Below are 226,877 nucleotides of genomic sequence, written 5' to 3'. Positions count from 1 at the left end.
CGGTTTCCTGGCCAATGGACTGGATGCCGCCTGGATTGACGATGGCACGCGGCGTGCATGGTCCACGCAGTGGCTGGCAGCGTTTGACAAGCAACTGGCGCAGACAAACCTGTTCTCTGCCGTCCCCCCCTGAAGGAGTCCTTGCATGTTTCCCTCCCGGTTCTTCCCTGTACCGTCCTTCTTGCCACGGCGCCTGGCGTGGCCCCTGGTGGCTGCGCTGCTCGGCGCAGGCGCCAGCATGGCTGCGCACGCGCAGGCCGCCTGGCCCGCCGCCAAGCCCATCACGCTCATCGTTCCCTTCAGTGCCGGGGGCAATGTGGATGTGACGGGGCGGCTCATCGCGCAAAGGCTCGGAGAACGCCTGAAACAGAGCGTGGTGGTGGACAACGTGGCAGGCGCTGGCGGCGTCATCGGCATGGAAAAGGCCGCCAGGGCGGCGCCAGATGGCTACACGCTGGTCCTGGGTGCTGACAGCCCGGCGGCCATTGCACGACTGGTGAACCCTGCGGCCGTGCGCTACGACACCCTCAAGGACCTGGCTCCGGTGGGTTTGGTGACCACCGCCCCCATGCTGATCGTGGCGCGCCCCGGGCTGCCGGCGAACAACCTGGCCGATGTGTTGCGTCTGGCGCGTGAAAAGCCCGGACAGCTGAGCTACGCCACCTCGGGCGTGGGCACGGTGCTGCACCTGGCCATGGAGCGCGTCAAGGAACAGAGCAAGACCTTCATGGTGCATGTGCCGTACCGGGGTGGCGCACAGATCGTGACCGATGTGATCGGCAACCAGGTGGACCTCGCCGTGCTCATCAGCGTGACGGCGGCGCCGCACATCCACAGCAAGAAGCTCAAGGCCATCGCCCTGACGGACGACCAGCGCCTGCCCTCTCTGCCCGACGTGCCGACGGTGGCCGAGACCGCGGGCTTCAAAGGGTTTGACATGGTCTCGTGGACGGGCCTGTTTGCCCCCGCGCAGACGCCCCCCGCCGTGGTGGAACGCCTGAACCGCGAGCTGGGCGAAGTGCTGCGCATGGACGATGTGCGCGCGAAGCTGGCCGATGGTGGCGCCGTGGCGGGCAAGGGAAGCGCCGCCGAGTTTGCGCGGTTTGTGCAGACCGAAAGCGCCCGGTATGCCGCGATCGTGAAGGCGGCGAACATCAAGGAATGACCCGCCGGCGGGGTGGTGCCTGTTGTGTTGTGCAGCGCGGCATCCACCCTCCGTTCTTGATGCAGGTCAATGGGCTGCGGGGTGTAGGGTCCGTGGGGGACTTGCGCCAGACAAAAAAGGTGGGGGCTGTGCCATGCTGATGGCATGAACGCTGCCGCATCTGCCTCGCACCATTCCGCTGTGGTTCGTCTGGGCCTGCTCGCCCAGCCTACGCGATTCCTGTTCTTTACCGGCAAGGGCGGGGTGGGCAAGACCTCGTTGTCCACAGCGGCGGCCATTGCCCTGGCAGATGCGGGCCGCCAGGTGCTGCTGGTCAGCACCGATGCGGCCTCCAACCTGGATGAAATGCTGGGCGTGCCGCTGTCCAACCAGCCAGTGGCCGTGCCCGGGGTGCCGGGGCTGCACATGCTCAACATCGACCCCGATACCGCCGCCGAGGCCTACCGCCAGCGCGTGCTGGCGCAGCTGGAGGCCACCGCCAGCAGCCATGAACGCGCCGCGGTGCGCGAGCAACTCTCGGGCGCCTGCACCACCGAGATCGCTGCGTTCGACGAATTTGCCGCGCTGCTGGCCAGCGAGGGCAGTGACACCGGCCATGTGTTCGACCACGTGGTGTTCGACACGGCCCCCACCGGCCACACGCTGCGCCTGCTGAGCCTGCCCAAGGCCTGGACCGGGTTTCTGGCGGGCAACGACCGGGGGGCGTCGTGCCTGGGCCCGCACTCAGGCCTGAAGATGCAGGAGGCCCGTTTCAACGCCGCGCTGGCCGCACTGAGCGACCCGGCCCTGACCACCGTGGTGCTGGTCACCCGCCCCGACCCCCGACCCATGCAAGAGGCCGCGCGCACCGCGCTGGAGCTGCGCGCCCTGGGCCTGGCCAACCAGCGCCTGGCCATCAACGGCGTGTTCCACGCCAGCCAGCCGGGGCAGGACGCGGTGGCCGATGCCATCGAGGCCCTGGGCCGCCAGGCCCTGGACCAGATGCCCGATGCGCTGGCCCAGCTGCCGCGCGACGAGGTGCCGCTGCGTGCCTTCGATACCGTGGGTTTGCCTGCGCTGCGGGCGTTGCTGGGCGGTGGCGATGTGCTGCCGAGCGCGCCCGCCGCCGTTGCGGATGTGCCGTTGCAGGCTGAACCCCTCTCGTCCCTGACCGACGCGCTGGCCGCCAAGGGCCACGGTCTCATCATGGTGATGGGCAAGGGCGGCGTGGGCAAGACCACCATTGCCGCCGCGCTGGCGGTGGGTTTGGTGCAGCGCGGACACAGCGTGCACCTCACCACCACCGACCCGGCGGCCCACGTGCAAAGCCAGCTGGGCGGCAGCGTGCCGGGCCTGAAGGTGGGGCGCATCGACCCGCAGGCCGAAACCAAAGCCTACATCGACAAGATCATGGCCACGCGCGGCAAGGCGTTGGATGACGCAGGCCGCGCGCTGCTGCGGGAAGACCTGCAGTCGCCCTGCACCGAAGAGGTCGCCGTGTTCCACGCCTTCAGCCGGGTGGTGAACGAGGCGCGCAGCGCCTTTGTGGTGCTGGACACCGCGCCCACCGGCCACAGCCTGCTGCTGATGGACGCCACCGGCGCCTACCACCGGCAGATGACGCAGCAGTACGAAGGCAGTGCCAACTCCAAACACATCATCACGCCCCTGATGCGCCTGCAGGACGCCGACATGACCCATGTGGTCATCGTCACGCTGCCCGAGGTGACACCCGTGAGCCAGGCCGCTGCGCTGCAGGACGACTTGCGCCGTGCCCACATCGAGCCCTGGGCCTGGGTCATCAACAAAAGTGTGGCGGCCACCGGCACCGGCGACCCGTTGCTGCAGGCCCGCCTGGTGGGCGAGCAGCAACAGGCCGAGCGCATTGCCAACGGACTGGCGCAACGCACCTATGTGCTGCCTTGGCTGGCCACGCCGCCGGTGGGGGTGGAGGCTCTGGGGCGGCTGGTCGAAGCGCCCCAGCAATGATCAGTTGTACGCTATAAAAATTATAGCTATTGGCGCTTTGGAGATAAGCGCCAGAGGTCAAAAAAGACCAGAAATCAACGCGCCAGCTCTTCCCGCACAGCGGCCACCTGCCGGCGCGACACCGCCAGCAGTTCCGTGGAGCCCTGCAGCCGCACGGCCCAGCCTTCGCCCTCCTCGGGGTCGTAGTGCTTTTCCAGCGCGCGCACGGCGCGGCGGGCCACCAGCGCGTTGCGGTGGATGCGCAGGAAGCGCGGCGCGAACTTGGTCTCCAGCTCGCTCAGGGCGCCGTCCATGATGTAGCTGCGCGTGGCGGTGCGCACGGTCACGTACTTCTGCTCGGCCTTGAAGTACAGCACCTCGGCCAGGGGCAGGCGTTCGGTGCGGCCCCGGTCCTGGATGAGCAGGGTTTCGCCTTCGGGCACGCCGGTGGTGGGCGCGGACGCAGCGGGGCGCGTGCCACGCTGTACCTTGGCCAGTGCCTGCTGCAGGCGTTCGCGGCGCACGGGCTTGGTCAGGTAGTCGGTGGCATCCAGTTCGAACGCGCTCACGGCATGGTCCGCGTGGGCCGTCACGAACACCACGGCCGGGGGCTGGGGCAGGGTCTGCAGGGTGTGGGCCAGTGCCAGCCCATCCTGGCCGGGCATGTGGATGTCAAGCAGCACCAGGTCGAAGGCGCGTCCGCCCGTGGGCCCCAGCAGCGCCATGGTTTCGCCGGCGTTGGCGGCCTCGGCCACGGTCATGCGCTGGGCAGGCTGGGCCTGGGCGCAGTCGGACAGGAGGGTGCGCAAGCGGCTGCGGGCCAGGGCTTCGTCGTCAACGATCAGGATGTTCATGGTCGGTAGCGGGGCTGCTGTGGTTGAGGTCGTCTTCGCCGTCCACCATGCGGCGCTGGGATGTTTGCGCGCGGCCGCCATGGGGGCCCCTTCGGGCTTGCGCCGCGCCGCGCGCGCCCCGGGCGCGCGCCTTGGGGTCGGTGGCGGGCAGGGTGATGCGCACCTGGTACAGGCCGTCCTGCACGCCGGCGGTGAATTCGCCCTGCACATCATGCAGCAGCGCCAGCCGCGCGCGGACGTTGGCCAGGGCAATGCCGTGGCCCCGGGGCGCCGTGTCGTCGCCGTTGCCGTTCCTGCCTTCCTTGGGGGGCAGGGTGTTGGTGATGCGCACGACCACGCGGCTGCCGCGCAGCTCGGTCAGCACGCGCAGCCGCCCGCCGCGCGCGCTGGGCTCCACGCCGTGCTTGACGGCGTTCTCCACCAGCGGCTGCAGCAGCAGCGGCGGCAGGCGGGCGCTGTCGGTGCGGGGGTCCAGGTTCCACTGCACCTGCAGGCGGTTGCCAAAGCGCACCTCTTCGATGGCCAGGTAGCGGCGCGCCAGGGTGATCTCTTCGGCCAGCGTGACCGATTCCCCCTGTTCCACCAGCGCGTGGCGAAACAGGTCGCTCAGGTCTTCGAGCAGCGATTCGGCCTTGGCCGGTTCCGCGCGCACCAGCGCGATGGCGCTGTTGAGGGTGTTGAACAGGAAGTGCGGCCGGATGCGCGACTGCAGCTCGGTCAGCCGCGCCGTGGTGGCGGCGGGCGTGCGGCCCCGTGCGCGCAGCACCAGCGCCGCCACCAGCATGGCCGCCAGCAGCGCCCCTGTCGCGGCGCTGGCCAGCCAGGGCGGTGACGCAGGTTGCGCCACCAGCGCCAGCATGCCGCAGGCGTAGGCGCCCGCCAGCGCGCCCAGCAGCACGCCGGCCGCATACTGCTGCGCGGTGGAGAGGCGCTGCAGAACAGTCTTGAGGCTGCAGGCCGTGATGAGCCACAGCAGCGTGGCCGGCAATGCGCCGCCCGTCAGCAGCGCCATCGTGGCCAGCCATTCCACGGGGTTGCCCGCTCCGAACATGGCGCCCACGCCCACCACCAGCTCCACGAACAGCACGGCCCGCAGCACCACGCCCACCTGGCAGGCATCGAACACCAGCACCCGGCGCGCGGGCGCCAGGCCACCCCGCGCGGAGCCTCGCGGCAGGGCCGAATCGGGCGGCGGGGGCTGGGTCGATAAAATTTGCGTGTTTTGCATTGCGGCGCCCGGGTTGTCCGGGTGTCTGAACCTCCGGATTATTGCCCTCCTATGTCCAAAGCCCAAGCCACCAGCGCTGACTCTGCGCCGTCCCACAACCAGCTCGATACCAAGGCCCAGGCCTGGTCGGCGCTGTTTTCCGAGCCCATGAGCGACCTGGTCAAGCGCTACACCTCCAGCGTGTTCTTCGACAAGCGCCTGTGGCAGGCCGACATCGCGGGCAGCCTGGCGCATGCCGAGATGCTGGCGGCCCAGGGCGTGATCAGCCAGGAGGACCATGCCTCCATCCAGCGCGGCATGGCGCAGATCACCTCCGAGATCGAGTCCGGCGGCTTCGAATGGAAGCTGGACCTGGAGGACGTGCATCTGAACATCGAGGCGCGCCTGACGCAGCTGGTGGGCGATGCGGGCAAGCGCCTGCACACCGGCCGCAGCCGCAACGACCAGGTGGCCACCGACGTGCGCCTGTGGCTGCGCGGCGAGATCGACCTGATCGGCGACCTGCTCAAGGAATTGCAGGTGTCGCTGGTGGACGTGGCCGAGCAGAACGTCGAGGTGATCCTGCCCGGCTTCACCCACCTGCAGGTGGCCCAGCCCGTGAGCTTCGGCCACCACATGCTGGCCTATGTGGAGATGTTCAAGCGCGATGCCGAACGCATGGCCGATGTGCGCCGCCGCACCAACGTGCTGCCGCTGGGGGCCGCTGCGCTGGCCGGCACCACCTACCCGCTGGACCGCGAGCGCGTGGCCAGGACCCTGGGCATGGAGGGTGTGTGCCAGAACAGCCTGGACGCCGTGAGCGACCGTGACTTCGCCATCGAATTCACAGCCGCCGCCAGCCTGTGCATGGTGCACGTGAGCCGCCTGAGTGAAGAACTCATCATCTGGATGAGCCAGAACTTCGGCTTCATCAAGATCGCCGACCGCTTCACCACCGGCTCGTCGATCATGCCGCAGAAGAAGAACCCCGACGTGCCCGAGCTGGCGCGCGGCAAGACCGGCCGCGTGGTCGGCCACCTGATGGGCCTAATCACCCTGATGAAGGGCCAGCCGCTGGCCTACAACAAGGACAACCAGGAGGACAAGGAGCCGCTGTTCGACACCGTGGACACGCTCAAGGACACGCTGCGCATCTTCGCCGAGATGGTCGGCGGCCAGCTGAACCCCGCCACGGGCCAGAAGGAGGGCGGCATCACCGTCAACGCGCCCGCGATGGAGCAGGCCGCGCTCAAGGGCTACGCCACCGCCACCGACCTGGCCGACTACCTGGTCAAGAAGGGCCTGCCCTTCCGCGACGCGCACGAGACCGTGGCCCACGCCGTGAAGGCGGCCACCACGCACGCCTGCGACCTGTCGGAGCTGCCCCTGGCCGTGCTGCAGGGCTTTCACCCGCAGATCGACAAGGACGTGTACGAGTGCCTGAGCCTGCGCGGCTCGCTCAATGCGCGCAACACCTTGGGCGGCACCGCGCCCGCGCAGGTGCGCAGCCAGCTGGAGCGCCACCGCGCGCGCCTGGGAAAATGAGACAACCCCCGGGGCGCTGCGCGCCTTTGCCCGTCTCTCGAATCGCCGCGCAGTTCGGGAAGGGGCACGCCGCCAGCGCACGCCAGCGCAGCGCCGCAGCCACGGCGGGGCGGCCCCTGGTGCGCCGGGGCCGCTGGCCTGAACCGTGCTAGGTGTGCGGATGCGCACCCCAGCGACCACATTCGAACAAACCGGAGTTCTGCCATGACGACCACTTCCCGCCGCAGCCTGCTGTCCCGCCTTTTGCGCACCACCGCCCTGACGGGCGCCGCGCTGACCGTGGGGCTGGCCTTTGCCCAGGCACCCAAGCCCATCCGCCTGCTGGTGGGTTTCCCGCCCGGCGGCGGCACCGATGCGATCGCGCGCACGCTCGCCGAGAAGCTCAAGGACGAGCTGGGCCAGCCCGTGGTGGTGGAAAACCGCCCCGGTGCGGGCGGCCAGATCGCCGCGCAGGCGCTCAAGGCCTCGGCGCCGGACGGCACCACGCTGTTCCTCACGCACGACCACACCATCTCCATCCTGCCGCAGGTGGTGAAGAACCCGGGCTTTGATCCGGTGCGCGACTTCGTGCCCGTGGGCGGCTTCGCCACCTTCGTGAACGCGTTCGCCGTCTCGGGCGGCACGCCGGCGAAGTCGTTTCCCGAGTACGTGGCCTGGGTGAAGGCCAGTGGCCACGGCAAGGGCGCGGTCGGCATTCCGGCACCCGCCTCCACGCCCGAGTTCCTGGTCAAGCTGCTGGGCCAGAAGTACCAGCTGGACCTGGTCTCGGCCCCCTACCGGGGCAGTGCGCCCATGATGGCCGACATGCTGGGCAACCAGATCAGCGCGGGCGTGGCCTCGGTGCAGGACTTCATGGAGAACCACAAGGCCGGCAAGGTGCGCGTGGTGGGCGTGCTGGGTACCAGGCGCCAGGCGGCCATGCCCGACGTGCCCACCTTCGACGAGATGGGCCTCAAGGGCTTCGAGGACCTGCCGTACTACGGCATCTACGCACCCACCGGCACGCCGCAGAAGTTCATCACCGACTTCTCGGCCGCGCTGGCCAAGGTCGTGGCCATGCCCGACGTGCGTGACCACCTCACCGCCATGGGGCTCACCGTGGGCCACATGTCGCCCCAGCAGCTGGCCGCCCGCCAGGCTTCCTACACCGACGCCTGGACCCGCATCATCAAGACGAGCGGGTTCGTGGCCCAGTAGTGGGGGTTCCGAAGGGCCGTGGCGCCAGCGCGGCTGGGCAATGAAATAGCCGCCAGCGCTTGTCAATCAAGCGCTGGCGGCTATTGTTTTTGTAGCAATGGAATGGAGCGCCCGGCGGTGCCCCCTGCGGCTTGTCCGGCTACAGCATGGCCTCGCGCTGCTGCTCGGCGCGCGACGCGCCGATGGCGGTTTCCACCTTCTTGACCTCTTCGGGCGGCGGCAGCACGGCGGGCATGCCCAGCGCCTCAATGGCCAGTTCGCGGCACCAGCCCTTGGTGTGGTAGAGGTGGTGGTCCTCGTCCTTTTCCACGGCCTTGTGGGCCGCTTTCAGCGTCTGGCCCACGTCCCCCGTGGCCACCTCGGCCACCTTGCCCAGCAGTTCCCAGTTGGCGTGGTCCTTGGTCTCGGCGTGCACCACGCATTCGCAGGCCACCAGCTGGGCGGCGGCGGGGTCGCCCGCCTGTTTCGCCAGCAGCATGGCCTTGACCAGGGATTCGCCGATGTGCTTGACCACCGCCCGGCTGGGTGACTGCGCGGCCGGGTCCAGGCCCAGGGCGTCGCACAGGCTGCGCACCACCTCCTGGTGGGTCAGGGTTTCTTCCAGATAGGTCTGCCATTCCTTCTTGAGATCCGGGTTCACGGCGCAGGTGAGCGCGGTGCGGTACACCTGCTCGCCGCCGAGTTCGGTCTCCATCATCTGGAGCACGAGATCATCAAGCTGGTGGCTGTCATAGTGGGCTTTGGGCATGGTTTCTCCTTCGGTGGTTGGGTTGGCAATGGGGTGTGCGCAGGGGGTGTTCGTTCATGCGAGGGTGCGGACCCTGGGTTCGCGCTCCCATTGACGGGTCTGTGCGGCCGCCAGGAAGCCCTGCACGTCGGCCGGGTCCACCACGCCCGCATCGGGCTCGATGCCCCCGGCCTGCAGGATGGCCTGGGTGCCCTTGCAGGCCGCGATGGCCTTGAGGTGCCCGAACGCGTCGCGGAACCAGTCCACGGCGGCGGCCTCCTGGGCCAGCTGCGCGCCCATCTCGGGCGACAGCACCGAGGCCACGGCGTCGAACACCACCGAGGGCGTGCCTTGCAGCTGCCCGTCGGCGGGCAGCTGCGTGCCGTCCCTGAGCCGGGCACCGCCCACCTTGGGCGCCACGATCTTGACGGTGGCGCCGGCCTTCTCCGCCGCCTTGCGCAGGTTGGCCACCGTGTTGCCGTTGGAGCCGTCGGCCACCAGGATGCCGATGCAGCGGCCCTGCAGCGTGGGCTTCATGCGGTCGATGATGCGCAGCGCGGGAGAGGGCGGCAGGTCCTGCACCGGATCGGCCACCGACGGTGCGGGGGGCAGGGCCTGCAGGCCCAGCCCGTCGGCCACGCGCCGGGCCAGCTCGGGGTCCACGTGCTGCAGGTGGCCCACCACGGCCTCGCGCACATGCGGCGTGCCCACCTTGGACAATTCGAACACCAGCGCGGACGCCATGTGCGCCTGCTCCAGAGGGCTCTGGCTGCGAAAGAACATGCGCGCCTGGCTGTAGTGGTCGGCGAAGCTCTCGGCGCGGATGCGCCCCTTGGCGCCGTCGTCCCCTTGCGCGAAATGCCGCATTCCCAGCGCCTGCGAGGCGCGCGGCGTATCGGACTGCAGGCTGCTGGGCTCATAGTTCACGCGGCCCTTGGGCACCTGCATCTGCATGTGGCCGTCGCGCTGCATGTTGTGAAAGGGGCACTTGGGCGCATTGATGGGAATCTGCGCGAAGTTGGGCCCGCCCAGGCGCGACAGCTGCGTGTCCAGGTACGAGAACAGGCGGCCCTGCAGCAGCGGGTCGTTGCTGAAGTCGATGCCTGGCGGCACATTGGCGGGGCAATAGGCCACCTGCTCGGTCTCCGCGAAGAAGTTGTCGGGCCAGCGGTTGAGCACCATGCGGCCCACGGGCTGCAGCGGCACCAGTTCCTCGGGAACGAGCTTGGTGGGGTCCAGGTGGTCGAACGGAAAGCGCTCCGCATCCTCTTCGGTGAAGAGCTGCACGGACAGCTCCCATTCCGGGAAATCGCCCGCCTCGATGGCCTCGAACAGGTCGCGCCGGTGGAAGTCGTTGTCCGCCGCCTGCAGCTTCACGGCCTCGTCCCACACCGTGGACTGGATGCCCAGCTTGGGGCGCCAGTGGAATTTCACGAAGGTGCTGTCGCCCGCGGCGTTGATCAGGCGGAAGCTGTGCACGCCGAAGCCTTCCATCATGCGCAGGCTGCGCGGGATGGTGCGGTCGCTCATCGCCCACATGATCATGTGCAGCGACTCGGGCATCAGCGAGATGAAATCCCAGAAGGTGTCGTGCGCGCTGGCCGCCTGGGGAAACGCACGGTCGGGCTCCATCTTGACGGCGTGCACGAGGTCGGGAAACTTCATCGCGTCCTGGATGAAGAACACGGGGATGTTGTTGCCCACCAGGTCCCAGTTGCCCTCGGGGGTATAGAACTTGACGGCGAAGCCGCGCACATCGCGCGGCGTGTCCACCGAACCGGCGCCGCCCGCCACGGTGGAAAAGCGCGTGAACACGGGTGTCTGAACGCCCACCTCCGTGAGCACACGGGCGGTGGTGTACTGCTTGAGCGAATGGGTGAGCTCGAAGAAACCGTGGGCCGCCGAGCCGCGCGCGTGCACGATGCGCTCGGGAATGCGCTCGTGGTCGAAGTGGGTGATCTTCTCGCGCAGGATGAAATCCTCGAGCAGCGTGGGGCCGCGCGGCGACGAACGCAGGGAGTTCTGGTTGTCCGCCACGGGAATGCCCAGCTGCGTGGTGAGCACGGGGTGCTTGCCGCCAGCTTGCTGCTGCAACTCGCCCGCGTTGCCGCGGTAGGTGTCGGCCTGGGTGGAGGAGGGAGCAGCGGGCAGCGTCTTCTTTGCCGCGCCGCGGGTGGTGGGGGTTCGTGCCATGGGCGCTCCTGAACGGTGGGAAGGAAGGGAAACAAACCCCCATCTTTGAGGGCCACACGCCGCCGCGGGGTAGGACGCCACCGTATCGGGCCGTCGTCGGCGGGCGGTGATCCGGCCGGCTGGCCGGATACGTAAGCGCTTGCAACGCCGCGCCGGGTGCAGTGCCGTTTTGTTACGCTTGCCGGTTCCTTCGGAGGGGACAGCGTGAACGCAAAGAAATGGATGCTGGCCACCAGCCTGTCGCTGGCGGCCTGGGGGGCGCAGGCCCTGCAGATCACCAGCTTTTCGCCGCAGGGCGAAGTGGCCCGGGTGCGGCAGGTGGTGGCCAAGTTCGATGCCGCTGCCGTCAACTTTGGCGACCCCAAGGCGCCCGCGCCGCTGGCCCTGAGCTGCAGCGATGCCGGGGCCACCAAGGGCACGGGCCGCTGGACGGGAGAGCGCGAGTGGGTGTTCGACTTCGAGCGCGACCTGCCGCCGGGGGTGCGCTGCACCGCCACCGTCAGGGCAGGGTTCAAATCGGCCGCTGGCGCTGAATTGACGGGCGCGAAAAGCTATCAATTCAATAGCGGAGGGCCATTCGTGCAGACCATCCGCCCGAACCCCTACCAGGAGATCGACGAAGAGCAGTTCTTCGTGCTGCAGCTCAATGGCCCCGCCACCACCGCCAGCGTGCAGGGCAATGTGTGGTGCACGGCCGAAGGCGTGGGCGAGCGCATCCCGGTCCGGTTGATCGAGGGCGCGCAGCGGGCCGAGATCCTGAAGGCGCTGGGCCTGGAGAAAAGCGCCGCGCAGGAGCCCCTGCAGTACGCCGCGCTGGCCTGCAACCGGCGGTTCACGTCCGGTTCGCGCATGCAGGTCGTGTTCGGCAAGGGCGTCGCCACGCCCAGCGGGGTGGTCAACGCGGTGGAAAAACGCTTTGACTTCAAGGTGCGCGAGCCCTTCTCGGCCGAATTCAGCTGTGAGCGGGAGAACGCGCAGGCGGCCTGCCTGCCCATCCGTCCGCTGCAGCTGTCCTTCAATGCCCCCGTGCCGCGCAAGCTTGCCGCGGCCATCCGCCTCAAATCGGCCAAGGAGACGCTCCAGCCCCGGATGGAAGGCGCGGGCGACGGCCAGGCGGGCGATGCGCTGGTGAACAGCGTGCAGTTCGCCGCGCCCCTGGCCGAGAACACGGCGTTCACGCTGGAGCTGCCCAAGGACCTCAAGGACGCCTCGGGCCGTCCGCTGCGCAATGCCGACAGCTTTCCGCTGAAGGTGGCCACGGGCGGCATGCCGCCGCTGGCCAAGTTCGCGGCGGCGCCGTTCGGCATCGTGGAGCGTTTTGCCGAGGGGCCGCGCTCCGACAAGCCCCCCGCCCTGCTGCCGGTGACGCTGCGCAATGTCGAGGCGGCGCTGCGCGTGCAGGGGCTGCAGCCGGGCGCCGAGGCGCCGGCAGGCAAGGTGAGCACGCTCAAGCCCCGCACCGATGCGGACATCATCGCGTGGTTCCGCAAGGTGCAGCGCTATGACAACTACGTGGTGAACCGCAAGCAGGCGCGGCAGGACGTGAGCGGCCCGCTGCCCAAGGCGCTGGACGAGGACAAGGAGTACGTGCAGTCGCGCATGCTGTCGCTGCTGGCGGGCAAGGGCGGGGTGAAGACGCTGGACCTGCCCAGGCCTTCCGGCAACGACCCGCGCCCGTTCGAGGTGGTGGGCATTCCCCTCACGCCTGGGTTCCACGTGGTGGAGATCGCCTCGCAGAAGCTGGGCGCCTCGCTGCTCGACGAACGCCATGGCGATGCCCGCACGATGTATGTGCGCACCTCGGCCCTGGTCACCAACCTGGGCGTGCATTTCAAGCTGGGCCGCGAGAACGCACTGGCCTGGGTGACCACGCTCGACAAGGGCCAGCCGGTGCAGGGCGCCACGGTGCGTGTGTCCGACTGCAAGGGCAACGAGCTGGCGCAGGCCATCACCAACGACCAGGGGGTCGCGAACATCGAGGGCCTGTCGTCCGAACCGCCGCGCTGCGGCGATGCCTACCACGGCGGCGATGGCGGCCAGGCCTATTTCGTGAGTGCGCGCCACAAGGGCGACGACGGCGTGGAGGACATGGCCTTCACCTGGAGCGACTGGCAGCGCGGCATCGAGCCCTGGCGCTTCAACGTGCCCACGAACAGCGCCCCGCGCCCCAGCGAGCGGGCCCACACCATCTTCGACCGCACCCTGTTCCGGGCGGGCGAAACCGTGTCGATGAAGCACGTGCTGCGCTCTGAAACCCGCCAGGGGTTCGCGCTGCCCGCGCAGCGGCCCGAGACCCTGGTCATCACCCATGTGGGCAGCGGCCAGCAATTCACCCAGAGCCTCGCATGGCGCGCGACCGCCACCGGGGGGCTGAGCGCGCAGAGCAGCTTCGCCGTGCCGCCCGCCGCCAAGCTCGGCGTGTACCAGGTGGAGCTGCGCAGCGATTCCGACAATGAGCGCAGCTTCAGCTCGGGCGAGTTCCGCGTGGAGGAATTCCGCCTGCCGGTGCTCGAAGGGCGCATTGCGCCGGCCGACAAGAAGGCGCTGGTGCGCGTGCGCTCGGTGCCCACCGACGTGCAGGTCAATTACGTGGCGGGCGGCGGCGCGGCCCATCTGCCGGTGCGGGTGTCCGCCCTGGTGCGCGGCAAGAGCCTGCAGTACGCCGACTACGAGGCCTTCAGCTTCAACCCTCCGCGCAAGCGCGCGCAGGCCTCCAGCGCGGGTGGCGACGACGAGGAGCCCGCCGCCAGCCAGGACGCGCGCGTGATCGCCGACAAGCTGCCGCTCACGCTGAACAAGGACGGCGCGGGCAAGCTGACCATCGACAACGTGCCCCAGGCGCGCGAACCACAGGAATTGCTGATGGAGGCCACGTATGCCGACCCCAACGGCGAGGTGCAGACCCTGCGCGGCACGCACACGCTGTGGCCCGCCGGCGTGGTGGCGGGCGTGAAGACCGAGGGCTGGGTCTCGGCCCGCCAGAAGATCCGCTACCAGGCCCTGGCGCTGCAGCACGACGGCAAGCCCGCCGCCGACACCTCGCTGCAGGTGCAGGCCATCGCGCGCATCACGACCACCACGCGCAAGCGCATGGTGGGCGGCTTCTACAGCTATGACAACCAGACCGAAACGAAAGACCTGGGCACGCTGTGCAGCGGCAAGAGCGACGCGCGCGGCCTGCTGCTGTGCGAGTCCAGGCTGGACGAGCCCGGGGAGGTGGAACTGGTGGTCACGGCCACCGACCGCGACGGCAACACCAGCGTGGCCGCCTCGTCGGTGTGGGTCACGCGCCAGGGCGAGCTGTGGTTTGGCGGCGAGGACCACGACCGCATCGACCTGCTGCCCGAGAAGAAAAGCTACCAGCCGGGCGAGACCGCCAAGTTCCAGGTGCGCATGCCGTTCCGCTTTGCCACGGCACTGGTGGCGGTGGAGCGCGAGGGCGTCATCGACACCCAGGTGGTGCAGCTCAACGGCCAGGACCCGACGGTGAGCCTGAAGGTGCAGCCGGATTGGGGCCCGAACGTGTACGTGAGCGTGCTGGCCCTGCGCGGGCGCCTGCGCGAAGTGCCGTGGTACAGCTTCTTCACCTGGGGCTTCAAGGCGCCGCGCGAGTGGTGGACCTCGTTCTGGTACGAGGGCAAGGAGTACCAGGCGCCCACGGCGCTGGTGGACCTGTCCAAGCCCGCCTTCCGGCTGGGCCTGGCCGAGATCCGCGTGGGCACGCAGGCCCACCAGATCAGCGTGAAGGTGGCGGCCGACAAGGAAAGCTATGCCGTGCGCGGCAAGGCGCAGGTCACCATCACCGCCACGTTGCCGGGCGGCAAGCCCGCCGCCAATGCCGAGGTGGCCGTGGCCGCCGTGGACCAGGCGCTGCTGGAGCTGATGCCCAACACCAGCTGGAACCTGCTCGAAGCCATGCTCCAGCGCCGCAGCTGGGGCGTGGAGACCTCCACCGCGCAGATGGAGATCATCGGCCGGCGCCACTATGGCAAGAAGGCCGTGCCTGCCGGCGGCGGAGGGGGCAGGGCGCAGACGCGCGAGCTGCTCGACACGCTGCTGCTGTGGGAGCCGGCCCTGCAGCTGGACGCCAACGGCCAGGCCAAGGTGACGGTGCCGCTCAATGACGCGCTGACCACGTTCAAGATCGTGGCGGTGGCCGATGCGTCCACCGGCCTGTTCGGCACCGGCAGCACCAGCATCCGCGCCACGCAGGACTTGCAGATCATCAGCGGCCTGCCGCCCCTGGTGCGCGAGGACGACCAGTTCCGCGCGCAGATCACGCTGCGCAACACCACCAAGGCGGCGATGAAGGTCGAGGTGGCGCCACGCGCCACGCTGCTGGAGCTCAAGCCCCAGACCGTCGACATCCCCGCTGGCGAGTCGCGCGAGGTGGCCTGGAACGTCACCGCGCCGGCCCAGCTGGCGCAGACGCGCTCCGAGTCCATCCTGTGGGAGATCGAGGCCAAGGACACCGTCAGCGGCGCGCGCGATGCCCTCAAGGCACGCCAGCGCATCATCCCCGCCGTGCCGCTCACGGTGCAGCAGGCCACGCTCGTGCAGGTGGACGGCAGCTTCAGCCTGGACGTGAACCCGCCCGCCGATGCGCTGCCGGGCCGGGGCGGCCTCAAGATGTCGCTGCAGCCCAAGCTGGCCGAGGGCCTGCCCGGCGTGCGCGACTGGTGGGCCCGCTACCCGTTCGCCTGCCTGGAGCAAAAGACCAGCAAGGCCGTGGGCCTGCGTGACGGCGCGCTGTGGCAGACCGTGGTGGCGCAGTTGCCCACCTACCTGGACAGCGACGGCCTGGCCAACTACTTCCCGCCGCGCGACGGCGACGCCAACCGGGGCAGCGACACGCTCACGGCCTACGTGCTGGCGGCCACGCACGAGGCGGCCAGCCTCAACCCCGCGTTTGCCCTGCCCGACGAGGCCCGCGCGCCCATGGAGCGCGGCTTGATCGCGTTCGTGGAAGGCCGCATCCAGCGCAGCTTCTGGAGCCCGCGCAAGGACCTGGACATGCGCAAGGTGGCCGCGCTGGAGGCTCTCTCGCGCTACGGCAAGGCCCAGGGCCGGATGGTCGGCAGCATCACCATCGCGCCCAACCAGTGGCCCACGCACACGGTGATCGACTGGGTGAACGTGCTCAAACGCGTGGCCGACGTGCCCGAGCGCGACAAGCGCCTGGCCGAAGCCCTGCAGATCCTGCGCAGCCGCCTGTCGTTCCAGGGCACCAAGCTGATCTTCAGCACCGAGCAGGACGACTACTGGTGGTGGCTGATGCAGAACGGCGACGTGAACACCGCGCGCCTGATGCTCGCGGTGATGGACGACCCGGCCTGGAAGGACGACATGGGCCGCCTGGCCAACGGCTTCATCAGCCGCCAGCAGGCCGGCGCCTGGCACACCACCACGGCCAACCTGTGGGGCGGGCTGGCGCTGGAGAAGTTCAGCGCCAGGTTCGAGGCCACGCCGGTGTCGGGCACCACCAAGGCCGCCATGGGCACCCACAACGCGGCGGTGGACTGGAGCAAGGTCGAGCGCGTGAAGACCACCGACCTGACGGGCGCTGCGCACCAGGCCACCTGGTTCGGCGCGCCTGCGTCGCCGGGCAACCTGAAGAACAACGGCATGTTCCTGCCCTGGGGCAAAGCGGGTGGCAAGGAGCCACTGGCCGTCACGCACCAGGGCCCCGGCAAGCCCTGGCTCACGCTGCAGTCGGTGGCCGCCATCCAGCTGAAGGCGCCTTTTGCCGCCGGGTACTCCATCACCAAGACGGTGACGCCCGTGGAGCAGGCCAACAAGGCGCTGCCGCCCGGCCAGTACACGCGCGGCGACGTGCTGCGCGTGACCCTGGAGGTGAACGCCAGCGCCGACATGACCTGGGTGGCCATCACCGACCCGGTCCCGGGCGGCGCCACCATCCTGGGCAGCGGCCTGGGCCGCGACTCGGCCATCGCCACGCAGGGCGAGAAGGCGAAGAGCGGCGCGGGCTGGCCCGCGTTCGAGGAGCGCAGCTTCGAGGCCTTCCGCAGCTACTACGAGTACCTGCCCAAGGGCACGGTCAAGATGGAGTACACCGTGCGCCTGAACAACGTGGGCGATTTCGCGCTGCCCCCGAGCCGCGTGGAGGCCATGTACGCGCCCGAGATGTTCGGCGAGCTGCCCAACGCGCGGGTCAAGGTGGAGGCGGCCAGGTAGCCGCGGCGCCGTGCCACGCCCCGTCATGAGCCGTCCCCGGAGCCGCGCGCCATGAGCCTCAGTGTCTTCGTGGAACTGCGGTTCTGGCTGCTGGTGGCGTTTTCCCTGGTGCTGCCCGCGGGCATCTATGGGCTGCTGCTGGCCACGCGCTCGATCTCGCGCATGGCGGTGCTGGGTTTTGGCGTGGCGCTGGTGCTGATCGCGGGCGTGGACGTGTACCTGCTGCAATCGCTCGCGGCCCTGGCCAAAGGCACGCCGTCGCTGGCGGACGACGCGGTGTTCATCTCCGAGCTGTCGATTGCCCTGTATATCCTGCCGGTGGTGTTCGGCGGCATCGGGGTCAACCTGATCTCGCACGTGCTGCTGCGCCACCTGACCGAGGCCGAAACGCGGTTCGACCGGGAGCATCGGGATGACTGACCGTGGCCGGCCCGTGGTGCCCGGGCGGGCGCGCAGGCCGTACAAGGGGTGGGCCGTGGCGGCCCTGTCCGCCTTCCTGGCGGCGCCCGCGGCGGCCATCGCGACTTTCGAGGAGGTGCGCGCGGACTTCAGACCGTCCGACACCGTGCTCCTCTCGCGCGAGGGCGAGGTGCTGCAGCGCCTGCGCACCGACACCACCGTGCGCCGTGGCCAGTGGGTGGCGCTGGCCGACATTTCACCCGCGCTGCGCACGGCCCTGGTGCTCAGCGAGGACAAGCGTTTCTTCGAGCACAGCGGGGTGGACTGGCAAGCCGCCTCGGCCGCCGCCTGGGGCAACCTGTGGAACCAGCGCACGCGCGGGGCCAGCACCATCACCATGCAGCTGGCGGGCCTGCTCGATGGGGACTGGCGCCAGGGGCCGGGCGGGCGCTCGGTGGCGCAAAAGCTCGGCCAGACGGTGGCCGCGCAGGTGCTGGACCGGCGCTGGCGCAAGGACCAGATCCTGGAGGCCTACCTCAACCTCGTACCCTTTCGCAGCGAACTGGTGGGCATCGACGCCCTGAGCCGCACGCTGTTCGGCAAGGCCGCCCATGGCCTGGACGAGCGCGAGGCGGCCGTGGCGGCCGCGCTGGTGCGCGCGCCCAACGCGCGCCCCGGCCTGGTGGCGCAGCGGGCCTGCGGGGTGCTGCGCGACATGCGGGCGCAGCAGCCACCGGCGCGGCCGCCATCCCTGGCCTCCGGCCGTCCGGCACAGCACCTGCCCCCCGTGGACTGCGATGCCCTGGACCTGTTCGCCACGGCGGCGCTGCAGCGCCGCGCGTTCGATGCGAGCGAGGGCGTGGCCCCCCACTTCGCGCGGCACTTGCTGCGCCAGCGCTTCAAGGAAGGGGGCGTGGTGCCCGAGCGCGTGCAGAGCACGCTGCGCGCGCCGCTGCAGCGCTTTGCCGTGCAGACCCTGCAGCAGCACCTGCGGGAGCTGCGCGGGCGCAACGTGGAGGACGGCGCGGTGCTGGTGCTGGACAACGCCACGGGCGCGGTGCTGGCCTGGGTGGGCTCGTCGGGGCCGCTGAGCCAGGCCGGCGAGGTGGACGGCGTGCTGGCGCCGCGCCAGCCGGGCTCCACGCTCAAGCCGTTCCTGTATGCGCAGGCCATCGCCGAGCGGCGTCTCACGGCGGCCTCGCTGGTGGACGATTCGCCCGCGCACATCGCCACCGCGGGCGGCCTGTACATCCCGCAGAATTACGACCGCCAGTTCAAGGGCTGGGTGTCGGTGCGCACCGCGCTGGCGGCGTCGCTGAACGTGCCGGCGGTGCGCACGCTGGTCATGGTCACGCCGGACGCGTTCCATCGCCAGCTCTCCGCGGCGGGCATGCCGCTGCGCGAAAACGGGGACTACTTTGGCTACAGCCTCGCGCTGGGCAGCCCCGAGGTGCCGCTGCTGCACCTGTCCAACGCGTTTCGCACCCTCGCCAACGGCGGGCGCCTGAGCCCGGTGGCATGGGCGCAGGCGCCCCCTGGCAAGGCCCCGGCCTTCGTCCCCGCGCTCGATCCGCGCGCGGCCTTCATCGTGGGCGACATCCTGTCCGACGGCAATGCGCGGGCGCGCACCTTCGGCACCGACAGCGTGCTGGCCACGCGCTTCTGGACCGCCGTGAAGACCGGCACCAGCAAGGACATGCGCGACAACTGGGCCGTGGGCTGGTCCGCGCGCTACACCGTGGGGGTATGGGTGGGCAATGCCAGCGGCGCGGCCATGCACGACGTGAGCGGCACCAGCGGCGCCGCGCCCATCTGGGCCGCGGTCATGGGCTTCCTGCACGCGCGCGAACCCAGCCGCGCCCCCAAGGCGCCCCCAGGCCTTGCCCGGGCCGCCGTGCAATTCGGGCCCGCCGCGCCACAGCCCGGTGGCGCGGGCGACGCCCGCCAGCCCCTGGAGGCGGCGCGGCAGGAGTGGTTCCTGGAGGGCACCCAGCAGTCCCTGTTTGCTATTGATTCAGGAGCTAACGGGCAAGACGAACCCAGCGCCAGCGCCAAAAGAACCCCCCATCCCCCGGGGCGGGAGGCCGGGGCGGCCGCGCCGGGCCTTGGCGCGCGCATCACGGCGCCGGCCCCCGGCACCATCATCGCGCTGGACCCGGATATCCCTCCCGCGCGCCAGCGCCTGCAGTTCACCGCCACGGGAAGCGGGTGGCTGTGGCGCATGGACGGCAGGCCGCTCGGGCGCGGCGCGCGCGTGGCCTGGATGCCCTGGCCGGGGCGGCACGTGGTGCAGCTCACCGATGCCCAGGGCCAGGTGCTGGACGAGGTCCGCATCGAGGTGCGCGGCGCGGGTGCCGTGGCGCCCGCACCCAGGGCCACTGCGCATTGACGCCACGAAATCCGAGGGATACGGTGTGACTTGCCGCCCGGCACGCCACAGGTAGACGCCTAGAATGGTTACAAGATATTTCTATGCCCTTTCTGCGCCAGTTCTTTTCCCACCGCCTGATCTGGCTGGCCCTGTTGGTCTCGCTGGGCATTGGCGCACTCTTCGCACGCACGATCTGGACCATTCGCGCTGACGAGTGGAACTACGCCGCCCAGACCAACGCCAATCTCGCGCGCACGCTGGAGCAGGGGCTGAGCTGGGCGCTCGACACGTTCGACAAATCGCTGGAAGGCGTGGCGCGCGAGGTGGGCAGGCCCGAGGTGTGGGCCCTGCCGCCCGACCTGCGCGCCCGGGTGGTGTTCGACAACTCCCTGCGCGCGCGTGGCGCGGGCGATGTGCTGGTGCTCGACACCCTGGGCAACGTGGTGCTCGATTCGGGCCCGCTGCCGCCGCGCCGGGTCAACTTCGCGGACCGCGACTATTTCACGGCGTTCCAGTCGGGCGGGCACCAGGGCCTGTTCGTGGGCAAGCCCGTGCCCTCGCGCGTGACCGGGCTCAACATCCTGCCGGTCTCGCGCGCCTACTACCGCCCGGACGGCAGCTTCGCCGGGGTGGTGGTGGGCGCCATCAGCCTGAGCTATTTCAATGAGCTGTTCGGTTCGCTCGACATGGGCCCCCACAGCGGCGTGAACCTGTTTCGCAGCGACGGCGTCGTGATCACCCGGTTTCCCTATGGCGACGCCGACGTGGGCCGCAGCCTGGCGGGCACCCCCAACCTGATCCGCTTCCAGAAGGAGGGCACGGGCACCTTCATCGGCACGTCCACCATCGACGGCATGGAGCGCCTGTATTCGTTCCGTCCCGTGGGGCGCTATCCGCTGATCCTCAACGTGGCGCAGTCCACCGACACCGTCCTGGCCAAGTGGTACCGCAGCGCCTGGGTGCTGGGCGGGTTCGCGCTGCTGCTGATGGTCAGCTGCGTGGGGCTGGCCACGCTGTTCGTGCGCGAGCTCACGCTGCGCCAGCAGGTCTCCGCGCGGCTGCGCGAGGCCGAACGCAACACGCGCACCATTCTCGACAACATGCCCTCGATGATCGGCTACTGGGATGCCGGGCTGCGCAACCGGTTCGCCAACCAGGTCTATTTCGAGTGGTTCGGCGTGCGGCCCGAGCGCATGCCCGGCATGCACCTGAGCGACCTGCTCGGGCCGGAGCTGTTCGCGCAGAACAAGCCGTTCCTGGACAGGGCGCTGCTGGGCGAGCCGCAACTGTTCGAGCGCACCTTCGCGGATGTGCATGGCGTTGCGCGCCACACCATGGCCTCCTACCTGCCCGACACCGAGGGCGGCAAGGTGCGTGGCATCTTCGTGCAGGTGACGGACATCTCGGAACGCAAGCGCATGGAGGACGAACTGTTTGACGAGAAGGAGCGCGTGCGCCTCACGCTGCAGTCCATCGGAGACGCGGTGGTCTGCGCGGACGCCCATGGAGCGGTCACGTACCTGAACCCGGTGGCCGAGCGCCTGACCGGCTGGCAGGCCTTCGACGCGGCGGGCCACAACGTGGACGAGGTAGTGAACCTGCGCAGCCCCGACAACGACGCGGTGCTGGCCAGCCCCTTGCGCCAGGCCATGGAGCAGGGCCTGGCGGTGGAAGCGGTGCGCGGCGTGGTCCTGCACCGCACCAGCGGGCAGCGCTTTCAGGTGGAGGAAACCTCCAGCCCCATCACCGACCGCCATGGGGCCGTGACGGGCGCCGTGGCCGTGCTGCGCGATGTGACCGAATCGGTGGTCATGGCCGAGCGCATGGCGCACCTCGCCCAGTACGACGCGCTGACCGACCTGCCCAACCGCGTGCTGCTGCAGGACCGCGCCCAGCTGGCCATCTCGCAGGCGCGCCGCGACGGCAAGTGCCTGGCCGTGATGTACCTGGACCTGGACGGCTTCAAGGACGTGAATGACACCCTCGGCCACGATGTGGGCGACCTGCTGCTGGTGCAGTTCGCCCAGCGCCTGAAGGCCGCCGTGCGCGCCTCGGACACCGTGTGCCGCCAGGGCGGCGACGAATTCGTGGTGCTGCTGCCGGGGCTGGACGGCGCTGAGCCCGCGTGCAGCGTGGCATGCAAGATCCTCGCGTCCTGCGACCTGCCTTTCGAGCTGGCGGGGCGGGTGCTGCAGATCGGGCTGAGCGGCGGCATCGCGCTGTACCCCCAGCATGGCGACACCTTCGACGCGCTTTCGCGCCATGCCGACAGCGCCATGTACGCCGCCAAGCGCGGCGGGCGCATGCGCTTCATGCTCTACCGGGGCCCGGACGAGGCGCCCGAGGTCGTGCTGGCCGACAACGCGGGAGGCCGCGTGCGCTGAGCATGCGGCGGTGCGACGCGGTGCGGGGAGGGGTGCCGCATGCCAGAACCCACAGGTGGGATCATGTTTTGCTATGAAAATAATAGCTTCTTGCGCTTGTGGAATAAGCGCCAGGCGGTGTTTTTGGTGAGAGTCCTGGAGCTTGCGCGGGCCCGCCCCGGCCTGCCTTGGAAATTTGTTGCAGCCCCGCGCAAATAATTTTGATGGCCCGCCAGCGCGCAAGTGCCTACCATCCGCGCAGTTCTTACCGTCCCCTGTGCAACCCCTTCTGGAGTGTCCGCGTGCCTGACTTGTCCAAAATCACCTGCATCGAAGACCTGCGTGTCATCGCCCAGCGGCGCGTGCCGCGCATGTTCTATGACTACGCCGATTCAGGCTCGTACACCGAGGGCACCTACCGCGCCAACGAAAGCGACTTCCAGCGCATCAAGCTGCGCCAGCGCGTGGCCGTGAACATGGAAGGCCGCAGCACGCGCACCACCATGGTGGGGCAGGACGTGGCCATGCCCGTGGCCATCGCGCCCACGGGCCTCACGGGCATGCAGCATGCCGACGGCGAGATCCTGGGCGCGAAGGCGGCCAAGGCGTTCGGCATCCCGTTCACGCTCTCGACCATGAGCATCTGCTCCCTCGAAGACATCGCCGAGCACACGGGGCGCCACCCGTTCTGGTTCCAGGTGTACGTGATGCGCGACCGCGACTTCATCGAGCGCCTGATCGACCGCGCCAAGGCCGCCAACTGCTCGGCGCTGCAGCTCACGCTGGACCTGCAGATCCTGGGCCAGCGCCACAAGGACATCAAGAACGGACTGTCGGCGCCGCCCAAGCCCACGCTCGCCAACCTCATCAACCTGGCGACCAAGCCGCGCTGGTGCCTGGGCATGCTGGGCACCCCGCGCCGCTCGTTCGGCAACATCGTGGGCCATGCCAAGGGCGTGGGCGATCTGTCCTCGCTCTCGTCCTGGACGGCCGAGCAGTTCGACCCGCAGCTCAACTGGGGCGATGTCGAGTGGATCAAGAAGCGCTGGGGCGGCAAGCTGATCCTCAAGGGCATCATGGACGCGGAGGACGCCCGCCTGGCGGTCGACAGCGGCGCCGATGCGCTCATCGTCAGCAACCACGGCGGCCGCCAGCTCGACGGCGCGCCATCGTCCATCGCCGCGCTGCCCGGCATCGCGGCCGCTGCCGGCAAGGACATCGAGGTGTGGATGGACGGCGGCATCCGCAGCGGGCAGGACGTGCTCAAGGCGCGCGCGCTGGGCGCCCAGGGCACGCTGATCGGGCGCAGTTTCCTCTACGGCCTGGGTGCCTTCGGCGAGGCGGGGGTGACCCGCGCGCTGCAGATCATCCAGAAGGAGCTGGACATCACCATGGCCTTCTGCGGCCACACCAACATCAACACGGTGGACCAGTCCATCCTGCTGCCGGGCACCTACCCCGCCTAACCGTGGCCCGTGCAACCGCGGCCGGCCGGTGCGCAGGACCTACAGCGTCTTCTGCAGCGCCGCGATCTCCCGCTGCAGGGTCTGCACCACGAAGTCCTCGCGCGGCTGCATGCGCGCCGTCATGGCGCTCACGCTGATGGCGCCGACCACCATGCCGCCCCGGTCCCGGATGGGCACGCCAATGCTGGTCACGCCCGCCACGGCGTAGTTGGTGATGCTGGCGTAGCCCCGCGCACGGGCGGTTTCCATCAGGTCCAGCAGGATCTGCCGCGTGAGGCCCCCGTAGGTGGCCAGGTGCGGCTCGATGCGGCCGAGCACCTCGGGCAGTTCGTCCTGCGGCATGAAGCTCAGCAGCGCCAGCCCCCCGCCGCCAATGCCCAGGGGCCGGCGCTTGCCCACTTCCACGGTCAGCACCTGGATCGGAAAGCTGCCGGACTGGCGGTCCAGGCAGAACGAATCCGCCCCGCTGCGCACCACCAGGAAGGCGGTGTCCCCCGTCTCGGCGCTGATGCGTGCGAGGAAGGGCGCGCACTGGTTGCGCAAATTGAAGTGGGTGGACGCCACCAGCCCGAGTTCGTAGGCGAAGTGGCCCAGCCGGTAGCGGCGCCGGGCGTCCTGCATCACCAGCCCCCCTTCGACCAGTTGCTTGAGCAGCCGGTGCACCGTGGGCTGCGCCAGGCCGCTGGCCGCCACCAGCGTGGACAGGCGGGCGCCGGACTTGTGCTCGGAGGAAATCAGCCGCAGCAGCCCGATGGCCCGGTCCAGGCTTTGAACGGTGGTCATGTCATCAAATTCACTGTAAATCCATATTGTGGACTTATTTGCTTTGGCGTCCGGCCGTGCAAAGGAATAATTCGATGGGAAATTTATTTCACTGACGACGATTCAACAATAAAAGTCCGTATTGCGGAATATTTGCATGTACCCCATCGATTTCTTCTACCGCGCTGCCCGGATGTATCCGCAGCGGGAAGCCCTGGCCGGCGGCGGCCAGGTGCTGACCTATGCCGCGCTGGCCGCGCGCGTGGACGCCGCCGCCTGCGCGCTGCAGCAGCTGGACGCCGAACCCGGCTCGCGCGTCGGCATCTGCGCCGGCAACACCGTGGACCACGTCGTGGCGCTGCTGGCCGTGCTGGCGGCGGGCAAGGTGTGGGTGCCGCTGAACTGGCGCAACCCGGCGGCGGAGCTCAACCGCATCATCGCGTTCACCGAACCCACCATCGTGGTGGCCGAGCCCGCGCACCTGGGCACGCTCGACCTGGCCGGCGTGAAGGCCGTGCTGGCGCTGGGCGAGGGCGGTGAAGCCCGCGCCACGCTGCAGGCCGCCGAGGCTGCGCACGCGGGCCAGCGGCCCCGGCCGCACGGCCGCTCGCGCGACGAGGCCCAGGCCATCAAGTTCACGGGCGGCTCCACCGGCGTGCCCAAGGGCGTGATGCAGCCCTACCGCGCGTGGGTGGCCACGCTGGTCAACCAGATCCAGGCGTTCGGTTTCGGCGCGGACGACCGCTACCTCATCTCGGCGCCCGTCACGCACGGCACCTCCACCTACCTGCTGCCCATCCTGGCGCAGGGCGGCTGCCACGTGCTGCCCGCCAGCAACAAGCCGGCCGAGCTGCTGCGCAGCTTCCGCGAGGATGGCATCACCACCACCTTCATGCCGCCCACGCTGCTGTACATGCTGGTGGCCGAGGCGCATGGCGAGCGCCTTCGGCTGCCCCGCCTCAGGCACCTGATCTACGGCGGCGCGCCCATGCCGCCCGAGAAGATCCGCGTGGTGCGCGAATGCTTCGGCCCCGTGCTGGAGACCACCTACGGCCAGACCGAGGCGCCGCAGGTGGTCAGCGTGATGCGCGCCGAAGACTTCGCCGACGAGGCCAACTGGCGCTCCGTGGGCCGCCAGGGCCTGGTGACCGACATGGCCATCATGAGCCCGGAAGGCGCCCTGCTGCCCACGGGCGAGGCGGGCGAGATCGTGGTGCGCGGCGACCTCATCATGAACGGCTACTGGAAGATGCCGGAGAAGACCGCCGAGACCATCGTGGACGGCTGGCTGCACACGGGCGACCGGGGCTACGTGGACGAGCGCGGCTACCTGTTCCTCAAGGACCGGCTGCGCGAGGTGGTCATCACCGGCGGCTTCAACGTCTACCCCATCGATGTGGAGAGCGTGCTCGACCAGCACCCGGCCGTGCACGAGTCCGCCGTGTTCGGCATCGAGGACGACAAGTGGGGCGAGGCCGTGCACGCGGCCGTGCAGCTCAAGCCCGGCGCGCAGGTGAGCGCGCAGGAGCTCATCGCCTTCGCCAAGGAGCACCTGGGCTCCGTGAAGACCCCCAAGGCCGTGCACTTCTACGCCGACCTGCCGCGCAGCGTGGCGGGCAAGGTGCACAAGGTCACGCTCAAGGCCGACATCACGCGCCTGGTGCGCCAGGAGCAGCCCGCATGAACAAGCCCGTGGAACGCCCCTACACCGAGCTGTGCACGCACTCGCCAACGTCGATCCACTACCGGGGCGACAACCTGGCCGAGGACGTGCTGGGCCAGCGCGGCTTCACCGACGTGCTGTTCTCGCAGATCCTCAACCGCCGGCCTGACGCCGACGACCTGCGCGTGCTGGACGCCGCGCTCATCGCCATCATGGAGCACGGCCTCACGCCGAGCGCCATCGCCACGCGCATGGTCTACATGAGCTCGCCCGAGAACATCCAGAGCGGCGTGGCAGCGGGCCTGCTGGCCGTGGGCAGCCAGTTCGTGGGCACGGTGGAGAATTCGGCCATCCTGCTGCGCCAGATCATCGATGCGCCCGAAGGCGTGGAGGCTGCGGCGCGCGCCACGGTGCAGCGCCACCGCGCCGAGCGCAAGCCCATCCCCGGCTTCGGCCAGCACATGCACAAGCCGGACGACCCACGCGCGGCCAGGCTGCTGGCCATCGGCCGCGAGCATCCGCGCTTCGAGGGGCGCTACCTGCAGGCCATCGAGGTCCTCTCGCGCGAGGTGGATGCCGCCTTCGGCAAGCACATCACCATCAACGCCACGGGCGCGGTGGGCACGCTGCTGGGCGAGCTGGGCGTGCCCCCGGCGATGATGCGCGGCTTTGCCGTCATCTCGCGCGCGGCGGGGCTGGTGGCGCACATCGCGGAAGAGCAGCGCATTCCGTCCGCCCGTTTCGTGTGGGACCTGGTGGACCACGAGGTGCCCTACCGTGGCACGGGCGAGGGCCACAACAAGGACCGGAGCGGCGAATGACCGGCACCACCCCTTCGCGCGACATCCTGGTCTGCGATTCGGTCACCCGCATGGGGCAGGACGTGCGGGGCCGCGTGGCCGTCGCCGCCTCGCATGGCGGCGTGTTCGCGGTGCACCTGGCGCTGCAGGAGGGCGTGGCCGGCCTGGTGGTGTGTGATGCGGGCGTGGGGCTGGAGCGCGCGGGCATCGCGGGCCTGGACCATGCCAACAGCCTGGGCGTGCCGTGCGCCGCCCTCCACCACCGCTCGGCGCGCATCGGCGACGGGGCCGACTGCGCGCGGCGCGGCCTGGTCTCGTACGCCAACGCGCGTGCCGTGCAGCTGGGCGTGCGCGTGGGCATGCCCGCCCTGCAGGCCGCGCAGTGCATGGCCGCTGCGGACCTGCAGGCCGTGGACCCGGGACCCTCGCCCGGCGAGGCGCGCAAGGTGCTGCCGGGACTGCATGGGCACCGCACCGTCGTGCTCATCGACTCGGCCTCGCTGGTGGCCGAGGAGGACCGCGACTGCGTGGTGATCACCGCCTCGCACGGCGGCTTGCTGGGTGGCCGGTTCGAGACCGCCATCAAGCTGCCCGTGTTCGCCGCGCTCTACAACGATGCGGGCATCGGCTGCGACGGCGCGGGCGTCTCGCGCCTGCCGGCGCTCGATGCGCGGGGCATCCCGGCTGCCACGGTGGCTGCCAGCAGCGCGCGCATTGGCGACGCCCGCTCCGCATGGGAGACCGGCGTGATCAGCCGCGTGAACCAGGCGGCCTACGCCCAGGGGGCGCGCGAGGGGCAGGGCGCACGCGACTGGGCCGAACTCATGGCGGCCGTGCACTGAGGCTGAAGGCCCGGCACAACCCACAAAGAAAGAGACATTCATGGCGACCACAGCACATGCAAGCAGCCCGGCAACGTCGGCCGCGTACTTCCCGCCGCTCGATGCGCTGCCCGGCCGGGGCCGTGTGGCGGGCAAGGTGGCGCTGGTGTTCGGTGGCGGTTCGGCTGGCCCCGGCTGGGGCAACGGCAAGGCCGCCGCCATGGTCTACGCCCGCGAAGGCGCGCGCGTGGCGGTGGTGGACATCCGCCGCGAGGCGGCCGAGGAAACCCGTGCCCAGCTGTACGCCGAGGGCTTCGACGCCGAGGCCTATGCCGCCGACGTCACGGACTCCGCCGCCGTGGCCGAGGTGGCGCGGCGCGTGCATGCGCGCTTTGGCGCCATCGACATCCTGCACAACAACGTGGGCATCACGCGCATGGGCAGCGTGGTCGACATGGACGAAGCCACCTGGCAGCAGGTGATCGACACCAACCTGACCGGCGTGTTCCTCACCTGCAAGCACGTGGTGCCGGTGATGCTGGCGCAGGGGCGCGGCGCCATCGTCAACATCTCGTCGCTGGCCTCGCAGCAGATCAACAGCTACCCGTACATGCCGTACTACGCGGCCAAGGCCGGGCTCAACCACTTCACGCGGGCGCTGGCCGTGCAGTACGCGGCCCAGGGCATCCGCGCCAACGCGGTGCTGCCGGGCGTGATCGACACACCGCTCATCCACCAGCAGATCGCCGGCCAGTTCGCCAGCACCGAGGAGATGCTGCGCACGCGCAACGCCGCCAGCCCCATGGGCCGCATGGGCCAGGCCTGGGACGTGGCCTACACGGCGCTGTTCCTGGCGAGCGACGAGGCGCGCTACGTGACGGGCGTGTGCATTCCGGTGGATGGCGGCAAGGGCTGCACGGGCAAGTAGGCCCTTCACGTTCCAGCGTTTCAAAGTTCCATTGATTCTTTCATTCCCACATTCGCAGGAGACAACACCCATGAACAAGCACCGAATGAACCGCCGCACGGCCGCTGGCGTCGCACTGGCACTGCTGGGGGCCGCGGCGGCGCTGCCCGCCGCCGCGCAGGGCGCCTTCCCTGACAAACCCGTCAAGCTGGTGGTGCCGTTTCCGCCGGGCGGCACGTCGGACATCAGTGGCCGCGTGCTGGCCGACGCCTTGTCCAAGGAACTGGGCCAGCCGGTGATCGTGGAGAACAAGGCGGGCGCGGGCGGCTCGGTGGGCGCGCGCTTCGTGGCCGAATCCAAGGCCGACGGCTACACGCTGCTGCTGGGCACCACCAGCACCAACGGCACGAATTCGGCGGTGTACAAGAACCTGAGCTTCGATGCGCTCAAGAGCTTCACGCCCATCACCCGCATCCTGTCGGTGCCGGGGGTGCTGGCCATCAACAAGAGCTTCCCCGCCAAGAACTATGCGGAGTTCGCCAAGCTCGTGGGCCAGTCGCCCGGCAAGTATTCGTATGCCTCCTCGGGCAACGGCGGCGCCACCCACATGGCGATGGAGTACTACAAGTCGCTCAGCGGCCTGCGCGTGGTGCATGTTCCCTACCGGGGCACGGGCCCGGCGCTCAATGATGTGATCGGCGGCCAGGTCGAGATGATCTACGACACGCTCGCATCGTCCATGCCGCATATCAAGGCCGGCAACCTGGTGCCCATGGCCCTGGCCACGCCCCGGCGCCTGAAGGAATTGCCCGAGGTGCCCACCTTCGCGGAGCTGGGCCTCAAGAGCGCCAACGAAGGCTTCTGGAACGGCGTGCTGGCGCCCGCCGGCCTGCCCGCCGATGTGCTGGAGAAGCTGCACGGCGCCATCGTGCGTGCGCTGCGCACGCCGATGGTGCAGGAGAAGTTCGCCGCCGCCGGTGCCATCACGGTCGAGGACACGCCCGCGGCCTTCGCCAAGATCATTGCCGACGACATCGTGAAGTGGAAGAAGGTGGCCGAGACCAGCCACATCACGGCGGACTGACCGTCTGGCCGTCTGACTGACCGGGCCGCTGACGTGGGGGCGCACCGCGCCCTCGCGCCCCTGCATGGCCGCATTGCCCATTGGCGTCGGGCGGCGCGCCATGGGGCCGCTATAACCCCTGCATGACTCTTTCCTGGATCGCCTGGGCGTGGATACCGCTGACGCTGTGGGCCGCATTGGCACAGACCGCGCGCAACGCGGCGCAGCGCTCGCTCACCGCCGGGCTGGGCACGCTGGCGGCCACGCTGGTGCGCTTTCTGTACGGCCTGCCGCTGGCCACGGCCTGGGTGGCGGGGCTGACCTGGGCAGGGGCGGGCGGCATTCCTCAGTTCAACGGGATGTATGCCGCGTGGCTTGCCATGGGCGCGCTCACGCAGGTGGGGGCCACGGCCTTACTGCTGCTGGCGATGAAGGAGCGCAACTTCGTGCTCGCCGTGGCGTATTCCAAGACCGAGGTGCTGCAGGTGGCCCTGTTCTCGGCCGTGCTGCTGCACGAACTGCCGGGCCCGCTGGCGCTGGGCGCCATGGCGGCGGCCACGGTGGGCGTGGTGCTGCTGTCGCTGCCGCCGGGCGGCTGGCGCGCGCTGCGCGCGGGGCCAGGGGCCGTGGACGGCCAGGGCAGCGGCCGGCTCGTGGTCTACGGGCTGTCATCGGGCGCCTGCTTCGCGCTGGCCAGCGTGGGATTTCGCGGTGCGTCGCTGGCGCTGGCAGAGGCCAATGCGGGCGTGGCGCCCTGGGTGGCCGGTGCCTGGGGCGTGTTCTGGGCGCAGCTGCTGCAGTCGGTGGTGCTGGGCGGCTGGCTGCTGGCACGCCAGCCCGGCGTGGCGGGCGCCATCGCGCGGGCCTGGCGCATGTCGGTGGTGGCGGGATCGATGGGCGCGGTCGCGTCCATCGCGTGGTTCACGGCCTACGCCATGCGGCCCGCGTCCGACGTGCGCACGCTGGGCCTGGTGGAGGTGCTTTTCAGCTACTTCGTCTCGCGCCGCGTGTTCCGCGAGAGCCTGACGCGCACCGAGGGCGTGGGGCTGGCGCTGGTGGTGGCGGGGCTCGTGGGGGTCTGCGCGCAGTGGTAGCGGTCGCAGCAGCAGCAGCGACCGAGTCGGCTTGAACGCGGCCGCCGCGCGCTGCACTCTTCGGGCCGGGCGATGAATCCAAAGCGCCTGCTGTGGCGTATTCACCCACAGAAGATCCCATTGCACCGTGAACAGAGACCAATCCCAGAGAATGGGCGCATGAGCACCCTCCACACAGACCGTGAACTGATGGACCTCCTCGACCGCATCGCCGCGCAGGACGACACCGCGCTGAAAAGCCTGTACGAGAGCACCTCGTCGCGGCTTTTTGGCCTGGCGCTGCGCGTGGTGCGCAACCGTGATGCGGCCGAGGACGTGCTGCAGGAGTCGTTCCTGACCATCTGGCGGTCGGCCGCCAGCTACCGTGCATCGCTCAGCCCGCCCATGGCGTGGCTGGGGCTCATCGTGCGCAGTCGCGCGCTCGATGCGCTGCGCAAGCGCACCAGCGACCGCGCGGACCTCATGAACGAACTGGACGATGCCCTGGCGGAAACGCTGCCGGGCGAGGGCGCCAACCCCATGGACGCCACCGAGGCGAGCGAGCAGGCCTTCGCGTTGCACCAATGCCTGGGCAAGCTGGAGACGCGGCAGCGCGAGGTGGTGAGCCTGGCCTACCTGCGCGACCTGAGCCACGGCGAGCTGGCCGAGCAGCTCAAGCTGCCGCTGGGCACCGTCAAGACCTGGATCCGGCGCGGGCTGGAACAGCTGCGCGCCTGCATGGCACGCTATGCCTGAGCCAGGAACCTCCCCATGAACCTTTCCCGACACCCCGAACTGCTGGACCGCCTGGCGGCCGGCTATGCGCTGGGCACGCTGCGGGGCGGCGCGCGCCGCCGCTTCGAAACCCTGGCCCGCGAGCAGGCCCCCGTGCGGGCTGCCGCGCTGGTGTGGCAAGGCCGCTGGTCCGGCCTGACCGAACTGCAGGAAATGGCCGAGCCATCCTCGCATGTCTGGACCCGCATCCACAACCTGGTCGAGGCGGACAAGGCCGCGCGGGCCCTGCAGGCCGCCCATCGGCCCGCAGACCGGGTGCCGGGAGGCGGCTGGTGGCACAGCCTCTTGGTGTGGCGCGGCGCGGCCGCCGCGGGCGCGCTGGCCACCGTGGCGGCGGTGGCGATCGGCGTGCAGGTGCACGGCGCGCTCAAGGCCACGTCGGGCCGGCAGATTGCCACGCTGCAGCAGCAACTGCAGGCCGCGCCGCAGATCCAGTACGTGGCCGTGCTGTCCGACGACAAGGAGGCCGCGTCGATGCTGGTCACCTTCGACCCCAGGAACAACCAGCTGGTGCTGCAGCGCGTGGGCGGCTTCCAGGAAGGGGCCGACAAGTCGCTGCAGCTGTGGGCGCTGCCGCCCTCGGGCGGGCCGCGTTCGCTGGGGGTGCTGGGTCAGGACAGGCTGCTCACCCTGGTGGCGGGCGAGGCCGATGTGAAGCAGGTGCCAGCCCTGGCGATCAGCCTGGAGCCCAAGGGTGGCGTGCCCAGCGCGACCGGACCTACCGGGCCGGTGCTGTTCAAGGGCGCGCTGATCGAGCGCATGCTGTAAGGGGCGCCGGGGTGGAGGGCTGGCGCAGGCACCCGTCAAAAAAATTTATCTGTCGTTTTTGAATCCACCGGGTGCCGGGGTTCGTAAGTTGGGAGCAACATCCACTTACAACCGCGACACCGCCCTTTGGGAGAGATCACGATGGAATACAGGCTTCACTGCACGCTGCTCGCGGCACTGGCGATGGGCGCCGCCGGGCTGGCCCAGGCCGGGACGGGCAAGCTGCTGCTCACCGGCGGCGTCAGCAGCATCGGCGGGTCGGCCGGCGGCGGGCTCACGCCCTGGGCCGTGATCGGCACGAACGCCACGGCGGGCGAGACCGGCTTCAGCGGCTACGCCACGCGGGCGGCCACGCAGGACTACGGCCTTACGGGCTATGGCGTGGCGCTGGGCCTGCACGACCGGGTGGAGCTGTCGCTGGCCCGGCAGGATCTTGATGCCTCGCCTGCGCTGGCGCTCAACGGCATCGCGCCCTTTGGCGTGGCGCCCGGCCAGCACATCCGGATGGATGTGGTGGGCATCAAGGTGAAGGTGGCGGGCGATGCCGTGCTGGATGCCGACAGCCTCATGCCGCAGATCGCCGTGGGCCTGGAGCACAAGCGCACGCACGCGGGCTCCATCCGGTCGGTGCTCGACTTCCTCGGTACAAGAACCAGCGGCACCGATGTGTATGTGAGCGCCACCAAGCTGCTGCTGGCGCAGAGCCTGCTCGTCAACGGCACCCTGCGCTACACCAATGCCAACCAGAACGGCCTGCTGGGCTTTGGCTCGGCCGCGCCGGGCAGGAACAGCCGCAGCCTGCAGCCCGAGTTCTCGATGGTCTACCTGCTGAGCAAGAACCTGGCGGTCGGCGCCGAGTACCGCTTCAAGCCCAACAACCTGCAGGCGCTGGGGGCGGCGGCCGGCCTGGGCGCCGCGCTGCGCGAGGACGACTGGAAGGACATCTTCATCGCCTGGGCACCCACCAAGAACGTGTCGCTCACGCTGGCGTATGTGGACCTGGGGCGCATCGTGCCGGGCATCACCAACAACCGCCGCCAGACGGGCTACTACCTGTCGGCCCAGGTCGCTTTCTGAGCCCGCTTCGGAGACCCCCATGATGATCAAACGCAACACCTTCTCTGCCCTGGCCCTGGCCGCCGCCTGCCTGTGGGCTCCAGCTGCCCTGTCGCAGCCTGCCCCGGCCACCTCCCCGGCGGCGCCCGCGGGCCTGTACCAGGCGCTGGGCGAAAAGCCCGGCATCACCCGCCTCATGGACGACTTCGTGGACCGTGTCGTGAGAGACCCGCGCATCGGCGGCCACTTCAAGGAGGCGAAGCCCCAGGCCCTCAAGGAAAGCCTGACCGACCAGGTCTGCCAGCTCAGCGGGGGGCCTTGCAAATATGAAGGCGCTGACATGAAATCGGCCCATGCCGACATGGACATCCACAAGGGCCACTTCCATGCCCTCGTGGAGGTGCTGCAAAGCGCCATGGATGCCCAGGGCATACCCTTCGCCCAGCAAAACCGGTTGCTGGCCCTGCTCGCACCCATGCACCGGGACGTGATCACCATCCACTGACGCCATGATGAAAAATACTATTATTTTGATAGCTATCAGCGCTTTATGGGTAAGCGCTAGCGCCGGAAATGTTCAAATCCAGGTGCTGGACCGCGAGGGCCGGCCCGTGCCCGATGCGGTGGTGGTGGTGTACCCCGGCGCCACGGCCGGCACGCCCCCGAGCCTGCTGCAGGCCAGTCCCACCATCGAACAGGAGAAGATGCGCTTCGTGCCCGCCTTGACCGTGGTGGCCCCCGGCACCACCGTGCGCTTCACCAACCAGGACCGGTGGGACCACCATGTGCGCGGCAACCCCGCCACGGTCGCGGCCGCCGCGGCGCCGGGCGGCACCAACCCCGGCTTCGAGCTGCGCCTGGCGGGCAAGACCGATGGCAAGCCCTCCAACTTCGCCGACGTGAAGCTCGACACGCCCGGCGTGGTGCTGCTGGGCTGCCATCTGCACGGCTCCATGCGCGGCCATGTGTTCGTGACCGATTCGGCCTGGGCCCTCAAGACCGACAGCGACGGCATTGCCCGCTTCCCCGCCGTGCCCGAAGGTGCCGCCCAGGTCCGCGTATGGCATGCGGAGCAGCTGGTGGACCTGCCACGCAAGGCCCTGAACGTGGCGCCCGGCCCGGTGCTCGACACCGTGCAGCTCAGCGTGGTGCCGCGCGTGCGCCGCGCCCCGCCCGCCGCGCCCCCGGGAGGCCCCATGGGTTCGTACAGCCAGGCGCCCGCGGGCGGCGCCCACCTGCACCCTGGCAGCTGACCCGCCACCACGGCGGGTGGTCCACCGGATGGCGGGCCAGCGGGCAGGCCGGCGCCCCGTGGGCCGTGCCGGCCCTTCGCTTCCTCAGCCCGGCAGCTTCAGGCCGCCCGGTCCCGAGGGAATGGTGTTGGCGCTGCTCTTGTTGCCCGCGGCCGGCGCGCCCACGTTGTCCACCTTCACGCTCCCGGCGGGGGCATTGAGGTACAGGTAGAGCGCCTGTGCATCCACATCGCTGAGCTGGCCCAGCGACTCGAACGGCATGACCTGGATGGGCGTGCCGTCCGGCCGCTTGCCGGTGCGCAGCATGGCGACGAAGCTCGCCGCCGTGGGGTAGCGCGCCAGGGCGCTGTCGGCGCCGGGGCGGATGTCGGCGGCAGCGGGCCAGTCGGGTGGCCCGCCCGGAATCTTGCCGCCCTCCAGCGTGGCGCCGTGGCAGCCGATGCACATGTTGGCCACGTACTGGCCGTTGGCCAGTGTCACGCCGGCTGGCACGGGGCGTGACGGAGCGAGCTGGTGGTCGATGCGCGCCGCCGCGTCGGGGATGGCGCCCAGGCCGTACAGCACCCAGGCGGGGCGGGGCAGCTCCACCACCGCCTGCGTGCCCTCCTGGGGCTTGAGCTGGCGCACATACGACACCAGGGCATTCAGGTCGTCGTTGGTGAAGCGGTTGTAGTCCTCGCTGGGCATCACCAGCACGGGGCGGCCGTTGGGCTTCACGCCATGGCGGATCACGCTGTTCCAGTCCTCGGGCTGGTAGCGCGCCACCACGCCGGCGGGCGTGATGTTGGGCCCGATGATGCGCGTGCCCTTGCCGTCGTTGACGAATTCGCGGCCCGTGCCCTGCGCGCCGTGGCAGTCGGTGCAGCCGCGCGATGCATACAGGTAGCGCCCGCGCTCGATGGTCTGCGCATCGGTGGTGTAGGCCACGGGCCGGGGCTTGATGTCGATGTAGCGGTTGCGCTTTTGCTCGGCCAGATACAGGCCGCTGGCCGCCGTGGCGGCAACGATGGCGCTCAGCAGCAGCGCGCCGCCGGCGGTCCATTTGATCCAGCGTTTCATGGGGGGTCCCTCTTCTTCGAATGAATGATTGGCGTGTCCAGGCGCCGGATTCTGAATTCGAAGAAGCGGTTTGTGCCACCCGCCGCCGCAAGGCGTGGCGGGGCCGGTGACATTTGTCACAAACGGCCCGCCGGTGTGGGGGGCCGCGAAGGTTCAGCGCTCGATGGTCTTGTTCCAGCGCGTGTTCCAGGCCGGGCGGTTGGCGTTCACGCTGTCCCAGTCCAGCGTCACGGCGTTCTTCATCCACTGGCTGATCTGCGCCACTTGCGCCGCGCCTTCGCCCACGGCCGGGGCCTTGGGGTTGGTGGGGATCTGCGCGCCGAACTGCAGCACGTTGGCCTGCGCCAGCGGGCTCAGCAGGAACTCGGCCAGCTTCTGCGCCAGCTCGGGCTCGCTGTTCCTGGCGATCACGCACTGGCCGGTCATCAGCACCACCGAGCCCTCCTTGGGCTGTGCGTATTCCACGGGAATGCCCTTGGACTTGAGCGCGGCCACGGCCGTGGGCGTGAGCGGGAACAGCGCGGCCTCGCCGGTCTGCACCATCTCGGAGATCTTGGCCGAGCTCGGGATGTATTCGAGCACATTGGGGCCGATGGTCTTGGCCCAGTTGTTGAAGCCCGGTTCCACGTTCTTGTCGTTGCCGCCCTGGATGCGGTTGAACATCAGGAAGCCGTGCAGCCCGAACGACGACGACGGCATGGACTGGAACACCACCTTGCCCTTGTACTTGGGGTCTGCAAAGTCCATCCACGAGGTGGGCGCGGCCCAGCCCTTTTCGGTGAACATCTTGGTGTTGTAGGCGATGCCGGTCATGCCCAGGCTCACGCCGCTGGCCAGGTCGTCCTTGAAGCGCGCCGCGGGGTAGATGTCGTTCAGGTGCGGGTTGGGGCGCTGCTTCTCGCACAGGCCCATGCCCATGGCGCGCACCATGATGCCGTCATCGAGGAACATCACGTGCATCTGCGGCCGGTCCTTGTTGGCCTGGGCCTTGGCCAATATGTCCGAGGACGTGCCTGGCACCACCACGACCTTCACGCCGTGCAGCTTCTCGAACGCCGGGAACACGTACTGGGTGTACGCCTTCTCCATGGTGCCGCCGTTCATGCCGATGTACAGCGTCTTGGGGGTCTGTGCCACGGCTGCGCCGCTGGCGGCCAGGGCCGTGGCAGCGGCCGCAGCCAGCAGGCCGCGGCGCAGGGAAACGTTCGGGCGGAAAGCGAAGTTCATGGTGATTGCCTTTCGGGTGGGAGGGGGTGGGGAGAGGTCGGCGGGCTCAGTGGGCCTGCGCTGTGGTTGTTGTGGGCGTGGCGCCCGCGGCGGACGCTGGCGGCGTGTCAAAGCGAGCCAGGGAAAACGCGTCGATCGGCGTGCTGGTGTGCCCGTCGCGCGCCAGTTCGGCCAGCACTTCGCCCACGGCGGGGCCGATCTGAAAGCCCGCGCCCGCAAAGCCGAAGCCGTGGATCAGGCCGGGCGTGGTGCGGCTCTTGCACAGCACGGGCTGGCGGTCGGGCAGGTAGCCCTCGGTGCCGCTCCAGGTGCGGATGAAGTGCGCGTGTTTCAGCGCGGGCAGCAGCTCGACCGCCTGCACGGTGAGCGACGCGATGGCGCTGCGCTCCGAGCGCGCGCGGTCGCCGTCGAGCCAGAAGCCCGACCCGCCGCCCAGCACCAGGTTGCCGCGCGCCACCTGCCGGCAGTAGATGCCGCCGCCTTCCACGCCCAGGCTCCATTGCATGAAATAGGGCAGGGGCTCGGTGACCATCATCGCGGGGTGGCCGGAGCGCAGCGGCACCGGTTCGCCAAACTGCTCCGCCATCGCACCGGCCCAGGCACCCGCGCAGTTGAGCACCACCGGGGCACTGACCTCCAGTGCCGTGCCCGAGTGCAGCGTGAACAACTGCCGGCCGTCGTGTTCGATGCGTGTGAGCGGCGAGCGCTCGAAGATCTGCGCGCCGGCGCGTTGGGCTGCCAGCGCGAACGCGGGCGACACCAGGCGCGGGTTGGCCTGCCCATCGTCCACGCACAGCGAGCCGCCCACCGCCTTGCCGCCCAGCCAGGGGCACTGCGCCCGCAGGCGCTCGCCGCTGATCAGCTCTATGCCCAGGTCGAAGTCCCGGCTCTGGTGGGCGTAGTGCTCCAGCGCGGCCATGTCCGCCTCGCTGCGCGCGATCTTGAAGTGCCCGGTGCGGGCGTACTCGCCATCGGTGCCGATGAGCGCGGGCAGGCGTGCCCAGATCTCGTGGGCGCGCTGCGCCAGCGGCAACTGGCTCAGGGGTCGCCCCTGGCGGCGCACACCGCCGTAGTTCACGCCGCTCGAACGCGAGCCGCAGAGATCGCGCTCGAGCAGCACGACATCGACGCCCTGGCGGCGCAGGGCCAGCGCGGCCGATGCACCCACGATGCCGCCGCCCACGATGGCGACGTCGGTCTTGACGGTCCGAGGCGTGCTGCTGCTCATGCGCTGGCTCCCGCGTCGGTGGCCTGCCGTGCCTGCAGGTGGATCGGTATCGGCTTGATCGGCGCCTGTCCGCGCAGCCGGCCCACCCGCTCCACGGGCTGGCCGGTGGCCTGCGCCAGGATCTCGGCCGCGGCCACGCCGCAGCTGCGGCCCTGGCAGCGGCCCATGCCCACGCGGGTGAGCGCCTTCAGTCGGTTCATCTCGTCGGCACCGGTCTCGCGCACGCAGGCGCGCAGCTCGCCCGCCGTGATGTTCTCGCAGCGGCACACCACCAGCGCATCGGGCGCTTGCGCGGCCCAGTCGGTGGGGAAGGGAAAGGCGCGTTCCAGCCCCTGGCGAAACCGCATCAGGTGGTGGAGCTGCCCCTGCAGCGCCCGCATGCGCGCCGCATCCACGGCCGCCCCGTGGTCCTGCAGCAGTGCCAGCGCGGCCAGCTCGCCGGCCCACTCGGCCGCGTCGGCACCCAGGATGCCCGCACCGTCGCCCGCCAGGTACACGCCCTGCACGCTGCTGCGGCCTGCGGCATCGCGCTCGGGCAGGTGGGCGCGGTGCATTGGTGCCCAGGCAAAGCGGCAGCCCAGCAGGTCGGCCAGTTGTGTTTCGGAGCGCAGCGCGTAGCCAAAACCCACGGCGTCGCAGCTGAGCGTGTGTTCGCGCCCGGCACCATCGGCCCAGACCACGCCCGCCACGCGGCCGTCGCCCAGCACGCGCACGGGGCGGATGCCGCTGTGGATGGGCACGCCGTGCGCGCGCAGCCAGCCCACGTAGTAGACGCCCTTGGCGAACACCGCAGGCTGCGTGAGCATGGCGGGCACGGCGGCCAGCTGGTCGGCAAAGCGCGCGGTGTCGAGCACCGCAGCGACCACGGCGCCCGCCTTGGCGTACTGGTAGGCCACCAGGTACAGCAGCGGGCCCGTGCCCATCAGCACCACCCGGCTGCCGATGGCGCAGCCCTGGAACTTGAGCGCCACCTGCGCGCCGCCCAGCGTGTAGACGCCCGGCAGCGTCCAGCCCGGCACGGGCAGCACGCGGTCGGTGGCGCCGCTGGCCACGATGAGCTGGCCGTAGGGCACGGTGCGCGTGGTCTGCGTGGGGCCGTGCAGCACATCCAGCAGGCCGCCCTGTGCGTTCCACACCAGGCTGTCGGGCTGGTAGTCGATCTGTGTGTGCAGGCCGTCCAGCGTGCCGTGCAATGCGGTGGCACGCGCGGCCTCGGTGCCGTACAGCGTGGCGGGGGTGCGCTTGAAGTGGGCAGGCGGGCGGCGGTAGATCTGCCCGCCGCCGCGCGCGGCTTCGTCGATCAGCACAGGGCGCACGCCGTGCGCCGCCAGCGTCTGCGCGGCGCGGATGCCGGCGGGGCCTGCACCCACGATCACGGGTTGCAAAGCAGGCTTCGTCGTCATGGCTGGCCCCCGCTGGCAAAGGTGGCCGCGTCGGCGGGTTCGGTGCGCAGCGCCATGCCGGGGGTGACGAAGGTGCTGCAGGCGCGCAGGCGCTCGCCGCTGTCGGTCAGCACCCAGCAGTCCTGGCAGGCACCCATCAAACAGAAGCCTGCGCGCGGCTCGTGGCTGAACTCGTTGCGGCGCAGTTGCGCATGCTGCGTGAGGATGGCCGTCAGCACCGTATCGCCCTGAAGAGCGGTGGCGGATTGGCCGTTGATGGTGAAGTGCACGGGCGCACGGCTCTTCTCGGCCACGCGGTGCAGCAAGGCAGGGCTGGAACTCATGTTTTCGGTGCTCATCTACTTCCGGCCCACGAGGACGCGGTCCAGTCCATACACACGGTCCAGCAGCACCATGGCGCAAGCCGTCACGGCCACCATCAGCGCCGACACGGCCGCCATCAGCGGGTCGATGGATTCGGTGGCGTACATGTACATGCGCACCGGCAGCGTCACCGTGCTGGGCGAGGTGACGAAGATCGACATGGTCACTTCGTCAAAGCTGTTGATGAAGGCCAGCATCCACCCGCCCGTCACGCCCGGCAGAATCATGGGCAGCGTGATGCGCGTGAACACCGTCGCCTGGCTGGCGCCCAGCGACAGGGCTGCGTGCTCCGCGCTGCGGTCGAACCCCACCAGCGCCGCCACCACCAGGCGCAGCGTGTACGGCGTCACGATGAGCGCGTGCGCCACCACCAGCCAGCCAAAGCTGCCCGTGCCGCCGATCAGCGCGAACAGGCGCAGCAGGGCCACGCCCAGCACCAGGTGCGGAATGATCAATGGCGACAAAAACAGGCCGTTGAGAAAGCCGCGCCCGGGAAAGTCGTAGCGCGTGATCGCAATGCCCGCGGGCACTGCCAGCACTGTCGCCAGCGTGGCCGACGCCAGGGCCAGCCACAGGCTGTTCCAGAACGACTGCATGAAGTCCGGGTGGTCGAACACCGCCTTGAACCAGCGCAGCGAGAACTCGGTGGTGGGCAGCGTGAGCGTGTTGTGCGGCGTGAAGGCGACGATGCAAACCACCAGCAGCGGGGCCAGCATGAAGGTGATGACGAGCGCGTTGAACGCGAGGGCGATGGGGCCGTTTTTTTGCATGGATCAGGACTCCCGCCGGGCCGCCCCAAGGGAGGCCTGCGCCCCCTTGGGGGGCAGCGAATACACGAAGTGATGGAGCGTGGGGGTGGTCATACTTACCCGAGAGATTTTTTGTACCGGCCTTCAACCAGGCGGTTGTAGCTCAGCATCACCATCAGATTGGCCACCAGCAAGGTCAGCGCAATCGCGGCGCCCAGCGGCCAGTTCAGCTCGTGCAGGTACTCGTCGTACACCACCGTGGCCACCATCTTCAGCCGCCGCCCGCCCAGCAGGCCGGGAATGGCGAACGAGCTGGCGGCCAGGCCGAACACGATCAGGCTGCCCGACAGAATGCCCGGCAGCACCTGCGGCAGCACGATGCGCCGCAGCGTGGTGAAGGGCGAGGCCTGCAGCGACAGCGCGGCGTTCTCCACGCCCGGGTCCAGCTTCTGCAGCGATGTCCACACGGGGATCACCATGAAGGGCAGCATCACGTGCACCAGCGCCACCACCACGGCGATCTCGGTGTAGAGCATCTTCACCGGGCCGATACCGATCAGGCCGAAGGCCGCATTCACCAGCCCCTCGGGGCCGAGCAGCATGCTCCAGCCAAAGGCCCGCACCACCACCGACACCAGCAAGGGCGCCAGCACCACCAGCAGCAGGATGGAGCGCCACGGGTTGCGCATGCGGCTGAGCACATAGGCTTCGGGCGCTCCGATGGCCACGCAGATCAGCGTGACCAGCCCGGCGATCCAGAACGTGCGCCAAAAGATCGCGTGGTAGTAGGAGTCGGCAAACACATGGCGGTAGTGCTCCAGCGTGAACTCGCCCGCCTTCACCCCCGTGGCCGGGTCGAACGCGTTGAACGACAGTACCGCCGTGAGCGCCAGCGGCACCAGCAGCAGCACGGTGAACAGCAACAGCGCCGGCCCGGACAGCCACCAGGGCATGGCCTTCTTGCCCAGCAGCGGGTGGGGCGCCGCGGACAGGGTCGATGGGGCGGCTGTCATGGCGTGGCCTCGGCCTCGGCGCCAGCCACCGCGGTTTCATCGGCGGGCAGCAGGCGCATGCAGTGGTCGGGCCAGTCCAGGCCGGTGCGGTCGCCTTCGTCCAGCGCGTTGCGGCCGTCGTTGGGCGCCAGCACCATCAGGTCGCCCAGGGGGGTGCCCACGCGGTACAGCCACTGGCTGCCCAGAAAGAAGCGTTCGCGCACCTCGCCGCCGATGCGGCCCTGCACCGCAGGCACCAGCTGCAGTTTTTCGGGCCGCACGCTCAGCAGCACGGCCGCGCCGGGGCGAAACTGCGCGCCGTCCACCCGCACCTCGATGGGCCCCGCGCCCACGTGGGTGTGCGTGCCGGTCGCCGACGTCACCTTGCCGGGCACCAGGTTGGCCTTGCCCACGAAGGTGGAGATGAAGCGGGTGCGCGGGTGTTCGTACACGCGGTGCGGGTGGTCGATCTGCGTGGCGCGGCCGGCCTCCATCACCACCACGCGGTCGCTGATGGACATGGCCTCGCTCTGGTCGTGCGTGACCATCACCGTGGTGGTGCCCACCTTGCGCTGGATCTGGCGCAGCTCGAACTGCATCTCCTCGCGCAGCTTGGCGTCCAGGTTGGACAGGGGCTCGTCCAGCAGCAGCACGGGGGGCTCGATGACCAGTGCGCGCGCCAGGGCCACGCGCTGGCGCTGGCCGCCCGACAGTTCGCGCGGGTAGCGCGTGGCGTGCGCCTCCAGGTGCACGAGGCCCAGGGCCTGGGCCACGCGGTCCTTGCGCTCGGCCTTGGGCACCTTGCGCATCTCCAGGCCAAAGCTCACGTTGTCGGCCACCGTCATGTGCGGAAAAAGCGCATAGCTCTGGAACACGATGCCCAGCCCGCGCGTGTTGGCCTTGGCGTGGGTGATGTCGCGCCCGTCCAGCTGGATGCGGCCGCTGCTGACCGCCTCGAAGCCCGCCACCATCTGCAAGGTAGTGGTCTTGCCGCAGCCCGAGGGGCCGAGCAGGGAGACGAATTCGCCTTTTTCCACCGTGAGGTTCATGGACTGCACCGCGCAGGTGCTGCCGTAGAACTTGGTCACATCGCTGAGCTTCAGGAAGGACATGGGGGCCTTTCTTCGGATTCCGGTTTCCTGCCATGCGCGTGCTCCGAGCGGCGCGCGCATGGATGTCTTTGTGCCGGGCTGCCTCTGCTGAACAAGGTGGCTTGCCACTGCTGCACCGCTGTGGTGCATGGGGCCGTTCAGGATGGAGAGCCTTGGCGTTTTCAGTTCACTCTATTGCAACAACCGAACCAGATTGCACCGGGTATTCCATTAATCAGAATTTTTCTTTAAATTATTCCGATAGTTGGAATGTGATGGGTAGAATGAAGCCCATCTATTCCGCAGGAGCGATGTATGGAAGCAGCAACCGCAGGCACGGGCGGCGTACCCCGGGTCTTTGCACTCATCCGCGCCCTGGTGGCCGTGCAGGCCGAGGGCGGCCGGGTCACCCAATTGGCGCGTGCCATCGGTCTCACGCAGGGCACCACGCACCGTTTGCTGCAATCGCTGGTGGCAGAAGGCATGGTCGAGCAGGACGAGCGCAGCAAGCTCTACCGGCTGAGCATGGACTTCTTCGCCCTGGCGGCGCGCGCCGGCAACCCGGGCGACCTGCGCAGCCTGTGCCGCCCGGCGCTGCTGCGGCTGTGCGGCAGCCTGGGTGACAGCATCTTTTTGCTGGCGCGCAGCGGCTTCGACGCCATCTGCCTGGACCGCAGCGAGGGGCCTTTCCCGATCCGTTCGTTCACCGGCGACATCGGTGGCCGCGTGGCGCTGGGGGTGGGGCAGGGCGCGCTGGCCATCCTGGCCTTCCTGCCCGAGGCCGAGCGCGAAGAGGTCATCCGCTTCAACCTGTCGCGCGTGCGCGAGTACGGCGTGTACGACGAGGTGTATTTGCGCACCGAGATCGAGCGCGTGCGCCAGCAGGGCTACGCAGGCCGCAACACCGGCCTGCTCGAAGGCATGGCCGGTGTGGCCGTGCCCATCTGTGACCGCGAAGGCCGCGCCGTGGCGGCGCTGAGCGTGGGCACCATCGCCGACCGCCTGAACGCCGACCGCATGCCCACCGTGGTGGAGCTGCTCAAGCGCGAGGCGGCTGCCATCGGGCCCCGGATCAACCCCTTTGACGCCACCCTGCGCCGGCCTGCACAAAGCCTGGCGGGTTCGCCGCCAGCGCAGCGGGTGGTGCCCGGCGCGGACCGGGCGAGCGCATCCGACCCCCTGGGCTGAGGTGCTGGCCTGGCGGCGCGCGGCCCGCGCTCGGCAAGTCCCGGCCGCCATCCGCGTGGCCCGCAGAAAAATGCGCTGGACAGCGTGGTGGCAGTCCGCCCCGCTATAGTCCGCGCTCCCCCTGGCGGTTTGCGTGCCGGCGATGCACGCCGTGTTGACCGACCCGCCTCTTCAAGACAAGAAAAAAACGAACACCATGGGCCTGCAGCAGACCACCCCCGAATACCTCGACCAATGCCGCGCCGCGCAGCGGGCTGAGCAGGAGCAATCCCTGGCGGCCACCAACGACTGGGCGCATGTGGACAAGCCTCAAGTGCATGCCGACTTCGCTGCGTTCTACCAGGAGCTGGGACCGCTGATCGATGCGCACGCCCCTGAATCCGAGGCCATCCAGGCCCTGATGGAAAAGCACTTTTCCATCGTCGCGCGTTTTTACGTGCCATCGCGCGACGCTTATGTGGGCACCGTGCTGTTCTATGCCGACAATGCCGACATGAAGGCGTTTCACAATGCCTACCACCCGCGCATGGTGGAGTTCCTGGGCGACGCCGCGTTCGTCTACGCGCTGCAGAACCTGCAATAGCGCTCCCTGGAGGCCCATGCAACCCCATGCCACGCCGGCGCAGCCACCCGCGAGCGGCGCACTGGAACCCTTTGCTCCCGTGTGCGGCGCCCTGGCCGAAGCGCTGCGGGACGATGCGTTCTATCAGGCCGTCACCATCGACCACGCGGCCGACCCCGCCCTGCGGCACCGTGTGCTGGCCCACTACTTCGCGCTGGCCCTGGACGAGGCCCGCGCCGTGGGCGAGGTGCATGTGTCGGGCGCCGACGGCGCCGCCCTCTGGCTGACCCAGGAGGCCACGGCCAGCGCGCAGGCCCTGCACGGCGAGCGCCGCACCCAGGGGCTTTCCCGGCTGCTCGGGCCCGCAGGTTTCGCCAACTATGTGCGCATCGCCGCCGCCATGGAGGAGCAGGTGCCCGGCGACCTGCGGGGTGCGTGGTACCTGTCCATCCTGGGCGTGCGCCCTGCTGCGCAGGGCCAGGGGCTGGCGCAGGGACTGCTGCGGCTGACGCTGGCCCGCGCAGACCTGGCGCGCGCCCTCTGCTTTCTGGAAACCTTCAACCCGCTCAGCCTGCCGTTCTACCGGCGCCTGGGGTTCACGCGCACGGTGGAGTGCGTGGAACCGGTTTCTGGCCGCACTTACTGGCTGATGGTGCGCGAGGCCGCGCGGCGCCCCTGAAGGCGCGCAAGCCCAGGCACGCACGCACGCCACCGCCCGCGCGGCGGGTTTCTGAAAGGTGGGGTTTCATCCCAGTAGCAAAGCCACCACCAATCACTTAGTATGGTCCGCAGAGGGGTAGAGGCCAGCCAGGCCGCCGATCTGTCCTGACGTTTGCTGGGTGTGCTGGTGGGTGGAAATGAATCGATGAAGCGTGATGTTCGCCTGGCAGTGCTGCTGCTGACCGTTGTGTACCTCTCGGTGTCTGCCGCCACCGCCTGGCAGATGTGGTCGGCGCGGGAGCGCTCGCTGGCCGAAATCGACACCCAGAACCTCAACCTGGCGCAGACCCTCAACACCTACACCGAAGGCGTCATCACGCAAAGCGCCATGCTGCTGCTGGGCATCGTGGAGCGGCTGGAGGAAGAGGGCACCGGCCCCCAGCACATGCAGCGCCTGCAGCGGCTGATCGACCAGCAGGAACATTTGCTGACCCAGCTCAATGGCATCGTCATCTATGGCGCCACCGGCGACTGGCTCATGTCTTCGGCCGGGCGCTTGCCGGCCCAGGCCAACAGCACGGACAGGGCCTTCTTTGCCCACCACCGCGACAGCGCGTCGCGCGAGCCCTTCATCGGGCCGGCCATCCGGAGCCGCTCCACCGGCGACTGGGTCATCACGATCAGCCAGCGCTTCGAGGACAAGGACAGGCGCTTTGGCGGCGTGGTGGTGGTGAGCCTGGGCATCAAGAGCTTTCTGGAGCTGTTCGGCAAGATCGACGTGGGCGACCAAGGCGCCATCGGGCTGTCGACCACGGGCGGGCAGATGCTCGTTCGCTATCCCTACCGCGAGCAGGACCTGGGCCGCGACTTCTCCAAATCGGCCAATTTCCAGCGCGTCTACTCCGGCGCCGTGTCCGGCACGGCCTCGTTCAAGTCCGGCATCGACGGAACGCAGCGGCTGTACGCCTTTCGCAAGAGCGACCGGTATCCCGTGGTCACCACCGTGGCGGTGGGCAAGGAAGAAGCCCTGTCCGGCTGGCGGCATCAGGCGCTGCTCACTGCGGCCGTCGTCGGTGCCTTGCTCCTGGGCATCGCGGTCATCGGCTGGCGGCTGCTGCTCGACATCCGCCGCCGGACCCGCGCCGAGGCCTCCCTCGTGGCTGCGCGCGAGGATCTGATGCGGGTGAACCAGAAGCTGGAGGCGCTGGCCGCGCAAGACCAGCTCACGGGCCTGGCCAATCGCCGCTGCTTCGACGAAACCCTGAACATGGAGTGCCGCCGCGCGAGCCGGCAGGGGACGCCGCTGTCCCTGCTGCTCATCGATATCGACTACTTCAAGGGTTTCAACGACACCTACGGCCATGTGGCGGGCGATGCCTGCCTGCAGGCGGTGTCGAAATGCCTGGTGCAGTACGCCAAACGCCCCGGTGACCTCGTGGCGCGCTACGGCGGGGAAGAACTGGCGATCATTCTTCCCGGCACGGATCTTCAGGGGGCGCGCATTGTGGCGGAGGTCGTGCGGGAGCGGATCGAGGCGCTGGCCATCGCGCACAGCGGCAGCTCGTGGGGCTGCGTCACGGTGAGCGTGGGAGCCGCCACGATGGCAGGGCCTTACGCGCAGGGGTGCGAGCGGCAACTGATCGAGGCGGCGGATGGCGGGCTGTACCGGGCCAAGGCGTCAGGGCGCAATCGGGTGGGAGCGCCGTGAAGAGGGGGTTCTTTCCGGATCACAAGGTCCTGGCGTAGAACGGAATCAGCTGGCCCATCGCGGCTTCCACATACTGGGGCACCCAGTAGGTCTCGATGTGCGTGGCGCCTTCGATCTTGAACAGTTCCTTGTCCTTCGCGCCCGTGGCCTTGGCGAACGCATCTTCGGTCATGTACAAGCTGTCAGCCTTGCTGCCCGCGATCATCAGCAGCGGTTGCTGGATCAGTTCGATCTCCTCGGTGGCATCCCAGCGCATCAGGTCCATCAAGCTGCTCGTGGTGTATTTGAACGTGGAGCCCGGATGCGCATGGGTGCGCCAGTAGTATTCGTAGCCCTGCCGGTACATCTCGAATGGCAACGCCGCAATCTGCGCATCCGTCATGTCGGCATCGCCCGAATAGAGAACCTTGCCTCCCGCCTTCTCCTGGGCGCGCGCATCCGACGCGTCCTTCAAGCGCTTCTGGATCGTATCCAGCTGGGAGTCGGAAAACCCGTTGCGGCGGACCCGTCCGGAGTTGAACATGCTGAGCGTTGCCAGCGTCTTGAAGCGCTTGTCTGACTTCGCTGCCGACAGCGCATAGCCGCCGCCACCACAAATGCCGAGCAGTCCCAGGCGCGCCGCATCGACACCTGGATAGCGGGTGATGAAGTCGGCCGCACCGTGAATGTCCTCCGTGCGAAATTGCGGCTTGTCCGTGCTGCGTGGCTGGCCGCCGCTGCCTCCTTGATACGCCGCGTCCATCGCGATCGTGATGTAGCCCTGCTCCGCCAGGTGCTGGGCATACAGGCCGGCGACCTGCTCCTTCACGCCGCCGTTCGGGTGCGCCACGACTATCGCGGGGTATTTCTTCTTGGGATCGTGGTTCGCCGGGGTGTAGACGTTGGCGACGATGTCCAGGCCGTTGAGCTTGTACTTCACCGGGCGGATGTGGACCTTGCCCGGCTCGTTCTTCGTGATCGCGCCGGCATAGACCAGCGTGAAGGGATTCTTGCTGCCGCCACCAGCGGCGACAGCGGAGGTGGGTGTGGCCATGGCGGGAACACCGATGGCGGCGGCTGAGATGGCAAGGGCCGAGGTCCCAAGGAACTCGCGGCGCTTTTCATTGACGGCTTCGTGTTTCATTCAAGCTCCAATCATTTTTGTGGTCTGCCTGCGCGGCATGGCGCGGCCGGGTACATCAGTCCAGCTTCTTGTGGGCCAGAAACTGCGACACCAACTGCGCGATCTGCAGGTTGTTCAAGTCGGACATCAGGAAGTGCGTGTTGCCGCGCACTCCAATCTCCGGAAGGTGCACCAGCCGGGCGTCGCCGCCGTGCCTGTTGACGGCGTCGACCCACAGCCGGGCCATGGCCAGCCGCACGCGCCAGTTGTCCTGGCCGCGCTCCGGGGTGGGCTCGACCGGGAAGTTGTCGCCGTAGTAGATGGTGATCGGGAGCCGGGTGAGCTTCAGGAAGTCCGGCATCGGCACCGCCTCGGGCGACAGCGTCCCGGCCGCACTGGGCATGGCCTGGGGCAACTCGCCCCGCGGAAAGATGAAGCCGCTGCCCGGCTCGAAAGCGACGATCGCCTTGACGTTCGGGTTCTTGATTGCCGCCAGCCAACCCGGGCCGCCGGCTTGCGAATGCGTGAACAGGATCGCCGGGCCGATTTTGGTGAACAGCGCCGACAGGGCGTCTGCTACCACGCCGGCGTCGTAGGGGCCGGTGTTGGGGGTGACCGAGCGGAAGAACTGCTCGAGCGTCTCCGGCTTGCGGTCGAACTGGACATTGCCGAAGTAGTTCGGCCACTTGCCCATCCGGAACTGGTCGAAGAACAGCTGGTCGTTGGGTGCCGGCTCGATCGTTGCCGCGACCGTGCTGCTGCCGGCCCGGCCACGGCGCGGCTGGTCCACCACGTAGACCGGAAAGCCACGGCGCAGGAACAAGGTCTGAAAGCCCTCGCGCCCGTCCGCCGTGGTTTCCCAGCTGCGCGCGGACTGGAAGGCGCCATGCAGCATCACGATGGGCAATGCCTTCGGGTTCTGCGGCACCTGGTAGAAGGCATAGAGGTGGTCGCCGTGGAAACTCTGGCCCGAAGCGCCCGGCTTGTTGTTGTCGTAGTTTCCGGGGGTTTTCTGCACGGTCCCGCCGACGGCGAAGCTCCCTTGGGCCTGGATCACCAGCGGACCAGGGGCGTTGCCGGTGCCCTGGGGAGAAGGGGTTGCGCAGCCGGTGATGAGTGCCGCCAGGGCAAGGGCGGCGGCCCACAGGATTCGGTGGGTGTCCATGTTCAACCTTTCGATGCGGCGGCAACCGCCTGCGTGAGCGCGTCTTGGGCGCGATGGGCGGCATCTGGATCGCCCTGTTCTGCCAGCACCTGCACCAGTTGCCGCAGCTGCGTGGCACTCAGGCCCACGTGCAGGCTGGCCCGCAGGTGCGAGCGCAACTGGGCCTCCACGCCCGGCATGGCGGCGAGCGCGCCGACCGTGGCCAGTTCGCGGCTTTGCCAGTCGAGGTTGTCGCGCTCGAAGATGTCGCCGAACAAGTGGGCCTGCAGGAACTGGTTGATGACGGGCGCGAAGTCGAACAGCGGGCCCTGCACCGGCCCGCCGGAGATCGCGGTCTGGTTCGCCTTGCCGGCCGCCACCAGTTCATCGCCGGTGGCGATGCGGCGGCCGGGTTCGCGGCCCGGTGCGTCCTGGATGCCGCGCTGCCTGCGTTCCTGCACGACCTTCATCAGTTCGCCAAGCGCGTTGAGGCTCTTGGGGAACCCCGCATAGGCGTAAAGCTGCACCAGAACTTCCTTGGCCTCGCTGACCGTCATGCCCGCATCCAGCCCCTGGTTCAAGGCCGTGTTGAGCCGGGGCATGTTGCTGGCCGCCGCAAAGGACGCCATCAGGGGGATGGCCTGCTGCCTGGCCGACAGGACTTCGCTGGCGGGCTGTGCATGCGCCGCTGCCCGCGGGGGCACGATGTGCTGGCCGGCGTGTCCAGCCGGCATCGCGGCGGGAGCCGCCGCGGCCAGGCCCGCGCTGGCCAGGGCGGCCTCGTAGTCCTGATCGCTGACCTTGTCTTTCCAGGCCACCGAGATGCCGTCTTCCTTTTCGGCGATGGCGACATGGGCCATGGGGCCGCCGGGGCCCGCGCCGTGCCAGTGGCGCACGTTGGCGGGGATGCCGACCACGTCGCCGGGGCGGATCCACTGGGCCGGTTGCCCCGCCTGCTGCACCAGGCCCAGGCCGGCCGTGACCACGAGCGTCTGTCCCAGGGGATGGGTGTGCCAGGCCGTGCGCGCCCGGGCCTCGAAACGCACCGTTGCGCCGCCGGCCTTTCCCGGCGGCAGCGCCTGAAACGGCGTGCTGATCTCGACGGTGCCCGTGAAGGTCTCCGGCGCCCCGGTCGCGGCGGGCGACGGCGCGGCCGTGCGGACGGCAACGGCGGGCGCGGCGCTTTCCGGTCCGGGCCGCTGCGCGCTCGCCACGGTGGCTGCGCCGCACAGGGCGAGGCAAAGCAGTGTCTTCATGCGCATGGCTCAGAGGTCGAGCTTGCGCCCGGCCATCCACTGGACGATGGCGGGATCGCGGTGGGAGAAGAAACTGCTGGTGCGGGTGTCGAGCGTGGCAATGCGCGCCATGTCCGCGGCATCGAGCTCGAAGTCGAGGATGGCGATGTTCTCCGCCATGCGTTCCCTGCGCACCGACTTGGCCAGGGTGGCGATGCCGCGCTGGGCCAGCCAGCGCAGCACGACCTGGCCCACGGATTTGCCGTGGCGCCTGCCGATGTCGGTGAGCACCTCGTTCTCGAACAGGTTGTTGCGCCCTTCCGCAAACGGTGCCCAGGCCTGGGCCTGCACGCCGATTTCCCGCATGAAGGCGGCGCTCTCGATCTGCTGCAGGAACGGGTTCACCTCCACCTGGTTGACGGCCGGTGCGATCTGGTTGAACGCCTGGATGTCCATCAGTCGGTCGGGGTGGAAATTGCTGACGCCGATGGCACGCAGCTTGCCCGCGCGGCAGGCTTCCTCCATTGCGCGCCAGGCGCCATGCACGTCGCCGAATGGCTGGTGGATGAGGTAGAGGTCCAGATAGTCCACCTGCAGGCGGCGCAGCGATGTGTCGATGGCCCGCTGTGTGCGCTCGTAGCCGGCGTCCTGAACCCAGAGCTTGGTCGTCACGAAAAGCTGGGCCCGCGCCACGCCGCTGGCCTTCAGGCCCTTGCCGACCGCTTCCTCGTTCAGGTAGGACGCCGCGGTGTCGATCAAGCGGTAGCCGGCCTGGATGGCGTCGATCACGCAGCGTTCGCATTCCTGCGCATCGGGAATCTGGAAGACACCGAAGCCCAGGACGGGCATCTGGACGCCATTGTTCAAGGTGAGGTGTTGCAAGGTGGGTTTCCGCGGGGGACTATGGGGCGAAGTCTAGGAACTGGACTCACATCCGGATAGTGGTAAATAGGTTGCTGGATTCGCATCCAAATGGAGACAATGCCGGCAGGAGGAAGCAGCCATGGCCATCAACGAACTCCGCTCCGTATCCACCTTCATCAAGGCCGCGGAGCTGGGCAGCCTGCGCAAGGCGGCACACGCGCTCGACATCAGCCCGCAGGCGGCGAGCAAGGCGCTGGCGCAACTGGAGGAACACCTGGACGCGAGGCTGTTCCATCGCACGACGCGGGTGATGTCGCTGACCGATGCAGGGCAGCGCCTGCTGGAGGACGTGCAGCCCGCGTTGTTGGGCGTGCAGCGCGCCCTGCAAAACGCGCGGACGGCCAGGGACGAATTCGCCGGGCCCTTGCGCATAGCCGGCCCTCGCACGGCTTTTCAGCCCATCCTCTGGCGCCTGGTGGAGGAGTTCTGTGAACGGCACCCCGGCATCCAGCCCGACGTGCTCCTGGACGACCGGGTGGGCAACTGGGTCGAGGACCGGGTGGACGTTGGCTTTCGCCTGGGCGCCTCGCCGCATGAAGGGGTCATCGCCCGCAAGCTGTTCCCGTTGCAGATGGTCATTTGCGGAGCACCGGCGTATTTGCAGCGCTTTGGCGTGCCGGACTCGCTGGCGGCCCTGGCCGCCCACCGCTGCAGCGCTTTCCGCCACCCCGGCACGGGCAAGGTCGCCCCCTGGCATGTGAAGCTGGGGGAGCAGACCGTGGACCAGCCGGTCGTGCCCGCCATCTGCAGCAATGACGAAGTCTTCGAGCTGCAGGCCGTGCTGGCGGGCAAGGTCCTGGGGCAGCTGGCGGGCGTGACCGCGGCGCCCTATATCCGTTCGGGGCAACTGGTCCCCGTCCTGCGCGACCACATGCCCGATTTCGCCAGCTACTTTGTGTACTTCGGCAGCAGGACGTCGCAGCCTGTGCGCGCCCGGGCGTTCATCGACCTGGCCGTGGAACGCCTCACCAACAACCCGCAGTACGTATTGAACGACAAGGAACTGGCGGGGGCGGATCGCCGGGCCGGCCGCACCGCGCGCAAGCCGCCGGGAACCGCCAGCAGCCGGGCAGTGCGGCCCGCGTGAAGCCGCTGCCTGGTTTCCGCTAGGGGTTTTGTGCAGGACCGATCGAGCCGCCCGCGCCGGGCCTTGGCGGACTTCCGCTGGTGGACGGGAGCTGAATGACGGCCTGCCGGTGCGCGGCCCGGGCGCCGGGTACCCGGTGCTGCCACTTCACTTTTCATAGCTGCCAGCGCTTTAGCCAAAAGGGCTGGAGGCATTTTTATTCAAAAATTCCATGGACCCGGTGGTGCAGGGGCGTCGCGCCGGTCCTCAGCCTTGGGCTTGCCGCTGGCCTGCGCATTCCCCCACCACCCAGTCCCTGAACGCCTTCACCAGCGGCGTCTGCGCGCGCGCCTCCGGGTACACGAGGTAGTACGCATCGGTGCTGGTCAGTACCGTGCCCGACAGCTCCACCAGGCTGCCCGCCGCCAGTTCCTGCTCGATCAGGAAACGCGGCAGCAGCGCCGCGCCCAGGTGCGAGACGGCGGCCTGGGCGATCATGGCGAAGTGTTCGGACTGGGGGCCGCGCAGGGCCAGGGCCGTGGGGGCGCCCACCAGCTCGAACCACTCGGCCCACTGGGTGGGGCGCGTGCTTTGCTGCAGCAGCACCACGCGGGTCAGATCCTGTGGCGTGCGGATGTGGTGGCGGTCGCGGTAGGCGGGGCTGCACACGGGCACCGTCTCTTCGTGCATCAGGTATTCGCACACGGCACCCGCCCAGTGCGGCGCACCGAAGTGGATGGCCGCGTCGAACGGTGTTCCCGCGAAATCAAAGGGCTCGGTGCGGGCCGAAAAATTGACCATGGCCTCGGGGTGCTGGGCCATGAAGCCGCCCAGGCGTGGTATGAGCCAGCGGGTGCCCAGCGTGGGCAGCACGGCCAGGTTGAGCAGGCCGTCGGTGCTCGCGAACGCCATGGCCTTCTGCGTGCTGGCCGACAGCTGCTGCAGCACGGCCAGCACGTCGGCGGCGTAGACGCGGCCCGCGTCGGTGAGCACCACGCGCTGGCGCACGCGGTGGAAGAGGGCGGTGCCCAATTGCTCCTCCAGCTGGCGGATCTGGCGCGACACGGCGCTTTGCGTGAGGTGCAGCTCCTCGGCCGCGCGCGACACGCTCTGGTGGCGGGCAGCCGTTTCAAAGGCCAGCAGGTCGGCGGTGGAAGGCAGGAAGGAGCGGCGCAGCATGGTCATGCGTGGGGGGAATGATCGGTGGTGGCCCAGGCAAGGCCTTTCAAGTCCGTGGCACTGATGCGGTGTGCGGTGCGGGTCCCTGCTATTTTCAGGTACTTCATTCCAATTTGTGATCAAGTAGTTCCATTTTTTTGCTATCCAGCGCGGCAGGATTGGCGGATATTGGCGCCTTCATTGCGTGTTTTCTCCTGCGCTGCCCCTTTTTCCTGCCCTTCTGATCCTTGCGAGCCGCCATGTCCGCCACCCCTGCCGCCACCCCCCTCGTGACCGAAGTCGATCAATTGCTGCAACGCCTGGGCGTGCCCCGCGCGGGCTACACCGGGGGCACGCTGGCCGCCCGCTCGCCCATCACGGGCGAGGTGCTGGCCCGGGTGCCGCAGCACGGCCCCGCCGAGGCGACCGCCGCCATCGGCCGTGCGCATGCGGCCTTCCAGGCGTGGCGCAACGTGCCTGCGCCGCGCCGGGGCGAGCTGGTGCGCCTGCTGGGCGAAGAGCTGCGCGCCGCCAAGGCGGACCTGGGACTGCTCGTCACCATCGAGGCGGGCAAGATTCCGTCCGAAGGCCTGGGCGAGGTGCAGGAGATGATCGACATCTGCGACTTCGCGGTGGGCCTGTCGCGCCAGCTGTATGGCCTGACGATTGCCACCGAGCGCCCCGGCCACCGCATGATGGAAACCTGGCACCCGCTGGGCGTGTGCGGCGTGATCTCGGCCTTCAACTTCCCGGTGGCCGTGTGGTCGTGGAACGCGGCGCTGGCGCTGGTGTGTGGTGATTCGGTGGTGTGGAAACCGTCCGAAAAGACCCCGCTCACGGCCCTGGCCACGCACGCCATCGCGCAGCGTGCCATCGCGCGGTTTGGTGCCGACGCGCCCGAAGGCCTGCTGGAGCTGATCGTGGGCCAGCGCGACATTGGCGAGGTGCTGGTGGATGATGCCCGCGTGCCCGTGCTGTCGGCCACGGGCTCCACCGCCATGGGCCGCGCGGTGGGCCCGCGCCTGGCGGCACGTTTTGCGCGCGGCATCCTGGAGCTGGGCGGCAACAATGCCGCCATCGTGGCCCCCACGGCCGACCTGGACCTGGCGCTGCGCGGCATCGCGTTCGCCGCCATGGGCACGGCGGGCCAGCGCTGCACCACGCTGCGCCGCCTGTTCGTGCACGACAACATTTACGACCAGCTGGTCCCCCAGCTGGCCAAGGTGTACGCCAACGTGCAGGTGGGCGACCCGCGCACCGCCGGCACGCTGGTGGGCCCGCTGATCGACCGCATGGCCTTTGAAGGCATGCAAAAGGCGCTGGAACAAAGCCGTGCGCTGGGTGCCGCGGTGCACGGCGGCGGCCGCGTGGAAGGTTTGGGCGGTGCGGACGCGTACTACGTGCGCCCTGCCCTGGTGGAGCTGCAAAGGCACGACGGCCCCGCGCTGCACGAAACCTTCGCGCCCATCCTGTACGTGGTGCGCTACAGCACGCTGGACGAGGCCATCGCGATGAACAACGCCGTGGGCGCGGGCCTGTCGTCGTCGATCTTCACGCTCAATGTGCGCGAGGCCGAGCTGTTCATGTCGGCAGCCGGCTCGGACTGCGGCATTGCCAACGTGAACATCGGCCCGAGCGGCGCGGAAATCGGCGGCGCGTTTGGCGGCGAGAAGGAAACCGGCGGCGGGCGCGAGGCGGGCTCCGACAGCTGGAAAGCCTACATGCGCAGGGCGACGAACACCATCAACTATTCCACGGCACTGCCGCTGGCGCAGGGCGTGACCTTCGACGTGTGAGCAGCGCAGTGGCAAGCGCTTTCATGCAGGCTGAAACGCCACCCATCGTCGTCATCGGTGGCGGCGTCATCGGCAGCGCCATCGCGTACTTCCTCACGCTGCAGCAGCCGGGCTGCGCGGTGGTGGTGGTCGAGCGGGACCCGACCTATGCGCGCGCATCGTCCGCGCTGTCGGCCAGCTCCATCCGCCAGCAGTTCTCCACCGACATCAATGTCCAGATCTCGGCCTATGGCATCGGCTTTCTGCGCAATGTGAACACACTGCTGGCCTGCAGCGGCGACGCGCCGGATGTGGGCCTGCACGAGGGCGGCTACCTGTACCTGGCCACCCAGGCGGGCGAGGCCACGCTGCGCGAGAACCATGCGCTGCAAAAGCGGCACGGCGCCGATGTGGCGCTGCTCGGCCCGCAGCAGCTGGCCGGGCGCTTTCCGTGGCTGGCGCTGCAGGACGTGGCGCTGGGGTCGCTCGGGCTGTCGGGCGAGGGATGGTTCGACGGCTACCTGCTGCTGAGCGCGCTGCGCAAGAAGGCGCAGAGCCAGGGCGTGCGCTACGTGGCCGATGAAGCCGTGGGCCTGGACGTGGTGGCTAGCGATGGCGTGCGGCATGTGCGTGCCGTCCGCCTGAAAAGCGGTGGCGAGCTGCCGTGCCGCTTTGCGGTGAACGCGGGTGGCCCCTGGGCCGCGGCCATCGCGGGCTGGGCGGGCATCGGCCTGCCCGTGGTGGGCAAGCGCCGCACGGTGTTCCACCTGGCCAGCCCCGCGGCGCTGCCCGGCTGCCCGCTGCTCATCGACACCAGCGGCATCTGGCTGCGGCCCGAGGGCCAAGGCTTCATCTGCGGTTTTGCGCCTGCGGCCGACAACGACGCCGACTTTGCCCCGCTGGAGCCCGAGTACGACGCCTTCGACAACCATGTCTGGCCTGCCTTGGCGGAGCGCATTCCGGGATTCGAGGCGCTGCGCATGCAGGGCGCCTGGGCGGGCTACTACGAGATGAACACCTTCGACCACAACGCCATCGTGGGCCTGCACCCCGCGTGCGACAACCTGGTGTTCGCCAACGGCTTCTCGGGCCATGGCCTGCAGCAGTGCCCTGCCGTGGGGCGCGGCCTGGCCGAGCTGATGCTGACGGGCCGCTACCGGAGCCTGGACCTGGCGCCGCTGTCCATCGAACGCATCGCGCGCAACCAGCCGCTGCTGGAGAAGAACGTCATCTGAACCCAGGAGCCCCGCACCGGGGCCCCGCCCATCCGGGCCTCCCTTTTTTTCGACGCTTTCCCACCTGCCAACCACAACACAACCGGAGACAACGACCATGGCAATTTCCCGCAAGACATTCACCGCGCTCGCTGCAGGGCTCGCACTGGCCTGCACGGCCTTCGTGCCCGCGCAGGCGCAAACCGCCATGCCCACGCTGGAGAAGATCAAGGCATCGGGCAAGGCGGTGCTGGGCGTGCGCGAGACCTCGCCGCCCATGGCCTACGCACTGGGGGCCAACGAGAAATATGTGGGCTACCACGTGGAGCTGTGCGAGCGCGTGCTCAAGGAAATCGTGCCCGACGCGAAGCTCGAGTACATGGCCGTGACGGCGCAGAACACGATGCCGCTGGTGCAGAACGGCACGCTGGACATCGGCTGCGGCCCCACCACCAACAACCTGGCGCGCCAGCAGCAGGTGGCTTTTGCCGTGACCACCTATGTGAGCGAGGTGCGCATGGCGGTGCGCAAGGATTCGGACCTGAAGTCCATCAGCCAGCTGGGCAACCGCACGATTGCGGCCTCCACCGGCACCACGGCCGTGCAGCTGCTGCGCAAGCAGGAGCGCACGCTGGGCGCACCCGTCAAGACGGTGCTGGGCAAGGACCACCACGAGAGCTTCATGCTGCTCGAATCCGGCCGCGCTGATGCGTTCGTGCTGGACGACAACCTGCTGGCGGGCCTGATCTCCAACTCCAAGGACCCGTCGGCCTACCGCATCGTGGGCGAGCCGCTGGGCGCCGAGCCGATCGCGCTGCTGTTCCGCAAGGACGACCCCACCTTCAAGGCCGCGGTGGACGGCGTGCTCACCCGGCTGATGCAGAGCGGCGAGATGGAAAAGATCTACACCAAGTGGTTCGTGAACCCCATTCCGCCCAAGAACATGAGCCTGAATTTGCCGCTGGGCACCACGCTGCGCCAGCTGTTCTCCGCACCCAACGACAAGCCCCTGGAGTCCTACCAGCAATGAACGCCGCCATCCCCGCCACAGCCTTTCGCGCGGCCGACCGCATCAGCGCCATCGGCGTGTCGGACATCGTGCGGATCACCCAGGCCGCCAACGAACTCAAGCGCCAGGGGCAGCCCGTGATCGTGCTGGGCCTGGGCGAGCCGGACTTCGACACGCCCGTGCACATCCAGGAGGCCGCGCAGCGCGCCATGGCGCGGGGCGACACGCACTACACGGTGCTGGACGGCACGCCGGAACTCAAGGCCGCGATCCAGCTCAAGTTCCGCCGCGACAACGGCCTCGCGTTCGCCACCCACGAGATCACTGTGGGCGCCGGTGCCAAGCAGGTCATCTACAACGCGCTGATGGCCAGCCTGAACCCGGGCGACGAGGTGATCCTGCCCGCGCCGTACTGGACCTCGTACGCCGACATGGTGCTGATCGCGGGCGGTGTGCCCGTGGTGGTGCCGTGCAGCGAAGACAACGGCTTTCGCATTACGGAGCAAGAGCTGGATGCCGCCATCACGCCGCGCACGCGCTGGGTGTTCATCAACTCGCCGTCCAACCCCAGCGGCACGGCCTACAGCGCCGAGCAACTGCGGCCCCTTCTGGAGGTGGTGCTGCGCCACCCGCGGGTGTGGGTGCTGGCGGACGACATCTACGAACACATCCTGTACGACGGCCATGCGTTCGCCACGCCGGTGGTCGTGCTGCCCGCGCTGCGCGAGCGCACGCTCACGGTGAACGGCGTGTCCAAGTCGTACGCCATGACGGGCTGGCGCATCGGCTACGGCGCGGGCCCGCGTGCGCTGATCGCGGCCATGGCGGTGGTGCAGAGCCAGGCGACGTCGTGCGCGTCGTCCATCAGCCAGGCGGCGGCGGTGGCGGCGCTCACCGGTCCGCAGGACGTGGTGGCCGAGCGCTGCCGCGAGTTCCAGGCGCGGCGCGACCTCGTGGTGGCTTCGCTCAATGCATCGCCGGGCCTGCGCTGCCGCGTGCCCGAGGGTGCGTTCTACACCTTTGCCAGCTGCGAAGGCGTGCTGGGCCGCACCACGCCGGGCGGCGCGCTGCTGCGCACGGATGCCGATTTTTGCGACTACCTGTTGCGCGAGTTCCACGTGGCCGTGGTGCCGGGCAGCGTGCTGGGGCTGGCGCCGTATTTCCGTATCTCGTACGCTGCCAGCATGGCCGACCTGCAGGAGGCCTGCACACGTATCCGCCGTGCGTGCGAGGCACTGCGCTGACCCACCTGTTTTCCTCGTTTGATATTTTCCCGTTCCGGACCTTTTGACATGACCACGCCTTCCACCTCCAGCCCCGCCCCAAGCCGCACCGGCGGCCAGATCCTGGTGCAGCAGCTCATCACCCATGGCGTCAAGCAGCTGTTCTGCGTGCCGGGCGAGAGCTACCTGGCTGTGCTCGATGCCCTGCACGATGCAGACATCGGCGTGACGGTGTGCCGCCAGGAAGGCGGCGCGGCCATGATGGCCGAGGCGCAGGGCAAGCTCACGGGGCAGCCAGGCATCTGCTTCGTGACGCGCGGGCCGGGCGCCACCAATGCGTCGGCCGGGGTGCACATCGCGCACCAGGACTCGACCCCGATGATCCTGTTCGTGGGGCAAGTGGCGCGCGGCGCCATGGGGCGCGAGGCGTTCCAGGAGCTCGACTACAGCGCGGTCTTCGGCACCATGGCCAAGTGGGTGGTGCAGATCGACGACCCGGCGCGCGTGCCCGAACTTATCTCGCGCGCCTTCCACGTTGCCACCTCGGGCCGCCCCGGCCCGGTGGTGGTGGCGCTGCCCGAAGACATGCTGACGGAGGCCGCCACCGTGGCCGACGCGCAGCCCTACCAGGTCACCGAGACCCACCCCGGCGCCGCGCAGATGGCAGAGCTGGCCCAGCGCCTGCAGGCCGCCCAGAGCCCCGTGGCCATCCTGGGCGGCAGCCGCTGGTCCGAGCAGGCGGTGCGCGAGTTCACGGCGTTTGCCGAGGCGTGGTCCATTCCGGTGTACTGCTCGTTCCGCCGGCAGATGCTGTTTGCCGCCACCCACGCCTGCTACGGCGGCGACCTGGGCCTCGGCGTGAACCCCAAGCTGCTGGCGCGCATCCGCGCGTCCGACCTGGTGCTGGTGGTGGGCGGGCGCCTGTCCGAAGTGCCGTCGCAGGGCTACGAGCTGTTCGGCATCCCCACGCCCGCACAGCCCCTGGTGCATGTGCATGCCGATGCCGATGAACTGGGCAAGCTCTACCGCCCCACGCAGGCCATCCACGCCACGCCGCAGGCCTTCGCCGCGGCATTGGATGCCGTGCGCCCTGCGGCGCCGGTGCCGTGGAAGGCTCACACCGAAGCCGCCCATGCCGACTATCTGGCGTGGAGCGACACCGCGCCCATCCGCATCCCCGGTGATCTGCAGATGGGCCAGGTGATGCAGCACCTCAAGGACGTGCTGCCCGCCGACACCATCTTCTGCAACGGCGCGGGCAACTTCGCCACGTGGGTGCACCGCTTCTGGCCCTTCACCACCTATGCCAGCCAGCTCGCGCCCACCAGCGGGTCGATGGGCTACGGGCTGCCGGCCGGCGTGGGCGGCAAGCGCCTGTGGCCGCAGCGCGAGGTGGTGATCTTCGCGGGTGACGGCGACTTCCTGATGCACGGCCAGGAGTTCGCGACCGCCGTGCAGTACGGCCTGCCGATCATCGTGGTGCTGCTGGACAACGCCATGTACGGCACCATCCGCATGCACCAGGAGCGCGAGTACCCGGGCCGCGTGAGCGCCACGCAGCTCAAGAACCCCGACTTCAAGGCCTACGCCCAGGCGTTCGGCGGCCACGGCGAGCGCGTCGAGCGCACCGAAGACTTCGCCCCCGCCCTGGCCCGCGCGCGGGCCAGCGGCCTGCCCAGCGTGCTGCACTGCCTGATGGACCCCGAGGCGATCACGCCCACGGGAACGCTGCAGGGCCTGCGCAACGCGGCGCTCGCCAAGAAGCAATAGACACAATCAATACCGCAGCCCAAACCCTGTGGTCGGCCGGGCGGCTGACAGCAGGGTGCCTGCGCTTTTGCGCACAATGGAGGCCGTGACCTCCGCACCGCCCGACGAGCCCTCCGCACCGCGCCTGCGTCGCATCGCGCACCTCGACATGGATGCCTTCTTCGCATCCGTCGAGCTGCTGCGCTACCCCCAGCTCAAGGGCCTGGCCGTGGTCATCGGCGGCGGGCGGCGCAAGGTGGACGAGCTGCTGCACCAGAGCCCCGATGGCCAGGGCCTGCGCGAGCCGCATTTCATCCCGGTGGCCGACTTTCCCCTGCTCAAGGACTATGTGGGCCGGGGCGTCATCACCACCGCCACCTACGCGGCGCGGCAGTTCGGCGTGGGCTCGGCCATGGGCATGATGAAGGCGGCCAGGCTGTGCCCCCATGCCATCGTGCTGCCCGTGGATTTCGACGAAGTGCGCCGCTTTTCGCGCCTGTTCAAGAGCACCATCACCGACATCGCTCCGGTGATGCAGGACCGGGGCGTGGACGAGGTCTACATCGACTTCACCGACGTGCCCGGGGGCCAGCGCGAAGGAGGCAGGGTGCTGGCACGGCTCATCCAGAAGAGGATCTTCGACGTGACGGGGCTGACCTGCTCCATCGGCGTGGCTCCCAACCGGCTGCTGGCCAAGATGGCCAGCGAGTTCAACAAGCCCAATGGCATCTCCATTGTCTATGAGTCGGATCTGCAGGCGAAGATCTGGCCGCTCAACGTGCGCAAGATCAACGGCATCGGCCCCAAGGCGGGTGAGAAGCTGGCGCGCCTGGGCATCGAGACCATCGGCCAGCTGGCGGCGCAGGATGAACAGTGGCTGATGGGGCACTTCGGCAAATCGACGGGGGCGTGGATGCACCGGGTGTCCTGGGGGCGGGACGACAGCCCCGTGGTGACCGAAAGCGAACCCGTGAGCATGAGCCGCGAGACCACCTTCGACCGCGACCTGCACGCCGTGCGCGACAAGGCGGAGCTGGGCGCGATCTTCACCGACCTGTGCCTGCGCCTGGCCGAAGACCTGCAGCGCAAGGGCTATGTGGCGCGCACCATCGGCATCAAGCTGCGCTACGACGACTTCAAGATCGCCACGCGCGACCACACCGCGGGCATCTACACGGCGGACGGCGCCACCATCCGCCAGCTGGCCGGGCAGTGCCTCAAGCGCGTGCCGCTGGACAAGCGCCTGCGCCTGCTGGGGGTGCGGGCCAGCACGCTGGCGCGGCGCGGGGAAGAGCCGGTGCTGGAGCCACGCACACCGGTGCCGGCCGGCGGCCGGGGGCGGCGGCCCGACGCGCAGGCCACCATGGAAACCGGTCAGCTTTTCTAGGCCCGAGGCTGCGCCCAAGGCCGCCCGTTTCTCGCGGCACCGCCGCAATTCTTTTGGTGCCAGACGGTGTGATCGGCAGGTAGACTTGATCGGTATCAAGCGGTAGCGGACCGCGCCGCCTGCCGACGATGCGGGCCCATCAGGAGCTTTCCATGCGCATCAACCTGCCGGTGACCCAGCAGAATTTCGACTACCCCGGCGATGAGCTGCTGGTGTCCAGCACCAACACCAAGGGCGAGATCACGCACTGCAACCCCGCCTTCGTGCGCGTGAGCGGGTACAGCCACGACGAGCTTGTCGGCCAGCCCCACAACATCATCCGCCACCCCGACATGCCCGCCGAGGCCTACAAGGACTTGTGGCGCACCGTCGGCCGGGGGGAGCCCTGGACGGGGCTGGTGAAAAACCGCCGCAAGAATGGCGACCACTACTGGGTGCGGGCCAATGTCACGCCCATCATGGAGGGGGGCAAGCCCCGCGCCTACATGTCGGTGCGCACCAAGCCCAGCGCGGCGGAGTCCGATGCCGCCGAGGCCCTGTATGCGCAAATGCGCCGCGATGCGGCCTCGGGCGCGCGCAGTTTCTACCTGGACGCCGGCAACCTGCGCTACCGCGGTGTGCGTGGCTGGCGGCAGCGCATGGCGCAAATGGCGTTGCTGCCCCGCATGGCGCTGGTGCTTGGGGTGTTGCTGCTGCTGGCGCTGGTGCCCGACATGCTGGGGCTGCAGGGCCCCGTGGCCTGGGTGACGCGCCTGGTGCTGCTGCTGGTGGGGAGCGGGTGGGCGCTGTGGCGCTACCAGGCCACCGTGCTGCGGGGCGTGCACGATGCGACCCGGTTCGCCTCCGACATCTCGGCATGCAATCTGGCCACCTCGGTCCACGTGGACTATCCACCGCCATTGGGCGCGCTCATGCAGCGGCTGCGGCAGACGCAGGTCAACCTGCGCGCGGTGGTGGGCGATGTGCGCACCGAAGTGCGCAGCTTCACCCAGTCGGCCGCCGAGATTTCGCGCGGCAGCCTGGACCTGTCGGCACGCACCGAATCGCAGGCGAGCAGCCTGGAGGAAACCGCCGCGTCGATGGAGCAGCTGGCCAGCACCGTGCAGCAGACGGCCGACACCGCCGCCAAGGTGTCGCACGAGAGCGCGCAAAGCAGCGACATCGCCACGCGCGGCGGCCAGGCCGTGCAGGAGGTGGGCGCTGCCATGCAGGAGATGAAGCAGTCGTCCACGCGCATCAGCGAGATCGTGGGCGTGATCGAGGGCATCGCCTTCCAGACCAACCTGCTGGCGCTCAATGCCGCCGTGGAGGCGGCCCGCGCGGGCGAGCAGGGCCGGGGCTTTGCCGTGGTGGCGGGGGAGGTCCGGGCCCTGGCGCAGCGCAGCGCCAGCTCGGCCAAGGAGATCAGCGGCCTGATCGGCGCGACGGTGAACCAGATCGCCAACGGCGCGCAGCAGATGGACCATGCCGGCACCACCATCCAGGGCGTGGTCAACGCCGTGGGGCGGGTGAGCACGCTGGTGCAGCAGATCAGCAGCGCGACCAAGGAGCAGTCCCAGGGCATCGCCCAGGTCAACGAGGCTGTCACGCAGCTCGACACCGTGACGCAGCAGAATGCGGCGCTGGTGGAGCAGTCGGCGGCATCGGCCCAGGGCCTCAAGGAAAGCGCCCTGTCGCTGGGCCGGTCCGTGGATGTGTTTCGCCTGGGCTAGCGGCCCTGCGCCGTGGCGGGGCGCGCGGTATTTCTTGACGAATTCTTACTGCTAACTTACAGTGAATTTCCCGTTTTCCGGGAGGTTCCCATGACCCTGAACGAGCTGCAACGCATCAAGCAGTGGCATGTCGCGCACAAGGCCGAGCACCCGCTGGAGTACCACCTCTGGGACCTGGTGTTGACGATCTGGATGCTGGGGTGGGTGGGCTGGTTTCCCATCTGCGCCTTTGGCGAGCCCTGGACCGCGCCGGTGTGCCTGGTCGCCATCTTTCTGCCCAGCCTGTATGTGACCTGGCGCACCCGCGCGCATGCGCGCCACACCCTGCGGTGCGACTGGATTGACGCGCGCGGTTAGCGGATCTTTGGAGGGCCTTACTGGCGGGCGGTGCGCACGTTGCGCGGCAGGCCCTGCGGGTGGCTGGTGCGCAGCGGGTTGATGTCCAGGCCGCCCCGGCGCGTGTAGCGCGCATACACGGTGAGCTTGATGGGTTTGCAGCGGGTCCACACGTCCATGAAGATGCGCTCCACGCACTGCTCGTGGAATTCGTTGTGGTTGCGAAAGCTCACCAGGTACTGCAGCAGGCCTTCCTGGTTGATCTGCGGGCCGCTGTAGCTGATCTGCACGCTGCCCCAGTCGGGCTGGCCCGTCACCAGGCAGTTGCTCTTGAGCAGGTTGCTGGTGAGCACTTCGGACACGGGGGCCTCGCCAAACACGGCCGTCAGCAGCTCGGGCGCGGGCTGGTACTGCGTGCATTCCACGTCCAGCCGATCGAGGCTCAGGCCGTCGAGTTCGTGCACGGGCTCCTGGTCGAACAGTTCGGGGCTGAGGAGCCGCACGCCCACGGTGGCCGGGTGCTCCGCGCCGCGCCATACGGCCTCGCTGATGTCGGCACGGATGCGGGCCTGCACCTCGGCCGCATCCGTGAATCGGGTGTTGTTGAAACTGTTGAGGTAGAGCTTGAACGACTTGCTCTCCACGATGTTGGGGGTCTCGCACGGCATGGTGATGTGCGCCAGCGCCACCTGCGGCTTGCCGCGCTGGTTGAGCCACGACAGCTCGAACGCCGTCCACAGGTCGGCGCCGAAGAACGGCGCGGCGCCGGTGACACCGATCTCGGCCCGCTTGCCCGCGCGGGGGATGGGGAACAGCAGAGAGGCGTCGTACTGGTCGATGTAGGCCGATGCCTTGCCGAGTTGGGATTGTTCCGGGGTGTTCATGGATACTATTAAATTGATAGCTGGTAGCGCAATGTGGATAAGCGCCAAGGCCTGTTTTTATTTGAATTCCCGCTCGCGCAGCCACTTGGTGGCGATCCATTTTTCGCCGGCGATCACCGGGGCGCCGCCATGCAGGGTGCGCGTGGACGGGTGCGGGCGCTCGTAGCTGAAGAACACGGCATTGCCGCGCTGCGGCGCCACTTCCACATGCACATCGGGGAAGGTGGTGCCGCCGCCTTTCTCGGGCGTGTTCAGGTACATCACGAGCGTGCCCACACGCTGGCCGCCGCGCTTGACGATGGTGGGCGTGCCCGGCTCGGCGGGGTCGAAGTAGTCGTAGTGCGGCTTGTATTCGGCACCGGGGCGGTAGTGCAGCACCTGCAGGCCCTCGCCGTTCTCGATGGGCCAGTTCAGCAGGCGGGCGATGCGCTCCTCGATGCGCTGCAGCAGCGGGCTTTCGCCGCGCTGGAAGAACATGCCGTCGCTCGTGCGGTCGTCGTTGACTTCCTCGCCCCCCGTCTTGGTGGCCACGGTGAGCGAGCGCGCCATGCGCGGCGCGGCGGCGGCGATCAGAGCGTCGCATTCTTCGGGCGACAGCAGGTTGCCGAACACCACGATGCGCGGCTGGGCGATCGCCAGCAGCACGTTCACGCTGCGGTCGCCGGCCTCAAGCTGCGCGGGGGATTCGTCCAGCCGCGGCTCGGGCACCGCCACGGCGGGTGGCTGGCCCTGCTGCACGGCCAGTTCGTTGAGGTGGTCCTGCAGCGTGATCTCCAGCGCATCGGCGGCCACGTTCTCATCCCAGCCCGCATCGCGCATGGACTGCAGCACCACGGGCGCGGCATAGCCTGCCTGGGCCTGCTCGATGATCCAGCGGCGCAGCTCGGGCGTGATGGCCTGCCGCGCGGCACCGCGGTCCTGGTGGGTTGCCGTGGTGCTGTCCGGGTGCTGTTCAGAACGCGATGTCATGGCGGTCCTTCAACGTAAGCAGGTTTCTTTCGGGGTTACGGGGCGGGTGCTGCCTTGCGCCGGAATACCAGGCGCTCGGGCCCGGATGATGCCGGGGCAAAGGCATAGCCGTCCAGATCAAACCCTTCCAGCTGGCGGGGTGTGGCAAGGCGGTGCGTGACGGCATAGCGGGCCATGAGGCCGCGCGCGCGCTTGGCGTGGAAGCTGATGATCTTGTAGCCGCCGCCTTTCCAGTCCTCGAACACGCATTCGACCACGCGTGCCTTGAGCGCCTTGCGGTCCACGGCCTTGAAGTACTCCTGCGACGCCAGGTTGACCACGACGGGCGTGGTGTCGGCGCGCAGCCGGGTGTTGAGGTGCTCGGCGATCTGGCTGCCCCAGAACTGGTACAGGTTGCTGCCCGCGGCCGTGGCCAGGCGCGTGCCCATCTCCAGCCGGTAGGGCTGCATGCGGTCGAGCGGGCGCAGCACGCCGTACAGGCCGCTCAGGATCGCCACGTGGCGCTGGGCCCAGTCCAGGTCGTCGGCGGTGAGCGCGCGCGCCTGCAGGCCTTCGTACACGTCGCCGTCGAAGGCCAGCAGCGCCTGGCGCGAGTTGGCGGCGGTGAAGCGGGGGCGCCAGGCCTGGTAGCGCGCCACGTTGAGCGCGGCCAGCTTGTCGCTCAGGTCCATGAGCGAGGCGATGTCCTGGGGGGACTGGGTGCGCAGCACCTCGATCAGGGCCGTGGACTGTGGCACGAACTGGGGCGTGGAATGGGGCAGCCCCTCGGGCAGGGGGGTGTCGTAGTCAAGGGATTTGGCTGGGGACAGCAGGAACAGCATGTGGGAGTCCGGGTGGTCCGTGGGGCTCGGAAGGGGAGAAGGCTGGGCGGAGCGAGGCCGGAATGCCGGCAGCGGCCAAAATGGTACCTGCTGCAGGGCCGCCGCAGCGCCAAGGCGTTGTTCAGGGCCCCCAAAGCAAGAAGGCGGCCCTGGGCCGCCTTCTTGTTTTCAGGGCCGCAGCCGGTGGATCAGGCCGCCGGCGGCTGCTCGAAAGGCAGGGTCATCGCCGACAGGTCGCGGCGGGTTTCCACCAGCACCAGCGGGCCTTCGTCCAGCACGACCGCGGGCGGCCGTTCGCGTGGAACGCGGATGGGTTGCGGTTCGGCGGCGATCGCCGCCTGCACGGCGGCGATCTTGCCCGCGTCCGAGTTCACCCATTGCAGCCCCGACGAGGCGGCAACCTGCTGGAGCTCGTCGACCGGCAGCGTGAAGGACTGGACACGGGGCATGCCGTTGGCGGCAGCCGCCGCAGCAGCAACCGCCACCGGGGCTGGCGCGGGCGCGGCAACGGGTGCGACCGGGGGCGCCACGGGTGCCGCGGCAGCAGGGGCCGTGGCGGCCACCGGAGCAGCCACGGGCGCTGGCGCTGCAGCCGCCACCGGGGCGGCAGCCGGAGCCTCGGCCACGGCGGCCTCCACCGGTGCGGCGGGGGCGCTGAAGTAGCTGCGGCGTGGAGCCTCATCCTGCTCCGGCGCCGGTTCGGCCTGGGGTGCGGTGACGGCGGTGGGATCGAAGTCCAGCATCGCCGGTGCCGCTGCCGTGGTCTCGGCGCTGTCGCGAGGACCTCGCTCGCCGCGTTCGCGGCGGTCACGGCCGTAGCGGTCGCGCGAGCGGCGCTCACGGCGCTGCTGCTCTTCGCTGGCCGGGGCGCCATTGCCCGCGGCCACGTCGTTGCCGGACAGGTCCAGGTCGGGCAGCGATGCCAGAGGGGCGGTGTCGACGAAGTCGCCCGCGGCCGGCGCGGTGCTCTCCTGCGCTTCGACAGCACGGGGCGTGCGTTCGCCGCGCTCTGCACGGTCTCCACGTTCGCGGCGGCCGGAGCCTTCGCCACGGTCACGGCGCGGACCGCGCTCGCCGCGCGGCTGCTGGCCCGCTTCCGCGCTGTTGCCGTTCGGACCTTCCACCTGCGCCTGCGCGGCAGCGGTGTTGTCGCCGTTCAGGCCGGCGGCCTGGTTGCGGGGCTCGGCGTCGCGGCGGCCACGGCCACCGTCACGGCCGTTGCGGCCTTCGCGTCCCTCACGGGCTTCGCCTTCGGGGCGGCGGTCGGTGTCGCGGGGTGGGCGGCCCTCGGCGTCGCGCGGAGCGCGGCCTTCGGCCGAGCGCTCGCCACGGCGGCCGCGGCCTTCGCTGGCGCCTTCGCGGTTGCCGCCATCACGGCCGCCTTCGCGTTGGCCTTCCCGGTTGCCATCGCGTTGGCCTTCCCGGTTGCCATCGCGGCCACCACGGCGGCCACGGCCTTCGCCGTTGCGGCCATCGCGGCGGGGCTCGCCGCGGCCCGTGGTTTCAGGTGTGGCGGCGGGGGCAGGGGCTGCTGCCACCGGTGCGGGGGCTGCCGGTGCATCGCCAAAGCCGAACAGGCTCTTGAGCCAGGAAAAGAAGCCTTGCTCCTGCGGCGCGGCGGCGGCAGCGGGCGCTGGCGCAGCCACGGGGGCCTGGGCGGGTGCCGCGGGCGCGGCAGCGGGGCGCTGGCCGGCGCGGGGTGGGCGGGCCGCGCCTTCGGGGCGGGGCTCGGCCACGGGGGCGGGAGCATCGGGCAGCACGCCCTTGATGACGGGGGTCTGCTTGTTGGTGGGCTCCTGCGAGCGGCGCGTCACGGCCGTGGGGTCTTCCACTTCCTCGGCGAGCTTGTAGCTGGCTTCGATGTGGTCCAGGCGCGGATCGTCGTGCTTGAGGCGTTCCAGGCGGTAGTTGGGGGTTTCCAGCGTCTTGTTGGGCACCATCAGCACGGCCACGCGCTGCTTGAGTTCGATCTTGGCGATCTCGGTGCGCTTTTCGTTGAGCAGGAACGAGGCCACTTCCACCGGCACCTGGCAGTGCACGGCGGCCGTGTTGTCCTTCATGGACTCTTCCTGGATGATGCGCAGGATTTGCAGGGCCGAGCTTTCCGTGTCGCGGATGTGGCCCGAGCCGCCGCAGCGGGGGCAGGGGATGGACGAGCCTTCGCTCAAGGCGGGCTTCAGGCGCTGGCGGCTCATCTCCATGAGGCCGAACTTGCTGATGGTGCCGAACTGCACGCGGGCGCGGTCCTGGCGCAGCGCGTCGCGCAGGCGGTTTTCCACTTCGCGGCGGTTCTTGCTCTCCTCCATGTCGATGAAGTCGATCACGATCAGGCCGCCCAGGTCGCGCAGGCGCATCTGGCGCGCCACTTCGTCGGCGGCTTCCAGGTTGGTGCGGGTGGCGGTTTCCTCGATGTCGCCGCCCTTGATGGCGCGGGCCGAGTTCACGTCCACGCTGACCAGCGCTTCGGTGTGGTCGATCACGATGGCGCCGCCCGAGGGCAGTTGCACGGTGCGGGCGTAGGCCGATTCGATCTGGTGCTCGATCTGGAAGCGGCTGAACAGGGCGGCGTCGTCGCGGTAGCGCTTCACGCGGGCGGCATGCTCGGGCATGACGTGCGCCATGAACTGCTGCGCCTGTTCGTAGATGTCGTCGGTATCGATGAGGATGTCACCGATGTCGTTGTTGAAGTAGTCGCGGATCGCGCGGATGACGAGGCTCGATTCCTGATAGATCAGGAAGGCGCCCTTGCCGCCCTTGGCGGCGCCGTCGATGGCGTTCCACAGCTTGAGCAGGTAGTTCAGGTCCCACTGCAGCTCGGGCGCGGTGCGGCCGATGCCGGCGGTGCGCGCGATGATGGACATGCCGTTGGGGTATTCCAGCTGGTCCATCGCCTCCTTGAGCTCGGCGCGGTCCTCGCCCTCGATGCGGCGCGAAACGCCACCGCCACGGGGGTTGTTGGGCATCAGCACCACGTAGCGGCCGGCCAGCGAGACGAAGGTGGTCAGGGCCGCGCCCTTGTTGCCGCGCTCTTCCTTTTCGACCTGGACCAGCAGCTCCTGGCCCTCGCGGATCACTTCATTGATGCGTGCCTGGCTGGGCGAGACACCGGGGGTGAAGTAGCTGCGCGAGATTTCCTTGAACGGCAGGAAGCCGTGGCGGTCTTCGCCGTAGTCGACGAAGCAGGCTTCCAGCGAGGGCTCGACGCGCGTGACGACGGCCTTGTAGATGTTGCCCTTGCGCTGTTCGCGCCCCTCGATTTCGATTTCGTAGTCGAGGAGCTTCTGTCCGTCGACGATGGCCAGGCGCCGTTCTTCAGGCTGCGTGGCGTTGATGAGCATCCGCTTCATGATGCGATTCCTTCAGTGTTTCGCGGACAGCAGCGGAGCAGCCAACCGTGACCCACGGAGAGGGCTGCGCGGGCTGCCGCCCACAGTTTCCAAACCAATACAACAAGCTCTACAGGAGCTGTGAATGCCTGGACTGACGCATCGAAACGAAGGGAATTGCCGGGAATGCCAAGGGTCTGCCGAGCGCTAGCGCGGCAGGAAAAGGCAGGGGCGCGTGGATGGGGGCGAGTGAGAGTGGCGCAGTTTTGCTACTAAAATAGTAGCGTGTTGCGCTTGCAGGACGGGCGCTGGGGCGGAATGTGCGTGTGCGGCCGGGGGCAACAGCCACCGCCACAAGGTCACCATCCATGCCATCAACAACCACATGCTCGCTTCGATCCGCTGGCAGGCTGCTCCCGGGTAGGGTGCGTCTGCCAGCTTGGGGATTCCGTATCAGTGTTTCAATCTGTCAGCCCGCCGAACGAAGCGCAGGCCACCGCAGGCATCTGGCCTGCAATCTGCGTGCACGACGCCCGCTGGCATCGACCTTCCTGCACGAGGGAAAGGGTTGCGTGGACTAAACTCCAGACAAATCAACCACTTACACAGCAACGCGCAGGTGAAACACATTATAGGGGCCAAACCGCCATCCGACCGCACCACGGCGGCAAGCCCTCCGGCGGCACGCCTGATCGAGGTCGATTCCGATTCCGCGGGCCAGCGGCTCGATAACTTTTTGATACGCCACTTGAAAGGTGTGCCAAAAACGCACGTCTACCGCATCATCCGCAGCGGCGAGGTGCGCATCAACAAAGGCCGCGTGAGTGCCGACACCCGCGTGGAAGCAGGGGACGTGGTGCGCCTGCCTCCTGTTCGAATTTCAGACAAGGTGGCCGAGAAGGCCGAGCGTCCGGCGCCCGCGCGCGAATTTCCCATCCTGCTCGAAGACGAGCATCTGATCGCCATCGACAAACCTGCCGGTGTGGCGGTGCACGGCGGCAGCGGCGTGAGCTTCGGCGTGATCGAGCAGTTGCGCCAGGCGCGCCCGGCCGCGAAATTCCTGGAGCTGGTGCACCGGCTGGACCGCGAGACCTCGGGCATCCTGCTGGTGGCCAAGAAGCGCTCGGCGCTCACGCACCTGCAGGACCAGTTCCGCGAGCGCGAGACCGGCAAGACCTACCTGGCACTCGTCACGGGTGCCTGGCCCGCCAACAAGAAAGTCATCGACCTGCCGCTGCACAAGTACCTGCAGGCCGACGGGGAGCGCCGTGTGCGCGTGACCACGGCCGACGACCCGGACGGCATGCGCTCCGTCACGCTCGTCAAGGTGCGCAGCTCGGTGCCCCCGCGCCCCGCGCAGGGGCTGCCCGCCATGTCGCTGCTGGAGGTGACCATCAAGACCGGCCGCACCCACCAGATCCGCGTGCACCTGGCCAGCCAGGGGCATGCCATCGTGGGGGACGACAAGTACGGGGATTTCGATCTCAACAAGCGGCTGCAGAAGCTGGGCATGAAGCGCATGTTCCTGCATGCCTGGCGGTTACAGTTCAACCATCCCGCCTCGGGCGAGCGCGTGGCGCTCCATGCCGAGCTGCCGTCCGAACTGGCCGGCTTTGTGCCTTCTCCTGCCTGAAATGGCGCGAACAACCCCCCATGCCCTCCACCACCTCCCGCCCGCGCCGTTTCGATCTCATCGCCTTTGACTGGGACGGCACCCTGTTTGATTCCACCGCCATCATCGTGCGCTGCATCCAGGCGGCGGTTCGCGATGTCGGTGGCACGGTGCCCACCGACAAGGAGGCCGCCTACGTGATCGGCATGGGGCTCATGCAGGCCCTGGCCCATGCCGCCCCCGACGTGCCGCCCGAGAAGTACACCGACCTGGGCAACCGCTACCGGTTCCACTACATCCAGCACCAGGAGGACCTGAGCCTGTTCGACGGCGTGCTGCCGCTGCTGGCCGACCTGCGCGATCGCGGGCACCTGCTGGCGGTGGCCACGGGCAAGAGCCGCCGCGGCCTGGACGATGCGCTGCATTCGGTGGACCTGCGCGGCGTGTTCGATGGCTCGCGCACGGCCGACCAGACCGCGGGCAAGCCGCATCCGCTGATGCTGCAGGAGCTGATGGCCGAGTTCGACGTGCCGCCCGAGCGGCTGCTGATGGTGGGCGACACCACGCACGACCTGCAGATGGCGGTGAATGCCGGCTGCGCCAGCGTGGGGGTGAGCTACGGCGCGCATGAGCCCGAGGTGTTCCATGCGCTCAACCCGCTGCACGTGGCCCATTCGGTGCGCGATCTGCACGACTGGCTGCTGCAATACGCCTGACGGGCGGGCACGATGCGCAAGCGAGCATTCCCATGACGGACCTTCCTGACCGGGCCATTGCGTTGTGCAACAGCGCCGACCTGGCCGACAGCGGCCTGGCTGTTGCGTTTGACGTGGTCTATGCGGGGCAGACCTGCCGGGCCTTTGCCATCCGCTACCGCGGCACGCCCCATGCCTATCTCAACCGCTGCACGCACGTGGCGATGGAAATGGACTACCAGCCCGACCGGTTTTTTGACGATACCGGCCAGTGGCTGCTGTGCGCCACCCATGGTGCGGCCTACCTGCCCAGCACGGGGCAGTGTGCGGGGGGGCCCTGCCGGGGCGGCCTGGTGAAAATTGCCTTGTCGGAAAGCGATGGCGTGGTGCACTGGCATACTGCATACAACCTGCAACCCGTAGAGTTCTAGAAAAACTAGATGAATTACCCTTATGTGCTGTCGTCCGGTGCCTTGCCCGTGCCCTGGACAGGCCGCCCCGGCAAGGCAGGCGCAGCGCCAGGACGCATGACATGACCGACCCCCAACCGCCCGGTTCCCCGGGTTTTGACCCCAAAAGCAACCCAGCGCCCGACCTGTGGGCGCAATCAGCTACGAATTCAGGAGCATCTGTGAGCGACTCATCGCGTGAACCCGGCTGGGAACGCGCCACGCTGGAAAAGCTGGCCTTCTCTGCCCTGCAAGAGCAACGCAGCGCCCGCCGCTGGAAGATATTCTTCCGGCTGGCATGGCTGCTGCTGATCGCCGCCGTTGCCTTCGCCGCCCTGCGCCAGGCGTCGCCCAGCGCCAGCAAGAGCGCGCCGCACACGGCGGTGGTCGACATCAAGGGCGAGATCGCCGCGGGCGCCGAGGCCAGCGCCGAGTTCGTCGTGGCCGCGATGCGCAGCGCGCTGGAGGACGAAGGCTCGCAGGCGCTGGTGCTGCTCATCAATTCGCCCGGCGGCAGCCCGGTGCAGGCCGGCATCATCAACGACGAGATCGTGCGCCTGAAGGCCAAGCACAACAAGCCGATCTATGCCGTGGTGGAGGAAACCTGCGCCTCGGCCGCGTACTACATCGCCGCCGCGGCGGACGACATCTATGTGGACAAGGCCAGCATCGTGGGCAGCATCGGCGTGCTGATGGATGGCTTCGGCTTCACCGGCACCATGGAAAAGCTGGGCGTGGAGCGCCGCCTGCTGACCGCTGGCGAGAACAAGGGCTTTCTCGACCCGTTCAGCCCGCAGACCGAAAAGCAGCGCGCCTACGCGCAGACCATGCTCGACCAGATCCACCAGCAGTTCATCGCGGTGGTGAAGGCCGGGCGCGGCGACCGCCTCAAGACCACGCCCGACACGTTCAGCGGCCTGTTCTGGACCGGCCAGCAGGCCGTGGAAATGGGCCTGGCAGACAAGCTGGGCAACCTGGATTACGTGGCGCGCGAGGTGGTGAAGGCCGAGGACATCATCGACTACACCCGCCGCGACAACGTGGCCGAGCGCCTGGTCAAGCGTTTTGGCGCCGCCATCGGCGTGGGCGCGGTCAAGTCGCTGTCAGTGGCGGGGCCGCAGCTGCGCTGACGCCACCTGATCTGGCCTGCGGGCCACTCGCAGCCAATGCCCTGGGTGGAGATTCCATCCGGGGCATTTTTGCGTATGGGCGTGTGCGAATGGCGCCGCTGACCGGGCGGTGCAAGCCTCAGGGGCGGCAGGAGGGTGGAGGGGCCGGGGTGTGATGCCTGCTTCAGCTGTCCAGCCCGCCGGCCCTGCGCTGGCGCGAGCCGTCTTCAAGAATGGTGTCGTCCGCCACGAGCTTGCCCGCTTCGTCCCACTGCTTGCGCGCCGTGAGGCGTGTGCGGCCGCGGGCATCGGGGGCGGAATACTGCTCTTCCATCGCCAGCCGGCCGTTGTCGTGGAACGCCTGCTGCGTTCCCACGGGCCACTGGTCCTTGGTGAGCTGGTCGCGCCGCAGGAGGCTGCCGTCGTCGCGGTGCATCTCGCGCAGCAGGCGGGCCTGCTCGCCGCTGCCGCTCCAGGTGCTGCGTTCGCGCACGGACCCGTTGAGGTACCAGCGCTCCACCTGCACCTCGCGCCCGCCGTCAAAACCGCGCTGCTCGATGAGCTGGCCCGATGCGCCGTAGCGCCGGGTGCTCCACAGAGGGCCCCGGGTGTCGCGCAGCGCGCGCTCGTCGGGGGCGAAAACGCGTTCCTCGCGCAGCACGCTCCTGCCGCCTTCGGTGTGGAAGCTGCGGTGAACGCGCCGGCCTTCCACCACGAGCTGCTGGGCGGAGACGAGGCCGTCGCCGTTCCATTCGGTGGCGCTCAGCAGGCGGCCCTGGTCGTACCGAAGCTGTGCGGTTGGGGTCCCGTTTTCCGCGTGCAGCAGGGTGTCGGTGGCGCCATCGAAGCCGCAGAGCTTGCGGTCTTCGGGCAGCACGCTGGCACGGGGGCAGAGCAGGCGCGTGGGCTGGCCCCTGCCGTTGGTCTCCACATGAAAGAGCTCCTGCCCCTCGCCATGGAACGACACCCGCTCCACGCGGCCGGTGGCATCGAAGCGGCGCACCGCGCCCTGGGTGCGGCCGTTGTCGGCGGTTTCCTCGCGCCGCACCTGGCCGTCGGGCCAGAACTCGGCCACCCGGCCGTGGCTGTTGCCGCGTTCGTTCACCGTGCGCTCGCGCTGCAGGCGGCCTTCGCGGTCGAACATGCGCTCCTGGCCGATGTACTTGCCATTGCGCAGCTCCTGCTCTCGCTGGACATGGCCCGTGTCCTCTTCGCTGCAGCGCACGAGCCCGGACTGTCCGGCCGTTTCGGCACCGTTGGAGATGTTGATGGCCTTGCCGTTCAATTCACAACGAATAATGGCCTCTGCGCTTGTCATATAAGCGCTACAAGCTATTAAAGATATAGCAATCGAATGCGGCTGCATGTCAGCGGCCCAATGCGAACACCACGGGGGTGCGGTTGTCGGGGGGCTCGGGCTGCTGGCGCCATTGCCGCACCAGCTGGCTGCGGATGCGTGCGTCCGGCAGCGTCAGCCCGCTGGCCAGCGCCAGCCGGGTGTGGGGCTGCAGCGCCTGGACCAGCGCCTGCCACAGGGCCGCATTGCGGTACGGGGTTTCGATGAAGAGCTGGGTCTGCCCTGTCTTGAGGGCCAGGCCTTCGAGTTCCTTGATGCGCTGGGTGCGCTCCTGGCTGTCCTGTGGCAGATAACCGACGAATGCGAAGTTCTGCCCGTTCAGGCCGCTGGCCGCCAGTGCGAGGAGCAGCGACACCGGGCCCACCAGGGGGGCCACGGGGATCTGCAGATCGTGCGCGGCGCGCACCACGGACGAGCCCGGGTCGGCCACGGCGGGCATGCCCGCCTCGCTGACCAGTCCCATGTCATGCCCCGCCAGCGCGGCGGCCAGCAGGGGGCGGGCATCGAAGGGGGCCGACCCCTTGTCGCCATGGTCTCCCTTCTTGTGCACCTCGCGCGGCAGTTCGGTGATCTGCTGCTGCTGCAGGGAAGCGGCCAGGGGGTGGAGGGCATCGACGCGCTTGAGGTAGGCGCGGGTGCTCTTGGCGTTCTCGCACACCCAGTGGGTGAGCCGCGCCGCGGTCTGCAAGGTGCTGGCGGGCAGCGCATCCTGCAGCGGAACCTGGCTGTCGCAGCCAAAATCGAGCGGCGCGGGCACCAGGTACAGCGTTCCGGTTCTTGCGTTCATCGCTGGGCTCCATGGGGCTGCGTGGTACCTGCCATCCAGGCAACTGGCGCAGCCCAGGCCGAGGCGTGCCCTTCTGCGCAAGGAGTGGGTGGCTGCGCGACGCGGCTCGGGGGATGTTTCATCACGGCAGTACCAGCCCTGCCGCCCGCAGCATGCGGCAGGTGCGGATCAGCGGCAGCCCAATGAGCGCGGTGGGGTCGTCGCTCACGATGGCATCGAGCAGCGCGATGCCCAGGCCTTCGCTCTTGGCGCTGCCCGCGCAGTCGTAGGGCTGCTCGGCGCGCAGGTAGCGCTCTATCTCTGCGTCGGACAGGTCGCGGAATTTCACCTCCACCGCAGCCAGGTCCACCTGCTCGAAGCCCGTGGCGGCGCACACCACGGCCACGGCGGTCTGGAACACCACGGTCTGGCCCCGCATCTGGCGCAACTGCTGCACCGCGCGCTCGTGGTGGCCCGGCTTGCCCAGGGGTTCGCCCGCAAGGTCGGCGACCTGGTCGGAGCCGATCACCACGGCATCGGGGTGCTGGCGGGCCACCGCCTGGGCCTTGGCCACCGCCAGGCGCAAGGCCAGCGCGCGCGGGACCTCGCCCGGGCGGGGCGTCTCGTCCACATCGGGGGCGGCAACGTCGAAACGCAGGTTCAACCGCTGGAGCAATTCGCGTCGGTACCGCGAGGTGGAGCCCAATACCAGAGGGCGTTGCAGGGGAGGGGATTGATGCATGCGCCGATTCTCTTACACTGCCGCCATGACCAAGGAATTCTCCGCACAGCGCCTGGACGTGAAAGCCTTTGCACAGGCGGGCGGTCGGCTGTCGGGCCACGATTCGCTCTTGAAGTACGAACGCCTGGCCCAGGAGGCCAAGGGCCTGCACCCGGACCTGATGGTGGACTGGGAGGCGGTCGGCGAAGTGCGCACGGCGCTGGGTGGCATGGGCCAGGTGTGGCTGCATCTCAAGGTGCGGGCCAGTTTCCCCATGGAGTGCCAGCGCTGCATGACCCCGGTGGATGTCCCCTTGGAGGTGGACCGCGAGTTCCGCTTCGTGGCCGACGAAGCCACGGCCGAGGCGCTGGACGACGAGAGCGAGGAAGACCTGCTGGCCATGAGCCGCGAATTTGATCTGCGCGAGCTGATCGAAGACGAATTGCTGATGGCGCTGCCCGTGGTGCCCAAGCACGACGAATGCCCGACCTCGGTGCCCCTGGCTTCCTCGGATGAGGATTTCGAAGAGGCCAACGCCGAGAAGCCCAATCCATTTGCCGCGCTGGCGGGCCTGCGAAAACCCGGCAAAGGGTCATAAAGAGGCCGCGAGCCATTTAGGCTATAATCGAGGGCTTCGCGCGAATCCCCTCGTGTCTTTAATGGGCTGATCGCGTTTTTACCAACCTATTCAAGACCAGGAGCCATCATGGCCGTTCAGCAAAACAAAAAGTCCCCTTCCAAGCGCGGCATGCACCGCTCGCACAATGCCCTGAATGTGCCGGGCATTGCCGTGGAACCCACGACCGGTGAAACGCACCTGCGCCACCACATCAGCCCCAACGGCTTCTACCGCGGCCGCCAGGTGCTGAAGAACAAGTCTGAAGCCTGACTTTCGCCCCATCCAAAGGCCCGTTGCTACTGAAATCGTAGCGCGGGCCTTTGTTTTGACCGTTGCATTTCATCTTCCGGCCTGTCTGGCCGGTCGGACAAGTCGCCCATGATCACACTGGCTGTTGACTGCATGGGGGGCGACCATGGCCCCCGCGTCACGCTCGCGGCGTGCCGCCAGTTCCTAGATAACCACCCTGATGCCCGCCTGCTGCTCGTTGGCTTGGCGGACAGCCTGCAGTCGTTCTCGCACGACCGCGCCACCATCGTGCCCGCTTCCGAAGTGGTGGCCATGGATGACCCCGTGGAGGTGGCCCTGCGCAGGAAGAAGGACTCTTCGATGCGCGTGGCGATCCAGCAGGTCAAGGATGGCGCCGCCTCGGCGGCTGTCTCCGCAGGCAATACCGGCGCCCTGATGGCCATTGCCCGCTATCTGCTCAAGACGCTCGACGGCATCGACCGCCCGGCCATCGCCACGCAGATGCCCAATGCCGCCGGCGGCGCCACCACGGTACTGGACCTGGGCGCCAACGTGGATTGCTCTGCGGAGCACCTGCTTCAGTTCGCCGTCATGGGCTCCGCGCTGGTGTCCGCCCTCAGGGATGGCGGCGAGCCGACGGTGGGTCTCCTCAATATCGGTGAGGAAGTCATCAAGGGCAGCGAAGTGATTAAAAAAGCAGGTGAACTCCTGCGATCTGCTGCCAATTCTGGCGATCTGAATTTCTATGGAAATGTCGAAGGCAATGACATCTTCAAGGGAACGGTGGATATCGTCGTGTGTGACGGCTTTGTCGGCAACGTGGCCCTCAAGGCCAGCGAAGGCGTCGCGTCGATGATCATCGGTGCACTCAAGACCGAGTTCTCGCGCAACATCTTCACCAAAATTGCTGCCATCACTGCCTATCCGGTCTTAAAAGCGCTGATGAAGCGCATGGACTACCGTCGGTACAACGGTGCGGCCCTTCTGGGGCTGCGTGGACTGGTCTTCAAGAGCCATGGGTCGGCTGACACAATGGCCTTCGAGCAGGCGTTGAACCGGGCGTATGATGCAGCCCGCAACAACTTGCTCGACCGTGTCCGGACCCGGATTGCGCATGCAGCGCCTCTTCTGGTGCCTGCAGATGCACAGCCCCAGCCTGGCGTTGCGGCGACGATCACACATTGATGAGACGCTACTCCCGCATTACCGGCACCGGCAGCTACCTGCCCCCGCGCCGGCTGACCAACGCTGATCTGGTGGCCGAACTGGCCCAGCGCGGCATAGAAACCTCGGACGAATGGATCGTGGAGCGCACGGGCATCCGCGCCCGCCATTTCGCGGCGCCTGATGTCGCCAGCAGCGATCTGGGGCTGGAAGCCGCGCGCAACGCCCTGGAGGCCGCGGGGCTGCAGCCCACGGACATCGATCTGATCATCGTGGCCACGTCCACGCCGGACATGGTGTTTCCTTCGGCTGCCTGCATATTGCAGAACAAGCTGGGCGCCAATGGTTGCCCGGCGTTTGATGTGCAGGCGGTGTGCAGCGGTTTTGTCTATGCCCTGTCCGTGGCGGATGCCATGATCCAGACCGGCGCCGCCAACCGCGCGCTGGTCATTGGCGCTGAGGTTTTCAGCCGTATCCTGGACTTCAACGACCGTACCACCTGCGTGCTGTTTGGCGATGGGGCGGGTGCTGTGGTGCTGGAAGCGTCTGAGACGCCCGGCATCCTGTCCAGCGACCTGCACGCCGACGGCAGGCATGTGGGAATCCTGTGCGTGCCCGGCAACGTGGCCGGTGGCCAGGTGTTGGGGGACCCGGTCCTCAAGATGGACGGGCAGGCTGTTTTCAAGCTCGCTGTCGGGGTGCTCGAAAAGGCCGCGCATGCGGTGCTCGCGAAGGCGGGCATGACGGAGGCCGACATCGACTGGCTGATCCCGCACCAGGCCAACATCCGCATCATGCAGGGCACCGCCCGCAAGCTCAAGCTGTCCATGGACAAGGTGGTGGTCACGGTGGACCAGCATGGCAATACATCGGCCGCTTCCATTCCCCTCGCGCTGGACCACGCGGTGCGCTCCGGCCAGGTCAAAAAGGGCGAGACCCTGCTGCTCGAAGGTGTGGGCGGTGGCTTTACCTGGGGCGCGGTGCTCCTGAAGTTATAGCTTTCAGCGCTTATTGAATAAGCGCTGGGACTCGATTTCAATCATATTTCTGGATTTTTCATGAAATCTTTTGCATTTGTCTTTCCGGGGCAAGGCTCGCAATCGGTGGGCATGCTCGACGGATGGGGCGATCACCCGGTGGTCGTCCAGACCCTGCAGGAGGCATCGGATGCCCTGGGCGAGAACGTCGGCCTGTTGATCAAGGACGGCCCCAAGGAGGCGCTTGCGCTGACCGCCAATACGCAGCCTGTGATGCTGGTGGCGGGGGTCGCTGCATGGCGCGTGTGGCGCGCGGAGGGCGGCGCGGCTCCCGTGGCTGTGGCTGGCCATTCGCTGGGCGAATATTCGGCGCTGGTGGCGGCGGGGGTGCTGACGCTGGCCCAGGCCGCGCCACTGGTGCGTCTGCGGGCGGCCGCCATGCAGGAGGCCGTGCCCGTCGGCACCGGAGCGATGGCGGCGATTCTGGGCATGGAAGCCTCCAAGGTCATCGCGGGCTGCGCCGAGGCGCTGGCTTCGCTGGGTGCGGGCACGTCCGAGGTGGTCGAGGCGGTCAATTTCAACGACCCCATCCAGACCGTCATTGCAGGGACCAAGGCGGGTGTCGACAAGGCCTGCGAAGTTCTCAAGGCGGCGGGTGCCAAGCGTGCATTGCTGTTGCCTGTCTCCGCACCCTTTCATTCCAGCCTGATGAAGCCCGCCGCCGAGAAGCTGCGGCTGGCGCTGGCGGATGTGGCGTTTGCCGTTCCCCAGATCCCTGTGCTGAACAACGTGGATGTCGCGGTTCGCCAGGACGCGGATGCGATCCGGGATGCGCTGTACCGGCAAGCCTTTGGCCCCGTGCGCTGGGTGGAATGCGTGCAGGCCCTCAAGGCGCGCGGCGTGACCCATATTGTTGAAAGTGGCCCTGGCAAGGTGCTGGCCGGCCTGACCAAGCGCATCGACCCCGAGTTGGTGGGTGGTGCAATGTTTGATCCGGCCACGCTGGCCGAAACCCGGGAGTTGCTGGCATGACGGAAACCTCATCGGCCGCGCAGGTGGCGTTGGTGACAGGCGCATCGCGCGGCATTGGCGCGGCCATTGCGCTGGAACTGGCCGTTCGTGGCTATCAAGTGGTGGGCACGGCCACGACCGACGAGGGGGCTGAGCGCATCAGCCAGGCCCTGTCGGCCTATCCGGGCTGCCGTGGCGCCAACCTGAACGTGAACGATGCGGCCGCCGTTGATGCGCTGCTGGATGCCATCGTCAAGCAGCAGGGCGGATTGCATGTGCTGGTGAATAATGCGGGCATCACACGCGATACGCTGGCCATGCGCATGAAGGACGACGACTGGGACGCGGTGCTCGACACCAATCTCAAGGCCGTCTTTCGCGTGAGCCGTGCGGCCATCCGTCCGATGATGAAGCAGCGTTTTGGGCGCATCATCAGCATCACCAGCGTGGTGGGCGCCTCGGGCAATCCAGGCCAGGCCAACTACGCGGCTGCCAAGGCGGGCGTGGCCGGCATGGCGCGCGCACTGGCCCGCGAACTGGGCAGCCGCGGCATCACGGTCAACTGTGTGGCGCCGGGTTTTATCGAGACCGACATGACCTCCGTGTTGCCCGAAGACCAGCAAAAAGCGCTCAATGCGCAGATTCCCCTGGGCCACATGGGCAAGCCCGCAGACATCGCCCATGCGGTGGCCTACCTGGCTTCGCGCGAGGCTGGCTATGTCACCGGGCAGGAGTTGCATGTCAATGGCGGCATGTATATGTAATTGATGGAAGATAACGCCGGTTCATCCGGACGGCGGGCTGCTGAGGGGCTTCTCCTGAAGCAGCTAGAATCGCGGATTCATTCACAACCCCCAGAGGGAAACCATGAGCGATATCGAAGCACGCGTCAAAAAAATCATTGCCGAACAACTCGGCGTGGAAGAGTCCCAAGTCACCAATGAAAAGGCCTTCGTGGCAGACCTCGGTGCCGACTCGCTTGACACGGTGGAGCTGGTGATGGCGCTGGAAGACGAATTCGGCATCGAGATTCCGGATGAAGACGCCGAGAAGATCACCACGGTGCAAAACGCCATCGACTACGCCAATACCCACCAGAAGGCCTGAGCGGCGCTCTGCGCCTGACTCAAGCGATCAGCAGAAGGTTTTTTACGCATGAGCCGTCGTCGCGTTGTCGTGACCGGCCTGGGATGCGTCAGCCCCGTGGGCAACACGGTGGCCGAATCCTGGGCCAACCTCCTTGCCGGAAAATCCGGCATTGATCTCATCACCAAGTTCGACGCGTCGAACTTCGCCTGCAAGATCGCGGGGGAGGTCAAAGGTCTTGACCTGGAGTCGTACATCAGCGCCAAGGATGCGCGCGCGATGGACAGCTTCATTCATTTCGGCATCGCGGCAGCTGCGCAGGCGGTGCAGGATGCCGGCCTGCCCACGGGTGAGGCGCTCAGCGAAGAGTTCGCCACGCGCATTGCCTGTGTGATCGGATCGGGGATTGGTGGCCTGCCACTGATCGAGAACACCCACGCGGAACTGGTCAGCCGCGGCCCCCGTCGCATCACGCCGTTCTTCGTGCCGGCGTCCATCATCAACATGGTGGCGGGCCACGTGTCCATGCGCTTTGGCTTCAAGGGCCCCAACCTGGCGGTGGTCACTGCCTGCACCACGGGCCTGCACTGCATCGGCGAGGCCGGCCGGATGATCGAGTACGGCGATGCCGACGTGGTGGTCGCCGGTGGCACGGAATCCACGGTGTCGCCGCTGGGCATCGGGGGGTTCGCGGCCATGCGTGCCCTGTCCACCCGCAACGACGACCCCAAGACAGCATCCCGCCCCTGGGATAAGGACCGCGATGGTTTTGTGCTGGGCGAGGGCGCCGGCGTGATGGTGCTGGAAGAATATGAGCATGCCAAAGCCCGGGGTGCCAAGATTTACGCAGAATTGAGCGGCTTTGGCATGAGTGCCGATGCCGGGCACATGACGGCCCCCAACATGGATGGCCCGCGCCGCGCCATGCTCAACGCCTTGCGCAATGCGGGCATGAATGCCGACCAGGTCGACTACCTGAACGCCCACGGTACTTCCACGCCCCTGGGTGACATCAACGAAACAAATGCCATCAAGGCGGCCTTGGGCGACCATGCCTACAAGACCGTGGTGAGTTCTACCAAATCCATGACCGGCCACTTGCTGGGCGGCGCGGGTGGTATTGAGAGCATCTTCACGGTGTTGGCGCTGCATGAGCAAAAGGTGCCGCCGACCATCAATTTGCTGAATCAGGATCCGGAGTGCGATCTGGATTACTGCGCCAACACGGCGCGTGACATGAAGATCGACGTGGCCGTCAAGAACAACTTCGGTTTTGGCGGCACCAACGGAACCCTGGTCTTCAAACGCGTCTGATCCTCTGGCACCACATCCTGCCGCGCTGGATGACAAGGCCTTTCTGCCTTGTTGTTGCCTTGAGCCCGAGGGCGGGCCCGCCGCGAAGCTGTGCCCCGGCTTGGGCCGTGGGCTTTTGGTGACCGGTGGCGCGCCATGGACGTGATCTCCTCGCGGCGGCCGCCGGCGGTGCTGTACCCCCTGCGGCGCAGCCGTGCCCTGGGCTGTGTGCTGGCTGGCGTGCTGCTGGCAGGCGCGGGCGGGCTCGGGGCGTGGTTCTTTCGAGGCTCGGGTGCGGGCTCCCTCTGGCCTGTTCTGGCCGGCGGCGGGCTCTGGCTCGTGGCCGCCGCCAGCGCACTGCACTTCTGGGTTCACCAGTTTTCTGGTGCCATTCGCTGGGACGGACAGTCCTGGGCTCTGGAGAGTGGGCAGCCCGGCGACGCATTGGCGGCACTTTCCGCTTCCCCGGAAGTCCTTCTCGACGTGCAATCGCATCTGTGGCTGCGTGCGCGGCCCGCGGGGCGCGGCCGCATCTGGCTGTGGCTGGAGCGTTCCACCCAGCCTGAACGTTGGATGGATCTGCGCCGTGCGGTATATTCGCGCCCCAGACCGGGCGCTGGCAACGCTGACGAAACCGCCCCGGCAGCAGCCGTGGGGCGTGAATCCTGAGTATCCATGACTGTAATTCCGCCTTCCCCTTCCGAAGACAGCGATCTCCAACTGGTGGAGCGCACGGTGGCGGGCGATCAGCGCGCCTATGAGCTACTGGTCATCAAGTACCAGCGCCGCATCGAGCGCCTCATTGGGCGCATGGTGCGCGATACCGACCTCGTGCAGGACATCGCACAGGAGACGTTCATCCGTGCCTACCGCGCGCTGCATCAGTTCCGCGGCGATGCGCAGTTCTACACCTGGCTCTACCGGATTGCCGTCAATACCGCCAAGAAGGCGCTGATGGACATGAAACGCAATCCCGTCATTTCGGAGAATGCGCTGCGAGGGAATGAGGATGAAGATGAAACTTCCCGCCTCGGACACGAACTAACCAGCGAAGAAACCCCCGAAACCGTGCTCGCGGCCCGAGAAATCGCGCAAGCCGTCAATGCGGCCATGGAGGCATTACCCGAAGATCTGCGCCAGGCGGTGACCTTGCGCGAGATCGAGGGACTGAGTTACGAAGAGATCGCAACGGCCATGGATTGCCCCATTGGCACGGTGCGGTCCCGGATTTTCCGGGCGCGTGAGGCCATTTCGGCAAAAGTGCGCCCCTTGCTTGAAAACCAGTCGGGCAAACGGTGGTGAGGTAATGAAATGAACAAGGCTGTACGTAGCGATGGATTGGCAGAGGGCGCCGTGGTGAATGAGATGCACAGGCGCGAACAGTTGTCTGCACTGGCCGATGGCCAGTTGCAGGGGGATGAGTTGGCCGATGCCCTGGCCTACGCGGAGCAAGCCGAGGGGCATGCGGCGTGGCAGCTCTACCACCTGGTGGGTGACGTATTGCGTTCGTCCGATCTGGCGCGGCCCTCCAGCCCGGATTTCATGGCACGGCTGCGCGATGAGCTCGCCAAGGAAGGGCCTGCCCTGGGCGTTCAGCCCCCGGTGCAGGTGGCGGTGGTGGCTCCCGTGATGGAGAGTGCCGCCAATGCGTCCGTCTTCCGCTGGAAGATGGTCGCTGGTTTTGCGTCGCTGGCGGCGGTGGCCGCGATTGGATGGACCTCCTTGGCCAGCCTGCAAGGCACTGGTGCGGCGGGTCCGTCGGGCGGTGCCCAGCTCGCTCTTGCGCCGGAATCCGCGCCCAGCACCGCTGGCACGCCCGTGGTGGCCGTGGCGGATGCCGAAGGTGGGGCACAGGTGATGATTCGCGATCCCCGCCTGGACGAGTTGCTGGCGGCGCACAAGCAGTTTGGCAGCACTTCCGCCCTGCAGATGCCCGCGGGCTTCCTGCGCAATGCGACATTTGAGACCCCCGGCCGCTGAGTCAAGGATGGCTCTTTGTGCTGAGACCGTGCGATGACCAATACAGGGGTTGCGGGCATTAGCGTGATTGCGCCATGTCGGTGGTTCAGGTCCGGGTGGGTGGCGGTGCTTCTGTGCGTGGCGGGGCTTTCCGCCGCGATGGGGGAGGCGCAACCGGAAAAGTCGCCTCGTCCGTTGGGAGACGCGGCCCCGGTGCCCGCGGCGCGCACCATCGTGCAATGGATTGAGCGCATGCACAGCGCGCCCTGCATCCGGCCCTATGCGGGAACCTTCGTGGTGCTTGCAGCCTCGGGCGCGATGGCCAGTTCGCGCATCTGGCACGCCTGTGAAGGGCAGCATCAGATGGAGCGCGTGGAGGCGCTGAGCGGCACGCCGCGGACTATTTTCCGGCGCGATGACGAGGTGCGCACTTTCTGGCCCCAGTCCCGGGTGGTCCGCTCGGACCGCCGCGAAGCCTCGGGGCAGTTTCCGCGCGTTCCTGTGGTCAACGGCACGTCGATCTCCCAGTTCTATGTCTCGCGTTCGGTGGGGCAGGAGCGGGTGGCGGGTTTTGTCGCGGACGTGGTGTGGTTCAAGCCGGTGGACTCCCTGCGTTTCGGCTACAGGCTGTGGAGCGAGCGGGACACCGGCCTTGTCGTGAAGCTGCAGACACTGGCTGCGGATGGCCGCGTTCTGGAGCAGGCCGCGTTTTCAGAGCTGGATCTGAATGCGCCCGTGCGAGTGGAGCAGCTCTCGCGCCTGATGGATGCCACGGAGGGCTACAAGGTCGTGGCACCGGCCGTGGTCAAGACCACCGCGTCGGCCGAGGGGTGGGCCTTGCGCCAGCCGGTCGCGGGATTTGTTCCGGTGAGTTGCCATCGGCGCGCGGTGTCTGCCGCGGACGATGCCCAGGGCGTTCTGCAATGCCTGTACTCCGATGGCCTCGCGTCGGTCTCGCTGTTCGTGGAGCCGTTTGATCCCCAGCGGCACCCGGCGCAGCCCCAGGTGTCGAGCATGGGCGCCACCCAATTGCTGGCGATGCGGGTCTTGCCCGATGTGTGGCTCACCGCGGTCGGAGAGGTGCCGCTGCAGACCCTTCGCCTGTTTGCCGGGCAACTGGAGCGCACCCGCTGATTGCGCGGCTGCCACTCCGTGGGGTGGCGGGCCGCTGCGGGTTGCGGCCTGCCCTTCAGAGGGGCATGCAGACAGCACTGTCAGCGCGGGAACCAAATGGCCGCACACTCTTCACAGTTACATACAGTTTGATGACTGCGTTCGTCACAATTCACGAAAGGTCGATGATGCCGAAGTTCGATGGAAATGCGCTGCGCTCCGTAGCATTTGCGTGCATGTTCGCCGGGGTTGCCGGTGGAGCGTTTTTGCCCCAGGCCGCCTTCGCGCAGCCCGCCGCGGCTGTGCGTGGCCTGCCAGACTTTACCGACCTGGTGGACCAGGTGGGCCCGTCCGTGGTCAACATACGGACCGTGGAAAAGGCGTCGAGCCGCGCGAGCGCGAATGGCATGGACGAGGAAATGCTGGAGTTCTTCCGCCGTTTCGGAGTGCCGATTCCCAACGTGCCGAGGCAGCAGCGCCCGCAGCGGCCCCAGGACGACGAGCAGCCCCGTGGCGTGGGCTCGGGCTTCATCCTGACCACGGACGGGTTTGTCATGACGAACGCGCATGTCGTGGAGGGGGCCGATGAAGTGATCGTCACGCTGACCGACAAGCGTGAGTTCAAGGCCAAGATCATCGGCGCGGACAAGCGCACGGACGTGGCCGTGGTCAAGATCGAGGCCACCGGGCTGCCCGCAGTGAAGGTGGGTGATCTGGGGCGCCTGCGTGTCGGAGAGTGGGTCATGGCGATTGGCTCGCCTTTCGGGCTGGAGAACACGGTGACCGCGGGCATCGTCAGTGCCAAGCAGCGCGATACCGGCGACTACCTGCCCTTCATCCAGACCGACGTGGCCATCAACCCTGGGAACTCGGGGGGGCCCCTGATCAACATGCGCGGCGAGGTGGTGGGGATCAACAGCCAGATCTATTCGCGCTCGGGTGGATTCATGGGTATTTCGTTTGCCATCCCGATGGATGAAGCCATCCGGGTGAGCGAACAATTGCGCGCGTCCGGGCGGGTCACGCGGGGTCGCATCGGCGTGCAGATCGGACAGGTCACCAAGGACGTGGCGGAATCGATTGGCCTGGGCAAGGCGCAGGGGGCCCTGGTGACCGGCGTGGAGGCTGGATCGCCGGCAGACAAGGCCGGGGTGGAAGCGGGGGACATCATCACCCGTTTCGATGGCAAGACCATCGAGAAGGTGGCTGATTTGCCCCGGCTGGTGGGCAACACCAAGCCCGGCACCAAGAGCACCATGACCGTATTCCGCCGGGGCGCTTCGCGGGATCTGGGCATCACCATTGCCGAGATCGAGCCTGACAAGCCCGCGGCCGCCAAAGCGGCAGAACGGGAAGAGAAGCCCAAGGCATCGGCCGCTGCGCAGCAAATCGGGCTGGCGGTGATTGAACTTTCCGATGCGCAGAAGAAGGAACTCAAGGTCAAGGGCGGGGTACTGGTGGCGACCGCCGCGGAGGCTGCCGCGCGTGCCGGCCTGCGCGAAGGTGACGTGATTCTTGCGATCGCAAACACCGAGGTGTCGGGGGTCAAGGAGTTCGAAGCCGTGCTGGCAAAGGCGGACAAGAGCAAGGCCATCAATGTGCTGTACCGGCGCGGAGAGTGGGCGCAATATGCCTTGATCCGGCCCGGACGCTGAGGCGTCGGATGTGCGGGTGGGGGCGCCTGGGCGGCGATTCCCCACTTTTGCAATGGGCTATTTGACCGCGGCGAAAGGTTTTTTGGCGTTTTTGCTGGAACCTCTCCGAAGGCATGAATGTTAGCTTTTGCTAACTTTTTCAAGGTCTATCAACTGGATTCGATAGAATAGAGGCTCCTGTTCAACGCTAATCTGTATATTGGCCAGGCGCGGATTCACGATGCGGGATGCGCTGGTGCAATGCACAGCTGATCCACAGCTCACCCACAAGTTGTCCAGCGTTGTTGTTGTGCAGACTGTGAATAAGTTGTGAATAAAAGCCCTGTTGCACCCTGGCAACTCCCCCTGGATGCAGTCGTATGGGCTTTTTCCTGCGGGCTTTTTGCCTACAATGAAGCTCCAACTATCGCAGTTGCCAATGATTGTTGGTTCAGGGCGCGTCGCCATTCGACGCGCCCTTTTTTCTTGTGTGCTCCGTTTTAATTCAATCACTTGACGCTTTCCGTTGATGAACCACATCAGAAATTTTTCCATCATTGCGCACATCGACCATGGCAAGTCGACGCTCGCTGATCGCTTGATCCAGCGCTGTGGCGGCCTTGCGGACCGTGAGATGGAGGCCCAGGTTCTGGACTCGATGGACATCGAAAAGGAGCGTGGGATAACCATCAAGGCGCAGACGGCGGCACTGCAATACAAGGCACAGGATGGCCAGGTCTACAACCTCAATCTGATCGACACGCCGGGTCATGTGGACTTCTCGTATGAAGTGAGCCGCTCGCTGTCTGCCTGCGAGGGCGCATTGCTGGTGGTCGATGCATCCCAGGGCGTCGAAGCCCAGACGGTCGCGAACTGCTACACGGCGCTGGACCTGGGTGTCGAGGTCGTGCCGGTGCTCAACAAGATGGATCTGCCCAATGCGGATCCGGACAACGCCAAGGCCGAGATCGAGGACGTGATCGGCATCGACGCCACGGATGCCATTCCATGTTCCGCCAAGACGGGCATGGGCATCGAGGAGATCCTGGAAGCCATCGTCGCCAAGGTGCCCGCGCCGCGCGGCAATGCGCAGGGTCCGCTGCGGGCCATGATCATCGACAGCTGGTTTGACAGCTATGTCGGCGTCGTGATGCTGGTGCGCGTGGTGGACGGGCGGCTGCTCAAGGGCGAGCGCATCAAGATGATGGCCAGTGGCGCCGTGTACAACGCCGACAACCTGGGGGTGTTCACGCCCGCCAACGAGCCGCGCAATTCGCTGGATGCGGGGCAGGTGGGCTACATCATCGCGGGCATCAAGGAGCTGCAGGCCGCCAAGGTCGGCGACACGATCACGCTGGAAAAGAAGCTGCCCAACAACGCAGGCCCCGCCGCCGAGGCCTTGCCCGGCTTCAAGGAAATCCAGCCGCAGGTTTTCGCGGGGCTGTACCCCACCGAAGCGAGCGAGTACGACTCGCTGCGCGATGCGCTGGAAAAGCTCAAGCTCAACGACGCCTCGCTGCACTACGAACCCGAAGTGAGCCAGGCGCTGGGCTTTGGTTTTCGTTGCGGATTCCTCGGGCTCCTGCACATGGAAATCGTGCAGGAGCGCCTGGAGCGGGAGTTCGACCAGGACCTCATCACCACGGCGCCCAGCGTGGTCTATCAGGTGGTCAAGGCCGATGGCGAAGTGATCATGGTCGAGAATCCCTCCAAGATGCCGGACCAGGGGCGGCTGGAGGAGATCCGCGAGCCCATCGTCACGGTGCATCTGTACATGCCGCAGGACTATGTGGGCCCGGTGATGACACTGGCCAACCAGAAGCGCGGCGTGCAGATGAACATGGCATACCACGGCCGCCAGGTGATGCTCACCTACGAAATGCCGCTGGGCGAAATCGTGCTCGACTTCTTCGACAAGCTCAAGTCGGTGTCGCGCGGCTATGCCTCCATGGACTACGAGTTCAAGGAATACCGCGCCTCCGATGTGGTGAAGGTCGACATCCTGCTCAATGGTGAAAAGGTCGACGCGCTGTCCATCATCGTGCACCGCTCGCAATCGCAGTACCGCGGCCGTGCCGTGGTCGCCAAGATGCGCGAGATCATCAGCCGCCAGATGTACGACGTGGCCATCCAGGCCGCTATCGGTGCCAACATCATTGCGCGCGAAACCATCAAGGCATTGCGCAAGAACGTGCTGGCAAAATGTTACGGCGGTGATATCACCCGCAAGCGCAAGCTCCTCGAGAAGCAGAAAGCAGGTAAGAAACGCATGAAACAGATTGGATCGGTCGAAGTGCCCCAGGAGGCCTTCCTGGCCATTTTGCAGGTGGAAGACTGATGCAGGCCATGCAGATTCTCACCTCTGTGGTGCTGGCCGCATTTGGCGGGTATATCGGCGCTTGGTACTTTGGGGCCGTGGAAGGCAACTTTGCCCTGCTGTTGTTCCTGGCCACGGTGGTCACGGGTGCCTACTGGCTGGCCGAGCGGCTGTACTTTTTGCCGCAGCGCCGCCGGGCGGCCCAGGCCGTGGAAGATGCCGCCGTGCAGCGCCGCGCCGAACTGGACCGCATGGGCATCCAGAAGGTTGATGTGGATGTCCAGGAAGCCAAGGGGAGGCTGCTCATGCAGCCCTGGTGGCTGGACTGGACCGCAGGACTCTTCCCGGTGATCGTCGCGGTGTTCCTGCTGAGGTCATTTCTGTTCGAGCCTTTCAAGATTCCGTCGGGTTCCATGATTCCCACGCTGCTGGTGGGCGACCTGATCCTGGTGAACAAGTTCACCTACGGTGTCCGCCTGCCGGTCATACACACCAAGATCACCGAAGGCACCAAGCCTGCGCGGGGGGATGTGCTGGTGTTTCGCTACCCGCCGCAGCCCAGCCTGGACTACATCAAGCGGGTGGTCGGCGTGCCGGGGGACGAGGTCGCCTACCTCAACAAGCGCCTCACGATCAACGGCCAAGCCGTGGATACCAAGGCAGCGCCGGATTTCTTCGAAGAGGATTCGATGCGCTACTTCAAGCAGTTTGAAGAGCAACTGGGCCCGCAGCCGCATCGCTTGCTGAACAACCCCGATGTTCCTGCCTTCGTGCAGGGCGCGAGCAATTTTGCCTACCGGCAAAACTGCCGCTACAGTGTCGAAGGCGTCGTCTGCAAGGTGCCGGAAGGCCACTATTTCATGATGGGGGACAACCGGGACAACTCGCTCGATTCGCGCTACTGGGGATTCGTTCCAGAAGGCAATATCGTCGGGAAGGCCTTTTTTGTCTGGATGAATTTCGGTAACCTCAAGCGCATCGGTTCATTCCACTAAGCCACGGCCGTCAAGGCAAACAAGGAGAGGGAATACATCATGGTGAAAGTCCATCGCGTGGCCAGCCGGTCGCGCCAGCGCGGATTGTCTTTTTTTGGTCTGGTCTTCATTGGTGTCCTGGCTGTGGCTGTTTTCGCCATTGGCGGCCAGTCGGTTCCCATTTTTCTTGAATATGTGGCCATTAAAAAAGCCGTTGAAAAGGCCAAAGTAGAAAGCTCCGTGGCTGGTGTTCGGGCCGCTTTTGACCGCTCAGCGGCAATTGACAACATTGCCTCCATCCAGGGCAAGGACCTGGAGGTGGGCAAGCGTGGCGACAAGGTCGTGGTGTCCTATAAGTACTCCCGCGAAATCGCGCTGGCGGGCCCGGCCTATCTTGTCTACCGCTTTGAAGGACAGACCAACTAGTGCACGCCGGCCTTCAAGCGCTGCAGTCCCGCCTGCAGCATGTTTTTTCCGATCCATCCCTTCTCCAGCGCGCCACCACGCACCGCAGTTTTTCGGCCGATCACAATGAGCGGCTGGAGTTCCTGGGGGACTCCGTGCTGAATCTCGCGGTCGCGAGCCTGCTGTACCAGCGGCTGTCGGCCCTGCCGGAGGGGGATCTGTCCCGTGTCCGTGCCAACCTCGTCAAGCAGGACACCCTGCACCAGCTGGCGCTGGGCCTCAAGATTTCCGAGGTGCTGCGTTTGGGGGAGGGGGAGTCCAAATCCGGCGGCCAGCAGCGGCCGTCCATCCTGGCCGATGCGCTGGAGGCGCTCATCGGCGCGGTGTACCTTGACGCGGGGTATGGCAGCGCGGAGGCGCTGGTGCACCGCCTGTTCCAGGGTGTCGAGATCAACCCGCAGATGCAGGCGGCGTCCAAGGATGCCAAAACCGCGTTGCAGGAGTGGCTCCAGGGCCGCAAAATGAAGCTGCCGCAGTACCGCGTGGTGGCGACGGTCGGGGCGGCGCACCGCCAGACCTTCGATGTCGAATGCGACATTCCCGAGTTGGGCCTGACCGAGCGTGGCATCGGCGGCTCCCGCCGGGCCGGCGAGCAGGCCGCAGCGGTGGCCATGCTGGCCACATTGAAAGCAAAGAATCTATGAATGATGCTACCAAAGATGTAGCTGGTGACGAAGGTGCAGCAAGCGCAGGGGCGCAAAATGACCTGGAGGCCATGCTCGCGGCGGCGGGCGCCCCCGCGGCCGTCCCCGGCCAGCGCTGCGGCGTGATCGCCATCGTGGGCAAGCCCAACGTGGGCAAGTCCACGCTGCTCAATGCGCTGGTGGGGCAAAAGATCAGCATCACCTCGCGCAAGGCGCAGACCACGCGCCACCGCATCACCGGCATCCGCACCCGCGAGCAGACGCAGTTCATTTTCGTGGACACGCCGGGCTTCCAGACGCGCCACGCCACCGCGCTCAACAAGTCCCTGAACAAGACCGTGATGGGGGCGATCGGCGACGTGGACCTGATCCTGTTCGTGGTGGAGGCCGGCAACTTCACGCTGGCCGATGCCAAGGTACTCTCGCTGTTCAAGCCCGGCATTCCCACGCTCCTGGTGGCGAACAAGCTCGACATGGTGCACCGCCGCGCGGAGATCGCGCCCTGGCTCAAGAGCATGCAGGAGCGCCATCCGTTCACCGAATTCGTGCCCATGTCGGCCAAGAACAAGGGCGACATCGAGCGCCTTTTCGGCATCTGCGAAAAATACCTGCCCGAGCAGGGCTGGTGGTACGGCGAGGACGAACTGACCGACCGCAGCGAGAAATTCCTGGCCTCCGAAACCGTGCGCGAAAAGCTGTTCCGCTTCACCGGGGATGAACTGCCCTACACCTCCACCGTCGTCATCGACAAGTTCGAGGAAGAGGCGAGCAAGCAGCACAAGCGACTGGTCAAGATCGCCGCCACCATCGTGGTGGAGCGGGACAACCACAAGATGATGGTCATCGGCGACAAGGGTGAGCGGCTCAAGCGCATCGGCACCGAGGCGCGGCAGGAGCTGGAAAAGCTCATGGATGCCAAAGTGTTCCTGGAGCTGTGGGTCAAGGTCCGCTCCGGCTGGGCTGACGATGAAGCCCGGGTGCGTTCCTTCGGCTACGAGTAAGTGCATGCCATCAGCGCCCGCTGCCCGCCGGGTGGCCGGCGTTGGTTGAGCCGCCACCACACTCCATCCTCACGCCTATCCCTGCGATCCCCCACGTGGCTGCCGCCAAGCGCATCTCCGATGAACCTGCCTTCGTGCTGCACAGCTACGACTGGAGCGAGTCCAGCCTGATCCTGGAGGTCTTCAGCCGCCACTACGGCCGCGTCGCCCTGGTGGCCAAGGGCGCGAAGAAGCCCAGCTCCAACTTCCGCCCGGTGCTGCTGCCGCTGCAGCCCCTGCTGCTGACCTACACCCTGGCCGGCAATGGCGACGCGGACATCCACGCGCTCAAGGGCGCCGAGTGGGTGGGCGGCCACGTGATGCCCACGGGCGACGCCCTGCTGTCGGGCCTGTACCTCAACGAACTGCTGCTGCGCCTGCTGGCCCGCGCGGACCCGCACGCCGCGCTGTTCGACGCCTACGCGGGCGTGGTGCGGGTGCTGGCCAGCGAGCATGGTGACGCCCTGGAGCCCGTGCTGCGCAGTTTCGAACTGCTGCTGCTGCGCGAGATCGGCCTGTTGCCGAGCCTCGACGTCCAGACCATGACCCTGGCCCCCCTGCAGGCCGGCACGCGCTACACGCTGGTCCCCGAAGGAGGCCTGCGCGCTGCCTCGGCGGCCGAGCGGGGCGGGCTGCCGGGCAGCCAGTGGCAGGCATTGCAGCGGGCGCTGGACGATGCCGCCAGCTATACCGCCACACTGCGGGCCTGCGTTGCCGTCTCGGCCGAACTCAAGCCCCAGCTGCGTGCCCTGCTGCAATACCATTGCGGCAGCCCGACGCTGCGCACCCGCCAGCTCATGATCGACCTGCAGGCCCTATGAACCAGCCACACCGTCCCTCGCACCCGACCACCGCCCTGTCGGTCAACGTCAACAAGGTCGCCCTGGTGCGCAACACGCGCCACCTGGGCATTCCGAGCGTCACGCGCGCGGCCGAGCTGTGCCTGCGGGCGGGCGCGCAGGGCATCACCGTGCATCCCCGGCCCGACGAGCGGCACATCCGCGGCCAGGACGTGTTCGAGCTGGCCGCCTTGATGAAGGCCTGGCCCGATCGCGAATACAACATCGAAGGCAACCCGTCGCAGAACCTGATGGACTTCATCCGCCAGGTGCGCCCCCACCAGGCGACCTTCGTGCCCGACAGCGAAGACCAGTTCACCAGCGACCACGGCTGGAGCTTTCCGCAGGATGCCGGGCGCCTGGCGCCTCTGATCACCGAGTGCAAGGCACTGGGTGTGCGCGTGAGCCTGTTCATGGACCCGGTGCCGGAGCAGATGGCCGCCGCCAGGGCGGTGGGCGCTGACCGGGTGGAGCTGTACACCGAGCCCTATGCCGCCGCCTGGGGCACCCCGCAGCAGGAGGTTGAGCTAAAACGCTACGCTGCGGCCGCACAGGCCGCGCTGGATGCGGGCCTGGGCGTGAATGCGGGCCACGACTTGAACCGCGACAACCTCGCCGCCTTCGTGCGCGGCGTGCCCGGCGTGCTGGAGGTCTCGATTGGGCATGCACTGATCGCCGACGCGCTGGAGCTGGGCTACGCCGCCACGGTGTTGGCCTACCTGGGCTGCATCCGGTCGGGTTTTGCGGCACAGGCAGATAACTCCTGATTTGATAGCTGCTTGCGCTTGATGAATAAGCACTGGCGGCTGATTTGACTCAAAAAAAAGACCATGATCTACGGCATCGGCACCGACATCTGCGACGTGCGCCGCATCGCGGCCAGCCTGGAGCGCCACGGCGAACGCTTTGCCCAGAAGGTGCTGGCCGACGGCGAACTGGCCACCTGGCGCGAGAGGAGCAGCCGCTGGCCCGACCGGGGCCTGCGCTACCTGGCCACGCGCTTTTCCGCCAAGGAAGCCTTCAGCAAGGCCATTGGCCTGGGCATGCGCATGCCCATGACCTGGCGCCACTGCGAGGTCGCCAAGCTGCCATCCGGCCAGCCAGTCATCGTGCTGCACGGCGCGCTCAAGGAATGGTTCGAGGTCCGGGGGCTGCAGGCGCACCTGAGCGTGACCGACGAGACCGACTACGCCGCCAGTTTCTGCGTGGTCGAGAGGGCTGAAGAAAAATCGGCCTCCAGCGCTTGATTGGCAAGCGCTGATAGCTATTATTTGCATAGCAAAATCATTCTTGAAACCCATGACCGAACACGCACCCCTCATCCTCGACGTGGCTGGCAAAGAGCTGACCAGCGCTGACCGCCGCCGCCTCGCGCACCCGCTGACCGGCGGCATCATCCTGTTTGCCCGCAACTGGGAGAACCGCGCGCAGCTGCTGCAGCTCACGAGCAGCATCAAGGCCGTGCGCGACGACCTGCTGATCTGCGTGGACCACGAAGGCGGCCGCGTGCAGCGCTTTCGCACCGATGGCTTCACGCACCTGCCGCCGATGCGCGCGCTGGGCGACATGTGGATGGACGACGGCAAGGGTGCCAGGGCCGTGCCCGGCAGCGGCGCGCTGCGTGCGACCAATGCGGCCACGGCGGCGGGCTATGTGCTGGGCGCCGAGCTGCGCGCCTGCGGTGTGGACTTCAGCTTCACGCCCGTGCTCGACCTCGATTGGGGTGAAAGCGGTGTGATCGGCGACCGCGCCTTTCACCGCGACCCGCGCGTGGTGGCGCTGCTCGCCAAGAGCCTCATGCATGGTCTGCTGCAGGCCGGCATGGCCAACTGCGGCAAGCACTTCCCCGGGCACGGCTTCGTCAAGGCCGACTCGCACACCGAGGTACCCGTGGACAAGCGCAGCCTCAAGGCCATCCTGGCCGACGACGCCGCCCCGTACCCCTGGCTCAGCAGCACGCTCACCAGCGTGATGCCGGCCCATGTGATCTACCCCAAGGTCGACAGCCGCCCCGCGGGTTTCTCGCAGCGCTGGCTGCAGGACATCCTGCGCCGCCAGATGCGCTTTGATGGCGCGATCTTCAGCGACGACCTCAGCATGGAAGGCGCACGCCGCCTGGACGGCCAGGTGGTCGGCTACACCGATGCGGCCGTGGCGGCGCTCCAGGCCGGCTGCGACCTCGTGCTGCTGTGCAACCAGAGCGTGGGCGATGGCCGCGCGGTGGATGAACTCATCGCCGGCCTGGACCAGGCCCGCGCCCAGGGCCGCTGGCAGCCGAGCGTGGACAGCGAGTCCCGCCGTCTGGCGCTGCTGCCCGAAACCTTGCCCCAGGCGTGGGACGAGCTGATGTACCAGCCCGCCTACCTGCAGGCGCTCGACCTGCTGCCCTGACGCAGAGCAACCGCTTGCGCGCGGCCCGGCGCAGGGCCGTGCCGCGCCCGGTTGGTTGCGCTATGGCGTGTTGAAAGGCCCGGGCGTGACCGGTGGCGGGGCCGCCGGCGCACTTTCCGCGGCATGCGCAGCGCTGGAGGGGGGCGCGGGCGGCGGTGGCACCCCCTGGAATCTGCGCACCACCCGCTGAAACACCAACGCATTCGGAATCTGCAACCAGGCCACCTGGCCCGCTGCTGCGCCATGGTCCTCCAGCGTGGTGTACAGCAGGTTGATGTCCACCACCCGGCCCTTGGCGCCCGGTTTCTCCGCGGTGTCCAGCACCTCGATGTAGTCGCCGATGCGAAAGGGCCGTACCGTGAAGATGAGCAGCGCGCAGAACAGGTTGGAGAGCACGCTCCACGCGGCAAAGAACGCCACGGCGCCCACCGTGGCGAAGCCCGTGAATGCCGTCCAGAGCACGGTGGCGGACACTCCCATGCGCTCGAGCACCAGCAGCAGGGCGCCCGCCACGATGAACCAGCGGATGAGCCCGTTCATGGGCACGACCAGCTCGTCGGGCACCTGGTAGTGCGCACTGGCGCGGCGCACGATGCGGCGCAGCATGCGCTGCAGCAGCCAGGCGACAAACAGGATCAGCAGGATCTGCGTGCCGGGGATGATGACCTCCAGCCAGTCCTGCACCCAGTCGGGCAGGCGGGCCTTCAGGATTTGCATGCGCGAAACGGCGGTGCGCGCGCTGCGCTCGGTGGCGTCGAACGAGAAGGCGGAAAAGAAACTCAATTGCGCAATTGCTCCACGGTGTCCATCTGCATTTCAAAGCTGAAGAAGCGGTTGCGGCCCTGGGCCTTGGCGGCATACAGGGCCTGGTCGGCCCGCATGATCATGCTTTCGGCATTGGTGCTGTCGTCGGGCACGCAGGTGGTGATGCCGCCCGACAGTGTCAGGATGCTGCCCAGTGGCGAATCCGCATGCGGTATGGCGCGGACCTTGAGCAGCTGCGCCAATGCCCTTGCAAAGGTCATCGCGCCCGAGCGCGGCGTGTTTGGCAGGATGAGGGCGAATTCCTCGCCGCCATAGCGCGAAGCCACATCCCGGGGGCGCACGCAGACCTCGCGCAGCAGGCGGCCCACCTCTTTCAGGCAGGCATCGCCCTGCACATGCCCGCTGGCATCGTTGAAGAGCTTGAAGTGGTCCAGGTCGCACAGCATCAGCGTGAGCGGCGTGGCATCGCGGCGTGCGGCCAGGATCTCGTTGTGCAGGATGCGGTCGAAGCCGCGGCGGTTGACCAGGCCGGTCAGCGCGTCGACCTCGACCATTTCGTTGAGGCGCTGGTTGGCCAGGTGCAGCTCGGCCGATACCGACACGAGCCTGCGGCGCATGTCCAGCAGCCGCCGCATGGCCCGCAGCTTGGCCATCAGCACGATGGGCCTCACGGGCTTGACCAGGTAGTCATCGCCCCCCACTTCGATGCCGCGCCAGACGTCGAGCTCGTTGTCCAGGCCCGACAGGAAGATGATGGGCGTCCAGTCGCCGGCCTCGCTCTCGCGCATCTGCTGCGCCACCCAGTAGCCATCCTTGCCGGGCAGCTTGATGTCCAGCAGCACCAGGTCGGGCCGGTGGGCCTTGAACAGGTGCAGTGCCGCACTGCCCTCCGGGGCCTCGAAGATGGCGGACACGCCCGCGCGCCGCAGTTCGGCCACCAGCGCGGCCCGCACGGAGCCCTGGTCCTCGACCACCAGCACCGAAAAGCCTGCGCCCGCGGGCAGTGGCGCGTTGGCCGGATAAGGGGCGGTGCTGGAGATGAATGGCACGGTGGCTCCTGGTGTGTCCTGTGAAACGGCGCGATCAGGCGGACGTGGCGGCCGGGCGCTGCGGATGCGGTCTCAGGACTCCCGGCGCAGCGCTGGGAAAAGAATCACGTCGCGGATGCTGGGGCTGTCGGTCAGCAGCATCATGAGGCGGTCGATGCCGATGCCGCAACCCCCCGTGGGGGGCATGCCGTATTCCAGCGCCCGCACGAAGTCATGGTCGTAGAACATGGCCTCGTCGTCGCCGCTGTCCTTGGCGGCCACCTGGGCATGGAAACGCGCGGCCTGGTCTTCGGCATCGTTCAGCTCGCTGAAGCCGTTGCCGAACTCGCGGCCCGTGATGTACAGCTCGAAACGCTCGGTGACCTCGGGGCGGGCATCGTTGGCGCGTGCCAGTGGCGAGATCTCGGTCGGGTGCTCCATGATGAACGTCGGCTGCCAGAGCTTGTCTTCCACCGTTTCTTCGAAATACAGCACCTGCAGGCTGGCCAGCGTGCGTGCCGAGAGCTTGTCCTTCTCCTCGGTCATGCCCAGCTTCTTGAGCGCGCTGACCAGCCACGCGGCATCGTCCACGTGGGCGCCGGCTTCGGTGTACTGGAAGATCGCTTCGCGGATGGTCAGGCGCGCGAACGGCTGCGTCAGGTCCACGGCGCGGCCCTGGTAGGTCATTTGCAGCGAGCCCGTGGCCTTGAGCGCCACTTCGCGGATCAGCGTCTCGGTGAAGTCCATCAGGTCGAGGTAGTTCCAGTACGCCGCGTAGAACTCCATCATGGTGAACTCGGGGTTGTGGCGCACCGAGATGCCCTCGTTGCGGTAGCTGCGGTTGATCTCGAATACCCGCTCGAAACCGCCCACGATCAGGCGCTTCAGGTACAGCTCGGGCGCGATGCGCAGGTACATCTCCTGCTCCAGCGCGTTGTGGTGCGTGACGAACGGCTTGGCATTGGCGCCGCCCGGGATGGGGTGCAGCATGGGCGTTTCGACTTCAAGGAAGCCGTGGCCCACCATGAACTCGCGCAGGCCGCTCACCGCCTTGCTGCGCGCCATGAAGCGCTTGCGGGCCTGCTCGTCGGTGATCAGGTCCACATAGCGCTGGCGGTACTTCTGCTCCTGATCGGCCATGCCGTGGAACTTGTCGGGCAGGGGGCGCAGGCTCTTGGTCAAGAGGCGCAGGCCGGTCACCTTGACCGACAGCTCGCCCGTCTTGGTCTTCATGAGCGTGCCTTCGGCGCCCACGATGTCGCCCAGATCCCAGTGCTTGAAGGCGGCATACAGCTCTTCGCCCACGGCGTCGCGGGTCACGTAAAGCTGGATGCGCCCGCCCACGTCGCCCAGCGAGCCATCCTGCACCGTGGCAAAACTGGCCTTGCCCATGACGCGCTTGAGCATCATGCGGCCGGCCACCGAGACGTTCACCGGCGTGGCTTCCAGGGCCTCGTTCGTGGCAGCGCAGTGCTCCAGGTGCAACTGAGCGGCCTTGTGGCCGGGCTTGAAGTTGTTGGGGAAGGCAACGCCACCGCCGTTGGCCTGGGCCTCGCGCAGAGCGCGGAGCTTTTCGCGGCGCTCGGCGATGAGCTGGTTTTCGTCCTGGGGAGCGGGGGCGTGGTTTTGGTCTGACATAGGTGCCGTCGGTGCGGGGGCGTGAAATTTTGGGGCTGGGTTCAGCCAAACCCCTGATTTTATCGGCTACGGGGTGCCGACTGGTCCTTATCCCCTGGACGGACGGTCGCTCCACAGCGCGGATGCCGTTCCGGCGATGATCTTCAGGTCGGTCCAGAGCGTGTGCGAGCGGGCGTAGTCGGCGGCGTAGCGGAGCTTGATCGGCAGGATCTGCTCCACGTAAGTGCGCTCCGGATCGCCGCTCTGGCCCAGCAAGGTGCTTTCGTCGCGGAATTCGATGGAGGCGCGGTCTGTGATGCCCGGCCGCACGCTGAGCACCAGTTCCCGCACGGAATCCGGGTAGAGCGCGACATAGTGCGGCACCTCAGGCCGGGGGCCGACGAGGCTCATGTGGCCCAGCAGCACGTTGAAAAGCTGGGGCAATTCATCGATCTTGGTGCGCCGCAGCCAGTGGCCGGCCCGGGTAATGCGGGCATCGGCCCCTACGGTAATCGCCGGGCCAGCAGCTTCGGCGCGCGGGTGCATGGTGCGGAACTTGTAGATGCGGAACAACCTGCCTGCGCGGCCCACGCGCTGCTGGCGAAAGAATGCTGGACCGGGCGAATCCCGCACCACCCACAGTGCCACGGCCAGCAGCACGGGGGCGAGCAGCAGCAAGCCGAGGGCAGCAAAGAAAAGGTCGAACAGCCGCTTGGGCATGTCAGCGCAGCACCTCGTGCAGCGCTGCAATCACGCGGTCCTGGTCGCTGTCACTCATGGCGGTGAACAAGGGGATGCTGATCATGGCCTGGTAGGCTGCATCGGCCTGGGGGAACATGGCGGGCGTCAATTGGTACCGGTCGCGCCAGTACGGGTGCCGGTGCAGCGGCACATAGTGCACGCTGGTGCCGATGCCCCTGTCCGACAGTGCCTGGATGACCTCGTCACGCCCCAGTGGCGCGTCCGCCCGCAGCCGGATGACATAGAGGTGCCACGCATGGGTGTCGCCTGGTGGCGCAGTGGCTGGCAAGGTCAGGGGCAGGGGCGCCAGCTGTTCGTGGTAGCGGATTGCCAGGTCTTGCCGTCGCTGCACGAATTGCGGCAGCCGCGCCAGTTGCTCCACGCCCATGGCGGCTGCAACGTCCGTCATGTTGTACTTGAATCCCGGAGCGACCACCTCGTAGTACCAGGCGGGCGTCTTGGACGTGAAGCGGTCGAAGGCATCCCGGTTCATGCCGTGCAGGCGCATCACGCGCATGCGCTTGGCGAGCTCCGGGTCGCGCGTCACCGCCATGCCGCCTTCTCCGGTGGTGATGGTCTTGTTGGCGTAGAAGCTGAACACCGTGACATCGGATTGCAGTTGCCCCACCAGGGTGCCGCGCCAGGTGGTGGGCAAGGCATGGGCTGCGTCTTCCACCACCTTGAGCTGGTGTTCTTTGGCGATGGACAGGATGGCGTCCATGTCGCAGGCCAGGCCCCCGTAGTGCACGGGCATGATGGCTTTTGTTCGGGGCGTGATGGCGGCGCGCACCTTGGCCGGGTCGATGTTGAGGGTCACCGGGTCCACATCCACCAGTACCGGTTCGGCGCCCAGGTAGCGCACCACCTCCACGGTGGCGGTGAAGGTCAGTGTGGGCGCGATCACCTCGTCGCCGGGGCCGATGCCCAGGGCCTCCAGCGCAAGGTGCAGACCCGCCGTGGCGGAGTTGACGGCAAGGCTCTGGAGCCCGTCGCCCCCCAGGAAGGCGGTGAATGCCTGCTCGAACTCCTTGGTCTTGGGCCCGGTCGTGACCCACCCCGAAAGCAGGGCTGCGCTGACGGCATCGATTTCCGCAGCACCGATATCGGGTCGGGCGAACGGCAGGAAGGGCAGGTCAGGGGAAGAAGGGTGGGGCATGGAGGGCGTCCAGACGGGCAGGCGGTGCTCAACGGGGCTTCACGGCCCAGGTCAGGCGGTGGGTGCGCAGGAACCAGAGCAAGGTGGATGCGGGAGGAATCATCGGTGGGGGCAGGCGCCGCGCGAGCGGGGGCGCCAGGGTAAGGCGGCACGAGTGTATCTGCGCGGCGGGAAACAGCGTTTTCAATTCGCGCAGGGGCATGCCTCGCACATCGGCATTGGCAGGGTTGTTGACGACAAAGTCATAGACCAGCACTCCGCCGCCGGGCGCGACCCATTGCCAGATCGCCTGGGCCAGATGGCGGCGATAGCCCTCGTCGAGCAAAGAGCTGAAGAGCGTGAAGGCGAGCACGGCATCCTGGCTGGCAGGCTGCACCGGGGCCAAGACGGCATCTCCTTCCAAAATGGCCGCGTCCGCTGGCAGCGAGGCGCGCGCTGCGGCGGCTCGTTCGGGAAGAAGCTCCAGGCCCGTCAGGCAGGCGGGGGTGGCACCCAGCCGCACCAGGTCGTGCAGATTGCCCGCGCTTCCGCAGCCAACTTCCAGCATCGGCCGGTGGGCCAGGCTGCTCCAGCCGTGGGCCTGCCAGATGCCTGCCATGGCACGGAGACGCTCCTGCTGCGCCTGCAGCGCCGCCGCATTGGCATACAGGCTGTAGCGGGCTTCATCGGTCGCTGGGTCGCGCCGTGCGTAGCGGGTTTTGACGGCCTGGGGTTCGTTGTCGGTCATCGCGTGATGCGTGCAAAGTCGGAGGAAGGCGCGCGCGAGCGTGCAACGTCCCACAGCCCTCGCCAGGTGCCCAGGCCGTAGCCCACATGAAACGCCGCAATCGTCGCCGGGAGGCGGGGCAGCAGCCCCCAGTTGCGGGCCGATCGGGCTGCCGCCACCGATGCCGCCAGAAGATAGGTTGCGTAGGCGAGGCCCAGCGCGGCCCCGGGCCAGGCGGACCAGGGCAACACCACGGCGCTGGCCACCGCGCTGGCCACAAATGCTGCAGGCACCAGCTGCCGCACGGAGCCTGGCTGCCCATGTTTGCGCATCACAAAAGGCCGCCAGTAGCCGTACTGCCGTTGTTGCGCGAACAGGTGCCGCAGCGAATTGCGCGGGTGGTAGGTGGAATGGATGAGCCGGCTCTGCCAGATGCGTGCCCCCCCCAGGCGCATGCGCAGGTTGTGCTCGTCGTCCTGGTTGCGCACCAGGGCTTCGTCAAACAGTCCGAACCGGTCAAACACGCTGCGGGGCCAGCATCCCAGGTAGACGGTATCCACCTCGCCTTCGTACTGGTCATCGCGCGAGCGCGCGCCGCCCACCACCCAGCGGCACTGGAAGGCGGCGGCGACGGCGGCCCCGGCGGGCCCGGTTCCCCGGGCCACCCACGGGCCGCCCACGTTGTCGGCGCGGGTGCGTTCGAGCGCCTCGATGCACTGCGCAAGGTAGTCGGGGGCAAACTGGCTGTGCACGTCCATGCGGGCAATGGTGCCGCCCCGCGCGCGGGCAATGCAGGCGTTGAGCCCGGTGGAGACAATGCGGCCGGGGTTGTCCACCAGGACGAGCCGTGGGTCCGCAGCACAGCGCTGCAGGAGGTGCTCGCGCGTGCCGTCATCGCTGTCGCCGTCTGCAATCAGCACTTCCATGCGCCAGCCCGCCGGGAGTTGCTGGCGAAGGGCGGAGTCGCAGAATGCGTCAATGTGCTGGCGCTCGTTGCGGCACGGCACGATCACGCTGATCAGGTTGTCCAATTCAAGGCCTTGGGGCATGGGGTTCAAGGTGTATGGAGCAACTGCTGGTACAGCGCGTGCATGCGGTTCATCTGTACCGCGCGGTCGCCGTCCTGGGCGATGCGGGTGGCATTGTGCAGGCCGGCTTGTTCCGCCAGGGTGTCGTTGGCGATCAGGGCTTCCAGCCGGGCGGCGAGCGCTGTGGCGCTCCCCGCCTCAACCAGCCACTGCGGGTCGATCCAGTGCCGGTTGGCCTGCAGTTCGCTGGCGACCACCGCGAGGCCACACGCCATGCTCTCCAGCATGGCGACGGATGTTGCGTCACTGCTGGGCACCGAGACAGATATCTTGCCTTCGCCCAGTACCCGGGTCATGCCCGCATCATCGAGTCGGCCGTGGAACTGCACCTTGTTGTCCAGCTGCGCCTTGTGCACCTGGCTGCGCAGGGCGCTTTCCATGCTGCCTCCTCCGAGCAGGTGCAAGCGCAGGTCGGCCGAGGGCAACCGCGCCTGCAGAAGAGCGAATGCCTCGATGATGGTGTCGATGTTGTAGTTGGGTTCCCAGGCGCGCAGGCTCACCAGTTGGCTGCCTTGCTTGTGGCTCCAGGGAACGGGGTGGAAGCGCTGCAGTTCCACCCCCCAGTGGATTTCCTCGGTGGTGCAGCGGGGTCGGAATTGGGCCACTGCGCTTATCAGGCTGGCGGAGTCGCCGGTGATGAGGTCGGCCTGGCGCAGTATCCAGCCGGTCAGCCAGCGCATCCAGGCGCTCTTGCCGGGGGTCACCAACAGGTCGCTTCCCCAGGCGGTCATTACCACCGGACGTTTGCCGCAACGTGCGGCCAGATAGCCGTAGGAGGTGACGTAATGGGCATGCAGGAGGTCGGGGGCCAGTTCGGCCACGTGGCGCCTGGTTTCCCGGACACGGAACAGCCAGTCGAGCGAGCGGTGCACGGGCCGGATGGCCCGCACGGTGACGCCATCGATGGACGCGGGGCGTGCCGTGATCAGCGAAACGCGGTAGCCACGCTGGAGCATTTCCCGCGCCCACCGCTGAACATGGGGGCTGGTGGCATCACCCAGGAGGCACAGGTGTGTTGCCATGTCAGATCGTCCGCGTCCAGGATTCGTAGTGCGGGCGCAGTTCTGGATGCTGCGAAAGCAGGCGCTCATCCTGTTCGCGCACGTCGCCGATCTGGCGCGCCGGGACCCCCGCAACAATGGCGAAGTCGGGCACCTCGCCGCGCACCTGCGAGTAGGCACACACCACCACCCCTTTGCCGATGCGCGTGCCGGCTTCGATCAGGCTGTGGGGGCCGATGAAGGTGTAGGCGCCGATCTCGATGGGCGCGCTGATGTAGCCAGGCTTGGAGCCCTCGTGGACTGCGTAGCCGCTGCCCAGGAGGCGAATGGCGCGGTGGGAGCTGTGCGTCACGATGCTGACGAAGTTGGTGATCTGGACCCCTTGCCCAATCTGCAGGCCCGCTGTGGCGTCGATGAAATTGAATTGGCCGATGAACACGTGGTCTGCCAGCCGCAGTGCGTGCTCCCCCTCGATGCAGGTGCTGGGGGCGATGCGGGTGTTTGGCAGAGGCTGGCCGAGGTGGTTGCTTTCCCCGAAGACGATGCGATGGAGCAGCGCATGCCAGAGGCGGCGGCGCCATCGGTTAAACACGGCTCTCATGGGGCACCTCCCTCCAGTTCGCCAACACCCAGAAATAATAGGCAAAGTAGGCCAGCATGCTCGCTGACACGCCCCATCCGGCACCTTGCAGGCCGCCCAGGTACAGGCCCAGCAGCAGTCCGGCGAAGAAAAGGCATTGTCCGATCAATGCCAGGCGCAGCGCCCAGGCCTGTGCATTCCAGGCCATGGTGACCACGGCAAGGGGTGACGCCACGAAGTGCAGGGCGATGTACGGGGCGATGGCCCGTGCAAGTTCCCCTGTCTGGGTCCATCTTGCCCCAAAGGCCAGGGCGAAAATATCCGGCCCCCAGAGGAGAAGGATCGCCGCGAGCGGGCAGGCCAGGGCAGCGAGCCCCAGCATGGCCCGGCGCACCAGCGCCCGGGCGTCGCCAGGGCTCTCTGCCTTCAGAAGGCGCGGGTACAGGGTTTGCGACAGCGCACCCCCGACGAGGGTTGCCGGGGCCTTGAGATAGCGCAGTGCCAGGGCCCAGAACCCCGCTGAGGCGTCCCCTGTCCAGGCTGCCACCAGCACCAGCGTGAGCGTATCCTGCAGCGCACCCATGAACGCGTGTGGCGTGTTGAGCAGGGGGAAGTCCTTGTGCTGCAGGGCCATGGACCGCAGCCTGGCAAGGGGCTGGCGCCACATGGCCGTCCAGCCCCCGGCTGGCGCCGGCCGGGCCAGCATCCAAGCCCCTCCCAGGCTGGCCAGCGTGGCCCCGAGCACCAGGCCCAGGGGGCCGGCCTTCAGCAGGCCGAGCACGAGCTGCAGGATGGCGCCCCCACCTTGCTGCAGCAGCCTTGCCGCCGACAGCAGTCCAAAACGCTGCGACCGGGTGGCCCACATGGTGAGCCATTGCATGGCGCCGCCCGCCAGCACCGCGAAGGGCAGTGCCCAGGCCATCGGCATGCGTTGCCAGAGCATGAGCACGGCAGCAGTTGCGGCGGAAGCCGCCGTCACCGCGAGCAGCACGCGCGCGCACAAAGCCATGAGTTCGGCAGCCCGTGGCTCCGTGGATTCCAGGGGGAGTGCGAATTCGTAGCGCGCGCAGCCGACCACCGCCATGTTGGTGGCCAACGCCCACAGCAGCGCGAACTGCCCGAAGGCCTCCGGGCTGTACAGGCGCGTGAGCGCCGGGCCCAGCACGAGTGGAATGGCGTGGGCCGCAACGCTGCCCGTGAGCAGGGTCAGCGTTGCCCGCAGGAGTCCCGGCTTCATGGCAGTGCTTGTGTTTCAGGACGGTAGCCCGGCACCAGCTGGCCCAGCAGGGCCGTCATGGCGGCCCGATCGCCATCGCGCGCGGCCTGCTGCAGTGACTGCAGCAGGGCCTGCAGTTCGGCCCAGGGGCGAAACTCCTCGCGGGCCCGCAGTATGCGGGGGTGGACGGTGGGCAGCGGGTTGTCTCCAATCAGCAGCTCTTCGAAGAGTTTCTCGCCGGGGCGCAATCCCGTGAAGACGATTTCGATGTCGCCCTCGGGGTGCTGGTCGTCGCGCACTGTCAGGCCCGACAGGGCCACCATGCGTTGCGCGAGGTCCAGGATCTGTAGCGGCTCGCCCATGTCCAGCAGGAATACGTCGCCCCCGTCCGCCATCGTCCCCGCCTGCAGCACGAGCTGGGCCGCTTCGGCGATGGTCATGAAATAGCGCGTGACATCGGGATGCGTCACCGTGAGGGGGCCGCCGGCCGCGATCTGCTGGCGGAACAGCGGTATCACGCTGCCGCTGGAGCCCAGCACATTGCCAAAGCGCACCATGGACAGGCGTGTCGGGCATCTCCAGCCCGGTGGGCTTTCGGCCGAGAGCCCGAAAGGCATGCGCTGGGACGCCGCGACGGCTTGCAGCACCATTTCTGCCACACGCTTGGTGGCGCCCATGATGTTGGTGGGGCGAACAGCCTTGTCTGTGGAAATCAGGACGAAGTGGCGAGCGCCATGCTTCAGCGCGACCTGCACCATATTGAGCGTGCCGAACACGTTGTTCAGGATGCCTTCGCCCGGATTGGCTTCCACCATGGGCACGTGCTTGTAGGCGGCTGCGTGGTAGATGGAGGTGGGGCTGTACTGCTGGCAGATGTCGTCCATGCGCTGCTTCTGGTTGACGCTGGCGAGCAGGGGTACCAGGGCGCACTGGTGCGCGCCCTGGTGGGCGAGCGCCTGCAGCTCGTGGTGAATGGAATACAGCGCATATTCGCTGTGATCCACGAGCAGCAGCTGGCGGGGGCCCTCGCGCACGATCTGCCGGCACAGCTCGCTGCCGATGCTGCCGCCGGCGCCGGTGACCATCACCACGGCGCTCTCGAGATCGCGCCCCAGCAAGCCAGGGTCCGGGGCCACCGGTTCGCGGCCCAGCAGGTCCTCGATCTCGAGGTCCTGGAAGTCGGTGACCGTGACCCGGCCGCTGGCGAGGTCCGACAGGCCGGGCAGGGTGCGTATCCGAACGGGCAATTGGCGCAGGCTTTCGATGATCTGCCGGCGCCGCAGGCGCGTGGTGCTGGGCAGTGCCAGCAGCACATCGGTGATCGCGAGCCGGCGCGCCACCTCGGGCAGTGCAGTGGGGGAATGCACCCGCACTCCGTTGATGCTGCGTCCGACCTTGCTCGGATCGTCATCGACAAAGCCCTTGAGCACGTACTGGCGCATGGCGCCCAGTCCCGCTGCGGTCTGGGCGCCAGCGCTGCCGGCTCCGTAGATCAGCAGGCGGTAGGGGGCATGGCTGCTGTGGCCGGCCAGCGCCAGCCACCCCAGTGCGCGGCTGGAGCCCACCAGGAGCATGAACAGCAGGGGCTGCAGAACGCCGACGCTGCGTGGCACGCCTTCCCATTGCGCTGCCAGGAGGCAGCCCAGCAGGAGTGCTCCATAGATGGCCACCGCCTTGCCGGTGGTGATGAGTGCCGTGATTCCTGTATAGCGGAATATCGCGCGGTACAGCCCCAGTTTGGCGAAAATGGGAAACGCCAGGGCCGGGGCCAGTGCATACGCGAGCCACTGCATGCCTTCGGGCCAGTGCGGTGTCTCCAGCCTCAGCGTGAAGGCGAGCCACATGGCGACGAGGCCCAGGCAAACGTCCATCGCCACCACCACAACGCGCTTGGCTGCGCGCGACCAGCCCAGGATGCGGTTCAGCATGGGCGTTCAAAGGGGAGGCTGGGTGGGATGGCGGCGGGTTTGCGGCTCATTGTGTTGGCGCAATCCCCGTACGCTCGAGCACGTCCCCGACCAGCTCCAGCCGCACCAGCGGGTTGTCCAGTTCCATCAGGCGCTGCTTGAGTTCCAGGGGCACGGGCAGCAGTTCGCACCAGCGATTGGCCACCCATCCGCAGTCGTCCAGCTGCGCAGCCGTCGGGATGATCGCGGTCGGGGTGTCCGGGTCACGCTGGTGCAGGGTGTGGAGCACCTGCGCGAGCGCCGTCGCGGCCTTCTTGAGATCCTCTGGCACCGCGACGGTCAGGTCCTGGTCGATATGCCCCACATCGGCGATCCACAGGCCATGGGGCAGGTGGCTGCGCTGGGTGATGCGAAAGCGCTGGCCGCCCCGGCACAGCAGGGTGATCAGGCCGGGCTGCGGCGTGTCGATCTGCTCGATGACCGCCAGGGTGCCCACGTCGTTGAATTGCTCTTCGGGCGCGCCGGCCTGGCGCACTTCGCGGCCTTGCGTGAGGGCCACCACGCCAAAAGGCGCACCGGCCTGATGGCATTTGCGCACCATGTCCAGGTAGCGCACCTCGAACACGCGCAGGGCCAGCACACCGCCCGGGAACAGCACGGAACCCAGGGGGAAAAGGGGCAAGGATGACAGGGTGAGGGGTTGTGTCATGAATGGGGGAATGCCTTGGCCCGCTATCATCCCATGGCGCAGCCTGCTTTCGCAGCGGCCCCTTGCTTTTGTCTCATCCATGCTCTACCAGATCGCCTCATTCCTGCTCGACGTTGTTGGTGGCCTGCTCACGGGGGCCTGCCTGCTGCGCCTGTATATGCAATGGCAGCGCATCCCGTTTTCCAACCCTGTCGGCGGGCTGGTTTTTGCACTGACGGACTGGCTGGTCATGCCGCTGCGCAAGGTGATTCGGCCCGTGGGGCGCTGGGATGTGTCAAGCCTCGTCGCGGCCGCGCTGTTGCAACTGCTGCAGTATTTCCTGCTCACGCTCCTGCTGGGCGCGGCGTCCGCATGGGCGTGGCTGCCGTGGCTTGCCTTGTTCGGGCTGGCGCGTGTGGCGGTGTCGGGGCTGATCGGCCTCCTGATCGTCCATGCCGTGATGTCCTGGGTGCAGGCACGGTCGCAACTCTCGGACGTGATCGCCCGGCTGTGCGAGCCGGTGTTGCGGCCATTTCGCCGCATCATCCCGCTGGTCGGAGGGATCGATCTGTCGCCCCTGGCCGTGCTGGTGCTGCTGCAGGTGGCCATGATCGTGCTGGGCCATCTGCAGGCCAGCGTGATGAGGTAACCCCCCTGAGTCGCCTTCGGCGCCTTCCCGCTCAAGGGGATGAGGGGGACGCGGGCCTCGCTGCGGAGCAGCCCTTCCTTGCCCTCTCTGGCAGGCACCGCGCGGTATCAACGGCTGCGTGCTGTCCGGTGGGTGATCAAATATGCCTCTGGCGCTTATCTGGTAAGCGCTGACAGCTATCAAAAAAGAAGCAATCCTCTCGTGGGGCACCTTTGCGGACCCGCTGTCCCGCGGATGACTTACATCACTGCGTCAGCGGGCAAACGCTGCAGCATGGCCAGGCTGCTGGCCACGGTGTTGCGCAGCTCGCGGCGGTCGCAGATGAAGTCCACGGCGCCCTTGGTCTGCAGGAATTCGGCGCGCTGGAAGCCTTCTGGCAGCGTCACGCGCACGGTGGATTCGATCACGCGCGGGCCGGCAAAGCCGATCAGGGCCTTGGGCTCGGCAATCACGATGTCGCCCACAAAGGCAAAGCCGGCGCTCACGCCGCCCATGGTCGGGTCAGTCAGCACGCTGATGTAGGGCAGGCCCTTCTTGGCCAGGCGGGTGAGGGCCGCATTGGTCTTGGCCATCTGCATCAGGGACAGCAGGCCTTCCTGCATGCGCGCACCGCCGGTGGCGGTGAAGCAGATGAAAGGCACTTTCTGCTCGATGGCGGTTTCCACGCCCCGCACGAAGCGCTCGCCCACCACGGAGCCCATGGAGCCGCCCATGAAGTCGAACTCGAAGCACGCGGCCACCACGTTGATGCTCTTGACCGCGCCGCCCATGACGATGAGGGCGTCGGTCTCGCCGGTGTTCTCCAGGGCTTCCTTCAGGCGCTCGGGGTATTTGCGGCTGTCCTTGAACTTGAGGGCGTCCACGGGCAGCACTTCCTGGCCGATTTCGTAGCGGCCTTCGGCATCCAGGAAGGCATTGAGCCGCGCGCGGGCGCCGATGCGGTGGTGGTGGCTGCAGTGGGGGCAGACGTTCTGGTTGTGCTCCAGATCGGCCTTGTAAAGCACCGTCTCGCAGCTCGGGCACTTGATCCACAGGCCTTCAGGCACCTGGCGGCGCTCGGTGGGGTCCGTTTGCTGGATCTTGGAGGGCAGAAGTTTTTCGAGCCAGGACATGGTTTTCCTCTGTATGAATGGGCCAGCAGCGGCGGCACGGCCTTGAAACTGGCGCGGCCCAAAGGCCACGGCTCCCGCGCAAGGGCCGCCCCGCCGCGCTGGGAGCGTCCCCCTTCCCGCGCAAAGCGCGAGAGAAGGGGGAAACGGCAAAGCCGCTCAGGGGGATGCTCTTTATTCTACGCGTCCAAAGCCTTGCGGATGCCGCGCAGGAAGTCGATGGTCAGGGGCACCACCTTGGCGTGTTCCTGGTCCTCGATGAGCTGGATGATGCGGCTGCCGATGACCACGGCATCCGCCACCTTGCCGATCGCCTGGGCCGTGGCCGCATCGCGGATGCCGAAGCCCACGCCCACGGGGATGGTCACATGCTGGCGGATGCGGGGCAGCATCTGCTCCACGGCCGAGGTGTCGAGCGCGCCCGAACCGGTCACGCCCTTGAGCGATACGTAGTACACATAGCCGCTGGCCACGCGCGCCACCTGGGCCATGCGTTCATCCGTGCTGGTGGGGGCCAGCAGGAAGATCAGGTCCATGCCGTGCGCGCGCAGGCTGGCCGCGAAGGCCTCGCATTCCTCGGGCGGGTAGTCCACGATGAGCACGCCATCGACACCGGCCTCGGCGCTGTCGCGCACAAAGGCGCCTGCGCCGTGGATCTGGTCATAGCGCTCCACCGGGTTCGCGTAGCCCATCAGCACCACGGGCGTGGTGCTGTTGCGCTTGCGGAACTCGCGCACGTGGTCCAGCACCTGCACCATGCCCACACCCAGGCCCAGCGCCTTTTCGCCCGCCTTCTGGATGACGGGGCCGTCGGCCATGGGGTCGGAGAAGGGCACGCCCAGTTCGATCACGTCGGCACCGGCCTCCACCATGCCGTGCATGAGGGCGGGCGTGATGTCGGCAAACGGAAAACCGGCGGTGACATAGGGAATCAGCGCCTTGCGGCCCTGGGCTTTCAGCTGTTCGAAAGTGGTGTCTATGCGGCTCATGGCTTGGCGTCTCCTGGGGCGCCCTTGACGGTCAGGCCGCGCATGGAGGGGCGGTCGTAGAAATCTTCTCCTGACAGGTCGGCCACGGTGCCGATGTCCTTGTCGCCCCGGCCCGAGAGGTTGACCAGGATGGACTGGTCCGGCCGCATCGTGGGTGCAAGCTTGAGGGCATAGGCGAAGGCGTGGCTCGATTCCAGCGCCGGGATGATGCCTTCGGTGCGGCACAGGTGGTGGAAGGCGGACAGCGCTTCCTGGTCGGTGATGCCCACGTACTCGGCGCGTCCGATCTCCTGCAGCCATGCGTGCTCGGGACCTACGCCGGGGTAGTCCAGGCCCGCGCTGATGCTGTGCGTCTCGGTGATCTGGCCGTTGGCATCCTGCAGGATTAAGGTGCGGTTGCCGTGCAGCACGCCACTGGAGCCACGCTGCAGCGATGCCGAGTGCTTGCCGCTGTCCAGACCTTCGCCGGCGGCCTCCACGCCGATCAGGCGCGTCTTCTCGAACGGGATGTACGGATGGAAGATGCCCATGGCATTGCTGCCGCCGCCCACGCAGGCGATCACGGCATCGGGCTGCTCGGCGGCGATCTTCTGCGCGGCGAGCATGGGGGGCATCTGTTCGATGGCTTCCTTGCCGATCACGCTCTGGAAATCGCGCACCATCATCGGGTAGGGGTGCGGGCCCGCCACCGTGCCGATGATGTAGAACGTGTTGTCCACATTGGCCACCCAGTCGCGCATGGCCTCGTTGAGCGCGTCCTTCAGGGTCTTGCTGCCCGACTCGACAGGCACGACGGTGGCGCCCAGCAGTTTCATGCGAAAGACGTTCGGGCTCTGGCGCTTCACGTCCTCGCTGCCCATGTAGACCACGCATTCCAGGCCGTAGCGCGCGCAGATCGTGGCCGTGGCCACGCCGTGCTGGCCGGCGCCCGTCTCGGCAATGATGCGGGGCTTGCCCATGCGCTTGGCGAGCATGGCCTGGCCGATCACGTTGTTGATCTTGTGGGCGCCGGTGTGGTTGAGGTCTTCGCGCTTGAGGTAGATCTGCGCGCCGCCCGTTTCGCGGCTGGTGCGCGCGGCGTGGTACACGGGCGATGGGCGGCCCACGAAGTGCTTGAGCTCGTAGTGGAATTCTGCGAGGAACTCCGGGTCGTTCTGGTAGCGGGCATACGCCTCGCGCAGTTCCTGGATGGCGTGGGTCAGTGTCTCGCTGACGAAACTGCCGCCGTAGGAGCCGAAATGGCCTGAAGCATCAGGTTGCTGATAGGAATTCATGAGGGTTCTTTGCAAGTTGGGCATCGGCCGCGCGCACGGCGGCGATGAACCGATGGATTTTTCCGGCGTCCTTGATGCCCTTCAGGGGCTTGCCATCGGGGCTGTTCGGATCTACGGCCTCGACGCCGGAGCTGACATCAACCGCCAGCGTCTTGCAACGCGGGCGGACTTGCAAAATGCCATCGGTCACGTTTGCAGGCGTGAGTCCACCAGACAAAACGAGGTGAGAGCTGACGCTTGGTGGAAGGAGTGACCAATTGAATGCCTTGCCGCCGCCGCCGTACCCCTCGACATGGGCGTCGAGCAGGATGGCCTGGGCGTGGGAGTAATCGTGCGCGTATTTTACGAGGTCGAACCGTGCCGCACCGTCGCCAAGGGGAATGCGCGCGGCCCGCAGGTAAGGCCGTGCCCCCTGGCCGGTGGCGGCCAGGCAATCCTCGGGCGTCTCGTCACCATGAAATTGTATGGTGGCGCCCGCTATCAAAGCGCTGGCAGCTATCACTTTGGGAGCGGTTTCATTCACGAAGAGCAAAACCGGCGTGACAAAAGGGGGCAGGCGCCAGGCCAGCTGTGCCGCGCGTTCGGGTGTCACGGCCCGTGGGCTGGGGGCGTAGAGCACGAATCCGACGGCATCCGCGCCAGCCGCCACGGCCGCGTCGACGTCTTCTTCGCGGGTCAGGCCACAGATCTTGATGCGGGTGCGGGCCGGGGAGGGGACTTCTTTGGCTTTCATGGCAGCCAATCATACGCAGCCGTGCGCTGGGGCAGGCCCCACGAGGCGTCGTAGACAGGGCCTTGAAAATACAGTCCATCCGGAGAGAACGTGGGTGCCGCGGCGTCGCGCGATCTTGCCGCGAGTACCTGCGCTACCCACTGCGGAGGGTATTTGCCTTGGCCCACGGCCACCAGGCAGCCCATGATGTTGCGGATCATGTGGTGCAGGAACGCGTTGGCCTCGAACTCGAAGCGCCAGTAGCAGGAACTCCAGCCCAGTTCCGGGTGCGGGGCGTTGAGGCCCCGGCGCGAGATATCGATGCGCTGCAGGGTCTTGACGGGCGACTTGGCCTGGCACGCGGATGCACGAAACGAGGTGAAGTCATGTTCGCCCAGCAGGTGGTCTGCGGCCTGGCGCATCGCATCGTGATGGAGCGGGTGGAATACCCATCCCACGCGCCCCGAGTCCACGCTGGGCCGCACGGGTGATTGCAGCAGCACATACGCATAGCGCCGCGCGACGGCGCTGGCCCGGGCGTGAAAACTGTCCGGCACGGGCTGCGCCCATTGCACGGCAATGTCGGCAGGGAGGAAGGTATTGGTGCCGCGCACCCACGAAGCGCAGGGGCGGTTCAGTGGCGTGTCGAAGTGCACCACCTGCATCAGTCCATGGACGCCGGCATCCGTTCTGCCGGCGCACAGCGTGCTGACGGGGTGCGTGGCAAAGCGGCCCAGGGCCGCTTCGAGCTTGTCTTGAATGGTGTCGCCGGACAGCTGGCTTTGCCAGCCGCTGTAGGCCTGGCCGTTGTAGCTGACACCCAGCGCCACCCGGGTCATGGGGTGGCGGCCTGGGGGCGGGCGGGGGCGGCCTGCGGGGCGGGCCGCATCAACCCAGTTCGGCCAGCATGCGCTGGGCGCGGGTCTTGAGGGCGCCGCTGGACTCGGCAACCACTTCTTCGATCAGCGTGCGTGCACCATCCGTATCACCGATGGCATTGAACTCTTCGGCCAGCGCGAGCTTGGTGGCCAGTGGGTCGTCCTGCGCCGCCGCCGAGCCGTCGTCGCTCAATTCAGGGGTCGGCAGAGGGGCCTTGGCTGCGGGGGCCGCCATGGGCTTGGAGGGGGCGTTCAGGTCCAGCGACAGGTCGCCGAGGTCAAACTCCATCGGGCCGGAGTCCTGGGCATCCGCGGTGAGCGGCATGGGGCCCGAGGGTGCCATGCTCAGGTCGTCCGCCGAAGGAAAGTCCAGATTGGCCACGGGCGGAGGCGCCATCGTGCCCGAGGCTGGTGCCACTTCTGGCGCATTCCAGGCGGGAGCGGTCGCCGACGGCAACTCCGGCAGGTCCAGTTCAGGGCGCAGTGTCTGCGGCTCGTCGGCCGGGTCCGCTGCGCGGCGGGCACCGCCCGATGCCGCGGCCGCGGCTGCCGCTGCGGCAAATCCGCCGGGAGGTGCCGGGGCCACCGCTGGCGCATCGGTCAGCGCGTCGTCGGGCAGGTCCAGATCCAGGTCGAGGTCCAGGTCGGGGGGCAACGCAGCCGTCGCCGCCGCGCCGCCCACGCCCGTGAACGTGCTCGGGAATCCGCCTGGGGGCAGCGATGGCGACTCGTCCTCGGCCATGCCTGGGCGGCCGCCAGGCTGGTAAAGGCGGTTTTCGGGATCCAGATCGCGGCCAAGCTCGGCAATGCGGTTCCAGTCCGGGCCTTCGCCCTGGGTCAGCTTGAACACGTCCCCTGCCACCGCCTCCAGGGCCTTGCGGTCCTGGCGCTTGGCGTAGATCTCACCGAGCTTCACATGCACCGACACGCGGGCAGGGTTGTGGCGGATCGCCTCCTTGAGGATTTCCTCGGCCTGCAGGTCACGGCCATAGGCCAGGTACACGTCGGCTTCGGCCACAGGGTCCACGTCGCCGCCGGCATCGAGCTGGCTGGGTGAGTAGGCCATGGACGAGCCCGTGGTCATCTCGCTGTTGGCGGTATCGACGCGCTGCCCGCCGCTGGCGCCGAAGAACGAATCCGGCTGGATGCGGCTTTCCAGGAAGGAGCTGTCGACGCCCGCATTCTGGCGGCGGCGCTGAACCACGCGGTAGGCGCCATAGCCCAGCAGCAAGGCCAGGAGCCCGCCACCGGCGAGCGGCAGCAGCGGGTCGTCCATGAGGCCGGACAGGAAACCCGGCTCTTCAACTGGTGCGGGAGCCGGTGCGGGAACGCGGACTGGCTTCGCTGGCGCCGATGCGGCCGGAGCGGGTGCGGAGGCAGGCTCGGACGCGGCTTCCGCCGGCACGGCTGCATCTGCCGGCGCGCTGGCTGCGGGAGCAGGGGCTGGTGCCGGGGTTTCCGGCACGGCAGGGGCCGTGGGTGTGGCAGGAACGGCGGGTGCCTGCACTGCCACCGCGGCAGGAGCGCTGGCGGCGCCGGCGGGCGCCGGTGCGGCGCTGCCCGCAGCGGCCGACGCGGCGCCCAGCTTGTTGAGGTCCGTGATGTTCTTGGACAGCTCGGCCATGCGCGTGGCGGCCTCTCCGGCTTGCTTGTCCTTGGCGAGCTGGTCCTCGGCCGCCTTCTGGCCCTTGACGGAACCTTTGGACAGCGTGAGCTTGTCGGGCGCGGCCGTGGCAGGTTTCTTGTCCTCCACACGGGCCTGCACCGCGCCGGAGGCCGAGCGTTCTGCGGCGGCGACCGCGGCGGTGGGGGCGGCACCCGCCAGCTTGCGGCGGAATTCGTTGAAGTCCCGGGCCTGCGCGGCAAGGATCTGACGCGCCTCGGGTGCCGGCGTGGACTGCGCCGCAGCCTGGTCGGGCATCTGCAGGACCGCGCCAGCCTTCAGGCGATTGACATTGCCCTGGATGAAGGCATCGGGGTTCGAGCGCATCATGGCGACCAGCATCTGGTCGAGGGACACGTCGGCGGGGCGGTGAGCGTTCGCAATGCGGCCCGCCGTGTCGCCTGCCTGCACCCTGACTCCATCGGCGGGGGCGGGGCGGGCGGCCACGGCTGGCTGACGCGGCGTCGGCGGTGCGGCAGGGGCCGCCGCTGCGGGGGATTCGCTGGCCCGCGGGGCGACCGGCGCGCGCACGGCAGGAGCCTGCTGGGTGGCCGGCGCAGGCAGCTGCGGAGAGGCCGTCACCGCTGGCGCGGGACGGCGCAGCGTGGGCGGGTCGAACAGCATGGTGTAGCTGCGCACGATGCGGCCCGAGCCCCAGTTGGCGTCCAGCACCAGGTCGAGGAAGGGTTCGTTCACCGGCCGGCTGCTCGTCAGGCGCAGCACGGCCGTGCCATCCGGGCGGCGCTGCAGCTGGATCTGCAGATTGTTGATGGTGGGCGTGTATTCCATGCCCTGGGCGCGGAACACGTCCGGGGAGGCCGTGGTGGCCCGCAAGCTGTCCGCTTCGGCGGGAGTGATCTGGGGCAGGTCGATTTCGGCGCGCAGGGGCTCGCCCAGGGCAGACTGCACGGTGATGCGGCCCAGCGCCAGGGCCGAGGCGTCGCCCGCGTACAAGCCGGCCGACACTACGGCTGCCGCCGCCAGGGCAGAGAATTTCCAACGATGCATGTTTGCCAACAACTGAGTAGGTTTTTGTGCGGCTCGGTCGAGCGGTGCTTTTTTTCTCATGGTCTGGTCCCGCCCCGGCGCGTGAAAATATGTAAAAAGCACCATAGCATCAATGTTTTGCACTGACAAGCTGAGGTGGCGCCGAAGCTTTGAGAGGGGTCCTGGCGCCCCAAGTTGGGGCGCCAAGATGTTGCCAATTGCCAACGTGGCGTAACTGAGTGTGTCAAGACCCCTGGCGCAAAAAAGCGCGCGCAGCCGGGGCTGCGCGCGCTTTTCGGGGGGCCGGAGCTCAGGCGTCGAGCAGGATGCGCAGCATGCGGCGCAGCGGTTCGGCCGCGCCCCACAGCAGCTGGTCGCCAATGGTGAACGCGCCGACATATTCAGGCCCCATGGCCAGCTTGCGGATGCGGCCCACGGGGATGTCCATGGTGCCGGTCACCGCCACGGGCGTCAGGTCCTTGATGGTGGCTTCCCGGGTGTTGGGCACGACCTTCACCCACTCGTTGTCGGCGGCGATCATTGCCTCCAGGTCCGCCAGGGGCACGTCCTTCTTTAGCTTGAAGGTCAGCGCCTGGCTATGGCAGCGCATGGCGCCCACGCGCACGCAGAAGCCGTCCACCGGCACGGCGGGGGCGCTGAAGCCCTCGCCCTGGCCCAGGATCTTGTTGGTTTCCGCCATGCCCTTCCATTCTTCCTTGGACATGCCGTTGCCCAGGTCCTTGTCGATCCAGGGGATCAGGCTGCCGCCCAGCGGCACGCCGAAGTTGGCGGTTTCAGCGCCCGTCAGGGCGCGTTGCTTGGCGATCACCTTGCGGTCGATTTCCAGGATGGCGCTCTTGGGGTCATCGAGCAGGGCCTTCACTTCGGCGTTGAGCGTGCCGTACTGCGTGAGCAGCTCGCGCATGTGCTGCGCGCCGCCGCCGGAGGCCGCCTGGTAGGTTTGCGTGCTCATCCATTCCACGAGACCCGCCTTGTACAGGGCGCCTACGCCCATCAGCATGCAGCTCACGGTGCAGTTGCCGCCAATCCAGTCCTTGCCGCCCTGGGCCAGGGCGTTCTTGATCACGGGCATGTTGACCGGGTCCAGCACGATGACGGCGTTCTTCTCCATGCGCAGGGAGGAGGCGGCGTCGATCCAGTGGCCGTTCCAGCCGGCGGCGCGCAGCTTGGGATAGACCTCGTTGGTGTAGTCGCCGCCCTGGGCGGTGATGATGATTTCGCAGCGCTTGAGGGCATCGATGTCGAACGCGTCCTGCAGGGTGGTCTCGTTCCGTGCCTGCGCGGGAGCCTTGCCGCCCGCGTTCGAGGTGGAGAAGAACATCGGCTCGATCAGGTCGAAATCCTTCTCCTGCGCCATGCGGTCCATCAGGACCGAGCCGACCATTCCGCGCCAGCCAACCAACCCTACCAACTTGCTCATTTCAACGCCCTTTCTAAATAAGAAACAGTGCCAGACCGGACTGCTCGCCTGGCTCGTCTGGCCAGGGAGGGCGCACGACGAACCAGGCTGAGTCAGCCCTTAATGGTCGTGGTTTTGGTGATGGTTGCGCGCGCAGCCACACCGGCCGTGGCGGCGGGTGCGATGTTCAGGGCGAACGGGCGGGCGGCAAACATAGGCGAATATTGTACCGGATACGGCCTGGATCCGGGTGCGCCGGCGGCCCTGCGGCGCGCGCCCTCCGTGGGCGGCGCAAAAAGAGCCCGCCCAGCCGGGCTGGCCGCACGCCACGCCGGTGCGGCGGTCTACAGTGCTGCCTTTGCCTCCTTTGTTCAATTCGAAAGTAGAAATGCAAGTCATCGTTGTGGGGTCAGGCAAGCTGGCCAAGGAGCTTCTGGGGGCGCTGCCTGCCCGTGGCGAAGCGCAGGTTTTGCCATGGGCCGGTGAGGGGCAGCGTGCAGAAAAATCTGTCGTGCTGCATGCCGGTTCCGGCAGGGAGCTGGAGGCTGCCTGCGCCTTTTGCGAATCCACGCACTCCCCGTTGGTGGAACTGGCCACCGGGTCCGGGCTGGAAGGGCGTGTGGTGGGTTTTCCGGTCGTCCTGTGTCCGAACACCAACATCCTCATGCTCAAGTTCATGGCCATGCTGGAGCGCAGCGGGCCTCTGTTTCGCGGCTACCGCACCGGGCTGACCGAATCCCACCAGGCCCAGAAGTCCTCGGTGCCGGGCACGGCCGTCAGCATGGCGCAGGCGCTGGGCCTGGCGCCGGGGGACATCCGGTCCGTGCGCGATGCCGGGGTGCAACGGGACGTGCTGCACATTCCCCAGGAGCATCTCGCCCGCCACGCTTACCACCGGGTGCTGATCGAGGATGGCGCGTGCAGCGTGACGCTGGAAACCCGTGTCTATGGCGATGCACCGTATGCGGAGGGTGTCGCGCACATCGTGGCGGCCGTGCGCGAGCGGCCGCTGGAAAACCGGTGCTATTCCATCATGGAGTTCATCGACAACGCGTGGGTGTAGGCGGCACGCGGGCGCCACAACAATAAAAAAGCGCCGGAGGACCGGCGCTTTTTCGTGACCGCCGGGCGGTGGGGTTCAGGCGGCCAGCGCCTTGACCACTGCATCGCCCATCTGCGCCGTGCCCACCTTGGTGGTGCCTTCGCTGTAGATGTCGGGGGTGCGCAGGCCCTGGGCCAGCACCTTCTGCACCGCGGCTTCGATGCGCTGGGCGGCGGCTTCCTGGTTCAGGCTGAAGCGCAGCATCATCGCGGCCGACAGGATGGTGGCCAGCGGGTTGGCCACGCCCTTGCCGGCGATGTCCGGCGCACTGCCGTGGCTGGGCTCGTACAGGCCCTGGTTGGTGCTGTTCAGGCTGGCCGAGGGCAGCATGCCGATGGAGCCGGTGAGCATGGAGGCTTCGTCCGACAGGATGTCGCCGAACATGTTGCCCGTGACCACCACGTCGAACGCCTTGGGCGCCTTCACGAGCTGCATGGCGGCGTTATCGACATACATGTGCTGCAGCTCGACGTCGGGGTATTCCTTGTGCACGTCGGTGACCACGTCCTTCCAGAACTGGAAGGTTTCGAGCACGTTGGCCTTGTCCACGCTGGTGACCTTCTTGTTGCGCTTGCGCGCAGCCTGGAAGGCGACGTGGGCGATGCGCTCGATCTCGGGGCGGCTGTAGCGCATGGTGTCGAAGGCTTCCTCGGCACCGGGGAAGTGGCCGTCGGTGGCCACGCGGCGGCCGCGGGGCTGGCCGAAGTAGATGTCGCCCGTCAGCTCGCGGATGATGAGGATGTCCAGGCCCGCGATCAGCTCGGGCTTGAGGCTGGATGCACCCACCAGCTGCTCGTAGCAGATGGCGGGGCGGAAGTTGGCGAACAGGCCCAGGTTCTTGCGCAGGCCCAGGATGGCTTGTTCGGGGCGCAGGGGGCGGTCGAGCTTGTCGTATTTCCAGTCGCCCACGGCGCCGAACAGGATGGCGTCGGCTTCCTTGGCGAGCTTGAGCGTGGACTCGGGCAGTGGATGGCCGTGCGCGTCGTACGCCACGCCGCCCACCAGGGCGGACTCCATCTCGAACGGGAGTTCCAGGGCCTCCAGAACCTTGACGGCTTCAGAGACGATTTCGGTGCCAATGCCGTCACCCGGCAGAACTGCGATTTTCATTGAATTTGCTTTGTTTTTGATAGCTATCAGCGCTTATGGGTAAAGCGCTAGAAGCCAATTTGAATGATATTTTGGATGCCTGCGCCGTCTCACGACACCATGGTGTGCGCCAGCCAGGGCTTGGTGGCCAGCCGCTCTACTTCAAAGGCCTTGATCTTGTCGGACTGGCGCAAGGTCAGGCCGATGTCGTCAAAGCCGTTGAGCAGGCAGTATTTGCGGAAGGCCTGCACCTCGAACGGAATCTCTTGGCCCTGCGGACGCACGATGACCTGGCGCTCCAGGTCGATGGTGAGCTGGTAGCCGGGGAAGGCCAGCACTTCGTCGAACAGCTGGGCCACCGTGGCCTCGGGCAGCACGATGGGCAGCAGGCCGTTCTTGAAGCAGTTGTTGAAGAAGATGTCGGCGAAGCTGGGCGCGATCACGGCGCGAAAGCCGTACTGGTCCAGCGCCCAGGGCGCGTGCTCGCGGCTGGAGCCGCAGCCGAAGTTCTTGCGCGCCAGCAGCACGGAGGCGCCCGCGTAGCGCGGCTGGTTCAGCACGAAGTCGGGGTTGGGCTTGCGGCTGGCGGGGTCCTGGCCGGGCTCGCCGTGGTCCAGGTAGCGCCACTCGTCGAACAGGTTCACGCCAAAGCCGGTCTTCTTGATCGACTTGAGGAACTGCTTGGGGATGATCGCGTCGGTATCGACGTTCTCGCGGTCCATCGGGGCCACGAGGCCTTTGAGCAAGGTGAATTTCTGCATGGCGTTCTCTGGATTACTTGGCGGCGCGCTCGAGGGCGCCGCCGGCACGCTGTACGTCCTGGCCCACGCCCTTGACGGTGTTGCAGCCGGCCAGCACGAAGGTGATGGCGAGCACGATGAGGGTTGCGGTCTTTTTCATGACAGGGCTCCTTCAGGCAAATTGACGAATGTCCACAAAGTGGCCGTGCACGGCGGCGGCGGCGGCCATGGCGGGGCTCACCAGGTGCGTGCGGCCGCCAGCGCCCTGGCGCCCTTCGAAGTTGCGGTTGCTGGTGCTGGCGCAGCGCTCGCCGGGCTCCAGGCGGTCGGCATTCATGGCCAGGCACATGGAGCAGCCGGGTTCGCGCCACTCAAAGCCCGCGGCCACAAAGATCTTGTCCAGGCCTTCGCGCTCGGCCTGTTCCTTGACCAGGCCCGAGCCGGGCACGACCATGGCCAGCTTCACGTTGCTGGCGACCTTGCGGCCCAGGTTCTTCACCACGGCGGCGGCTTCGCGCATGTCTTCGATGCGGCTGTTGGTGCACGAACCGATGAACACCTTGTCGATGGTGATGTCGTTGATCGGCTTGCCCGGCTGCAGGCCCATGTAGGTCAGCGCGCGCTCGATGGCGCCGCGCTTGTTGGCGTCCTTTTCCTTGTCGGGGTCGGGCACGCGGGCGTCCACGCCCAGCACCATCTCGGGCGAGGTGCCCCAGGTGACCTGCGGCACGATGTCGGCGGCGTCGAGCTTGACGACGGTGTCGAACTTCGCGTCGGCATCCGAATGCAAGGTCTTCCAGTACGCCACGGCCTGGTCCCATTCCACGCCCGTGGGCGAGAGGGGGCGGCCCTTGACGTAGTCAATGGTCTTGTCGTCCACCGCCACCAGGCCCGCGCGCGCGCCGCCTTCGATGGCCATGTTGCACACGGTCATGCGGCCTTCCATGCTCATGGCGCGGAAGACGGAGCCCGCAAACTCGATGGTGTAGCCCGTGCCGCCGGCCGTGCCGATCTTGCCGATGATGGCCAGCACCACGTCCTTGGGGGTCACGCCTTTGGCCAGCGTGCCTTCCACCTGCACCAGCATGTTCTTGGCCTTCTTGGCCAGCAGGGTTTGCGTGGCCATCACGTGCTCCACCTCGCTGGTGCCGATGCCGTGGGCCAGTGCTCCGAAGGCGCCGTGGGTGCTGGTGTGGCTGTCGCCGCAGACCACGGTCATGCCGGGCAGGGTGGCGCCGTTCTCCGGGCCGATCACGTGCACGATGCCCTGGCGTTTGTGCATGAACGGGAAGAACGCAGCGGGCGAGATCTGCGCCATGTTGTCGTTCAGCGTGGTGATCTGTTCCTTGCTGATTGGGTCGGTGATGCCGTCGTAACCGTTTTCCCAGCCGGTGGTGGGCGTGTTGTGGTCGGCGGTGGCCACGATGGAGCTCATGCGCCAGACCTTGCGGCCCGCCTCGCGCAGGCCTTCGAAGGCCTGCGGACTGGTGACTTCGTGCACCAGGTGCCGGTCGATGTAGAGGATGGAAGTGCCGTCCTCTTCGGTATGGACGACGTGCTCGTCCCAGATCTTGTCGTACAGGGTGCGTCCCATGGGGTGGCTCTCTTCCTTCAGGTGGGGTGATTTTAGTGTTGGGGTCTGGGCGGCATGGCCGCGGCGCGGGGAGCAAGGTGCTCCACCAGCAGCCGGGCGGTGACGGGCAGGGCATCGAAATCGCGGGCCACCACGCGCAGCTCGCGGTGGGCCCAGGCGTCCGTCAGTGCAATGGCCTGCAGCCGGCCCACGCCGCGCATGAGCTCAAAGGCGCGGTCGGGCAGCAAGCCCACGCCCAGGCCGCTGTCGATCATCCGGCACATGGCGTCCAGCCCGGTGACCTGGATGCGCTGGCGCAGCGGGCGCCCGGCCGCCGCAGCCGCCGAGCGCATGGCCAGGCTGATGCTGCTGTTGGCATGCAGGCCAACGATGTCCCAGTCCAGGATGTCTTCAAAATTGATAGCGTCACGTCCCGCCAGTTCATGCGCCTGCGGCACAACCAGCACCAGGTTGTCGGCGCGGTACGGGCGGCTTTGCAGTTCCATGGTGCCGTTGCCGCTGGCCATGCTGACATTGCAGATGCCCAGGTCTGCCGCGCCCTCCTGCACGGCATGCAGCACGTCGCTGCTCAGGTGTTCCTGCAGGTCGATCTTGATCTGGCTGTGCTCCCGGGCGAACGCGCCCAGGTCTTCCGGCAGGAACTGGAAGATGGCCGAGATGTTGGCGTGCATGCGCACATGGCCGCGCACGCCGTCGGCGTATTCGCTGAGTTCACCCTGCATGCGTTCGAGCCCGAACAGCACGGTGCGCGCGTGGTGCAGCAGGCTTTCGCCCGCGGGCGTCAGCGTGACGCCGCGGCTGTGGCGGTAGAGCAGGGCGGTGTCCACGGCTGTTTCCAGGTCGGACAGGCGCTTGCTCACGGCCGATGCGGCAATGAACTCCCGCTCGGCCGCCCGGCCGATGCTGCCCAGCTCGCACACCGCCACAAACAGCTGCAGCGAGGTCAGGTCGATACGGCGCGCAAAACTGCGCTCGGAGCTTTTCATCGTGTCATTGTCTTCTCGAAAAGAGAAGGTTCTGTATTTTCGTCCTATTATGAATTGGTTGCCATCGTTGTGCGCGATGGCTGGGCTGCCGCTCCGCTGTGACCCCAGCGGGCGACGCGTGCTCAAGAAGCCGCCGGGCTCAGGCGGCGCAGGTGCTGCCGTGCTCCGGCACCAGGGCGTGCCAGCGCAGTTCGTGCTCGATGCGCTGGCGCAGCATGTCGGCAGCGCCCATTTCTCCGTGCACCACGTACACCTGGTCCGGCGCATGGCCCATGCTGCGCAGCCAGGCGATGAGCTGGTGGCCGTCCGCATGCGCCGAGGCGGACGACAGATGCACCACCTCCGCGCGCACGGCCACGTCCTGGCCGTGGATGCGGATGTTCTTCTCGCCCGCCGCCAGGCGCGCGCCCCGGGTGCCGGGGGCCTGGTGGCCGGTCAGGATGACCATGTTGCGGTGGTCACCCGCGTGCAGCGCCAGGTGGTGCAGCACGCGGCCCCCCGTGGCCATGCCACTGGCCGACAGGATGACCATGGGGCCATGCAGCCTGGCCAGCCCCTTGGATTGTTCGGGCGTCTGGACCATGGTGGCGCCATGTTCCAGCGCCTGCACCTCGCGGCCGCTCAGCCGGTGTTCCTGCATGTGATGCTGGAACAGCCCCGTGGTGCTGACCGCCATGGGGCTGTCCAAAAACACCTTGAGCGAGGCGGGCACCACCCCGCGCGCCTTGAGCTGGCCGATGGCATGCAGGACCACCTGCGCGCGGCCGACGGCGAACACCGGCACCACCGCAATGCCGCCACGGGCCGCCAGGCGCTGCAGGGCGGCACCCAGCTCGCCCTGCAAGTCTTCTGCGGGGTGCTCGCGGTCGCCATAGGTGGATTCGATGAGGACCGTGTCCGCCGGGGGCGGAGCATCGGGCGGGTTCATGAGCAGGTCGTCGGGCCGCCCCAGGTCGCCCGAGAACAGGATGCGGCGGCCCCCCACTTCCAGCAGCACGCTGGCCGCCCCCAGGATGTGGCCTGCGGGGGAAAAGGTCACGCGCCAGCCCGGCAGGGGCTCGAACACCTGGTGGAAGGCATGGACCTGGAACTGCTTGAGGCAGTGCAGTGCGTCGAGCCGGGTGTACAGGGGCAGGGCGGGGGTGTGGCTGCTGAGCTGGTGCCGGTTGAGGTACGCGGCGTCTTCCTCCTGCAGGTGTCCGCTGTCGGGCAGCAGGATGGTGCACAGGTCGCGTGTGGCCGGTGTGCAGTGGACGGCGCGGGCATAGCCGTCGCGGGCCAGCAGGGGCAGGTAGCCGCTGTGGTCCAGGTGCGCATGGGTCAGCACCACCGCGTCGATCTGCCGGGGCGTGACGGGCAAGGGCTGCCAGTTGCGCAGGCGCAGCTGCTTGTACCCCTGGAACAGGCCGCAATCGACCAGCAGGCACCTGCCGTTGTGGCGGACCAGGTATTTGGACCCTGTGACCGTGCCGGAGCCGCCCAGGAAGGTGAGGTTGACGTCGTTGTTCATGCCGGATGCTCCTGCGCGATGGTCCTGGGGCCGTGGCGCCGCCCTGGAGGGCGGCAGCGTGGATTTCCATGCTACTTCGCGGGCGAGTGGGCGGGGGGCGGCCTGCCGGCGGCTTCTTGCCTCAGATCAAGAAATGGCGGCTGGCAATGTTTTCCTGTTGCCATGGGGACTTCGGTGCTACCGTGGGGCGCCGCTTCCAGTCGGGGGTGGGGTTTTGGGCGGTTGTCTCCGCAGGCGGGTTCTGGCATGCAACCCTGGTTTTCCTCTCCAGCGCACGGTCCCGTGCTGGCGGCGGTCCTGATCGCCGCGGGCACGGGTGTGCACGCGCAGGTGCCGGACGAGCCGCCCGAGTGGGCCGACGAGCCCCCCGTGCTGTCGCGCTGGCTGGAAGAGGGCTACGACGCGGAGGTGCGGCGCCAGCCGCACCGCGCTGCCTCGCGGTATTGCGACGCGGCGCGCTATGGCAGCGTGGAGGCGCAGTACCGCCTGGGCCGCCTGTTGCTGCATGGACGTGACGTGGTGCCCGATCCCGCGGCGGCGGCCACCCTGCTCGCCATGGCCGCCCAGCGTGGGCATGAGAAGGCCCGCAGCCTGGCGCAGGGCATGGTGCCCGGCGACCATCTCCCCGACTGCCTCACCACGGGTGAGGCCCCTCGGCTGGAGGTCAGGGACTCCGCCCAGGAGGTGGTGCCGCAGGAGGTGGTGGACCGCTACGTGAGCAACCTGCCGGACGACAAGCGCCGCCACGCGGAACTGGTGCAGCGGCTCGCGCCCCGCTTCGACGTGGACCCACGGCTGGCGCTGGCCATCGTGCGGTCGGAGTCCAATTTCCAGGCCCGTGCGCTGTCGCCCCGCAATGCGCAGGGGCTGATGCAGCTGATTCCGGAGACGGCGGAGCGTTTTGGCGTCCGGGACGCCTGGAGCCCCGAGCAGAACGTGCGGGGCGGGCTGGCCTATCTGCGCTGGCTGCTGGACCGTTTTGCCGGCGATGTCGCCCTGACATCGGCCGCCTACAACGCTGGCGAAAAGGCCGTGGAGCGCCACGGCGGTGTTCCTCCCTATGCGGAGACCCGCGAGTACGTGCGCCGCATCCTGGGTTTTTACCGCTCTGCGCAGCACGAGCGGCCTGTGGCCGGCCCGGCATCGCTGGCGTCGGCGCGCGCAAAAAAACCGCCTGGGCCGTAGATAGGCCGCAGGCGGTTTTTGGCAGGCGCTGGCGCCCGGATCAGCTGAAGAAGTTCTTCAGCCGGTCCGTCCAGCTCTCGCCGCTGGGCGAGTGGCGGGCGCCACCCTTCTTGAGGGAGTCTTCCAGCTCGCGCAACAGCTTGCGCTGGTGCTCGGTGAGCTTGACCGGCGTTTCCACCGCGATGTGGCAGTACAGGTCGCCGGGGTAGCTGGCGCGCACGCCCTTGATGCCCTTGCCGCGCAGGCGGAACTGCTTGCCGGCCTGGGTGCCTTCGGGGATGTCGATGGCCGCCTTGCCCGCGAGCGTCGGCACCTCGATCTCGCCGCCCAGCGCCGCCGTGATGAAGCTCACGGGCACCTGGCAGTGCAGGTCGTCGCCGTCGCGCTCGAAGATGTCGTGCTTCTTCAGGCGGATCTCGATGTACAGGTCGCCGGGCGGGCCGCCGTTGGTGCCTGGTTCGCCGTTGCCCGTGCTGCGGATGCGCATGCCGTCGTCGATGCCGGCGGGGATCTTCACTTCCAGCGTCTTTTGCTTCTTGAGCTTGCCCTGGCCGTGGCAGGTGGTGCAGGGTTCGGGAATGATCTTGCCCGTGCCGCGGCAGTGCGGGCAGGTCTGCTGCACACTGAAGAAGCCCTGGCGCATCTGCACCGTGCCCGCGCCCTGGCAGGTGCCGCAGGTCTTGGCGCTGGTGCCGGGCTTGGCGCCGCTGCCGTGGCAGGTGTCGCAGCTCTCCCACGACGGGATGCGGATCTGCGCATCCTTGCCGCGTGCGGCCTCTTCCAGGGTGATCTCCATGGCGTAGCTGAGGTCGCTGCCCCGGTACACCTGGCGTCCGCCAGCACCGCGCCCACGCCCGCCCTGTTGGCCGAACATGTCGCCGAAGATGTCGCCGAAGGCCTCGGCGAACCCGCCGAAGCCTTCCGCGCCCGGGCCCCCGGGGCCGCGCATGTTGGGGTCCACCCCGGCATGGCCGTACTGGTCATACGCGGCCCGCTTTTGCGGGTCGGAGAGCATTTCGTAGGCCTCCTTGGCCTCCTTGAATTTCTCTTCGGCAGGCTTGGCCGCATCCCCCTGGTTGCGGTCAGGGTGGTGCTTCATCGCCAGCTTGCGATAGGCCTTCTTGATTTCTTCGTCCGAGGCGTTCTTGGGAACGCCCAGGATTTCGTAAAAGTCTCGTTTGGACATGGTCTTTCTGAGCCCGGTTGGAACAGGAACGCCGCGCAAGCCCCCCTGTCAGGAAACTCGCGCGGCGGCTCGGGTCAAACGGGGCGTGTTCAGCCCTTCTTGACTTCCTTCACCTCGGCATCGACCACGTTGTCGTCGTCGGGCTTGCTGCTGGAGGAGGACGATGCCTGCTGACCACCCGATGCGTCGCCCGCACCGGCGCCGGCTGCCGCCTGCGCTGCCTGTGCGTCGGCATACATCTTCTCGCCCAGCTTCTGACTGGCGGCCATCAGGGCCGTGGTCTTCTCGTCAATCGCGGCCTTGTCCTCGCCCTTGAGGACTTCTTCCAGCGCCTTCACGGCGGCGGTGATCGCGTCCTTCTCGCCCGCGTCGAGCTTGTCGCCGTGTTCGGCCAGGCTCTTGTTCACGCTGTGCACGGCGGCCTCGCCCTGGTTGCGGGCCTGCACCAGCTCCAGCTTCTTCTTGTCGTCGGCGGCGTTGAGCTCGGCGTCCTTCACCATCTGCTGGATTTCTTCTTCCGACAGGCCGGAGTTGGCCTTGATGGTGATCTTGTTTTCCTTGCCCGTGCCCTTGTCCTTGGCGCCCACGTGCAGGATGCCGTTGGCGTCGATGTCGAACGACACCTCGATCTGCGGCACGCCGCGCGATGCGGGTGGAATGCCTTCCAGATTGAACTCGCCCAGCAGCTTGTTGCCCGTGGCCATCTCACGCTCGCCCTGGTAGACCTTGATGGTCACGGCGGGCTGGTTGTCGTCAGCCGTCGAGAAGGTCTGCGCGAACTTCGTCGGGATGGTCGTGTTCTTCGTGATCATCTTGGTCATCACGCCGCCCAGCGTCTCGATGCCCAGCGACAGCGGCGTCACGTCCAGCAGCAGCACGTCCTTGCGGTCGCCCGAGAGCACCTGGCCCTGGATGGCGGCGCCCACGGCCACGGCTTCGTCGGGGTTCACGTCCTTGCGGGGTTCCTTGCCGAAGAATTCCTTGACCTTCTCCTGCACCTTGGGCATGCGCGTCATGCCGCCCACCAGGATCACGTCATGGATGTCGGAGACCGACACGCCGGCGTCCTTGATCGCCATGCGGCAGGGGGCGATGGTGCGCTCGATCAGCTCTTCCACCAGTGCTTCGAGCTTGGAGCGCGTGAGCTTGATGTTCAGGTGCTTCGGGCCCGAGGCATCGGCGGTCACGTAGGGCAGGTTGATGTCGGTCGAGGCCGAGTTCGACAGCTCGATCTTGGCCTTCTCGGCCGCTTCCTTCAGACGCTGCAGGGCCAGAACGTCGTTCTTGAGGTTGACGCCCGACTCCTTCTTGAACTCGTCAATGATGTAGTCGATGATGCGCTGGTCGAAGTCTTCGCCGCCCAGGAAGGTGTCGCCGTTGGTCGACAGAACTTCGAACTGCTTTTCGCCGTCCACGTCGGCGATTTCGATGATGGACACGTCGAACGTGCCGCCACCCAGGTCATACACGGCGATCTTGCGGTCGCCCTTTTCCTGCTTGTCCAGGCCAAAGGCCAGTGCCGCGGCGGTGGGCTCGTTGATGATGCGCTTGACGTCCAGGCCGGCGATGCGGCCGGCGTCCTTGGTGGCCTGGCGCTGTGCGTCGTTGAAGTACGCGGGCACGGTGATGACGGCTTCCGTCACGGGCTCGCCCAGGTAGTCCTCGGCCGTCTTCTTCATCTTGCGCAGGATGTCGGCGGACACCTGCTGGGCCGACAGCTTGTTGCCGCGCACTTCGATCCAGGCGTCGCCGTTGTCGGCCGCCACGATCTTGTAGGGCATCAGGTCGATGTCCTTTTGCACTTCCTTCTCGGTGAACTTGCGGCCGATCAGGCGCTTGACGGCGTACAGCGTGTTCTTGGGGTTGGTCACGGCCTGGCGCTTGGCCGAGGCGCCGACGAGGATCTCGCCGTCTTCCTGGTAGGCCACGATGGAGGGCGTGGTCCGCGCGCCTTCGCTGTTCTCGATCACGCGCGTCGTGTTGCCTTCCATGATGGACACGCAGCTGTTGGTGGTACCGAGGTCAATGCCGATGATTCTTCCCATGATTTTTCTCCGAATGCTGGAATGGTTTGGATGGCTAGTAACTTGTGGATAACTCGTGGGGGTTCAAGTCATCCGTGCTGATTTATTTGAGGATTTACTTCGGGGCCGCAACGGTGACAAGCGCCGGGCGCAGCACGCGCTCGGCGATCACATAGCCCTTTTGCAGCACGGCCACGACGGTATTGGCTTCCTGCTCGGCAGGCACCACGCTGATGGCCTGGTGCTGGTGGGGGTCGAACTTGGCGCCGGCGGCGGGGTTGATGGCCAGCACCTTGTTGCGCTCCAGGGCCGAGGTCAGCTGGCGCAGGGTGGCGTCGGCGCCCTCGCGCAGTTGCTGGGGCGTGGCTTCCTTGATGGCCAGCGCGGCATCCAGGCTGTCGGCTACGGGCAGCAGGCTTTCGGCAAAGCTCTCGATGCCGAATTTCCGCGCCTTGGAGACCTCGTCTTCGGCGCGGCGGCGGGCGTTCTCGGCCTCGGCCTTGGCACGCAGGAACTGGTCGGCCAGGTCAGCGCTCTTGGCCTTGAGTTCGGCCAGCTCGCCCTGCAGCCGCGCCAGCTCGTCGGAGGCGTGGGCTGCCATGGCGGCTTCGACTTCTTCGGGGGCGGGGGCGCTCTGTGGGGGGATGGGTTGGCTGGTGTCTGACATGTCGTGGTCTAAAAGTGGATAAACAAACAGTAGTACGCGCGGGAGGTGGGGACATGCCCGCGCATTTCAAGGTCCGGCGAAGGGGCATGTGGCTGTGGGCCCATGCCCGGCGTGTTTTGCTGTAAAGCATGTCGTCCCGCCCGGCGGATTTGCAAGGGCCAGGGCGCGACAAGGCCGCATTTTCGGGAGGGATGCCGCTCTTGGAAAGCTCCTGAGTGTACAAGCGGCCAGGAGCGGGCTATAATTGCCGGCTTTGCCTTGCCACACTGCTCACGACGCAGCAGGTGGTCTTACCCAAAAGGAGTATGCATGCGTCATTACGAAATCATTTTGTTGATCCATCCGGATCAAAGCGAACAGGTTCCAGCCATGCTGGAGCGCTACAAGGGCATGATCACCGCTGGCGGTGGCAAGGTGCACCGCGTGGAAGACTGGGGCCGCCGTCAACTGGCGTACCTGATCAACAAGCTGGCCAAGGCCCACTACCTGTGCGTGAACATCGAAGCCGACCAGGCCGTGATGGCTGAACTGGAGCACGCCTTCAAGTTCAACGACGCCGTGCTGCGCCACCTGACGGTTCAGAAGAAGAAGGCCGATACCGGTCCGTCTTCCATGATGAAGACCGTCGAGCGCGAAGAAGCCCGCAAGGCCAGCCAAGCTGAATACGCTGCGGCCGGCGGCGAGCGCGGCGAGCGCTGATCCTTCCTCGTTGGAGTGGAGAACCGCGTTGTCTTGACCGCCTGTATCGCAGAGGCTGAACCCTTGCGCTACACGCCCGCCGGATTGCCTGCCATCGCCCTGCGGCTCGAACACGAGTCCCAGCAAACCGAAGCAGGCCATCCCCGCGAGGTCAAGGCCACCATGAAAGCCGTCGCCTTTGGTGCGATGGCCGAGCGCCTGGCAAGGCAGAACATCGGAAGTCTCTGGACTTTCAGTGGATTCCTCGCCACACCGCGCAATGGCAAGAACGCAGTGCTCCACATCCAGGATATTCAACAAAATTAATTTGCAAGGGGTCCGCAATGGCCACGTTCAAGAAGTTCAACAAAGACAAGCGCCCAAAGCGCAACACCCAGTCCCTGCTGTTCAAGCGCAAGCGCTTTTGCCGCTTCACGGTGACGGGTGTTGAAGAAATCGACTACAAGGATGTCGACACGCTGCGCGATTTCATCGCCGAAAACGGCAAGATCATCCCCGCGCGCCTGACTGGCACGCGCGCCATCTTCCAGCGTCAGCTGAACACCGCCATCAAGCGCGCCCGCTTCCTGGCCCTGGTGCCTTACAGCGACCAGCACAAGATCTAAGGAGCACAACCCATGCAAATCATCCTGCTCGACAAGGTTGTGAACCTCGGCAACCTCGGCGAAATCGTCAAGGTCAAGGACGGCTACGCCCGCAACTTCCTGATCCCCGCTGGCCGCGCCCGCCGTGCCACCGAAGCTGCCAAGGCAGAATTCGAAGCCAAGCGCGCTGAACTCGAAAAGGCAGCTGCCGCCAAGCTGGCAGAAGCCCAGGCCCAAGGCGAGAAGCTGGCTGGCACCACCGTCAAGCTGACGCAAAAGGCTGGCGTGGACGGCCGTCTGTTTGGTTCCGTGACCAACCACGACATCGCCGAAGAGCTGAACAAGCAAGGCTACAAGGTCGCGAAGTCGCAGATCCGCCTGCCCAACGGCCCTATCAAGGTCGTGAGCGAAAGCACCGTGAACGTTGCTCTGCACACCGATGTGGTGGTGGAAGTGACCGTGTCGGTCTACGGCGAGACCGCCTGATCGGCCATTTCCGGCCCTGGAGCTGGAATGTCGCAAGGCCGCCTTCGGGCGGCCTTTGTTTTTTTGGCCCCACTGCGCCATACAGGCTTGCCCACCGGCTGCCCACCCGTTATCCACAGACTTGTGCCATGACGGCGCGCCGTGCGCACGCTAGCATGCAAGGCTTGCCGTGCGCTGCGGTTTGCCGCCGGACCACGCGCCCAGCCGGCCGTCGACGCATCCCTTTCCGCTTTCAAGAAACTGTTGCCCATGTCCGCCGTCTTTCCTGCCCTTGATGATGGCTTCACGCCCGTGCCCGACCGTGAAGTGGCGCAGCTGCGCGTGCCGCCGCACTCCATCGAGGCCGAATCCAGCGTGCTCGGCGGCCTGCTGCTGGACAACAACGCCTGGGACCGCGTGGGCGACCTGCTGGTGGAGAGCCACTTCTACCGGCACGAGCACCAGATGGTGTATTCGGCCATCGGTGCGCTGATCAATGCCAGCAAGCCGGCCGACGTCATCACCGTCTTCGAGCACCTGCAGAACCAGGGCAAGGCGCAGGAAATGGGCGGGCTGGCCTACCTGAACAACCTGGCCCAGTACGTACCCAGCGCCAGCAACATCCGCCGCTATGCGGAAATCGTGCGCGAGCGCGCCATCCTGCGCAAGCTGGTCACGGCCAGCGATGAAATCTCCACCAATGCGTTCAACCCGCAGGGCAAGACGGTCGAGCGCATCCTGGATGAGGCCGAGGCCAAGATCTTTGCGATCGGGGAGGAGGGTTCCCGCACCAAGCAGGGCTTCCAGTCGCTCGACACCCTGGTGATCGACCTGCTCGACCGGGTGCAGGAGATGGCGGACAACCCGGTGGACGTGACTGGCGTTCCCACCGGCTTTGCCGACCTGGACCGCATGACCTCGGGCCTGCAGGCGGGCGACATGGTGGTGCTGGCGGCGCGCCCGTCCATGGGCAAGACATCGTTCGCGGTGAACATCGCCGAGCACGTGGCGCTCAACGAAGGCTTGCCGGTCGCCATCTTCTCGATGGAAATGGGCGCCGCCCAGCTGGCGGTGCGTATCGTGGGTTCCATCGGCCGCGTGAACCAGGGCAACCTGCGCACGGGCAAGCTGACCGACGACGAGTGGCCCCGCCTGACCGAGGCGATCGAAAAGCTGCGCACCGTGTCGCTGCACATCGACGAGACGCCGGGCCTGACACCTGGCGAGCTGCGCGCGAACGCCCGGCGCCTCGCGCGCCAATGCGGCAAGCTCGGACTGATCGTGGTGGATTACCTGCAGCTCATGAGCGGCTCGGGGGCCGGCAGCTCCGACAACCGTGCCACTGAGCTGGGCGAAATCTCCCGGGGCCTCAAGATGCTGGCCAAGGAACTGCAGTGCCCGGTGATCGCGCTGTCGCAGCTCAACCGCTCGGTGGAGCAGCGCACCGACAAACGCCCCATGATGTCCGACCTGCGCGAATCCGGCGCCATCGAGCAGGATGCTGACATCATCATGTTCATCTACCGCGACGACTACTACAACAAGGACTCGAAGGAGCCCAACGTCGCGGAGGTCATCATCGGCAAGCAGCGGAACGGCCCCACCGGCACCGTGAAACTGTTCTTCCAGAAGAACCAGACGCGTTTCGAGAACCTGGCGATGGGCTCGGGCGACGATTTCTAATGAAAATAGCTGCCAGCGCTTGTTGTATAAGCGCTGGCAGCTATTGAATTAATAGCGTTCTCGCAGTGCCCGGGTGAGGGGACTGTGCAACGCCTGCGTGGCTGCTGACGTTGTGTGGTGGTTGCCCTTACTGTCGCAGCGCCCACACCAGCAAGCCAGCGCAGCCGGCCGCCAGAACACCCATGGCCACCGTGAGCCGCCGGTGGCGCTGGCGCAGCACTTCCACCGCCTGCACCACCTGGGCGTTCTGTTGGGCCAGGGACTGGATCAGCACCGCTGATTCCTGCTGCTCCTGCTCCAGCCGCGCGACGCGGTCCCGCAGATGCTGCAACTGCAGCGCGACCGGAATGGCGGGCTCGCCGCCGGCACCCTCGAGTGCACCTGCCGCAGCATCGGCATTCCCTTTTTGCGTGGTGCCCAGCAGCTTCCTGGCCGCCTGCAGGATCTGGGGCGTCGCCTCGATGACGTCGCCCCAGGGCACCAGTTTCAGTGCCGCGACCCAGCCCGCCGCCAACTCAGAGCACCTCGCTGGCGAAGTCCGCCAGGCGCGAGCGCTCGCCGCGCGCCAGCGTGATGTGCCCGCTGTGTGGCCAGCCCTTGAAGCGGTCCACGGCGTAGGTCAGGCCTGACGAGCCTTCGGTGAGGTAGGGCGTGTCGATCTGCGCCAGATTGCCCATGCAGATGATCTTGGTGCCGGGGCCGGCCCGGGTGATCAGCGTCTTCATCTGCTTGGGCGTCAGGTTCTGTGCCTCGTCGATGATCACGTACTTGTTCAGGAAGGTGCGCCCGCGCATGAAGTTCATGCTCTTGATCTTGATGCGGCTGCGGATGAGTTCGTTGGTGGCGGCGCGGCCCCATTCGCCCGCATTGCCGCCGTCGCCCTTGGCCAGGAACTCCAGGTTGTCATCCAGCGCGCCCATCCAGGGGCCCATCTTTTCTTCCTCGGTGCCGGGCAGGAAGCCGATGTCCTCGCCCACGCTCACCGTGGCGCGGGTCATGATGATCTCGGTGTAGCGGCGGTCGTCCAGCACCTGGGTCAGGCCCGCGGCCAGGGCCAGCAGGGTCTTGCCGGTGCCCGCCGTGCCCGTCAGGGTCACGAAGTCGATCTCGGGGTCCATGAGCAGGTTCATGGCGTAGTTCTGCTCGCGGTTGCGCGTGGTCACGCCCCACACCGCGTGCTTGGCCGAGCCGTAGTCCTTGAGCGTCTGCAGCACCGCCGTCTTCTCGCGGATCTCGCTCACGCGGGCGAACAGGCTGGGCTCGCCGGGCGCTTCGAAGTACACGAACTGGTTGATCATCAGCTGCGGCACGATGGGCCCGCCGATGCGGTAGTAGGTGTGCGCGCCGCTTTGCCAGCTTTCGACGTTCTTGCCGCTCTTGGCCCAGAAGTCCGGGGGCAGGGCCAGCACACCGGCGTAGAGCAGGTCGCCGTCCTCCAGCGTCTTGTCGTTCTGGTAGTCCTCCGCCGTCAGGCCCAGCGCGCGCGCCTTCACGCGCATGTTGATGTCCTTGGACACCAGCACCACTTCACGCGGGGCGTGCAGCTTGCGCAGGGCCTCGACCACGCCCAGGATCTGGTTGTCGGCCTTGCCCGGTGGCAGGCTGGTGGGCAGGCTGTAGTCCAGGGGCGCGGTCTGGAAATACAGGCAGCCGCCGGCTGCGCGCTGCCCCGTGGAGTCAAGCTTCAGGCCGCGCGCGATGTCGGCGCCTTGTGCGGCTGCCAGCGCATCCAGCGTGCGGCTGGCCTGGCGGCCATTGCGGGCCACTTCGGTCATGCCCTTCTTGTGGCCGTCGAGTTCTTCCAGCACGATCATCGGCAGGAAGATGTCGTGTTCCTCGAAGCGGAACAGGCTGGTCGGGTCGTGCAGCAGCACGTTGGTGTCCAGCACGAAGAGCTTGGTGGGACCTTGCGGCGCGGACTTTCTGCCGCGCGTGCTGGCGGGTGCGGCAGCAGCGCCGGCCGCCACGGAGTTGCCGCCGGTGGTGCGTGCCTTGCGCGTGCTGGTCGGGCGGGTGGCGGGCACGGCTGCGGGCTCCGGCGCGCGGGAGCGGGTCTCCACCTGGACAAGGGGCGCCGTGCTCGGTGCGGCCGTGGCCGAAGCCACGCTGTCCGCCTTGCGCCCCGAGCGGGCAGCGGGTGTGGCCGCACGTGCTGGTGGCGCCACAACGGGTTCATTGGCGGAGGCTTGCGACACCCGGGGGCGGGCTGCGACTTCAAAGGCTTCTGGCGCGAGGAGTGCGGCGCGCCGGCTGGGGGCGGGGGGCAGGGGCATGGTGGCGGGGCCTCGGTCGGTAATGGGAAAGACGGTCAGAAAGCAAAAAGCCGCCTGGAGACCAAGGCGGCTTTGGGGTGGCAGGGGGCAGGCGTTGCGGTAACCAGGGGCATAAATCCATTATGCCTACTCGCGATGTCTTGCCTGGGCAAAACCAGCGGGTTGTCGCTTTGAAGCCCCAAGGTGCGGATCAGGCGGCTTTTTTCAGGGCCTTGATGGATTTGACGGCCTTCAGGACTTCGTCCACGTGGCCCGGCACTTTCAGGCCGCGCCACTCTTGCACCAGCAGGCCATCGGGGCCGATCAGGAAGGTGCTGCGCTCGATGCCCTTGACCTTCTTGCCGTACATGATCTTGTTCTTGACCACGCCGAACATGTGGCACATCTTCTCTTCGGTGTCGGCGATCAGTTCGAAGGGCAGTTCCAGCTTTTCCTTGAAATCGTCGTGCGACTTCATGTTGTCGCGCGAAACGCCGAACACCGCGGCGCCTGCCTTCACGAAGTCCTTGTACTTGTCGCGGAACTGCATGGCCTCCGTCGTGCAGCCAGGCGTGTTGTCCTTGGGATAGAAGTAGAGAACCAGAATCTGGCCAAGGTGGGAGGTATTGGAAACCTTGATACCACCGGTTGCGTTGGCTTCAAATTCAGGGAGGGGTTTGTTGACAACGATCGCCATATCACTTCAATCTCTCAGGATGTAGTCGTTGGTAAGCCGGGGGAGCGGGTGTGTTATTGCTCTTGGAAGTGCCCCCGACCGCAACCGGTGATTTTACCCCGAAATCGATTGCCAGCCAAATGTAAGACAGTGTGTCCGCGTCGGCGTCTGCGGGTATGGAGGGAGGGGCTGCCGTGGCGCTGCGGGGCTGGGGAGCCGGGTCTTCGCCGGCGGGCGGCCTGCCCTCTGGCGGCGTTTCAGTCTTCCAGGATCAGCGCGGCCACCACGTTGCGGCCTTCGCTGGCCAGGATGTTGTAGGTGCGGCAGGCCGCGGGCGTGTCCATGGTCTCCAGGCCCAGCCTCCGCGCAATGAGGGGGGCGAGCCAGGCCGGCGGCGGAAAGCGGTTGCGCGTGCCGCTGCCGAAGATGATGAGTTCCGTCTCCAGTTGCGCCAGCTGCGCGAAGTGTTCCGGCGTCAGGTCTTCGAAGCGGGCACACGGCCACGCCTGGCGCAATCCGCCAGACCCCACGATGACGCTGTGGGTGATCTTTTCCGCGTCGATGCCGATCCAGCCGGGGCCGTAGCCGCTGATGGTCTGTGCGTTCGAGCGGTCGGGCTGGAATTTCATGGGCGTTGGTGCGGGTTGCAGGCGCTGGCGCAGCGGGTGCGCAAGGGCGTACGGCCCGGCAGCGGTGGTGATCTGTGGTCAAATTATAGGTTTCGCCAAGGTGCCAGCCGCTCTGGCCGCCACCTGACCCCACTGCACCACCGTCAGCGCATGAAAACCGTCCAAAAATCCGCCAAGCTCGCCAACGTCTGCTACGACATCCGGGGGCCCATCATGGACGCGGCCAAGCAGATGGAGGAAGATGGCCACAAGATCATCAAGCTCAATATCGGCAACCTGGCCGTGTTCGGCTTCGATGCGCCCGAGGAAATCCAGCTGGACATGATCCGCAACCTGCCCAATTCGGCGGGTTACTCCGACAGCAAGGGCATCTTCGCGGCGCGCAAGGCGGTGATGCACGAGACGCAAAAGCAGGGCATCAAGGGCGTGATGCTCGATGACATCTACCTGGGCAACGGCGCCAGCGAACTCATCGTGATGGCCACCAATGCGCTGCTGGACAACGGCGACGAACTGCTGCTGCCGTCACCCGACTACCCGCTGTGGACGGCGGCCGCCAGCCTGTCGGGCGGTACGCCCGTGCACTACCTGTGCGACGAGGCCAATGGCTGGATGCCGGACCTCGATGACATCCGCGCGAGGATCACGCCCCGCACCAAGGGCATCGTGGTCATCAACCCGAACAATCCCACGGGCGCGCTGTATTCGGACGATCTGCTCAAGGGCATCGTGGCCATCGCGCGCGAGCATGGCCTGGTGATCTTTGCCGACGAGGTGTACGACAAGGTGCTGTACGACGGCGCCAGGCACACGGCCATTGGCTCGCTGAGCGAGGACGTGCTCACGCTCACCTTCAATTCGCTGTCCAAGAGCTACCGCTCCTGCGGCTACCGCGCCGGCTGGATGGTGGTGTCGGGCGACAAGAAGCCCGCCAGGGACTACATCGAGGGCCTGAACATGCTCTCGAACATGCGCCTGTGCGCCAACGTGCCGGGCCAGTGGGCGGTGCAGACGGCGCTGGGCGGCTACCAGAGCATCAACGAGCTGGTGAACGAAGGCGGGCGCCTGCGCAAGCAGCGTGATCTGGCGTATGAGCTCATCACCGCCATCCCCGGCGTCACCTGCGTGAAGCCGCGTGCGGCGCTGTACATGTTTCCTCGCCTGGACCCTGCGGTCTATCCCATCGCGGACGACCAGCAGTTCTTCCTGGAGCTTCTGCAGGAGACCAAGGTCATGCTGGTGCAGGGCACGGGCTTCAACTGGGCAGCGCCGGACCATTTCCGCATCGTGTTCCTGCCCCACGAAGACGACCTGCGCGACGCCATCGGCCGCGTGGCGCGCTTCCTGGAGCAATACCGCAAGCGCGCGCAGGCGGCTTCGGTGGCCGCATGAGGCGGCGCGCCGCCGCGTGAAGGCCTGCTCCATGCGCATCCGCTCAGCTGCCTGCCGTGCCGGGGTGTTCCTGGCGTATGCGCTGGCGCTCGCCGCCGCATTCCTGCCGCCTGCGCAGGCGGATGGCAAGGGCGCCGTCAGCTTCCAGCACAAGGACTGGGCCCTGCAATGCGACAACACCCTCGCCTGCCGGGCCGTGGGCTACCAGTCCGAGTCCGGCGACTCCGGGCCCGTCTCCATCCTCCTGGTGCGCGAAGCCGGGCCCGGCACGCCGGTGCGGGTCGATCTGCAGGTGTCCACGGAAAAAGCCAGCCCCGCCGCGTTGCACCTCAAGGTGGGCAGGCTGTCGCTGGCCGGGCTGAAAGGCGACGCCCCGCAGGTGCCCGCGGACCAGGTGCCCCGCCTGCTGCAGGAACTGCTCAAGAATGAAGAGGCCACCGTGAGCGCTGGCAAGGACCAGTGGGCGCTTTCGCTCGCCGGGGCCAGTGCCGTGCTGCTCAAGATGGACGAGGCCCAGGGCCGCGTGGGCACCCCGGGCGCGCTGGTGCGCCGTGGCACGCGGCCCGAGTCTTCCGTGCTGCCACCCGTGCCGGCCCCGGTGGTCAAGGCCGTGAGCCCGCTGCCCACGCGCCCGGGGGATGCCGCCCTGGCCAAGCCACTGCTCGCGGCGCTGGACCGTGCCAGCGTGGAAGACCAGTGCAATGGCGACCCGTTCAACCCGGCCAATGCGCAGGTGCACCGCCTGACGGAGCGCAAGGTGCTGCTGTCCGTGCCCTGCGGCATGGGAGCCTACAACTTCAGCAGCCTGCTCTGGATCGCCAGCGACCGGCCTCCCCACAAGCCAGTGTTCCTGGCCGATGTGGACGGGGACTTCGACCCCGCCACGGGCAGCGTGCATTCGGCGATGAAAGGGCGCGGCATCGGCGACTGCTGGTGGGTGCGCCAGTGGCAGTTCGATGGCCAGGGCTTTGTGCTGGCCAGCGAATCCGGAGACAGCATGTGCCGTGGCTTTGCCGGTGGCGCATGGCAATTGCCCACCTATGTCACGCGGTGATCCTGGTGCTGCACCCCATCGCTTCCTGGTTCCTTTAAAAAATCCTTAGTTACTCCACCACCATGGCTATGAAACCCATCCAAGTAGGCCTTCTGGGCATCGGCACCGTCGGCAGCGGCGTATTCAACGTGTTGCAACGCAACCAGGACGAGATCAGCCGCCGCGCTGGCCGTGGCATCGAGATCACCATGGTGGCCGATCTGGACGTGGAGCGTGCCAGATCGGTCGTGGGCGCCGGCATCCAGGTCGTCAACGATGCCCGCGCCGTCATCGCCAACCCCGACATCGACATCGTCATCGAACTCATCGGCGGCTACGGCATCGCCCGCGCACTGGTGCTGGAGGCCATCGCGGCCGGCAAGCACGTGGTCACCGCCAACAAGGCGTTGCTGGCCGTGCACGGCACCGAGATCTTCGCGGCCGCATCGGCCAAGGGCGTGATGGTGGCCTTCGAGGCCGCCGTGGCCGGGGGCATCCCCATCATCAAGGCGCTGCGCGAAGGCCTCACCGCCAATCGTATCCAGTGGATCGCCGGCATCATCAACGGCACCACCAACTTCATCCTGTCCGAGATGCGCAGCAAGGGCCTGGACTTCGACGTGGTGCTCAAGGAAGCCCAGCGCCTGGGCTACGCCGAGGCCGACCCCACCTTCGACATCGAAGGCGTGGATGCCGCGCACAAGGTCACGCTGATGAGCGCCATCGCCTTCGGCATCCCGGTGCAGTTCGACAAGGCTTATGTCGAAGGCATCACCAAGCTCGGTGCCGCCGACATCAGGTACGCCGAGCAACTGGGCTACCGCATCAAGCTCCTGGGCATCACCAAGCGCGCCGACAAGGGCATCGAACTGCGCGTGCACCCGAGCCTGGTGCCTTCCAAGCGCCTCATCGCCAACGTGGAGGGCGCCATGAACGCCGTGGTGGTGCAGGGGGATGCCGTGGGCACCACGCTGTACTACGGCAAGGGCGCGGGCAGCGAGCCCACCGCCAGCGCCGTGATCGCCGACCTGGTGGACATCGCCCGCCTGCACACGGCCGACCCCGAGCACCGCGTGCCGCACCTGGCCTTCCAGCCGCACACTCTGACCGACGCCATGGGCGCGTCGCCGGTGCTGCCCATGAGCGAAGTGGTCACCAGCTACTACCTGCGCCTGCGCGTGGCCGACCAGGCCGGCGTGCTCGCCAAGGTCACGGGCCTGCTGGCCGAGGCGGGCGTGAGCATCGACGCGGTGCTGCAGCGCGAGGCCGATGAAGTGGGCGGCGAAGGCTCCACCCAGACCGACCTCATCATCCTCACGCACGACACCCGCGAAGGCACCATGGACGCCGTCATCGCCCAGATGCAGGCCCTGCCCACGGTGCTGGCGCCCATCACGCGCATCCGCAAAGAGGAACTCAATTAACCTTCGGTGCGTTCGCTAGGCGATAGCCATGCCCACACTGGTTGCTGCGCTGACCCTTGCCGCCTTGCTGCGACTGTCGTTGGTAGCGTTACCACGATGGCATTTGGCGTTCTGGTTTGGGTTGTTGGTGGGGCTTGCACTCTTCAGGTCCATGCCGCGCGTCGATGCGATTCTCAACGGCTTTGGTAGCTTCCTCGCTGCATGGCTGTATTTTGTATTGCTTGATCGCACGGACAATCGGATCGATCGGGCACTGCATTGGCTCGTGCTGGTCAGTGGCTTTTTTTTGCTAATTGCCTCGCGTCTATACATCGATATCCGGGTATACGGCATCAGCTTGTGATCACAGACGGAAACCTCATGAAATACATCAGTACCCGCGGCCATGCCGACCGCAAGCATTTCTGCGACATCCTGCTCGAAGGCCTGGCCCCCGATGGCGGCCTGTACCTGCCCGAGCACTACCCGCAGGTCAACGACGCCATGCTCACGCGCCTGCGCAAGGCCTACCACGAGCAGGGCTACGCCGAGCTGGCCTTCCAGATCCTGTCGCTGTACATCGACGACATCCCTGCCGCCGATCTGAAAGCCATCTGCGCCAAGACGTACACCGCCGAAGTCTTCGGCACGGGCGAGATCGTGCCCCTGCGCCACCTCGAGGACGGCCTGTGGCTCGAAGCCCTGTCCAACGGCCCCACGCTGGCCTTCAAGGACATGGCCATGCAGCTCCTGGGCAATCTGTTCGAGTACGAACTGAACCGCCGTGGCGAAGAGCTCAACATCCTGGGTGCCACGAGTGGCGACACCGGAAGCGCGGCCGAGTACGCCATGCGCGGCAAGAAGGGCGTGCGCGTCTTCATGACCAGCCCTCACGGCCGCATGAGCGCCTTCCAGCAGGCGCAGATGTTCAGCCTGCAGGACGAGAACATCCACAACATCGCCATCGAAGGCGTGTTCGACGACTGCCAGGACATCGTCAAGGCCGTCTCGAACGACCTGGCCTTCAAGCGCAAGTACAAGATCGGCACCGTCAATTCCATCAACTGGGCGCGCCTCTTGGCGCAGGTGGTGTACTACTTCGCGGGTTACATCCAGGCCACGGAGAACAACAGCCAGAAGGTCAGCTTCACGGTGCCTTCGGGCAACTTCGGCAACGTCTGCGCCGGCCATGTGGCGCGCATGATGGGCCTGCCGATCGACAAGCTGGTGGTGGCCACCAACGAGAACGACGTGCTCGACGAGTTCTTCCGCACTGGTGCGTATCGCGTGCGCGCCGCGGCCGATACACACGAAACATCGAGCCCCTCGATGGACATCAGCAAGGCCAGCAACTTCGAGCGGTTCATCTTCGACCTGCTGGGCCGCAACGGCCAGCGCACGAACGCGTTGTTTGCCAAAGCACTGCCCGCATATGGCCGGTTCGATTTGAGCGCCGACCCGCTGTTTGCCGAGGCCGCCACCAAGTACGGCTTTGAAAGCGGCAAGAGCACCCATGCCGACCGCCTGGCCACCATCAAGGACAACTATGAGCGCCATGGCGTCACCATCGACACCCACACGGCCGATGGCGTGAAGGTGGCGCGCGAACACCACCAGGACGCCACGGTGCCCATGATCGTGCTGGAGACCGCGCTGCCCATCAAGTTCGCCGAGACCATCGTCGAAGCCCTGGGCCATGCGCCCGAGCGGCCCGCCAAGTTCGCGGGCATCGAAGACCTGCCCAAGCGGGTGCACGTCATGCCTGCCAACGTGCAGTTGGTGAAGCAATACATCGAGCGCCACTGCGCGCCAGCCCTGTAGGCAGGTGGCCAGACAATCCAGGGACGTTGTGCTGCTGCGCAGGCGGTGGACGGCTCTGGATGGCTTGATTTGATACAAAAAATGCCCCTGGCGCTTGTCTGATAAGCGTTAGCAGCTATAAATACAATAGCTAACCAAGGAGCAGTGGATGAAGGTTGTCGGTTTCGCCGGTTTTTCCGGCAGTGGCAAGACCACGCTGGTCGAGCAGTTGATTCCCGAGCTGCGGCTGCGGGGGCTGCGCGTGTCGGTGGTCAAGCATGCCCACCACAGTTTTGACCTCGACCATCCGGGCAAGGACACCTACCGCCACCGCGAGGCAGGCGCCTTCGAGGTGGTGGCGGCCTCCGACAAGCGGCTCATGCTCGTGCGCGAGTTCGAGCGGCCCGCCACGCTCAGCGTGCACCACCTGATCGCGGAGCTGTACCCGGGCGTGGACTGGGTGCTGGTGGAGGGCTTCAAGGACAGCGACCTGCTCAAGGTGGAGGTGTGGCGTGCACCCGAGCCCGGGCAGGTGGCCAAGCCCGTGCGCTACCCCGAGGACGACTTCGTGGTCGCCATCGCCACCGATGCACCGCGGGGCCTGCCCGTGTCCACGCAGCTGCCCTTGCTAGACCTCAACGCGCCGGGGCAGGTGGTGGACTGGCTGATCGAGAACCAGCACCGCTTCGACTACGACTGCGAACTCTATGGAGCGGGTCTCGCATGAACCGCCCGAACAACCCCTTGAAGCCCCTCGACGCAGCGTTGGCGGACCTGCTGCCGCAGGCCGCGCCCCTGCAGGGCACCGAGACGGTCACCACCTTCGATGCGGACGGCCGCGTGCTGGCGCAGGATTGCGTCTCGGCCCTGCAGGTGCCCCCGCAGGACAACAGCTCCATGGACGGCTACGCGGTGCGCTACACCGATGTGCCGGCCGTGGGGGTGGTGCTGCCCGTGTCGCAGCGCATTGCGGCGGGCAGCGCGGGCGATCCGCTGGTGCCGGGCAGCGCCGCCCGCATCTTCACGGGCGCGCCCGTGCCTGCCGGGGCCGATGCGATCCTGATGCAGGAAGACTGCGAAGCCCTGGCCATGGAGGACGGCCTGGGCCAGGTGCGCATCAACGCCGTGCCCCGGCGGGGCCAATGGATCCGCAGTGCGGGCGAGGACATCACCCGGGGTGCCGTGGTGCTGCCGGCCGGCACACGCCTCACCCCGGCCGAGCTGGGGCTGGCCGCCAGCATCGGGCTGCACCAGCTGCAGGTGGCCCGCCGCCCCCGCGTGGCGCTGTTCTCCACGGGCGATGAACTCGTCATGCCCGGCCAGGTACCGCCCGAGCTGATGCGCCCTGGCGCCATCTACAACAGCAACCGCTTCTTCCTGCGCGCCATGCTGCTGCGCCTGGGCTGCGAGGTGACCGACTTCGGCATCGTGCCCGACCGGCGCGACGCCACCATCGACGCCCTGCGCGAGGCGAGTGCCGCACACGACCTGATCCTGACCAGCGGCGGCGTGAGCGTGGGCGAGGAAGACCACATCAAGCCCGCCGTGGAGACGCTGGGCACGCTGGACCTGTGGCAGATCGCCATGAAGCCCGGCAAGCCCTTCGCCTACGGCCGCATTGGCGCGGCCCATTTCATGGGCTTGCCGGGCAATCCCGTGTCGAGCTTTCTGACGTTTGCGCTGCTGGTGCGGCCGTTTGTGCTGCGCCTGCAGGGTGTGCAGGATGTGGCTCCTCAATCCATTGCTGCCCGCGCTGATTTCACCTGGCCCAAGGCCGATAAACGCCGCGAGTTTCTGCGTGTGCGGCACAACGCGGCGGGCGGGCTGGATCTGTTCAATAACCAGAGTTCGGGCGTGCTCACTTCTGCCGCGTGGGGCGATGGCGTGGTGGACAACCCGGCGGGCCAGACCATTGCATCTGGCGATACGGTGCGATTTATCTCCTTTGCGGAGTTGTTGTCATGAGAAACCACCCCCACGCTCTCCACTGTGTGTGGTCGCTGCCCCCCGAGGGGGCCGCTTTTCATCTTGGGGCGGCCCGGCGATGAAAAAGATCACCGTGCGCTACTTCGCCTCGATCCGCGAGGCCATCGGGCAGGGCAGCGAGGCACTGGAGACCTCCGCCACCACGCTGGGTGCCTTGCGCGACGAACTCATCGCACGCGGCGGCGCCCACGCCAGCAGCCTGGCGCGCGGCAGGGCGGTGCGCATGGCGCTCAACCAGACCTTGAGCGACGAATCCGCCACCCTGGCCGAGGGGGCCGAGGTGGCGTTTTTCCCTCCGGTTACGGGCGGCTGACGCCAAGCAGCGCCCGCAGGCGCTGCTCCAATGCCTTGGAGGCCGCCGTCATGGGTGCCCGCAGGCCATTGCAGATCTCCCCTGCGTGCGACAGCATGGCCTTGAGCGGGGCAGGGTTGGGCTCTGCAAAACACGCTTCCACCCAGGGTTGCAGGGCCTGCCACAAGTCGCGGGCTGCGGGCAGATCGCCCAGGCGCAGCAGGGCCATCAACTCCACGAAACGCGGTGTCTGCCAGTGCGCGCAGGCAGAGATGGCACCCGCGCCGCCGAGGGCCAGCGTATGGAAGATCTGCGCGTCTTCGCCCGTCAGCACCTGCAGCCGGCCATCGGCGATCAGGGCCTGCGTCTTGGCGGGGTTGCCGCCGCAGTCCTTGATGGCCTGGATGCGCGGATGCCCTGCCAGCGCCAGCAGCGTCTCGGTGGTGAGCGTGGCGCCCGTGCGGTAAGGAATGTCATAAATCAGCACGGGCGCCGCGCTGGCGTCGGCCAGCGTGCGGAACCAGTGCAGCAGGCCTTCTTGCGAGGGACGGATGTAGTGGGGGGCGGACACCAGCAGGCCCGCAACCGGGTAGTGTGCAAGGGCCTGCACCTGCTCCAGCACCTGGCCCTGGTGGCAGCCCGACACGCCCATCACCACGGGCAAACCCTGTGCGGCGCTGAGCACTGTTTCCAGCACCTGCAGCTGCTCGGCCTTGTCGAGGGCCGCAGCCTCACCGGTCGAGCCGCAGGCAACGAAGCCCGAAACACCGTCGGCACACAGCCGGGCGGTGAGGGCGGCAAGGGCCGGATGGTCCACGGCGCCGCCCTTGAACGGCGTGACCAGGGCGATCCAGAGCCCGCTGAACGGCGGCTGGTGGGAGGTGGCGGTATCGGTGGCAGACATGCGAAGCATCCTTTCAGGGTTCGACCAGGGGAAGAACCGTCCGGAGGGAGTGCGTGCGGAATGCCGGGGAGTGAAAAGAGAAAAGAAAAAAGGGAATTTCTCTACCAGGTGGTTCCGTCGCTCATCCGGACGGAACCACAGCTCCGGTCAGATGAGCTCTGGTTTTTTGGCTTTGCCCACGCACCGCAACGCCACCGCAGGTGCTGCGGTCATGGCAAAGGGGGTGTGTGTGGACATGGGCCGCAGTATAGCGAAGCGCCTGCCGTGTCCCAAGAGTGGTCAGCCTGCCTGCGGTGGCTGGGCCGCATCGTGTGCAGGTTCAGGCTGGGGCGGCACCAGCCCGGGACATGGCCACGCCAGCAGTTCGGCCAGGCGCGTGACGATCCATGTGGCCTCGGGCACCGACACGCCGGATTCAAGGGTGCACAGCCCCGCATGGATGCGCCGCAGGATCTCGGCCTCGGAAGGCGCCTGCACGTGGTACAGCGTCTGTGCGTGTTCCACCAGGTGGCCCGCCAGGTCTTCGCACAGCTCGTAGCGGGCGCGCACGCCGTCTGCCTTTTCCGTCAGGCGTCCTCGGGTGTCGGTGTACACCGCCATGAAGGAGGGCGGCACGTGGATCTGGTTGTCGTCGTACATGGCTGGGTAGATGGTGGGAGCGATCAGGCGGCAGAAAAAATGCCCGCCAGAGCGGTTCAGTCAGGGGCTTTGCATATCCGCGGCTTGGTGGTGCGCGGGGGCTTGCGAGCAGGTTTGCAGGTGGTTGTGCGCCATGGCCGCTGTCTCGGCAAACCAGCCCAGCAGGTGTTGCAGCCAGATTCGCAGTTCAGCCTCAAAGCGGGGCGTGAGCGCGACCAGGCCCCGGGGGGCATCCTGGGTGAGGTGGCCCTGCGCCGTTGCCTCGTTGACCAGGTTGCGCACATGCGAGTGCGAAAAGCCCAGGCGCTGCGCAAGCTCGCTGGCGCGCAGGGCAAACGGCGTGGGCCCTTGATCGCCGGGGCGGTGCACCCGGCAGTGTTCGCGCAGCAGCAGCATGGCAATGCGCCCGCCGCCTTCGCGCTGGTCAAACCAGTCCCAGCCGCCGAAGCGGCCCCGGGTTTCGGCCAGGCGATCCAGGATGTGGTCGGCCCCGGCCAGAAAGGCGGCAAAGTAGTCCGCGTCGCTGTCCAGCCGCTGCGCATGGCCCGCGGGCAGGGCGCCCAGGGCCTCGGCGCAGTGCAGGTGGTGCCGCACCCAGGTGCGCAGGCCGTCCAGCAGCCGGGGGGTGGGCGCGAGGTAGCGGAGCCGGCGGTCGGCGGGATCGGTGTCCACCGCCACCATGCCCGCCAGCCGCAGCACGGCGAAGAACGTGGCCAGCGTGCGGGCGCCCCCCGGCATGCGTTGCTGCAGGAGCGTCAGCGTGGGGCGTGGCGCGCCCCGCAGCTGCCATTGGTAGTGCTGCACCACCAGCCGGCCCGCCGCGTGCGACTGCAGCGCCCGGCCGAAGATCTTGTTGATGAGCCGTTCGTTCCAGTGCAGGCGCAGGATGCCGTCGCAGTAGGCCTCCACGGCCTGGGTGTAGGTGTCCGGAGCCTGGGAGTCGAGCGCTTCGAAGGATTCTTGCAGGTCCATGGCGCGTGTTGCGGTGCAGGGTTGCTGTTTCAGTCCGGCGTGAACAGGCGCTCGAACTTGGCCTGGTCTGCGGCCAGCTCGAAGGTCACCACCTGGCCCATTTTCATGTCCGACAGGCGGCAGGCCCCAAACAGGGTGGTTTTGCCTGCCAGCTCCATCACCTCCAGGTCGATGATGGCGTAGGGATGGGGCACGAAGACCTGGTGCTTGAACACATCGCGGACCGTGTTGCGCGGGGACGGGTAGAGCTTGTAGAGATCGGTCTCGATCGTTTGTGTGGCCATGGGCTTAAGGTGCGAGGGTGGCTGCAGTACGGGTACAGTGCGGGCGAATCGTACAGACAAACCTTTTTACCAATCTATGGCACGCAACAAAAGTGAATGGCCCTCCAAGGTGCTGGCGCTGGTCCGCGGCGGCAACCTGCCCGCCGCCATCGCGCAGATCAAGGTGGCACCCACCGTCGGCGACGTCACCCGGCTGCAGACCCTGCTGGCCCAGCTGCCCCCTTCGCCCGCGCTGGCGCAGCTGAACAAGGTGGTGGAAGAAGAGCGTGCCTTGCTGGCCGCGCCACGGCTGCACCGTTCGCCGTAAGCGGCCACGCCGCGCCATTCCGCCTTGCCGCCATTCGCCCTGTAGAGAGCTTCTGCCATGACCTTGCCCCGCGTTTCCATCCAGACCGAGGACTTTGACCTGTCCACCGAAATCGCCGCCCTGCGCCGCGAGAACAAGGGCGTGGGCGCTGTGTGCAGCTTTGTGGGCACGGTGCGCGACCGCAACGAAGGCGACCAGGTGTCCTCCATGGAGCTGGAACACTACCCCGGCATGACCGAAAAATCCATCGAGGCCATGGTGGACGAGGCGTTCCGGCGTTTCGACATCTTTGGCGCCCGCGTGATCCACCGCGTGGGGCTGCTGCAACCGCTGGACCAGATCGTGCTGGTGGCCGTGACCAGCGCACACCGGGGCCAGAGCTTTCAGGCCTGCGAGTTCCTCATGGACTACCTCAAGACCCAGGCCCCGTTCTGGAAGAAGGAAGAAACCGCCCAGGGCGCGCGCTGGGTGGACGCGCGGGTGAGCGACGACGCTGCGCTGGCGCGCTGGGGCATCGTGGCCACCAACGCCTGAACGCACCCGCCGGCCGGCCGGAATGCCCCTGCTGCCGGCGCTGCAGCCGCGCGCCAGGCCGGCGGTTTCGCAGATCGATGCAATCTTTGGACTTGTGCGGCGCTGGTCCCCTTTTGAGAATCGCCTGCTGTCCCGCTGGCACCTTTCTTCTGCCCGGCGAGGGCTGACAGGGAGGAATGTGTCATGGAACTTCAAGCGCGGGCATTTTCACGCGCGTGCCGATGGTGCCTGGCGGCCGTGGGGCTCATGCTGGCGCTTTCGGGCCCGGCCCGGGCCGACGTGGCCTTTGTCGCCGCCAGCAGCCTTTCCCTGGGGGGGCTGCTCGGCGAGACGGCGCGCGGCGACTTCAATGAAGACGGTCAGCCGGACCTTGCCGTGGTGGACCGGCAAGACAACACCGTCAGGATCCTGCTCAATACCGGCGGCGCTGCGGGCTTTTCGGCCGCGGGTTCGTTCGGCGTGGGCGCGGCCCCTTACGGCCTGGTGGCGGCCGACTTCAATGGGGATGGGCATCTGGACATCGCGGTGGCCAGCTTCAACGAAGGCACCGTCACGGTCCGCCTGGGCGACGGCCATGGCGGGCTGTCTGCAGCAACCGCCTTCGGCGCCGGCCCCAATCCTTATGGCCTGGCGGTGGCGGACTTCGATGGCGACGGGCGGCTGGACGTGGCCGTTGCGGTCTTCTCGGGCGCGGCCAAGGGGGTTTCGGTGCTGTGGGGCGACGGGACAGGCCGGCTGGATGGGCGTCCCCGCACGGAGATCGGCATGGGTGTGTCGACGACACGCATCGTCTCGGGCGACTGGAATGAAGACGGGCATGCCGACATCGTGGTGGGCTCGGGCGATGGCGTCTTCTGGCTGCGGGGAGACGGCGCGGGCGGCTTCGCGGCGGCCCAGCGCCTGACGGGCGATGAGTACGTGCCTTTCGTGGCCGTCGGCGATGCCAACGGAGACGGCCACCTGGACATCCTGGCGCTGGTGCAGAACACCTCGGCCAGCCCGATCCTCCTGACCGGGGACGGCACGGGAAACTTTTCACGCCGCGGCGTGGGCTCCCCCGGATGGTTTTCGAGCGCTGCCATCGTGGATGCCACGGGCGATGGACGGGCGGACCTGGTGCTCGCGCGCTCCAGCGGCACCGTTGTGGTGTGGCCCGGCCTCGCCGGTGGCGGGTTCGGCTTCAACGCAGGGGGCCAGGAGTACTCGGTGGGTGATGACGAAAGCACCCTGGCGGTGGCCGATTTCAACGGCGACGGCCACCCGGACATTGCCGTGGCCAACGGGTGGGGCGGGCGAATGGTCCGGTTGCTGGGAGACGGCGCGGGCCGCTTTGCCGCCGCACGCAGCTACGGCATCCCCGAGCGGGACGCGCGCGCGGTGGCGGTGGCCGACTTCAACGAGGACGGGCGGATCGACCTGGCCGTCGCCTACGCGGATGAATCCAGCGTCTGGATCCTGCGGGGCGATGGCCAGGGCGGCTTCGTGTTGTCCACGCGGCTCGATACCGGGGCGCAGGTGCGCGCGCTGGCCGCTGGCGACCTCGACGGGGATGGTCACGCGGACCTGGCGGTGGTCAGCGAAACCGACCGGAGCGTCATGGTCTATCTGGGCCGGGGGGCGGGCGACTTCTCCCTGGCGGGCCAGGGTTTCTTTACCGGGCTGTCGCCCAGGTCGATCGTCACCGGGACATTTCGCGGGCCGGGCTACCCTGCCCATGCCGCCGTGTGGGCGCTGGAGACGACCAGCTCGCTCGAAGCCATCCGATGGGTGGGCGTCACGCCCCTAGGCGCCGTCGACATGCTGGACATGACGGTGTGGCAGGGCGTGCGGGGCTTCGCGCCGGTCGATGTCAACCAGGATGGGCGCACCGACCTGGTGGCCGCGACCTCGGCGGGCACCGTGGGCACTTCGCTGTCCGCCGCTTCGCAGCCGCTGGAGCCGGTCTACCTGCCAGTCTCGGCCGGCCCGCTGGGCGCGGTCGCGGGGTGGGGCGTCGCGGGGCGGGCGGGGGTGTTCACGGCCGCCGGCACGCAGATCGCGTCCCTGGCCGCGGCGCCCGGGCAGGCGATGGGCGTGGTGGGACAGTACGGCGCAGGGCTCGCGGCCAAGGCGCTCGCGGCCGCGGATTTCGATGGCGACGGGCTGCCCGACGTGGTGGGCGCCGACGCGTCGGGTGGGATCGCCATCCTGCGCGGGCAGGCCGGGGTGGGCGCTCTGGGCCTGCCTGTCGCGCGGTTCGCCGGAGGCACGGCCGAGCAGATGGCGGTGGCCGATTTCAATGGCGACGGCAGGCCGGACGTCGCCATTGCCAACGGTATCGCGGGCATCACGGTGCTGATGAATGCCTCCCCGTCGGCCGATGCCGCATTGGCGTCCCTGGCGCTGTCGCAGGGTGTCCTCAGCCCCGCGTTCCAGCCGCAGGTAGTGGCGTATGCGGCTGGCGTGCCGCATGCGGTGACCGCGCTTTCCCTGACGCCCGTCGCCGCCGATGCCGGGGCCTCCATCACCGTGAACGGCACGCCCGTGGCCAGCGGCTCCGCGACGCCGCCCCTGGCCCTGGTGCCGGGTGCCAATGTGATCCAGGTGGAGGTGCTCGCGCAGAACGGCGTGGCCCGCCGGACGTACACCATCACCGTGGTCCGCGACCAGACGGTCCGGCACGCGGTCACGGCCCTGGCGGGCTCGGGTGGCAGCATCGGCCCGGCCGGCACGGTCGACGTGGCGCAGGGACAGACGCAGGCCTTCACCGTCACGCCCGGCGCGGGTTACCGCATCGCGTCCGTGGCGGGCTGTGGCGGCAGCCTGGCCGGTAGCACCTACACCACGGCAGCGGTGACGGCCGCCTGCACCGTGCAGGCGCGTTTTGAAACCCTGCCCACACCGACGAACACCGGGTCGGGGCCCGTCAACGTGGGCGTGGTGGATGGCAGCACGGGCTGCCAGCTGGACCTGGCGGGCACCGGCCCGGTGGCGGCGCCGGCGCCGTACCCCGGCGCCACCTTGCCGCACGGGGCGTTCCGCCTGCGGCTCATCCATTGCCAGCCGGGTGAGACGGTGCGTGTGGCGGTGACCTTTCCAGACCTCACGGGCTTCACCGTGAAGAAGTACGGGCCCACACCCGACAGCCCCTCCTCCAGCCGATACTACGACCCCGTGAACCTGCAGATCAGCGGCAACACCGTGGCCTACGATGTGACGGACGGTGGCTGGGGGGACGACAGCTTTGGCGCGCAGGATGGCACCATCAACGACCCTGTCGTCCCCGTGCTGCTGGCGCCTGGCCCGGTGGCGATCCCCACGCTGTCGGCCGGGGGCCTGGGTGGGCTGGCCGCCTTGCTGGGGTTGCTGGCCTTGCGGGGCGGCCGGCGCACGGCCCTGCGGGCCCACTGGGCCGGTACCTGGTCCGGAGTTTCGAGAGAAATCAGCCGCTAGCGCTTGATGGTAAAACGCTGGCAGCTATAAAAATGGTAGCTAATGGGGAAGCCATCGGCTGGATGATTCGCTGACGCAGGTCAATCGGTGGGCGGGGGCAGTGTCTTGAAATCAGGCATACCCCGCCTCAAGTGCTCTGCAATTCGGAGGACATCCACCATGCGTCTCGACAAATTCACCACCAAGTTCCAGGAAGCCCTGAGCGATGCCCAGAGCATCGCCCTGGGCAATGACCACGCCTACATCGAGCCCGTGCACATGCTCGTGGCCATGCTCAAGCAGGACGACGGCCCCAAGGCGCTGCTGCAGCGCGCGGGCGCCAATGTGCCCGGCCTGCTGGCTGCGGCCGAGGCCGCCGTCAAGCGCCTGCCCCAGGTGCAGGGCAACGAGCAGGTGCAAGGCGGCCCGGAGCTCGGCCGCGTGCTGCAGGCCACCGAGAAGGAGGCCATCAAGCGCGGTGACCAGTTCATCGCCAGCGAGCTGTTCCTGCTGGCCGTGATCGACAGCAAGGGCGAGGCCGCCAAGATCGCCAAGGACAACGGCCTGACGCGCAAGAGCCTGGAGGCCGCCATCGACGCCGTGCGCGGCGGCCAGAAGATGGACAGTGCCGAGGCCGAGGGCCAGCGCGGCGCCCTGGCCAAGTACTGCATCGACCTGACCGAGCGCGCGCGCATCGGCAAGCTCGACCCCGTGATCGGCCGCGACGACGAGATCCGCCGCGCCATCCAGGTGCTGCAGCGCCGCACCAAGAACAACCCCGTGCTCATCGGCGAGCCCGGCGTGGGCAAGACGGCCATCGTCGAAGGCCTGGCCCAGCGCATCGTGGCCGGCGAGGTGCCCGAGTCGCTCAAGAACAAGCGCGTGCTGTCGCTGGACATGGCGGCGCTGCTCGCGGGCGCCAAGTTCCGCGGCGAGTTCGAGGAGCGCCTGAAGACCGTGCTGAACGAACTGGCCAAGGACGAGGGGCAAACAATAGTCTTCATCGACGAGCTGCACACCATGGTGGGCGCGGGCAAGGCCGAGGGCGCGATGGACGCGGGCAACATGCTCAAGCCAGCGCTTGCGCGCGGCGAGCTGCACTGCGTGGGCGCGACCACGCTCGACGAGTACCGCAAGTACATCGAGAAGGACGCCGCGCTGGAGCGGCGCTTCCAGAAGATCCTCGTGGGCGAACCCACCGTGGAGGCGACCATCGCCATCCTGCGCGGCCTGCAGGAAAAGTACGAGGTGCACCACGGCGTGGACATCACCGACCCGGCCATCGTGGCCGCGGCCGAGCTGTCCAACCGCTACATCACCGACCGCTTCCTGCCCGACAAGGCGATTGACCTCATCGACGAGGCCGCCTCCAAGATCAAGATCGAGATGGACTCCAAGCCCGAGGTGATGGACAAGCTCGACCGCCGCCTGATCCAGCTGCAGATCGAGCGCGAGGCCGTGCGCCGCGAAAAGGACGAATCCTCGCAAAAGCGCTTTGCGCTTATCGAGGAAGAGATCGCCAAGCTGCAAAAGGAAATCGCCGACTACGACGAGATCTGGCAGTCCGAAAAGGCCCAGGCGCAGGGCAGCGCGCACGTGCGCGAAGCCATCGACAAGCTCAAGTTCCAGATCGAGGAATTCACCCGCAAGGGCGACTTCAACAAGGTGGCCGAGCTGCAGTACGGCAAGCTGCCCGACCTGGAAAAGCAGCTGAAGGAAGCGCAGGCGCAGGAGGATGGCAAGGACGGCGCTCCCGCCACCCGCCGCCTGCTGCGCACGCAGGTGGGTGCCGAAGAAATTGCCGAGGTGGTGAGCCGCGCCACGGGCATTCCGGTGGCCAAGATGATGCAGGGCGAAAAGGACAAGCTCCTGCTGATGGAGGCCAAGCTGCATGAACGCGTGGTGGGCCAGGAGGAGGCGATCGCCGCCGTGGCCAACGCCATCCGCCGTTCGCGCTCGGGCCTGAGTGACCCCAACCGCCCCACGGGCTCGTTCCTGTTCCTGGGCCCCACGGGCGTGGGCAAGACCGAGCTGTGCAAGGCGCTGGCGGGCTTTCTGTTCGACAGCGAGGACCACCTGGTGCGCATCGACATGAGCGAGTTCATGGAAAAGCACTCGGTGGCCCGCCTGATCGGCGCGCCGCCCGGCTACGTGGGCTACGAGGAGGGTGGCTACCTCACGGAGGCCGTGCGCCGCAAGCCCTACAGCGTGCTGCTGCTCGACGAGGTGGAGAAGGCCCACCCGGATGTGTTCAACGTGCTGCTGCAGGTGCTGGACGACGGCCGCCTGACCGACGGCCAGGGCCGTACCGTGGACTTCAAGAACACGGTGATCGTGATGACGAGCAACATCGGCTCGCACCTGATCCAGGCCATGGTCGGACAGGACTCCGAGGACATCAAGGAAGCGGTGTGGGGCGAGCTCAAGAACCACTTCCGGCCCGAGTTCCTCAACCGCATCGACGAGACCGTGGTGTTCCACGCGCTGGACGCGCAGCACATCGCCTCGATCGCCAAGATCCAGCTGCAACTGTTGCAAACCCGGCTGGCGAAGATGGATTTGGAGTTGCAGGTGTCGGACGCAGCCTTGGCAGAATTGGCCAAGGTGGGGTTCGACCCGGTGTTTGGTGCGCGGCCGCTCAAGCGGGCGATCCAGCAGCGCATCGAGAACCCTCTGTCCAAGCTGTTGCTGGAAGGGCGTTTCCCGCCCAAGAGCGTGATCCCGGTCACCGTGAACCCGGTGCTGGAGCCGGGTGTGTTCCAGTTCGGCGTGGCCCCGCAGGAGTGATGCGGGCCCGGGAAGGGATAGCGGCCCTAGTCAGGGCTGCCATCCCTTCCCCAAGATGTGAAGGAGAGGTGTCGTTTGAATGAATTTGTTGCGGGCGTTGTGCGCCTGTTGCTGCGGGTGGTGGTCATCGCCATGGGCCTGGTGCTGTTCGCCAGCCTGCTGATTGCCATGATGGTGCTGGCGCTGGTGTGGACGCTGCGCGCAGGCTGGGCACGCCTCACAGGCCAGCCGGTGACCCCCTGGGCCATGCGCATGGATCCCCGCACGGGGTTCAGCACCGTGTTTCGCTCCACGGAGCGCTGGTCGTCCGGTCGCCGTGGCCCGGCGCCCGCGCCCGACGATGCCGGCGGCGAGGCCGCGGCCGCGTCGCGCCGTGGCGGCATCCTGCCCGGCGCCGCCGAGGTGACCGACGTCGAGGCGCGGGACGTGCGCTGACCCGGCGCCGCACCCTGCCTTCTTGCACTGCGCAGCGCCCCCGCCTGCGCGGCCCGTCCGCGCCCTGCCTCCCCGGTTTTTTCGTGGCGCGCCTGTCGGGGCGTCTTCTATGATCCGACCATGACACCTGCCGATATCCACGCCCACTTCGATCTTCAACGCCAGGCCAGCCGCGAGCATGTCGATGTGCCGCTGCTGGTGCGCCGCGAGCGGCTGCTGCGCCTGTCCAAGATGCTCGACGAGCACGGCCCGGTGCTGGCGGCTGCGGTGCAGGCCGATTTCGGCATGCGGTCCCCGCGCCTGACCGAGGTGGCCGATTTCTTCGTGCTGCGCACCCTGCTGTCGCACACGCTGCGCCATCTGGCGAAATGGATGAAGCCCCGGAAAGTGCGCACGCCGCTGTACCTGCAGCCCGCCCGTGCCTGGATCCAGCGCCAGCCCCTGGGGGTGGTCGGTGTGATCGCGCCGTGGAACTACCCCGTCCAGCTGGCCCTGGCGCCCGCCATCACCGCGCTGGCGGCGGGCAACCGCGTGATGCTCAAGCCCAGCGAGCTCACGCCGCACACCTCGGCGCAGCTGGCGCTGCTGGTGGCGCAGTTCTTTTCGCCCGACGAGTTCTGCGTGGTGCAGGGCGATGCGAACCTGTCGGCGCTGTTCGCGTCGCTGCCGTTCGACCACCTGGTGTTCACCGGCTCCACCGCCGTGGGCCGCAAGGTGGCCCAGGCGGCGGCGCAGCACCTCACGCCCACCACGCTGGAGCTGGGCGGCAAATCGCCGTGCATCATCGACGGCCATTGCGACATGCAGGACGCGGCGCTCAAGATCGCGCACGGCAAGCTGCTCAACGCCGGCCAGACCTGCATTGCCCCCGACTATGTGCTGCTTCCCCGGGGCCGCGAGGGGGAGTTCGCGCAGGCCTACCGGGCCGCCGTGGGCCGCCTGTTTCCCACCATCGAGGGCAATGCGGACTACGCCTCCATCATCACGGCGCGCCACCATGCCCGCCTGCGCACCATGCTGCAGCAGGCGCAGACCCAGGGCGCCGAGGTGCAGACCATCGAGCCGGCCGAGGGCAAGCCTGTCGTCCACACCGTGGGCACGCTGGGCGATGGCGCCAGCCGCCAGATGCTGCCCACGCTGGTGTTCGGGGCCACGTCCCAGATGCAGCTCATGCAGGAGGAGATCTTCGGCCCCATCCTGCCCGTGATCTCCTATGAACGGCTCGACGACGCCATTGCCCACATCAATGCCGGGCCGCGCCCGCTGGCGCTGTACTGGTTCGGCCAGAGCGAAGCGGTGCAGGGCGATGTGCTGCGCCGCACCGTGAGCGGCGGCGTGACGGTGAACGACACGCTGATGCACATTGCCCACGACAACCTGCCGTTTGGCGGCGTGGGCGACAGCGGCTGGGGCGCCTACCATGGCGAGCAGGGCTTTCTGCGCTTTTGTCACCAGAAATCCGTGCTGGTGCAGTCGCGCTGGGCGATGGGTTCGCTGTTCTATCCGCCGTACGGCGCGAAGTTCGACCAGGTCATGGGGCTGCTGCGGCGCTGGCTGTAGCCTCCGTGCCGCCGTCCGGCGGCAAGGGCTCCATCGTGCTGGCGGTTTGAGGGTGCGTGATGAGCTGGACCATGGCGCTGCGCAACTGGCCCGTGGACACGGGCTTGTGCAGCAGCAGCGCTGACGTGGACTGCGCATCGCGCAGGCGCTGGGGCGATGTGTCCCCCGTCATGATGATCGCGGGCACCGGTGTTCCCAGGTAGGCGCGCAGGGCCTGCAGCACCTGTTTGCCGGTTTCTTCGTGGCGCAGGCGGAAGTCCGTGATGATGATGTCCGGCGTGATGTCTTCCAGGCGCTCCAGCGCATCGGCGCTCGATTCCGCGGTGATGCACTGGCAGCCCCAGCTTTGCAGCAGCGACTGCATCCCGATGCGCACGGCTTCGTCGTCGTCGATGGCCAGCACCTTCAGGCCCGCAAGGCTTCGGGCATCCGGAGCGGGGGCGGTGTCGTCTTCCAGCGCGCCCTGCCAGCGGTCCAGCCACAGCCGGAACACCGAGCCCCGTCCCGGCTGGGAGAGCACTTCCACGGAGGTGTTCATCTCCCGCGCCAGCCGCTGCACGATGGCCAGGCCCAGCCCCAGGCCCTTGCGCCGGTCGCGCTCGGGGTTCCCGAGCTGGTGGAACTCCTTGAAGATGTGTTCCCACTGGTGCTGCGGGATGCCGGCCCCCGTGTCCCACACCTCCAGTGCCAGGCGCTTGCCGCGTGTGCGGCAGGCGATCAGCACGCCGCCCCGGGCGGTGTAGCGCAGGGCGTTGGAGATGAAGTTGTGCATGACCAGCCCGACCAGCGAGCGGTCGGCATGGGCCGCGGCCGAGGTCTCCCGCGTGCGGTACACGAGGCCCGCCGTATCCGCCTGCACGCCGAATTCCTGCTCCAGCGCCGTGAGCAGCGGCTGCACGGCAAAGGCTTCGGGCCGCACCTTGACGACACCGGCTTCCAGCCGCGAGTAGTCGAGCAGGGTGGTCAGCATCTCGGCGGCGGCGCCCGAGGCCGCATGCGCGTGCCCCAGCACGGTGAGCTGGTGGTCGTTGAGCGGGCTGCGCTGCAGCGACTCCAGGAACAGGCCCATGGCATGCAGGGGCTGGCGCAGGTCGTGGCTGGCGGCGGCCAGGAAGCGGGACTTGTCGCGGTCGGCCTGCTCGGCGGCCCCCTGCGCGGCCAGGGCGCGCTGCGACTCGGCGCGCAGCTCGTTGACGAGCCGGTCGTTCTCCAGCTTGAGCGCGATGCTGCGCCGGGTGGCCCGGTCGGCGGTGCGCGCCTGCATGCCGGTGAGCGCGTAGTAGACCCCCGTGAGGAACAGCGCGGGCCACATCACGGGCCCGCCGGCCAGGGCGACGGCCATCATCACGCCGCCGATCGCGCAGGTGAGGTAGGTGACATAGGCGCGGTACAGGGGGGCGCCCAGCCCCAGCGCGCCGGACGACACCGTGCTGATGATGCCGATGGCGTAGATCACGCTGTCGGACGTGCCCCAGTAGAGCACCACATACCCCAGGCTGCCCCAGCTCAGGCCCATGGCGGCCATGCAGGCGATCAGCTTGCGCGCCGCCTGCGGCGCCGGGTCGGTGAAGGGCGCGATGCTGCGCAGGGTGAGGTACACCCCGGCCACCACCAGCGTGTGCGACACCAGCCAGACCGTGATGGCCTGCGTGTCGGCCACCCGCGCCATGACCCACAGCGTGCCCAGGGCGGTGGCCAGCGACGCCAGCAGCGTCATCGGGAAGTTTTGCCGCAGCAGGGCCACCTGTTCGCGCAGCACCTCGTCGCGCTCCCACACCGGCCACCCCCAGCGGGTGGGGGGCAGCACGGCATCGGCGGCAGGCGCCCCCCGCAGGGCTTCAGAGTGTGTCATGGAGCTGGGGGGTGGACAGGCCCAGGCGCTGCGCGGCGAGCAAGGCCGCGCTGCGGCTGTTGACGCCCAGCTGCGCGAAGATGGCGGCCACGTGCACGCGCACCGTGTTCTCGCTCAGGCCCAGGTCGCGCGCGATGACCTTGTTGGGCTTGCCGGTGCACAGCAGCGACAGCACGTCGAGCTGGCGCGCGGTCAGCGAGGGCGTGTCGGGGCCGCGCGTGGTGGCGCTGTTGCCGCTGTTGATCGGAAAACACGGCTGGCCCGACAGCGCGCAGGTGATGGCTTCCAGGATGTCTTCGGCGCTGGCGGATTTGGGCAGGAATCCATCGGCGCCGCGCGCGCGTGCCTCGTGGATCGCATCGGGCGCCACGCTGGCCGAGACCAGGACGATGCGGGCCCTGGGGCAGGCCTGGCGCAGCAGGCGCAGGCCGTCCAGGCCGCTCATGCCGGGCAACTGGATATCGAGCAGCACCAGATCCGTGTCCGCCAGCTGCTGCGCGCAGGCATCGGCGATGGAGCCCGCCTCCGCAATCGTGCCGACGCTCGGATGGTCCTGCACGATCAGGCGCAGGCCTGTGCGGAACAGGTTGTGGTCATCCACAAGCAAAAGGCGGGCAGTCATACGGCAAGTATTGCGCACAACACGCTGTTGCGGACTAGTCCATTTGTGCGATGGACGCCCGGTTATGCACTTTCTAGACTTTCCGTCAAGCATTGAAAAGCACCTGGAGTGCGCACCAATGCGCAAACCTCGTCTTCATCCTTCGTTTTTCAAAGGTGCTCCCATGACAGCCAATGCCTTCCTCGATGGTTCAGCCTCCCCCGATGCGTCCCACCACCGCGATGAGCGACGACCGGCCGCCGCAGGGGGAGGGCATGGCACGGCCTCCTCGGGCCTGGGGGGCAATACGGTGGCGCGGATCGTGGAGGAAAACTGCCCCGGCATGCTGGCATCGGCCGGGGTGGTGATCGAGCACCTGGACGCCCAGGCCGGGACCTGGCAGTTTTCGACGGACGACGGGTGCACATGGCGCGCCATCCGCACCGACCTCGTCAACCGCCCCGGCAACCTGGGCCTGGCGCTGGACCGGGATGCGCGGCTGCGCGTGCTGCCCTTTTGCGGCCACCGCGTGAGCGGGGCGCGCGTGGCATTTCACACCGTGCAGCGCAGCCATGCGCAGGGCAATGGCAGCTACCGGGCCTATGCCAGCGACGAACGCGAGGACGGGTCGCGCACGGTCACGCTGGTGCTGGGCCTTGCGGCCATCAACGGCACGCCCCCGGCCGTGCATGTGCCGCGCCCCCGCAACAAGCGTGCGCTGGTCCAGCGTGCCGCCGCCGCCGCGGCCGGTGCCTCGCTCTCGGGCTCCATGGCGCTGGCCTGACGCGCGCAGGGCTGCCCGCGCCAGCGTGCTGCGGTGCAGCATCAGCGGTGTGCCAGCCCTGGCTGGACGCGGTGGACGCAGGGGGTGGACAGGGCGTGAATGGGGGGCCGGGCAGGGAGCCGTACAAGGGTAAAAACCGTTTGCGGCGACAATGCCGGTCCTTTCGTTTTTTCATTCCCCGTTTTCGTTCGGTTTTTCCATGTCCAGTATCCAGGTTCGTCCCGCCACGCTTCGCGATGCCAAAGCCATTGCCCAGATCCATACCGTCTCAGCCCAAGAGGTCTACAAAGGGCTGGTGCCAGACGAGCAGTTGAAATCCATGTCGGTCGAAAAGCGCCAGGCCTACTGGCGCGAGGCCATCGAATATTGCGAGCCCCAGGTCCAGGTGGCCGTGGACGGCGAGAAGATCGTCGGCTTCGTGGGCTACGACCGCTCGCGCGATGAAAAATCCCGCCCCACCACCGGTGAAATCTGGGCCATCTACGCCGCCCCCACCCACTGGAACCAGGGCGTGGGCCTGGCCTTGTGGGATGCCGCCCGCGACGGCCTGCAGGAAGAAGGCTGCACCAACGTCACGGCGTGGGTGCCCCTGCGCAACGAGCGCGCCATCCGGTTCCACGAGCTGGCGGGCTTCAAGCGCGAACTCTCCACCGCCAAGACGGCCGTGGTGGGGGGCGTCAAGATCGAAGAAGTGCGCCTGAAGCGCCCCATCAACGCGTAGGATGAACAACCACCCCCTGAGCGACTTCGTCGCTTCCCCCTTCTCTCGCGCTTTGCGCGGGACGGGGGACGCCGCCAGCGCGGCGGGGCGGCCCTTGCGCGGCGGCCTTGGCAGGGGCCGCGCCAGTTTCACGGGCTGCTGTTAACGCCCGAAGCAATAGCAATCTGATGCCCACACTTCTTCCTATGATCGAATGGAGCCGCCAGGGCCAGATTCAACAAGTCCAGTGGCGCTCCGAGAGCGGTGCCCCGGCCCCGCGCCGGATCGTCACCGCTGACGATACCTTGGCCGCCGACACGGCCTACCGCATGGCCTGTGAAGGCACCGGCCTGTTGTGGCAGGGCGACTTTCAGAACGCCCGCATGCTGCTGCAGGCGCTGATGCGCCGGGCCGATGCCAGGTCCGGCAAGGGGGGCAAGTCGGCCAGACCCCGCAAGTCCGCCGCCAGGGCGGCCGACAAAGCCGCTGCCGCCACCCCGGCCGAGGCCTTTCACCTGCACCGCCAGGCGCAGGCGCAGCGCGCGCGGGTGCTGGCGTCGGTGCTCATCCCGCTCGAAGGCGACTACGGCATCGACCTGCGCCGTGCGCCCGACTGGCGCCAGGCGTGCACCGAGGCCTGGGGCCCGGCCACGGGCGAGCGTTCGGTGGCCACGCTGCGCGAGCTGCTGGGCCTGGTGGGCGCGCACGAGTGGCGCAAGAAAGGCGTGGAAGTGCCCGCCCTGGGTGCGCCGCCGCTCAACCGCATCCACCCGCACTACGGCGTGTTCTCGCCCGTGCGCGGCGAATATGTGGGCCTGGTCGCCGACACGGCGCTGCCCACCAAGACACTGGCCTTTGACATTGGCGTGGGCACCGGGGTGCTGTCTGCGGTGCTGGCGCGCCGTGGCGTGCAGCGCGTGGTGGCCACCGACCAGGACCCGCGCGCCCTGGCCTGCGCGCGCGAGAACCTGCAGCGCCTGGGTGTGCTTGCCCAGGTGGAACTGCTGCAGGCCGACCTGTTCCCCCCGGGGCGCGCGCCGCTGGTGGTGTGCAACCCGCCCTGGGTGCCGGCCCGCGCCAGCTCGCCCATCGAACACGCGGTGTACGACGAAGGCAGCCGCATGCTCAAGGGCTTCCTGGCGGGCCTGCCGGAGCACCTGGAGCCAGGCGGCGAAGGCTGGCTGATCCTGTCGGACCTGGCCGAGCACCTGGGCTTGCGCCCGCGTGAGCAGCTGCTGCAGTGGATTGCCGATGCGGGGCTGGTGGTGCGGGGCCGGCACGATGTGAAGCCGGGCCATGCCAAGGCGGCAGATGCGGGCGATGCGCTGCATGCGGCCCGCGCGGCCGAGGTCACGTCGCTGTGGCGCCTGGCCGCCGCCTGACGGACGGCCCGGCCCGTCTCCACTCCATTGCCCCGGGGCGTCTAGGACTGCGCGTGCCGGGGCAGCAGCTGCTCGAACCTTTCGCGCAGGCTCGCGGCCCGTTCGGCGCCGGCGGCAAGCGCCACTTCCTCGAACATGGCCTCGCCCACGTCCAGCATGCTCGTGCGGTCCTTGGCGGCGCGCAGCGCCTGGCGGAACTGCTCTGCCAGCGTGGGGTCGCGGCGCGCGAACAGCCGCTCGCAGGTGTCGAAAAGGTACATGCGCGCACCGGCGAGCGAGCGCAGGGATTCGCCAGGCTCCGGGCGCTGGACCGATGGCCCGCCCGGTGGCGCGGTGCTGGGCGAGGGCGCGGCGGAGGGCAGCCCGGCCGCGGGGCCGGCCAGATAGCCCTGGCGCATGAGGTTGTCGACGATCTGCGCGCCGATGCCGTTGTACATGGCCTGCAGGTCCGACAGCGATTTGCCGTCGACCAGCAGCAGCAGAGAGCGCTCGCGCAGGCTCAGGGTGCGGACGCCGGGCAAGAGTTCCAGGCGGGCTTTTTCGGTTTTTTGTAGCAGCATGGGAGCCTCCATTCACGGGTGGATGGCGGCGATTGCATCAGTCCGCCGTGACGCGGTGATGACCTCGCTGCCGCACAATGGCGGGCTGCTCCCCGGCCGTGCAGGGCCCTGGGGGATGGATGCTATATATTTAATAGCTGCTAGCGCTTGTGCATCAAGCATTGTGGCCCTTTTTGATTCATATCCTGGCTGTGTGCCGGCCGCGCCCCGTGCGGGGCGCAGGGCGCGGCGGCCTTTCTCGCGATGACCTTGCTGCTTGCCCCCATGGAGGGGCTTCTGGATTTTGTGCTGCGTGATGTGTTGACCCGCGTGGGCGGGGTGGACCGCTGTGTCTCCGAGTTCATCCGCATCACCGGCACCCTGCTGCCCGACAAGGTGTTCCTGCGCTATGTGCCCGAGCTGCGCAACGGCAGCCGCACGCTCGCGGGTGTGCCGGTGCGTGCGCAATTGCTGGGCTCCGATCCGGTCAGCATGGCCGAGAACGCGGCCCGCCTGGCGGACCTGGGGCCCGAGGGGATCGACCTGAACTTTGGATGCCCTGCCAAGGTCGTCAACCGCCATGGTGGCGGCGCCGCGCTGCTGCAGGAGCCCGAACGCATCGCCGCCGTCGTGGCCGCCGTGCGCCGCGCGGTGCCTTCGCACCTGCCGGTGTCCGCCAAGATGCGGCTGGGCTTCAACGACACCGGGCTGATGCGCGAATGCGCCCAGGCGATGCAGTCGGGCGGCGCCGCCGAGCTGGTGGTGCATGCGCGCACCAAGGCCGATGGCTACCGGCCCCCGGCGTACTGGGAGCACATTCCCGCCATCCGCGCGGCGGTGCAGATACCGGTGGTGGCCAATGGCGAGATCTGGACGGTGGCCGATGCGCTGCGCTGCCGCGAGGTGTCGGGCTGCGCCACGCTCATGCTCGGGCGCGGCATGGTGGCAGACCCGGGGCTGGCCCGAGCCATCCGTGCGGCCGATGCGGGCCGGCCTGGTTCGGACACGGTGGCCTGGAGCGACCTGCTGGCGCACATCGCGGCCTTCTGGCAACTGGTGTGCGAGGACCTGGAGCCCCGCCAGCGCGCGGGGCGCCTCAAGCAGTGGCTCAATCTGCTGCGCAGGCGCTTTCCGGAAGCCGAGGCCGCCTACCAGCACGTGCGCACGATGACGGACCAGCGGGCGATCACCGCCTGGGTGGAGGCGCTGCGGGCCGGGGACTAGCCGCGCATCACTGCGCGGTGCCGCAAAGAGGCGCCTGGACAGGTGCCTAGAGCAGGTGGTCGGGCGCCAGCGGGCCCAGGAGCTGCAGCATCAACCGCAGCGGGGCGCTGGCGTCGGGTTCGGACGTCGCGTCCGCCAGGCCGCTGCCCTCGGGCGCGCGCCATACAAGGTGGCCGTCGTTCAGCTGCACATGCCAGGCGACCTCGCGCAATGCGGCCTCGATCTGCGCGGTGGCGCGGCGCGACAGGTCGCCGCTGCGGATCAGCAGCGCGATTTCCGTGTTCTGGCGCTGCGACCGGATGTCCAGGTTCATCGAGCCCACGGCCAGCAGGCGGCCATCCAGGATCAGAAGCTTGGAATGCAGCATGGCCCGCGAGCTGCCCACGGCACCAGAAGCGCCAGCCTTGCCGCCCCCGCCGGTGCTGCCCGTGGAGCCCAGGGCGCCCCGCAGCACGCCCGTGAGTTCGCTGCGCATCTCATACAGCTCGACGCCCATGGCCAGCAGGTCGGGGCGGTGGCGCGCATAGCCTGCGTGGGCAATGGGCGCATCGTTGGAGGCGAGCGAGTTGGTGAGCACCCGCACCCGAACGCCGCGCGCGCGCGCCGCCGCGAAGGCCTGTTTCATGTCCGGGCCGGGCACGAAGTAGGGCGAGATGATGAGCAGATCCTGCCGTGCCTGGCCCATCAGCTGCAGCAGGCCGTCCACCACGGTGTCGGTCTGGGCATCAAGGGCTTCGGCGCCGGGCACCCCGGGCACGGCGGAGGCGGTGGAGGGTGGGTTGGGGCCGGGGAGGGGGCCGCTGGCGGTGTCCGTGCCACGTGCAGGCACTGGCGCCGATGCCACGGCGCCAGCCGTCGCCGCACGCGGCCCGCGCGAGGTGATCGCCATGGGGGATGCCCTGGCGGGGGCTTTTTCCGGCAGCGCACCCGTGGACGTACCGTCTGGGGGGATCTTGGCGGGCTTGTCCACCAGCACCGCCGCGGGGGCCCAGGTGAACTGCGCTTGCGCCAGGTCCATGGGCTGGTAGTCCCAGATGCGGGCGCGTTGCGCGGTGGTGGTCTGGCTGCCGTCTTGCACCGGCTGGCTGTCGGGCGCCAGGGTGCCGCCCTGGCCGGCGATCCGGTCCCGCCGCGCCGCGTCGGAAGTGCGCGTGCGCTCGCGCAGGGTGTCAAGCTCCTGCTGCGTGACGAGCGACTGCACGGGATAGGCGCGCTCGTTGTTCCAGTAGCTGTCGAAACTGCGGGAGAGGTCCTGCACCACGGGCCCGGCCGCCAGCACGTCCAGATCCACGAAGTTGCCGGAATCGGCGTTGCCGAAGTACGCGTCGCCCAGGTTGCGGCCACCCGTCACGCCCATGGCGTTGTCGGCGATGAAGAGCTTGTTGTGCATGCGCTGCTGCACGCGGGAGAAGTCCCCCAGCGCGCCCAGCATGCGCCCCAGGGGCGAGCCGCGCGCACCCGTGAGCGGGTTGAACATGCGCATCTCGATGTTGGGCACGAAGGCCAGCCGCATGACCTGCGCATCGCGCCCCGTGCTGTGGAAGTCGTCCAGCAGCACACGCACACGCACGCCGCGCTGGGCCGCCGCGATCACGCCCAGCAGCAGGCGCTCGGTACTGGCGTCAGCGTGGATGGCGTAGTACTGCAGGTCCAGCGTCTTCTGTGCGGCGTCGACCAGGGCGAGGCGGCTGCTGTAGGCCGCCTGGGGCCCGCTGAGCAGCAGGAACCCGGAAGGATGGCGGCCGCCCGCCGACGCGCGGCGCGTTTCCACCAATTGGCCCAGGGCCGTGTCCGCAGGCGACGCCAATGCGCTCGACACCGGCCGGTCCACATCCTTGGGCAGGCCGGCGCAGCCGGTGATGGCGCTTGCAATGCACATGGCCAGGACGGCCAGCCAGCCATAGCGGGCGGTGGTGCCCAGGAACGGCGCTGGAGCGGCGGGAGCAGGGGGCAGTGCAGGCATGGCGCGATTGTGACCGTGCGGCGCCGCTCGCGCTTGTCAGACGCGGCGCCAACGCAGCCACGGTGGCGACCGGGTGGATGCGGGCGCATCGCTGTGCGGTGCCCTGGCGCCGCGGCGGCTACCAGCTCACTTCGCGATCGGGTGTGGCGCTGATCTTGTGGATCGACAGGTCCGCACCGTCGAACTCCTCTTCCTGCGAGAGCCGCAGGCCGACCGTGCTTTTGAGAATGCCATACACCACGAAGCCGCCCGCCAGTGCCCAGGCCACGCCCAGGGCGGTGCCGACAAGCTGGGCGGAAAAGCTCACCCCGCCGAGCCCGCCCAGCGCCTTGCTGCCAAAAATGCCCGCCGCCAGCCCGCCCCAGGTACCGCACAGGCCGTGCAGCGGCCAGACACCCAGCACGTCGTCGATCTTCCACCGGTTCTGCGTGAGCGTGAACATCAGCACAAAAATGGCGCCAGCCACCGCACCCACCACGAGCGCACCCAGCGGGTGCATCAGGTCGGAGCCCGCGCACACCGCCACCAGCCCCGCCAGCGGGCCGTTGTGGACGAAGCCGGGGTCATTCTTGCCCAGCACCAGGGCGGCCAGCGTGCCGCCGACCATGGCCATCAGGGAGTTCACTGCCACCAGGCCGGAAAGCTTGTCCACGGTCTGCGCGCTCATCACATTGAAGCCGAACCAGCCCACGACGAGCACCCACGCGCCCAGCGCCAGAAACGGAATGTTGGAGGGCGGGTGCGCGGAGATGGCGCCATCTTTGCGATACCGGTTGGCGCGGGAGCCCAGCAGGATCACGGCAGGCAGGGCGATCCACCCTCCCATCGCGTGCACCACAATGGAGCCTGCGAAATCATGAAACTCCTCGCCGGCGAACCCTTTGATCCAGGCCTGCACGCCAAAATGCTGGTTCCAGGCAATGCCCTCGAAGAATGGATACACAAAGCCGACGATGACCGCCGTGGCCATGAGCTGCGGCCAGAACTTGGCGCGTTCCGCGATCCCCCCCGACACGATGGCCGGAATGGCCGCTGCAAAGGTGAGCAGGAAGAAGAACTTCACCAGTGCATAGCCGCTTTGCTGCACCAGCGACTCGGCCCCCACGAAAAAGTGCGTGCCGTAGGCCACGCTGTACCCCACGGCAAAGTACACGACCGTGGACACAGAAAAATCCACCAAGATCTTCACCAGCGCATTCACCTGGTTCTTCTTGCGGACCGTGCCCAGCTCCAGGAAGGCAAAACCGGCGTGCATGGCCAGCACCATGATGGCCCCCAGAAGAATGAACAGGGCATCCGTGCCCTGTTTGAGTGCTTCCATAACGTCCTCTTGCAGTAAATTGATCCGTTCTGGTGCGGTTTGAGTGGGTGCACCAGATTTGCACCAAATTGAAGCAAGAAGCGCGCCAGAGGTTGGTGCGTGGCTTTTGCACTGCCTTGGGGCGGTGCGGCCGAAGGCGATCGCGAGGGCTGGATTAAAAACTATCCCGACCCTGGACCCGTGCCAGGACGCGAAGGTCCGGTCCGATCATCTCTGCGGATGTGAACTGCAGCGCAAGCCCGTCCGCCAGCGCATGGAGCGGGTCCAGGCTCGCCATGCCCAGCCCGGGGCCCAGCAGGCGAGGGGCCAAGTACACAAGCAGTTCATCGACGAGGCCTTCTCGGACGAGGGATCCATTGAGCTTGTGGCCTGCTTCCACATGCAGCTCATTGATTCCCTGCTGGCCAAGGTCTTTCAGCATCGCTGCCAGATCCACTTTGCCGCTTGCATTGGGCAGATGGATCACCGTGGCACCGCGAGCTTCCAAGGCGGCCTTCTTTTCCTTGCTTGTGTTGGCTGTGTAGACAAGGCAATCACGTCCGCCCATCAGCAGGTTGGCATGCGGGGGCAGCTGCAATTGACTATCCACCAAGACCACATGGGGCTGGCGGGGTGTAGGTACTTCCCGGACGTCCAGGCGGGGGTTGTCGTCCAGCACGGTGCCAATGCCGGTCAGAATGGCACAGGCCCTTGCCCGCCAGGCATGCCCATCCGCGCGCGCCGTGCGCGAGGTGATCCACTGGCTGGCGCCGTTATGAAGCGCCGTGGTGCCGTCCAGGGACGCTGCCGTCTTGAGCCGCACCCATGGCGTGCCCCGAACCATGCGGCTGAAAAAGCCGATGTTGAGTTCGCGTGATTCTTCTGCCCCTGGGCCCACGACAACCTCGATACCCGACGCCCGCAATCGCTCGAATCCGTGGCCTGCGACCAGAGGGTTGGGGTCGGTGATGGATGCCACCACTTTTGCAATCCCGGCTTCGATCAATGCATTGCAGCATGGACCGGTGCGGCCATGGTGAGAGCATGGCTCCAGGGTGACATAGGCGGTGGCACCGCGCACGTCGCGGCCAGCTGCTGCGGCATCGCGCAGCGCCATGATTTCTGCATGGGGGCCACCAGCACGCTGAGTGAATCCTCGGCCCAGCACCTCACCGTCGGGAGCGGTGATGACGCAACCAACGCGAGGATTGGGGCTGGAAAGAAAAAGCGCCTGGGCGGCTAGCCCAAGCGCTTGGTTCGCATAGTGGAGCGCTGTAGTGGTCATTGCTCCAGGATGGTAGCGCAGTGCTTACTTGCTCCAGCATGTGGCGTCAAAGCCAGCGTCAGTTTGAATCTTGCCGTTCGCGCCGCGTATGCCCGTGTGGGTCAATGTGTAGTTCCCGCACTTGTCCCCAATTTGCGCGCCTCGGGGTGTGGCGGTCAATGTGAATGAGGATGTTGTCGCGGGACCACCAATGGACAAGGTGTACCGTTTGTTTGGATCGAGGGTTCCATCCGCAAGACGCCATTGAAGAGAGTTTGGAAGAGTCGTCGGGTACACGCCGTTCGCCGTGGAGGCCCGCTCCAACCACTGCTGCGCCTGAAGAAGGCCTGCGCGAGCATCGGCGCGGTGACCCCGCCGGATGTACTCCGTGTAGCTGGGGAAAGCGATGGCTGAGAGGATGCCAACGATTGCCACCACAATCATTAGCTCAATCAGCGTAAAGCCCCGATGTTGCCTTTTCATAAGACAGTGTGCTCCTGCTAAAGCTGGTTTATTGCATTTGACGCCAGCTGGGGCGCATGGATTGTTCTGGGAGGAGGGCGTTGTCCAAACTGTCGTCTGTCCCGTCAGGTTTTTTCCCAGTGACTCGCATCTTTTCTCCACGCTTGATCATGGTCTGTGCGCCAGCAGTGACGGACACTCTCGATGCTCCTTGGTCGGCTGCCAAGTTGTATTTGCCATTGCCATCCGTATCCATGATCTGCACGCTGGGCTTCTTGCCATCCATGATGTTGATAAGGGTCATGTATTGGCGTTCCTTGTCCACCGTGCCTGCTTCGCATGTTTCAACGGCAGGGTCTAGTCTGGAGCCCTTGGCCGGCACCTGCGAGAAGACGGTCAGCAGGTTGCTGCCGTCATAGAATTCGATAGGCTTGAGCAGGCGTTCGCGGGTCTGGGGCAGGTCCATGTACCAACCGCTGCTGGTTCCCCAATTCAGTACGGTGGCATCGGTAATGGTCCAGAACTCATGACCATCGCGGGTGTTCACGGACGCAGTGGGAATTGTGCGTTGGACCAGACTCGACTGGGTAACCGGTGCTGGCAGGTCCGCACTCGACTTCACCAGCTTGTTGCAAGGTGCGTCGGTAGAGGATGCGCAAACTTCCACACGGTCCTTCTTGGTGCCTACCAGCTTGTAGCGTGTGTTATCGAGCACCGAGTACAAGGTCTGCTTGTTCGCGTTGACGGGGGTGTTGGGGTCGTTCGGGTTGCTCGCGTTGTACGTTGCCAAGTTGCTTCCTGTGCCAAAGGCAACCATCAGTCCACCCACCGATACAGTTTCTTTTTTGCCGCCACCGATATCGATTTCCTTCTTTCGGTCATTGGCACGCACTGTGGGCACGATGGTTATCGGTTGCGCCAACGTGCGCGAATCAGGGGAGCCTTCCGTGCCCCCTTTGGCGGTAAACAGTGGCACTCCGCTGGTCGTATGGTTGGTGGTGGTCGCGGCAGAACTACCCCATCGCGCCACACCCCAGGCGGTATCGTCATTGCTGGTGAGCAGGAACTTCCACATGTTGCCCTTGAGATCACCTGCATACACCACATCGGGGCGGCCATCGCCGTTGATGTCTACGAGGCGCGGTGCGGAGAGGCCATTGTCGGTGGTATCGAGGTGGGCATTCGTGGCGGTGGTACCCGTAGCCACTAAACGCAACAGTTCCTTGCTGCCATCCAAGTACTGGACCAGCAGCACGGGCCGGCCGCTTTTGCTGTTGTAGCCGTTACCCATCACCGCCGCCCAGCGGTTGTTGTTCAAGCGCACGATTTGCGTCGTACGCTGCGGGTTTGCCTCGTCCATCACCGGCTTGGTAAAGATGTGTCCCATGTCGGCAAGAGCCAGGCATGCCTCTTTCTTGGTGACAGGGGTGATGACCGTGTTCTCGCAATCCTCCACGCTGGTGGTGGCCTCGGTGGCATGACGCGTCTTGTCCATCACTACCAGTTGCTGGGCATTGCCTTCGGTAAAGTTGCCAGCGTCATCACCCGCGATATTGCCCGGGTTGGTCACGTCCAGCACAAAGAACCCCTTCCCACCAGCGCCTAGCGATCCGACCAGTAGCGTGTGCCAGTTGGGGGCGTAAGTGGGATCCGTGGTGTCACCGGTGCCCATGTCCACATCACCGGTCATGGGAGAGCCATCTACATAGTAGCGATGATTCTGGTTGAAAGCGGGGTCAGCGAGGCGGCCCACGGCAGGTATCACCCCACGGGGCACGTAGGCCACCTTCTCTGAGCCATTCTCGGCCGAAAAACCGTGCAACATGCCATCGTTTCCACCCACGTAGATCATGGGCAAGCGATCCTTCTGCGCGCGCGTAAAAGCGGTATAGCCTTTCCAAGCATAGTTGCTGACGGGTGCGCCCACATACCAGACCTCGGAGTTGACGATATCCCCTTGGCGAGATTTGCGTTGACGGAAGGGGTTGGTGGATGGGTAATTGGCCGGGCTTTCCGTTCCCTCCTTGGTGCGATCACCGCGCACATAATTCAGGCGGTCCTGTCCTAGGGCATCAGTGGTGCCATCACTCTTCATATTGAGAAGTGCTTTTTGCGCGGTGCTAAGGTTAGTTTCATCGCTAGCCCATTTGAATGGCACCCCCCCTTTTTCCTGACCCGTCGTAGCGTCAATTTGTTTGCTGCTCCAACTCAAGATAAGGCGACTGCCGACACTGAAACCTGTGGCATCCAGCAGGTCGGCCGTTGTTTTGCCTGCCCACCCCACCGCGGGCACTGTGGTGCCGTCCTTTTTCACGGTTTCCGCTTCAACCCAACCTCTCCAAGCCTCTTTGGGCATGTAGTTCGCCACGTATTTACCCACGTCGTTACGGGACGCATTGCTACCGCTAGTGGCGGTGGAACCCCGGTCAGGTTCGTTCTGGGTATTGATCTGCTGGATGATCATGCGGAAGGCTTTTTCCAGATCTTCGCCTTGTTCTACGGCGAAGAAGCGACCGCGGCCATTGAGAGCAGCGTGCCATAGGTCTAGCGAACGGCGGTCTTCGTTGCTCATGGCAGGCCAAGTCTTGTCTCCCTTGACCAGATTTGGAAAGTCGCCGTCATAACCGAACGGCACCATCTCCGTGGGGCGTGTGATGTTGTACTTGGCGTCGGAAAAATCGGTCTTCCATTCATAGGCCATCTTGCTGAAGCCAATGGTGTAGGTCACCATATGAGGCCAAGTCGCAGGGTTGTATTTTGGATTCCAGTACTTTGGCAGAGCCACGCCCCCGATGGTCTCAGTTGCCGGTGCCTGGTCATACTCCGGCTCTGGCAATATCGTGCCGGTCAAGTCAGCGGGAAGCTGGAGTCTTTGTGACCAACTTTTAAAGGCCCAATCAGCCAAGGTGTTGTCCGTGCCATCGCGGTACATTTTTGTGTAATTTGTGGTGCCGGTAGTGGTGCTGGAACCATACTTAGTACTATCTGGCAAGTCCACTGTTCCAGGGGTATCTATGTTGCCGCCTGCCGCATAAGTGTTGACGTAATTGTTCCATCTGCCATCAGTCATCACAATGTGGTAGTTTCGACGGCAACCAAGATACTCTGCGGTAGTACTGCTATCGCCTGGTTTGGTGGCCCAAGGACCGTTCGCGCTTAGCGTGCGCCGCATGTAGTCATCGGCCTGCTTAAACATACGATGAGTTGGCGTTCCATTGCCAGGCTTCAATTTGTCAATGAAATTCTTGAAGTTTTGGCGATGGGTAACTGTTGCGTCGTCTTTGAGCACGCGCATCGAGTTTTCACCCATCGTAGCGCTGTCTACGCTAGTAGCTCCCGCAAGGCCACGAAGAGTATTGCTGTCATCCCTTTGCCGGGGGCCGACACCGGGTGAGCCCCCGTTGTTCCACATGACTTGCCAAGCGAGGCGGATTTTTCCATCAGGCAGCAAGGTTGTATCGTTGAACACATTCTTCAGTGCGTACTTCAACACGTTGATGCGGCGGCTGGTCGTAGGCCAAGTCTTCTTGTTTGGGTCCGTGGGGGTCGGAGTTGCTAGTGGAGCAGTTTCTCCGGTTGCCCCGTTTTCGCTTTCCATGTCCAGACGGAAGTCCATGCTGCCTGAGTCATCGACAGAAATAATCACATTGGGTGCAACGTAGGGCGTGACTGTGCCTGGTGGAGATTGTGCAAAATCAAGCGCCCACCCACCATGCGGTGCAAGTGCCGCACTAGCCGCGATGGCGAGCAGCGTCTTTTTGAAATTGGGGTGAGGTTGCGTCGGACGGGGCATTATGTGCTCCAAGTCGAATTGGGTTGAAATCTACTGCAGGGCTTAAGTGCTAAGGGCTGAATGCTCTTGATTTGATAGTAATTCAGTCCACGAGTTTTTGACGAGCATAGGTTTGCTGCAGCACCACGCGGGTAACGGGCACATCTACACCGCCCTCGTTTCTGAGTTTGCGTCCGTGCGCCACTGCAGTAATTCGGTACACAACGCTGGGTTGCAGGTTGAGAGCCAAGTTGTTGAGGCCATCAGCAATCAGGCGTGATTTGTCGGCATCACTGTCGTAGGGCAGCACTTCAATCCAGTACCAGCCACCTTCATTGTTCCTGGTGGTATCCGCGCCTTTGTTGCCTATTTGCAGGATGGGGTTGCTAGCGCTGCCAACGTTGGCACCGGAGTATTGGCCGTAGCGTGCACCTATACGGTTGGCATTGGTACTAACCATCATTTGTTCCAGCGACACGTCTTCGCCAGGGGTAGTGAGGTCGGGGGTGCTACCGGTGTTGTTCCAAAAATCCTGTCTACCAGGGCGCTTGAGGCAGAGGGCATCAATACAGCGCGGGCCTGAGGTGATTCCTTCCAGTTTTGCCAAAAGGGCTGCGGTCTCCTTGGCTTCCAACGGAATTTGTGCTTGGGTGGAATTGCCATTGCGGCACGCCGTGGCGGTGGGTATGCGGCAGTCGCTGCCATCGGCCTTTTCACCGCGAATGTCCAACTCTGCGTCGAGTAACAAGGCCTGGGCGGCTTCAAACGCGCGCTGATAGTCGGCATCGTTGCCTACCACCATTTCGTTGAACATCGACGTGCGCGAGGCCCACAACGCCAACAGCATGGAGAGCATGACAAAGACGATGACGATGAACAGCGAGATGCCACGCTGGTGTCGCTGAGATTGTCGAAAAGAGGGGGAGGGCATGCGTTGCATGAACGTGGTTGTGTGGTGTGTGGATCAGCCTGACAGCCCTTGGCTGCGCAGTTGGTATACGTTACGGAACACTGTGTGCATGCGCCGGTTGCGGGGGGCGGCGAGGGAGGTCATGTTGACGGCCGTCGTACCGTCGCAGTCGGTGTAGGTGCTGTTCGTGGGTAGGTCGAGGGATTCGCTGCCATAGAGCACTAGGCACACCTCCACGCCAAAGACCTGAGGCCAGCCTGTAGCGCCCACGGTGGTGGCATCGACGTAGCGCATCTGCGGGTTGCCTGTTCCCGCACTGCTTTGCATGAGATAGCGGACCTGAAAGTTGGCGACATTGCGTACAAGGGGTTGCGAATTGCCTGTACCGGCGCAGTGCAGTTCGTTGTTCTTCAATACAAAGCGGCTTTGTATCAACGCGTCGGTGCCGTTTTCTGCCAAGCAATTGCGCTGCAGGGATTCGCTCGGCTTGAGAGGGTCCTTGGGGTGGTAAACAAGTTCTTTATAGTTGCGGTAGCCGGTTGTGAGCTTGTATTCTGTCGCGCTGGGCGAATCCTTACCGCTCAGAGTATCCGTGGAAAGGGTGAAGGCGCTGCCATCTCCTGAGGTCGCCACGAAGTCGGTTTCAAATGCCACACGGTCCCCTACTATGGTGGGAGTGGTGTCGCCTTCTACCTTGGCTGCCGACAATTTGAGTTTGAGGGAGCCGGCTTGACGAAGCTGTTGGCCCATGACGCGAAAAGCATAGGATGCCTGTTGCTGGATGTCGCTGGAATCGCTGACTGTGCCTGAAATACCGCGCGAGACCATGAGGGCGCCCATTGCCACAGCGACGGTGAGCAGGCCTATGACAATGCCCACCAGCAATTCGATCAAGGTGACGCCGCGCTGAACGGCATGCCCTGGGTGCATGTGTTTTGTTGTCAGCATGCTTACAAATGATGGAGTACACATGGATGAATGTCTCCTTCAGGATTTGGGACCTGGGCAGAAATACTGGACTGCCGTATCTGCAAAGTACGGTGCGCAACGGCTGCTAACTGGGATGTACTGTAAGTGGCAGGTGAAGTCTGTAGGGCAGGTTGTCGCAGTAGTACCGTCGCCCCCCAGGGCTGCGGATGTGGTGCTCAAGCTGTCCTTGTATGCACTGCTGGTTTCACGCTCGTTCTCGCGCCAACTAATCAAAACGCCTAGCTGGCGACGGTTGCCGACGGTGTTGTCTCCTGGGGCAAAAAAGATACTGGCATTGCCTAGAGGTAGGGCGCGCTCTACGGTTCGTTTCCATTCGCGCACATCGTAGGCGGCGAACTCGGCATGGGTGCAGGTGCCGGTATCGCAGAGCTTGGAGGCTTGCGCAGTAGGGGCGGCACCCGAGCGCCAACCTACCGCGTAGTTGTTGATGTTGCCCAGGGCGTTGGGGTTGACTTTAAGGCGTTCGCCCAAGTCTTCTATCAGTCTGACAGCCTGTGCGCGCCGTACGGTGGTTGAAGTGTCAGTAAGAGTGCGCATCTGCACACCCAGGATTCCCAGAATGCCCAGTGCGGCAACAACAATGGCCACCAAGGATTCGATCAGGGTGATGCCGCGTTGGGGGTGGATGAAGGGGGTTTGCATGTTGTTCAACCGGAAGTGCAAGGGAGATCTGTAATGACTCTGATGCGTCCGCCCGAACTCATGCACAGGCCTCGGGCAGCAGGGTCCGAAAGCGTTTTATGCAATGGAACCACGCTGAATCCAATGAAGGGTCCGGTGACCCGGCCCCACCGGTCGAATTGAATGCTGGCGCCCCCACTGGTGCGAGAGGCTGTCACATTGGGCGGCATGGTGAAACTCTGTAGGGTTTCTTCGCCTGGGTCCTGGGTGCCGTCGCTGTCGGTGTCAACAAAGACAACCCAGCCACAGTCCCATTCGTCATTATCTGCTGCTAAGGTGCAGCCGCTGGTTCCCGTGGGCTCCTTGCGAATGGAAACTCTACCCCCGCGCTTGATAGCCTCGGAGCGCGCGTAGTACAGCGAGGATTGGAGGCCCTCCACCGCCTGTCGCACGCGCCAACGTTCGATCAACGGAGTGAAACTGGGCGTCGCCAGGGCGGTGAGAATGGCCAGAATGGCAACCACCACCATCAATTCGATGACGGTGAACCCTCGGAAAGCGTGTGGTTGTTGCCAACCGCCGTGGTGGGCGCCAAGCGTGCTGAATTGATATTGCGATACCTGCATATTGGTGGATGCTAGGCCTGTCTCATTGATGTCAGGGGCTAAGTCTGACGAGTGGCTGGCAGGCCGAGATGAACGGTGCTGTTGGTGTGCACCGAGCGCTCCTTCTCCCTATCTCGTATACCCCCGGCAAGCCCCCGCGTTGTGCATGCCTTTGCATTCCCGGTACATCCGGCGATCACGCTGGGCGGGTGTCTCTTCGGAGCTGCTGCGCTGATAGGTGACTTTGCTAACGCTTTTCTTCTTGGAAGAGGTGTTGGCGGTGGTGGCGGTGTCACTGGCAGAGCGCTTGGCCAGTGCGTAGCCAGGGCTTGTGATCAGGACCAAAGCGACGCCTGTGGCCAGCAAGGCATGGCGGACTGTGGTGTGTGAAAGGAAAGCGTCAAGTTGCGTCATGAGGGGGCTTTCAGGTGTGGGGCGGGAACCTGGGCGGGGCAAGAATTCCACGTGGGGGTTATAATCGACAAGTTTTGCATGGTGCAAGACGCACGCCTGCGGCCGTTCCAGCTGCTGGCGCAAGTAAAAACCAAGGCTCGGCAAGTCTGTCGAGACTCCATCAAGGAAAAATTATGATCGCATCCTCCATCAAGGCCGAAGTCGTCAAGGCCAATGCCCGTGCTGCCAACGACACTGGCAGTCCAGAAGTGCAAGTGGCCCTGCTGACGGCCCGCATCAACGAACTGACCCCTCACTTCAAGACGCACGCCAAGGACCACCACGGTCGCCGCGGCCTGCTGCGCATGGTGAGCCGCCGCCGCAAGCTGCTGGACTACCTGAAGGCCAAGGACGCTGACCGTTACACCGCGCTGATCGCCAAGCTGGGTCTGCGCAAGTAATCTTCATTGCATGCGAAAACGCCTGGGTTAGTCCGCTAGCTCAGGCGTTTTTTACTTCGGAGCCGCAAAACAGAGCGAAGCTGTGTCATTCCAATGGGGTTGCCGCCGCAGGGCAGCAGGCAGGTCCACTGGAATGGCATCGTGTTCTGAATTGCTCTCCGCCGCAGTCTGGTAGAGCGCTACCAGCTATTAAAAAAGGAGCTGAACATGAGCATTTTCAACAAAGTCACCAAGACCTTCCAATGGGGCGACAAGACCGTCGTCATGGAAACCGGCGAAATCGCACGCCAAGCCTCTGGCGCCGTGCTGGTGAACATTGATGACACCGTGGTGCTGGCCACTGTGGTGGCATCCAAGGGCGCCAAGCCCGGCCAGGACTTCTTCCCCCTGACGGTGGATTACATCGAGAAGACCTACGCCGCCGGCAAGATCCCCGGCAGCTTCTTCAAGCGCGAAGCGAAGCCCAGCGAGCACGAAACGCTGACCAGCCGCCTGATCGACCGCCCGATCCGCCCGCTGTTCCCCGAGGGTTTCTTCAACGAAGTGCATGTGGTGATCCACACGGTGTCGCTGAATCCCGAAGTGGATGCTGACATCGCTGCCCTCATCGCCACCAGTGCGGCGCTGGCCATCTCCGGTATCCCGTTCAACGGCCCCATCGGCGCCGCACGCGTGGGCTACATCAATGGCGAGTACGTGCTCAACCCCGGCCAGACGGCGCGCAAGAGCTCGCAGATGGATCTGGTCGTGGCCGGCACCGAAGCAGCCGTGCTGATGGTCGAATCCGAAGCCCAGCAACTGTCCGAAGAAATCATGCTCGGCGCCGTGGTGTTTGGCCATGAGCAAGGCAATGTGGCCATCAACGCCATTCATGAACTGGTGCGCGATGCTGGCAAGCCCGTGTGGCAGTGGGAAGCGCCCGCCAAGGACGAAGCCCTGATCGCCAAGGTGGTTGCGCTGGCCGACGACAAGCTGCGCGCCGCCTACCAGATCCGCAACAAGCAGGCCCGCACCCAGGCCTGCCGCGAGTCCTACGCCGCCGTGATGGCAGCGCTCAAGGCCGATGGCGTCGAGTTCGATGCCGTGAAGGTCGAAGGCATGCTGTTCGACATCGAGGCGGGCATCGTGCGCAGCCAGATCCTGGCCGGCGAGCCCCGCATCGACGGCCGCGACACGCGCACTGTGCGCCCCATCGAAATCCGCAGCAGCGTGCTGCCGCGCGCCCATGGCTCGTCGCTGTTCACGCGTGGCGAAACCCAGGCGCTGGTCGTGACCACGCTGGGTACCGAGCGCGATGCGCAGCGCATCGACGCCCTGGCTGGCGAGTACGAAGACCGCTTCATGATGCACTACAACATGCCTCCCTTCGCCACGGGCGAAGTGGGCCGCATGGGTTCGACCAAGCGCCGCGAAATCGGCCACGGCCGCCTTGCCAAGCGTGCCCTGGTGGCTGTGCTGCCCACCAAGGAAGAATTTCCCTACACCATGCGCGTGGTGTCGGAAATCACCGAATCCAATGGCTCTTCGTCCATGGCTTCGGTCTGCGGCGGCTGCCTGTCCATGATGGACGCCGGCGTGCCCATGAAGGCCCACGTGGCGGGTATCGCCATGGGCCTGATCAAGGATGCCAACCGCTTCGCCGTGCTGACCGACATCCTGGGTGATGAGGATCACCTGGGCGACATGGACTTCAAGGTGGCGGGTACCACCGGCGGCATCACCGCGCTGCAGATGGACATCAAGATCCAGGGCATCACCAAGGAGATCATGCAGGTCGCCCTGGCGCAGGCCAAGGAAGCACGCATGCACATCCTGGGCAAGATGCAGGAAGCCATGGGCGAAGCCAAGACCGAGGTGTCCACCTTCGCGCCCAAGCTCTACACCATGAAGATCAACCCCGAGAAGATCCGCGACGTGATCGGCAAGGGCGGCGCCGTGATCCGTGCGTTGACCGAGGAAACGGGCTGCCAGATCAACATCGAGGAAGACGGCACCATCACCATCGCGGCCACTGACGCTGCCAAGGCGGACGAAGCCAAGAAGCGCATCGAGCAGATCACGGCCGAGGTCGAGATCGGCAAGATCTACGAAGGTCCCGTGACCAAGATCCTGGACTTCGGCGCGCTGATCAACCTGCTGCCCGGCAAGGATGGCCTGCTGCACATCAGCCAGATCGCCCATGAGCGTGTCGAGAAGGTGTCCGACTACCTGACCGAAGGCCAGATCGTGAAGGTCAAGGTCATGGAGACCGATGAGAAGGGCCGCATCAAACTGTCGATGAAGGTGCTGGCCGACCGCCCGGCGGGTGGCAGCGATCGTCCTGCTCCCGCGGAGCGCGGTGACCGTGAGCCTCGCCGTGACCAGGGTCGCGACGGTGGTCGCCAGCCGGCGGAGCAACAACAACAACAGCAATCCCTGCCTTCGGACAACGGCTCCGGGCAGATCGTGGGCTGAGTTGGTGATTTGCTATTGATTTTGTAGCTGCTGGCGCTTGTGAAAAGGGCGCTGGCAATCAAAATCACTCAAACAAACCAATCAACCAACTGTCCAAGGAATCGCAACATGCGTGCTGTCGAGATCACATCCTTTGGTGGGCCGGAGGTGTTGCAGCTGGGGGAGCGCCCCATGCCGCAGCCGGGCGCCGGCGAGTTGCTGATCCGTGTTGCCGCCAGCGGCATCAACCGCCCTGACGTGCTGCAGCGACTGGGGCACTATGCTCCGCCGCCCGGCACCTCGGACCTGCCGGGCCTGGAGGTCGCGGGCGTGGTGGAGTCGGGTGATCCTGCGGCCATGGCGCAGGCGGGCATTGGCGTGGGCGACCGCGTCTGTGCCTTGGTGGCGGGCGGGGGGTATGCGCAGTGGTGCGTGGCACCTGTCGCGCAGTGCCTGCCCGTGCCCGAGGGCTTGAGCGACGTCGAGGCGGCATCGTTGCCGGAAACGTTCTTTACCGTGTGGAGCAACGTCTTCGACCGGGGGCGTCTGCAGGCGGGCGAAAGCCTGCTGGTCCAGGGGGGCACCAGCGGCATTGGCGTGACTGCCATACAGCTGGCGCGGGCGTTCGGAGCGACCGTCATTGCCACGGCGGGCAGCGACGACAAGTGCGCGGCCTGTCTGCAGTTGGGGGCCCACCATGCCATCAACTACAAGACGCAGGACTTCGTGGCGGAAGCAAAGCGCATCACGCAGGCCAAGGGCGTGGACGTGGTGCTGGACATGGTCGCTGGCGACTATGTGGCGCGCGAGGTGGAGTGCGTGGCCGAAGACGGGCGCATCGTCATCATCGCGGTGCAGGGTGGTGTCAAGAGTGACTTCAATGCGGGCCTGGTGCTGCGGCGCCGGCTCACCATCACGGGTTCCACCCTGCGCCCGCGTCCCGTGGCATTCAAGGGCGCCATCGCCCGCGCGTTGCGTGAGCATGTGTGGCCCTTGCTGGCGCAGGGGAGGGTGCGTCCCGTCATCCACAGCACGTTTGCCGCGGCGGATGCCGCCAAGGCCCATGCCCTGATGGAGTCGAACCAGCACATCGGCAAGATTGTTTTGACGTGGTGACCATGAACAGCAAGAAAAAACTCATCGCAGGCAACTGGAAGATGAACGGCAGCCTGGCTGCCAACGATGCCTTGTTGAAAGGCATCATTGCCGGCCTTGAGGGCGCGGCCTGCGACGTCGCTGTCGCCGTGCCTGCTCCGTATCTGGCGCAGGCGCAGTCCGTCGCGTTCGGATCCGTGGTGGCGATTGCCGCCCAGGATGTGTCGCAGCACGATGCAGGGGCGTACACCGGCGAGGTCTCGGCTGCCATGCTGAAGGAATTTGGCGTGCGCTATGCGCTGGTGGGGCACTCGGAGCGCCGCCAGTACCATGGGGAAACCGATGTCGCCGTTGCCGAGAAGGCGCAGCGGGCACTGGCCGCGGGCATCACGCCCATTGTCTGTGTCGGCGAGACCCTGCAGGAGCGCGAGGCCGGCCAGACCGAGGCCGTGGTCAAGCGCCAGCTGGCGGCGGTGATCCATCTCAATGGCCATTGCATCAGCGAAGTGGTGGTGGCATACGAACCGGTCTGGGCGATCGGCACGGGCCGCACGGCCACGCCGGAACAGGCGCAGGCCGTGCACGCGGTGCTGCGTGCGCAGCTGTCTGCGGCCAGCGAGCACGCCGACCGCATCCGCCTGCTGTACGGCGGCAGCATGAATGCCGTCAATGCGGCGCAATTGCTTGCGCAGCCTGACATCGATGGCGGCCTCGTCGGGGGGGCATCGCTGAAGGCGTCCGATTTCCTGCAAATTATTGCGGCTGCCCGTTGAGGCGGCCCTTCCAGCTATTCAATCAGGAGTGAACAGAGAATGAACGTGATCGTGAATGTGGTTTTGGCGGTGCAGATGCTGACGGCCCTGGGGATGATTGGCCTGATCCTTGTCCAGCATGGCAAGGGTGCGGACATGGGGGCGGCATTTGGCAGCGGCAGTTCCGGAAGCCTGTTCGGCGCCAGCGGCAGTGCCAATTTCCTGTCGCGCACCACGGCAGTCCTGGCTGCGGTGTTTTTTGTTGCAACGCTGGCGTTGGCCTACTTTGGCAATGCGCGTCCCGCCAGTTCGGGCAGCGTGCTGGAAAGCCCGGCTGCTGCAGTGCCCGCGGGTGCTCCTGCGGCCTCGGCTTCGGATGCTGTTGTGGCTCCTGCGGTGCCCGCTTCAGGCGCCGCGCAGATCCCCACCAAATAATCTGCACTAAATTGGGCTTCGTAAGCCGAAGCAGGGTTTTTCCGGAGTAGAATTCTGGATTGTCTGGAAAGCCAAAACCGCAAGGTTCCTCATGCCATCCAGATGCAAAAAACAGCCGTCGTGGTGAAATTGGTAGACACGCTATCTTGAGGGGGTAGTGGCGAAAGCTGTGCGAGTTCGAGTCTCGCCGACGGCACCAAAACAAAGGCCTGCCTGCATGACCCGGCTCGGGTCCTGACGGGCAAGGCCACAGCGGTGAGCACATCCTCAAGATGAACCTCGATCAGTACCTCCCCGTCCTTTTGTTCATCTTGGTCGGCATCGCCGTCGGCGTTGTCCCCCTTGTCCTCGGCTACATACTGGGCCCCAACCGCCCGGATGCCGCGAAGAACTCCCCCTACGAATGTGGCTTTGAAGCCTTCGAGGATGCGCGCATGAAGTTTGACGTGCGCTACTACCTCGTGGCCATTCTCTTCATTCTTTTCGATCTCGAAATCGCATTTCTCTTCCCATGGGCGGTGACGCTGCATGAGGTGGGTATCGCCGGCTTCGTGGCCGTCGTGATTTTCCTGGCCATCCTGGTCGTGGGCTTTGCCTACGAGTGGAAAAAGGGTGCCCTGGATTGGGAATGAGCGGGCCTCAACAAGGATGATGCAATGATTGAAGGCGTGATGAAGGAAGGCTTCATCACCACGAGCTATGACTCCGTGGTGAATTGGGCCAAGACGGGCTCTCTGTGGCCCATGACTTTTGGCCTGGCGTGCTGTGCGGTGGAGATGATGCATGCCGCCGCAGCGCGCTATGACATCGGCCGCTTCGGTGCGGAGGTGTTTCGTGCCAGCCCCCGCCAGTCCGATCTGATGATCGTGGCCGGCACGCTGTGCAACAAGATGGCGCCCGCCCTGCGCAAGGTGTACGACCAGATGTCGGAGCCCCGCTGGGTGCTGTCGATGGGTTCGTGCGCCAACGGCGGCGGCTACTACCACTACAGCTATTCCGTGGTGCGCGGCTGCGACCGCATCGTGCCCGTGGACGTGTACGTGCCCGGCTGCCCGCCCACGGCCGAAGCGTTGATCTACGGGATCATCCAGCTGCAGCAGAAGATCCGCCGCACCAACACCATTGCTCGCGTCTGAAGGGTTGATGATGACTGCTGTTGCCATTCGGCCCGAAAACCTCAAAGACAACATTGCCGCGGCGTTGGGCGCGAAAGTGCGCCAGATCACCGTGGCCCTGGATGAGGTCACGGTGGTCGTTGCTGCCGCCGACTACCTCGATGCCATGCGCGTCCTGCGTGATGCGGAGGGTTGCCGTTTCGAGCAGCTGATCGATCTGTGCGGCGTGGACTATTCCGCCTATGCAGACGCAGTGAACGAGGGAGCCCGCTATTGTGTGGTCTCGCACCTGCTGTCCGTGAGCCTGAACCAGCGCCTGCGCGTGAAGGTGTTCTGCGCGGATGACGATTTCCCTGTGGTGGCTTCGGTCTCCGATCTCTGGAACTCGGCCAACTGGTACGAGCGCGAGGCGTTCGACCTTTTTGGCATCGTGTTCGACGGCCACAACGACCTGCGCCGCATCCTGACCGACTACGGCTTCATCGGCCACCCCTTCCGCAAGGACTTCCCGCTGTCCGGCCACGTCGAGATGCGCTACGACGCAGAGCAGCGCCGGGTGGTCTACGAGCCGGTGTCGATCGAGCCGCGCGAGATCACGCCGCGCATCATCCGCGAAGACAAGTACGGAGGCCTGCACTAAGGCGCTCCGCGCCCCACGTGACCCACCATGGCTGAAATCAAGAACTACTCCCTGAACTTCGGACCGCAGCACCCTGCAGCGCACGGCGTGTTGCGCCTGGTGCTCGAGCTCGACGGCGAAGTCGTCCAGCGTGCCGATCCGCACATCGGCCTGCTGCACCGCGCGACCGAAAAGCTGGCCGAGCACAAGACCTACATCCAGTCGCTGCCCTACATGGACCGCCTGGACTACGTGTCCATGATGTGCAACGAGCACGCCTACTGCCTGGCCATCGAAAAGCTGCTGGGCCTGGAAGTGCCTGTCCGCGCCCAGTACATCCGCGTGATGTTCTCCGAGATCACGCGCCTGCTGAACCACCTGATGTGGCTGGGTTCGCACGGCAACGACTGCGGCAGCTCCACCATCCTGATCTACACCTTCCGCGAGCGCGAAGACCTGTTCGACATGTACGAAGCCGTCTCCGGCGCGCGCATGCACGCGGCGTACTTCCGTCCGGGCGGCGTGTACCGCGACCTGCCGGACTCCATGCCGCAGTACAAGGTCAGCAAGATCAAGAACGCCAAGGCCCTGGAGGCCATGAACAAGAACCGCCAGGGTTCGATGCTCGACTTCATCGACGACTTCACCCAGCGCTTCCCGGCCTGTGTGGACGAATACGAGACCCTGCTCACCGACAACCGCATCTGGAAGCAGCGCACCGTGGGCATCGGCGTGGTGCCGCCCGAACGCGCGCTGAACCTGGGCATGACCGGCCCCATGCTGCGTGGTTCCGGCATCGCCTGGGACCTGCGCAAGACCCAGCCCTACGACGTTTACGACCGCATGGACTTCGACGTGCCCGTGGGCAAGACGGGTGACTGCTACGACCGCTACCTCGTGCGCGTGCAGGAAATGCGCGAGTCCAACCGCATCATCAAGCAGTGCGTGGACTGGCTGCGCGCCAATCCCGGCCCGGTCATCACCGACAACCACAAGGTGGCTGCGCCCGACCGTGAATCCATGAAGTCCAACATGGAAGAGCTGATCCACCATTTCAAGCTCTTCACCGAAGGTTTCCATGTGCCCGAGGGCGAGGCCTATGCCGCCGTCGAGCATCCCAAGGGCGAGTTCGGCATCTACCTGGTGAGCGACGGGGCCAACAAGCCCTACCGCCTGAAGATCCGTGCGCCTGGCTTCGCGCACCTGGCCACGCTCGATGAAATGGCCCGCGGCCACATGATCGCCGACGCGGTGGCCATCATCGGCACCATGGATATCGTGTTCGGAGAGATTGACCGATGAGTACGACCGAATCGAAGAACCAGACCGCTGGCGCCACCGCCATCACCGAGACGACGCTTGCCCGTTTTGCGCGCGAAGTCGCCAAGTACCCACCCGAGCAGAAGCAGTCGGCCGTGATGGCTTGCCTGTCCATCGTGCAGCAGGAGCAGGGCTGGGTCAGTGTCGAGAGCGAGGCCGTGATCGCCGAGTACCTCGGCATGGCCCAGATCGCGGTGCACGAAGTCACCACGTTCTACAACATGTACAACCAGCAGCCGACGGGCAAGTACAAGCTCAACGTCTGCACCAACCTGCCTTGCCAGCTGCGCGACGGCCAGAAGGCGCTGCACCACCTCGAGAAGAAGCTCGGCGTGGCCATGGGCGAGACCACTTCCGACGGCCTGTTCACGCTGCAGCAGTGCGAATGCCTGGGTGCCTGTGCCGATGCGCCCGTGATGCTGGTCAACGACCGCACCATGTGCAGTTTCATGGACAACGACAAGCTTGACCAGCTTGTGGATGGCCTGCGCGCTGCGGAAGGACAAGCATGACCACCGCCGCACAGATCCTCTCGCAGTTCCAGGCCACCGGCGTCCAGACCTGCTTCCACGACCGCCACATCAACCCGCAGATCTATGCGGGCCTGGACGGCACGAACTGGAGCCTCAAGGACTACGAAGCGCGTGGCGGCTACGCCGCCCTGCGCAAGATCCTGGCGCAGGGCGAAGGCGAAGGCCTCACCCAGGACCAGGTGATCGCCACCGTCAAGGAATCGGGCCTGCGCGGCCGTGGCGGCGCGGGCTTCCCCACCGGCCTCAAGTGGAGCTTCATGCCCCGGTCGTTCCCGGGCCAGAAGTACCTGGTGTGCAACTCCGACGAAGGCGAGCCGGGCACCTGCAAGGACCGCGACATCCTGCAGTTCAACCCGCACATCGTCATCGAGGGCATGATCATCGCGGCTTACGCGATGGGCATCTCCGTGGGCTATAACTACATCCACGGCGAAATCTTCCAGACCTACGACCGTTTTGAAGAAGCGCTTGAAGAGGCACGCGCCGCAGGCTACCTGGGCGACAAGATCCTGGGCAGCAACTTCAGCTTCCAGCTGCATGCCGCGCACGGCTTCGGCGCCTATATCTGCGGCGAAGAGACCGCGCTGCTCGAATCGCTGGAAGGCAAGAAGGGCCAGCCGCGCTTCAAGCCGCCGTTCCCGGCCAGCTTCGGCCTGTACGGCAAGCCCACCACCATCAACAACACCGAGACCTTCGCGGCCGTGCCGTGGATCATCCGCAACGGCGGTGCTGCCTATCTTGAATGCGGCAAGCCCAACAACGGCGGCACCAAGATCTTCTCGGTCTCCGGCGACGTGGAAAAGCCCGGAAACTACGAAGTGCCCCTGGGCACGCCCTTCGCCAAGCTGCTCGAACTCGCTGGTGGCGTGCGCAAGGGCCGCCAGCTCAAGGCCGTGATTCCCGGCGGCTCGTCCGCACCGGTGCTGCCGGCTTCCATCATCATGGAATGCACGATGGACTACGACTCCATCGCCAAGGCCGGCTCCATGCTGGGCTCGGGCGCGGTCATCGTGATGGACGACTCCCGCAGCATGGTCGAGAGCCTGCTGCGCCTGTCCTATTTTTACTCGCACGAGTCCTGCGGCCAGTGCACGCCGTGCCGCGAAGGCACGGGCTGGATGTGGCGCGTGATCGACCGGATCCAGCATGGCCAGGGGCGCGATGGCGACCTGAACCTGCTCAATTCGGTGGCGGACAACATCCAGGGCCGCACCATTTGCGCACTGGGTGACGCAGCGGCCATGCCGGTGCGCGCCATGATCAAGCACTTCCGTCCGGAATTCGAAGCGCTGATCCGCCAAGAGAAGACCCCGCAGGCTTCCGCCTCCGCCTGATCGCGAGAAACGCATATGGTTGAAATCGAACTCGACGGGCAGAAGGTAGAAGTCGCCGAAGGCTGCATGGTGATGCATGCAGCCGAAAAGGCCGGCACCTACATTCCCCATTTCTGCTATCACAAGAAGCTCTCCATCGCCGCCAATTGCCGCATGTGCCTGGTGGACGTGGAGAAGGCCCCCAAGCCCATGCCCGCCTGCGCCACGCCGGTCACGCAGGGCATGATCGTGCGCACCAAGAGCGACAAGGCCATCAAGGCCCAGCAGTCGGTCATGGAATTCCTGCTGATCAACCACCCGCTGGATTGCCCCATCTGCGACCAGGGCGGCGAGTGCCAGCTGCAGGATCTGGCCGTGGGCTACGGCGGTTCCTCCTCGCGCTACGAGGAAGAAAAGCGCGTGGTCTTCCACAAGGATGTGGGCCCGCTGATCTCCATGGAGGAGATGAGCCGCTGCATCCACTGCACCCGCTGCGTGCGCTTCGGCCAGGAAGTGGCCGGCGTGATGGAACTCGGCATGATCCACCGCGGCGAGCACTCCGAGATCACCACCGTGGCGGGCGATACCGTGGATTCCGAGCTGTCGGGCAACATGATCGACATCTGCCCCGTGGGCGCGCTCACGAGCAAGCCGTTCCGCTACAGCGCCCGCACCTGGGAACTGTCGCGCCGCCGCTCCGTCAGCCCGCACGACTCCACCGGTGCCAACCTCATCGTGCAGGTCAAGAACCACAAGGTCATGCGTGTCGTTCCGTTCGAGAACGAAGCCGTCAACGAATGCTGGATCGCCGACCGTGATCGCTTCTCGTACGAATCGCTCAACAGCGACGAGCGGCTGACACAGCCCATGCTCAAGCAGGGCGGTGTCTGGAAGACCGTCGACTGGCAGACCGCGCTCGAATACGTGGCCAACGGCTTGAAGAACATCAAGAACGACCATGGCGCTGGCGCCATCGGTGCCCTGGTCAGCCCGCACAGCACGCTCGAAGAGCTGTACCTGGCCTCCGCCCTGATGCGCGGCCTGGGCAGCGACAACATTGACTACCGCCTGCGCAACGCCGAATTCGCGGCGCCCGAAGGCATCCGCTGGCTCGGCACGTCCATCGCCTCGCTGTCCACGCTGCAGCGCGTGCTGGTGGTGGGCTCCAACCTGCGCAAGGACCATCCGCTGTTCGCGCAGCGCATCCGCCAGGCTGCGCGCCATGGCTGCCAGGTCAGCGTGGTCGACTCGGCCCTGGCCGATTGGGCCATGCCCGTGAAGCACTCCCTGCTGCAAGGCGCCGGTCAGTGGCTGCAGGCGCTGGGCACCATCGCCGCTGCCGTGGCACAGGAAAAGGGCACGGCCGCACCCGCAGGTTCCGGTGATCCCACCGAAGCTTCCCTGGCCATCGCCCGCTCATTGCTGGGCGGCGAACGCAAGGCCGTACTGCTGGGCAATGCCGCAGCGCACCATGCCCAGGCAACCCAGCTGCTGGCGCTTGCCAACTGGATTGGTGAACAAACCGGGGCAACCGTCGGCTACCTGACGGAAGCCGCCAACACCGTGGGCGCGCAATTCGCCGGCGCCCATCCCGTGAACGGAGGCCTGAATGCAGGCCAGATGCTGGCGGGTGGATTGAAGGCGGCCTTGCTGCTCAATACCGAGCCTGTCCATGACTCTGCAGCCGGCCTGCAGGCCGCCACGGCCCTGGGAGGGGCGGAGATGGTGGTGACCTTGAGTCCGTTCAAGGCCAATATGGAGTTCAGTGATGTGCTGCTGCCGGTGGCGCCGTTCACGGAAACCTCGGGCAGCTTCATCAATGCGGAAGGCCGCCTGCAGGGTTTCCATGCCGTGGTGCGTCCTCTGGGCGATACCCGTCCGGCCTGGAAGGTGCTGCGCGTGCTGGCCAATCTGCTGGGCGTGCCGGGTTTTGATTTCGAGACGTCGCAGGATGTGCTGGCCCGCGCCACGAATGCGCCTGCTGGCACCTTCGCGCAGGTCCCGGCCGCTCAATTGTCGAATGCCGTGAGCACTGCTGTCCCTGTCGCCACCGCAGTGGTGGGCGAGCCCGTGGTGGCCTCGATCTATCAACTGGACGGCCTGGTGCGCCGTTCCACGTCGCTGCAGCTGACCGCCGACGCGCGCTTGGCACGCGAAGGAGTGGCAGCATGATCGACGCGATCTACAACGCGGGCCTGAACCTGCTTTCCTTTGGCTGGTGGACCGGCGTGGTCTGGCCGGTGCTCTGGATCCTGCTCAAGATCGTCTGCATTCTGGCGCCCCTGATGGGGGCGGTGGCCTATCTCACGCTGTGGGAGCGCAAGCTCCTGGGCTTCATGCAGGTGCGCCATGGCCCCAACCGGGTCGGCCCGCTCGGGTTGCTGCAACCCATCGCGGACGCCTTGAAGCTGCTGACCAAGGAAATCATCCAGCCTACTGCCGCCAGCAAAGGGCTCTTCGTGCTGGGGCCGGTCATGGCGATCATGCCCGCGCTGGCTGCCTGGGTGGCGATTCCGTTCGGCCCGGACGTGGCATTGGCCAATGTCAACGCCGGCCTGCTGCTGGTGATGGCCATCACCTCCATCGAGGTGTATGGCGTGATCATTGCCGGCTGGGCATCGAACTCCAAGTACGCCTTCCTGGGCGCACTGCGGGCGTCCGCGCAGATGGTGAGCTACGAAATCGCCATGGGCTTTTGCTTCCTGGTGGTGATCATGGTTTCGGGCAGCATGAACCTCACCGAGATCGTGATGTCCCAGTCCCGCGGCATGGCCTCCAACATGGGCCTGGGCTTCCTGTCCTGGAACTGGTTGCCATTGCTGCCCATCTTCCTGGTCTATCTGATCTCGGGTGTGGCTGAGACGAACCGCCATCCGTTCGACGTGGTGGAAGGCGAAGCCGAAATCGTGGCGGGCCACATGGTGGAGTACTCCGGCATGGGTTTCGCGATCTTCTTTCTGGCGGAATACGCGAGCATGTGGCTGGTGTCCATCCTGGCCGCCCTCATGTTCCTGGGCGGCTGGCTGCCTCCGGTGGATTTCCTCTCGTTCATTCCTGGCTGGATCTGGCTCGGGATCAAGACATTCCTCGTGGTGTCCATGTTCATCTGGATCCGGGCGACTTTCCCCCGCTTCCGTTATGACCAGATCATGCGTCTGGGTTGGAAGATCTTCATTCCGGTCACGCTGGTGTGGCTGCTGATCGTCGGCGGGTGGTTGCTCTCGCCTTGGAATATCTGGAAATAAGCGGGGACACAAATGACTGCTGTTGCTGCTGCTGCACCTTTCTCGTTCAAGGATTTCTTCAAGAGCTTCATGCTCGTGGAACTGCTCAAGGGCATGGCCCTCACGGGGCGCTACGCCTTTCGCCGCAAGGTGACCGTGCAGTTCCCTGAAGAGAAGACCCCCTTGTCGCCACGTTTTCGTGGCCTGCACGCCTTGCGCCGTTATGAGAATGGCGAAGAGCGCTGCATCGCCTGCAAGCTGTGCGAGGCCGTGTGCCCCGCCATGGCCATCACCATTGAGTCGGACGTGCGCGACGATGGCTCCCGCCGCACCACGCGCTACGACATCGACCTGACCAAGTGCATCTTCTGCGGTTTCTGCGAAGAAAGCTGCCCGGTGGACTCGATCGTCGAGACGCACATTTTCGAGTACCACGGCGAAAAGCGTGGCGATCTGTATTTCACGAAGGACATGCTCCTGGCCGTGGGCGACCGGTACGAAGGTGAAATCGCGGCAGCCAAGGCTGCGGACGCCAAGTACCGCTGAGCGGTGCTGGGTTCAGCCTCTTTGCCAGACTTTCTATAAAGACCCGATTCATGGACGCCAAGACAGGTTTCTTCTACCTCTTCTCGGTCGTGCTGCTGTTCGCAGCCTTCCGGGTGATCACCGCGCGCAATCCCGTGCATGCGGTGCTCTACCTCATCCTCGCGTTCTCGCAGGCCGCCGCCGTCTGGCTGCTGCTCAAGGCCGAGTTCCTGGCCATTGCGCTCGTGCTGGTGTACCTGGGCGCGGTGATGGTGCTTTTCCTCTTCGTCGTGATGATGCTGGACATCCACATCGACACGGTGCGCAAGGGGTTCTGGAAGCACTTTCCCCTGGCCGCCACGGTGGGCGCACTGATCGCGCTCGAAATGGCCGCGGTGCTGATGGGTGGCTTCCGGGGCATGGATGAGCCCAAGGCTGTCGCCACGGCGGTGAATGCGGCGGGCCAGGTCGTCCAGTATTCGAACACCAAGGCGCTGGGCAAGCTGCTCTACACCGAGTATCTCTATCCCGTGGAAATCGCGGCCGTGATCCTGCTGGTGGCGATGATTGCCGCCATTGCCCTGACGCTGCGCCGGCGCAAGGACAGCAAGGCGATCAATCCGTCCGTACAGATTCGCGTGCGCGCCAGCGACCGCCTCGAAGTGGTCAAGGTTGTCGCCACCCAGAAGGCTGAGGCGCCAGCGCCTGCAGAGGCTGTCGCCGAGGAGAAAAAAGCATGACGCTGACATTGGGCCACTTTCTCTCGCTGGGTGCGATGCTGTTCGCGCTGGCGGTGATCGGCATCTTCCTCAATCGCAAGAACCTGATTGTGCTGCTGATGGCGATCGAGTTGATGCTGCTCGCGGTCAACATGAACTTCGTGGCGTTCTCCCACTACCTGGGCGACATGCATGGGCAGGTGTTCGTGTTCTTCATCCTGACCGTGGCAGCGGCCGAATCGGCGATCGGCCTGGCCATCCTGGTGCTGCTGTTCCGCAACAAGTCCAGCATCAACGCGGAAGACCTCAACACCCTCAAGGGTTGATGAGCCACCTGTATTCCCAAGGTTCTCAAGAATGAGTCAAACCCTCTCTGCTTCAACGCTCCTGGCCGTGCCGCTGGCTCCGCTGGCGGGCGCCTTGCTGGCCGGCATCTTCGGTACGACCTTTGGTGGTAACTGGATTGGCCGCCGCCTGAGCCACACCCTGACCATCCTGGGCGTGCTCGTGGCCTTCGTCCTGTCGGCCATGACGCTCAAGAGTGTTGCGCTGGATGGCGCCCGTTTCAACGAAACGCTGTACACCTGGATGGTGGTCGGCGGCCTCAAGATGGAAGTCGGCTTCCTGATCGACAGCCTCACGGCCATGATGATGGTGGTGGTGACCTTCGTGTCGCTGATGGTGCACATCTACACGATCGGCTACATGGAAGAGGACGACGGCTACAACCGCTTCTTCGCGTACATCTCCCTGTTCACGTTCTCCATGCTCATGCTGGTCATGAGCAACAACCTGCTGCAGCTGTTCTTCGGCTGGGAAGCCGTGGGCCTGGTGTCCTACCTGCTGATCGGTTTCTGGTTCAACAAGCCCAGCGCGATCTTCGCCAACATGAAGGCCTTCCTGGTCAACCGCGTGGGGGACTTCGGCTTCATCCTGGGCATCGGCCTCATCGCGGCCTACGCAGGCACGCTGAACTACGGCGAAGTGTTTGCCAAGTCGGGTGAGCTCGGCGGCCTGGCTTTCCCCGGCACCGACTGGATGCTGATCACCGTGATCTGCATCTGCCTGTTCATCGGTGCGATGGGCAAGTCCGCCCAGTTCCCGCTGCACGTCTGGCTGCCCGACTCGATGGAAGGCCCGACCCCCATCTCGGCACTGATCCACGCGGCCACCATGGTGACGGCCGGCATCTTCATGGTGGCGCGCATGTCGCCCCTGTTCGAGCTGTCGGATACCGCCCTGAACTTCATCCTGGTGATCGGGGCCATCACGGCGCTGTTCATGGGTTTCCTGGGCATCATCCAGAACGACATCAAGCGCGTGGTGGCCTACTCCACGCTGTCGCAGCTCGGGTACATGACCGTGGCGCTGGGTGCGTCGGCCTATTCGGTCGCCGTGTTCCACCTGATGACCCACGCGTTCTTCAAGGCGCTGCTGTTCCTCGGTGCCGGCTCGGTCATCATGGGCATGCACCACAACCAGGACATCCGCTGGATGGGCGGCGTGCGCAAGTACATGCCCATCACCTGGATCACCTCGCTGCTGGGTTCGCTCGCGCTGATCGGCACCCCGCTGTTCGCGGGCTTCTATTCCAAGGACAGCATCATCGAGGCGGTCCATTTCAGCCATCTGCCCGCGGCCGGTTTTGCGCACTTCGCCGTGCTGGCGGGTGTATTCATCACGGCGTTCTATTCGTTCCGCATGTACTTCCTGGTTTTCCATGGCAAGGAGCGCTACGACCAGAATCCTGATGCGCACCATGATGACCACCATGGCCATGACGATCACCATCACGAGCCCCACGAATCGCCCTGGGTGGTGACCGTGCCTCTGGTGCTGCTGGCCATTCCGTCGGTGGTCGTGGGTTTCATGTTCATCCAGCCCATGCTGTTCGGCGACTTCTTCAAGAACGTGATCTTTGTCGATGCGGTCAAGCATCCGGCCATGGCGAAACTGGCTGAAATTTTCCACGGTCCGGTGGCCATGGCGGTGCACGGACTGCAGACCGCGCCGTTCTGGCTGGCGCTCGCTGGCGTGGTTGCTTCGTACTACATGTACATGGTCAACCCCGCGCTGCCGGCCGGCATCAAGGCCCGCGTGCAGCCCCTGTACACGCTGCTGGAGAACAAGTACTACCTCGACTGGATCAACGAGAACATCCTGGCCCGCGGCGCGCGTGCCCTGGGCGTCGGCCTGTGGAAGGGTGGCGATCAGGCCATCATCGACGGGGCCCTCGTGAATGGCTCCTGGAAGCTGGTGCGCGGGGTTTCCGGCATCGTCCGCTGGATGCAGTCGGGCTTCATCTTCCACTATGCGCTGGTGATGATTCTGGGTGTCTTCGCATTGATGACCTGGTTTGTCTGGGGCGATGCTTTCTTGCAGCTCATCAAATAAGGAAAACAACAAATGGGTCTGTTGAGTCTTGCAATCTGGACACCGATTGCCTTCGGTGTGCTGCTGCTGGCCATTGGGCGGGATGAGCATGCCCGCGCGGTGCGGTGGCTGGCGCTGGTCGGGGCCGTGATCGGCTTCCTGGTGACTTTGCCCCTGTACGATGGCTTCAAGCTGGGCACGGCGGCGATGCAGTTTGTCGAGAAGGCCGCCTGGATCGAGCGCTTCAATGTCCACTACCACCTGGGCGTGGATGGCATTTCGTTCTGGTTCGTGCCGCTGACGGCTTTCATCACCGTCATCGTGGTGGTGGCTTCCTGGGAATCCATCACCGAGCGCGTGAACCAGTACATGGGCGCGTTCCTGATCCTGTCAGGCCTCATGGTCGGAGTGTTCACGGCGCTGGACGGCATGCTGTTCTACGTGTTTTTCGAAGCCACGCTGATCCCCATGTACCTGATCATCGGGATCTGGGGCGGCCCCAACAAGATCTACGCGGCGTTCAAGTTCTTCCTGTACACGCTGCTTGGCTCGCTGCTGATGTTGATCGCGCTGATCTTCCTGTACAACCAGTCGGGTGGCAGCTTCGACATCGCGACGTGGCACCAGCTGCCATTGAGCGGCCGCGCGCAGACGCTGCTGTTCTTCGCCTTCTTCGCGGCCTTCGCCGTGAAGGTGCCCATGTGGCCAGTGCATACCTGGCTGCCCGATGTGCACGTGGAAGCCCCCACCGGCGGCTCGGCCGTGCTGGCCGCCATCATGCTCAAGCTCGGTGCCTACGGTTTCCTGCGGTTTTCGATGCCCATCGCTCCCGACGCTTCGCGCGAATGGGCGTGGCTGATGATCGCGCTGTCGCTGATCGCGGTGATCTATGTGGGCCTGGTGGCCATGGTCCAGAAGGACATGAAGAAGCTGGTGGCCTACTCGTCAGTGGCGCACATGGGATTCGTGACCCTGGGTTTTTTCATCTTCAACGACCTGGGTGTCTCCGGCGGCCTGGTGCAGATGATTGCCCACGGCTTCGTCTCGGGTGCCATGTTCCTGTCCATCGGCGTGCTGTACGACCGCGTGCACTCGCGTGAAATCGCGGCCTACGGTGGCGTGGTCAACACCATGCCCAACTTCACGGCCTTCGCGCTGCTGTTCGCCATGGCCAACTGCGGCCTTCCGGGCACCGCCGGTTTCGTCGGCGAATGGATGGTGATCCTGGGGGCCGTCAAGGCCAACTTCTGGATCGGCATGGCAGCCGCCACGGCGTTGATTTTTGGCGCCGCCTACACGCTGTGGATGTTCAAGCGGGTGTACCTGGGACCTGTCGGCAACGACAACGTCAAGGGCCTCACCGATATCGACAGCCGCGAGTTCCTGGTGCTTGCACTGCTGGGCATCGCCGTGCTGGCCATGGGCTTGTACCCGCGCCCCTTCACCGATGTGATGGACACCTCGGTGGCCGAACTGCTCAAGCATGTCGCGCTGTCCAAGCTGAACTGACCAGACTGAACTGAGAGATTCGAGATGATTGACAACATCAGCTGGCTCGCGATTTACCCCGAAATCGTGCTATTGACCATGGCCTGCGTGATCGCGCTGGTCGATCTGGGCGTGCACAGCGCACGCCGCACGGGCACCTATGTGCTGACCCTGCTCACGCTGGCCGTGGTGGCGGCATTGCAGGCCATGTACGCCAGCAGCGGCAACACCTTCTACGGCTTTGGCAACATGGTGGTCAGCGACGCCATGGGCAACTGGCTCAAGTGCTTCGCCACCGTGGCGATGATGATCACGCTGGTCTACGGCCGTCCCTATGCGGCGGACCGCGGTATGATGCGCGGCGGCGAGATGTTCACGCTGTCGATGTTTGCGCTGCTGGGCATGTTCATCATGATCTCGGGCAACAACTTCCTCGTGATCTACCTGGGCCTGGAACTCCTGACCCTGTCGAGCTACGCCCTGGTGGCCTTGCGCCGCGACAACGCCACGGCGACGGAAGCGGCGATGAAGTACTTCGTGCTCGGCGCCATGGCCAGCGGTTTCCTGCTGTACGGCCTGTCCATGATCTACGGTGCCACGGGTTCGCTCGACATCGGCCAGGTGTTCAAGGCGGTCAATTCGGGCCAGATCCGCCATCAGGTGCTGGTCTTCGGCCTGGTGTTCGTGGTGGCTGGCCTGGCTTTCAAGCTGGGCGTGGTGCCGTTCCACATGTGGATTCCCGACGTGTACCAGGGTGCCCCCACGGCCGTCACGCTCATGATCGGTGGCGCGCCCAAGCTGGCAGCCTTCGCGATCACGATCCGCCTGCTGGTGGACGGCCTGCTGCCCCTGGCCATCGACTGGCAGCAGATGCTCGCGGTGCTGGCCATCGGCTCGCTGCTCGTGGGCAACCTGGCCGCCATCGCGCAGACCAACCTCAAGCGCATGCTGGCCTACTCCACGATCTCGCAGATGGGCTTCGTGCTGCTGGGCCTGATGTCGGGTGTGGTGAATGGCAATGTGGATGCTACGGCCGTCGAGAACGCCTACAGCGCCTCCATGTTCTATGTGGTGACCTATGTGCTCACCACGCTGGCCGCGTTCGGCGTGATCCTGCTGCTGGCGCGCGAGGGCTTCGAGAGCGAAGAAATCTCGGACTTTGCGGGCCTGAACCAGCGCAGCCCCCTGTATGCGGGCGTGATGGCGGTCTGCCTGTTCTCCATGGCCGGCATTCCCCCGCTGGTGGGTTTCTACGCCAAGCTGGCGGTGCTGCAGGCGCTGGTGGCCTCCGGCCAGGGCCTGTACATCGCGATGGCGGTGTTCGCCGTGATGATGTCGCTGATTGGCGCCTTCTACTACCTGCGGGTGGTGAAGGTCATGTACTTCGACGCTCCGCTGACGGCTTCGAACGTATCGGCGCCCGTGGACGTGCGCGTGGTACTGACGCTCAACGGTGCACTTCTTCTGGTGCTGGGCCTTCTGCCCGGCGGTCTGATGGCGCTGTGCGCGGACGCTGTCGTGCGCGCGCTGGCGACCTGAGCGCCTCGCCGCTCTCGTTCGTTCCTGTGTCTCTTACCGGGTCCGTCTGGCTGGTCATCGTGGCGGCCTTCATCGCCGCCAACCTGCCGTTTGTGAACCACCGCTGGCTGGTGGTGGGGCCCGTTGCCGGGCAGCGCAAGCCGCTCGTAGGCCGGCTGGCTGAGCTCCTCCTGCTGTATGTCCTGGTCGGCGGCCTCGCGCTCTTGCTGGAGCGCCGCGCAGGGCAGATCGCGCCGCAAGGCTGGGAGTTCTATGCCATCACCGGGACGCTGTTTCTCACGCTGGCCTTTCCAGGTTTTGTCTACCGGTACCTGCTGCGCCGCCACGGGTGACGGCCGGCGCGTTCAGGTGTTGCCATGAAGGTGCTTGATCTCCAATGCCGGCTCGGCCATGTCTTTGAAGGCTGGTTTGGATCGGAGGATGATTTCCAGGGCCAGAAGCAGCGCGGGCTGGTGCAATGCCCCCTGTGCGCGGACGCCCACATTGAAAAGCGCCTGAGCGCTCCGCGCTTGAATCTGGGCGCGCGAGATCCAGCCGCCGCCACACCCACCGTGACAACGCCGTCTCCCGTGCCCGGAGCCGGAGGGGCGCCGGCCGATGCCGGCGTGCTTGCGCCCGCGCTGCAGGCCGCCTGGCTGGAACTGGCTCGCAAGATCGTCGCCAGCACCGAGGATGTGGGAGGGCGTTTTGCCCAGGAAGCCCGCCGCATGCACCATGGCGAGGTGCAGGAGCGTGCGATTCGTGGTCAGGCCACCCCCGACGAGGCCCTGGAGTTGCTGGAGGAGGGCATTGCCGTCCTGCCCCTGGCATTGCCCGCGGCGTCCAAGGAAACCCTTCAATAGCCTTCCCGGCGCTGCCTGGCCGCCAATATGTTGTGGCCATTTTGGTCGCAAACGCTTGATGCGCAAGCGCAATAAGCTATTGTATTTATAGCGATTTCCCGAAGCCTGTGAAGCTCCGCCCGTGCCCCCGGGGCGCCCGGTGCTACACCGTGAACTGCAATGCCGCCAGGCGGGCATAGACGCCGCCTTGCGCCAGCAGGGCCGTGTGGGTGCCCTGCTCGACGATGCGCCCATGGTCCAGTACCACGATGCGGTCCGCGTTCTGCACGGTGGCCAGCCGGTGGGCGATGACCAGCGTGGTGCGACGGCCTGTGTGGCGCTGCATGGCGGTGTCCAGTGCCGCCTGGACCATGCGCTCGCTCTCGGCGTCCAGCGCGCTGGTGGCCTCGTCCAGCAGCAGCAGTGGCGGGTTCTTGAGCATGGCCCTGGCGATGGCAATGCGCTGGCGCTGGCCGCCTGACAGGCGCACGCCGCGCTCTCCCAGGAAGGTGGCATACCCTTGCGGCAGCGCGGTGATGAAGTCGTGCGCGAACGCGGCGCGCGTGGCGGCCACCACCTCCTCGTCCGTCGCGTCGGGGCGCCCGTAGCGGATGTTGTCCATCGCGGAGGCCGAGAAAATCACCGCGTCCTGTGGCACGGTGCCCGTGTGCGAGCGCAGGGCCTTGAGCCGCAGCGTGCGGATATCCACGCCATTGAGACGGATGCGCCCCTGCGGGACGCCGTCGGCATCGGAGTCCACGTCGTAAAAGCGCTGCAGCAGCTGGAACACGGTGGTCTTGCCCGCGCCGCTGGCGCCCACCAGCGCCACCGTTTCGCCGGGCGCCAGGCGCAGGGAAAAGTCGTGCAGGGCGGGTTGATCGGGGCGCGAGGGGTAGTGGAACTGCACCTGCTCGAACTCCACCTCCAGGCCGCGTTCGGAGAGCGGAAGTTCCTGGGGCTCGTCCGGGTCCGCCACGGGGGAGCGGCTCCCCAGTAGCTCCATCAGCCGCTCCGTGGCGCCCGCGGCGCGCAGCAGGTCGCCGTAGACCTCGCCCAGCACTGCCACGGCGCCGGCCAGCAGGATCACGTACACCACGGTCTGCCCCAGATGGCCGGCGGTCATCTTGCCCGCCAGCACGGCCTCCGTGCCGCGGTACAGGCCCCACAGCAGCAGCGCGGCGTTGGCAATGATGATGAAGGCCACCAGAAGGGCCCGGGCACGGGTGCGCTTGATGGCGACCTGGAACGCATTTTCGGTGGCCTGCATGAAGCGGGCGGACTCGCGGGGCTCGGCCGCGTAGCTCTGCACCACCGGCACGGCGTTGAGCACTTCCGCCGCGATGGCGCTCGAGTCCGCCACCCGGTCCTGGCTGTCGCGCGACAGGCGCCGCACCCTGCGCCCGATCCACATGGTGGGCAGCACCACCAGCACCACGGCCAGCAGCACGACCGACATGACATAGGGATTGGTCCACACCAGCATGGCCAGCGCGCCCACGCCCATGACGGCATTGCGCAGGCCCATGGACAAGGACGAACCGACCACGGTCTGGACGAGCGTCGTGTCGGTGGTCAGGCGCGACAGCACTTCCCCGGTCTGCGTGGTTTCAAAAAACTGGGGGCTTTGGCGCAGCACATGGCTGTACACGGCGTCGCGCAGGTCCGCGGTCACGCGCTCGCCCAGCCAGCTCACCATGTAGAAGCGCGCGGCGGAGAACACCCCCAGCGCCACGGCCACGGCGAACAGGGCCTCGAAATGGTTGCGCAGCGCCATGGTCTGGGCCCCCTTGTCCGCGCTGACAAGGCCGCCGTCCACCAGGTTGCGCAAGGCCAGTGGAAACGCCAGGGTGGCGAGGGCCGCGAGCACCAGGAACACCACCGCCAACGCGATGCGGGCCCGGTACGGCCGCAAAAATGGAAGCAGGCCTGTCAGGGAGCGGGGCGCCCCGCGGGCGGGTTGGGAAGGGGTGGAAGCCATGGATGCAGTGTAGGTTCCCATCCCCGGTCCCCGCACGCGGCGGGGCAATCTCCCAGGCCACGGGAATGTTTGCCAGAAGCGCGCCGGGCGGCGGCGGGCTGCCCATCCGCAGCCCTGCGGGGCCCCCGACGCTGCAGGTTGTAAGTAAAAAGTCAGTGTCTTGCCGGACCGCGCCTGCCGGACAGAACCCTCGCCATGGGGCCTGCCGAGACGGCCAGGGCGGCAAAAAGCGCGATGGCGGAAGGGCGGGTGCCTCGCCCTGGACGGAGGCGGCGCGCATGCGCTTGCCTGGTGCGCCAGAAGGCATAGGCGTTTATACATAGGCATTAGTCCCAGTATCTACCGCAGGGTAGGGGGGCATACGATGCACTGCGACAAAAACGCACGCATGAAGTCCTTGCCGCAAGGCTTCTTCCCCCAGCACCCAACGGAGCGACCCAGGCGCAATGAGCGACGTCATTCTTGAAACCCACAGCCTGACCAAAGAGTTCAAGGGCTTCACCGCCGTCAGCGATGTGAACCTGGCCGTGCGCCGGGGTTCCATCCATGCGCTGATCGGTCCCAATGGCGCAGGCAAGACCACATGCTTCAACCTGCTGACAAAATTCCTCACGCCCACGTCGGGCACCATCCGTTTCAACGGGCACGACATCACCCGTGAGCAGCCCGCGCAGATCGCCCGGCGCGGCGTCATCCGCTCGTTCCAGATCTCGGCCGTGTTCCCGCACCTCACGCTGATGGAGAACGTGCGCCTGGGACTGCAGCGCAAGCTGGGCACCTCATTTCACTTCTGGCGCAGCGAGCGCACCCTGCACCAGCTGGACGACCGGGCCATGCAGCTGCTGACCGAGGTGGGCCTGGAGGACCTGGCCGACGAGGTCACCGTGAACCTGCCGTACGGCCGCAAGCGCGCGCTGGAGATCGCCACCACGCTGGCCATGGAGCCCGAACTCATGCTGCTGGACGAACCCACGCAGGGCATGGGCCACGAGGACGTGGACCGCGTCACCCAGCTCATCAAGAAAGTCTCGGCCGGCCGCACCATCCTGATGGTGGAACACAACATGAAGGTGGTCTCCACCATCGCCGACCGCATCACGGTGCTGCAGCGCGGCGCCGTGCTGGCCGAAGGCCCGTATGCCGAGGTGTCCAACAACCCGCAAGTGATGGAAGCCTACATGGGCACCACCGATGGCCAACTGCAGGGAGCACATTGAGATGGCGACCACCGCATCCAAGACCCCTGCCCTTGAAATCAGCAACCTCGAGGCCTGGTACGGCGAGTCGCACGTGCTGCATGGCGTGGACATCGTCGTGCAACCCGGCGAGGTGGTCACGCTGCTGGGGCGCAACGGCGCGGGCCGCACTACCACCATGCGCGCGATCATGGGGCTGACCGGCGCGCGCAAGGGCTCGGTCAAGATCAACGGCGTCGAGACGATCCACATGCCCACGCACCGCATCGCCCACCTGGGCGTGGGCTACTGCCCGGAAGAGCGCGGCATCTTCTCCAGCCTGTCGTGCGAGGAAAACCTGCTGCTGCCGCCGGCGCTGAAGACTGGCACCCCCGGCATGTCGGTGCAGGAGATCTACGCCATGTTTCCCAACCTGGCCGAACGCAGGAACAGCCAGGGCACGCGCCTGTCGGGCGGCGAGCAGCAGATGCTGGCCGTGGCCCGCATCCTGCGCACGGGGGCCAACCTGCTGCTGCTGGACGAGATTTCCGAAGGCCTGGCGCCTGTCATCGTGCAGGCGCTGGCCCGCATGATCACCATGCTGCGCGAAAAGGGCTACACGGTGGTCATGGTGGAGCAGAACTTCCGCTTCGCCGCGCCGCTGGCCGACCGCTTCTACGTCATGGAGCACGGCCGCATCGTCGAGAAGTTCAGTGCGTCCGAGCTTGAGGCAAAGATGCCCGTGCTCACCGAACTGCTGGGCGTCTGAGCTGTCCAGGTGACCTCTTTCCCGTTTTCTTCCACCACACCCACAGGAGACAATCCATGAAGAACAAACTCAAAGTGCTGGCATTGATGCTGGGCGCAGCGGGCCTGGCCACCTCGGCCGCGCACGCGCAGGACAAGGTCAAGATCGGCTTCATCACCGACATGTCCAGCCTGTACGCCGACGTGGAGGGCAAGAACGGGGCCGTGGCCATCCAGATGGCCATCGACGACTTCGGCGGCAAGGTGCTGGGCATGCCCATCGAGCTGCTCACCGCGGACCACCAGAACAAGGCCGACATCGCGGCGTCCAAGGCGCGCGAGTGGATCGACACCCAGGGCCTGACCATGCTGTTTGGCGGCACCAATTCCGGCACGGCCCTCGCGTCCGCCAAGGTGGCTGCCGAGAAGAAGCGCGTGTACATCAACAACGGCGCCGCATCCTCGGCACTGACCAACGAGCAATGCAGTCCCTACACGGTGCACTACGCCTACGACACCGTGGCGCTGGCCAAGGGCACGGGTTCGGCCATCGTGGACACCGGGGGCAAGTCGTGGTACTTCCTCACCGCCGACTATGCATTCGGCCATGCGCTGGAGGCCGACACCAGCACGGTGGTCAAGGCCAAGGGCGGCACCGTGGTGGGCACCGTGCGCCATCCGCTCAATGCATCGGACTTCTCGTCGTTCCTGCTGCAGGCACAGAACTCCAAGGCGCAGATCCTGGGCCTGGCCAATGCCGGTGGCGACACCATCAACGCCATCAAGGCCGCCAAGGAATTCGGCATCGGCAAGAGCATGAAGCTCGCGGGCCTGCTGATCTTCATCAGCGACGTGCACAGCCTGGGGCTGCGCAACACCGAAGGCCTGCAGTTCACCACCAGCTGGTACTGGGACCTGAACGACGACACGCGCAAGTTCGCCGCACGCTTCTTTGAAAAGACCAAGCGCATGCCCGGCGAGATCCAGGCCGCCGACTACTCCGCCACCATGAACTACCTCAAGGCCGTGGAAGCAGCCAAGAGCATCGATGCCGACAAGGTCATGACGACCTGGCGCGGCATGAAGATGAACGACTTCTTCGCGTCTGGCCAGCTGCGTCCCGATGGCCGCTACGTGCACGACATGTACCTCATGGAAGTGAAGAAGCCCGCCGAATCCACCAAGCCATGGGACTACTACAAGCTCATCAAGAAGCTGCCGGGCGACACGGTGTTCACCACCAAGGCAGAGAGCAAGTGCGCGCTCTGGAAGTAAACCGCTGAGAAAGAAAGAAGGCCCTGGGTGCGCGTGCGCGCGCCCAGGGCCGGTCCGGTGGCCCGCAGGGGCCTGCCCGGCACCCCCTTTCCTCCCGACCTGAACCGTTCACCACCACCTGCAGCTGCCTCCCATGGAAATCTTTGGTGTCTCATTGCCGGGCCTGTTGAGCCAGCTCCTCCTGGGGCTGGTCAACGGCTCGTTCTATGCCATTCTCAGCCTGGGGCTGGCCGTGATCTTCGGCCTGCTCAACGTCATCAACTTCGCCCACGGGGCGCTGTTCATGACGGGAGCCCTGATGACCTGGATGGCGATGAATTACTTCGGCATCAACTACTGGTGGATGCTGGTGCTGGCGCCGCTGGCGGTGGGGTTGTTCGGGGTGCTGATCGAGCGCCTGCTGCTGCGCTGGATCTACAAGCTCGATCACCTGTACGGCCTGCTGCTCACGCTGGGCCTCACGCTGCTGATCGAGGGGGTGTTCCGCTCGATCTATGGCGTCTCCGGACTGGGGTATGACACCCCCGAGCTGCTGGAGGGCGCGACCAACCTGGGTTTCATGATCATGCCCAACTACCGCGCCTGGGTGGTGGTGGCCTCGGTGGTCGTGTGCCTGGCCACCTGGTACGTGATCGAGAAGACCAAGCTCGGCGCGTACCTGCGCGCCGGCACCGAGAACCCGCGCCTGGTGGAGGCTTTCGGCATCAACGTGCCGGTGATGGTGACGCTGACCTATGCCTTCGGTGCCGCGCTGGCCGCGTTTGCCGGCGTGCTGGCGGCGCCGGTCTATCAGGTCACGCCGCTCATGGGGCAGAACCTCATCATCGTGGTCTTCGCCGTGGTGGTGATTGGCGGCATGGGCTCCATCATGGGCTCCATCCTCACCGGGCTGGGCCTGGGTGTCATCGAGGGCTTCACCAAGGTGTTCTACCCCGAAGCGTCTTCCACCGTGGTGTTCGTCATCATGGTCATCGTTCTCCTCATCCGCCCCGCCGGCCTGTTCGGCAAAGAAAAATAAGGGGCCGTCCGCATGAATACCAAGAACCTTGCCTCCATCGGCTACGGCCTGCTGCTGCTGGCCCTGATCGCCGCGCCCTTCCTTGGCGCGTATCCCGTCTTCGTGATGAAGCTGATGTGCTTCGCGCTGTTCGCTTCCGCGTTCAACCTGCTGCTGGGCTACACCGGCCTGCTGTCATTCGGCCATGCCGCCTTCCTGGGGGGCGCCGCCTATGTGGCCGGCCACGCCATCAAGGTCTGGGGCCTCACGCCCGAGATCGGCCTGCTGCTGGGCACGGCCGGTGGCGCGCTGCTGGGCCTGCTGTTCGGCTGGCTGGCCATCCGCCGCCAGGGCATCTACTTCTCGATGATCACGCTGGCACTGGCGCAGATGCTGTTCTTCGCCTGCCTGCAGGCGCCCTTCACCGGGGGCGAGGACGGCCTGCAGGGCGTGCCGCGCGGCAAGCTGTTTGGCATCATCAGCCTGCAGAGCGACCTGGTCATGTACTACGTGGCGCTGGTGATCGTGGTGCTGGCGTTCCTCGTCATCGTGCGCACCATCCATTCGCCGTTCGGCCAGGTGCTCAAGGGCATCAAGGAGAACGAGCCTCGCGCCATCTCGCTGGGCTACGACACGCACCGCTTCAAGCTGCTGGCCTTCGTGCTGTCGGCGGCGCTGGCAGGCCTTGCCGGTTCGCTCAAGACGCTGGTGCTGGGTTTCGCCACGCTGTCCGACGTGCACTGGACAGCTTCGGGCCAGGTCATCCTGATGACGCTCGTGGGGGGGCTGGGCACCCTGTCGGGCCCGCTGATCGGCTCGGCCGTGGTGGTGTTGCTGGAGAACAAGATCGGCGAATTCGGCAACCTGCTCGCTGCGCTGACCAGCGTGGAGTGGTTCAAGACCCTGGGCGAATCCGTCACCATGGTCACGGGGCTGATCTTCGTCGTCTGCGTGCTCGCCTTCCGCCGCGGCATCATGGGCGAGATCATCGCGTGGCTGGCGCAGCGCCGCTCGGGCAACTCCGCCAAGCACTGAGGCGATACGGCCGCCTCTGGCGGCCCTCCCATCCCCAGCCGCTGCCGCCTTCACAGGCGCAGCGGTTTTGCATATCCGGTCATCTCCAGGTAGCCCCGGCCCACGGGCAGGCCTGCGTGGTCCACCAGCTCGGACAAGCCTTCCCAGTAGATCGCGCCCGTCGATCCGCTGCTGTCCAGCTCCTGGTTGTCCAGCACGGTGCGCACTTCAAACGCGCCAGCGGGTGTTTGCACCCGCCATTGCACCGGATAGCGCGCGCCGCTGCGCGGGCTGCTCCACCACCGCTGCGGCGTGAACACCACGGACCGTGCGTCGAATGCCTGCACGGGCTGCCCTGGCGCGCGCAGCGATCCCCCCGCCCACAGCGCCGAGCCATCGGCACGCCGCAGGCGGAACGCGGTGAGCGCGCTGCCATCGTGCAGGTTCATCCCGATCCAGTCCCAGCCCTGGGCTTCGGGGTGCAGCAGGGCCTCGCTCCATTCGTGGTCCATCCAGGCGCGGCCGGTGCCGGGTGTGACATCCATGCGGCGGCCCCCCACCGTCAGGTGGCCGCTGACCGCCAGCTGCGGCTGGCTGTAGTAGTAGCTGGCCTGCGCCGCGTCAGGCCCCTTGCGCGACAGGCCTTGCTGGCCCTGCAGCAGCACGGGCTGGGTGCTGTCGAACTGCAGCTCCATGCCGAATTCGCTGCCTGCGATCCGGGCCGTGTAGCGGCTGAGCGCCAAGTGGGGCTTGCCGTGCGCCATGTCGCTGCGCTCCAGCGTCCAGTCCTGCAGCCGGATGCGGGTATCGGCCTCGCTGGCCTGCGCCACGCCGAAACCCGTGCGTGCGATGCGCTGGTCGTGCACCAGACGCTGGCCCTGCACGTCCGTGACGGCGGCATGCGCGAACAGCAGCTGCTTGGCGGCAAACGCGGACTGCAGTGGCTGCGTGGCGTCCACGCGTGACCGAAAGAACGTGAGCTGAAATCCCCAGGGCTGGCCCCGCGCCTGCACATGCCCCGTGATGTACCACCACTCGGTGCGCAGCTCCGGGTGGCTGCCATGGTCACGCGGAAAGGCCAGCGTGCGTGCCGGCAGGGCGGATGCCGGACCGGGCAGCCAGCCCGCCGCCCCTCCCGCCAGCGCCATGCCCAGCGGCAGCTGCCTGGCCAGCCACTGGCGGCGCGTGGCAGCGGGGCCGGTGAATGGCCCGGCAGGGCCCGGGGACAGGGCGGTGGAGGGCATGGTGCAGTGCGCGGCTGGCATCAGCCGATCAGGCCATCTACCTTCTGCTGCGCTGCCGAGCAATCGCCGAACGTGCGGTCCACCCATTCGGTGTCGAAATACGTGGGTAAATACCGCTCGCCCGCATCACACAGCAGCGACAGGATGGAGCCGCGCTCGCCCCGCTCGCGCATCTCGCTGGCCAGCGTGAGCATGGCCACAAAGTTGGTGCCGGTGGAGGGCCCCACGCGCCGCCCCAGTAGCTGCGACAGTGCGCGCATGGCGGCAATGGATTCGCAGTCCGTCACATCGACCATGCGGTCCACCAGCGTGCGGATGAAACTGGGCTCCACCCGTGGGCGCCCAATGCCTTCAATGCGGGATCCTGGCGCCGTCAGCTGCGCATCGCCCGTGCGGTGGTAGGCACTGAACACCGAACCCGCCGGGTCGGCCACGCACACCTGCGTGGCATGGCGCTGGTAGCGCACATAGCGGCCAATGGTGGCGCTGGTGCCGCCCGTGCCCGCGCCCACCACAATCCAGCGCGGTACCGAGTGCGGCTCGCGCGCCATCTGCGTGAACATGCTCTCGGCAATGTTGTTGTTGCCGCGCCAGTCTGTCGCGCGCTCGGCATAGGTGAACTGGTCCATGTAGTGGCCGCCCGTCTCCTCGGCAATCGCATGGGCCGCCTCATACACCGCTCCCGCGCTGTCCACAAAATGGCAACGCCCGCCATGGAACTCGATCTGCGCGACCTTCTCGGGCGAGGTGCTGCGCGGCATCACCGCCACAAACGGCAGCCCCAGCAGCCGCGCAAAGTAGGCTTCGCTCACCGCAGTGGAGCCACTGGACGACTCGACGATGGTCGAGCCTTCACGCACCCAGCCGTTGCACAGTGCATACAAGAAAAGCGACCGCGCTAGCCGGTGCTTCAGGCTGCCCGTGGGGTGGGTGGATTCGTCCTTGAGGTACAGGTCAATGCCATGCGCGGCAAACGCGGGCAGCCGCAGCGGGATCAGGTGCGTGTCGGCGCTGCGCTGGTAGTCGGCTTCGATGCGGGCGATGGCTTCATGGAGCCAGCGGGAAGGAGGGGAGAGAGTCTGCATGCGAGCATTGTCGCAGCGCCTCCAGCCTGGGCCGCAGAGATGGTCACAGACCGTAGAAAACCTGATTTGCTTCGATGCGTTGGGCTTGGTCCGCCGGGTATCGGCGCTCGGCCAGCAGCCTCTGCAGCGCAGCACGACCCAGGTCTCGGTGGGGGGTGTAGAAGGCGCTGACGGCCAGCTCATCCAGTGCACGCCATGTGTACACCTGTGTATCCACAAAAAGAATGTCCGCAGGTTGCGGAATCTGTGATGCCTGCAGGGCAAACACGGTGGCCAGTGCATGTTCGGCCCGTTCGCGGTGATAGCGGGCCAGTTCGCAAAGGGGCTCAGCCCTCTGCGGGCGGGCCGCGTAGGCAGCCAGATAAGCATCGCGCACGGTGGCGGGTGGGGCCTGGTTGCGCTCATGCAGCACGGCGATCTGGAACAGGGCATACCAGCGCTCTTCGTCCCATCCCCCCATGTCGACCCGGCGCTGGTACCACAGCAGGCTGGGCTCGATCTTCCCGGCATCGCGGCAGCTCTGGGCCAGATAGAACACATTGCGCGTGTTCGTGGGGTCGTCCCGCACGGCCTGTTCCAGCAGCGCCATGTCACGCAGATAGGTCTCGGGGTCGCGCGCGCGGGCGCCATCGTGAGACACATGGATGACCGGTCCCTGCAGCGTCTGCCAGGGGCCGTGCTGCGCGGCGGTCAGGTACTCGTGCAGCACACCCTCCCAGCGCCAGCCGATGCGGGTGGCCACCAGGCTGTTGCGCTGATATTCCCAGCCGTCCATGTGGCAGGTCAGGGTGTATCCATCGGCCGTGAGTTCGGGCCAGGTGAACTGCGGCGGCACACGCAGCTGCTCATCGGCATCGATGAACAGCAGATAGGCCCCATGGGGGCGCGCCAGTTCGAGCGCCTCGTTGCGGTTGTGCGCGAAGTTCTTCCAGGGCCGTTCGTGCAGCGTGCCAGGCACGTCCTGCATGAACGCGCGGATGAGGTCCTGCGTGCCGTCGGTGGAGCCCGTGTCCACAATGACCCAGTGGTCCACCCAGGGCTTGACCGAGCCGAGGCACCGGGCGATGACCGGGGCCTCGTTCTTAACAATCATGTTGAGGACGACGCGAGGCATATGTCTTTAGCGAGGGCTTTGGAACCTGGGTGTGTATCCCCCGTACTGCGAGCAGCCCCTGGTGTCCAGCCTGCGCGCAGTCCGGGAGAGGCGCAGGCTGTCGTCCGCCAGGGTTCTGTGTCGCAATCCTACTTGGAGGCGAATGATCAGGAAGTGCGATATGGCATCTTTTTTGGGCTTGGCACAGGCCGATGCAAACCTCCTGAATCACTCGCAGCGCATGGCGTCGATTGCGACTCCTTCAATCGCGTTTCTATCGGATGTAAATCCCGCCAACGCTGGCCCTGCTCATATGCCACGCAGGATCGTTAGTAGGCAGAGGGCCGCGCTGCACTGGTGCAAGCGGCCCGCCGGTGTGCTGCTCACGGAGGAACTCAGTCCCGTGGATGCTCCATTCTTGTACAGCGTAAGCGTGGTTGAGGCCAGCGCATCCTACTGGCAGATTGCATAGGCTTGCGCTGACAGTGCACCCCAAATTGAGTATTCACACGTCCATTTGTCGGCCGCAGAGGGGTAGCCACCTCCAAAATAGCTGCCGCTGGCGCCTGCGGTAGCGCGGCAGCCCCCGCTAACCACTGTTTTTCCTGCTGAGCAAGTTGCGGTCACCGTGACTTGGTCACCTCCTGCTGGATCGCCCACGCCGCCGAAGGACCAATTGTCGCTGTTGGAGACAGTGGTCAGTGTCACTGTTCCTGCCCCGGTGGCGCCAGTGGCCCCAATGGGGCCTGTGGGACCTACAGGGCCTTGAATCCCCTGGACGCCTTGTGGTCCGGGCACGGCGCTGTCGGCCCCTGTTGGACCGATGGGGCCCATGGCTCCCATGGCTCCTGTGGCTCCAGCAGGTCCTGTCGAGCCGGTCGCACCAGTAGCTCCTGCCCCGGTAGCGCCAGTTGCACCCGTGGCGCCCGTGGGTCCCGCCGCTCCCGTCACACCGGTCGCACCGGCAGCACCCGTGACCCCCGTGGGCCCTGTCACTCCGATCGCTCCGGTGGGGCCCGTGGGGCCGGTGGCGCCAGTCGCCCCGGTGCCGATGCCCCCTGCGCAGGGCCCCAGGCGGCCGGTGGGCCCGTCAAAGCAGGTGAGATTGTTGTTGGGCGTCGCGCCGAGCAGGCCAGGGGCCCGCACTTCGCCGCTGTCCTGCACGCGGAAGCGTTCCTGGGTGCCCGTGGAGTTCTTGATCACGAACCCGCCGCCGCTGGGCACGGTGGCGGAGATGTCGGCGGCCAGGGCCGTGGGGCTGTGCAGGGCGTAGGCTGTGCCCAGGGCGACAAGAAGTGGCTGGTATCTGAGCTTCATGGCAGGCGGGAGTAAGAGGTGGAGATTCGTGAGGCGCCATGGACCTTTGGAGGCCGACACCCTACCGTGTGCTGGGGGACTTCACTGATGGAACGCTTCTATGAACCGCCTGTCTTGTCTGCGTGCTCGTGGCACTCAGGGCGTGAACGAAAGTGGTGCTGCTATGCTGGCCGGCAGCCCCACGGCGGCGGGCGCGACCAAGGTCAGCGGGAACATGTGCTGGGTAGAGACCGACGAATTGCAAGCCCCCGACACGTTGTCCTCGATGGAGGCCACGGTGATACCCAGCGTGGCCTGCGAAACGGGAGTGGCCAGGCCATTGGCGTCAGGGTTGGCCAGGGTGTAGAGCTGCCCTGTCGTGCGGTAGACCACGGTTTTCGCAAAACGCTGGTTGCCCGAAGTGCCCCCACTGCCACCATACGGCGTGCCCGTGCAGTCGCTAGAAGTGAAGTAGATGGAAGATTCGTTCTGAATCGTCCCATTGAAGCGCAGCTTGACGTAGTGTTTTGTGGAGGTCAGGAAGGCCACATAGGACTGGCTGCTCACCGACACGTCGATGACGGTGCCAAGGTTGGCGCCGTTGCTGTCTTGAACCACTACGCCACCGCTCGATGCGCCGGCAGCTCCCGTGGCGCCGGTCGCACCCGTGGGGCCTGTGGCGCCTTGAATCCCTGGAGTCCCCTGGATGCCCTGTGGCCCGGGCACCACGCTGTTTGCTCCGGTGGGGCCGACCGGGCCTTGGATCCCCTGGATGCCCTGGGGGCCAGGCACGGCGCTGTCCGCTCCGGTGGCTCCGGTGGGGCCAGCGGCACCCGTGGGGCCGGTGGTGCCCGTCGGCCCTGTTGCGCCCGTGGCGCCAGTGGCTCCTGCCCCGGTGGCGCCGGTTGCACCGGCAGGTCCCGTGGGTCCGGTGGCACCAGTCGCCCCGGTACCGATGCCCCCTGCACAGGGCCCCAGGCGGCCGGTGGGCCCGTCAAAGCAGGTGAGATTGTTGTTGGGTGTTGCGCCGAGCAGGCCAGGGGCCCGCACTTCGCCGCCGTCCTGCACGCGAAAGTGCTCCTGGGTGCCGGTGGAGTTCTTGATCACGAACCCGCCGCCGCTGGGCACGGTGGCGGAGATGTCGGCGGCCAGGGCCGTGGGGCTGTGCGCGGCGTAGACGGCGCCCAGGGCAACGATCAGAGGCAGGGAGTGGAAGCGGTATTTCATTGTGTGGTGTTCCTGGCCTCAATCAATCAAATGCGCTGCGCTGCGCGGCTGCGGCGGTGCTGCCAGAAGGCCGCCATGCCCATCAACAGTGCCAGCAGCATCAGGCCATACTCGCTCAGCGTGGGGATGCTGGTGGCAACCGCTGCGCCACCGATCTGCACGTTGCCTGCCACGGAGGCGAAGCTCTGGTTCACCGTGGCGCCGGGGGCCAGGTTGATGACTGCCGTGCCGCCGCCCGAGGAGACCAGCTGGATGTTCTGCCCTGGTGCGCCCTGCAGCGTCAGGGTGCCGAGCACGGTGATGTTGGTGCCTGCGGGGATGACAAAGGTGCGGCCTGTGGCGCTGGACAGAGTCAGGTTCTGGAAGACCATGGTGCCTGACAGCTGGCTGGTGTTGCCGGTGCAGCCGTCCGTGAGGGCCACCGTGCCATTCCCGGCGTTGAAGGTGCCGGTGCTGCTCAGGTCACCGCCCACCGCGAGCACGCCGGAGCCTCCGTTGAAGGTGCCGGTGCCTGCCACATTGAGGTTGCTGGTGGTCGAGAACTGGCCCGCGATGATGTTCAGCGAGCCCTCCACCTCCACGGAGAGGCACCCCAAGTCCATGGAGCCACCCGGCACGTCGAACGAACCTCCGGAAGGAATGATGAGTTGTGCCCAGGCGGGTGCGGCCAGGCCACAGCAAAGCATGGCCATGGCGGCCAGTTGGCGGACTATCGATTTCATGGATCTCCCTCTGCGTCTGCACCCTTGAACCAAGAGCTCGGCGCATTTGATGTTGGCGGGACTGGCTGCGATCCGGCACTGGACCGGGGCTGGCGAATCCCGAGGCGCTTGTTTGATGGTGGATGATCATCAATATTTGCAATGATTGCAAACAATATTTAACAGTCGGCTACCAGTCTTCCTTTACCGCCAGAACGGCATCCCTTCCCGCCGCGGCGCGTCCAGCGAGCCACGCCGTGAGGGTGCCGGATGCGGCCACGGCCATGCACAGGGCGCCCAGCCGACCCACCGGAACCGCCAGGTCCATGGTCCAGTGAAAGCTCTGCGGGTTGACCACGTGCACCAGGACCACCGACACGGCCAGGCCCAGCAGCAGGCCCGCCATCGCGCCCACACCCGTCCAGGCGGCGCCTTCGCCGGCCACCACGGCCAGGATCTGGCGGCGCGTGAGGCCCAGGTGCGCGAGCAGACCGAACTCCTTGCGGCGCGCCAGGATCTGGGCGCTGAAGCTGGCGGCCACGCCAAAGAGCCCGATGCCGATCGCCACCGCCTGCAGCCAATAGGTGACCGCGAAGCTGCGGTCGAAGATGCGCAGCGAGCGCGCGCGGATCGTGCCGGAGGAGACGAACTCCACCAGCGCCGCCGGCTGCAAGTCAGCCAGGGGCGCGGCGTCCGCCGCACCCGCCCTCCGGGGTTCGCCGGCATGCGCTGCGGCCACGGCCTGGATGGATTCCTGCAAGGCCTGCAGATCGGCCCCTTCACGGGGCCACAGGGCCAGATCGCTGGTGCGGGCATCACCGGTCAGGCGCAGCCAGACCGCACGGTCCATCACCACTGCGCCCGATTGCCGGGCATAGTCGCGCCAGACGCCTGCTATATAAAAGATAGCTTTCTGCGCTTTATCACCAAGGGCGGGAGGGCTGAAAGCCCTGGAGAGGGCTGGCCATTCCATGCCCGGGCGCATGCCATACAGGTCCACCACCGCCTCGCTCACGTACACCCCGGTGTACCCCGCGGGCACGGGCAGCGCATCGCCCACCAGGGGCAGCTGGCGCGCGGGATCATTGCCCAGCGGGCGGCTGATGACCGTGAGCGCGGGACTGGCGGCATCGAGCTGCAGCGGACTGGCCCGCAGGGGTTGAACGCGCTCCAGCCCGGGCAGCTGGGCGACCGCCTCCGCAAAGCCGGCGGGCAGCAGCGCGGCGTCGCTGCCCGGGGCGTTGATGGCCGGGCGCACATACAGGGGCGACGGCAGCACCGCGTCCAGCCACTGCGTGACCGAGCCGCGAAAGCTCGACACCATCACCGTCAGCGCGACCGCCAGGCTCAGGCTGGCCACCACGCCCCCCACGGCGATGGCCGCCGTGCCGCGCATGCGCCGCGCACGCTCCACCGCCAGCAGTGGCAGGGCATGGCGTGCGGCCAGCGGCTGCAGGCGGCGCAGCAGCCAAGCCATGCCCCAGGGCAGCAGGGCAATGCCGCCGACGAGCAGCAGGCCGATGGCCGCATAGGCCGCCAGCGGTATGCCAAAAACAGGTGGCGCCATGGCCAGCAGCGCACCCGTTGCGGTCAAGATGAGTCCCATCGCGCCATTGGCGGATTGCTGGGATGCCGTGCCCAGGCCCTTGAGCGTCTGCGCGGGCGGCAGCGCCTGCGCGGCGCGCGCGGGCCACCAGCCGCCCACCAGCGCGGCCACCACGCCCAGGGCACCATAGGCCAGGGCCGCCGGGGCGCTCCATTGCAGCGCGGGCTGCACGCCCGCGAAGTAGCCGCCGCCCAGGTCGCCGCCCAGCAGCCGCAGCGCGGCGGCGGCCAGGGCCGAGCCCAGTGCGATGCCGGCGGCGCTGCCCACCAGCCCCAGCGTGGCAGACTCGGCCAGGACCAGCCACAGGCGCTGGCGCGGCGTTGCGCCCAGCACGGCCAGCAGCGCGAACTGCGGCGCGCGCTGCGCCACGCTGAGCGCCAGCACCGAGAACACCAGGAACGCCCCCGTGAACAGCGCCACCAGCGCCAGCACGGTGAGGTTCACCCGGTAGGCGCGCGAGAGGTTGCCGATGCGCTGGGCCGCGTCGCCTGGCTGGGCGAACACCACATCGGCGGGCCAGCCCGGCAGGGCGCGCACGGCCTGCTCCCAGGCGCTGCGGTCCGTGCCGGGCTGCAGCTGGATGTCGATGCGGCTCAACTGCCCCGTGCGGCCAAACAGGTCCTGCGCGGCGCCGATGTCCATCACCGCCAGGGGGGCGCCGCCGGCCGCCACCGTACCGGCCACGTGCACCGTCCACTGCCGCAGGCCGGCCTGCAGCAACAGCCGCGGCGCAGGGCCGGTGGGGATTGCTGGCAGCCCCAGCGCCTGGAGCGCGGCGGCGTTGAGGAACACCGTGGCGGGGGCGAAGACCGCGAGGCGATCGGCGCCCGGCCACGGCCGGGGCATCAGCGCGGGCGCCATCGTGGGCACCAGCAGCGCATCGGCGCCCAGCACCCGCAGCGGCGTGCCGGGCGGCGGGGGCGCTGGCGGCGCTTCGGCATCCTGCCGCACGGCGGCCCGTGCCACCGCCGCCAGCTCCAGCAGCGGACTGGCCCGCGCCACCTGAGGATGGGTGGCGAGCTGTCCGTACAACGCCTCGGGCAGGCTGCCCTGCATGGCGCGCAGCTCCAGGTCGGGCTGGCCGTTGACCGCCCGCACCGCCTGCGAGAACTCGTCCAGCGCGGACGCATTGATCACATGCACCGCAAAGGCCAGCGCCACGCCCAGCATCACCGCGGTCACGGCCGCGGCGCTGCGCCAGGGATGGTGGCGCAGATCCTGCCAGGAGAAGGTGCGAAGCAGTGCGAGCATGGCGGGATTGTGCGGCCTGGCCTTGCGCGAACGCATTGAAAAGGATCCGGGAACACCGCGCCCTTAAGCTGGCCCACAGCCAGCGCATGCGACCATGCCGCCATGGCATCCGCCCCGTGGTGCCGCTCAGGGAGGCGATGGAATGGCATGCTGTGATGGAACCCTTCTCCCGGCGTCCCGCCTGGCGCGGCACATCCTCGCCTCGGGAGTGTTGTGGATGGCGCTGGCGGGACATGCCGCCCCGCCGCCGACGCCAGCCCCGCCGCCAGGCTTCGACTGGTCGGGACCCGCGGACACCATGGCCGCTGCCGCGCTGGGCCCGTTGCGCGGCGCCGCCGAAGTGGGGGTATGGCACGGTGGCCAGGCCCGTTTCGGCACGGCCCGCAACCGTGTGGCAGAGGCACCTGCCCAGGCGCTGTTCGAGGTGGGCTCGATCAGCAAGGTGTTCACCGGCCTGCTGCTGGCGCAGGCAGTGGAGCGCGGCGACATGGCGCTGGACGACACGCTGGGCGGGCTGCTCAATGGCACGCCCGCCATGGCGCTCGCCTTGCCCGCCCCGGTGGCGGCCATCACCCTGCGCCAGCTGGTCACGCACACCTCCTGCCTGCCACGCCTGCCGGCGGACTTCCGCCGCGATTCGGACGCCGCCAACCCCTATCTGCGCTACGACCGCCCCCGCCTGTGGCAGGCCTTGGCCGATGCACGCCTGGCGCAGTCGCCGCCGTGCGCGGGCGTGTACAGCAACCTTGGCTTTGCGGTGCTGGGCGAGGTGCTGGCGCAGCGCTATGGCCAGCCCTGGGCCACGCTCGTGCACGAGCGCATCACCGGCCCGCTGGGCATGCAGGACACGGTGCAGTCGCTGGGCGGCAAGGCGCCGCGCCTGGCTGCGCCACATGAAGGCGAGACGCCGGTGTCGGTGTGGGAGTTCGATGCCTTTGCCGGTGCGGGGGCCCTGCACTCAACGGCGGCCGACATGCTGGTGTTCAGCCGCGCGCTGCTGGCCGGCGCGCGGGGGCCTCTGGGCCCGGCGGCCGAGCGCCTGTTCACGCCGCTGGCGGACCACGACGGCGGCCAGATCGGCTACGCCATCATGCTGCGCGAGCGCGACGGGCTGCGCACTTGGCTGCATGGCGGCGGCACGGGGGGCTTTCGCAGCGTATGGCTGCTGGCACCCGACCGGGGCGAGGCGGTGATCGCCCTGGTGGCCAACGCACGGGCCGCGCAGCAGGATGTGATGACGCCGCTGCTGGCGCTGCGCTACCCCGTGCCGCCCGGCCAGCCCGCCACCGACGCGGCCGCGTTGGCGCCGTACGAAGGGGTCTACCGCGCGTCGCCTGCGGTGGCCCTGAGCCTTGCCCTGGTGGATGGCCAGTTGCAGCTGCGGCCCACTGGCGGTGTGTTCGAGCCGCTGCAGGTGCTGGGGCCCGACGCCTTCACGCAGCCCGCATCGGGCCGGCAGCTGCGCTTCGAGCGCGACAAGGAAGGGCGGCCCGCGGTGCTGCGCTACACGCGTTTTGGCGCGCGCTTGACGGCCCAGCGTGCAGAGGAACCGCTGGTTGGCCTAGCGCCGCCACAATCGGACGAGGTGCTGGCCCCGTACCTGGGCCGCTACCGCCTGCGCGGCGGCAATGTGCTGGATGTGCAGGCCACGGGTGGCCGCCTGCAGGTGCGCCTGGGCTCCCAACCGCGCTACACGGTATACCCGCTTCCCGGCCAGCAGGACCGGTTTGCGTACGATGCGGTGCGGGCGGAACTGGAGTTCGAGCGTTATTCCAGCGGCGAGGTGCGTGCCGTGGTGCTGCACCAGAACGGGCGCTTCCGCGCGCCCCGCCTCGAACCGTGATGCGGGTGTTGCGGGTCAGCCGCTCGCGCTGATGCCGTCGCTGCGCAGCCGCAGCACCCGGTCGGCGCGGGCCGCAGCGGCGTCCGAATGCGTGACCAGCACCAGCGACGCCCCATGCCCGCGTGTCTGCGCGAGCAGCAGGTCCATCACGCGGGCGGCGGTGGTGGGGTCGAGGTTGCCGGTGGGTTCGTCGGCCAGCAGCAGGGCGGGGCGATGGACCAGCGCGCGGGCGATGGCCACGCGCTGCAGCTGCCCGCCGCTCAGTTGTTGCGGCAGGCGCGCGCCCAGTGCGCCCATGTCGACGGCGTCCAGCATCTGCTGCACACGCGCCGGGTCGTTGCGGCCCAGCAGCATCAGCGGCAGGGCCACGTTCTGCGCCACGTCCAGGTGCGGCAGCACGTGGAAGGCCTGGAAGACAAAGCCCACGTGGGCGCGGCGCCACAGGGCGCGCCCCGTGTCGTCGAGCTCGCCCAGGTCGGTGGTGCTGTGGGTGATGCGGCCGGTGTCCCAGCTGTCCAGCCCGGCCAGGCAGTTGAGCAGGGTGGACTTGCCCACGCCCGAGTCGCCCACGATGGCCACGAATTCGCCGGGCGCCACGGTGAACTGCACCTGGGCGAAGACCGGCGTGTCGCCGTAGCGCTTGCCCAGCTGTTCGGCGCGCAGCAGCGTCATGGCGCGGCCTGCTCGCGCTGCGCGAGCCGCCGCAGCACGGCCTGCACGAGCCGGGCCGTGGCGTCGGGCTGGTCGCACGCAATGGTGTAGCGCCCCGGCATGCCGCGCAGCCAGGTGATCTGGCGCTTGGCGAGCTGGCGCGTGGCGGCAATGCCGCGCTCGCGCAGGTGGGCCAGGTTCAGGGGCGTGCCGGGTGCGCGGGTGGCCTGGAAGTCCAGCTCTTCCCACGCCTGGCGGTAGCCCACGCAGCGCATGGAGGGCAGGTCCGGATGCAGGTCGCCGCGCGCGCGCAAGGTCCGCACTTCGTCGAGCAAACCTCCAGCGAGCATGGCGTCAAAGCGCTGGGCAATGCGGGCGTGGAGCCAGGCGCGGTCCTCCGGTTCCAAGGAAAAGAGGGCTGTAGCGCTTGCTGGATCTGCGCCTGAAGCTCTCTTTTTTGTAGTGTGAAAGCTCGACAGGGGCTGGCCGGAGACATGCCACACCTCCAGCGCGCGCTGGATGCGCTGGCTGTCGGCAGGCGCCAGGCGGGCGGCGGTCACGGGGTCTACCGCCGCCAGTTCCGCATGCAGCGCGGGCCAGCCCAGTTCGGCGGCCCGCGCTTCGATCCGCGCGCGCACGGCGGGGTCGGCGGCGGGCATGTCGTCGATGCCGTCGAACAGCGCCTTGAAGTACAGCATGGTGCCGCCCACCAGCAGGGGCAGCGCGCCGCGCGCGCGGATCTCGCCGATGAGCCGCGCCGCGTCCTGCACGAACTCGGCCGCGCTGTAGGCCTGCAGCGGGTCGCGGATGTCGATGAGGTGGTGCGGCGCGGCGGCGCGTTCCTCGGGGGCGGGCTTGGCGGTGCCGATATCCATGCCCCGGTAGACGAGGGCGGAATCGACGCTGATGATCTCCACCGGCACGCCCTGGCTGCCCAGCACGGCGGCCAGCGCGAGCGCGCCCGCCGTTTTGCCGGAAGCCGTGGGACCTGCCAGGGCGATGGCGGGCAGCAGGGGCTCGGGCAGGGTCACGCGCGGGCTCCGAACTTCTGCACCAGCGTCCACGAGATGAGCGCCAGCGCGGCCGACCAGAACCAGATGCCGTTGACGAGGGGCCACACGGTGCCGTCCAGGCGCGCGCCCAGCCAGCCGCCGATGGCAAAGGCGGCCAGCATCATCATGAAACCATTGAGCGCCGACGCCACGCCCGCCGCCTGCGGAAACGGGCCGACAGCGCCGCTTTGCCCGCAGGGCTGGTGGATGCCGTGGCCCAGCATGAAGAGATAGAAGGGCAAGGTCAGCGCCCAGGGCTGGTGCCAGCCCAGGTGCGCCACCAGCGCCATCAGCGTGCCGCCGCTGATGCTCAGTGCCCCCGCGATGGCCACCGTGCGCTGCAGGCCGAAGCGGGCCAGCAGGCTGCGGCACAGGAAGGTGCCGCCAAAGTAGGCCAGGCAGGCAGACGCCATGGTCCAGCCGTACTGCGTGCGGGTGAGGCCCAGCACGTCGATGTAGACGAACGAAGAGGCTGCCAGGAAGGTGAACAGGCCGCCGTAGGTGGCCGTGGTCTGCAGCGAGAACGCCCAGAAGGTGGGGTGGCGCAGCACCTGCATCCAGGTGCCCAGCAGCACGCGCGGCTGCAGTGCCTGCGGGTTGCGCCGCGCCAGGGTCTCGGGCATGCGCAGCGCCACCAGGGCCAGCGTGACGACGGCATACACCGTGAGCGCCAGCAGCGCCGCGCGCCAGCCCAGCCATTCGCTGAGCAGCCCGCCCATGGGCGCGCAGATGCAGGCCACGATGCCCAGCCCCGTGAGCGCCTTGGACATGGCGCGCGCGCCGTCGAGCGGCGTGTACAGGTCGCGCACGATGGCCCGCGCGCACATCACCACCGCGCCCATCGCGGCGCCCTGGGCGATGCGCCACACAATGAGCAGCGCCATGGTGGGTGCAAATGCGCTGCCCAGCGATGCCAGGGTGTAGATGCCGAGCCCCGCCAGCAGGATGGGCCTGCGTCCGAAGCGGTCCGACAGCGGCCCCCATACCATCTGCGAGCAGCCAAACGCCAGCAGCAGGCCGCTGAGCGTGAGCTGCGCGGCCGCCATGGGTGCGCCCAGGCTGCGCGTGAGGGCGGGCAGGGCGGGCAGGTACAGGTCGGTGGTGACGGGCTGGATGGAGAGCAGCAGCGCGAGCACCAGGATGGCCAGGCCGGGCTGGATGGAGGCGGAAGCAGCCGTGGGCACGGCGGTGGCGGAGGGGGCAGACATATCTGTCTGAGGGTACCAGATGGGGCACGGGCGCCTTGCCGGGCGGGGCTTGTGAGAGATGGTGAGAGTTGGTGTGTGACGCGCGTCGCGCGGGTGACAGGGCGCGGGGCCGGTGGCGCAGCACCATGGTGGTGCGGCTGGCCGGGTCCAGGCCGCCGCACAACAACACACAACACAACAAGCCAGGAGACATCCCATGCACAAGATCACAACCCGCCGAGGGTCCCAGGGCTGGCGCCCCGCCATGACCACCCGGCTGCGCAGTGCGCTGGCGCTGGCCGCCCTGGGCACCGCCCTGGTCGCCCAGGCCCAGGCTCCCGCCCTGCCCGCGCCAGAGAGCGTGACGCTGGACAAGCTGGGCTACATGACCACCTTCCCGCCCGAGGGCTCGCAGCGTGTGGACCTGAGCAATTCCTTCAAGTACCCCCAGATGCGCTGGGCGCTGCAGCACCTGCGCGAGCTGCAGCCCACGCACAACATCCGCCGGGGTGGGGCGGCTGCATCGGCCCTGCCTGCAGACCCCAAGCCCCTGGGCGGCGTGGTGTTTGATGACGACAAGGGGCAGCCCATCACGGTGGACCAGTGGCTCACCCGCACCTACACCGATGCGCTGGTGGTGGTGCACAAGGGCCGCGTGGTGTACGAGCGCTACGACAACCAGATGAAGCCGTACACGCCGCACCTGCTGTTCTCGGTCACCAAGTCGTTCACCGGCCTCATGGCCGCGCAACTGGCGCACGAGGGCAAGATCGACCCCAGCGCGCTGGTCACCAAATATGTGCCGGAGCTGGCCGACTCGGCCTGGGGCGACATGAAGGTGCGCGAGGTGATGGACATGACGGGTGCCGTGCGTTTCCGCGAGGTCTACACCGACCCCACGACCGAAATTTTTGGCTACAGCTGGTCCAGCGGCATGCTGCCACGCCCGCCGGGCTACCAGGGGCCGACCACTGTGTATGACTTCCTGAAGACGCTCAAGAAGGAAGGCGAACACGGCGCGGGTTTTGTGTACCGCACCGTGCATTCCGAGGTGCTGGGCTGGATTGTTTCGCGCGCCACCGGCAAGCACTGGGCCGAGCTGATGAGCGAGAACATCTGGCAGAAGCTGGGCATGGAAGAAGACGCCCACGTGATGGTGGACAGCGTGGGCACGCCGCTGCAGGGCGCAGGGCTCAATGCCACGGCGCGCGACCTGGCGCGGTTTGGCGAAATGCTGCGCCTGGGCGGCAGCTACAACGGCCAGAAGATTTTTGACAAGGCCGTGATCGACGATACCGCCAAAGGCGGCGACCGCGAGAAGTTCAAGATGGGCGGCATGGCGTTTCGCCCCGGCTACAGCTACCGCAACCAGTGGTGGGTGCTGCACAACGCCGATGGCGCCTGGGAGGCCGCGGGCATCCACGGCCAGTTCATCCATGTGAACCCGGCTGCCGAGATGGTGGTGGTCAAGCTCTCGTCGCACCCGGTGGCGGGCGCGGGCTTCACCCACCCGCTCACGCTCAAGGCCTGGGCGGCACTGGCGCAGGCGGTGCGGCGCTGAGGGCGTGCCCTCCAGGCCAAATTACTTCAGCTTGAAGAGAGCCACCATGGCCTCGCGGTAGAGGCCCTGGCCCACGGCGTTGGTGGTGTGGTGCGATCCACCCTCCACCAGCACAAACCGCTTGGGCTCGGCCGCCGCCTCGTACAGCTTGCGGCCCAGGCTGGGCAGGATGAGGCTGTCTTCGCTGCCATGCACCACGAGCAGGGGCGAGCCGATTTCGGAGACCTTGCGCACGGATTCGAAACGCTGGGTGATGAGGGCCGACACGGGCAGCCACCCCCATTTGAAGGTGCTGACCACCTCGGGGATGCTCGTGAACGTGCCTTCGACGATGGTGCCCTGCTCGTCGGGGACCTGGCGGGCCAGGTCGATGGCGATGGCCCCGCCCAGCGAGTGCCCGAAGATGTAGCGCGGCGTGCCCGGCGCCTGGCGGGCGAGCCAGTCCCAGGCGGCGCGGGCGTCCTCACCGGCCGTGACCTCGGAAGGCAGCGCGGCGCTGCTCTGGCCGAACCCCCGGTAGTCGATGGCGAGCACCGAGAACCCCAATTCCTGCATGCGGCGCATGCGGCCGGACGAGCCCGCCACGTTCCAGCGCGCCCCGTGCAGGTACAGCATCACGGGGGCGTCCGCGCGCGCATGGGCCAGCCACAGGCCGTGCAGCCGGCCAGGCTGGCCGGTGGCCTCGGACTGGAAATCGATCCACACGTCCTGCATGTCCTCGGTGGACTGGGGGCCGCCCCAGCTGCGGTCGCTGGGCTGGAAGATCCACTCGCGCTGCTTGGCGTCGAGGGTGGCGCAGCCCGCCGAGACGGCGATGGCCAGCGCCAGGGAGATCAGGAGGGGGGTGCGTTTCATGGAAAGGAGAGAGTCGCCATCGTGCCGGAAAGTTCTCGCACGGAAAGCAGGGTTTGTGCCCATCTTCCCGCAGAGCCCGCCAACTGCCCGGCAACTGCCCTTCTTTTCACCGCTTCTGAAACGTTTCCCGAAGAAAGGTCAGACCACGCCCTGCGCCAGCATCGCGTCGGCCACCTTGACGAAGCCCGCGATATTGGCGCCGTCCACGTAGCTCACGCTGCCGTCGCTGCGCTTGCCATAGTGCAGGCACGCGGCATGGATGCCCTGCATGATCTGCAGCAGCCGCGCATCGACCTCTTCGCGGGGCCACGACAGGCGGGCGGCGTTCTGGCTCATCTCCAGGCCCGAGGTCGCCACGCCGCCGGCGTTGCTGGCCTTGCCGGGGGCGTAGAGCACGCCTGCCGCCTCGAAGGCCTTGGCGGCATCGATGGTGGAAGGCATGTTGGCGCCTTCCGCCACGCAGACCACGCCGTTCCTGATCAGGGTGGCGGCGTCCTGGGCGTCCAGCTCGTTCTGCGTGGCGCAGGGCAGGGCCACGTCCACAGGCACGTGCCAGGGGCGCACACCGGCCTCGAAGCGGGAGCCCGTGCGGGCTGCGTAGTCGCTCACGCGGCCATACAGGTGGTTCTTCACCTCCATCAGCTCGGCCAGCTTCTGCGGGGTGAAACCGTCCTCGTCCACGATGGTGCCGCTCGAATCCGACACAGTGACCACCTTGGCGCCCAGCTGCAGGGCCTTTTCGACCGCGTACTGCGCCACGTTGCCCGATCCCGAGACCGAGACGCGCATGCCGTCGAGCGAGCGGCCCCGGGATTTGAGCATCTCCTGCGCGAAATACACGGTGCCATAGCCCGTGGCCTCGGGGCGGATCAGCGATCCGCCGAACGACAGGCCCTTGCCGGTGAACACGCAGTCCGCCCGGTTGCTGAGCTTCTTCATCATGCCCGCCATGAAGCCCACCTCGCGGCCGCCCACGCCGATGTCGCCCGCCGGCACGTCGGTGTCGGCACCGACGTGGCGGAACAGCTCGGAGACGAAGGCCTGGCAAAAACGCATGACTTCACCGGGGCTCTTGCCCTTGGGGTCGAAGTCGGAGCCGCCCTTGCCGCCGCCCATGGGCAGCGTGGTCAGCGCGTTCTTGAAGGTCTGCTCGAAAGCCAGGAACTTGAGCACCGACAGGTTCACCGAGGGGTGAAAGCGCAGGCCGCCCTTGTAGGGGCCGATCGCCATGCTGTGCTGGATGCGGTAGCCGCGGTTGACCTGCACGGTGCCATGGTCGTCCACCCACGACACGCGGAACATCACGATGCGCTCGGGCTCGACGAGCCGCTCCAGCAGGCCATGCTCGGCATAGCGGGGGTGCTGGGCGATGAAGGGCCACAGGCTTTCCATGACTTCAGTGACGGCCTGCAGGAATTCGGGCTGACCCGGATTGCGGTGGGCCACGTGGGAAAGGAAGCTGCCTGCGGACTCGTATTTCATGTTCAAAAAGCTTTCTGCGTCAAAAAGCAGGCAATGGCGCGCTGCAACATCGAATTATGTTCAAAAGTTATACGTTTATGCGCATGCCTATGCACAATGGTGGGGAATGTGGCGGGTGGGTTGCCATATGTTGGTGCGGCGGGGGGCTGGCGTGGGCTGTCACCGGCGCGCAAAACGGGAGTCATCGCCTTGTCACAGGCGGCGGCCACAGTTCGGCGGTTCTAAACACAACGAGGAGAAGAGCATGCACATTCCTGGTGCGAAGTTGGGTGCGCTGGCCTTGCTGGCCACGCTGGCGGCCTGCGGCGGCAACGATGACAACCCCTATCCCACGCTGAATGGCGACAAGCCGCTCGTGATCGGCCACCGGGGGGCCGCCGGTTACCTGCCCGACCACACGCTCGAGGGCTACAAGCGGGCCATCGACATGGGCGCCGACTTCATCGAACCCGACCTGGTGGCCACCAAGGACGGCGTGCTGGTGGCGCGCCACGAACCCAACATCACCGGCACCACCGATGTGTCCACCCGCGCCGAGTTCGCGGGCCGCAAGACCAAGAAGATGGTGGACGGCGTGGAGGAAGAGGGCTGGTTCGTGTCGGATTTCACCCTGGCCGAGATCAAGACCCTGCGCGCCGTCCAGCCCCTGTCGGACCGCGACCAGTCGCACAACGGCAAGTACCAGATCCCCACCCTGGAAGAAGTGCTGGACCTCGCCAAGAACGAAGGCGCCAAGGCCGGCCGCACCGTGGGCGTGTACCCCGAGACCAAGCACCCCACCTTCCATGCCAAGCTGGGCCTGCCGCTGGAAGACCGCCTGCTCGCCACGCTGGCCAAGTACGGCTACACCGCCAAGAGCTCGCCGGTCATCGTGCAGTCGTTCGAGGTGTCCAACCTCAAGTACCTGCGCACCAAGACGCAGATCCGCCTGGTGCAGCTGGTGGACGCGAACGACGTGAACCCCGACGGCAGCATGGACCTGACCGCCCCCTACGACAAGCCCTACGACTTTGCCGTGGCCGGCGACGCGCGCACCTTCGCCAGCCTGCTCACCCCCGCGGGCCTCAAGGAGGTCAAGACCTATGCCGACGGCATCGGCCCCTGGAAGCCGTACCTCATCCCCTCCAAGCAGGTGGACGCCAACAAGGACGGCAAGGCCGATGACCTCAATGGCGACGGCAAGATCGACGAACGCGACCGCGTGATGATGGCGCCCACCGATGTGGTGAAGAATGCCCACGCCGCGGGCCTGATGGTGCACCCCTACACCTTCCGCAGCGAGGCCAAGCGCCTGGCCTCGGACTTCAAGGGCGACCCCAAGGCCGAGTACAAGCTGTTCTACAACCTGGGTGTGGACGGCGTGTTCAGCGACTTCCCGGACACCGCCAAGGCGGCGCGGGACAACTGATCCGCCAACGGCCACGGGCCCTGGCCCGGTGCCAGGCTGAAACCACACGACAAGGCCCGCCGCCGCGGGCCTTGTCCTGGGCGGAGGGCCAGGGCGCCCTGGCGGGCCCCAGCGTTCAATGCGCCTGTGCGGCGGGCGCGGCCACGGCCGGTGCCGCGGCCACCAGCCCCTCGGCGGTCGGCAGGTCCATCCATGCCTGCATCAGCGGGATCTGCTTGCGCAGCCAGTGGGTGGGCATGGCCTGGGTGCCCCACACGGGGATACGGCCCGCGTATTCGCCCATCACCCAGAACTGGCGCACCGCCAGGCAGGGCGCAATGGCCGCCAGATCCTGCGGCGGTACGGGGCGCACGCCGGTGTAGCCCGCCAGGTAGCGCTGCCAGCGTTCCCGCAGGGCGGCGGACAGGGGTGTTTCCAGGCTGCGCGGCAGCAGCACCCACAGGAACACGCTCAGCTCGTAGGCCAGCAGGCCCGGGCCCGCATCGTCGAAGTCGAAGAAGGCTGCCACGCGGCTGCTTTCGTCTCCCTGCCCGGGTCCGTCGCTCATGAAGTTGTTGCTGCCATGGCAGTCGCCGTGGCAGTGCACGCGGGTGAGGTCGGGCCATGCGGCAAAGCGCTGGCGCAGCCCGCCGGCCAGCGCGGCAAACTCGCGTCCCAGCGCCGCGTCCACCGTGGGGGCGGCGAGCATGCGTTCCAGCGATGCATCGAGCAGCAGGGAGAGGTCCAGCGTGTAGCGGCTTGGCGGGCCGTGGTAGCCCTGTGCGGCGTTGTGCATCCGGGCCAGCCCCCGGCCGGTGGCCTCGATGTCCACCAGCGACTCGCCGGGGGGATCTCCCGCCAGAAAGTCGAACAGGAGCAGCGCGCGGCCACCCTCTGGCAGGGCGAGCGCCACGCTGAAGCTTCCATCGGCCGCCGGCAGCGGGGCGGCGACCGGGATACCCCCGCGCCGCAGGTGCGTGAGCAGGGCGGTCTCGTAGGCGATGTTCGGCGCGCCGCGCGGCCTCTCGGCGCACAGGCGTGCGATGGCGTGCTGGCCGCTGGCAAAGCGCACTTCGTACACCTGGTTGAAGCCGCGCCGCAGCAGCACGCAGTGCTCCACGGGACCGAGCGCCCAGCCGGCCGCCACGGCCCGGGCAATGGCGTCGCCCGTGGGGGTGGTTTGTGCGATGGACTGGGCGTCGAAGGCCATCATGGGCAGGGTCCTTGGGGGCAGGGCGGCCGATTCTGCCGGCAAAGCCGCGCTCCGTGCCTTAAGGCCAGCCAAAGAAGCACCTCGGCGCCCGCCTCGGGGGGCGCGAGATCGCGGGCCGGCTCCTAGAACCCCAGCGCGAATCCCACGCTCAGCCAGGTGCGCCCCTGCTGGCGGCCGATCGTGGCGTCCAGCTGCCGGCCGGGCGCCCATTCCCACCGGGCACCGGTCTGGAAGGTGGGCGCGCCGTGCTGGGTGCCAAAGGCTTCCAGATGGGGGGTGACTGCGCCCCAGCCGTGCTCCACCGATGCCCCCCAGGTGGCCCGCCAGGATTGCCCGCGTTCCCGCTGGCTGCCCAGGTTGGCGTTGACCACGCCCCAGGGCGCCGCGCAGGTGCCGATGAGGTTCAGCGCCACCAGGCTGCCGGCGGTTTGTCCGGGGCTCTGGCGCCGGTGGGTGATGCCCGCGCTGCTGCCCGCGTTGCAGCCCTGTTCCTGTGCCGGGCTCCACAGCCATTTGGCCTGCAGGCCTTGCAGGGTATGGCGCTCGTCCCGGTCGCGGGCCAGCAGCGCGCCCAGTTCCCATCCCTCGACAGGGGTGAATGCCGGGGCTGCGTAGACGGTGCCACGCTGGCCGCGCCGGCCTTCCCACCACACTTCGATGTGGCCGTGGCCTGCCTCGTCCACGCCGGCGTCGTCCACCGACAGGGGGCGCCCCGCATGGGCGGGCAAAGCCACCAGGCACAGGGCGGCAGCGGCCAGCAGCCGGTGCGGTGCGGTGGGGTCGGTCATGGGCGGCGCGGTGACAGGGCGATGGCTGGAGGACGGGGCTCGGGCGATGTCGCAGGCGGTGGTGGTGCCGGCCGCTGGGGCTAGCGCCCGCGCAGAAACAGCGCGTCCAGTTCCTTCATGCTCAGCTGCCGCCAGGTGGGCCGCCCGTGGTTGCACTGGTCCGACCGGTCCGTGGTTTCCATCTGCCGCAGCAGGGCGTTCATCTCGTCGATGGTGAGCCTGCGGTTGGCGCGCACGGCGCCGTGGCAGGCCATGGTGCCCAGGATTTCGTTGCGGGCGCGCTGCACCACGGTGGTGGCGTCGTGCGCGGCCAGTTCGGCCAGCACGCTGCGGGCCAGTTCCACCGGGTCGCCCTGGGCCAGGGTGGTGGGCACGGCGCGCACGGCCAGCGTCTTGGGCGAGAAGGGCACCACTTCCATGCCCAGCATGGCCAGCACCTCGGCGGATGCCTCGGCCGTGGCCACTTCCTCGGGCGTGGCGGCGAAGGTGGCCGGGATCAGCAGCGGCTGGCTGGCGATGCGGGCGTCGCCATCCACCTGGGCCTTGAGGCGCTCGTAGACGATGCGCTCGTGGGCGGCGTGCATGTCCACGATGACCATGCCCTGGGCGTTCTCGGCCAGGATGTACACGCCATGCAGCTGGGCCACCGCGCGGCCCAGGGGCCAGGTGGTCTCGCTGCCGGCGGGGCCGCGGGCGGCCGCTGGCGGCACGGAAGGGGCG

General features: G+C 67.0%; 206 protein-coding genes and 1 tRNA gene (1 of these 207 running past the window's edge). 116 read left to right on the top strand and 91 right to left on the bottom strand.

What is annotated here, in order from left to right; all coding sequences use genetic code 11:
• The 3 genes from add to arsA form a co-directional block, all read left to right on the top strand.
• Positions 1–133, top strand: the end of a protein-coding gene (gene add / locus AC07PV_RS15365; RefSeq protein WP_494630647.1) for an adenosine deaminase. Its footprint begins 953 nt before the window's first position; the window shows 133 of its 1,086 coding nt (coding positions 954–1,086); the start codon falls outside the window, past its left edge; its stop codon occupies positions 131–133.
• A 12-nt stretch (positions 134–145) separates the two neighbouring features.
• Complete coding sequence (locus tag AC07PV_RS15360; protein ID WP_494630646.1) at positions 146–1,165, top strand: tripartite tricarboxylate transporter substrate binding protein; 1,020 nt, start codon at positions 146–148, stop codon at positions 1,163–1,165.
• Between the two features lie 144 nt (positions 1,166–1,309).
• Positions 1,310–3,133, top strand: coding sequence for an arsenical pump-driving ATPase (arsA, locus tag AC07PV_RS15355; RefSeq protein WP_494630644.1), 1,824 nt, complete (start codon positions 1,310–1,312; stop codon positions 3,131–3,133).
• Positions 3,134–3,207: 74 nt separating this feature from the next.
• On the opposite strand, the gene AC07PV_RS15350 is transcribed toward arsA, so the two are convergent.
• Positions 3,208–3,966 (bottom strand): LytR/AlgR family response regulator transcription factor, encoded by a 759-nt coding sequence (locus AC07PV_RS15350; protein ID WP_494630643.1) that lies wholly within the window; start codon positions 3,964–3,966, stop codon positions 3,208–3,210.
• The gene (locus AC07PV_RS15345) at positions 3,947–5,194 is read right to left on the bottom strand and encodes a sensor histidine kinase (protein ID WP_494630642.1); all 1,248 of its coding nucleotides are present in this window, start codon (positions 5,192–5,194) and stop codon (positions 3,947–3,949) included. The genes AC07PV_RS15350 and AC07PV_RS15345 overlap by 20 nt, the downstream gene beginning before the upstream one ends.
• A gap of 51 nt (positions 5,195–5,245) precedes the next feature.
• On the opposite strand from AC07PV_RS15345, the gene argH reads away from it, so the two are divergent.
• On the top strand, positions 5,246–6,718 hold the full coding sequence (argH, locus tag AC07PV_RS15340) for an argininosuccinate lyase (RefSeq protein ID WP_218295655.1): 1,473 nt from the start codon (positions 5,246–5,248) through the stop codon (positions 6,716–6,718).
• A 204-nt stretch (positions 6,719–6,922) separates the two neighbouring features.
• The gene (locus AC07PV_RS15335) at positions 6,923–7,915 is read left to right on the top strand and encodes a Bug family tripartite tricarboxylate transporter substrate binding protein (RefSeq protein WP_492807442.1); all 993 of its coding nucleotides are present in this window, start codon (positions 6,923–6,925) and stop codon (positions 7,913–7,915) included.
• 139 nt (positions 7,916–8,054) lie between these two features.
• On the opposite strand, the gene AC07PV_RS15330 is transcribed toward AC07PV_RS15335, so the two are convergent.
• Positions 8,055–8,663, bottom strand: a complete 609-nt coding sequence (locus tag AC07PV_RS15330) for a hypothetical protein (protein ID WP_492244173.1) — start codon at positions 8,661–8,663, stop codon at positions 8,055–8,057.
• A gap of 54 nt (positions 8,664–8,717) precedes the next feature.
• Positions 8,718–10,835: a catalase gene (locus AC07PV_RS15325; RefSeq protein WP_494630641.1), complete on the bottom strand. Its 2,118-nt coding sequence runs from the start codon at positions 10,833–10,835 to the stop codon at positions 8,718–8,720.
• Positions 10,836–11,057: 222 nt separating this feature from the next.
• Here AC07PV_RS15325 and AC07PV_RS15320 point away from each other — a divergent pair, with 222 nt between their 5' ends.
• The 5 genes from AC07PV_RS15320 (at position 11,058) to AC07PV_RS15300 (ending at position 23,629) form a co-directional block, all read left to right on the top strand.
• Entirely contained in the window at positions 11,058–17,030 is a 5,973-nt protein-coding gene (locus AC07PV_RS15320; RefSeq protein ID WP_494630790.1) for an alpha-2-macroglobulin family protein, read from the top strand.
• A 51-nt stretch (positions 17,031–17,081) separates the two neighbouring features.
• Entirely contained in the window at positions 17,082–17,450 is a 369-nt protein-coding gene (locus AC07PV_RS15315; protein ID WP_218295651.1) for a hypothetical protein, read from the top strand.
• The gene (gene pbpC, locus AC07PV_RS15310) at positions 17,443–19,818 is read left to right on the top strand and encodes a penicillin-binding protein 1C (protein ID WP_494630639.1); all 2,376 of its coding nucleotides are present in this window, start codon (positions 17,443–17,445) and stop codon (positions 19,816–19,818) included. The genes AC07PV_RS15315 and pbpC overlap by 8 nt, the downstream gene beginning before the upstream one ends.
• Before the next feature lie 83 nt (positions 19,819–19,901).
• The gene (locus AC07PV_RS15305; protein ID WP_492807437.1) at positions 19,902–22,184 is read left to right on the top strand and encodes a bifunctional diguanylate cyclase/phosphodiesterase; all 2,283 of its coding nucleotides are present in this window, start codon (positions 19,902–19,904) and stop codon (positions 22,182–22,184) included.
• A gap of 281 nt (positions 22,185–22,465) precedes the next feature.
• Positions 22,466–23,629 (top strand): alpha-hydroxy acid oxidase, encoded by a 1,164-nt coding sequence (locus AC07PV_RS15300; RefSeq protein WP_369643037.1) that lies wholly within the window; start codon positions 22,466–22,468, stop codon positions 23,627–23,629.
• Positions 23,630–23,668: 39 nt separating this feature from the next.
• Here AC07PV_RS15300 and AC07PV_RS15295 read toward each other — a convergent pair whose 3' ends face one another.
• On the bottom strand, positions 23,669–24,412 hold the full coding sequence (locus AC07PV_RS15295) for an IclR family transcriptional regulator (RefSeq protein WP_494630638.1): 744 nt from the start codon (positions 24,410–24,412) through the stop codon (positions 23,669–23,671).
• Positions 24,413–24,548: 136 nt separating this feature from the next.
• On the opposite strand from AC07PV_RS15295, the gene AC07PV_RS15290 reads away from it, so the two are divergent.
• The 11 genes from AC07PV_RS15290 (at position 24,549) to AC07PV_RS15240 (ending at position 34,590) form a co-directional block, all read left to right on the top strand.
• Positions 24,549–26,075 carry a class I adenylate-forming enzyme family protein gene (locus AC07PV_RS15290; RefSeq protein ID WP_494630637.1) on the top strand — a complete coding sequence of 509 codons (1,527 nt, stop codon included), beginning with the start codon at positions 24,549–24,551 and terminating at the stop codon, positions 26,073–26,075.
• Positions 26,072–26,875 (top strand): citryl-CoA lyase, encoded by an 804-nt coding sequence (locus tag AC07PV_RS15285; protein ID WP_218295646.1) that lies wholly within the window; start codon positions 26,072–26,074, stop codon positions 26,873–26,875. The genes AC07PV_RS15290 and AC07PV_RS15285 overlap by 4 nt, the downstream gene beginning before the upstream one ends.
• The gene (locus AC07PV_RS15280) at positions 26,872–27,696 is read left to right on the top strand and encodes a hypothetical protein (protein WP_494630636.1); all 825 of its coding nucleotides are present in this window, start codon (positions 26,872–26,874) and stop codon (positions 27,694–27,696) included. The genes AC07PV_RS15285 and AC07PV_RS15280 overlap by 4 nt, the downstream gene beginning before the upstream one ends.
• 40 nt (positions 27,697–27,736) lie before the next feature.
• Positions 27,737–28,603: an SDR family NAD(P)-dependent oxidoreductase gene (locus AC07PV_RS15275; RefSeq protein ID WP_494630635.1), complete on the top strand. Its 867-nt coding sequence runs from the start codon at positions 27,737–27,739 to the stop codon at positions 28,601–28,603.
• A 70-nt stretch (positions 28,604–28,673) separates the two neighbouring features.
• Entirely contained in the window at positions 28,674–29,666 is a 993-nt protein-coding gene (locus AC07PV_RS15270) for a Bug family tripartite tricarboxylate transporter substrate binding protein (protein ID WP_494595430.1), read from the top strand.
• A 122-nt stretch (positions 29,667–29,788) separates the two neighbouring features.
• Entirely contained in the window at positions 29,789–30,739 is a 951-nt protein-coding gene (locus tag AC07PV_RS15265) for a DMT family transporter (protein WP_494630633.1), read from the top strand.
• A 159-nt stretch (positions 30,740–30,898) separates the two neighbouring features.
• Positions 30,899–31,474 carry a sigma-70 family RNA polymerase sigma factor gene (locus AC07PV_RS15260; protein ID WP_218340070.1) on the top strand — a complete coding sequence of 192 codons (576 nt, stop codon included), beginning with the start codon at positions 30,899–30,901 and terminating at the stop codon, positions 31,472–31,474.
• A gap of 15 nt (positions 31,475–31,489) precedes the next feature.
• Positions 31,490–32,281 (top strand): anti-sigma factor, encoded by a 792-nt coding sequence (locus AC07PV_RS15255; protein WP_494630632.1) that lies wholly within the window; start codon positions 31,490–31,492, stop codon positions 32,279–32,281.
• 141 nt (positions 32,282–32,422) lie between these two features.
• Positions 32,423–33,358, top strand: a complete 936-nt coding sequence (locus AC07PV_RS15250; protein WP_494630631.1) for a DUF3034 family protein — start codon at positions 32,423–32,425, stop codon at positions 33,356–33,358.
• A gap of 22 nt (positions 33,359–33,380) precedes the next feature.
• Positions 33,381–33,842 (top strand): group I truncated hemoglobin, encoded by a 462-nt coding sequence (locus AC07PV_RS15245; protein ID WP_494595598.1) that lies wholly within the window; start codon positions 33,381–33,383, stop codon positions 33,840–33,842.
• Between the two features lie 4 nt (positions 33,843–33,846).
• Positions 33,847–34,590 (top strand): cupredoxin domain-containing protein, encoded by a 744-nt coding sequence (locus AC07PV_RS15240; protein ID WP_494630629.1) that lies wholly within the window; start codon positions 33,847–33,849, stop codon positions 34,588–34,590.
• Positions 34,591–34,674: 84 nt separating this feature from the next.
• On the opposite strand, the gene AC07PV_RS15235 is transcribed toward AC07PV_RS15240, so the two are convergent.
• The 8 genes from AC07PV_RS15235 to AC07PV_RS15200 all read right to left on the bottom strand — a co-directional run bounded on the left by AC07PV_RS15235 (position 34,675) and on the right by AC07PV_RS15200 (position 42,723).
• Positions 34,675–35,649, bottom strand: coding sequence for a c-type cytochrome (locus AC07PV_RS15235; RefSeq protein ID WP_369643028.1), 975 nt, complete (start codon positions 35,647–35,649; stop codon positions 34,675–34,677).
• Positions 35,650–35,802: 153 nt separating this feature from the next.
• Entirely contained in the window at positions 35,803–36,876 is a 1,074-nt protein-coding gene (locus tag AC07PV_RS15230; RefSeq protein WP_494630628.1) for an ABC transporter substrate-binding protein, read from the bottom strand.
• 46 nt (positions 36,877–36,922) lie between these two features.
• On the bottom strand, positions 36,923–38,104 hold the full coding sequence (locus AC07PV_RS15225; RefSeq protein ID WP_494630626.1) for an NAD(P)/FAD-dependent oxidoreductase: 1,182 nt from the start codon (positions 38,102–38,104) through the stop codon (positions 36,923–36,925).
• Complete coding sequence (locus tag AC07PV_RS15220; RefSeq protein WP_494630625.1) at positions 38,101–39,507, bottom strand: FAD/NAD(P)-dependent oxidoreductase; 1,407 nt, start codon at positions 39,505–39,507, stop codon at positions 38,101–38,103. The genes AC07PV_RS15225 and AC07PV_RS15220 overlap by 4 nt, the downstream gene beginning before the upstream one ends.
• Complete coding sequence (locus AC07PV_RS15215; RefSeq protein WP_255591094.1) at positions 39,504–39,830, bottom strand: (2Fe-2S)-binding protein; 327 nt, start codon at positions 39,828–39,830, stop codon at positions 39,504–39,506. The genes AC07PV_RS15220 and AC07PV_RS15215 overlap by 4 nt, the downstream gene beginning before the upstream one ends.
• Positions 39,831–39,845: 15 nt before the next feature.
• Complete coding sequence (locus tag AC07PV_RS15210; RefSeq protein ID WP_369643025.1) at positions 39,846–40,640, bottom strand: ABC transporter permease; 795 nt, start codon at positions 40,638–40,640, stop codon at positions 39,846–39,848.
• Between the two features lie 95 nt (positions 40,641–40,735).
• A complete protein-coding gene (locus AC07PV_RS15205; RefSeq protein WP_494630624.1) occupies positions 40,736–41,632 on the bottom strand; it encodes an ABC transporter permease in 897 nt (298 codons plus the stop codon).
• Positions 41,629–42,723, bottom strand: a complete 1,095-nt coding sequence (locus AC07PV_RS15200; RefSeq protein WP_494630622.1) for an ABC transporter ATP-binding protein — start codon at positions 42,721–42,723, stop codon at positions 41,629–41,631. Before AC07PV_RS15200 ends, AC07PV_RS15205 begins: the two co-directional genes overlap by 4 nt.
• A gap of 294 nt (positions 42,724–43,017) precedes the next feature.
• Here AC07PV_RS15200 and AC07PV_RS15195 point away from each other — a divergent pair, with 294 nt between their 5' ends.
• The 4 genes from AC07PV_RS15195 to AC07PV_RS15180 all read left to right on the top strand — a co-directional run bounded on the left by AC07PV_RS15195 (position 43,018) and on the right by AC07PV_RS15180 (position 46,820).
• Positions 43,018–43,890, top strand: coding sequence for an IclR family transcriptional regulator (locus AC07PV_RS15195; RefSeq protein WP_369643023.1), 873 nt, complete (start codon positions 43,018–43,020; stop codon positions 43,888–43,890).
• 154 nt (positions 43,891–44,044) lie between these two features.
• Complete coding sequence (locus AC07PV_RS15190) at positions 44,045–44,473, top strand: TipAS antibiotic-recognition domain-containing protein (protein WP_255594729.1); 429 nt, start codon at positions 44,045–44,047, stop codon at positions 44,471–44,473.
• Between the two features lie 16 nt (positions 44,474–44,489).
• Entirely contained in the window at positions 44,490–45,131 is a 642-nt protein-coding gene (locus tag AC07PV_RS15185; protein ID WP_494595412.1) for a GNAT family N-acetyltransferase, read from the top strand.
• A 186-nt stretch (positions 45,132–45,317) separates the two neighbouring features.
• Positions 45,318–46,820 (top strand): sensor domain-containing diguanylate cyclase, encoded by a 1,503-nt coding sequence (locus AC07PV_RS15180; protein ID WP_494630621.1) that lies wholly within the window; start codon positions 45,318–45,320, stop codon positions 46,818–46,820.
• A 19-nt stretch (positions 46,821–46,839) separates the two neighbouring features.
• On the opposite strand, the gene AC07PV_RS15175 is transcribed toward AC07PV_RS15180, so the two are convergent.
• Genes AC07PV_RS15175 through AC07PV_RS15160 form a run of 4 tightly spaced genes read right to left on the bottom strand, consistent with a single transcriptional unit; the run spans position 46,840 to position 51,183 of the window.
• Entirely contained in the window at positions 46,840–47,943 is a 1,104-nt protein-coding gene (locus tag AC07PV_RS15175; protein WP_492807411.1) for an alpha/beta hydrolase, read from the bottom strand.
• A gap of 55 nt (positions 47,944–47,998) precedes the next feature.
• Positions 47,999–49,087 carry an alpha/beta hydrolase gene (locus AC07PV_RS15170; protein ID WP_494630620.1) on the bottom strand — a complete coding sequence of 363 codons (1,089 nt, stop codon included), beginning with the start codon at positions 49,085–49,087 and terminating at the stop codon, positions 47,999–48,001.
• A gap of 2 nt (positions 49,088–49,089) precedes the next feature.
• Positions 49,090–50,322 carry a (R)-mandelonitrile lyase gene (locus tag AC07PV_RS15165; RefSeq protein WP_494630618.1) on the bottom strand — a complete coding sequence of 411 codons (1,233 nt, stop codon included), beginning with the start codon at positions 50,320–50,322 and terminating at the stop codon, positions 49,090–49,092.
• A gap of 9 nt (positions 50,323–50,331) precedes the next feature.
• On the bottom strand, positions 50,332–51,183 hold the full coding sequence (locus AC07PV_RS15160) for an aldo/keto reductase (protein WP_255591097.1): 852 nt from the start codon (positions 51,181–51,183) through the stop codon (positions 50,332–50,334).
• Between the two features lie 121 nt (positions 51,184–51,304).
• Here AC07PV_RS15160 and AC07PV_RS15155 point away from each other — a divergent pair, with 121 nt between their 5' ends.
• The gene (locus AC07PV_RS15155) at positions 51,305–52,312 is read left to right on the top strand and encodes a LysR family transcriptional regulator (RefSeq protein ID WP_218340084.1); all 1,008 of its coding nucleotides are present in this window, start codon (positions 51,305–51,307) and stop codon (positions 52,310–52,312) included.
• A gap of 246 nt (positions 52,313–52,558) precedes the next feature.
• Here the strand turns inward: AC07PV_RS15155 and AC07PV_RS15150 are convergent, their stop codons facing one another.
• Entirely contained in the window at positions 52,559–53,470 is a 912-nt protein-coding gene (locus AC07PV_RS15150) for a LysR family transcriptional regulator (RefSeq protein WP_218295624.1), read from the bottom strand.
• Positions 53,471–53,573: 103 nt separating this feature from the next.
• Positions 53,574–53,711 carry a hypothetical protein gene (locus tag AC07PV_RS15145; protein WP_218340085.1) on the bottom strand — a complete coding sequence of 46 codons (138 nt, stop codon included), beginning with the start codon at positions 53,709–53,711 and terminating at the stop codon, positions 53,574–53,576.
• Here AC07PV_RS15145 and amaB point away from each other — a divergent pair.
• The 8 genes from amaB to AC07PV_RS15105 all read left to right on the top strand — a co-directional run bounded on the left by amaB (position 53,710) and on the right by AC07PV_RS15105 (position 63,875).
• Entirely contained in the window at positions 53,710–55,245 is a 1,536-nt protein-coding gene (gene amaB, locus AC07PV_RS15140) for an L-piperidine-6-carboxylate dehydrogenase (RefSeq protein ID WP_494630617.1), read from the top strand. The genes AC07PV_RS15145 and amaB overlap by 2 nt on opposite strands.
• Positions 55,246–55,268: 23 nt before the next feature.
• Positions 55,269–56,459: an NAD(P)/FAD-dependent oxidoreductase gene (locus tag AC07PV_RS15135; RefSeq protein WP_494595402.1), complete on the top strand. Its 1,191-nt coding sequence runs from the start codon at positions 55,269–55,271 to the stop codon at positions 56,457–56,459.
• Positions 56,460–56,556: 97 nt separating this feature from the next.
• Positions 56,557–57,468, top strand: coding sequence for an amino acid ABC transporter substrate-binding protein (locus tag AC07PV_RS15130; RefSeq protein WP_218295621.1), 912 nt, complete (start codon positions 56,557–56,559; stop codon positions 57,466–57,468).
• Positions 57,465–58,691: a pyridoxal phosphate-dependent aminotransferase gene (locus tag AC07PV_RS15125; protein ID WP_492807400.1), complete on the top strand. Its 1,227-nt coding sequence runs from the start codon at positions 57,465–57,467 to the stop codon at positions 58,689–58,691. The genes AC07PV_RS15130 and AC07PV_RS15125 overlap by 4 nt, the downstream gene beginning before the upstream one ends.
• Positions 58,692–58,739: 48 nt before the next feature.
• Positions 58,740–60,440 carry a thiamine pyrophosphate-binding protein gene (locus AC07PV_RS15120; RefSeq protein WP_218340088.1) on the top strand — a complete coding sequence of 567 codons (1,701 nt, stop codon included), beginning with the start codon at positions 58,740–58,742 and terminating at the stop codon, positions 60,438–60,440.
• A 76-nt stretch (positions 60,441–60,516) separates the two neighbouring features.
• The gene (locus AC07PV_RS15115; RefSeq protein WP_218340089.1) at positions 60,517–61,806 is read left to right on the top strand and encodes a Y-family DNA polymerase; all 1,290 of its coding nucleotides are present in this window, start codon (positions 60,517–60,519) and stop codon (positions 61,804–61,806) included.
• Positions 61,807–61,958: 152 nt separating this feature from the next.
• A complete protein-coding gene (locus AC07PV_RS15110) occupies positions 61,959–63,518 on the top strand; it encodes a methyl-accepting chemotaxis protein (RefSeq protein ID WP_492253639.1) in 1,560 nt (519 codons plus the stop codon).
• Between the two features lie 90 nt (positions 63,519–63,608).
• On the top strand, positions 63,609–63,875 hold the full coding sequence (locus AC07PV_RS15105) for a hypothetical protein (RefSeq protein ID WP_218295616.1): 267 nt from the start codon (positions 63,609–63,611) through the stop codon (positions 63,873–63,875).
• A 17-nt stretch (positions 63,876–63,892) separates the two neighbouring features.
• On the opposite strand, the gene queF is transcribed toward AC07PV_RS15105, so the two are convergent.
• The 4 genes from queF to AC07PV_RS15085 all read right to left on the bottom strand — a co-directional run bounded on the left by queF (position 63,893) and on the right by AC07PV_RS15085 (position 69,875).
• Entirely contained in the window at positions 63,893–64,738 is an 846-nt protein-coding gene (gene queF, locus AC07PV_RS15100) for an NADPH-dependent 7-cyano-7-deazaguanine reductase QueF (protein ID WP_494630616.1), read from the bottom strand.
• 57 nt (positions 64,739–64,795) lie between these two features.
• The gene (locus AC07PV_RS15095; protein WP_492244146.1) at positions 64,796–65,707 is read right to left on the bottom strand and encodes a 2OG-Fe(II) oxygenase; all 912 of its coding nucleotides are present in this window, start codon (positions 65,705–65,707) and stop codon (positions 64,796–64,798) included.
• 35 nt (positions 65,708–65,742) lie between these two features.
• Positions 65,743–66,528 carry a peroxide stress protein YaaA gene (yaaA, locus tag AC07PV_RS15090; protein WP_494630615.1) on the bottom strand — a complete coding sequence of 262 codons (786 nt, stop codon included), beginning with the start codon at positions 66,526–66,528 and terminating at the stop codon, positions 65,743–65,745.
• A gap of 188 nt (positions 66,529–66,716) precedes the next feature.
• A complete protein-coding gene (locus AC07PV_RS15085) occupies positions 66,717–69,875 on the bottom strand; it encodes an Rne/Rng family ribonuclease (protein WP_494630613.1) in 3,159 nt (1,052 codons plus the stop codon).
• A 598-nt stretch (positions 69,876–70,473) separates the two neighbouring features.
• Here AC07PV_RS15085 and AC07PV_RS15080 point away from each other — a divergent pair.
• The 4 genes from AC07PV_RS15080 (at position 70,474) to AC07PV_RS15065 (ending at position 73,740) form a co-directional block, all read left to right on the top strand.
• Positions 70,474–71,487 carry an RluA family pseudouridine synthase gene (locus AC07PV_RS15080; RefSeq protein ID WP_218295611.1) on the top strand — a complete coding sequence of 338 codons (1,014 nt, stop codon included), beginning with the start codon at positions 70,474–70,476 and terminating at the stop codon, positions 71,485–71,487.
• Between the two features lie 20 nt (positions 71,488–71,507).
• Positions 71,508–72,182 carry an HAD family hydrolase gene (locus tag AC07PV_RS15075; protein ID WP_218295610.1) on the top strand — a complete coding sequence of 225 codons (675 nt, stop codon included), beginning with the start codon at positions 71,508–71,510 and terminating at the stop codon, positions 72,180–72,182.
• A gap of 32 nt (positions 72,183–72,214) precedes the next feature.
• Positions 72,215–72,592, top strand: a complete 378-nt coding sequence (locus AC07PV_RS15070; RefSeq protein ID WP_218340096.1) for a Rieske (2Fe-2S) protein — start codon at positions 72,215–72,217, stop codon at positions 72,590–72,592.
• 101 nt (positions 72,593–72,693) lie between these two features.
• On the top strand, positions 72,694–73,740 hold the full coding sequence (locus AC07PV_RS15065; protein ID WP_218340097.1) for a S49 family peptidase: 1,047 nt from the start codon (positions 72,694–72,696) through the stop codon (positions 73,738–73,740).
• A gap of 163 nt (positions 73,741–73,903) precedes the next feature.
• On the opposite strand, the gene AC07PV_RS15060 is transcribed toward AC07PV_RS15065, so the two are convergent.
• The 3 genes from AC07PV_RS15060 to AC07PV_RS15050 form a co-directional block, all read right to left on the bottom strand.
• Positions 73,904–75,037, bottom strand: coding sequence for a toxin-antitoxin system YwqK family antitoxin (locus AC07PV_RS15060; RefSeq protein WP_494630612.1), 1,134 nt, complete (start codon positions 75,035–75,037; stop codon positions 73,904–73,906).
• 49 nt (positions 75,038–75,086) lie between these two features.
• Complete coding sequence (locus tag AC07PV_RS15055) at positions 75,087–75,863, bottom strand: SAM-dependent methyltransferase (RefSeq protein WP_218295607.1); 777 nt, start codon at positions 75,861–75,863, stop codon at positions 75,087–75,089.
• A gap of 121 nt (positions 75,864–75,984) precedes the next feature.
• Positions 75,985–76,584, bottom strand: coding sequence for a Maf family protein (locus AC07PV_RS15050; protein WP_492807387.1), 600 nt, complete (start codon positions 76,582–76,584; stop codon positions 75,985–75,987).
• Between the two features lie 25 nt (positions 76,585–76,609).
• Here AC07PV_RS15050 and AC07PV_RS15045 point away from each other — a divergent pair, with 25 nt between their 5' ends.
• The 13 genes from AC07PV_RS15045 (at position 76,610) to AC07PV_RS14985 (ending at position 87,689) form a co-directional block, all read left to right on the top strand.
• On the top strand, positions 76,610–77,161 hold the full coding sequence (locus AC07PV_RS15045; protein ID WP_492244143.1) for a YceD family protein: 552 nt from the start codon (positions 76,610–76,612) through the stop codon (positions 77,159–77,161).
• A 108-nt stretch (positions 77,162–77,269) separates the two neighbouring features.
• Entirely contained in the window at positions 77,270–77,452 is a 183-nt protein-coding gene (gene rpmF / locus AC07PV_RS15040; protein ID WP_005794249.1) for a 50S ribosomal protein L32, read from the top strand.
• Between the two features lie 108 nt (positions 77,453–77,560).
• Positions 77,561–78,616 carry a phosphate acyltransferase PlsX gene (plsX, locus tag AC07PV_RS15035; RefSeq protein WP_218340100.1) on the top strand — a complete coding sequence of 352 codons (1,056 nt, stop codon included), beginning with the start codon at positions 77,561–77,563 and terminating at the stop codon, positions 78,614–78,616.
• The gene (locus AC07PV_RS15030; protein ID WP_218295603.1) at positions 78,616–79,593 is read left to right on the top strand and encodes a beta-ketoacyl-ACP synthase III; all 978 of its coding nucleotides are present in this window, start codon (positions 78,616–78,618) and stop codon (positions 79,591–79,593) included. The genes plsX and AC07PV_RS15030 overlap by 1 nt, the downstream gene beginning before the upstream one ends.
• A 60-nt stretch (positions 79,594–79,653) precedes the next feature.
• On the top strand, positions 79,654–80,604 hold the full coding sequence (fabD, locus tag AC07PV_RS15025; RefSeq protein WP_494630611.1) for an ACP S-malonyltransferase: 951 nt from the start codon (positions 79,654–79,656) through the stop codon (positions 80,602–80,604).
• Entirely contained in the window at positions 80,601–81,347 is a 747-nt protein-coding gene (gene fabG / locus AC07PV_RS15020; protein ID WP_218295601.1) for a 3-oxoacyl-ACP reductase FabG, read from the top strand. The genes fabD and fabG overlap by 4 nt, the downstream gene beginning before the upstream one ends.
• A 103-nt stretch (positions 81,348–81,450) precedes the next feature.
• Positions 81,451–81,690 carry an acyl carrier protein gene (gene acpP / locus AC07PV_RS15015; protein WP_003058049.1) on the top strand — a complete coding sequence of 80 codons (240 nt, stop codon included), beginning with the start codon at positions 81,451–81,453 and terminating at the stop codon, positions 81,688–81,690.
• A 48-nt stretch (positions 81,691–81,738) separates the two neighbouring features.
• The gene (gene fabF, locus AC07PV_RS15010; protein ID WP_218295600.1) at positions 81,739–82,983 is read left to right on the top strand and encodes a beta-ketoacyl-ACP synthase II; all 1,245 of its coding nucleotides are present in this window, start codon (positions 81,739–81,741) and stop codon (positions 82,981–82,983) included.
• A 135-nt stretch (positions 82,984–83,118) separates the two neighbouring features.
• Entirely contained in the window at positions 83,119–83,631 is a 513-nt protein-coding gene (locus AC07PV_RS15005; protein ID WP_218340102.1) for a hypothetical protein, read from the top strand.
• A gap of 6 nt (positions 83,632–83,637) precedes the next feature.
• Positions 83,638–84,264 (top strand): RNA polymerase sigma factor RpoE, encoded by a 627-nt coding sequence (gene rpoE / locus AC07PV_RS15000; protein ID WP_218295598.1) that lies wholly within the window; start codon positions 83,638–83,640, stop codon positions 84,262–84,264.
• 9 nt (positions 84,265–84,273) lie between these two features.
• Positions 84,274–84,942: a sigma-E factor negative regulatory protein gene (locus tag AC07PV_RS14995; protein WP_218295597.1), complete on the top strand. Its 669-nt coding sequence runs from the start codon at positions 84,274–84,276 to the stop codon at positions 84,940–84,942.
• Between the two features lie 231 nt (positions 84,943–85,173).
• Positions 85,174–86,055 (top strand): MucB/RseB C-terminal domain-containing protein, encoded by an 882-nt coding sequence (locus tag AC07PV_RS14990; RefSeq protein WP_494630610.1) that lies wholly within the window; start codon positions 85,174–85,176, stop codon positions 86,053–86,055.
• A 215-nt stretch (positions 86,056–86,270) separates the two neighbouring features.
• On the top strand, positions 86,271–87,689 hold the full coding sequence (locus tag AC07PV_RS14985) for a Do family serine endopeptidase (protein ID WP_494630789.1): 1,419 nt from the start codon (positions 86,271–86,273) through the stop codon (positions 87,687–87,689).
• A gap of 120 nt (positions 87,690–87,809) precedes the next feature.
• On the opposite strand, the gene AC07PV_RS14980 is transcribed toward AC07PV_RS14985, so the two are convergent.
• Positions 87,810–88,208 carry a hypothetical protein gene (locus tag AC07PV_RS14980; protein WP_218340104.1) on the bottom strand — a complete coding sequence of 133 codons (399 nt, stop codon included), beginning with the start codon at positions 88,206–88,208 and terminating at the stop codon, positions 87,810–87,812.
• Here AC07PV_RS14980 and lepA point away from each other — a divergent pair.
• From lepA to nagZ, 9 genes are all read left to right on the top strand, one after another.
• Positions 88,198–90,006 carry a translation elongation factor 4 gene (gene lepA, locus AC07PV_RS14975; RefSeq protein ID WP_218295594.1) on the top strand — a complete coding sequence of 603 codons (1,809 nt, stop codon included), beginning with the start codon at positions 88,198–88,200 and terminating at the stop codon, positions 90,004–90,006. The genes AC07PV_RS14980 and lepA overlap by 11 nt on opposite strands.
• Positions 90,006–90,980, top strand: a complete 975-nt coding sequence (lepB, locus tag AC07PV_RS14970; RefSeq protein ID WP_218295593.1) for a signal peptidase I — start codon at positions 90,006–90,008, stop codon at positions 90,978–90,980. Before lepA ends, lepB begins: the two co-directional genes overlap by 1 nt.
• Before the next feature lie 39 nt (positions 90,981–91,019).
• Positions 91,020–91,385, top strand: a complete 366-nt coding sequence (locus AC07PV_RS14965) for a DUF4845 domain-containing protein (protein WP_218340105.1) — start codon at positions 91,020–91,022, stop codon at positions 91,383–91,385.
• Positions 91,385–92,068 carry a ribonuclease III gene (rnc, locus tag AC07PV_RS14960; protein WP_218340106.1) on the top strand — a complete coding sequence of 228 codons (684 nt, stop codon included), beginning with the start codon at positions 91,385–91,387 and terminating at the stop codon, positions 92,066–92,068. Before AC07PV_RS14965 ends, rnc begins: the two co-directional genes overlap by 1 nt.
• Positions 92,065–93,069 carry a GTPase Era gene (gene era / locus AC07PV_RS14955; RefSeq protein ID WP_218295590.1) on the top strand — a complete coding sequence of 335 codons (1,005 nt, stop codon included), beginning with the start codon at positions 92,065–92,067 and terminating at the stop codon, positions 93,067–93,069. Before rnc ends, era begins: the two co-directional genes overlap by 4 nt.
• 95 nt (positions 93,070–93,164) lie before the next feature.
• Entirely contained in the window at positions 93,165–93,929 is a 765-nt protein-coding gene (gene recO, locus AC07PV_RS14950) for a DNA repair protein RecO (protein WP_218340107.1), read from the top strand.
• Positions 93,926–94,714 carry a pyridoxine 5'-phosphate synthase gene (locus AC07PV_RS14945; protein ID WP_218340108.1) on the top strand — a complete coding sequence of 263 codons (789 nt, stop codon included), beginning with the start codon at positions 93,926–93,928 and terminating at the stop codon, positions 94,712–94,714. The genes recO and AC07PV_RS14945 overlap by 4 nt, the downstream gene beginning before the upstream one ends.
• A gap of 63 nt (positions 94,715–94,777) precedes the next feature.
• A complete protein-coding gene (gene acpS / locus AC07PV_RS14940; protein ID WP_218295587.1) occupies positions 94,778–95,194 on the top strand; it encodes a holo-ACP synthase in 417 nt (138 codons plus the stop codon).
• A 52-nt stretch (positions 95,195–95,246) separates the two neighbouring features.
• A complete protein-coding gene (nagZ, locus tag AC07PV_RS14935; protein ID WP_218295586.1) occupies positions 95,247–96,338 on the top strand; it encodes a beta-N-acetylhexosaminidase in 1,092 nt (363 codons plus the stop codon).
• A 60-nt stretch (positions 96,339–96,398) separates the two neighbouring features.
• On the opposite strand, the gene AC07PV_RS14930 is transcribed toward nagZ, so the two are convergent.
• From AC07PV_RS14930 to AC07PV_RS14875, 12 genes are all read right to left on the bottom strand, one after another.
• Entirely contained in the window at positions 96,399–97,055 is a 657-nt protein-coding gene (locus AC07PV_RS14930; RefSeq protein WP_494630787.1) for a mechanosensitive ion channel family protein, read from the bottom strand.
• Positions 97,056–97,117: 62 nt separating this feature from the next.
• Positions 97,118–98,143, bottom strand: coding sequence for a GGDEF domain-containing protein (locus AC07PV_RS14925; protein WP_369643777.1), 1,026 nt, complete (start codon positions 98,141–98,143; stop codon positions 97,118–97,120).
• An 81-nt stretch (positions 98,144–98,224) separates the two neighbouring features.
• Positions 98,225–99,769 carry a lysine--tRNA ligase gene (lysS, locus tag AC07PV_RS14920; RefSeq protein WP_494630609.1) on the bottom strand — a complete coding sequence of 515 codons (1,545 nt, stop codon included), beginning with the start codon at positions 99,767–99,769 and terminating at the stop codon, positions 98,225–98,227.
• Between the two features lie 87 nt (positions 99,770–99,856).
• A complete protein-coding gene (locus AC07PV_RS14915) occupies positions 99,857–100,468 on the bottom strand; it encodes a sugar transferase (protein WP_494630608.1) in 612 nt (203 codons plus the stop codon).
• 1 nt (position 100,469) lies between these two features.
• Complete coding sequence (locus tag AC07PV_RS14910) at positions 100,470–101,645, bottom strand: DegT/DnrJ/EryC1/StrS family aminotransferase (RefSeq protein ID WP_494630607.1); 1,176 nt, start codon at positions 101,643–101,645, stop codon at positions 100,470–100,472.
• Between the two features lie 28 nt (positions 101,646–101,673).
• Positions 101,674–102,372, bottom strand: coding sequence for a class I SAM-dependent methyltransferase (locus tag AC07PV_RS14905; RefSeq protein ID WP_494630605.1), 699 nt, complete (start codon positions 102,370–102,372; stop codon positions 101,674–101,676).
• Entirely contained in the window at positions 102,369–103,400 is a 1,032-nt protein-coding gene (locus tag AC07PV_RS14900; protein WP_218295580.1) for a glycosyltransferase family 2 protein, read from the bottom strand. Before AC07PV_RS14900 ends, AC07PV_RS14905 begins: the two co-directional genes overlap by 4 nt.
• A 5-nt stretch (positions 103,401–103,405) precedes the next feature.
• Positions 103,406–104,461, bottom strand: a complete 1,056-nt coding sequence (locus AC07PV_RS14895; RefSeq protein WP_494630604.1) for a glycosyltransferase — start codon at positions 104,459–104,461, stop codon at positions 103,406–103,408.
• A gap of 1 nt (position 104,462) precedes the next feature.
• Positions 104,463–105,041: an acyltransferase gene (locus tag AC07PV_RS14890; RefSeq protein ID WP_218340116.1), complete on the bottom strand. Its 579-nt coding sequence runs from the start codon at positions 105,039–105,041 to the stop codon at positions 104,463–104,465.
• Positions 105,025–106,257, bottom strand: coding sequence for a lipopolysaccharide biosynthesis protein (locus tag AC07PV_RS14885; protein ID WP_494630603.1), 1,233 nt, complete (start codon positions 106,255–106,257; stop codon positions 105,025–105,027). Before AC07PV_RS14885 ends, AC07PV_RS14890 begins: the two co-directional genes overlap by 17 nt.
• Positions 106,254–108,164, bottom strand: a complete 1,911-nt coding sequence (locus AC07PV_RS14880; protein WP_218340118.1) for a polysaccharide biosynthesis protein — start codon at positions 108,162–108,164, stop codon at positions 106,254–106,256. Before AC07PV_RS14880 ends, AC07PV_RS14885 begins: the two co-directional genes overlap by 4 nt.
• Positions 108,165–108,210: 46 nt before the next feature.
• Positions 108,211–108,852: an LON peptidase substrate-binding domain-containing protein gene (locus AC07PV_RS14875; protein ID WP_218295575.1), complete on the bottom strand. Its 642-nt coding sequence runs from the start codon at positions 108,850–108,852 to the stop codon at positions 108,211–108,213.
• A 79-nt stretch (positions 108,853–108,931) separates the two neighbouring features.
• On the opposite strand from AC07PV_RS14875, the gene AC07PV_RS14870 reads away from it, so the two are divergent.
• On the top strand, positions 108,932–109,480 hold the full coding sequence (locus AC07PV_RS14870) for a YggT family protein (RefSeq protein ID WP_218295574.1): 549 nt from the start codon (positions 108,932–108,934) through the stop codon (positions 109,478–109,480).
• A 239-nt stretch (positions 109,481–109,719) separates the two neighbouring features.
• Here the strand turns inward: AC07PV_RS14870 and accD are convergent, their stop codons facing one another.
• The 7 genes from accD to asd all read right to left on the bottom strand — a co-directional run bounded on the left by accD (position 109,720) and on the right by asd (position 118,533).
• A complete protein-coding gene (gene accD, locus AC07PV_RS14865) occupies positions 109,720–110,592 on the bottom strand; it encodes an acetyl-CoA carboxylase, carboxyltransferase subunit beta (protein ID WP_218295573.1) in 873 nt (290 codons plus the stop codon).
• 176 nt (positions 110,593–110,768) lie between these two features.
• Positions 110,769–111,578 (bottom strand): tryptophan synthase subunit alpha, encoded by an 810-nt coding sequence (trpA, locus tag AC07PV_RS14860; RefSeq protein WP_218295572.1) that lies wholly within the window; start codon positions 111,576–111,578, stop codon positions 110,769–110,771.
• On the bottom strand, positions 111,575–112,852 hold the full coding sequence (trpB, locus tag AC07PV_RS14855) for a tryptophan synthase subunit beta (protein ID WP_494630602.1): 1,278 nt from the start codon (positions 112,850–112,852) through the stop codon (positions 111,575–111,577). Before trpB ends, trpA begins: the two co-directional genes overlap by 4 nt.
• Complete coding sequence (locus AC07PV_RS14850) at positions 112,830–113,585, bottom strand: phosphoribosylanthranilate isomerase (protein ID WP_218340119.1); 756 nt, start codon at positions 113,583–113,585, stop codon at positions 112,830–112,832. Before AC07PV_RS14850 ends, trpB begins: the two co-directional genes overlap by 23 nt.
• The gene (gene truA / locus AC07PV_RS14845) at positions 113,582–114,403 is read right to left on the bottom strand and encodes a tRNA pseudouridine(38-40) synthase TruA (RefSeq protein WP_218340120.1); all 822 of its coding nucleotides are present in this window, start codon (positions 114,401–114,403) and stop codon (positions 113,582–113,584) included. Before truA ends, AC07PV_RS14850 begins: the two co-directional genes overlap by 4 nt.
• A 49-nt stretch (positions 114,404–114,452) precedes the next feature.
• The gene (locus tag AC07PV_RS14840) at positions 114,453–117,113 is read right to left on the bottom strand and encodes a motility hub landmark protein FimV (protein ID WP_494630601.1); all 2,661 of its coding nucleotides are present in this window, start codon (positions 117,111–117,113) and stop codon (positions 114,453–114,455) included.
• Positions 117,114–117,402: 289 nt separating this feature from the next.
• A complete protein-coding gene (gene asd / locus AC07PV_RS14835; RefSeq protein ID WP_494630600.1) occupies positions 117,403–118,533 on the bottom strand; it encodes an aspartate-semialdehyde dehydrogenase in 1,131 nt (376 codons plus the stop codon).
• A 367-nt stretch (positions 118,534–118,900) separates the two neighbouring features.
• Between asd and AC07PV_RS14830 the strand changes: the two genes are divergently transcribed.
• Entirely contained in the window at positions 118,901–119,575 is a 675-nt protein-coding gene (locus AC07PV_RS14830; protein ID WP_218340123.1) for a dihydrodipicolinate reductase C-terminal domain-containing protein, read from the top strand.
• 75 nt (positions 119,576–119,650) lie between these two features.
• Here the strand turns inward: AC07PV_RS14830 and leuB are convergent, their stop codons facing one another.
• From leuB to AC07PV_RS14800, 6 genes are all read right to left on the bottom strand, one after another.
• Entirely contained in the window at positions 119,651–120,724 is a 1,074-nt protein-coding gene (leuB, locus tag AC07PV_RS14825; RefSeq protein WP_218295565.1) for a 3-isopropylmalate dehydrogenase, read from the bottom strand.
• A gap of 89 nt (positions 120,725–120,813) precedes the next feature.
• Complete coding sequence (leuD, locus tag AC07PV_RS14820; protein WP_218340124.1) at positions 120,814–121,464, bottom strand: 3-isopropylmalate dehydratase small subunit; 651 nt, start codon at positions 121,462–121,464, stop codon at positions 120,814–120,816.
• A 13-nt stretch (positions 121,465–121,477) separates the two neighbouring features.
• Positions 121,478–121,603, bottom strand: a complete 126-nt coding sequence (locus AC07PV_RS14815) for an entericidin A/B family lipoprotein (RefSeq protein WP_010463809.1) — start codon at positions 121,601–121,603, stop codon at positions 121,478–121,480.
• A 12-nt stretch (positions 121,604–121,615) separates the two neighbouring features.
• Positions 121,616–123,037 (bottom strand): 3-isopropylmalate dehydratase large subunit, encoded by a 1,422-nt coding sequence (gene leuC, locus AC07PV_RS14810; RefSeq protein WP_494630599.1) that lies wholly within the window; start codon positions 123,035–123,037, stop codon positions 121,616–121,618.
• A gap of 32 nt (positions 123,038–123,069) precedes the next feature.
• Positions 123,070–124,023 (bottom strand): LysR family transcriptional regulator, encoded by a 954-nt coding sequence (locus AC07PV_RS14805; RefSeq protein ID WP_218340126.1) that lies wholly within the window; start codon positions 124,021–124,023, stop codon positions 123,070–123,072.
• A gap of 139 nt (positions 124,024–124,162) precedes the next feature.
• A complete protein-coding gene (locus AC07PV_RS14800) occupies positions 124,163–125,533 on the bottom strand; it encodes an MBL fold metallo-hydrolase (RefSeq protein ID WP_494630598.1) in 1,371 nt (456 codons plus the stop codon).
• Positions 125,534–125,779: 246 nt separating this feature from the next.
• Between AC07PV_RS14800 and AC07PV_RS14795 the strand changes: the two genes are divergently transcribed.
• A complete protein-coding gene (locus tag AC07PV_RS14795; protein ID WP_494630597.1) occupies positions 125,780–126,718 on the top strand; it encodes a lytic transglycosylase domain-containing protein in 939 nt (312 codons plus the stop codon).
• Between the two features lie 40 nt (positions 126,719–126,758).
• On the opposite strand, the gene dnaJ is transcribed toward AC07PV_RS14795, so the two are convergent.
• From dnaJ to grpE, 3 genes are all read right to left on the bottom strand, one after another.
• Positions 126,759–127,904: a molecular chaperone DnaJ gene (dnaJ, locus tag AC07PV_RS14790; RefSeq protein WP_218295559.1), complete on the bottom strand. Its 1,146-nt coding sequence runs from the start codon at positions 127,902–127,904 to the stop codon at positions 126,759–126,761.
• Positions 127,905–127,993: 89 nt separating this feature from the next.
• Complete coding sequence (gene dnaK / locus AC07PV_RS14785; RefSeq protein ID WP_218295558.1) at positions 127,994–129,949, bottom strand: molecular chaperone DnaK; 1,956 nt, start codon at positions 129,947–129,949, stop codon at positions 127,994–127,996.
• Positions 129,950–130,043: 94 nt separating this feature from the next.
• Positions 130,044–130,595, bottom strand: coding sequence for a nucleotide exchange factor GrpE (grpE, locus tag AC07PV_RS14780; RefSeq protein ID WP_218295557.1), 552 nt, complete (start codon positions 130,593–130,595; stop codon positions 130,044–130,046).
• 309 nt (positions 130,596–130,904) lie between these two features.
• Between grpE and rpsF the strand changes: the two genes are divergently transcribed.
• The 5 genes from rpsF to dnaB all read left to right on the top strand — a co-directional run bounded on the left by rpsF (position 130,905) and on the right by dnaB (position 134,026).
• Positions 130,905–131,294, top strand: a complete 390-nt coding sequence (gene rpsF / locus AC07PV_RS14775; protein ID WP_094285575.1) for a 30S ribosomal protein S6 — start codon at positions 130,905–130,907, stop codon at positions 131,292–131,294.
• A 15-nt stretch (positions 131,295–131,309) separates the two neighbouring features.
• Positions 131,310–131,600, top strand: coding sequence for a primosomal replication protein N (priB, locus tag AC07PV_RS14770; RefSeq protein ID WP_218295556.1), 291 nt, complete (start codon positions 131,310–131,312; stop codon positions 131,598–131,600).
• Between the two features lie 17 nt (positions 131,601–131,617).
• Positions 131,618–131,899, top strand: coding sequence for a 30S ribosomal protein S18 (gene rpsR, locus AC07PV_RS14765; protein WP_005795932.1), 282 nt, complete (start codon positions 131,618–131,620; stop codon positions 131,897–131,899).
• Positions 131,900–131,911: 12 nt separating this feature from the next.
• Positions 131,912–132,364: a 50S ribosomal protein L9 gene (rplI, locus tag AC07PV_RS14760; protein WP_218295555.1), complete on the top strand. Its 453-nt coding sequence runs from the start codon at positions 131,912–131,914 to the stop codon at positions 132,362–132,364.
• Positions 132,365–132,613: 249 nt separating this feature from the next.
• Entirely contained in the window at positions 132,614–134,026 is a 1,413-nt protein-coding gene (gene dnaB / locus AC07PV_RS14755) for a replicative DNA helicase (RefSeq protein ID WP_218295554.1), read from the top strand.
• Positions 134,027–134,153: 127 nt separating this feature from the next.
• On the opposite strand, the gene AC07PV_RS14750 is transcribed toward dnaB, so the two are convergent.
• From AC07PV_RS14750 to AC07PV_RS14735, 4 genes are all read right to left on the bottom strand, one after another.
• Positions 134,154–134,540, bottom strand: coding sequence for a hypothetical protein (locus AC07PV_RS14750; protein WP_218295553.1), 387 nt, complete (start codon positions 134,538–134,540; stop codon positions 134,154–134,156).
• A gap of 1 nt (position 134,541) precedes the next feature.
• Positions 134,542–136,299, bottom strand: a complete 1,758-nt coding sequence (locus AC07PV_RS14745; protein ID WP_218295552.1) for a PhoH family protein — start codon at positions 136,297–136,299, stop codon at positions 134,542–134,544.
• A gap of 190 nt (positions 136,300–136,489) precedes the next feature.
• On the bottom strand, positions 136,490–136,975 hold the full coding sequence (locus AC07PV_RS14740; RefSeq protein WP_184858228.1) for a peroxiredoxin: 486 nt from the start codon (positions 136,973–136,975) through the stop codon (positions 136,490–136,492).
• 236 nt (positions 136,976–137,211) lie between these two features.
• A complete protein-coding gene (locus AC07PV_RS14735; RefSeq protein ID WP_218295551.1) occupies positions 137,212–137,583 on the bottom strand; it encodes an Mth938-like domain-containing protein in 372 nt (123 codons plus the stop codon).
• Positions 137,584–137,733: 150 nt separating this feature from the next.
• Here AC07PV_RS14735 and AC07PV_RS14730 point away from each other — a divergent pair, with 150 nt between their 5' ends.
• The 8 genes from AC07PV_RS14730 (at position 137,734) to moaD (ending at position 145,510) form a co-directional block, all read left to right on the top strand.
• Positions 137,734–138,975, top strand: coding sequence for a pyridoxal phosphate-dependent aminotransferase (locus AC07PV_RS14730; RefSeq protein WP_494630595.1), 1,242 nt, complete (start codon positions 137,734–137,736; stop codon positions 138,973–138,975).
• Between the two features lie 31 nt (positions 138,976–139,006).
• The gene (locus AC07PV_RS14725; protein ID WP_492244115.1) at positions 139,007–140,029 is read left to right on the top strand and encodes a DUF1176 domain-containing protein; all 1,023 of its coding nucleotides are present in this window, start codon (positions 139,007–139,009) and stop codon (positions 140,027–140,029) included.
• A gap of 68 nt (positions 140,030–140,097) precedes the next feature.
• Complete coding sequence (locus AC07PV_RS14720; RefSeq protein ID WP_218340134.1) at positions 140,098–141,432, top strand: homoserine dehydrogenase; 1,335 nt, start codon at positions 140,098–140,100, stop codon at positions 141,430–141,432.
• 28 nt (positions 141,433–141,460) lie between these two features.
• Positions 141,461–141,775 carry a response regulator gene (locus AC07PV_RS14715; protein ID WP_494630594.1) on the top strand — a complete coding sequence of 105 codons (315 nt, stop codon included), beginning with the start codon at positions 141,461–141,463 and terminating at the stop codon, positions 141,773–141,775.
• A gap of 17 nt (positions 141,776–141,792) precedes the next feature.
• On the top strand, positions 141,793–143,232 hold the full coding sequence (gene thrC / locus AC07PV_RS14710) for a threonine synthase (RefSeq protein WP_494630593.1): 1,440 nt from the start codon (positions 141,793–141,795) through the stop codon (positions 143,230–143,232).
• A 148-nt stretch (positions 143,233–143,380) separates the two neighbouring features.
• Positions 143,381–143,938, top strand: coding sequence for a molybdopterin-guanine dinucleotide biosynthesis protein B (mobB, locus tag AC07PV_RS14705; RefSeq protein ID WP_218340137.1), 558 nt, complete (start codon positions 143,381–143,383; stop codon positions 143,936–143,938).
• On the top strand, positions 143,935–145,176 hold the full coding sequence (locus AC07PV_RS14700) for a molybdopterin molybdotransferase MoeA (RefSeq protein ID WP_494630592.1): 1,242 nt from the start codon (positions 143,935–143,937) through the stop codon (positions 145,174–145,176). The genes mobB and AC07PV_RS14700 overlap by 4 nt, the downstream gene beginning before the upstream one ends.
• A 79-nt stretch (positions 145,177–145,255) precedes the next feature.
• Positions 145,256–145,510, top strand: coding sequence for a molybdopterin converting factor subunit 1 (gene moaD / locus AC07PV_RS14695; protein ID WP_218295545.1), 255 nt, complete (start codon positions 145,256–145,258; stop codon positions 145,508–145,510).
• Here the strand turns inward: moaD and dapA are convergent.
• The 4 genes from dapA to AC07PV_RS14675 all read right to left on the bottom strand — a co-directional run bounded on the left by dapA (position 145,497) and on the right by AC07PV_RS14675 (position 148,288).
• Positions 145,497–146,393 (bottom strand): 4-hydroxy-tetrahydrodipicolinate synthase, encoded by an 897-nt coding sequence (gene dapA, locus AC07PV_RS14690; protein ID WP_494630591.1) that lies wholly within the window; start codon positions 146,391–146,393, stop codon positions 145,497–145,499. The two genes, moaD and dapA, sit on opposite strands and share 14 nt — an antisense overlap.
• Positions 146,394–146,672: 279 nt before the next feature.
• Positions 146,673–147,032, bottom strand: a complete 360-nt coding sequence (locus tag AC07PV_RS14685; protein WP_218295543.1) for a hypothetical protein — start codon at positions 147,030–147,032, stop codon at positions 146,673–146,675.
• Between the two features lie 60 nt (positions 147,033–147,092).
• Positions 147,093–148,004 (bottom strand): hypothetical protein, encoded by a 912-nt coding sequence (locus tag AC07PV_RS14680; protein ID WP_369642973.1) that lies wholly within the window; start codon positions 148,002–148,004, stop codon positions 147,093–147,095.
• Between the two features lie 29 nt (positions 148,005–148,033).
• Positions 148,034–148,288, bottom strand: a complete 255-nt coding sequence (locus AC07PV_RS14675; protein ID WP_218295541.1) for a hypothetical protein — start codon at positions 148,286–148,288, stop codon at positions 148,034–148,036.
• Between the two features lie 76 nt (positions 148,289–148,364).
• Between AC07PV_RS14675 and AC07PV_RS14670 the strand changes: the two genes are divergently transcribed.
• The 6 genes from AC07PV_RS14670 to AC07PV_RS14645 all read left to right on the top strand — a co-directional run bounded on the left by AC07PV_RS14670 (position 148,365) and on the right by AC07PV_RS14645 (position 157,322).
• Entirely contained in the window at positions 148,365–148,595 is a 231-nt protein-coding gene (locus AC07PV_RS14670) for a hypothetical protein (RefSeq protein ID WP_218295540.1), read from the top strand.
• A 57-nt stretch (positions 148,596–148,652) separates the two neighbouring features.
• Positions 148,653–149,129, top strand: coding sequence for a molybdenum cofactor biosynthesis protein MoaE (locus AC07PV_RS14665; RefSeq protein ID WP_218340141.1), 477 nt, complete (start codon positions 148,653–148,655; stop codon positions 149,127–149,129).
• 183 nt (positions 149,130–149,312) lie between these two features.
• Positions 149,313–152,561, top strand: coding sequence for an IPTL-CTERM sorting domain-containing protein (locus AC07PV_RS14660; protein WP_494630589.1), 3,249 nt, complete (start codon positions 149,313–149,315; stop codon positions 152,559–152,561).
• Between the two features lie 159 nt (positions 152,562–152,720).
• Positions 152,721–155,327 (top strand): ATP-dependent chaperone ClpB, encoded by a 2,607-nt coding sequence (gene clpB / locus AC07PV_RS14655; protein WP_494630588.1) that lies wholly within the window; start codon positions 152,721–152,723, stop codon positions 155,325–155,327.
• Between the two features lie 75 nt (positions 155,328–155,402).
• On the top strand, positions 155,403–155,762 hold the full coding sequence (locus tag AC07PV_RS14650; RefSeq protein ID WP_494630587.1) for a hypothetical protein: 360 nt from the start codon (positions 155,403–155,405) through the stop codon (positions 155,760–155,762).
• Between the two features lie 120 nt (positions 155,763–155,882).
• On the top strand, positions 155,883–157,322 hold the full coding sequence (locus AC07PV_RS14645; RefSeq protein ID WP_494630586.1) for a coniferyl aldehyde dehydrogenase: 1,440 nt from the start codon (positions 155,883–155,885) through the stop codon (positions 157,320–157,322).
• Here AC07PV_RS14645 and AC07PV_RS14640 read toward each other — a convergent pair.
• Together AC07PV_RS14640 and AC07PV_RS14635 are read right to left on the bottom strand one after the other, a co-directional pair.
• A complete protein-coding gene (locus tag AC07PV_RS14640) occupies positions 157,294–159,174 on the bottom strand; it encodes an ATP-binding response regulator (RefSeq protein ID WP_255591106.1) in 1,881 nt (626 codons plus the stop codon). The genes AC07PV_RS14645 and AC07PV_RS14640 overlap by 29 nt on opposite strands.
• Entirely contained in the window at positions 159,161–159,796 is a 636-nt protein-coding gene (locus tag AC07PV_RS14635) for a response regulator (protein ID WP_218295534.1), read from the bottom strand. The genes AC07PV_RS14640 and AC07PV_RS14635 overlap by 14 nt, the downstream gene beginning before the upstream one ends.
• Before the next feature lie 163 nt (positions 159,797–159,959).
• Here AC07PV_RS14635 and AC07PV_RS14630 point away from each other — a divergent pair, with 163 nt between their 5' ends.
• The 3 genes from AC07PV_RS14630 to AC07PV_RS14620 all read left to right on the top strand — a co-directional run bounded on the left by AC07PV_RS14630 (position 159,960) and on the right by AC07PV_RS14620 (position 162,641).
• Positions 159,960–160,559, top strand: a complete 600-nt coding sequence (locus tag AC07PV_RS14630; protein ID WP_494630584.1) for a hypothetical protein — start codon at positions 159,960–159,962, stop codon at positions 160,557–160,559.
• 199 nt (positions 160,560–160,758) lie between these two features.
• Positions 160,759–161,280, top strand: coding sequence for a GNAT family N-acetyltransferase (locus AC07PV_RS14625; protein WP_055393295.1), 522 nt, complete (start codon positions 160,759–160,761; stop codon positions 161,278–161,280).
• 185 nt (positions 161,281–161,465) lie between these two features.
• On the top strand, positions 161,466–162,641 hold the full coding sequence (locus AC07PV_RS14620) for a methyltransferase (RefSeq protein WP_494630785.1): 1,176 nt from the start codon (positions 161,466–161,468) through the stop codon (positions 162,639–162,641).
• A 41-nt stretch (positions 162,642–162,682) separates the two neighbouring features.
• Here AC07PV_RS14620 and AC07PV_RS14615 read toward each other — a convergent pair whose 3' ends face one another.
• The gene (locus AC07PV_RS14615; RefSeq protein WP_218295532.1) at positions 162,683–163,201 is read right to left on the bottom strand and encodes a hypothetical protein; all 519 of its coding nucleotides are present in this window, start codon (positions 163,199–163,201) and stop codon (positions 162,683–162,685) included.
• Between the two features lie 243 nt (positions 163,202–163,444).
• On the opposite strand from AC07PV_RS14615, the gene AC07PV_RS14610 reads away from it, so the two are divergent.
• Positions 163,445–164,404 (top strand): tRNA dihydrouridine synthase, encoded by a 960-nt coding sequence (locus tag AC07PV_RS14610; RefSeq protein WP_369642971.1) that lies wholly within the window; start codon positions 163,445–163,447, stop codon positions 164,402–164,404.
• A 46-nt stretch (positions 164,405–164,450) separates the two neighbouring features.
• On the opposite strand, the gene AC07PV_RS14605 is transcribed toward AC07PV_RS14610, so the two are convergent.
• From AC07PV_RS14605 to AC07PV_RS14560, 10 genes are all read right to left on the bottom strand, one after another.
• Positions 164,451–166,367, bottom strand: a complete 1,917-nt coding sequence (locus tag AC07PV_RS14605; RefSeq protein ID WP_494630583.1) for a phospholipase D family protein — start codon at positions 166,365–166,367, stop codon at positions 164,451–164,453.
• Between the two features lie 118 nt (positions 166,368–166,485).
• Positions 166,486–167,688, bottom strand: coding sequence for an ammonium transporter (locus AC07PV_RS14600; RefSeq protein ID WP_218340149.1), 1,203 nt, complete (start codon positions 167,686–167,688; stop codon positions 166,486–166,488).
• A 154-nt stretch (positions 167,689–167,842) separates the two neighbouring features.
• Positions 167,843–168,952 carry a bifunctional diaminohydroxyphosphoribosylaminopyrimidine deaminase/5-amino-6-(5-phosphoribosylamino)uracil reductase RibD gene (gene ribD, locus AC07PV_RS14595; RefSeq protein WP_494630582.1) on the bottom strand — a complete coding sequence of 370 codons (1,110 nt, stop codon included), beginning with the start codon at positions 168,950–168,952 and terminating at the stop codon, positions 167,843–167,845.
• Positions 168,953–168,976: 24 nt separating this feature from the next.
• Positions 168,977–169,414 (bottom strand): type IV pilin protein, encoded by a 438-nt coding sequence (locus AC07PV_RS14590; protein ID WP_218340151.1) that lies wholly within the window; start codon positions 169,412–169,414, stop codon positions 168,977–168,979.
• A gap of 28 nt (positions 169,415–169,442) precedes the next feature.
• Complete coding sequence (locus AC07PV_RS14585; protein WP_494630580.1) at positions 169,443–173,186, bottom strand: pilus assembly protein; 3,744 nt, start codon at positions 173,184–173,186, stop codon at positions 169,443–169,445.
• 82 nt (positions 173,187–173,268) lie between these two features.
• Positions 173,269–174,105: a pilus assembly PilX family protein gene (locus AC07PV_RS14580; protein WP_255591107.1), complete on the bottom strand. Its 837-nt coding sequence runs from the start codon at positions 174,103–174,105 to the stop codon at positions 173,269–173,271.
• A 24-nt stretch (positions 174,106–174,129) separates the two neighbouring features.
• Positions 174,130–175,023, bottom strand: coding sequence for a PilW family protein (locus tag AC07PV_RS14575; protein ID WP_255591108.1), 894 nt, complete (start codon positions 175,021–175,023; stop codon positions 174,130–174,132).
• Positions 175,024–175,062: 39 nt separating this feature from the next.
• Entirely contained in the window at positions 175,063–175,707 is a 645-nt protein-coding gene (gene pilV / locus AC07PV_RS14570; protein WP_218340153.1) for a type IV pilus modification protein PilV, read from the bottom strand.
• A gap of 5 nt (positions 175,708–175,712) precedes the next feature.
• Complete coding sequence (locus tag AC07PV_RS14565; RefSeq protein WP_218340154.1) at positions 175,713–176,312, bottom strand: GspH/FimT family pseudopilin; 600 nt, start codon at positions 176,310–176,312, stop codon at positions 175,713–175,715.
• Between the two features lie 108 nt (positions 176,313–176,420).
• A complete protein-coding gene (locus AC07PV_RS14560; RefSeq protein WP_218340304.1) occupies positions 176,421–176,705 on the bottom strand; it encodes a hypothetical protein in 285 nt (94 codons plus the stop codon).
• A gap of 173 nt (positions 176,706–176,878) precedes the next feature.
• Here AC07PV_RS14560 and rpsO point away from each other — a divergent pair, with 173 nt between their 5' ends.
• The 22 genes from rpsO to AC07PV_RS14450 all read left to right on the top strand — a co-directional run bounded on the left by rpsO (position 176,879) and on the right by AC07PV_RS14450 (position 197,470).
• Positions 176,879–177,145: a 30S ribosomal protein S15 gene (gene rpsO / locus AC07PV_RS14555; RefSeq protein WP_005793232.1), complete on the top strand. Its 267-nt coding sequence runs from the start codon at positions 176,879–176,881 to the stop codon at positions 177,143–177,145.
• Between the two features lie 207 nt (positions 177,146–177,352).
• The gene (gene pnp, locus AC07PV_RS14550; protein ID WP_218295520.1) at positions 177,353–179,599 is read left to right on the top strand and encodes a polyribonucleotide nucleotidyltransferase; all 2,247 of its coding nucleotides are present in this window, start codon (positions 177,353–177,355) and stop codon (positions 179,597–179,599) included.
• A 108-nt stretch (positions 179,600–179,707) separates the two neighbouring features.
• Complete coding sequence (locus AC07PV_RS14545) at positions 179,708–180,694, top strand: NAD(P)H-quinone oxidoreductase (protein ID WP_494630579.1); 987 nt, start codon at positions 179,708–179,710, stop codon at positions 180,692–180,694.
• Positions 180,695–180,696: 2 nt separating this feature from the next.
• On the top strand, positions 180,697–181,446 hold the full coding sequence (gene tpiA / locus AC07PV_RS14540; protein ID WP_218295518.1) for a triose-phosphate isomerase: 750 nt from the start codon (positions 180,697–180,699) through the stop codon (positions 181,444–181,446).
• A 39-nt stretch (positions 181,447–181,485) separates the two neighbouring features.
• The gene (gene secG, locus AC07PV_RS14535) at positions 181,486–181,860 is read left to right on the top strand and encodes a preprotein translocase subunit SecG (protein WP_218295517.1); all 375 of its coding nucleotides are present in this window, start codon (positions 181,486–181,488) and stop codon (positions 181,858–181,860) included.
• Positions 181,861–181,974: 114 nt separating this feature from the next.
• Positions 181,975–182,059 (top strand) — tRNA-Leu (locus tag AC07PV_RS14530).
• 73 nt (positions 182,060–182,132) lie between these two features.
• Entirely contained in the window at positions 182,133–182,492 is a 360-nt protein-coding gene (locus AC07PV_RS14525) for an NADH-quinone oxidoreductase subunit A (protein WP_055393226.1), read from the top strand.
• Between the two features lie 24 nt (positions 182,493–182,516).
• Positions 182,517–182,996 carry a NuoB/complex I 20 kDa subunit family protein gene (locus AC07PV_RS14520; RefSeq protein WP_007849129.1) on the top strand — a complete coding sequence of 160 codons (480 nt, stop codon included), beginning with the start codon at positions 182,517–182,519 and terminating at the stop codon, positions 182,994–182,996.
• A 10-nt stretch (positions 182,997–183,006) separates the two neighbouring features.
• On the top strand, positions 183,007–183,615 hold the full coding sequence (locus AC07PV_RS14515) for an NADH-quinone oxidoreductase subunit C (protein ID WP_218295516.1): 609 nt from the start codon (positions 183,007–183,009) through the stop codon (positions 183,613–183,615).
• A gap of 27 nt (positions 183,616–183,642) precedes the next feature.
• Positions 183,643–184,896, top strand: coding sequence for an NADH-quinone oxidoreductase subunit D (locus AC07PV_RS14510; protein WP_218295515.1), 1,254 nt, complete (start codon positions 183,643–183,645; stop codon positions 184,894–184,896).
• Positions 184,893–185,426, top strand: coding sequence for an NADH-quinone oxidoreductase subunit NuoE (gene nuoE / locus AC07PV_RS14505; RefSeq protein ID WP_218340157.1), 534 nt, complete (start codon positions 184,893–184,895; stop codon positions 185,424–185,426). Before AC07PV_RS14510 ends, nuoE begins: the two co-directional genes overlap by 4 nt.
• Positions 185,423–186,781: an NADH-quinone oxidoreductase subunit NuoF gene (nuoF, locus tag AC07PV_RS14500; protein WP_218340158.1), complete on the top strand. Its 1,359-nt coding sequence runs from the start codon at positions 185,423–185,425 to the stop codon at positions 186,779–186,781. The genes nuoE and nuoF overlap by 4 nt, the downstream gene beginning before the upstream one ends.
• A 15-nt stretch (positions 186,782–186,796) precedes the next feature.
• A complete protein-coding gene (gene nuoG, locus AC07PV_RS14495) occupies positions 186,797–188,932 on the top strand; it encodes an NADH-quinone oxidoreductase subunit NuoG (protein ID WP_494630578.1) in 2,136 nt (711 codons plus the stop codon).
• Positions 188,929–190,005: an NADH-quinone oxidoreductase subunit NuoH gene (gene nuoH, locus AC07PV_RS14490; RefSeq protein ID WP_218295511.1), complete on the top strand. Its 1,077-nt coding sequence runs from the start codon at positions 188,929–188,931 to the stop codon at positions 190,003–190,005. The genes nuoG and nuoH overlap by 4 nt, the downstream gene beginning before the upstream one ends.
• A 12-nt stretch (positions 190,006–190,017) precedes the next feature.
• Positions 190,018–190,530: an NADH-quinone oxidoreductase subunit NuoI gene (nuoI, locus tag AC07PV_RS14485; RefSeq protein ID WP_218295510.1), complete on the top strand. Its 513-nt coding sequence runs from the start codon at positions 190,018–190,020 to the stop codon at positions 190,528–190,530.
• A 50-nt stretch (positions 190,531–190,580) separates the two neighbouring features.
• Entirely contained in the window at positions 190,581–191,249 is a 669-nt protein-coding gene (locus AC07PV_RS14480) for an NADH-quinone oxidoreductase subunit J (protein WP_494630576.1), read from the top strand.
• Entirely contained in the window at positions 191,246–191,554 is a 309-nt protein-coding gene (nuoK, locus tag AC07PV_RS14475) for an NADH-quinone oxidoreductase subunit NuoK (RefSeq protein WP_005793248.1), read from the top strand. Before AC07PV_RS14480 ends, nuoK begins: the two co-directional genes overlap by 4 nt.
• A 31-nt stretch (positions 191,555–191,585) precedes the next feature.
• Positions 191,586–193,622: an NADH-quinone oxidoreductase subunit L gene (gene nuoL / locus AC07PV_RS14470; protein WP_369642956.1), complete on the top strand. Its 2,037-nt coding sequence runs from the start codon at positions 191,586–191,588 to the stop codon at positions 193,620–193,622.
• A gap of 12 nt (positions 193,623–193,634) precedes the next feature.
• Positions 193,635–195,110 carry an NADH-quinone oxidoreductase subunit M gene (locus AC07PV_RS14465; RefSeq protein WP_492253606.1) on the top strand — a complete coding sequence of 492 codons (1,476 nt, stop codon included), beginning with the start codon at positions 193,635–193,637 and terminating at the stop codon, positions 195,108–195,110.
• 24 nt (positions 195,111–195,134) lie between these two features.
• Positions 195,135–196,628 (top strand): NADH-quinone oxidoreductase subunit NuoN, encoded by a 1,494-nt coding sequence (gene nuoN, locus AC07PV_RS14460; protein ID WP_218295506.1) that lies wholly within the window; start codon positions 195,135–195,137, stop codon positions 196,626–196,628.
• Positions 196,629–196,654: 26 nt separating this feature from the next.
• Entirely contained in the window at positions 196,655–196,960 is a 306-nt protein-coding gene (locus tag AC07PV_RS14455; protein WP_218340163.1) for a DUF2818 family protein, read from the top strand.
• A 24-nt stretch (positions 196,961–196,984) separates the two neighbouring features.
• Positions 196,985–197,470, top strand: coding sequence for a DUF1178 family protein (locus AC07PV_RS14450; protein WP_494630575.1), 486 nt, complete (start codon positions 196,985–196,987; stop codon positions 197,468–197,470).
• A gap of 142 nt (positions 197,471–197,612) precedes the next feature.
• Here AC07PV_RS14450 and AC07PV_RS14445 read toward each other — a convergent pair whose 3' ends face one another.
• A complete protein-coding gene (locus AC07PV_RS14445; RefSeq protein WP_494630574.1) occupies positions 197,613–199,427 on the bottom strand; it encodes an ABC transporter transmembrane domain-containing protein in 1,815 nt (604 codons plus the stop codon).
• A 446-nt stretch (positions 199,428–199,873) separates the two neighbouring features.
• On the opposite strand from AC07PV_RS14445, the gene AC07PV_RS14440 reads away from it, so the two are divergent.
• From AC07PV_RS14440 to AC07PV_RS14420, 5 genes are all read left to right on the top strand, one after another.
• On the top strand, positions 199,874–200,644 hold the full coding sequence (locus tag AC07PV_RS14440; RefSeq protein ID WP_218295502.1) for an ABC transporter ATP-binding protein: 771 nt from the start codon (positions 199,874–199,876) through the stop codon (positions 200,642–200,644).
• A gap of 1 nt (position 200,645) precedes the next feature.
• Positions 200,646–201,371, top strand: coding sequence for an ABC transporter ATP-binding protein (locus AC07PV_RS14435; RefSeq protein ID WP_218295501.1), 726 nt, complete (start codon positions 200,646–200,648; stop codon positions 201,369–201,371).
• Between the two features lie 56 nt (positions 201,372–201,427).
• On the top strand, positions 201,428–202,624 hold the full coding sequence (locus AC07PV_RS14430) for an ABC transporter substrate-binding protein (protein ID WP_218340167.1): 1,197 nt from the start codon (positions 201,428–201,430) through the stop codon (positions 202,622–202,624).
• Positions 202,625–202,757: 133 nt separating this feature from the next.
• Positions 202,758–203,642, top strand: coding sequence for a branched-chain amino acid ABC transporter permease (locus AC07PV_RS14425; protein WP_218295499.1), 885 nt, complete (start codon positions 202,758–202,760; stop codon positions 203,640–203,642).
• A 12-nt stretch (positions 203,643–203,654) separates the two neighbouring features.
• Positions 203,655–204,656, top strand: a complete 1,002-nt coding sequence (locus AC07PV_RS14420) for a branched-chain amino acid ABC transporter permease (RefSeq protein ID WP_218295498.1) — start codon at positions 203,655–203,657, stop codon at positions 204,654–204,656.
• A 50-nt stretch (positions 204,657–204,706) separates the two neighbouring features.
• Here AC07PV_RS14420 and AC07PV_RS14415 read toward each other — a convergent pair whose 3' ends face one another.
• From AC07PV_RS14415 to AC07PV_RS14390, 6 genes are all read right to left on the bottom strand, one after another.
• Positions 204,707–205,879 carry a lipocalin-like domain-containing protein gene (locus AC07PV_RS14415; protein ID WP_494601644.1) on the bottom strand — a complete coding sequence of 391 codons (1,173 nt, stop codon included), beginning with the start codon at positions 205,877–205,879 and terminating at the stop codon, positions 204,707–204,709.
• Positions 205,880–205,899: 20 nt separating this feature from the next.
• Entirely contained in the window at positions 205,900–206,964 is a 1,065-nt protein-coding gene (locus tag AC07PV_RS14410; protein ID WP_369642952.1) for a PLP-dependent cysteine synthase family protein, read from the bottom strand.
• Between the two features lie 43 nt (positions 206,965–207,007).
• Positions 207,008–208,078 carry a tetratricopeptide repeat-containing glycosyltransferase gene (locus tag AC07PV_RS14405; protein ID WP_492807273.1) on the bottom strand — a complete coding sequence of 357 codons (1,071 nt, stop codon included), beginning with the start codon at positions 208,076–208,078 and terminating at the stop codon, positions 207,008–207,010.
• 1,431 nt (positions 208,079–209,509) lie between these two features.
• The gene (locus AC07PV_RS14400) at positions 209,510–210,580 is read right to left on the bottom strand and encodes a hypothetical protein (protein ID WP_494601647.1); all 1,071 of its coding nucleotides are present in this window, start codon (positions 210,578–210,580) and stop codon (positions 209,510–209,512) included.
• 26 nt (positions 210,581–210,606) lie between these two features.
• The gene (locus AC07PV_RS14395; RefSeq protein WP_492807270.1) at positions 210,607–211,302 is read right to left on the bottom strand and encodes an IPTL-CTERM sorting domain-containing protein; all 696 of its coding nucleotides are present in this window, start codon (positions 211,300–211,302) and stop codon (positions 210,607–210,609) included.
• Between the two features lie 169 nt (positions 211,303–211,471).
• Positions 211,472–214,138, bottom strand: a complete 2,667-nt coding sequence (locus tag AC07PV_RS14390) for an ABC transporter permease (protein ID WP_494630572.1) — start codon at positions 214,136–214,138, stop codon at positions 211,472–211,474.
• Between the two features lie 298 nt (positions 214,139–214,436).
• Between AC07PV_RS14390 and AC07PV_RS14385 the strand changes: the two genes are divergently transcribed.
• Entirely contained in the window at positions 214,437–215,981 is a 1,545-nt protein-coding gene (locus tag AC07PV_RS14385; RefSeq protein WP_494630571.1) for a serine hydrolase, read from the top strand.
• Positions 215,982–215,996: 15 nt separating this feature from the next.
• On the opposite strand, the gene AC07PV_RS14380 is transcribed toward AC07PV_RS14385, so the two are convergent.
• Genes AC07PV_RS14380 through AC07PV_RS14370 form a run of 3 tightly spaced genes read right to left on the bottom strand, consistent with a single transcriptional unit; the run spans position 215,997 to position 218,892 of the window.
• On the bottom strand, positions 215,997–216,653 hold the full coding sequence (locus tag AC07PV_RS14380; RefSeq protein ID WP_494630569.1) for an ABC transporter ATP-binding protein: 657 nt from the start codon (positions 216,651–216,653) through the stop codon (positions 215,997–215,999).
• Positions 216,650–217,657 carry a tRNA (adenosine(37)-N6)-dimethylallyltransferase MiaA gene (gene miaA, locus AC07PV_RS14375; protein WP_494630784.1) on the bottom strand — a complete coding sequence of 336 codons (1,008 nt, stop codon included), beginning with the start codon at positions 217,655–217,657 and terminating at the stop codon, positions 216,650–216,652. The genes AC07PV_RS14380 and miaA overlap by 4 nt, the downstream gene beginning before the upstream one ends.
• Positions 217,658–217,659: 2 nt before the next feature.
• A complete protein-coding gene (locus tag AC07PV_RS14370; protein ID WP_218295491.1) occupies positions 217,660–218,892 on the bottom strand; it encodes a multidrug effflux MFS transporter in 1,233 nt (410 codons plus the stop codon).
• A gap of 244 nt (positions 218,893–219,136) precedes the next feature.
• Between AC07PV_RS14370 and AC07PV_RS14365 the strand changes: the two genes are divergently transcribed.
• Positions 219,137–220,432: a serine hydrolase domain-containing protein gene (locus AC07PV_RS14365; protein WP_494630783.1), complete on the top strand. Its 1,296-nt coding sequence runs from the start codon at positions 219,137–219,139 to the stop codon at positions 220,430–220,432.
• Between the two features lie 21 nt (positions 220,433–220,453).
• Here the strand turns inward: AC07PV_RS14365 and AC07PV_RS14360 are convergent, their stop codons facing one another.
• Entirely contained in the window at positions 220,454–221,287 is an 834-nt protein-coding gene (locus tag AC07PV_RS14360; RefSeq protein ID WP_369642940.1) for an alpha/beta hydrolase, read from the bottom strand.
• A 138-nt stretch (positions 221,288–221,425) separates the two neighbouring features.
• Positions 221,426–222,769, bottom strand: a complete 1,344-nt coding sequence (gene gdhA, locus AC07PV_RS14355; RefSeq protein WP_492244087.1) for an NADP-specific glutamate dehydrogenase — start codon at positions 222,767–222,769, stop codon at positions 221,426–221,428.
• A gap of 244 nt (positions 222,770–223,013) precedes the next feature.
• Between gdhA and AC07PV_RS14350 the strand changes: the two genes are divergently transcribed.
• Entirely contained in the window at positions 223,014–224,177 is a 1,164-nt protein-coding gene (locus tag AC07PV_RS14350) for a glycerophosphodiester phosphodiesterase (protein ID WP_218295488.1), read from the top strand.
• Positions 224,178–224,292: 115 nt separating this feature from the next.
• Here the strand turns inward: AC07PV_RS14350 and AC07PV_RS14345 are convergent, their stop codons facing one another.
• From AC07PV_RS14345 to AC07PV_RS14335, 3 genes are all read right to left on the bottom strand, one after another.
• On the bottom strand, positions 224,293–225,369 hold the full coding sequence (locus AC07PV_RS14345) for a phosphotransferase enzyme family protein (RefSeq protein ID WP_218340176.1): 1,077 nt from the start codon (positions 225,367–225,369) through the stop codon (positions 224,293–224,295).
• Between the two features lie 122 nt (positions 225,370–225,491).
• Complete coding sequence (locus AC07PV_RS14340) at positions 225,492–226,157, bottom strand: PA4824 family protein (protein WP_494630568.1); 666 nt, start codon at positions 226,155–226,157, stop codon at positions 225,492–225,494.
• 80 nt (positions 226,158–226,237) lie between these two features.
• Positions 226,238–226,877 (bottom strand): DNA mismatch repair MutL family protein (locus AC07PV_RS14335; protein WP_494630566.1); only part of this gene is annotated, 640 nt, incomplete at its 5' end.

It is taken from the genome of Acidovorax sp. GW821-FHT09A11 (genome assembly GCF_059418365.1).
Note: the sequence above shows the minus strand (reverse complement) of the source record. Positions and strands in the feature narration are given on the sequence as shown.

Bases quoted from the DNA above. Each gene is read 5' to 3' on its own strand.
- AC07PV_RS15360 (WP_494630646.1), top strand. From the start codon at position 146: ATGTTTCCCTCCCGGTTCTTCCCTGTACCGTCCTTCTTGCCACGGCGC.
- arsA (WP_494630644.1), top strand. From the start codon at position 1,310: ATGAACGCTGCCGCATCTGCCTCGCACCATTCCGCTGTGGTTCGTCTG.
- AC07PV_RS15350 (WP_494630643.1), bottom strand. From the start codon at position 3,966: ATGAACATCCTGATCGTTGACGACGAAGCCCTGGCCCGCAGCCGCTTG.
- AC07PV_RS15345 (WP_494630642.1), bottom strand. From the start codon at position 5,194: ATGCAAAACACGCAAATTTTATCGACCCAGCCCCCGCCGCCCGATTCG.
- argH (WP_218295655.1), top strand. From the start codon at position 5,246: ATGTCCAAAGCCCAAGCCACCAGCGCTGACTCTGCGCCGTCCCACAAC.
- AC07PV_RS15335 (WP_492807442.1), top strand. From the start codon at position 6,923: ATGACGACCACTTCCCGCCGCAGCCTGCTGTCCCGCCTTTTGCGCACC.
- AC07PV_RS15330 (WP_492244173.1), bottom strand. From the start codon at position 8,663: ATGCCCAAAGCCCACTATGACAGCCACCAGCTTGATGATCTCGTGCTC.
- AC07PV_RS15325 (WP_494630641.1), bottom strand. From the start codon at position 10,835: ATGGCACGAACCCCCACCACCCGCGGCGCGGCAAAGAAGACGCTGCCC.
- AC07PV_RS15320 (WP_494630790.1), top strand. From the start codon at position 11,058: ATGCTGGCCACCAGCCTGTCGCTGGCGGCCTGGGGGGCGCAGGCCCTG.
- AC07PV_RS15315 (WP_218295651.1), top strand. From the start codon at position 17,082: ATGAGCCTCAGTGTCTTCGTGGAACTGCGGTTCTGGCTGCTGGTGGCG.
- pbpC (WP_494630639.1), top strand. From the start codon at position 17,443: ATGACTGACCGTGGCCGGCCCGTGGTGCCCGGGCGGGCGCGCAGGCCG.
- AC07PV_RS15305 (WP_492807437.1), top strand. From the start codon at position 19,902: ATGCCCTTTCTGCGCCAGTTCTTTTCCCACCGCCTGATCTGGCTGGCC.
- AC07PV_RS15295 (WP_494630638.1), bottom strand. From the start codon at position 24,412: ATGACCACCGTTCAAAGCCTGGACCGGGCCATCGGGCTGCTGCGGCTG.
- AC07PV_RS15290 (WP_494630637.1), top strand. From the start codon at position 24,549: ATGTACCCCATCGATTTCTTCTACCGCGCTGCCCGGATGTATCCGCAG.
- AC07PV_RS15285 (WP_218295646.1), top strand. From the start codon at position 26,072: ATGAACAAGCCCGTGGAACGCCCCTACACCGAGCTGTGCACGCACTCG.
- AC07PV_RS15280 (WP_494630636.1), top strand. From the start codon at position 26,872: ATGACCGGCACCACCCCTTCGCGCGACATCCTGGTCTGCGATTCGGTC.
- AC07PV_RS15275 (WP_494630635.1), top strand. From the start codon at position 27,737: ATGGCGACCACAGCACATGCAAGCAGCCCGGCAACGTCGGCCGCGTAC.
- AC07PV_RS15270 (WP_494595430.1), top strand. From the start codon at position 28,674: ATGAACAAGCACCGAATGAACCGCCGCACGGCCGCTGGCGTCGCACTG.
- AC07PV_RS15265 (WP_494630633.1), top strand. From the start codon at position 29,789: ATGACTCTTTCCTGGATCGCCTGGGCGTGGATACCGCTGACGCTGTGG.
- AC07PV_RS15260 (WP_218340070.1), top strand. From the start codon at position 30,899: ATGAGCACCCTCCACACAGACCGTGAACTGATGGACCTCCTCGACCGC.
- AC07PV_RS15255 (WP_494630632.1), top strand. From the start codon at position 31,490: ATGAACCTTTCCCGACACCCCGAACTGCTGGACCGCCTGGCGGCCGGC.
- AC07PV_RS15250 (WP_494630631.1), top strand. From the start codon at position 32,423: ATGGAATACAGGCTTCACTGCACGCTGCTCGCGGCACTGGCGATGGGC.
- AC07PV_RS15245 (WP_494595598.1), top strand. From the start codon at position 33,381: ATGATCAAACGCAACACCTTCTCTGCCCTGGCCCTGGCCGCCGCCTGC.
- AC07PV_RS15240 (WP_494630629.1), top strand. From the start codon at position 33,847: ATGATGAAAAATACTATTATTTTGATAGCTATCAGCGCTTTATGGGTA.
- AC07PV_RS15235 (WP_369643028.1), bottom strand. From the start codon at position 35,649: ATGAAACGCTGGATCAAATGGACCGCCGGCGGCGCGCTGCTGCTGAGC.
- AC07PV_RS15230 (WP_494630628.1), bottom strand. From the start codon at position 36,876: ATGAACTTCGCTTTCCGCCCGAACGTTTCCCTGCGCCGCGGCCTGCTG.
- AC07PV_RS15225 (WP_494630626.1), bottom strand. From the start codon at position 38,104: ATGAGCAGCAGCACGCCTCGGACCGTCAAGACCGACGTCGCCATCGTG.
- AC07PV_RS15220 (WP_494630625.1), bottom strand. From the start codon at position 39,507: ATGACGACGAAGCCTGCTTTGCAACCCGTGATCGTGGGTGCAGGCCCC.
- AC07PV_RS15215 (WP_255591094.1), bottom strand. From the start codon at position 39,830: ATGAGTTCCAGCCCTGCCTTGCTGCACCGCGTGGCCGAGAAGAGCCGT.
- AC07PV_RS15210 (WP_369643025.1), bottom strand. From the start codon at position 40,640: ATGCAAAAAAACGGCCCCATCGCCCTCGCGTTCAACGCGCTCGTCATC.
- AC07PV_RS15205 (WP_494630624.1), bottom strand. From the start codon at position 41,632: ATGACAGCCGCCCCATCGACCCTGTCCGCGGCGCCCCACCCGCTGCTG.
- AC07PV_RS15200 (WP_494630622.1), bottom strand. From the start codon at position 42,723: ATGTCCTTCCTGAAGCTCAGCGATGTGACCAAGTTCTACGGCAGCACC.
- AC07PV_RS15195 (WP_369643023.1), top strand. From the start codon at position 43,018: ATGGAAGCAGCAACCGCAGGCACGGGCGGCGTACCCCGGGTCTTTGCA.
- AC07PV_RS15185 (WP_494595412.1), top strand. From the start codon at position 44,490: ATGCAACCCCATGCCACGCCGGCGCAGCCACCCGCGAGCGGCGCACTG.
- AC07PV_RS15180 (WP_494630621.1), top strand. From the start codon at position 45,318: ATGAAGCGTGATGTTCGCCTGGCAGTGCTGCTGCTGACCGTTGTGTAC.
- AC07PV_RS15175 (WP_492807411.1), bottom strand. From the start codon at position 47,943: ATGAAACACGAAGCCGTCAATGAAAAGCGCCGCGAGTTCCTTGGGACC.
- AC07PV_RS15170 (WP_494630620.1), bottom strand. From the start codon at position 49,087: ATGGACACCCACCGAATCCTGTGGGCCGCCGCCCTTGCCCTGGCGGCA.
- AC07PV_RS15165 (WP_494630618.1), bottom strand. From the start codon at position 50,322: ATGAAGACACTGCTTTGCCTCGCCCTGTGCGGCGCAGCCACCGTGGCG.
- AC07PV_RS15155 (WP_218340084.1), top strand. From the start codon at position 51,305: ATGGCCATCAACGAACTCCGCTCCGTATCCACCTTCATCAAGGCCGCG.
- AC07PV_RS15150 (WP_218295624.1), bottom strand. From the start codon at position 53,470: ATGCTGCGCCGCTCCTTCCTGCCTTCCACCGCCGACCTGCTGGCCTTT.
- amaB (WP_494630617.1), top strand. From the start codon at position 53,710: ATGTCCGCCACCCCTGCCGCCACCCCCCTCGTGACCGAAGTCGATCAA.
- AC07PV_RS15145 (WP_218340085.1), bottom strand. From the start codon at position 53,711: ATGGCGGCTCGCAAGGATCAGAAGGGCAGGAAAAAGGGGCAGCGCAGG.
- AC07PV_RS15135 (WP_494595402.1), top strand. From the start codon at position 55,269: ATGCAGGCTGAAACGCCACCCATCGTCGTCATCGGTGGCGGCGTCATC.
- AC07PV_RS15130 (WP_218295621.1), top strand. From the start codon at position 56,557: ATGGCAATTTCCCGCAAGACATTCACCGCGCTCGCTGCAGGGCTCGCA.
- AC07PV_RS15125 (WP_492807400.1), top strand. From the start codon at position 57,465: ATGAACGCCGCCATCCCCGCCACAGCCTTTCGCGCGGCCGACCGCATC.
- AC07PV_RS15120 (WP_218340088.1), top strand. From the start codon at position 58,740: ATGACCACGCCTTCCACCTCCAGCCCCGCCCCAAGCCGCACCGGCGGC.
- AC07PV_RS15115 (WP_218340089.1), top strand. From the start codon at position 60,517: ATGGAGGCCGTGACCTCCGCACCGCCCGACGAGCCCTCCGCACCGCGC.
- AC07PV_RS15110 (WP_492253639.1), top strand. From the start codon at position 61,959: ATGCGCATCAACCTGCCGGTGACCCAGCAGAATTTCGACTACCCCGGC.
- AC07PV_RS15105 (WP_218295616.1), top strand. From the start codon at position 63,609: ATGACCCTGAACGAGCTGCAACGCATCAAGCAGTGGCATGTCGCGCAC.
- queF (WP_494630616.1), bottom strand. From the start codon at position 64,738: ATGAACACCCCGGAACAATCCCAACTCGGCAAGGCATCGGCCTACATC.
- AC07PV_RS15095 (WP_492244146.1), bottom strand. From the start codon at position 65,707: ATGACATCGCGTTCTGAACAGCACCCGGACAGCACCACGGCAACCCAC.
- yaaA (WP_494630615.1), bottom strand. From the start codon at position 66,528: ATGCTGTTCCTGCTGTCCCCAGCCAAATCCCTTGACTACGACACCCCC.
- AC07PV_RS15085 (WP_494630613.1), bottom strand. From the start codon at position 69,875: ATGAAGCGGATGCTCATCAACGCCACGCAGCCTGAAGAACGGCGCCTG.
- AC07PV_RS15075 (WP_218295610.1), top strand. From the start codon at position 71,508: ATGCCCTCCACCACCTCCCGCCCGCGCCGTTTCGATCTCATCGCCTTT.
- AC07PV_RS15070 (WP_218340096.1), top strand. From the start codon at position 72,215: ATGACGGACCTTCCTGACCGGGCCATTGCGTTGTGCAACAGCGCCGAC.
- AC07PV_RS15065 (WP_218340097.1), top strand. From the start codon at position 72,694: ATGACCGACCCCCAACCGCCCGGTTCCCCGGGTTTTGACCCCAAAAGC.
- AC07PV_RS15060 (WP_494630612.1), bottom strand. From the start codon at position 75,037: ATGACAAGCGCAGAGGCCATTATTCGTTGTGAATTGAACGGCAAGGCC.
- AC07PV_RS15055 (WP_218295607.1), bottom strand. From the start codon at position 75,863: ATGAACGCAAGAACCGGAACGCTGTACCTGGTGCCCGCGCCGCTCGAT.
- AC07PV_RS15050 (WP_492807387.1), bottom strand. From the start codon at position 76,584: ATGCATCAATCCCCTCCCCTGCAACGCCCTCTGGTATTGGGCTCCACC.
- AC07PV_RS15045 (WP_492244143.1), top strand. From the start codon at position 76,610: ATGACCAAGGAATTCTCCGCACAGCGCCTGGACGTGAAAGCCTTTGCA.
- rpmF (WP_005794249.1), top strand. From the start codon at position 77,270: ATGGCCGTTCAGCAAAACAAAAAGTCCCCTTCCAAGCGCGGCATGCAC.
- plsX (WP_218340100.1), top strand. From the start codon at position 77,561: ATGATCACACTGGCTGTTGACTGCATGGGGGGCGACCATGGCCCCCGC.
- AC07PV_RS15030 (WP_218295603.1), top strand. From the start codon at position 78,616: ATGAGACGCTACTCCCGCATTACCGGCACCGGCAGCTACCTGCCCCCG.
- fabD (WP_494630611.1), top strand. From the start codon at position 79,654: ATGAAATCTTTTGCATTTGTCTTTCCGGGGCAAGGCTCGCAATCGGTG.
- fabG (WP_218295601.1), top strand. From the start codon at position 80,601: ATGACGGAAACCTCATCGGCCGCGCAGGTGGCGTTGGTGACAGGCGCA.
- acpP (WP_003058049.1), top strand. From the start codon at position 81,451: ATGAGCGATATCGAAGCACGCGTCAAAAAAATCATTGCCGAACAACTC.
- fabF (WP_218295600.1), top strand. From the start codon at position 81,739: ATGAGCCGTCGTCGCGTTGTCGTGACCGGCCTGGGATGCGTCAGCCCC.
- AC07PV_RS15005 (WP_218340102.1), top strand. From the start codon at position 83,119: ATGGACGTGATCTCCTCGCGGCGGCCGCCGGCGGTGCTGTACCCCCTG.
- rpoE (WP_218295598.1), top strand. From the start codon at position 83,638: ATGACTGTAATTCCGCCTTCCCCTTCCGAAGACAGCGATCTCCAACTG.
- AC07PV_RS14995 (WP_218295597.1), top strand. From the start codon at position 84,274: ATGAACAAGGCTGTACGTAGCGATGGATTGGCAGAGGGCGCCGTGGTG.
- AC07PV_RS14990 (WP_494630610.1), top strand. From the start codon at position 85,174: ATGCACAGCGCGCCCTGCATCCGGCCCTATGCGGGAACCTTCGTGGTG.
- AC07PV_RS14985 (WP_494630789.1), top strand. From the start codon at position 86,271: ATGTTCGCCGGGGTTGCCGGTGGAGCGTTTTTGCCCCAGGCCGCCTTC.
- lepA (WP_218295594.1), top strand. From the start codon at position 88,198: ATGAACCACATCAGAAATTTTTCCATCATTGCGCACATCGACCATGGC.
- AC07PV_RS14980 (WP_218340104.1), bottom strand. From the start codon at position 88,208: ATGTGGTTCATCAACGGAAAGCGTCAAGTGATTGAATTAAAACGGAGC.
- lepB (WP_218295593.1), top strand. From the start codon at position 90,006: ATGCAGGCCATGCAGATTCTCACCTCTGTGGTGCTGGCCGCATTTGGC.
- AC07PV_RS14965 (WP_218340105.1), top strand. From the start codon at position 91,020: ATGGTGAAAGTCCATCGCGTGGCCAGCCGGTCGCGCCAGCGCGGATTG.
- era (WP_218295590.1), top strand. From the start codon at position 92,065: ATGAATGATGCTACCAAAGATGTAGCTGGTGACGAAGGTGCAGCAAGC.
- AC07PV_RS14945 (WP_218340108.1), top strand. From the start codon at position 93,926: ATGAACCAGCCACACCGTCCCTCGCACCCGACCACCGCCCTGTCGGTC.
- acpS (WP_218295587.1), top strand. From the start codon at position 94,778: ATGATCTACGGCATCGGCACCGACATCTGCGACGTGCGCCGCATCGCG.
- nagZ (WP_218295586.1), top strand. From the start codon at position 95,247: ATGACCGAACACGCACCCCTCATCCTCGACGTGGCTGGCAAAGAGCTG.
- AC07PV_RS14930 (WP_494630787.1), bottom strand. From the start codon at position 97,055: ATGCAAATCCTGAAGGCCCGCCTGCCCGACTGGGTGCAGGACTGGCTG.
- lysS (WP_494630609.1), bottom strand. From the start codon at position 99,769: ATGTCAGACCAAAACCACGCCCCCGCTCCCCAGGACGAAAACCAGCTC.
- AC07PV_RS14915 (WP_494630608.1), bottom strand. From the start codon at position 100,468: ATGCCCAAGCGGCTGTTCGACCTTTTCTTTGCTGCCCTCGGCTTGCTG.
- AC07PV_RS14910 (WP_494630607.1), bottom strand. From the start codon at position 101,645: ATGCCCCACCCTTCTTCCCCTGACCTGCCCTTCCTGCCGTTCGCCCGA.
- AC07PV_RS14905 (WP_494630605.1), bottom strand. From the start codon at position 102,372: ATGACCGACAACGAACCCCAGGCCGTCAAAACCCGCTACGCACGGCGC.
- AC07PV_RS14900 (WP_218295580.1), bottom strand. From the start codon at position 103,400: ATGCCCCAAGGCCTTGAATTGGACAACCTGATCAGCGTGATCGTGCCG.
- AC07PV_RS14895 (WP_494630604.1), bottom strand. From the start codon at position 104,461: ATGGCAACACACCTGTGCCTCCTGGGTGATGCCACCAGCCCCCATGTT.
- AC07PV_RS14890 (WP_218340116.1), bottom strand. From the start codon at position 105,041: ATGAGAGCCGTGTTTAACCGATGGCGCCGCCGCCTCTGGCATGCGCTG.
- AC07PV_RS14885 (WP_494630603.1), bottom strand. From the start codon at position 106,257: ATGAAGCCGGGACTCCTGCGGGCAACGCTGACCCTGCTCACGGGCAGC.
- AC07PV_RS14880 (WP_218340118.1), bottom strand. From the start codon at position 108,164: ATGCTGAACCGCATCCTGGGCTGGTCGCGCGCAGCCAAGCGCGTTGTG.
- AC07PV_RS14875 (WP_218295575.1), bottom strand. From the start codon at position 108,852: ATGACACAACCCCTCACCCTGTCATCCTTGCCCCTTTTCCCCCTGGGT.
- AC07PV_RS14870 (WP_218295574.1), top strand. From the start codon at position 108,932: ATGCTCTACCAGATCGCCTCATTCCTGCTCGACGTTGTTGGTGGCCTG.
- accD (WP_218295573.1), bottom strand. From the start codon at position 110,592: ATGTCCTGGCTCGAAAAACTTCTGCCCTCCAAGATCCAGCAAACGGAC.
- trpA (WP_218295572.1), bottom strand. From the start codon at position 111,578: ATGAGCCGCATAGACACCACTTTCGAACAGCTGAAAGCCCAGGGCCGC.
- trpB (WP_494630602.1), bottom strand. From the start codon at position 112,852: ATGAATTCCTATCAGCAACCTGATGCTTCAGGCCATTTCGGCTCCTAC.
- AC07PV_RS14850 (WP_218340119.1), bottom strand. From the start codon at position 113,585: ATGAAAGCCAAAGAAGTCCCCTCCCCGGCCCGCACCCGCATCAAGATC.
- truA (WP_218340120.1), bottom strand. From the start codon at position 114,403: ATGACCCGGGTGGCGCTGGGTGTCAGCTACAACGGCCAGGCCTACAGC.
- AC07PV_RS14840 (WP_494630601.1), bottom strand. From the start codon at position 117,113: ATGCATCGTTGGAAATTCTCTGCCCTGGCGGCGGCAGCCGTAGTGTCG.
- asd (WP_494630600.1), bottom strand. From the start codon at position 118,533: ATGAGCAAGTTGGTAGGGTTGGTTGGCTGGCGCGGAATGGTCGGCTCG.
- AC07PV_RS14830 (WP_218340123.1), top strand. From the start codon at position 118,901: ATGCAAGTCATCGTTGTGGGGTCAGGCAAGCTGGCCAAGGAGCTTCTG.
- leuB (WP_218295565.1), bottom strand. From the start codon at position 120,724: ATGAAAATCGCAGTTCTGCCGGGTGACGGCATTGGCACCGAAATCGTC.
- leuD (WP_218340124.1), bottom strand. From the start codon at position 121,464: ATGCAGAAATTCACCTTGCTCAAAGGCCTCGTGGCCCCGATGGACCGC.
- AC07PV_RS14815 (WP_010463809.1), bottom strand. From the start codon at position 121,603: ATGAAAAAGACCGCAACCCTCATCGTGCTCGCCATCACCTTCGTGCTG.
- leuC (WP_494630599.1), bottom strand. From the start codon at position 123,037: ATGGGACGCACCCTGTACGACAAGATCTGGGACGAGCACGTCGTCCAT.
- AC07PV_RS14805 (WP_218340126.1), bottom strand. From the start codon at position 124,023: ATGAAAAGCTCCGAGCGCAGTTTTGCGCGCCGTATCGACCTGACCTCG.
- AC07PV_RS14800 (WP_494630598.1), bottom strand. From the start codon at position 125,533: ATGAACAACGACGTCAACCTCACCTTCCTGGGCGGCTCCGGCACGGTC.
- AC07PV_RS14795 (WP_494630597.1), top strand. From the start codon at position 125,780: ATGCAACCCTGGTTTTCCTCTCCAGCGCACGGTCCCGTGCTGGCGGCG.
- dnaJ (WP_218295559.1), bottom strand. From the start codon at position 127,904: ATGTCCAAACGAGACTTTTACGAAATCCTGGGCGTTCCCAAGAACGCC.
- dnaK (WP_218295558.1), bottom strand. From the start codon at position 129,949: ATGGGAAGAATCATCGGCATTGACCTCGGTACCACCAACAGCTGCGTG.
- grpE (WP_218295557.1), bottom strand. From the start codon at position 130,595: ATGTCAGACACCAGCCAACCCATCCCCCCACAGAGCGCCCCCGCCCCC.
- rpsF (WP_094285575.1), top strand. From the start codon at position 130,905: ATGCGTCATTACGAAATCATTTTGTTGATCCATCCGGATCAAAGCGAA.
- rpsR (WP_005795932.1), top strand. From the start codon at position 131,618: ATGGCCACGTTCAAGAAGTTCAACAAAGACAAGCGCCCAAAGCGCAAC.
- rplI (WP_218295555.1), top strand. From the start codon at position 131,912: ATGCAAATCATCCTGCTCGACAAGGTTGTGAACCTCGGCAACCTCGGC.
- dnaB (WP_218295554.1), top strand. From the start codon at position 132,614: ATGTCCGCCGTCTTTCCTGCCCTTGATGATGGCTTCACGCCCGTGCCC.
- AC07PV_RS14745 (WP_218295552.1), bottom strand. From the start codon at position 136,299: ATGCCCCTGCCCCCCGCCCCCAGCCGGCGCGCCGCACTCCTCGCGCCA.
- AC07PV_RS14740 (WP_184858228.1), bottom strand. From the start codon at position 136,975: ATGGCGATCGTTGTCAACAAACCCCTCCCTGAATTTGAAGCCAACGCA.
- AC07PV_RS14735 (WP_218295551.1), bottom strand. From the start codon at position 137,583: ATGAAATTCCAGCCCGACCGCTCGAACGCACAGACCATCAGCGGCTAC.
- AC07PV_RS14730 (WP_494630595.1), top strand. From the start codon at position 137,734: ATGAAAACCGTCCAAAAATCCGCCAAGCTCGCCAACGTCTGCTACGAC.
- AC07PV_RS14725 (WP_492244115.1), top strand. From the start codon at position 139,007: ATGCGCATCCGCTCAGCTGCCTGCCGTGCCGGGGTGTTCCTGGCGTAT.
- AC07PV_RS14720 (WP_218340134.1), top strand. From the start codon at position 140,098: ATGAAACCCATCCAAGTAGGCCTTCTGGGCATCGGCACCGTCGGCAGC.
- AC07PV_RS14715 (WP_494630594.1), top strand. From the start codon at position 141,461: ATGCCCACACTGGTTGCTGCGCTGACCCTTGCCGCCTTGCTGCGACTG.
- thrC (WP_494630593.1), top strand. From the start codon at position 141,793: ATGAAATACATCAGTACCCGCGGCCATGCCGACCGCAAGCATTTCTGC.
- mobB (WP_218340137.1), top strand. From the start codon at position 143,381: ATGAAGGTTGTCGGTTTCGCCGGTTTTTCCGGCAGTGGCAAGACCACG.
- AC07PV_RS14700 (WP_494630592.1), top strand. From the start codon at position 143,935: ATGAACCGCCCGAACAACCCCTTGAAGCCCCTCGACGCAGCGTTGGCG.
- moaD (WP_218295545.1), top strand. From the start codon at position 145,256: ATGAAAAAGATCACCGTGCGCTACTTCGCCTCGATCCGCGAGGCCATC.
- dapA (WP_494630591.1), bottom strand. From the start codon at position 146,393: ATGTCTGCCACCGATACCGCCACCTCCCACCAGCCGCCGTTCAGCGGG.
- AC07PV_RS14685 (WP_218295543.1), bottom strand. From the start codon at position 147,032: ATGTACGACGACAACCAGATCCACGTGCCGCCCTCCTTCATGGCGGTG.
- AC07PV_RS14680 (WP_369642973.1), bottom strand. From the start codon at position 148,004: ATGGACCTGCAAGAATCCTTCGAAGCGCTCGACTCCCAGGCTCCGGAC.
- AC07PV_RS14675 (WP_218295541.1), bottom strand. From the start codon at position 148,288: ATGGCCACACAAACGATCGAGACCGATCTCTACAAGCTCTACCCGTCC.
- AC07PV_RS14670 (WP_218295540.1), top strand. From the start codon at position 148,365: ATGGCACGCAACAAAAGTGAATGGCCCTCCAAGGTGCTGGCGCTGGTC.
- AC07PV_RS14665 (WP_218340141.1), top strand. From the start codon at position 148,653: ATGACCTTGCCCCGCGTTTCCATCCAGACCGAGGACTTTGACCTGTCC.
- AC07PV_RS14660 (WP_494630589.1), top strand. From the start codon at position 149,313: ATGGAACTTCAAGCGCGGGCATTTTCACGCGCGTGCCGATGGTGCCTG.
- clpB (WP_494630588.1), top strand. From the start codon at position 152,721: ATGCGTCTCGACAAATTCACCACCAAGTTCCAGGAAGCCCTGAGCGAT.
- AC07PV_RS14645 (WP_494630586.1), top strand. From the start codon at position 155,883: ATGACACCTGCCGATATCCACGCCCACTTCGATCTTCAACGCCAGGCC.
- AC07PV_RS14640 (WP_255591106.1), bottom strand. From the start codon at position 159,174: ATGACACACTCTGAAGCCCTGCGGGGGGCGCCTGCCGCCGATGCCGTG.
- AC07PV_RS14635 (WP_218295534.1), bottom strand. From the start codon at position 159,796: ATGACTGCCCGCCTTTTGCTTGTGGATGACCACAACCTGTTCCGCACA.
- AC07PV_RS14630 (WP_494630584.1), top strand. From the start codon at position 159,960: ATGACAGCCAATGCCTTCCTCGATGGTTCAGCCTCCCCCGATGCGTCC.
- AC07PV_RS14625 (WP_055393295.1), top strand. From the start codon at position 160,759: ATGTCCAGTATCCAGGTTCGTCCCGCCACGCTTCGCGATGCCAAAGCC.
- AC07PV_RS14620 (WP_494630785.1), top strand. From the start codon at position 161,466: ATGATCGAATGGAGCCGCCAGGGCCAGATTCAACAAGTCCAGTGGCGC.
- AC07PV_RS14615 (WP_218295532.1), bottom strand. From the start codon at position 163,201: ATGCTGCTACAAAAAACCGAAAAAGCCCGCCTGGAACTCTTGCCCGGC.
- AC07PV_RS14610 (WP_369642971.1), top strand. From the start codon at position 163,445: ATGACCTTGCTGCTTGCCCCCATGGAGGGGCTTCTGGATTTTGTGCTG.
- AC07PV_RS14605 (WP_494630583.1), bottom strand. From the start codon at position 166,367: ATGCCTGCACTGCCCCCTGCTCCCGCCGCTCCAGCGCCGTTCCTGGGC.
- AC07PV_RS14600 (WP_218340149.1), bottom strand. From the start codon at position 167,688: ATGGAAGCACTCAAACAGGGCACGGATGCCCTGTTCATTCTTCTGGGG.
- ribD (WP_494630582.1), bottom strand. From the start codon at position 168,952: ATGACCACTACAGCGCTCCACTATGCGAACCAAGCGCTTGGGCTAGCC.
- AC07PV_RS14590 (WP_218340151.1), bottom strand. From the start codon at position 169,414: ATGAAAAGGCAACATCGGGGCTTTACGCTGATTGAGCTAATGATTGTG.
- AC07PV_RS14585 (WP_494630580.1), bottom strand. From the start codon at position 173,186: ATGCCCCGTCCGACGCAACCTCACCCCAATTTCAAAAAGACGCTGCTC.
- AC07PV_RS14580 (WP_255591107.1), bottom strand. From the start codon at position 174,105: ATGCAACGCATGCCCTCCCCCTCTTTTCGACAATCTCAGCGACACCAG.
- AC07PV_RS14575 (WP_255591108.1), bottom strand. From the start codon at position 175,023: ATGCTGACAACAAAACACATGCACCCAGGGCATGCCGTTCAGCGCGGC.
- pilV (WP_218340153.1), bottom strand. From the start codon at position 175,707: ATGCAAACCCCCTTCATCCACCCCCAACGCGGCATCACCCTGATCGAA.
- AC07PV_RS14565 (WP_218340154.1), bottom strand. From the start codon at position 176,312: ATGCAGGTATCGCAATATCAATTCAGCACGCTTGGCGCCCACCACGGC.
- AC07PV_RS14560 (WP_218340304.1), bottom strand. From the start codon at position 176,705: ATGACGCAACTTGACGCTTTCCTTTCACACACCACAGTCCGCCATGCC.
- rpsO (WP_005793232.1), top strand. From the start codon at position 176,879: ATGATCGCATCCTCCATCAAGGCCGAAGTCGTCAAGGCCAATGCCCGT.
- pnp (WP_218295520.1), top strand. From the start codon at position 177,353: ATGAGCATTTTCAACAAAGTCACCAAGACCTTCCAATGGGGCGACAAG.
- AC07PV_RS14545 (WP_494630579.1), top strand. From the start codon at position 179,708: ATGCGTGCTGTCGAGATCACATCCTTTGGTGGGCCGGAGGTGTTGCAG.
- tpiA (WP_218295518.1), top strand. From the start codon at position 180,697: ATGAACAGCAAGAAAAAACTCATCGCAGGCAACTGGAAGATGAACGGC.
- secG (WP_218295517.1), top strand. From the start codon at position 181,486: ATGAACGTGATCGTGAATGTGGTTTTGGCGGTGCAGATGCTGACGGCC.
- AC07PV_RS14525 (WP_055393226.1), top strand. From the start codon at position 182,133: ATGAACCTCGATCAGTACCTCCCCGTCCTTTTGTTCATCTTGGTCGGC.
- AC07PV_RS14520 (WP_007849129.1), top strand. From the start codon at position 182,517: ATGATTGAAGGCGTGATGAAGGAAGGCTTCATCACCACGAGCTATGAC.
- AC07PV_RS14515 (WP_218295516.1), top strand. From the start codon at position 183,007: ATGACTGCTGTTGCCATTCGGCCCGAAAACCTCAAAGACAACATTGCC.
- AC07PV_RS14510 (WP_218295515.1), top strand. From the start codon at position 183,643: ATGGCTGAAATCAAGAACTACTCCCTGAACTTCGGACCGCAGCACCCT.
- nuoE (WP_218340157.1), top strand. From the start codon at position 184,893: ATGAGTACGACCGAATCGAAGAACCAGACCGCTGGCGCCACCGCCATC.
- nuoF (WP_218340158.1), top strand. From the start codon at position 185,423: ATGACCACCGCCGCACAGATCCTCTCGCAGTTCCAGGCCACCGGCGTC.
- nuoG (WP_494630578.1), top strand. From the start codon at position 186,797: ATGGTTGAAATCGAACTCGACGGGCAGAAGGTAGAAGTCGCCGAAGGC.
- nuoH (WP_218295511.1), top strand. From the start codon at position 188,929: ATGATCGACGCGATCTACAACGCGGGCCTGAACCTGCTTTCCTTTGGC.
- nuoI (WP_218295510.1), top strand. From the start codon at position 190,018: ATGACTGCTGTTGCTGCTGCTGCACCTTTCTCGTTCAAGGATTTCTTC.
- AC07PV_RS14480 (WP_494630576.1), top strand. From the start codon at position 190,581: ATGGACGCCAAGACAGGTTTCTTCTACCTCTTCTCGGTCGTGCTGCTG.
- nuoK (WP_005793248.1), top strand. From the start codon at position 191,246: ATGACGCTGACATTGGGCCACTTTCTCTCGCTGGGTGCGATGCTGTTC.
- nuoL (WP_369642956.1), top strand. From the start codon at position 191,586: ATGAGTCAAACCCTCTCTGCTTCAACGCTCCTGGCCGTGCCGCTGGCT.
- AC07PV_RS14465 (WP_492253606.1), top strand. From the start codon at position 193,635: ATGGGTCTGTTGAGTCTTGCAATCTGGACACCGATTGCCTTCGGTGTG.
- nuoN (WP_218295506.1), top strand. From the start codon at position 195,135: ATGATTGACAACATCAGCTGGCTCGCGATTTACCCCGAAATCGTGCTA.
- AC07PV_RS14450 (WP_494630575.1), top strand. From the start codon at position 196,985: ATGAAGGTGCTTGATCTCCAATGCCGGCTCGGCCATGTCTTTGAAGGC.
- AC07PV_RS14445 (WP_494630574.1), bottom strand. From the start codon at position 199,427: ATGGCTTCCACCCCTTCCCAACCCGCCCGCGGGGCGCCCCGCTCCCTG.
- AC07PV_RS14440 (WP_218295502.1), top strand. From the start codon at position 199,874: ATGAGCGACGTCATTCTTGAAACCCACAGCCTGACCAAAGAGTTCAAG.
- AC07PV_RS14435 (WP_218295501.1), top strand. From the start codon at position 200,646: ATGGCGACCACCGCATCCAAGACCCCTGCCCTTGAAATCAGCAACCTC.
- AC07PV_RS14430 (WP_218340167.1), top strand. From the start codon at position 201,428: ATGAAGAACAAACTCAAAGTGCTGGCATTGATGCTGGGCGCAGCGGGC.
- AC07PV_RS14425 (WP_218295499.1), top strand. From the start codon at position 202,758: ATGGAAATCTTTGGTGTCTCATTGCCGGGCCTGTTGAGCCAGCTCCTC.
- AC07PV_RS14420 (WP_218295498.1), top strand. From the start codon at position 203,655: ATGAATACCAAGAACCTTGCCTCCATCGGCTACGGCCTGCTGCTGCTG.
- AC07PV_RS14415 (WP_494601644.1), bottom strand. From the start codon at position 205,879: ATGCCCTCCACCGCCCTGTCCCCGGGCCCTGCCGGGCCATTCACCGGC.
- AC07PV_RS14410 (WP_369642952.1), bottom strand. From the start codon at position 206,964: ATGCAGACTCTCTCCCCTCCTTCCCGCTGGCTCCATGAAGCCATCGCC.
- AC07PV_RS14405 (WP_492807273.1), bottom strand. From the start codon at position 208,078: ATGCCTCGCGTCGTCCTCAACATGATTGTTAAGAACGAGGCCCCGGTC.
- AC07PV_RS14400 (WP_494601647.1), bottom strand. From the start codon at position 210,580: ATGAAATACCGCTTCCACTCCCTGCCTCTGATCGTTGCCCTGGGCGCC.
- AC07PV_RS14395 (WP_492807270.1), bottom strand. From the start codon at position 211,302: ATGAAATCGATAGTCCGCCAACTGGCCGCCATGGCCATGCTTTGCTGT.
- AC07PV_RS14390 (WP_494630572.1), bottom strand. From the start codon at position 214,138: ATGCTCGCACTGCTTCGCACCTTCTCCTGGCAGGATCTGCGCCACCAT.
- AC07PV_RS14385 (WP_494630571.1), top strand. From the start codon at position 214,437: ATGGCCGCTGCCGCGCTGGGCCCGTTGCGCGGCGCCGCCGAAGTGGGG.
- AC07PV_RS14380 (WP_494630569.1), bottom strand. From the start codon at position 216,653: ATGACGCTGCTGCGCGCCGAACAGCTGGGCAAGCGCTACGGCGACACG.
- AC07PV_RS14370 (WP_218295491.1), bottom strand. From the start codon at position 218,892: ATGTCTGCCCCCTCCGCCACCGCCGTGCCCACGGCTGCTTCCGCCTCC.
- AC07PV_RS14365 (WP_494630783.1), top strand. From the start codon at position 219,137: ATGACCACCCGGCTGCGCAGTGCGCTGGCGCTGGCCGCCCTGGGCACC.
- AC07PV_RS14360 (WP_369642940.1), bottom strand. From the start codon at position 221,287: ATGAAACGCACCCCCCTCCTGATCTCCCTGGCGCTGGCCATCGCCGTC.
- gdhA (WP_492244087.1), bottom strand. From the start codon at position 222,769: ATGAAATACGAGTCCGCAGGCAGCTTCCTTTCCCACGTGGCCCACCGC.
- AC07PV_RS14350 (WP_218295488.1), top strand. From the start codon at position 223,014: ATGCACATTCCTGGTGCGAAGTTGGGTGCGCTGGCCTTGCTGGCCACG.
- AC07PV_RS14345 (WP_218340176.1), bottom strand. From the start codon at position 225,369: ATGATGGCCTTCGACGCCCAGTCCATCGCACAAACCACCCCCACGGGC.
- AC07PV_RS14340 (WP_494630568.1), bottom strand. From the start codon at position 226,157: ATGACCGACCCCACCGCACCGCACCGGCTGCTGGCCGCTGCCGCCCTG.